The organism is Acetobacter sp. JWB (genome assembly GCF_003323795.1).
Lineage (GTDB): Bacteria > Pseudomonadota > Alphaproteobacteria > Acetobacterales > Acetobacteraceae > Acetobacter > Acetobacter oryzifermentans.
This window is the reverse complement of record NZ_CP030871.1, coordinates 1,727,501-1,958,186: the sequence shown is the minus strand read 5'-3', so window position 1 is coordinate 1,958,186 and position 230,686 is coordinate 1,727,501. Positions and strand designations below refer to the sequence as shown.

Below are 230,686 nucleotides of genomic sequence, written 5' to 3'. Positions count from 1 at the left end.
TGGTCTTATTGCTGGTATTGGCATGTTGGTTGCGTTTATCTGCACCACCACGCTTTTGCCTTCACTGCTAAAAATCTGCCATCCGCCGCTCAACTGCCCAAGTATGGGCTATGCGTTCATGAAGCCGGTGGACATTAAAATCCGCCATATGCGCAAGCTGCTTCTGGGCTTTTTTGCACTGGTGGCTTTGGTGGGCTTGGCGCTAGTACCCAGCCTACAGTTTGATGGTGACCCGCTGCATACCAAAAATCCGAACTCGGAAGGGATGCGCGCCCTTAAACTGCTGATCAACAACCCGCAGACATCTCCTTATAGTGCAGAATTGCTGGTGCATTCCCTTGCTGATGCAGAAAAAGAAACAACACGCTTGTCTAATCTGCCAGATGTGAATGATGTGATGTGGCTGGGCTCCTTTGTGCCAACCCAACAGCAGCAGAAACTGGCTCTTATTCAGGATGCGGCTTCTATTCTGTTACCAACGCTTATTGTGCCACAGCCTAAAGCTGCTCCCACAGCGGATGATCTGCGTAAATCAGCACATGATACGTCTGTTGCTTTGGCTGCTGTGCTGGATAAACTGCCTGCTCAAGACCCGCTACGCCGTATTCAGGCTGCTCTGGCCAAGTTGGCAGAAGCTCCAGATGCCACAGTGCAGGCTGCTAACACCGCATTGGTGCGCTTTTTGCCGACAGAGCTGGATCAGTTGCGCACCATGCTTCAGGCAACGCCTGTAAGCATCAAGGATGTGCCTGCTGAAATTGCAGATGATTACTTGCTGCCAGATGGCCGTGCCTTGGTGGAAGTGCATCCTAAGGGAGTGATGTCCAATTCTGGCGCGCTGCGTAAATTTGTGGGTTCTCTCCAGAAAGTAGAGCCACAAATGGCTGGTACAGCGGTTGATATTGTGGAAAGCGCACGTTCTATTGTGAAGGCGTTTGAACAGGCCGCAGGCGCAGCTATTGTTATGATTGCCGTTATTCTGATGCTGGCCCTGCGCCGCGTTAAGGATATGGCGCTGGTGCTGGCACCGTTGTTGCTTTCTGCTTTGATGACAGTTATTTTGATTGTGCTGCTGCCTGAAACCCTAAACTTTGCAAACATTATTGCATTGCCCCTGCTGCTAGGGGTTGGGGTTTCCTTCAATATCTATTTTGTCATGAACTGGCGGGATGGTGTGAAATATCCGCTGGCTTCGCCCACTGCACGTGCCGTGCTGTTTTCTGCCCTGACAACGGGCACAGCCTTTGGTTCTCTGGCGCTTTCCCACCATCCGGGCACAGCAAGTATGGGGCGGTTGCTGTTGCTTTCTTTGGGGTGCACATTGTTGGCAACACTTGTGTTTGTGCCAGCCCTACTACCCAAGCGGCCGATAGATGAGGCCTGATAAAAAGCAGGCATAAGAGTGAGGTAATAAAAAAGCCTCCCGATATTTTCGGGAGGCTTTTTTATGTCTGCTTTCTGAAAGGGGAGATCAGAAAGGCCGGAACTTATTTCTTTACCCATTCCGGATGGTGCGGCATTTCAATATCCCGCCCTTTCAACATCATATCCCAGTAAACACGTGGGAATACGGTTGTCTTAAGGAACCATGCAAAGCGGCTAGGCTTGCGCTGATCGTAAGGGAAGCTGGGGGCGGGTTTGCCGCCATACAGGAATTCCGCCAGAATAATCTTGCCGTAAGCGACGGTTAGCGGGCAGGCACCGTATCCATCGTAGCTGCCTGTTAGCGGTTTGCCATCCAGAGATGCCAGAACGTTTGCTGTTACCACTGGGGTTTGCGCACGCGCAGCAGCCATGGTTTTGGCGTTGGATGTGCCGATAACATCGCCCATACCAAAGATGGAAGGATACTTGGCATGCTGGAGCGTGCTGGGGTCTACATCCAACCAGCCGCCTTCATTCGCCAACGGACTTTTTTTGATGAAGTCTGGAGCGCTCTGTGGTGGGGTGACATGCAGCATGTCAAACTCTTTCACCACATTTGTAACTTTTCCATCTGGCCCGGTAACGGCAAAGGTTGCCTTGTGTTCCGGCCCGTTTACGGCAACCAGTGTATGCTTGTACAGCACGTTAATGCCATAATAATCTACGGCTTCCTGCAAACCGGGGCGATAGTAAGCCACGCCAAACAGCGCATCACCAGTCATGCAGAAATCTACATTGGTGCGGTTAAGCGTGCCTTGCTTGCGCCAGTAATCAGATGCCAGATAGGCAATTTTCTGCGGCGCGCCAGCGCATTTGATAGGCATCGGCGGCTGGGTGAACAGTGCCGTGCCACCGGAAAGGGATTGGATGCATGTCCATGTATATTCCACAGTATCTTTGGAATAGTTACTGCACACGCCATTGCGGCCCAGCGTATCTGTTAGCCCTTCAATCTTATCCCAATCCAACTGGAGGCCGGGGCAAACAATCAGGCGGTTGTAAGCAACGGTGCGGCCATCTTCCAGCGTAAGCATGTTATTATCTGGCTGGAAGGATGCCGCCGCAGCACGCAACCAGGTGCAGCCTTTGGGGATAACGCCACCTTCCTGATCCAGCGTGCTCCGCAGCTTCATGACGCCTGCGCCAACCAGTGTCCAGCCGGGCTGATAGGCGTGGGTGGTTGCGGGGTCTATAATGGCAATATCCAGTGTGGCCCGTTCACGCAGTAGGCGGGCTGCTACGGCAATGCCAGCAGATCCACCACCCACGACAACAACAGTGTAGCGTAGATCTGGTGTTGTGGAGTTTTCTGTTTGAGTCATGGAAGTCTCCCTGAATCTCACGTTGACGTGGGTGTACTATCCCAAACATCTACAATTTAATAAAGTATTTAATTGTATTTGGGATATGTGTGGAGGGCAGGTCAGTCCTTGACCCACACTTCAACCGGGCCGCTTAGCTTCATGGTAAGGGGGTTGCCACGCCGATCTACCGTTTTGCCCACGGCCACACGTACCCAACCTTCGCTGATGCAATATTCTTCAACGTTTGTTTTTTCTACGCCTTTAAAGCGCACGCCAATGCCCCGGGCCAGCAGGTCTTCATTATAAAAAGGGCTTTCCGGGTTTACGGAAAGGCGGTCGGGCAGGGTATCAGACATTTAGAGAGTCCTTGATATATCAGTTAAAAGTGCACCGACGTTTTAAGGGCTTTCATATTGAAAGACCATGCTCGATCCGCATTTACAGCGCAGAATGCGGGCTAGTGGTTGCCTTGGGTTGAGGTTACAACAATTTTCCCTTTGCCATCACGCTCTGTGGCTAAGGTGCCGGTGGCTTTATCCACTAAAATATTGCCTGCATTTTCAACATGCAGGGCCGCCACGGATGTTTCACCGTGAAATACAGCATCTGCCGTGCTGTTAGAGGTGATTTCCAACGCCTCCAGCTTACCTTGTTGGGTTGTAAAGGAGGCAGAGCCGCCAAGATAAATAGCCAGAGCCGGGGCTTGCACCTTTCCGATCATGAACGGGGCAGAAAGTGTGGAACGCAAACGTGCAGAGTCAGCCAATACAGGAATGGTGATAGCGCCAGTGGAATCAGAAGTAACATTCAGTTCCGCAGTGCGCCCTAGTGTTACGGCTCCGCTGCCAGCCTGAAGAAAAACAGGGCCTTTACGGTCATCCACCTGAATGGCTGTTCTGCCTGTGCTGGTAATAACCAACGGCATATTGGGGGGCGTGGTGAGCGTAAGATTGGTATCTGCCTGGCAGTTTTGCCCTGCAAGAGACAGGCTGCCATCAGAGTTGGTGGCAAGCTGTAGGCCTGTTGGCCATTGCCCATTTGCTGGTTCAGGCTGCGTTACGCCTTTTTGGGCGCGGATATGCAGGCTGTTCAGACAGGGCGCTGCAATATTGAGTGCCGGGGTTCTGGTTTTTTCTGCCCCACAGGCAGTAGAGGGCAGAAAAACCGCCAAGCAAAGAGCCATTGCAGCGCAAAGTTCTGAACGAAAAAAAGAATACAGCATGTCTTCTTTTTGCCAGTGCCAGAGGGGTGCGTCTATCTGTTTTAATGGCGCAGCCCACTGCCGCCAGTGCCACCCATTAAGGCATCGTGCATACGATCCAGTGCTTCGGTGAGTGTATCATGCGCGCGTTTGCCTTTGCTGCCCACAACAGTCACCGTGCTGGTCATGCCAGCAGCCAACTGGGTGCCGGGGGGAATACTGTCTATCTGCACACGCACAGGAATACGCTGCGCCAGACGCACCCATGTATAAACCGGATCAACCGATGGCAGGCCCTGCGTTGCTGTGGCTGCGTTGGCGGTTGCAATGCCGCGCGTAAGGCTGACAACATGGCCCCACATAGGCTCCCGATACCCCATCAGATCCAAGCGTACCCGATCCCCAACGTGAATGGAGCGAATTTTTGTTTCCTCAAAATATCCATCCACCCAGTAGGATGAGGCATCAATAACCTCAATATTGGATTTGCCTGCTGTTGCGTAATCACCCACACGCATGATGAGGTTATTGACGTAACCTGTTACCGTGCTGCGCACATACGTACGATCAAGGTTGATTTTGGCTTGGGAAAGATTGGCCAATGCCTGTGCATAAGCAGCTTTGGCAATGTCTGCCGTGGCTTGATAAACCTGCTTTTCTTCGCGGGAGGCCGCAGCATCTGTCAGCCTATCACGCCGAAACTCCTGCGTATCTTTCAGCGCCATATCCGCCTTGCGCTGGTTGACAACAGCCGTTGCTGTGGCCAGCGCTACCTTGAAGTCAAACGGATCAATTTCGTACAGAATATCTCCGGCATGAACGAACTGGTTATCTCTTACGCGCACAGCAATAATCTGGCCTGAAACACGAGGGGCAATATCTGCAACCTGTACACGCACTTGTCCGTTTCGGGTCCAGGGGGCGGCTGTGTAATAATCCCACAGTACAAAGCAAACAACGGCCGCAATGGCAAGAATGGTCACCGTTGTGATAAACTGCAGGACGCGGCGGGCGCGCTCAAACACGGTCGGAAAGCCCTTTCACAACAAAATAGTGTAAAGGCCGATAAGGCATATAAGAATGCCAAATTCAGCCAGAGGCAGGTTCCATACCACGCGGCGGGCACGTACTTTGGATAGAACCGGGTTAAGAGCCAGCAGGGTGGCAATAGCCAATCCGGCATGGACAACAAAGGACGAAACAAGCAGCCCGCCTATATCCAGAACAGGGCGTAATTCCATGTTAGCGGGCCTTCCATTGCTGATCTGGCACAGGAACAAGATCATACAGATGCAAAGCGGAACGGTTGTGTTCCAGCAAATGTATGGCGCCAACCATGGCGGATACGGCAGCAAGGGCCGTAGCCATCTGGCCATGTGGCAGGTTGATGGAGTGATCAAGCAGAACGCGGGCTTTGCGCTTCATGCGGTAAAGTGCTGAATCCACGTTGTAGATAATGGTGGCGCGGTAGGCGGATTCCGCATCCAGCCGAATGGCGGGAATAGTGGCGGCGCGTTGCAAATGGCGGCGTGCGCGGGCCAGTTCCACGTTCAGTTCATCTAAACTGGCAAGACGGGAGAAAACGCGCTGTTTTGCCTTGTTGTTAGGCAGATAGCGGTTCCATTCCAGAATGCGGCAGAGCCGATCATAATGGCGGCTGATAAGGGCGGAACCGGCTTGTTCGCCATGCCCTTCAAACTGAAGCAGCAAATCGTGCCCGATGGTAATGCCAACTCGGAAGCGCCTACCTGTGGCAGAAGGGGGCAACAACAGCACCAGTGAGATAAAGATAATAATGGCTGCAAACAGGTACAACACGTTGCGATCTATAAACGCAGAGGGTTCATAGTTCTGTTGGTTCGCCACTCCCAAAATCACAAAGAAAAAGACACCCGCGTTAAACCCGATAGTGGCTGTTTTGGGGTTCATCAGCAGTAAGCAACCGCCAAAGATAATGGGGAGAATAGCCATTGCCAGAAAAGGCATGTCTGCACCGTGGGGCAGCACTCCAAAGTTCAGCACTGCGGCCACGGCAATAGCCAAAGGCGTACCTATAAGGGCACCCATACCAAAACCGCGTGCATTGTACGTGGTGGCAGCCAAGGTGAGGATAATGGCAACCTGAGACAACGCACTGTAAGTGGCGGGAATATCAGAGATAATGCACAGCCCGGCCGCAACGGAAAATCCAATCAGGGTGCGCAAGCCATTGAGTAGGGCCGCAATAACATCATGATGCTGATCAATCTTGAGTTCTGGCGCCTGTGTGCGAGCACGTTGCCCATGTTGGAGCGCATCTATGCCATCTGCTGCCCAACGCGCATCGGACAGAAGCGCCATGGAACGTTCAATCAGCCACGCTTCATCTAGCGTTGGGCCAAGAGATGCTTCCTCTGCGTGGGCTTCCTTGGCCAGATCTTCCAGATCATGCACAGCTTGAAGGGGAGATTCTACCGGAGTACCGTCTCCAAATGATGTGCGAATATGTTTGAGTATGGGGCCAGAGATGTTGCCCCGGCGCAGCACATTGGCAATGGCACGGCTACAGGTTAGCATTTCCAGCAAGGCCACCATGGCGGAGCGCGCACCTGCAAGGCGCAGCTTGGCATCAGCAAGCTCGGTTTTGGCAAAGGAAACCTGAGATGTCAGGGCAATAATTTCGCCAGCCAGCCCCGCGCATGTCATGTCATCTGGTACGCCGTGGCCTGCTACGGCATCACGCGCAATACGTTGCACCATTTCACCCGTGCGGCGCAGGTTGGCTGCCAGTTTTTCAAACGCGGTGGGAGAGCCAAACACATCGTTAATGGCAGCGGTGGCTGCAATGCCAACGACAATGGCAGACACACGGTTAACGGTAACATCAAAAATAGAAGCCGGGTTATCAATACAGCTAATGCCCACAATGGCTACGGTGTAGCCAGAAAGCATGGCTGCATAGGCACGGAAGTCTCGCTCCAATGTGCCCATAATGGTGCATAACGTTAGCCATAGCGCCACGCCGCCCAGAAAAACCCCACGTTCTTGATTAAAGCAGGCGGTTAAAAACAGAGCGACAAATGCCCCAATAATTGTGCCAGCCAGCCGGTAAAGGGCTTTGGAGAGCACCTGCCCACGTGTGGGCTGCGCCAAGATCATAACAGTAACAGCAGCAGAACCGGGGGAGGAAAGCTGGAGCCAGAAAGCCGTGGCAAGCGCCAGAACAGCAGACAGCCACGTGCGCAGACAAAACAGAAACCAGCCATGTGCGAAGATGCTGCGTGGCAGGGGAAGAAACAGTGTCTTCCAAGATCCCATACGGAATGCTGCCGGTGTTTCTGTTGTCATGTCTGCTCTGTTTTTAACCTCTTTGCTTCATATTAGGGGGCATGCCATTTCCGGCCAGACAAGGCGGGTGAGAGCGAATCTCGCAGTATCAGCATGCTTCTTAAAATAAAATATAATCTTTGGCGTGATGCCATGAGTGATGAGGGGGGTTGCGCTTAACGCGGGTCAGGCCAGATGGCGAGGGTGTGAATTATATCTAACCTAATGATAAGATAAGATGAAGTGAGGTTAAGGGATGGCTGCTCACGATCTGGGTATGTCATGGAAAAGTGAAATTTTTCTGCCAGTTGCGTGATGGAGTGCGCCAGAATTCATGAAATTTATCCACACATCAGATTGGCAGATCGGCAAGACATTTAGTTTTGCAGATGATGATACACTGGGTGCGTTACAGGCCGCGCGTGTAGATGTTGTGCGCACGATTGGCGCTTTGGCGCGGCAGGAAGGGGTGACCTGCGTATTGGTGGCGGGCGATATTTATGAGCACGAAACACCAGAAAGACGCACATTGCATCAACCCATGGAGCGGATGCGGCAGTTTCCCGATGTGCAGTGGCATCTTATTCCCGGCAACCATGATGCGGATACGGCAGAGGGTGTGTGGGCACGTTTAAGGCGTGAAGATGCGGTGCCAGACAATGTGCATCTGCATACATGCCCACAAGCGGTGGAAATAGATAAAACATATAATGCGTGGTTGCTGCCTGCTGTGCTCAAGCGGCGGCATACGCTTTCTGATCTCACCGATTATATGAATAATGCGGCCACCCCGCCAGAAGCCTTGCGCATTGGATTGGCGCATGGATCTGTTGTCGGGTTTAGTAATGGACAGGAAGCCGAGCATAACCCTATTGCGCTGGATCGGGCAAAGCAGGCTGGGCTTGCCTATCTGGGGTTAGGAGATTGGCACGGCTTTTGCCAGATTGATGCGCACACCTGTTATTCTGGCACCCCGGAAACAGACCGTTTTGTAACAGGTGGCGCAGGCGGCGGAGAAACGCTGGTTGTGTCAGTAGATGGTCCATGTGCTCAACCTGTTATTTCTCGGCATCGAACAGGTAAGTATCTCTGGCGCAAACTGGAAGATATTGTGCTGACCAATGGTGAAGATATTGAAGCATTGGAAGCCCGTGTAAGAAGTATAAATCCGGATAATCCTAGTGTTGTTATGGCATGGCTGGAAGTTTCTGGCCTGCTGGGTGTGGATGATTTGCGTAAATACGAGAGTGTTATTCTCTCACGCTTACAAAGTGCGGTGGCGTGTTTACGTATAACCGGCGCTCCCCAACTGGTTGCAGGCGCACAGGATCTGGAGCGGCTTGAAGCCTCAGCAACGGTAAAGGTGGCTGCCCAAGAACTGCTACAAATGGTTGAGCGGGGGGGTGAGGAAGGTGCCGTGGCAAGGGAGGCCCTGCAAAGGCTGTTCCTGTTCTGGCACGAAGTAGAAGGTGCCGCAGCATGATTCTAACAGATATCCAGCTTGAATGTGTGCGTCGGTTTACATCACCAGTGCGTCTGGAAGGGTTGGGCGATGGGCTGAATGTGCTGGCCGCCCCGAATGAGGCCGGTAAATCCACATTGTTGATGGCTCTACGGGCAGCACTAACCTTACGTCATGGTTCCAAAGCCCAATCTGTAAAAGACATGCAGCCCTATGGCGGCGGTGCGCCCCATATTGGTGTCGGGTTTGAATGGAGTGGTCAGTCCTGCTGGTTGGAAAAACGCTTCATGAAGGGCGCGTTTGCGCGTCTTGATCTGGGGCAGGAGCGTTTTGATGGGGATACAGCAGAAGAACGCCTGAATGCTCTGCTGGAGTTGGAGAAGAACGGCAAAAGCGAAGCAACAGGTTTGTGGAATGCTCTTTTAGTACGCCAAGGGGAAAGTTTTGCTGCACCCGTTCTGAACAATGCAGGCCGCTCCAGTATTCAGAACTGTTTGGAACAAGGTATTCAGGAAGTTACCGGTATTGCTACAGCGGGGGCTATGCTGGAGCGTGTAAAGGCCCGGTTGGGGCAGTTACAGACCGCTACTACAGGCAAACCCACAGGGCGTTATAAGCAGCTTCTGGAAGATCAGGCCAAAGCAGCAGAAACATTGAAAAGCCTGCATGCCAAGCGTGCTGCGCTGGAAGAAGATCTGGTTTTACTAGAACAAACACGCCGTATGTTGCGTGAGCAGGAAAACCCAGAACGGCAAAAACAGGAAGAACAAGAACTACATAAACTGCGGGCCGTACGAGACCGCCTGCGAAACTTGGATGCAGAGGAAAAAGCCGCGCAGGCCAGAAAAGCCGCAGCAGTGCAGCAGTTGCAGAATATTCGAGATGAAGAGGAACGGCGGCAAGAGCACCGAGCCGAATGCGCGCGGTTAGAGCAACTCATTTCGGATAGTAAACAAGATCTTGCAGAACTGGCAGAACACGAAAAAGTTGCCAATTTGCGGTATCAGGCTGCTCAGGCTGAATGCCTTAAGGCAGTACAGCGCCATCAGGTGCGGCGTGCTGTTTTGCATCATGGCATGCAGCAGCGCGAAGTGCAGCACATGGAAGCAGCACTTTTGCGCCAGCGTGAAAACCTAAAGCATGTGCAGGAAACCTTTGCCCAAATAGAACAGGCGCAGGCCGTTTTTGATGCGTTACCTATGGACGAAGCTAAAATCCAGCGCGTGCGTAAAGCAGCCCAGAAAGTGGCAACGCTGGAACAACAGTTGCAAGCGCAAGCCACTGTGCTGGAAATGGATTTGCTGCCGCAAGCTTCGCAACATGTTCTATTAAATGGTCAAGTCTGTGCAGCTGGTAAAAGCCTGCTGCATGCTCCTGCTGAACTTCAGATTGAAGGTATTGGCCGGTTTGTTATTACCCCTTCGGTTGGGGGAAATACGGTTGAATTGCAGAAGGCTCTTCAAACAGCCCAAGCAGCATTAGCAGATATTTTGCAACAGGCTGGCTGCCAAAATGCAGAAGAAGCCGAGCAACATTACGAAAAGCGCTGCTTGGCGGAACGTCAGCTTAAGGAAGCTAAGGCCGTTTTTGCTGCTACAGTGCCCAATAAAAAGAGCGCACCCCCTGATCAGGTTCTGTTGGAATTGCGGCAGGTTCTGGCCAGAGAAGAAGCAGCATGCACACAGAAAAAACAGGCCTTGGCGCAAAATCTGGCCAGCCAGATCGGAAGCGCTGAGGAATGTGATCTTAATTGCCAGCCAGATGAAGCCGTACAGCAGGAGCAGGATGCAGCCGTAGCGGTAGATCAAGCGCGAGAAAAAGAGCGTGATGCGCAACAGGTGTTGATAACAGCCAAAACGGCGTTGGATAAAGCCAGTGCTGCGCAACAGCAGCAGGTATCCGGGCTAGCCCGTGTGCAGCGCGAACTGGCGCTCTGGCAGGAGCGTGAGCCCGATGCAGCATTAGTCCAACGCAAGCAGGCCTGCCAGCAGGAGCACGAAGCAGCACAAGCCGCCTTGGAGCATTGTGAGCAGGCACGCCAGAAAGAACAGCCTCTTAGCCTAGTGGAAAGTGGTATTCAACGGCGTGAACAGGCCCAGAAAACGGATGGCGAAACCATAGCCCGGCTGCGTGAAGATATACGTGAACGCGAAACCCGTGTGCGTGGAGCAGAAGGTGAAGGGCTGGATGAGCGCATAGCAGAGGCAGACCGGCACCAGCAGCGCTTGAATATGGAAGAGGCCGCCTGCACGCGAGATAGGTCTGCCCTTGTTTTGCTGGATCAGGTTTTAAGCAAGGCGGAGCAGGAGCAAACAGCACGCTATATGGGGCCGCTGGTGAAAACCATGCAGCCTGCATTTTCAGCTCTGTTTCCTGGCGCTGCACTGGAAATGAATGCAGATTTTGGAGTAGCTGCCCTTTCGCGCACTCAGCGGGAAGATGTGGCAGACCTTTCTGATGGCACGCGCGAGCAGATAGCTGTTCTGGTGCGTTTGGGGTTTGCTGAAATGCTGCATGCACGCGGTGTTCCAGCTATTTTGGTGCTGGATGATGCGCTGAGTTTTGCAGATTCAATGCGGCTGGAACGTTTGTTTGATGTGCTGGCAGAAGCCGCAAAGCGCTTTCAGATCCTTATTCTCACATGCCATGCGGAACTGTTCGCGCCATTGCGGGGCAGGATGTTAAGCCTGCGCCCGCAAGAAAGTTTTACATCACCACGTTGAACTGAAGGGCCATAACGGCAGCATCATGGAACACGGTGGAACCACCGGGGCGGTTGATATACTGGAAGTCCGGCTGCAAAGACATGCCATTGGCAACGTGTGCGTTATAAAACACTTCGTAGATGTTTTCGTGGGTTTGAATACCCCACACCTTGCCCCACTGGTTATCGGGGAAGGGCACGCCAGCAGCTAATGCAGCTTCCTGTTGCAGAACAGAGGCGCGGCTCATGGTCATCCACTGGAACATGGCGCCAACGCTATCATTGGGGCGGCCCCATGCTGCGCCAGTTTCTGTCATACCGGCCCATACGTGGTGAGACATGGCAGTGGTTTTACCATCAGACCACATCCAACCGGCCAGTGCGATCAGGCCATTGGTTGGGCCATCACCATTCCGCATCAGCATCTGGTCAGCCATAAACCATGCACTTGCGCGGCCTGCCTCGTATTGCGGTTGTGCGCCGGTTTGCACCCATGCATTGCCGTTTACGTCATTCAGCAGATTTTTGTATTTGGAGTTATCGTAGCCAAACCCAGCCTTATAGTGGCCCACCAGATGGTTGCGCCCGAAAGAAGGCAGCCAGCCAATTTCAACTGGGGAGGAAAACTTGCCCAAGCCATCCTGCGCCCAAGCCCAGCCAGAAATGCCGCCGTTATAAGCATGGGGGGAAACAGCAAACAGGCCCGCCATAATATAGGTTTGTTTTGTGGGCATAACGCGCGCAACAAAGCCGAGGTTACCAGATGGCCAGTCTCGCGCGCCTTCTGTGTATTTGGTGGGGGCTGGGTTCCCGCACATGGCAACGTTCATGTACATACAAAACAGCGGGGAGGCGGCAAAAAAGCTGCCAACCGGAATCCAACCAGCGCTGATATCGATATGGTTGTGCAGAAAAGCATGTTCACCATACAGGTAAACAAGATGGGCCACCACGTTACCACGTGCACCATAAATCTGCTGCACGCCGCCGAGTGAATCCCCAATGTAATCTGTGCTCAGGTTACGGCCATGCCCGTTTACCACCATCATGTGGGTCCAGAACCCTTTCATGATGTCGGCATTGGTAAGTTTGCCCCAGTCTACATCAAGCTCCACACCCACCTGTCCGGCATTATCCACACCTTTCCTGCGGCCGCCCCTAAAGTTGCCTGCAAGTTCTTCATGCACATCTGCCAGAATATGAATGCCGTGGTTGAGCAGCCAAGGCTGCGCGCCCCACCAGTTTCCAAAAAAATGATCCTTGCCATAAGGTGCAGAAAAAAGCGGGCCGGGATCTTCTACCTGATCGGCTTCGTTATCTATTAGCTCCTGCAAGCTGGGCCAAAGGCCCACGGCGCTGTTTCCACCTGTCAGCAACTGTGCATGCGCAGGTAAAACAACAAAAAAAGACAGAATAAGCAGGCAGGTCAGCCATAAAGCGCGAAAAGGAAAATGGAGGTGAAGGCGTTTAATCATGTTCCCTTGATTTTTATTTCTTTCGGCCACCTCATATTTCAGCAGAAAAAAGTGTGGCCTTGGGTTTCGGGATACTGCGGTTCCCGTTTTCTAAAGCAATTTTTATGCGATTGTAGACGCTGTTGTGCAGTTTAATGGATTTTTTATATAAAAATAGGCCATTATTACGGCCATATGGTGCAGTTCTGCATCAGAATTATGGAGATAAGATTCTCTCAATGTCTAAAATCGATACCAACCTGCCGTTTCTTCCTGTTCGTATTGCAGTGCTTACCGTTTCGGATTCGCGCACGCTAGAAACAGATACCTCTGGGGCAGCGCTTGTTGCGCGGCTTGAAGGTGCGGGCCATGTGCTGGCTGATCGGGCCATTATCTCGGACGATGCAGACAAGATAGCCACACAACTGCGCAAGTGGATTGCTGATCCGCAGGTGGATGTTGTTATTACAAACGGCGGCACAGGCGTAACTGGCCGTGATGTGACACCAGAGGCTTTTGAAAGCGTGTTGGAAAAACGCATTGAAGGCTTTGGCGAGCTGTTCCGTATGCTGTCTTATAGCAAGATCGGTACATCCACCATTCAGTCTCGTGCGTTGGCTGGTGTGGCTGGTGGCACGTATCTGTTTGCGCTGCCAGGTTCTACGGGGGCTGTGAAGGATGGTTGGGATGACATTCTGGTTTTCCAGCTTGATAGCCGCCACCGCCCTTGTAACTTTGTGGAGTTGATGCCGCGTTTGCGCGAAGGGTTGAAAGGGAACGGTCATCATGACTGATGATGTCAAACTGCTGATGCTGGCAGGTGATTACGTAGAAGACTATGAAATTATGGTGCCTTATCAGGCCCTGCTGATGGTGGGGTATAAGGTGGACGTGGTCTGCCCCGGCAAAAAAGCGGGCGATAAGGTGCTGACGGCCATTCATGATTTTGAAGGTGCGCAGACATATAGCGAAAAGCCCGGCCATGCTTTTGTGCTCAATGCAGACTTTGATGCCATTGATACGGATGAATATCTGGGGCTGATTATTCCTGGTGGGCGTGCGCCTGAATATCTGCGTCTGAATGCGCGGGTATTGGAAATTGTAAAAGCGTTTTCCGATAGGCCTATTGCCGCAATTTGCCATGGGGCACAGCTTTTAGCCGCTGCGGGTATTATCAAGGGGCGTGAAGTTTCAGCTTACCCAGCCTGCCGCCCAGATGTGGAACTGGCTGGCGGCACTTACGCTGATATTCCGGTAACGGAAGCCGTAACGGATGGGGAGCTTGTAACAGCGCCCGCATGGCCCGCGCACCCAGCGTGGCTGGCTCAGTTTCTTAAGGTGCTGGGTGCAAACGTAAGTATTTAAGGCCCAAAGTCTTTTCTCTCCCATCTATTTTATAGTGGGAGAGAAGTCTTTTTTAGTATTCGCAGACGGCTGGGCGGTTCAGCATTGCCATGAGTTCACGCCGTGTGTCTGAATTTTCCCGAAAAACGCCCAGCATAGTACTGGTTACCATAGAAACACCGGGTTTATGCACACCGCGTGTTGTCATGCATTCGTGGGCAGATTCAATAATAACGGCAACCCCGTGCGGTTCCAATTCATCATTGATGGTATTGGCGATCTGTGCCGTGAGCCGTTCCTGAATTTGCAAACGCTTGGCATAGGCATCCACCACGCGTGCCAGTTTGGAAATACCTACAACGCGCTGGCGCGGCAGATAGGCAACATGTGCCCGCCCAATAATGGGGGCTAAATGGTGCTCGCAGTGGCTTTCAAAGCGAATATCACGCAGCAGCACAATTTCATCATACCCTTCCACTTCGGAAAAGGTGCGGCGTAACAGGGCTGCGGGGTCAATTTCATACCCGCAGAAAAATTCGGTGTAAGCGCGGGCAACACGGGCGGGGGTATCGTGCAGGCCTTCACGATCCGGATTATCGCCAGCCCAGCGCAACAGGGTGCGTACAGCCTGTTCTGCTTCTGCTTGTGTTGGGCGCTTAGATGTATCAGACGGAGGCACGCTCATGCCACACTCCAGAAAAAATAGGGATATGAATGGGGCGGATTAGTGAATCTGGCGGAGCAGAAAAGGGCTGTCCAAGCTAAAAGCAGGAATGCTGACATCAAACCGTCTGCCGCTGCTTTTATCCTGCATCAGGTAGTGTCCGCTCATAAATCCGCCCGGCGTGGTAAGGGATGCCCCGGAGGTATATTCATAAAGCGCACCGGGCTGAATAACCGGCAGTTCTCCCACTACGCCAGAACCGTGCACATATTCTGTGTGCCCGGCTGTATCCGTAATGTGCCATGTGCGTTCCAGAAGTTGCACAGGCTGGGTGCCATCATTGCCAATACGGATACGATAGGCCCAGCAGTAGGAATGCTCATCTGGTTCGGATTGATCTGGCAGCCAGAACACCTGTACCTGTACGCGCACATGCTCCGTAACGGCCTCATAGACGGGCAGTGAGGAGAATAGCTCGTTCATGGCTTCTTCTGGATCTTGCAAAAGGGGAGAAGTGGCCCAGTCGGGCATGGAATATCCTGTTTATGGTACGGGATGGTGGTTGCACCTATCACGAACCCATCTGTTATGCCAAGCATTCTCCCTCCCGATCCTGTTACGGCGGAGGGGAGGGAAAATGCTGGTATTGTTTAAAGAGCCTGAAGGGCGGCAACACCGCGGGCGAGATCATCTATCAGATCTGCGCTGTCTTCCAGCCCAACGGAAAAGCGAATGGCGCCATCCGTAATGCCCAACACTGCGCGGTCTTCTGCGCTCACTTTGGAATGTGTGGTTGTGGCAGGGTGCGTGACCAGAGAGCGTGCATCTCCAAGATTGTTGGAAATGGCAATCAGCTTCAAGGCATCCATGAACGCAAACGCGCCTTTCTGGCCGCCCTTTACTTCAAAGGCAATCAGGCTTCCGCTGCCGCTCATCTGGCGTTTAGCCAGTTCATACTGCGGATGATCGGCCCGGCCCGGATAGCGCACGCTTACAATACCGGGGGCAGATGCCAGATAATCAGCAACGGCTGCAGCATTGGCTGCCATGGCGTTGACGCGCAGGGAAAGTGTTTCCAGCCCCTTGAGCATGACCCATGCGTTGAAAGGAGAAAGCGCGTTGCCCGTATTACGGGTAAAAGGCTGAAGTGTTTCTGTAATCCAGTCTTTCCGGCCAAGCACGGCACCGCCGAGCACGCGGCCTTGGCCATCAATATGCTTGGTGCAGGAATAGACAACAACATCCGCGCCCAACTGGAGAGGCTTTTGGAAAACAGGGGAAGCAAACACGTTATCTACCACCACAATCGCGCCTGCCTTGTGGGCGAGATCTGAAATGGCTTGGATATCCAGAATATCAAGCATGGGGTTGGATGGGCTTTCCAGCAGTACGGCGCCGGTGGGCTTGGAAAGTGCCTTTGCCCATTCGTCCAGATTACAGCCATCTACAAAAACGGTTTCTACGCCATAACGGGGCAGAAGGTTGGCAACAATCCAGTGGCAGGAGCCAAACAGTGCGCGAGAAGCTACCACTCGGTCTCCGGCTTTAACGTGGCTTAGCAGGGCGGAGGATACAGCACCCATGCCAGTAGCCGTTGCCACGCAGGCTTCTGCGCCTTCCAGATCTGCCAGCCGGCGTTCCAAAGCTGCAACTGTAGGGTTGCCAAAGCGGCTATACTGATAGTGGTCTTCCTCACCACGGAAGGTGCGGGCAGCTTGTTCGGCATTATCGTAAACAAAGCCGGAGGTCAGAAACACGGCTTCACTGGTTTCACCATATTCCGTGCGTTCCACACCGGCATGGAGCTGACGGGTTGCGGGGCGCCACGCTTCAGAAAATGCAATTTTGTTGTCACTCATGGGTCTTTGTATCCGGTTCTGGCGTGTCAGACCAAGCAGCAGACAGGCCCATATGTGCCTGCCAAAGCAGCTCAATCTCTTAAATTGACCGTGGAAACCATGACAGCCGGCTAAATGCCGTGTCAGAGCCTCTTTAGCGCGTTTCTTTTACCTCGCCGCAAGCCGGCCTTACAAATCACGAGGGCAGGGCTCAACACCTTGCTGGCAAGCAGGGTAAGCCCGGATATCCGCTATCGTCAAGTTCTGTGCATGCAGCCTTCACAAAACAGGCTTGCGGTGATTTAACTTGGACGAATATTTCAAAAATCTGATGGATTTATGCATGTCCGCTAAGAAAGAAACAGCCACTTCTGTGCATGTAGCCAATGGGCAGGAGGTTGTGCCTGTTATTCTTTCTGGTGGTTCAGGCAGCCGTCTGTGGCCAGTTTCTCGCGGAAGTTATCCCAAACAGTTTTGGCCATTGCTGACAGAAAAAACCTTGTTACAGGAAACAGCTCTGCGTGGCGTAGCCGCCAAATTGTGCGGGCCGGTTGTGATCTGCAATGCCGAGCACCGTTTTATTATAGCAGAACAACTGCGGGATGTGGGCGTGCAGGATGCCCGTATTGTGCTAGAACCTGTTGGCCGTAATTCTGCCCCAGCCATTGCCGCGGCTGCTTTTTTGGCAGCGGAAAAAGACCCGAATGCCGTGTTGTGGGTTATGGCGGCAGATGCCGCTATAACGGATACGCAGTGTTTGTATAAGGCGCTGGAAAGTGCTGTTCAGGCCGCCCAAGCCGGATATGTCGTCACGTTTGGCATGAAGCCCTCCCGCCCGGAAACAGGGTATGGATATATAGAGGAAGGAGCGCCTCTTTCCGGTCTTTCTGGCGTGTGCCGTGTAGCTCGGTTTGTTGAAAAGCCGGATGCGCAAACAGCGCACCATTTTTTAGAGAGTGGCAAGTATTTGTGGAATTCGGGCATGTTTGTTGCCCGTGCGTGCACGTTTTTGCATGAGCTTCAAAAATACGAACCCGAATTATACGAATGCGTGCGCCAAGCTGTAGAAAAACGCCAGACAGATATGGATTTTGAACGTCTGGACGTGGAAAGTTTTAAAAAATCTCCTGATATTTCAGTGGATTATGCAGTTGCGGAACGCACGGATAAAGCGGCTGTGGTGCCCGCCGATTTTGGGTGGTCCGATATCGGAAGCTGGGATTCCCTGTGGGAACTCAGCACGAAGGACAAAAACGCCAACGCGGTTTATGGCAATGTGATGCTGGAGGATGTGCATGATTCCTACATCCGTACAGATGGCACCCTAACCGTTGCGCTTGGAGTTGAAAATCTGACCATTGTGGTAACGCAGGATGCCGTTATGGTTGCCCGGAAGGATCGGGCGCAGGATGTTAAAAACATTGTTGAGCGTCTGAAATCAGAAGGCCGCACAGAGGCAACCCACCATGCGCGCACATATAGGCCGTGGGGATTTTATGAGGGTCTCACCCAAGGGGATCGTTTTCAGGTTAAGCGTATTGTGGTGAACCCGGCGCAGAAACTTTCCTTGCAAAAGCATTTCCATCGCTCGGAGCACTGGGTGGTGGTGGAAGGCACAGCTCTTGTAACTCGAGGAGATGAGGAACTTCTCGTACGGGAAAATGAAAGTGTTTACTTGCCGCTGGGTATGCTGCACCGCCTTGAAAACCCCGGCCGTATCCCCCTTACGCTGATAGAAGTGCAGTCTGGCCCCTATCTGGGGGAGGACGATATTGTGCGTGTGCAGGATTTGTATAGCCGGGAGTAGGCATTACAGAGGGCCTGTAGAGAAGGCCCAATCTATTCCTGAATGTTTAAAGCAAAGCCTGGAGCAGCGGAATAAACGGTAGATCTGCTTCGGGCATAGGGTATTTGCGCAGGTCTTGCGGCGCAACCCATGCCAGTTTCTGCCCTTCCTTAGGGATAGGTGTACCTTGCCAGCGCCGACACACATAAAGCGGCATGAGCAAATTAAATGTCGGGTAAGAATGGGATGCAAAGGTAAACGGCGCCAAACAGGCGCGGGACATATCAAGCCCCAGCTCTTCATGCAGTTCGCGCACCAAAGCGGCTTCTGGTGTTTCGCCGGCTTCTATTTTGCCACCCGGAAATTCCCACAGGCCCGCCATGCTTTTTCCTTCCGGGCGGCGGGCAAGCAAAATATGGCCTTGTGTATCAATAAGTGCTGCGGCGGAAACCAGAACCAGCTTTTTGGGGGCTGATGATGTGGTGGCGGATGCAGAGCCGCGGCGTGCATCCTGCATATGGCGCGTGGTTTCAAAAATCAGCATAGGTTGTTCGCTGCCGCGGGAGGCAAAAACTTGTTTGTCTGTTCCGATTTGCTGAAAACCGATGTGCTCCAGCACGCGGGCAGAGGCAATATTATCAACCGCTACATTTGCGCGGATGCAGGAAATTGCCAGATGCGCCAGCGCCCAACTGGTGATGCGTGCCGCTGCACATGTTGCAATGCCTTGCCCCCAATAGGGGCGGCCAATCCAATAGCCCAGCACCCCAATGCGTGCAGAATTGGCTGGGGTTTGAATACCCAAGCCAATACAACCAATAAAAGTGCCATCCTTATCCAGAATGGCAAAATGATACCCTTCTCCCTTTTGCTGCATCTGCTGTGTGGAAGCTATCCAGCTATCGGCCAGTTCACGCGGGTAGGGAAAAGGCAGGCGGCTGAGCATCCGCACCACTTCCCAATCATTCACCAGATGATGGAGGGCAGGAGCATCCTGCGCGCAAAGTGGGCGCAGGTGATAGGGTGGGGCTTCCAGTTCGGTCGGGGCAGTATCAGGCATTGGGTTGAGGTGTTTGCGCTGGTTCTGGGGGAACACCGCATTCGGTCAGAAGTTCACGCAGGGCGTTAATAACGGGAAAAACCTCTACGTTGTGGTCACCGCCCAGTTCGCGCCATGCATTTTGCTCCAGTTCCACAATCTCACGGTCTTCGGCAAAAATGCGGTTGGTAAAGGCAACAAGGAAAGGCCATGCAATATCCAGCAATCCACCTATTTTGGGCCGTTTAACGGACAGCAGGCCAAAGGTGCGGTTGGTCAGCTCATCTGCGCTTTGCGGTACATAAACAATCCACAAATCCATTACCGGGTCTTCATCTCCGGTTTGGATACGCAAGGTTTGATACGGATATTCCGTACGAATGGTCATGACATCGCGATGCTGGAATTTTTCCGAAGAATCGCGGCGTTCACCAAAAATCAGCGCTTCACCAAAAGGCTGTTTACCGCCGGTGCGGGCAAAGCTGTAACGGGCTTCCACTAGCTTTGGCTCACGCTTTTGGCCCAGAAAACGGGGTTTCATCTGCCCCATTTGTTTGGAGTGCATGAACTGATGATTCATATCCATCAGATTTTCATGCATGAAGCTGTAGTGGCAACCAATGGTGGTGCCAAAGTAGCGGGTTTTGTAAGCTGGGTTGCTGGCGCGTGCCAAATGTGTAGGCAGGGGCACGGTGTCTGCTTTTTCCGGATCACCGGGGAAAACAAAGATCATGCCGTCCTGTTCCCGGCAGGGGAATGTACGCACCCCGTTAGGAAGCTTGCCTTTGCCCAGATAAGGCACATCAATGCACCGGCCAGAGCGGCCATAGGCCCAGCCATGATAGCAGCATTTAACCGAGGCACCTTCCACCGTGCCTTTGCTAAGCGGCACCTGCCGGTGGGCGCAGCGGTCTTCCAGCGCAAATACAGGGCCTTCATCCGGGCGCACCAAGGCAATAGGCATGCCAGCATAACGCGTGCCAATGGTTTTGCCGGGTTTTAGCTCCCGCGACCATGCAACAGGGTACCAGTAGTCCGGATTGGATCTGACGCGCCGCAGATCTATTTTACCCTTTCTGGCTTCAACAGCCAGTGCAGGGGTGGAGGAATCGGTCTGAGCGGTCTGATCCATTTCGCCTCAAATCACAAAGAATACCTGTGCGGCGCCGTTTTGATGCCGCTGTTGCGAATGCTATCTCAACTCATCGTGACGCAAGAAGCAAGACAGGAGCGCATAGCTGACAGAAATTAATGTTCTGCAAGCTCTGCCGTCAGGTCCTCAATAAACTGGAAAGCTACCCGTCCAGAGCGGCTTCCGCGTGTAATCGCCCACTCATTGGCACGGGCCATCAGGTTCTCATCATCAATGGTCAGATTACGTTCGCGCGCATAGCTCCGCACCATGTCTGCAAACGTATCCTGTTCACAAGCATAAAAACCAAGCCACAGGCCAAACCGGTCTGAAAGCGAGACTTTTTCTTCTGTTGCTTCGGAGGGATTAATGGCGGTTGCGCGTTCATTTTCAATCATATCGCGCGGCATCAGGTGGCGGCGGTTGGAGGTTGCATAGAACAGAACATTTTCTGGCCGCCCGGCAATACCACCATCCAGAACAGATTTAAGGGCCTTGTAATCCCGGTCTTCCTTTTCAAAGGAAAGATCATCGCAGAACAGAATAAAGCGGCGCGGGTTTTCCCGCAGCAGGCTGAGCAGCAGTGGCAGGGTTGCCAGATCTTCACGCTGGATTTCAATCAGAGCAATAGCGCCTTTGCCGGGGGCGCACGGTTTGCCATCAACCTGATTGGCCAAGGCATGCGCGCCTTTCACCAGTGAGGATTTGCCCATGCCGCGCGCACCCCAGAGCATGGCGTTGTTGGCAGGTAGGCCACGGGCAAAGTGCTCTGTATTTTCAATCAGGATCTTGCGTTGCAGATCCACCCCGCGCAGCAGATCAACCGGTACGTGTGCAACATGCGGAACAGGCAGAAGGCGCCCACGTTCTGGCAGCCAGACAAAGGCATCGGCTTTATCCACGCCTTCCAGCGTGGCGGGGGGAGGAGAAAGCCGCTCCAGAGCAGAGGCAATGCGTTCCAGAACAGGGAGTGTTGGTGTGTCCATCTGGGTATCTATCCTGTTTGTCGCCGATATTGGTTATAAAATACGGGCGGAAGGCGTTTTCATCCGCGCAGGTGCTTGACGCACGAGGATTGAAAATTATGGTCACTTTCTCTGTTTTCGCAACACGCCTTTCAGGAAAGTCTGCTTGATGTCCAATTTCCTTATTCCCGCCGCCTATGCCCAGAGTGCCGGAGGTGTCGGTGGGGGCTCTAGCCTGATGTCCTTCCTGCCGTTTGTGGCCGTTTTTGTGATTATGTATTTTTTGCTCATCCGCCCTCAGCAAAAGCAGCAAAAGCAGCTTAAAGCAGAACTGAAGGCCCTCCGCCGTGGAGACCGGATTGTAACGGCAGGTGGCGTTGTGGGTATTGTGCAGCGTTCCAAGGATGATTCGGAAGAAGTGGAAGTGGAAATCGCGCCAAACGTGCGTGTTATGGTGGTGCGCAGCACAATTTCCAGAGTGCTGACCAGCACCGCCAAGCCTGCAAACGATACCGCAACAGCAAAAAAGTAAGATTTTTTAGGCGAAGCGCTCAGAAACATTAGAGAAAAGAAACGGGGTCTATATCCACGTCCACTTTGGCGTTTCTGGCCAGATTTACCATGCCTAGCCAGCGGCGCAGGATAGGCTGTACCGCAATATTGCGGTGCGTGCGCAATAGCAGCCGCCTACGGTGCCGCCCGCGTAATACAGCCAGCGGGGCTGGGGCAGGGCCAAGCACCTGTATGCCTTCTCCATAAGGGGCGGTGCGGCCCAGTTGGGCTGCGGCTTCATCTGCGGCAACAGGTGTATCTGCACTTACAATTAAGGCAGCCAACCGCCCGTAAGGGGGCCAAAAACCCGGCTTACGCTGTGCGGCTTCTTGCTGCATAAAGGCATCAAAATCTGCCGAAAGCAGCGCCTGCATAACCGGGTGTTCCGGGGTATAGCTTTGCAGAATAACCCGACCGGGTGAGGATGCACGGCCTGCACGCCCCGCCACCTGATGCAAAAGCTGAATGGTGCGTTCCCCAGCCCGTAGGTCTGCCCCACCAAGCCCAAGGTCTGCATCCACCACTCCAACAAGAGTGAGGTGCGGAAAGTGCCATCCTTTGGCAACAATCTGTGTTCCGATAATCAGATCCACTTCCCGGCGTGAGATTTTGGCCACGGCTTCCGCTGTGGCGGCTGGGCCTCCAAGCGTATCGCTAGACATCACCAGCAAGCGCGCATCGGGGAACAACTGTCGGGCTTCTTCCGTAATCCGCTCAATACCGGGGCCTATGGCGGTCAGGCTGTGGTCTGATCCACATTGCGGGCATGCGGGGGGCATAGGTTCTGTATGATCGCAATAATGGCAGGAGAGCACCTTGCGGTTGCGGTGTTCCACCAGCCATGCCGTGCAATGCGGGCACTCCATACGGTGCCCGCAGGATCGGCAAAGGGTAAGGGGGGCGTAGCCGCGCCGGTTGAGAAACAGCATAACCTGCTCCTGCCGTTCCAGCGTGGCGCCAATATCTTCCACCAGCTCGGGTGAGAGAAAAAGCCCTCTGGGTGGGGGATGGTCGCGCAAATCCAGCACGCGGGTTTCTGGCAGTTCTGCTCCTCCGTGCCGGGTGGGTAGAACCAGATGCCGATACCGGCCAGCTTCTACATTTGCCAGTGTTTCCAAGCTGGGCGTGGCGGAAACCACAACAACCGGAAAACGTGCCAGCCGCCCTCGCACTACGGCCATATCGCGGGCATTGTAGATAACGCCTTCTTCCTGCTTGAACAGGGCTTCGTGCTCTTCATCTACAATAATCAGGCCGAGGTTATGGAAGGGCAGAAATAAAGCAGAACGAGCGCCGACTATCACAGAGGCAGAGCCATCTGCTGCGCCAAGCCAGGTGAGCCTACGTGCGCGTTGCCCAATTTCGGAGTGCCACACAGCAGGTTGCACACCAAAGCGTCGGGAAAAACGTTCCATCCATTGGGCGGAAAGTGCAATTTCGGGCAGAAGAATAAGGGCTTGTTTGCCCTGTTCTAGACAGGCTGCAATGGCTTCCAGATAGATTTCTGTTTTACCAGAGCCAGTCACCCCTTCCAGCAGGGTTACGGAAAAACGGTTTTCCGTAACAGTTTGGCGCAGAGCCATAGCTGCGCTCTGTTGCTCCCCTTCTAGGATAGGCGGGTTATAATGTGCATCAGGGTGGCCAAACGGGCGTTCTGGCCCCAAGGAAACAGGGCGCAGCACGCCTGTATTGGCAAGTCCCTTCACTACACCAGCACTTACACCTGTGGCATTGGTAATATCTGTGGTGGTGCGATGGTTCCCATCAGCAAGAAGGTCCAACACTTTTTGGCGTGCAGGCGTAAGGCGTAAAGCCTCCAAATCAGGATTTTCTGCCAAAGCCCACCCCATAGTAGGGGTAGGGGCTGCCCGCATATGCAGCCGTAAGGTCATGGCCAGCACCATACCCGGAGGGGTGAGGGTGTAAGCAGCAACCCAATCTATGAATTGGCGCAATTCAGCGGATAGTGGAGGCAGATCCAGCCGACAGACAACCGGACGCAGGCGGGCCGCATCTACCTTTTTTTCTGTGGCCGGTGGGGCCAGATCGGCAGGGAGCGAAGATGTTGTATCCCACACCACGCCGGTTTCCTGCCGCTTACCTAAGGGGGCGACAACGATATCACCGGGTTGCAGATCCATATCTACTGGTGCGCGGTAATCAAAAGGCCCAGCAAAAGGCATGGGGAGCAGCACGGAAATGCGTGTGGTGCCAGAAGTGCTGGCCGTTAAGTTGCCAGAATCCTGCAAAGGTATATGGGAAAAAGGTTTCTGCGCCATCAGGATTTGGTTGTAATGCTGCCTACAGGGAAAGAACAGGGGAGAAAAAGCGTACAAAGCTTTCTGCCCGATAGAGGAAGATCATGACTGCTGAAGAAGCTGTTCAGAAATTTCTGGAGTGGATGGCTGTAGAAAAGCAGGCATCTCCCCTGACAATTGAAGCTTACCAAGGCGATCTGGCCCGTTTTTTAGGGTTTATGACCACCCATCTGGATGGTTTGCCAGATATGGTCGGCTTGGGTTTAATCAGCTTGCGGGATTTTCGTGCATGGCTGGCTTATGAGCAAGCCGAGGCCAGTAAACCAACAGCTCGCAAAACATCATCAGATCAGGCTACCCGCACACGTGCACGCCGTGTTTCTGCTGTGCGGTCTTTCTTTAAGTATCTGGCCCGCAGGCAAGGGGTGGAAAACCCGGCTATCCAGTTGCTCAGCACACCGCGCACCAAAAAGCCTCTGCCGCGGCCTTTGGCTAAAGATCAGGCCTTGGCGGCTCCAGAAGATATTTCTGATCTGGCACATACGCCCATGGAACAGCAGCGAGATGCGGCGTTGTTTCTACTTTTATATGGATGCGGTTTGCGTATTTCCGAGGCCTTGAACCTGAATATTGCAGATCTGGACGTAATGCGCAGCAGTAACGTACTGCGTATTTTGGGTAAAGGCGGCAAGGAACGGCTTGTGCCGGTGCTGCCTGTTGTGCAGCAAGCGCTGGAAGCATGGCGCGGGCGGCACCCAGCCCCAACCCCAGATGCACCGCTTTTTGTGGGGATAAGAGGCAAGCGGCTCCAGCCCGCCATAGCCCAAAAAGCCATGCGAGAATGGCGGCATCTTTCTGGCTTGCCAGATTACGTAACGCCGCATGCTTTGCGCCATTCTTTTGCAACCCATCTGATGGAAGGCGGGGCAGATTTGCGTGTTATTCAGGAATTGCTCGGGCATGCCAGCCTTTCCACCACACAGCGTTACACACTGGCAGATGAGGCCCGCTTGCTGGATGTCTGGACGCGGGCGCATCCGCGTGCACAATGAGCCCAGAATGCAAAATAAGGAACACACCGGCATGATACAGGCGTTGCGTGCACCGTGGCCCGAAATCGAACCCTATGCTCATGGTTATCTGGATACGGGGGAAGGGCATCAGATTTATTGGGAGCAGTGTGGCAACCCCGATGGTGTGCCGGTTGTATTTTTGCATGGTGGCCCAGGTGGGGGGTGCTCACCTTCTCAACGGCGGCTGTTTGACCCGGCGCGTTACCGTATTGTGCTGTTTGATCAGCGTGGATGTGGCCGTTCGCTTCCTCATGCTTCGTTGGAAGCAAACACAACGTGGCATCTGGTTGCAGATATTGAGCGTCTGAGAGAAATGTGCGGGATAGAAAAATGGGCTGTATTTGGTGGCTCATGGGGTTCTACGCTTGCACTGGCTTATGCCGAAACACATCCGAACCGCGTAACTGCGCTGATGCTGCGCGGTATCTTTACCCTGCGGCGTGCCGAATTGCTGTGGTATTATCAGGAAGGCGCCTCTTGGCTTTTTCCTGATAAGTGGGAAGATTTTCTAGCACCTATTCCGCCCGCAGAGCGGGGGGATATGATGGCTGCGTACCGCAAGCGTCTGACATCAGATAATCCCGCCATTCGTTTGGAAGCTGCGCGGGCTTGGAGTTTGTGGGAAGGGCGCACCTTAACTTTGTTGCCATGCCCAGAAATGGAAACGCAGCATGATGAGGCTGATTACGCGCTTGCTTTCTCTCGTATTGAAAACCATTACTTCGTGCATGGGGGCTGGTTGGAAGAGGGCCAGCTTATTCAGGATGTAGGGCGTATTCGCCATATTCCTACAGTGATTGTGCAAGGGCGCTACGATATGGCAACGCCAGTACGCACAGCGTGGGATTTGCATAAAGCATGGCCGGAAGCCGATTTTCAATTGATTGACGCCGCAGGCCATGCGTTGTTCGAGCCCGGTATTTTAACGGCGTTGCTGAATGCGACAGACCGTTTTGCGCGGGAGCTGGCATGAAACGCCAAATAGTTGCTTGCGCCTTAATAATAGGTGGCGGGGCCAGTGTGCCGTTTGGTGGTATTTCTCCAGCTTATGCGGCAGATGGGTGCCATAAACTGGTAGCGCGTGTGGCGTTACGGAATGATCAGGGTTTTCTAAACATTCCTGTAAGCGTTAATGGGCATGCTGTCAGCATGATTGTAGATACAGGTTCGGAGGGAAGCCTTATTTCACCAGAGGCTGCCTCACTTTTCGCCGCCCAGCGGGATAAAAGCGTGCACACGGTTGTGCGGGGCACTGGGGGAATAGGGCGGATTGTACCCAATGCGATTGTAAAATCCTTTCGTGCGCAGAATGTCGAGTTTGGGCCTGTTTCCATTCCGGTAGATACATTACCCGCAGTTCCACAAACTGAGCCTGAAGTAGAGGGCCTTATGGGGGGGGATCTGCTCTCTCGCTATGATGTGGAATTTAATGTGGCGGGCGGGACGCTGTCTTTCTGGTCTGCCACTTCAGCAGATTGCAATGGCCCAGAAGGCTGGCGTTACATTTATCGGGCAGTGCCGTTACAGGCAGCAGGCCAGCGGGTGGTGGCGGAAGTTACACTAGACGGTACAAAGCTTAAGGCACTGGTGGATAGTGGGGCGCGATCTCGCATTGTCTCAATTGGTGCGGCTGAGCGTATTGGTGTTTCCCGCCAAGCTTTGGCGGCTGATCCGGGTGGGATGACAACCGGAGTAGATGGGCATCAGCAGATTTATCACTGGCATAAATTTCATTTGTTTCAGATTGGGCAGGAACAGGAAAAATCTCCGGTTCTTACAGTTGCCCCCGTGCATGATACTGTAGATATGCTTTTAGGATCAGATTGGTTTGCCGCGCATCGTGTCTGGATATCTTACCGCACACATACGCTGTATGTGATGCCAGCACAGCAGGTACGCCGTTAATATAAAAAAGAGAGGCAGAAGATGATTTCTCCTGCCTCAAACTTTTAGATTATTCGCCTTTCAGGCGCTTGTTGCATTCGCTGTAATAGCCGCCACCTTTTTGAATCCATTTCATGTTGCCATTGGCATTGCTGGATTTGTTGGTGTGGTACTGATCCAGGCAGGTTTTCATGCGGGCCTTACCTGCGCTGAGCTTGGAATACTGAGGATCGACCGCAGAAGGGAAGGTTGCACCAGAAGCACTTACAGCAGTAGGCGCAGCCGGTTTGGTAGCTTCTGGTGTGGTTTCTGCCGGTTTGTTGGCTGCGGCTGGAGCAGCCTCTGCCGTGGTGGCATCACAGTTGGCAGCCTTAAATGCTTTAAATGTCTGGCCGTTAAGCGTGTTTTCCGCTTTGGCTTCTTTGAATTTTGCGTGGCATTCCTTAGCCGTCAGTGCATGGGCGCTAGGAGCGGAAAGAGCAGTTGCGCAACCAAGTAGTAACGCAGCCAAGCCAGTGCGTGCAGAAAAGTTCATAAAATAAAACCTCATGCAAAGGGACGAATCAAAAAACGACCCGATGCCGTTTTTTATTCCCAAAAAATATTATCGCAAACTGTGGCGTTGAAATGAATGGGTGATGATATTTTTATGAGAAAAACAAAAACCCCCTCCCGAATAGCTGGGAGAGGGCTTTGTATAAAAGCTGGAATTAAAGTGTGCTTGCAGAAGGATCAGTCGTTAATGCGTTCCCCATGCAGGGACATATCCAGACCTTCCAGTTCTTCATCCGGTGTAACGCGTAGGCCGATAACCAGATCAACCACTTTTAGGATGATGAAGGACACAATCGCACACCATACAATGGTGACGAGCACAGCTTCTGACTGAACAATAAGCTGATGCACAGAGCCCGTAATGCCGGAGGGATTTGAATCCGTTGCAGAAAGCGGGCCATAAGCGAACAGGCCAGTTAGCAGGGCGCCAACAATACCGCCTACACCATGCACGCCAAAGGCATCCAAGCTATCGTCATATCCCATCATGTGCTTCAGGGATGTGGCGCCCCAGTAGCAGACAACGCCAGTAATCAGACCGATAATCAGGGCGCTACCCGGCAGAACAAAGCCAGCAGCCGGCGTAATAGCCACCAGACCACCTACAGCACCAGAAATGACACCCAGTACAGTGGGTTTACCGGAGCGCAGCCATTCAACCAACATCCAGGAGACACCAGCACCAGCAGCAGCAATCTGGGTGGCAGCCATGGCCATACCTGCGCGCCCATTAGCGCCCACAGCAGAACCAGCGTTGAAGCCAAACCAACCAACCCACAGTAGAGAAGCGCCAATAACGGCATATGTCAGGTTGAAGGGGGAGAGATCATCCTGCCCGTAACCTTTACGACGGCCAAGCACCAGAGCACACACCAAACCGGCAACACCCGCATTGATATGCACGACTGTACCACCAGCGAAATCTGCCGTGCCAAGGCCACCCAGCCAACCAATAGGGCTCCAGACCCAGTGCGCGATAGGAGCATATACAATCAGAGACCAGATGATGGAGAACACGCACATGGCGCTGAACTTCATGCGTTCAGCATATGCACCAGAGATTAGAGCCGGGGTGATGATGGCGAATGTCATCTGGAACATCATGAAGATGCTCTCAGGAATGGTCATGGTTGTGGCGTTGGGAGAATCTGCGCCAAGCGTGAAACCAATATCCGCGCCGTTGTGAATGTTGGCGCCAATGCCATTCAGAAACATGCGGCCAAAGCCACCAATCCAAGGGGTGCCTGTAGTGAAGGCAAGGGAGTATCCAGCTACCATCCACACAATGGAGATAATGCAGCACAGAGCAAAGGATTGCATAAGCGTTGCCAGCACGTTTTTCTTACGCACCATGCCCGCATAAAACAGGGCCAGACCAGGGATTGTCATCATCAGCACAAGGGCGGTGCTGACCAACATCCATGCTGTATCACCAGTGTCGATAGAGGGAAGGGTATCTGCCGCGTAACTGGATGTAGCACCAACGTGGAAGAGGATACCGCCCCCAATAAGAGTGACCATTTTGGCCAATGGGTTTATGTGTTTTTTTGCTGTCATAGTGACATATTGCCCCGGCATGTTGATGACAGTCTCCAGATATATTGTTTTGGCGCTATGTTTGGTTAACGTAAGAATTTAATCATATCTTATCCGGAACAATATTCAAGGTAGATTCATTTTTACCGGATAGATTTTTACCGGATTAAAATTAGGGTAAGGCAGATTATAATAATTCTGTCTTTAACTATGTCCCATGGGCCTAGTTATGTAAGCTGAGTGATAGAATACGCCTTGGCCGCTTGATGAGTTGGTTCCAGCATGACAGCAGATATCAACAATATCATCGTAAGTTTTGAATATCCTGTTGAACAGCCATGTATTACGTCGGCTCAGGACCCATTGATATTTTGAGTAGGCAAAGATGTTTCAGGCTTTATAGGGAGGCTGAAGATGAGCGACCTTTACGGGCGGACGGACAAATAGGCGGATCTCTGCGCTCCTTTGTGTCAAAGAGCTACGGCAGGTCGTGCGTGCTGAGTGATATCATTTTGCCAATCAGAATGGTCTGCGCTGGCGGGATGCATTACGAGAATATGGGCCACACAAAACACTCTGCAACTGCTGGCAGCATTGCGGAGCCATGAGGATTTTTGTGCGGATGATGGACGGTGCTTTCAGCATGGATAGCTGAACCGCAGATACGACAAGCAAAAATACAAACGTCGAAATTGTATTGAGACTATGTTCGGCAGATTCTAGGGCCTGTTAGGGCTTGATCCAGTCTGCTGCGGCAGGCGATGTGGATGACCGCGAGGAACGACGTTGCTGTTTTTTCATATCTGGTTGCGACAGCGCGCCACTCCTTGAGGCGAGCCCAGAGGTTCTCAACGAGATGCCGACACCGATAGGCCCATTTGGGGCAGGCGACCGGGCCATCGCGTCGTTTCGCAGGAATGGCTGGCCGTGCTCCCATGTCCCATATCCGTTCACGCATGGCGTTCGACGCGTAGCCCTTGTCCGCTACTACCCACAGGGGAGTGGCGGGAAGGCTGTCGAGCATGGCTGGTGCCAGAGGCAGTTCATGAGCCTGTCCAGGGGCCAGCGCAAAACCGAAGGCTTTTCCATGTCCATCAGCGATCACGCAGACTTTTGTGCCATAGCCACCGCGAGAGCGGCCAAGTGCTTCACGATGGTCTCGCTCTTCGAAAGAGGCCCCTTTTTTTGGGCTCCCGCCGCTTTGTGGTGAGCCCTGATGTTTGTGCCATCCAGAAAAGTCATTCCGAATGCCACTCCCTGTTGTTCCTGAACCAGTGCGAGCAGCCGCTCCCATACGCCGAGCTTCGCCCAGCGGATGAAAAGCTGCGCAGCCCGCCACCACGGACCCAGTTCAGCGGGGATACTCCGCCATTTCGCGCCATTCTCATGACGCCAGAAAATCGCTGCTATCGTCCGCCGCAGATCATGTGGCGGCGTCTTGCCCCTCGGGCGAACCTCCTCAATCAGAGGTTCCCAGATCGCCCATGTCTCGTCCGTAAAGGTGCCTGTTCTGTCTCCTTCTTCCATCCCTACAATATGGGAAGAAATTCAAGATCTAACAGGCCCTAGGGCTGGAGACGCATCGTAAGACGCTACGGCAAATGCTTCAGCGTCATGTTCAGGCTATCAGTCCTAAGCCGAAGGAATATATTTTAAATAGTATTTATAAATATAAAGTATTCCTTGCCTGAAGTCATAATCATCAGGCAAGGAATGTTACGTTTACTTAGTAAGAGGAAATGGTTTCCATTTTTTTAATTTTGTCGTGCACAATATTCAAAATGGCATCAGATATCTGTTTATATACCCGGCGCTCATAATGAGAACCGCCAAAACTTCCATCTTTTGCGAGATCATTTTCAGATTTCACAAATTGATGCGCATCCAGGAAATCAACCCCAAATTCGCGGGCCACAGGTAGTGTCAGTTCGTTAATCTGACCAAAAGCAGAAAGAATACCCAAGTCTCGTCCCACTCGGCTGTTTAGGCCAACAATGATAATGGTCTTTCCAGCACGTTTTAGGCGGCTGAATAGAGTTCTCAAGTCTTTAACAAAGATATCTTTGTTAAAGCCACCAACAAATGAAAATTCTGATCTAAAAAAGTTCCACTGGTCCCTGGTCGTGTTGGGAAGTTTGTCCTGAATTTCCTCATAAGGAACGGTGGTGTAATCGAACTTCTCAAACGGGCCGCCGGGCAAGTAATATGGGAGCGCGTAAGTTCCCATAGGGATAGTCATGCCTGTGGTTTTAGAACGGTAGAGCCCATGAAAAGTTTCTTGGCCAAATGTAAATACATAAACATCCGCCGTTTCATCCCAAGCGGCAGTGGCAAACCTATTTTCAGGAATACCAGGAAGTGCCGCAATAATTTGGCGGTTGATCGGACGTTCCAGTGCTTCATTGACAAGCGCAGAACGTAGGGTCGTCGCAATTTCCCAGCCTTCATACGGGTAATTGAATTCTTCTTTGGTTTCTACATCTGTCCGCAGGAAGTGCGCTGTCATCATCATATCACAAGCGCCACGTAAACACACTGTAGGCCGCGATGCTGCGCCAGCTATACTGTTATCTGCATTGTCAATATCAGGTACAAAGCTTACCCAATCAACCAGAGGCATATCTAGGCGGCTAGCTACTTTACCTTGGATATCAATATGTTTGCGTCCAAGTTTTTGCCATACAGCTTGCTCCACGCCCATATTCATGGTGCGGCATGAGAACAGGAAGTGCTTACAAGTATCACGCTGAATGAAATAGAAACCGCAAATTCCATAGTTACCATAAGCATCAGATACTTTTACGTAACCTACGTTGCTATTGAACTCTTCCTGTAATTCAGCTTCAAAAACTTTTCGCGCTTCTTCAATATCTTCCGGCCAGCGCTTTTTTGTAAAATTCAGCTGATTTGTACGGTTTACAAGGTCATGAATACGCGGGAATTGCTGTTCAATATCCGTATGGAAACTAATGCGGATATTACTATCGCGCAAAAAGCTGATGTTATCGCCACCCATAGCAGACTTATCTTTCTGCTTTGCTTCCAGCACACGATACTGTTGAAGGCGTTTGCAAGTTGGGTCGGGCTTACCTTTAAACTTGGGGTCTGCCAATAAGGTAGGGATGATGGTTGGTTCAGCTACGTTAATGCTCGGAACAAAGTGCAGGGCTTCATTAAGGTTTGTGACATTATCATCAATAAATAAAACGCTGGCGGGACGTAGCTGAATTTGCTCAACAATGTCCTTAATCAGCGGGCCTTTAGGCCCCCATTCAATGCGCGGGAAGACAAATTCGTCCCAAACACCAAGTTCTTTTAACTTGTTTTCTACATCCGAAAAATCATTCCGAGAGCAGATGGCGTTTACAATTCCCCTGCGGTTTAATTCTTTTACAATATTAATGTTTTCTGGAATTTGGGTAATTTCACCTTCAGACAAAGTACCAGTCCAGAAGGTGTCATCTAGGGCCTGTTAGAGCTTGATCCAGTCTGCTGCGGCAGCGATGTGGATGACCGCGAGGAACGACGTTGCTGTTTTTTCATATCTGGTTGCGACAGCGCGCCACTCCTTGAGGCGAGCCCAGAGGTTCTCAACGAGATGCCGACACCGATAGGCCCATTTGGGGCAGGCGACCGGGCCATCGCGTCGTTTCGCAGGAATGGCTGGCCGTGCTCCCATGTCCCATATCCGTTCACGCATGGCGTTCGACGCGTAGCCCTTGTCCGCTACTACCCACAGGGGAGTGGCGGGAAGGCTGTCGAGCATGGCTGGTGCCAGAGGCAGTTCATGAGCCTGTCCAGGGGCCAGCGCAAAACCGAAGGCTTTTCCATGTCCATCAGCGATCACGCAGACTTTTGTGCCATAGCCACCGCGAGAGCGGCCAAGTGCTTCACGATGGTCTCGCTCTTCGAAAGAGGCCCCTTTTTTTGGGCTCCCGCCGCTTTGTGGTGAGCCCTGATGTTTGTGCCATCCAGAAAAGTCATTCCGAATGCCACTCCCTGTTGTTCCTGAACCAGTGCGAGCAGCCGCTCCCATACGCCGAGCTTCGCCCAGCGGATGAAAAGCTGCGCAGCCCGCCACCACGGACCCAGTTCAGCGGGGATACTCCGCCATTTCGCGCCATTCTCATGACGCCAGAAAATCGCTGCTATCGTCCGCCGCAGATCATGTGGCGGCGTCTTGCCCCTCGGGCGAACCTCCTCAATCAGAGGTTCCCAGATCGCCCATGTCTCGTCCGTAAAGGTGCCTGTTCTGTCTCCTTCTTCCATCCCTACAATATGGGAAGAAATTCAAGATCTAACAGGCCCTAGATCCCAGATAACCAAGCGGATGCCTTCTTCCTTAGCTTTGGGAAGGGCCAACGGCGCAATGAGCTGATAAACCAGATATTGGAAGCCTGATTGCTGGCAGCTGCCAAATAGGCGAATTTCGTCTCCTAATTTATCGGCTATATTAAATATCCAAGAACACTTGCCTTCCGCAGAAAATATTTTTAAGCCATCATTATCAAGTTTCCAGCTTATTTCTTGGGGATGATTTTCCCACCCTGTAATAAGGCCATCTGGGGCAAATCCAAATGTGGTAGATTGCACAGGATGGTTGGCTGGCCCCCAAGCCCAAGAATGACCGGTTAATTGTTCAATGGTTAGAATTTCATTTATTGGAGTAAGCATATAAGATTCTCTATAAGGAAAGATTTCTACCTTTTTCGATTATAAAATGTTTTCAGCAATTGTAAACAACACTATTTATACACTAAAAAGCAGAATGGGTATTGATCATAAAGGAGGTACTATACCAAGTATGCAAGATAGAGCATAAGTAACCTCCCATGATATTGTCACGCAGATTATTTAATATTTTAATAACATGGATCGTATTATTTCAGACTTATTAATGGAATAATCTTCCAGCCGTGTTTTGTGTAAATTACCGGGGCATCATCTGTTGTATCGTAAATAATTTCTCCAGGTTTTGCTGATGTAATTTGTTTTATTTCTTCTTTGCTCTTGGATGGTAGTTTAAGGGTGTCCCCAATGGTGACTTTGCCATTGATATTTGCATCATGTTTGGTAGTTAAAGACTGAGTAGTTAATTCACCAGTGTCTTTTACAGAAAATATTGGATTATTATTTTGAATTTTATTATTTTCTTCTGTTTTTACACGATATTGCAAGGCATGCTCTTTGCTGTCATAGCCCAAAATGTGTTTATTAAGACCAGAAGAAGTACTATCTGCGGTCAAATCTAGATAAGTGTCTGCTTGAGTTCGAGCCCATGAGTGAATGCCGGGTTGAACGAATACAGAAGCGGAAGCATCAAAAACCGTATTATAAATATGTGCAGGAGCAGCAAAAGCAGCGCCAATTTCTGAGCAGGCAGGTACTTTATTTCCGTTGTAGTTCTCAGGATATGTAGGGATATGACAATTAGATGAAGCTGAAAAGGCAAGGCCGATTTGTGCTTTTAATGGACCAAGGTATAACCATTTAACCGATGCGTCGTTAATATTGCGTGTTCCAGTAAATTCAAAACGAGGCAAAATCTCGCCACTTGTGCCGCCTTGGTCACTTACAAATAGATGTTGCATACCGGAACGCGGATCTACAACACGAATCATCTGGTGAGAGGCGAAGGGGGTATCTGGTTTCCAGAACGGCACATATTGTTCCCAAAGGCCATTGGATGCGAGTTGATTGATGCGGTGCGCTGTTTGTGCATCATAGCTCGTAGCAGCCAAATCATAACCAACAGCATTTAAGTTGTGTTCTGCTACAAATTCTACAGTTGAAAGCTGCCCGAATGATGGAGCATTGCGATCTCCGTAAGTATAATCGAGCCCTTGGGTTTCATCTAGTTCCTCAGCTGTCGCCCAAGACCAGCTCAAGCCTTTTTTGTGTAAAACATTTTGGAAAGCATAGTTTTGCTGTCCGTATCCTTGCATTCCATCATCTTCAAGAAAGTTGCTTAAGCTGCGCGTTGAAGAAATCGCCTGTGGGGTAATAATCGTATTAATATCAATATTACGTTTATTAATATGGTCTATGGAATTTCTACCATGAACTGGATCATTATTTACGTAATTAATCGAGAAAGAAGGTGCTGTATTGTCAACACGACCTTGATCGATACGGCCTAGTGTCAGAGTTGGTAAATCCCGCGGAGGAACACTTAGAGTGGGAAAACTGTCTCCAGCGTATGGAAAGGAAAGACCTGAGAATGTGGCTTGAGGAAACATGGAAGTATCTGCCTCTATCATGTTGATGACGGCAGATGCTGATGTATAGGGCGTTGTTGATTTATCTAGATAATTGGGAAGTGTAAGGGGAGGGCCGTTTTCAAAAGAATAGCTTAATGTTTTATCTAAATAAAAATATGGAGAAGGTGAGGAAAAGACGAGATCAAATAGTGTTTGGATATTTTTTTGTTTTGCAGAAGTTTTTACGTCAGTCATTATACTTCGAGACGTTTCTGCAGGAAGGACATTGAGAGAAGTTGTGTTTACACGAAAACACGCAGCCTTATGGAGCGGATCTGCATCATTTTGAGCATGAGGATTAGGGCTCCAATACTGCTTCCCCTGGTAGTTTTTGAGATTTTTTGCATATTTCTTTACGATAAAATCTGCAATAGATCCGTTTTTGTTAACTTTTGTAATTTCTATAACAGAGCCATCATTATAAACGGTTGCTATATCACCAATTTGCCATCCACTGCCTGTGGCATCTTTTACCCATATACAGGGCACAATAGACGTTGTTGAATATTCCGAAACAGAATGCGAAGCTGTTTGCGCAAATCCAATAGAAGGAAATAAAAGAGCGCTCATAGAGATAAGAGAATTTTTGATATTCATGATGGTATCCTTTTATAAAAAATAAGAATTTTTTACTATTCGACGTGAATATTTAAATTGCTATGTTGGAAAGCCATTTTCGCCCCAATTTTGCGCTCTAAATACTGGGGTAAGAATATCTCGCACGCCATAAGCATTCATATGATAATGCCCAGAGCCACCGGCTGCGTAGGTGTGTTCATACAAATCATTATCTGTGCGATCTGGCATATTTCTGACTGCATTTTCACTCACCACAGAAGCATTGGCAACGCAGAGATTAAAAATGCGCAATCTATTGTAGCCAGCCCATTCTAGGCGAGGGGTGAAGGGGCTTCCAAATCTAATTATAGTTTCATCGCAAACATATTGATAACCTGTGCCTAGGGTATTGAGATGTTCTGGTTGCCAGTTTGTATGCGAAAGAGGCACCCATATTGAAAAGACAAGGCGGCTTCCCTTAACCATAATATTAAAAAGAGCAGGGAAAGATGGAATAGGAATATTTGTTATTCGCTTTTTATCTTCATCCGGGTGTGTGCCATCACTCCAAGAATAAGCAATACAACCGCTGTCATCGTCAAAAAAGACATGCAGTTTATTAGAGTAAGGTGGATGAAATGCGCTGGAATATCCAGAACTGAGATTGAGAGAAAGGAAAGCAGGCTTTTTTTCTAATTCGAATGCAAGCGCAAAATCTGTGCAATTATTGGCAGCAATATGATTTTCGTTTTCGCAGGTAGGGAAATCCCAATTATTATGCGGAGTTTCCGAAATGTAAGAGCCAAAGGATGAGAGGCCGGACCCTTCTTCGGGGTGCACACGCGTAAGAGTGAGTTCACAGGGGTCAAATCCATCACGCCGCATGCTATGCCAACGGTGAAAATCCAGATAACCCAATCCCTCTCGTTGCGCATATGTACGCAACCACTTGATAATTCCGTCCAGACCTTCCTGATATTCTTGTGTCGCATAACCATTAATGGTGGATGCTTGGGAAGGATGATGCGTTAAGCCTAAAATAATTGATGGTGGTTTAGGGGCGCTTAAAAAGAAAGCGATTAATTCTTTCACATCAAGGGGGTTAAAGCTTCCAACGTCATTGCCGCCACTATGCAGAAGAAGCAGATCGGGCTGATAATATCGGACAGCTTCTTTCCAATTCATGTTTGGTGGTGGATTTATCCATTCTGGTGCTGGAGTAGCCTGTGAGTTCATATCCTTCCAAGATCGTCCCCCCGCAGCTGCATTGATAAATGTAAATCTTACATGTGGAAGGTGTTGTTGGAGTGTTTCCAGCCATGCGTAAGTAGCATTCTCTGTATGGCAAACCATATCACTTGCGGTTGCAAATATACTATCTCCCATAACCATAACGGTTGCTTGTTTTTCCCGACAAGCTTTATGGAAAGCTGTAAGATGTTCTGGTCTCACCGTAGCTGAAAACATGGATGGTGGCGCTAAATGGGTTGGATGAATACCTTTACGCCGACAGTTCTGAACCTTGGCATTTCCTTGCAAAATAAGGCGGTTTACAGAGCCCAAACCACTTCCATGCGTACTTTCAAGAATAGAAGATTCCGATGGAATTTGGAGAGTTTTTTTAGATTGTGATGATGTTTGTGAATTTTTTTCAAGTAATGAATTTAAGGATAAAGATATATTTTGGGTCATATGAATATCCATCTAGAAAAAATTCAATAAATAGTTGTTCTAGGTAGGATATTTTGATCTGCCTAGAACAACTATATAAAGTAACTTATATGTGGTCTTGGATGAGTTGTTTTATGCTTTCATTTGTCGTCTGCTCGTAATCGGCTTTTAAAGCGGCTTTCAGAACATTAAGATCAATATTCTGTCTTAGAAAGCGCATATGAATGGCGGTGGAGCTTTGTAAGAACACATCGCTTTCGTAAAAAACGGTCTGTGCAAAACGGTGCCAGAAAGGCCGATCATGATAGAGTTCCGACAATGCGGGATCCCGAATAATTTGTAGGATCAGGTCTTTGGCATCAAAAGCTCTTGCTACGGCCTGAGCGCTCCCCGCGAAGTAACGGTCTCCTACCCCCTCAATCCAGCATGCTTGTGGATCAAAGTCACATACCGCTGTAGGCGCTGATGTTTCAGCAGCAGTGGTTGTTGCCAGATTGGAAATGGAAGAATTCTCGAATAGCACATCAGGACGTATAAGTGCCATTGTGCCTATAGCCGCACCTTTTCGTTCTGTAGCTTGGTGTGTCAGATCATATAAACCCGCAATACGGTGCCACATACGCGCCTGATTTTCCACGCCCGAGCCAGCATTTTTGTAAAATGCACGGAACTCACGTCCGATATCATCCATATATTGGTTTTCTGTAGAGATATTAATGAAAATATCAGAACTATCAAAACCGCAACTTTGGGCAATTTCGTGAAGAAGTTCCAGACTTACAGTTTCATTAGAATAAGACGCTTTCTGAATGGCTTCTGCCGTGGATGGTAGAAGATTACGGAGCTCTGCCAGAGTATGGATATGATGTTCGGTTAGAATTTTCTTGATAGGTTCAGGAACCCGATGAGCAAATTCGCTTGTAGGGCTTCCATCTTCAATCTTTTTCTGCCCCGTCTGATCCCACGTAGAAATGCCGATGCTAACCGTTTTGCCTTTAGCCCGCCAATCTTGTGTATCTTTGTAGAGATATTCCATAACTTTGGAAAAGCTGCCACGTGGATCACGCATTTGGCCAAAGATACCAATAAAGAGGTGGCTTTCTCCCCCTACTTTAGGAAAAATGGCATGGCGTGGTTGCGCAAGGAATGGCACCCCCCGAATACTTTGTAGGGGCAGGCGTTTCCTGTAGCGAGAAAGAACTTCTGTTGCCCATACATTCGTGCTGAACAAGGAGCTAAAGTTAAAAGCTTTCATATCTCCTTCTACAAAATTTTTGCAGAAAGAAGATTTGAGGAATATATCAAGAATATCATTAAATTTATCTCGGTAAGAAAGGTTTTTCTGAGAAAAAATATCAAAATATTTTATAAAAAGCGGATGATAAGCAAGTTTTGTAACAATAAATTCTTCTTTTTGTAGGATAAGATCAATTTCATGCCGCTTCTCAAAGGAGACGGCCAAATGAAAGACTATGGCAGCTCTGTCAGGGTCCAAGTCCGTGATATGCGTAGCAAGAAATGCAACAGTTAAACCACCAACATCCGTGTTCGGGACGGGGGTATGCCACATAATTCTTTCGATGTGGTGTCGGAAATCGTTAGCATTTCCAGAATTGGGTCGAATAAGGCCTGCGATGAGAGCGTTAAGGGCATGAGGTTCCATATGCCATCCTGTAGAATTTGTTGCCTGCCTGTGAAGAAACTTTGTATTGATTTCCAGTAAATATTTTGTAAGCCCTTGTGTCAGACTTTCCCACAAAGGGTCAAAGGGCCACCAACTTTCACGCGGGGGGAGAGAATTATAAATTGTGCAGGCTGCGGCAGGATTATTCGTCAAGCGCAATGTTTCTGCTTGGATTATCTGAATAATGGGATCATTAAGTATTTCTGGTGGTAAACTTTTTAAAAACTGTATCTGGAAATCCAGGTCAATCTTGCGTGATAGATTAAGAAGCCCGATTTCGAGGCAAAGACGATGACTAAGGCCAAAAAAACTTATGAGGCGATTGAGAATAATGAAAATTTCACGATAGTTTTGGTCTGACGTTAGGCGGATAAGGCCTTCAATGATTTGCTCCTGAATAGCTTTAATGGCTGCAGAGTGCTGGCTATTATCTTCAGGGCAAGTATAAGAGCATTCAATTAACCGAGAAAAAGCTTCTTGTATGTTTCCTGCGTTAACAAGATCTAGAACCTCTTGTCGATTTTTTAGAACTTCTTCGTAATCCATCATACTTGCCTTTATCATTTTCTCTGTGGGATATTACGAAAATCAATGCCGTTCCGCTAGGGCCTGTTTATGCCATAACTATAATCGGCAAAATAGCAAATTATTTTCGATGATTAATAAAATCCATCAATAAGTGGTAATATTATAAATAAATATTACCACTTATTGGAGTAGAATAGAGTATTTTTAAGAATAGATATTTTTTAGAACATCATCATATTCTTTGGGAACCCCACAAAATATGATATCATTTTTATCGACTATTTCATAATGAATAGAAGATCCGCGTTTAATAAGATGATTATAAAGTGGAGCAATATAAAGTTCAGGCATAGAAGGAGCTTTTTTTTCTTCCTCTAGCGCCCATAGGAAATCAGAGGCACGTGCAAAGTAGTATAAACCATCGCAACATAGGTCAGATATTGGATTTTTTTCTGTTGTGCGAATAACTCGCGGTTCACTACTATTTTTTTCTGGGCCAACATAAGACCAATTTTGTCCGGTTCCTTTAAATACTTCCAGGTAGCCGTCTGAATGAGCAAACCAAGGTTCAGAAGGAAAAGAGAAATTTTTGCGGAATGTGTCAATATTGAAAATAGTGAGCGGGGTTTCTAAAGGATACTGGCTCCCCACAATGCCCAGCTCAACTGTTTCTGCTTGTCCTTTTGTGGGGGCATCAAGAATGATTGTTTCAAAGTTCTTAATGCCCATTTTTTGGCATTCTTTGGCAATAAAGTTTTTTGTATCTTCTACATCGCGTGCAATAAAAACAAATTTTTCTTGTGCAAAGTAATTTTTAAAGCTTCCAACAGCAAGAGAAAAAACAGTATTATCGCCGACAGGCAGCATATATTTAGGTAATTTATACCCAGCTTCTGTAAATCGACGGGATAGACCTGCCATAGGTATAACAATCATGGACAAAACTCCTTATATAAGCTGATAAAGACGGGCTGCATTGGCAATAAAAGCTTTTTGCCTATCTGGTCTGTCTGCATGTAGTGGCAGCATGCTGATAAACAACAAAACAGTTAAAGAATTGACTTCAGTTTTACTTATGTTGTTAGGGAGCCTGCGCAAGAAATCAGCTTGCACCCATTCATGATGCGGCCCTGATGGGAAGGAGATGCTGAAATTATAAGGAGTTTCAGCCTCAAAAAGATAATGGCCTGCAATAATCAGGTCATATAGCCCTCCGAATGAGTGCCATAGTTTGGCAAAGTCATATCGAATGTCGCCGAAAATGCTTGAGCCAGTAACAGGAATATAACCGCGCGGATCAATTGTACAAATACGGCGTGCACGGGAGTTATAAAGAATATTACTAAGGCAGAAATCTCCATGCATAATAGATGCATTACGATCAGACGAAAGATCAATATTGCTAATCATTTCATCAGCAATTTGTTTAAGAGAGGGTAATTTTTTACCATCTAGTGTCAGTGGATGATTAATATCAAACCCTGTTACTTTAGAATATTGGGCAATGCGATCATAGGTTTTGTCTGTTGCAAGGCGCTTGAGAATATCATTGCCTTTGATTTCAGGCGTAGAATGCTTTTGACAAATGGAAAGAAATTCAAAGCATGATTCTAGAATACTTTCCCATGTAGCTTTGCCTATGCTGGAAAAAACAAACAATTCCGACAAGGTTGGCGCGTATTCGTATTCTATTGTGTAAGAGTTTTCAGACGTATCTAAAAGACGTGCTGTAAACGGTTTAATATCCGCCGGTACATTCTGGAGCCATGTGGCTTCATCATGCATTTTTTTATGGTCATCACTGGATTTGCGCACAATGCGATCATCAATGTAGAGAGAATTGAATGCGCGTTGTGTTGTGACACTGCGGCGTGAGCGGAAGTAGGTTTGCAGGTGCCCAAAATCGTACCATTTCTCAGGGTAAATGGCTTTTAAGGTATGTTCCTTTGCGTATAAGGCGATACCTTTAATAAAGCTTCCTCCGGCGCGCGTAAGCGCCCGTACAAGATGGCGAGATTTGGAAAAACAGAAGTAACCACAAATAATATGCTGGGGTTGTGGTGGGGTTGCTTCTAACTGGATTGCCTGCAAGTCTGAGACAGTATTGTCTTTTTGGATGCTAACAGAAGCCCAAGCATAATCATCACTTTCATGGTGCACTGCCAAGGCATCAACCTGTTCAAGGTCTAATCCTTCTACAAGCGTATCACCGTGGAGTAGATGCAAGGTTTCAGCTGAAGTTTCAATGTAGTTCAGTGCATAGATGATGGAATTGCCTAACGACAGATGGCTGGGAACACGCACAATAATTGCGCCCAACTCTTCTAATCGTTGCATGTCATAATGCGGAACATTAAAATCTTCAGGCAGTGTCAAATAGACAGAACCCAGTTTAGACAATGCTTTAATCTGGGTTTCGTAAAGACGTGTAACACCTATAGGTAGAAAGGAAGGGGGAATACGGCCAAATTCAATGGCCAATTCCTGGTCAACATATGCACCAGACAGGATGAGGGAAAAAGACGTCATGGATATTCCATCGGTTAATTGTCGATGTTCAGGAGTTTCCTGATTTCTTCGGAGGAATATTTCAAAAATTCATCAGGACGGATAGCTTTATCATCTACATAGAAGCCTTCAGTGCCGCACCATGGCTTGCCGACATAGATTTCATCAAAAGGGATATCATGCTTGCGCAGCCAGTCTATGATAACGGGCAACGTGTTTGCATTTATTTTACCTACATTACCGTTATAGGTACGTACATTACGAGCAGTTTGAATGACAATTTCAAAACCTGCCTGCTTGTATTCGCGTAGTTTTTCAACAACTTCAATATTAGGTTTTTTTTCAGAGTAGGACTTGGATGCATCTGTAAGCGTTAGAGTGTCATCCAAATCCATAATTAGTCTTTTCATTTTACTAATACCTCCTCAAACTCCTGTTTCACATGGTTCTTTTGTTGTTTACCGAACCCGAAAAAGATGCAACGCTTTTTAGCCTTGATCCGTGAATTTTCTCTATAAGATAAACAGACGTTATCTAATATTGAGTTTTTATTTTAAGAAACATGCGGGCTTGTAGGGGGTAATAGGCCTGCAGGTAAATAAAATACCTCAGTACCATCTTTATGGTCTTTGGGCAGGAAACCTGCTTGCGCGTACATATTTCGGAATAAGGAAATATTGGATGTGATGGGGAGGGAGATTGTGATATCGCCTTCACCAAACTGATTGCGAATAAGTTGTGCAGCCTCAGAAAGCATAAAGTTTTCAGTGCCCATTCCATGTACGCGTGCAGATAAAATGAAACGATTTATGGCATGATCATCAATAAACATGGCCGCAGAAGGGCCGTAATCAGCAAATCTGTCTTTTACTGAGAAGATTAAGAGCATTTTTTTTGAGTCTATGGATGTAAAAGAATTTACAGTTTCCTGAGTAATATTTACATCTTCTGCCTTCGATGTCAGGGAGTTTTTAATTAAAGAAGGCAGGCTTTCTAAAAGCTTATCATCAGATGAAATAATCTTATGCGGGGAAACCTTGCATTCCATAAACTGCAACATTTTTAGTGATTGTGGTGTAAAATTGCTAACTGGAGCCTGCATTACAGCAGAAGGCGCTGGTGGTGTTTCTAGTTTTTCTGTTTTATGGGGCAAAGTTTGTTTGAAATTTGCCTGTGTTTCTGCTGCCCAAAGCAGGATGCGCCTTGTAAGATAAGGGTTTTTTCCTATGGTGCGTATGTCAGGAAAAGTTTCTGTAATAGCTGCTCTACGTATGGCTGAAGCATCAACCAAAACAATTTCTGCCGACTGTACAGAAAATTTTGAGCAGATATCAGGTATAATATTGCTTATAGGGGCAGAATTAATGGCAACGTAATCAAAATCTTCTAAAGCCAAAAATTTGGGTTCAATGATTTTATCCCATTGAGCTTGTATGTCTGCCTCATTCCCGTCTGCGTAAAGACAAACCTTTATGCCACGCCCCCGCAAATACTGGATTGCTTCCCATATGCCCATTGGCCAGCCATCTTGCCTTGGCATGGGCAAAGTTTGGTCGCCAGAAGCATCCTCTGAGAGTTTTCCGCGCCATATCGTATTATCTAGACTGAAGATAACTGTTTTAACGCAGTCAGTCTGGCATAGGGTGCGCAGCCCCCATATCATCTGCCGGAAAAGGAGTGTTCCTATAGTGTTATGTTTATTGGGATAAATTGTTTGCAGATCTGGGAGAGGGCCGCCTTGTTCAAAGGGGCCAAAATCATCCCAATCCTGAAAGATGATCCCATTATGGGTGTTAAAATATATTGTATCATCTTGAATATAACGTTTACCAACAATGGAAGTGACTGCTTCTATATCCAAAATTTTTATTAAGGGATGATTATCTAATTCTGTAGAAAGTAGAATATTTAGTGTTTGAATAATGGTGGATACAGACATATCAACGCCGCGATCCCGCGAAAAAGGCCGGGGAGGGATCTGCGGAGTTAGGAAGTTTGAAACCAACAAAGGTGTGTCGGATAAAGCGGCATAATCTAAAACGTGCTGAATAAAGTTTTTAAGTGTCTCTTGAGCATTCGTTAGAATATTCTGTGCAAAATTTGGCGTATTAAAACGCGCACCCCAAATAATATCATCACCTAAAATAGAGCGCAAAGAAGGCTGGAGATATACAAAATCATAATCTTCTAACGGAATAGGTAAGGCTGTAGGCAGCGGAGCTACAAATTCATAGGGTATAAAATCAAACCGAATATCTAGATATTGTTGTGTGAGTTGTTCATGGCATAAAGCACCGATACTGGAACCTATAATCAGCACCTTTTGTACTTTTGTAGGAACAATTTCTAGATTGCTGGGGAATATAAATTCAGAATCCTCTAATTCTGTAGATTCCATGCTTTGTGTGGGAAGAGCAGAATCCGTAGTTTTTTCGGTGAGGAGAGGCTTAGATGAAGGTGCTTGCTCTTCTAAAATGGCGCAGAGGTCGTGCTTTGGGGTTTCGAGAAAAATAACTAATCTTCCATCATCCCGATATTCCATGCCAGTTGACTGCCACGCAAGATCTCCATCGTTTGCAAGGATAAGGAGCTGATGGTTTTCAATCCTCCATAACCATGCATTGGAGCTGTCGGGTTCTTTTATACGTCCTGAAGGGCTTAGAAAAAGTTGCTGGATCTGTGTGGATTCAGATTGGAAATTCCAAACTTTTTCTGTGAGTGCTGGAGATAATGAAAAAGGTAACCCACGAAAAGTTTTTGTTTCCAGCATTTTTGCCTGCACCTGACGAATGGGGTACTAAAAGTAGTTGCCCGTGAAAATCTTTACGCAGTTTTATAGCATCCAATACTTTTTATCAAAACACTGGGTTTAATTATAGCTGTATGCAAATAAAAACGGGTGAAGGGATATAATCCCTCCACCCGTCAGGCAGTTTAAAAGACTTCTTAGTTATAATGTAAGACTTAGAAGTCCATACCGCCCATGCCACCCATGTCAGGGCCGCCAGCCGGAGCGGCTTTCTTTTCCGGGCGTTCTGCAACCATGGCTTCCGTGGTGATCAGCAGGCCAGCAACAGATGCTGCATCCTGCAGAGCCGTGCGGACAACCTTGGCCGGGTCAATAATACCGGCTTCAACCAAGTTCTTGTATTCGCCAGCCTGAGCGTCGAACCCGAAGTTGTAGTCGTTATTTTCCAGCACCTTGTTTGCGATCACAGCGCCGTCTTCACCAGCGTTGTGAGCGATCTGGCGCAGAGGAGCCTGCAGTGCGCGGCGGATGATGTCACCACCAACGCGCTGGTCATCATTGTGGTAGTGCAGGCCTTCCAGCTTCAGCGTAGCGCGGGCCAGAGCCGTGCCACCACCAGGAACAATGCCTTCTTCCACAGCAGCGCGGGTTGCGTGCAGGGCATCGTCAACGCGGTCTTTGCGTTCTTTTACTTCCACTTCGGTGGAACCACCAACGCGGATCACGGCAACACCGCCAGCCAGTTTGGCCAGACGTTCCTGCAGCTTTTCACGGTCGTAGTCGGAAGACGTTTCTTCGATCTGCGCACGAATCTGCTTAACACGGCCCTTAATGTCATCGGCTTTGCCAGCGCCATCAACAATGGTGGTGTTTTCTTTGTCGATGTGCACTTTCTTGGCGGTGCCAAGCATGTTCAGGGTAACGGTTTCCAGCTTGATGCCCAGATCTTCGCTGATGACCTGACCACCCGTAAGGATAGCAATGTCTTCCAGCATAGCCTTGCGGCGATCACCAAAGCCCGGAGCCTTAACAGCAGCAATTTTCAGGCCACCGCGCAGCTTGTTAACAACCAGAGTTGCCAGAGCTTCACCGTCAACGTCTTCTGCAATAATCAGCAGCGGACGGCCGGACTGAACAACGGATTCCAGCAGCGGCAGCATAGGCTGCAGGGAAGACAGCTTCTTTTCATGGATCAGGATGTAGGGGTTTTCCAGATCCGCTGTCATCTTTTCCGGGTTCGTCACGAAGTACGGAGAGATGTAGCCGCGGTCAAACTGCATGCCTTCAACAACATCCAGTTCTGTCTGGAAGTGCTTGGCTTCTTCAACCGTGATCACGCCTTCGGAGCCAACTTTCTGCATGGCTTCGGAGATCATCTGACCGATTTCAGATTCACCGTTTGCAGAAATCGTACCAACCTGAGCGGTTTCCGCCGGGGTGGTAACTTTCTTGGCGTTCTTCTTCAGCTCTTCGATAACAACGGCAACAGCCTTGTCGATCCCGCGCTTCAGATCCATCGGGTTCATGCCAGCGGCAACAGCCTTGTGGCCTTCACGCACGATAGCCTGAGCCAGAACCGTAGCCGTTGTGGTGCCGTCACCCGCAATGTCATTGGTTTTAGATGCAACTTCACGCAGCATCTGAGCGCCCATGTTTTCGAACTTGTCAGCCAGTTCGATTTCCTTGGCAACGGAAACACCGTCCTTGGTGATGCGGGGAGCGCCGAAGCTCTTGTCCAGCACCACGTTACGGCCTTTGGGGCCCAGCGTTACTTTTACAGCGTCAGCCAGAATATCCACACCGCGCAGCATACGCTGGCGTGCGTCTGCACCAAACTTTACGTCTTTGGCAGCCATTGAATTTCTCCTGTGAAGATCGTTCTGAAATTAAATAATGCGGATCAGCGCAAAATCAGGCGGTTACCACGCCCATGATGTCGCTTTCCTTCATGATCAGCAGCTCTTCGCCATCGATCTTCACTTCTGTGCCGGACCATTTGCCAAACAGGACACGGTCACCAGCCTTAACATCAAGCGCCACAATCTGGCCCTGTTCATTCCGGGCACCCGGACCAACTGCAACCACTTCGCCTTCCATAGGCTTTTCCTGAGCTGTGTCAGGAATAATGATTCCGCCAGCGGTCTTCTGTTCGCCTTCAAGGCGACGGACAACTACCCGGTCGTGTAAGGGACGAAACTTCGTCATTATGGATCGCTCCACATTCATTTTTGGGATGGTGCCCTTAACAGAAAGCAGCCCCATCCACTTTGTCGCGCGTAACATAACGCCGCGTTACGTTAGCACTCCCACCCCGGGAGTGCCAGAAAAGGAGATAGGTCTGGCCAAAGGCAGAGTCAAGGAATGTGGATAAAGTTTCTTTTTGCTGTAACGTAAGAGCAGATAGGAGGTGCTCGCATGGGTCATATCACTACACTTCAGGCTGCGGATGGACATGAATTTTCCGCGTGGGAAACCGAAGGTAGCCATCATCCTTACACACTTGTGGTGCTTCAGGAAATTTTTGGGGTGAACCACCATATCCGGCAGGTTTGCGAAAACTTTGCCAAGGCCGGATGCCACGTTATTGCGCCAGCTTTGTTTGACCGCGTGCAACGTGGGGTGGAGCTGGATTATTCCACAGCAAGCGTGGAAAAAGGCAAGGCGCTGCGGGCGCAAATTCCGCTTGCTAAAACACTGTTGGATATTCAGGCAGCCGCCTCAGTGTTCAAGCCGCGTAAGGTGGGCATTATCGGCTATTGCTGGGGTGGTACATTGGCGTGGGAAGCTGCATGTAGAACGGATGACTTTGCAGCCGCTGTTGGCTGGTATGGGGCAGGTATTGCCGCCAGCCGGAATGAGACTCCGCGTTGCCCCGTAGAGCTGCATTTCGGTGAACAGGATACAAGTATTCCGCATACTGATATTGCAGCCATTCGACAGGCGCGCCCGGAAGTTGAACTTTACGTGTACGACGATGCAGGGCACGGCTTTGGTTGCCCAGAAAGAAGCTCTTTTAATGCCAAAGCTTATCAGGAAGCGCAGGAACGCAGCATTAATTTCCTGAAAAGCAATATGAATCCGTAGTGTTATTTTCCTGTTCTCGTCATGGCCTATTATCGAATTATGATTGACAATTGTGGCTGGTCATGGGGGGATGGGGTATATCCTGAACCGCACACGGTGTGCAGCAGGACAAAACGTTGAGAAGAACAAGGACTATCCCGCTCATGCCGACCGGTACAGTAAAATGGTTTAACGCCACCAAGGGTTATGGCTTTATTGCCCCAGATGATGGCGGTAAAGATGTGTTCGTACATATTACCGCAGTGCAGGCAGCGGGTTTGCGTGGCCTGAATGACGGACAGAAAGTTTCTTTCGATCTGGTTGAAGAACGCGGCAAGCAGGCTGCAACCAATCTGAAAGTAGATTGATTTTTCAGGTAGGGCCGATCAGTTTTGATCGGCCCTTTCTGTATCTGCTAAAAAGGCAGCAAGTTCCCGTGCTGTGTCTGCCAACCCAAGGCGACGAACTTCTACGCCTTCGGGAAACGCGCTGAGCAAGCGGGTAGGGGTGCGCCTGTCTAACAGGACAAATACCCCCCGATCAGACTGGCGGCGAATAAGCCGACCAAAGGCCTGACGTAACCTCAGGCGTGCAATTCGTTCATCAAAAGATTTCGGGTCACCTCCAGAAAGGTGAATACGGCGTTCACGGTGCAGAATATCTGGCCGCGGCCACGGCACACGTTCAAAAGCTACCAGTCGTAGTGCATTGCCGGGCACATCTACGCCATCTCGCATGGCATCAGTGCCTAACAGGCAAGCGTGTTCTTCTGTGCGGAAAATATCTACCAACGTATTGTTGTCCATCGCATCTACATGCTGGGCGTAGAGCGGGAGACCGTTTTCTTCCAATGTTGGGGCAATGCGATCATACACACCGCGCAAACGGGAAATGGCCGTGAAAAGCCCCAATCCCCCACCGCCGGATGCCAAGAAAAGCGTGCGAAATGCGGCTGCCAGATCCACAATGCTGCTGTTGTCTATGTCCGTTACAATATAGGCGCGTGTCTGGCGGGCATAATCAAACGGGCTGGCCAAGCTGGCACGCAGAGGTGGGGAGGGGAAGTGATTGGCCCCAGTGCGTGCTTCAGCGGCTTCCCACGCCTGTTCTGCATTATCGCTATCCGGTTCATTGGTTTGCTGATCACGCAAGGTGGCAGATGTAATCAGCATACCCTGCGCAGGTATGGCCATGATGCCAGCAAATGGAATGGTGGGGTCTAGCCAGTGGCGATAGAGGCCCACATCCTGCTCCCCCATTCTCTGTTTTTCGCGCCGCTCAACCCGGATGAAGTGCACGTGCGAAGGGGTGGTATCGGGCTCAGGTGGTGTGTCTAGTGCGCTCAGCATAGCAATCCACGCATCTAGCCGAGAGATAGCCCTGCGGCGCAAGGCGCGTGTCATGGCCTCTATGCGTCCGCGTGTTGTGGAATCCAGCGTTTCGGCATCTTCTTCCAGGCGGGCGTGCAGGCGTTCCACCAAGGTGCGTAAAGGTTCAACAAGGCGCGTTAAGGCGCGGGCCAGAAGATGTCCGGCTTCTGCCAAGTCTGGCACCAAAGGGTGCAGATCACATTCAAGGGCTGCATAAACGTGCTGTTTTCCACCTTCCTGTGTTCTGGCAAGTGCTTGTTGGCGCAGGAGCCGCAGAAAAACTTCTGTGGGGTTTTCCAAAACCGGTTGAGGCGCTTCTGGTTCAAGCGGAAAGAGCCCGATATCTTCTGGAGGTTCAGGCGGCGGGGGTTCATCCGCCTGTTCTTGCCCTAAGCGTGAAGACCAGCCGGGAGCAGGCAGTGCCGTTGCTGCCATAAGGGCGGCTTCCAAAGGTGTTTCTAGTTTTGGGTGGCCCACAACCAGATCATCCAAGCGCCGTTTTAAGCCGCGCGCGCGGGAGCGCCTACCTTCTGCACCTAGGAGCCAACGCCGTAACTCGGCTGCTTCCAGCCCGGAAAGCTCGGCCGAAAAGGCACTATCTGCGGCATCGGCCAGATGGTGGCCTTCATCAAATACATAGCGGGATGGAGCCGAGGGATCATCCGTTTCATCGGCATCATCGCTCATGCCAGCCTGTGCGTAGGCGGCCTGCGCCATAACGAGAGCGTGGTTGGCAATCACCAGATCTGCTTCGCGCGCGCGGCGGATGGAATGTTCAACAAAACAATGCTGGTAATGGGCACATGCGCCGTGAATACATTCACCGCGTCTGTCTGCTACGCCTATCAGATTCCCTTGGCCAAACAGATCCCCAAACCAGCCGGGCAAGTCTCCGCCAAATAGGTCTCCATCTGCGGTGGCTAAGCCCCAGCGGGCCAGCATGATAAGGGCAATGGTAATACCCGCAGGGCGAGAGGATGCAGTATTAACAGCTTCTTCCATATTCAGCAGGCACAGATAGTTTTCCCGCCCTTTGCGCAATACAACGCGCTGCCGGTGCGTGGTTTGATCCGGGTAGAGCCTGCGAATTTCTTGTTCAATCTGGCGTTGCAGGTGGCGCGTATAGGTGCTGACCCAAACGGCCCCTTTATTCCGCTCGGCCCAAAGGCTGGCAGGGGCAATGTAACCTAAGGTTTTGCCTGTTCCTGTACCAGCTTCTGCCAGCACAATGGCGGGGTCTCCACGCACGTTGCGTGGCTCAAAAGCCCCTGTGGCAACGGATGCAAAGTCGGCTTGCCCAGTGCGGATTTCGGCATCTTCGCCCAGCATCTTGGTAAGCTGCTCGCGCGCCTCTACAGGGGAAATAGGGTGAGACGCAGGAGGCGGAGGAAGAGGCGTTTCCTCCCATTTTGGCAAAAAACGCCAGATACGCAGCGCATCCCCTGGTTGCAGCATGGTTTCGGGCAATTTGCCTTGCGGCGTTAGTTTTTCATGCAGCCCTAAGGTTTCGGCAACTGTACCGCTCCAGATCCATCCTGCTTGGCCAAGCCGTAAAGTCAGGGCAGCAAGATGTTCTGCTGTTGTACCATTGTTCTGGCGCGCCAGATTGGTGAGCAGTAGAGAAAGAAGGCGAGGGAGTAGATCGGCTTCTGCGGCGCCTATATCCTCATTTTGCATTCCCAAGGCCAGTGCTAACCCGCGTGGGGTAGGGGCAACAGATGTGGCTGGGTGCACAAAGGCAAACAGTTCTAACAGATCCAGCCACGGGGCAGGCTGCCCCGGATGGGGTAAATCTAGCCGCCGCGCCAGTGCGGGCGCATGGATAACAAGCGGGCAAGGCATGTTTTGCAGGTTTTGCTTAACATCCTGCGCAGACAAATGGAGAACCTCTCCATCTTCCGTAAGAAGGGAATAGGCTCCCTTATATGCAACCAGTGCTGGGGCATCGTAAGCGGAGGGGAAGGATGTCTGCATGATAAATACTAGATGATCCATTCCGGCGCGGAATGCCAGAGCTAGAAATCAAAAAGCAACATATGAAGAACAAAAAAGCCCACCTCATCAGAACGAGGCAGGCTTTTTAGGTGGTAATCTGGGGCAGAAAAATTAGTTGCCGTCTTTAAGGCTATCTGCCACCACTTCCAGAAGTTTGCTGTGCAGATTGCCGTTACCAGCAACAATCATGACATCATCAGGTAGATCATCCAGATCAACGCCTGCGGGGTCTGTTGCCTGGCCGCCAGCTTCACGCACGATAAGGGCGCCAGCAGCACAATCCCACGGTTTAATGCCGAATTCCCAGTAACCTTCGTAACGCCCGGCAGCTACCCATGCCAGATCCAGCGCTGCGGCACCGAAGCGACGCACACCGGCTACGCGCGGCATAAGAGAACCCAGCACGCGCGCAAATGGCAGACGCATACGCGCAGGCACTTTGGCGAATGGAATGCCAGTGGCAAACAGAGATTCCTGCATGTCACGCCGTGCGGATACACGGATACGCCGTTCGTTCAGATAGGCGCCGGTGCCTTTTTCTGCCCAGAACATTTCACCCGCAGCCGGGTTATAAACCAGCCCTGCTGCCAGTTCGATACGCCCATCTGGCAGGCGGCGCTGCAAGCCAATGGAAATAGCCCAGTGCGGAATACCATGCAGGAAGTTGGTGGTGCCATCCAGCGGATCTACCACCCAACGCCATGTCCAGTTATCGCTGCCAGATTTACCGGATTCTTCCATAAAGAAGGCATAGCCGGGGCGGGCGCGTTCAAGCTCTTCCCGCAGGGTCTGTTCTGCGCGGAGATCAGCTTGGGAAACAAAGTCTCCCGGCCCTTTGATGCTGACTTGAAGCTGCTCGACTTCATTAAAATCGCGCAGGAGACGCTTGGCTGCCTTCTGGGCTGCTGTTTGCATCACCATCATGACGGGGGAGAGACGCATGGCCACTGTAGTTTTGTCCTGCTCTGGAGAGAAAAACGGAAGGGATTAGTCTTTGGCGCGTTCGACGTAGGAACCGTCTTCCGTCCGAACCACAATACGTTCACCCGATTCAATAAAGGGCGGCACCATGGTTTTTACACCATTGGAAAGTTTTGCAGGTTTGTAGGAGGAAGAGGCTGTCTGGCCTTTTACAACCGGATCTGCTTCCACAACTTCCAGCGTAACCTGCGGTGGCAGATCAATACCCACCGGGTCACCTTCAACCAGATGCAGGTTGATGGTCATGTTATCCTGAATGAACGGGGCCTGATCACCCAGAAGATCCACAGGAACTGTCAGTTGGTCGTAGGTTTCTGGGTCCATCAGAACCAGCAGTTCGCCATCGGTGTAGGAATACAGGTATTCCTTGTCTTCCGTCATCAGGCGTTCAACGCTATCAGCGGTCCGCCAGCGTTCGTTGGTTTTATTGCCGGTTTTCAGGTCGCGCATTTCAACCTGAATAAAGGCTCCGCCCTTGCCGGGGGTGATGATCTGCTGCTTCAGCACCGTCCAGCGGCGGCCATCATGCTCAATCACCTGACCGGCGCGGATCAGGTTTGCCTGCTGTTTCATAATTCGTCCCTGAAAGGAATGTCTATTAAGGATGGAGCTTGTACAAGCCTGACGCACGAAGAGCAAGTTTGCTGCACTTGATATATCGTGTTTTCTCCCGCTGGACAGGGTGGCCATATCCTGTTTATAAGGCGGCAGGTCCTCAGATGGATGACATGAGGATGGGTGTCCGAGTGGTTTAAGGAACTGGTCTTGAAAACCAGCGTGCGGGGAACCGTACCGTGGGTTCGAATCCCACCCCATCCGCCATCAAAAGAAAGACTTTTCCCTAAAATCAATCTGTTAAGATATTAAACGTCTGACAGACCGCATCTTGCGCATGTGATCGCAGAGTCTAAAAGCCTTAAAAAATGCTCTGTGAGTTTTTATTGAAAAATGGATTTTTCTAGAAAATTACGCGGCAATTTTTGCATTATGAAAATATCGACGGTACTAAGTGAGCATATAAGTTATCTTGACCGTTTGCTTAAGCCGTTCTGAAGCGGAAATGAAGCGGACTCTTTCCTGGACTTATCAGCAAGATAACCGGGTATGACTTTTTACATTGCACGGAGCGAAAAGAGAGTATGGCTCGTTTTCTGGTAACCGGTGGCGCTGGGTATGTTGGCAGCCACGTTGTTCTTGCCCTGCTGGATGATGGGCACGACGTTGTTGTGCTGGACAACCTGCGCACTGGCCACCGCGCCGCGGTGCCAGAACAGGCGACCTTCGTGCAAGGTGATATTTCAGACATTGATTGTCTGGATAAGGTTCTTTCCTCCGGTACGTGGGATGGTATTCTGCATTTTGCAGCCCTCTCCTTGGTGGGAGAAAGCATGCAAAACCCCATGATGTACATGACAGCCAATGCTGGCTACGGTTTTGGGCTGATTGATGCCTGTGTGCGCCACGGTGTAAAACGCTTTGTGTTTTCCTCCACAGCCAACCTGTTTGGTTCTGCCGGGGAAGGCCCGATTAACGAGGATGCCCCCATCAACCCCGGCTCTCCGTATGGCGAGAGCAAATATATGGTGGAACGCGCCCTGTACTGGGCCGACAAAATTCATGGACTGAAAAGTGCCTGCCTGCGCTATTTCAACGCCGCTGGAGCTGATCCGGCTGGCCGTGCGGGGGAAGACCATCGCCCTGAAACGCATCTGATCCCGCTGGTTATTGATGCCGCCCTGAAGCGTCGCCCAGCCCTTACGCTGTTTGGTGAGGACTACCCCACGCCAGATGGCACCTGTATTCGTGATTATGTGCATGTTACAGATCTGGCGCGTGCCCATCTGGCTGTGCTGCCGCTTCTGAATGATAAAAGCGTGGTGTTTAACGTTGGCACAGGGCGCGGCAATTCCAACCGCGAAATTATTGATGCCGTTGGCCGCGTGAGCAATCTGGAAGTGCCTTGGCAGGCAGGCCCACGCCGCGCGGGTGATCCGGCCAGCCTGGTGGCCAGCCCAGCGCGCCTGATGGAAGCAACAGGTTGGGCGCCAGAATTTACGGATATCGATCGGATTGTGGAAACAGCCTTTAACTGGCGCAAAAACCACCCGCAGGGTTATGGCGCGTAACCTTCTTTTTTCCTGCCTGGTGGCCTTTACCGCTGCCATGCACGCCGCCTTGGTAAGCCATGCCGCCAACGCAGAAGGCCCAGCCTCCTACTGTGCCTGATTCTTTTTCTCGGTAGCCAAACATCCATGTCGCAGGCAGTGGCGGTGCAAAAACTCTGTATTGTTGCCCCATGAATTTTCACGCTGCCAAGGTGACCATTTGTGGCCAAGAAGGCGACATATCAGGCGGGATCTAAACCATCTCATATTGTGTGCTTTCTTTACCTTACGTGTTTGCCAATGGAATTTGGAAAGCGTGCAGAGGCAAAGGCGTTTAGGGTAAAAATTTATAATTTTCTAGGGTAGTATCAGCATACACCTTTCAGGCTGGGGGGAACTGGCCTGTCTTGGCTTCAGCAAGGGCGCGCTGCATAAGCTTTTTCTCGTTCTTTTTAAGGAAGATGGCGCTCCCGATAATGCAGATAATCCCAATAACACCCACGCATGTTCCGACTGTTCCGGACAATTTGGTAATCTGATTGCCCAGAATGTACGTGCCAATAGCATAGCCACCAGCCCAGCAAGTGCCGCCAAGGGCATTAAACAGCATAAAGCGCGGCCAGCGCAATTGGCAGGCTCCTGCAAGCAATGCCACAAACACGCGTGCAACAGAGATAAAGCGCCCAAAGAAAACAATGGCATCGCCATGATGGTGAAACAGATATTCCCCTAACAGGAGGCGATCCGCTGTCAGGCCAATTTTTGCGCCATGTTTCTGTAAAAGCGGTAGCCCAACATGGCGCCCGATCAGATAACCGAAATTATCTCCGATAATGGCCCCCAAAATCGCAGCCGCAGTAATGCCCTCAATACCCAGATGGTGGGTTTTAAGGCTGTAAAGCGCAGCCGTGATAATGCAGGTTTCTGCTGGTAAGGGCAGGCCCATGCTCTCCATCATGACAATGATGGTGATAATTCCATATCCATAATGCTGCAGCAGATAGTCGAGATGCTCAAGCAGGGGAAATAATCCTTAGAGTGTTCAATGAAGCGTGAAAAAGCTGGCAAACCATGATGGAATCCAAAAAAACGGGCTAGTGACTTTCGCGCATGGCAAGATTGCACCTTCAGCCATTATGGATTTGCTGGGTGTTATGTGGATTTTCAGGAGAACCTAACTACCTGTAATGTCATGACTTTTTTGGTTATTTGATACAAATTCATTACAAGAGCAGGGGGCTGGTGTATAGACTGTTCCTGAATTGGAGAAGATGCGCCCCAACGTGTGGCGCTTATGAGCTAAGGAACGAACCTATGCATCAGACAGCCCATGCTGAGCCCGCAGCGGCAGCACACGCGCAGATGCCCATTTCAGATGTAGATGTCTGCATTATTGGTGCTGGGCCTGTTGGGGGAACCTTGGCGTGCCACTTGGCGCAGGCGGGTATCAAAGTGGCTGTGGTGGACAAGGCGGATCTGCCGCCCATGGAAGACCCAGATTTTGATGGCCGGGCCTATGCTATTGCTGCTGGCCCCAAAGCATATCTGGAAGAAGCCGGTGTGTGGGAGGCTTTGCCTCTGCCATCCTGCCCGATTGAGGATATTCTTGTAACGGATGGGCGGCCGGGTGAGCCCGCATCACCGTTATTTCTGGAGTTCACGCGGGAAGATGCCAATCAGCCATTTGGATGGATGATTGAGGCACGTTCTTTGCGTGTAGCGTTAAACGCCAGCCTGCACACTACGCCAGAAATTACACTGCTGGCTCCGGCTGAAGCCAGTATTGTGCGGCATAAGGAAGGGGCAACCGTAACCTTGCATGATGGGCGCAGTTTTAAGGCAAAGCTGATTGTGGCGGCTGATGGGCGTAAAAGCCGTTTGCGTTCTCAGGCTGGCATTCCGCTTACGCGCTTGTCTTATGGGCAAACGGCTATTGTTTGCGCCATTGCGCATGAATTCCCGCATGATAACAGCGCGCTTGAGCATTTCCTACCCGCAGGGCCATTTGCGCAACTTCCTTTGCCAGGGAATGAAGAACACCCTTACATGTCCGCTATTGTCTGGAGCGATCATGATGGCTTGGCAGAGCGTTTTGCCGCATTGCCGGACGATGTGTTTGCCATGCAGCTTCAGCGCCGGATGGGCAATAATCGTTTAGGGCAGGTCAAGCCTGTGGGGCGGCGGTGGACGTATCCTCTGTCTGCCCAGTATGCCCAACGTTATACGGATACCCGCATGGTTCTGGTGGGAGATGCCGCGCATGGTATCCATCCCATAGCCGGGCAGGGGCTTAATTTGGGTTTTCGCGATATTATTGCGCTAAGCAAGATTTTGATTGCAGCACATCATCACGGCAAAGATCTGGGAGCGCCTGAGTTGCTGGCGCGTTATCAGGCAGAATGCCGCCCAGCCAACATGCTTATGCTTGCAGCAACCGATGTGCTGGACAGGCTGTTCAGTAACAATAATCCAGTTTTAAGGTTTGCGCGTGATGTGGGTATTGCGGGGGTGAACCGTTTGCCCGCCCTGCGTAAAGCCTTTGTAAAGCACGCTATGGGATTGTAAAAATGGATGCAGCAACGCATGACGGCGCTCAGGCTGCCGTCAAAGCCAGCCATTTTGATGAAGACAGCTCAATCTGCGCGCCTCAGCTAAATGTTCTGTGGCAACAGATGACACAGCAGGCCTGTGTTTGCCATGATCCGTTGGTGAAAGGGTTGCTGGCGACAGGCGTGCGCAGTCATTCAGATTTTTCTTCTGCACTGGCGGCGTTGATCGGGCGCAAGTTGGGGGATCGGTCTGTGGCATCCGATGCTTTGGCGGAGCTTGTTAAAGAAGGCTTTGATGCAGAGCCGGATATTGTATGTGCCGCCGCGGCTGATCTACTGGCGATTCGAGAAAGAGATCCCGCCTGCCCGGATTTTGTAACGCCGTTTCTGTTCTTTAAGGGCTATCAGGCAGTTCAAACATATCGGGTGGCGCATTGGTTGTGGGCAGAGGGGCGGCGGCATCTGGCGTTACATCTGCAAAGCCGCGCATCGGAGTTGTTTGCTGTCGATATTCACCCATCAGCGCGCCTTGGGCGGCGTATTTTATTCGATCACGGTACGGGCATTGTTGTAGGGGAAACCTGCATTATCGAAGATGATGTTTCCATTCTGCAAAACGTCACACTGGGTGGCACAGGCAAGCATTCTGGAGACAGGCACCCTAAGGTGCGGCGTGGCGTGTTGATTGGTGCCGGTGCCAAGGTTTTGGGGAATATTGAAATTGGTGAGGGTGCCAAAATTGGAGCTGGTTCCATTGTGCTGGAACCCGTGCCGCCCTTTACAACGGTTGTAGGTAACCCAGCCCGTAAGGTTGGTGTGCGCCATACCGGGCGCATGCCCGCCCTGAATATGGATCAGACACTGCCGCCAATTGATTATATTATTTGATTGGAAGCAAAAGGACATTACTGAAGGGAATATATTTTCCTTCAGTAATGTATTTTTAAAGTAACGTAGCGCGTGAAAACTTGCTTACAGAGCACTTTCGCCAGATTCTTTGGTGCGAATACGCACAGCGCGTGAAATATCACTTACAAAGATTTTGCCATCACCAATTTTGCCAGTATGCGCTGCTGTGGCAATGGCCTCCACAACCATGTCTTCCATGTCATCTTTGATAACAATTTCAACCTTGATCTTGGGCAGAAAACTGATGCGATATTCTGCACCACGATAAATCTCGGTCTGGCCGCGTTGCCGACCAAAGCCCTTCACTTCAGAAACTGTTAACCCCTGAATGCCTAAAGGGGCCAGAGCTTCGCGCACGTCATCAAGTTTGAAAGGCTTGATAATCGCAGTAACCAGTTTCATGCGCTCTTTACTCCATTAAATGTCCGTCTATTCCGTTTCGATAGTGACATATTAAATTGACTTGCGCTAGGCGAATATTTGGTGAGCGTAAATGTGAAGGCTCAGCTTGGCGTATAGGCGCATGCCTTTCATTTTTCGGGGTGTAAACGGGGGAAAGTAACAGGCAAAAACCAATATTTACCTTTTCACATTGCGTATGTTGGCTGCACAGGGCATTGATGCCGCTGTTGAGTTCCCCTGATATTTGTACATAAAGCAGGGTGTGACCTTATGGCAGGATGGGAGAGTTGCTCGTGCGTATAGCCATGATTGGTGGCGGATATGTTGGACTGGTTTCCGGCGCATGTTTTGCTGAATTTGGGCTGCATGTTGCTGTGGTGGAAACAAATCCAGACCGCCTTTCTGCTTTGCGCGAAGGTCGTATCCCTATTTATGAACCGGGCTTGGATGTGTTGGTTGAAACCAATGCACGTGCCGGACGCCTGACTTTTGGGGATGATATTGCACAGGCTGTTGCTGGCGCAGAAGCTGTTTTTATTGCCGTGGGCACGCCGCCACGGAATGGGGATGGTGCAGCAGATCTGCAATATGTACACGCAGCGGCCCGGCAGATTGCACAAGCTCTTACCGGCTATGCCGTTATTGTCACCAAATCCACAGTGCCAGTGGGCAGTAGCCGTAGAATAGCTGAAATTATTCGCGCCACCCGCCCGGATCTGGATTTTGATGTAGCCTCCAATCCTGAGTTCCTGCGTGAGGGCAGCGCTATTGATGATTGTATGCGCCCAGATCGGGTTATCATCGGGTTGGATCAAAAACAGCCAGAACGCGCACGCCGTGCCGAAGCTGTTATGCAGCGGGTTTATGAACCGCTGAAGAAAATTGATGCACCATTGGTCTTTACCGGTCTGGAAACGGCAGAGCTGACCAAATATGCGTCCAACTCCTTTTTGGCCATGAAGATTTCTTTCATTAATGAAATGGCCGATCTGTGTGAAAAATTAGGGGCCAACGTGCAAGAGTTGGCTTACGGAATGGGGCTGGATGATCGTATTGGCAGCCGCTTTTTAAATGCTGGCCCCGGTTATGGTGGTTCCTGCTTCCCCAAAGATACGCTGGCTCTTTCCCGCATCGCGCAGGAAGCCCAAAGCGGGTGTCGTTTAGTAGAAACCACAGTGCAGGTGAATGAGGCTCGTAAAGCTGCCATGGCGGGCCGCATTATTGCGGCGTGTGGTGGTTCGGTAAACAATAAGACCGTGGCTGTACTGGGCCTGACCTTCAAGCCTGAAACAGATGATATGCGGGAATCAGCTTCCATTCCCATTTTGCACCGTTTGGCTGAGGGCGGGGCACGCTTGCAGGCTTATGATCCGGTTGGCATGGATGCCGCCAAATCTCTTTTGCCACCAGAAACAACATACTGTGAAAATGCGTTGGCAACCGCACAGGATGCTGACGTTTTGGTGGTTTTAACAGAGTGGGAGCAGTTCCGATCCATTTCACCAGATGCTTTGGCGCAACGTATGCGAAATAAAATTATTGTAGATTTGCGCAATATTTTTGATCCTGCTGTTATGCGTGAATCTGGTTTTTCGTATCTGTCTGTTGGGCGTCCGTAACGCCATACAGCAGCGCAATGCTTAGAAAGCCGTGGCCTAGAGTAAGGGCCACGGCTTTTTTTATGGAACCTATTTTAATTGCACTTGCAATTTTTATGTGAACAAATATAGAACAGAAAAAGCTGAGGAGGATCTCATGTCTTTGTCTGAACATATCGTTTTTCAGCCATTTGTTTGGCGGGGCACGAAGTTAGAAGGTGGATCTGCCATTCTGTGCCGTAATCTGGAAGATGCGCATCGCCGGATAGAAAAGGTGCGAGCAGGCGTTCTTTCCGTGGCCGGAGCACTGGTGGTGCGTATGCAGGTGGATGAAGAAGCTGGTGATTATGGAGAACCAGAATTTTTGGAACGTATTGGCAGTGTTCCAGAAATTGATGAGTAAGTTTGGTACTAAATGAAAGCCCTATTCCAATAAGGCACTGAAGTTGCAGGAATAGGGCTTTATGATAAAGTGTAATGTAACCGTTGAGATATTACGGTGAGCCGCCAGCCCCCGTTCCCATGTAAGGCCCGCTTGCTTTAGATGAGTCTGGGCGGTAGCCATCATTTTCATCTAAGGCAGGGCCACCATGGGGGTTTTCATCTTCATCTTCAATAATGGGCGGAGGGGCCTTCTGGTGCGCCTTGTCATGGAACAAGGGGCTGCTGTCTGATGCTGGCTGTTCATGGCAGGCAGTAAGAGCAAGCAGAAGGCCAGCAAGAACGGTAGCGGATTTCAATTTCATATCACGTATCCACAAAAATGCATGCCAAGGGGCAAGCGCTTAACGTGTGCCAAAAAGGCGATCACCAGCATCACCCAAGCCGGGAACGATGTAACTGTGTTCATCCAAACCGCGATCAATAGAACATGTCATAATCTGCACGTCTGGATGCGCTTTTTGCAAGCAGGCAATGCCTTCTGGGGTAGAAAGCAGGCAGGTAAACAGCAGCTTGCGTGCTCCTTTTTCCTTCAACCGCGTAATGGCGGCTGCCGCGCTGTGCCCGGTAGCCAACATGGGATCAACAACAATACAGCGGCGGGAAGAAACCTGAGAGGGAAGCTTAAGATAATATTCTACAGCTTCCAGTGTTTCGGGGTCACGGTACAAACCAATATGGCCAACCGGTGCAAATGGCACCAAATCCAGCATGCCATCTAAAAGCCCATTGCCAGCACGCAGGATGGAAATAAAGCACACATCTGGCCCAGCCAGTTGTTCACCCATCATGGGTTCCAGAGGCGTTTGGATTTCTACTGGTTCTAATGGCAACTCGCGGGTGGCTTCGTAGCACATCAGCAAGCTTAGTTCGCGCACAAGCCGACGAAAACCGGCAGTAGAGGTTTCTGCGCGTCGCAAATGGGTCAATTTGTGCTTGATAAGCGGATGATCCAGCACAAGAGGAGGGAGGGGAGTAACAGCATGACTTGTCATGCAACCCTCTATAATCATGGAAAAGCGCGTCTGCCACGTTTTCTTGCAGATGCAGAATATGTTTTATCCAGATCGTGCGGATAGAAAAAAGGAAGGCCATCATGAAGCGTATCTGGATGGATGTGGAAGATCTGTTTGCCTTTGCACAAGCAGGTGCACGGCTTACGGGTATTCAACGCGTTGTGCTGGAAATTTGTGCAGCTTTTATGGTTGATCCGCGTATGGCTGGCCACATTGGTTTTGTGCGGCACACTATTCAGGGTACAGGCTTTGTGGTGGTGTCTTGGGCGCAGGTGCAGGCGGTTTGGCAAGCCCTGAGTGGGCAGGGGGCTGGGCAACCAGAAAGCATGCAGATACGCAGCCTTTCTACTTCATACCTTACAAACCAAAGTTTGCTTCAAAAATGTGGGCAGCATGTGCCAGTTTCTGTACGCGTTCCTGCTGGTAAGCTGATCAGAAATACCCAGAGTGCGATGCAGGCAGGAGGAATGCTTGTGCGCGGCTTATGGGAACTGGCTTCTCATAATTTGCACAAAAAAGATGATTTTAGTGCACAGGAACAGGCTTTTTCTCCTCAAAAGGGGGATATCCTGCTTTCGCTGGGGGCATCATGGTCTCATGCCATGTATCAAAAACTGTTGCGACAGTGTCGGCAGCAATACGGCATGCGTATTGGGGTTTTGGTGCATGATCTGGTGCCGCTTTTGTGGCCAGAATGGTGCCAGCCCGGTTTGCCCGCTGTATTTCGGCGTTGGTATGAACAGGTTGTGCCGGAATGCGATGTTATTTTTGCGAATTCCGAATCTACCCAGAAAGATGTGTTGTCTTATGCACAACGCAGCGGCGCGCCGCTTTCTGTTCCCGTTATTGTAGTGCCTATGGGGTGCGGGTTTTCTAAGGCAGATCCGGCAAGCGCCCCTCCTTCTGTTCAAGAGCACATAAAGCAGTTGGGGCCTTATGTTTTATGTGCTGGCACGTTGGAAGTGCGTAAAAATCACGCGCTTTTAGTAAGAGTATGGCGGCGGTTGTTGCGGGAACGGCCAGCCAATACCGTACCGAAGCTGGTGATTGCTGGCGGGCGGGGATGGCTGGTGGACGATCTGTTGCAGCAGCTTGAAAATAGCGCGTGGCTGAATGGGCACGTTGTGTGGGTAGATCGACCATCTGATAGCTGTATGGCGCAGCTTTATAAGCAGGCGCGGTTTACAATTTTTCCTTCATTTTATGAAGGCTGGGGCCTACCGGTGACAGAAAGCCTACATTGGGGAAAGCCCTGCCTGACGTCTGCTGCGTCTTCCCTGCCAGAAGCAGGGATGGGGCTGACAGAAATGTTTGACCCTGATAACGCATCGCAGGCATTGGAGCTTGTACGTAACGTTCTGGATCAGCCGCAGCGCCTGGCAGCTATGGAGCAACAGATAAAGACACGTTTTCGGCCCATAGGTTGGAGCCGAGCCGCCGAGACTTTGTGGCAAACAGTCATGTAATGACCCGACGGCACGACAGAAGCATTGTTTGCAGAATGGATGGAAAAGGGAACGCTTGAATGGCTGTGAATTATGCCACGGTAACATGGGATCAGTTGCATCGTGATGCACGTGCGTTAGCAGAGGCGCTGATGCCTAAAATGCCCATTAAAGGCATTGTGGCGGTAACACGCGGAGGGTTGATTCCCGCAGCTATTGCCGCGCGTGAACTAGGGTGCCGTCTGATAGAAACCATTTCTGTCGTGACGTATGATGAAGAAAATATGGGCAAGCCCCAGATTATTAAGGAGCCCGTTGCCGCCGGTGATGGAGAAGGTTTCCTGATTATTGATGATCTGGTTGATTCTGGTGTGACGGCCCGTGTGGTGCGTGAAAAACTGCCCAAAGCTTATTTTGCATGCCTGTATGCCAAGCCTGCGGGCAAGGAACTGACAGATCTGTTTATTACAGAAGTGCCGCAGGATACCTGGGTTTTGTTCCCGTGGGATACGGCGCCTTTGTTTGTGCCACCGCTGGCAAAAAGCAAAAAAAGCATGGTTGACTGATTTTTTATCATCAGAGGGTTGCCATACTCCGAATAGGCGCTTAAACAAGCGCTCAGTTCGGGGCGTGGCGCAGCCTGGTAGCGCGCGTGTTTTGGGTACACGAGGCCCCCGGTTCGAGTCCGGGCGCCCCGACCATAAATAAAGCGGGAGGCAACATCATGCCAGCGCGTATTTATAGGCAGTCAAAGCCTGCTGGTCAGTCAGGTTTGGCTGGCACTAGAGAGTGGGTTTTTGAATACGGTCAATCTGCTCCACGTAAGCAGAGCGCCCTTATGGGGTGGACTGGTAGTGCAGATCCACAATCTCAAATACATTTGTATTTTGATAGCCGTGAGGCTGCGGAAGCTTATGCGCAACGCGAACACATTGCGTATGTGGTGGAAGAAACAGCACCGCGTATGCGTCGCCCCAAAGTATATGCAGATAACTTCCGTTATGATCGCATCCAAAACTGGACGCATTGATTTTCTTGCTTTTCCCTATTATGCGTAGGGCGTAAAGCGCCCTTAGCTCAGTTGGATAGAGCAACAGCCTTCTAAGCTGTGGGTCGCTGGTTCGAATCCAGCAGGGCGCGCCATTTTTTCCTAAAATACAGGGTGCAGTAGGCGTTTGTGTGCGCTAAAGCCGGATGTGTCTTTTCACGCTCCGTTTGAAAGTGCTCCCATGCTTACGGTTTTGCATCGTCTTATCTTGCCAACTGAAGGGCTGGAGCAATGCGATGCAATGTATGCACGTCCTGCGCTGCCAGAGCGTGTGGCTGATGCATCTTCCTCAGCCTTTCGGCTAAAGATGGGGCAGGCATTTACTTTTGATACATTTTACAATGCGTTTTCCGTAAAAAAGTGGAAACAGGCTGGTGGTGTAAGTCGCCTGCTGTTGAGCTTGCATATACGCGGGCAAGGTGAGGTAACGCTTTTTTATCGTTCCAAGGCAGATGTTGTCACACCTCTTTGGAGCAAAGAAATTGAGGGCGAAATACGCTGCGCAGAGGAAATATCAGCGTGGCCTACATTATCTGAAGGCCTGCTGTATTGTAGTGTAACGGCTCAGTCAGAGTGCACGGTAGAGGCCGTATATTTTGCAACATCCTCGCCCATGGTGCAGGTGCCTCAGTTGGGTGTTGTCATCACGCATTTTAATCGGCAACAATATGTACGTAATTCCATTCAGCGGGTGCAAAAGGCGCTTTTGCAAGATCCTGCCTATCAGGATGTGATCCATTTTATTGTTATAGATAATTCAGCCAACCTTGATCCGGCGGAGGTGCCGGGGGCCAAGGTTATCAAAAACCATAATTACGGCGGCAGCGGTGGTTTTGCGCGCGGCCTTTTATATCTGCATGAGCAAGGCACCTTTACCCACTGTCTGTTCATGGATGATGATATTTCCTGCGAGGTTGAAGCTATACGGCGTTGCTACGCTATGTTGGCTTACAGTGTAGATAGGCGCATCGGCTTGGCAGGTACCTTGCTGGACGATCAAAAGCCATGGAGTGTGCAGGAAAAAGGTGCTGAATTCTCAGAGGGGGTGTTTCGTCCTTTACATAAAGGTGAAGACGTTAGGCCTATAGAAAATCTGCTGAATCTGGAGCAGGATACAGGCAAGCCCGTTTATGGTGGATGGTGGTTTTTTGCGTTCAGGCTAGATGCCGTATCAGCCTATCCATTTCCCTTTTTTGTGAGAGGAGATGATGCGCTTTTTGGCCTGATGAACCGTTTTAATATTGTTACGGTAAATGGTATTGCCTGTTTTTCTGAACACTTTTTGAGCAAGGAAAGTGCTTTTACCCGTTACTTGGGTATGCGGGCATCCTTGGCTATCTACCTTATGGTGGGGCAAGGGCGCGCATTACCGGCTGTAAAAATGATGGGGCTCGCTTTTTTATGGTGTGCATTATCATGCAGGTATCAAAGTGCGCAGGCTATTTTGCTGGCATTTCAAGATGTAAGCCAAGGGGCTGATTTCTGGCGGCAAAATCTGGATTTTATGCCCCTTGCCAAGCGTATCCAAAAAGAAGCTGTGCAATGTAAAGAACCTGCATATTTTCAATCACATCGGTTTCATTATGAAGGACAATTAGAAACAAAATTGAGGAGATGTGTGAGGCTCATGAGTTTAAACGGGCATCTTCTGCCAGGATGGGCTTTATATAAAAAACCGGTATATGTAGGAGAATATACGAGCGGGTTACTGGGGCTGACATTCAGACATCAGCGCATTGTTTATCGTAAATATGAAAGTTCAGATATTTTTGAGGTGGAACTTAATAGGTTCCGATTGCTGGCTCTTACATGGGCTTTTTTCAAAACAAGTATTATATTTATTTTGAAGACACCGTTTTTGAGAAAGTCGTATAGAAGTAAACTATCTACATTATGCAGTCGAAATTTTTGGATATCTGTTTATAAATAAAATAATTAATATTTGTATTTAATGTTGTTTACACATGAATGTATTATTTTTTATTTTGCGGGGCTTTTCGAAAAGGTTTTTGAGGGGGATCTTTTTGGAAATCAATGTATTTTACTGTTGATGGATTGAGTCTTTTAATATTTGCATTTTTCTATTATAAGATAAGATTTTGCTCCTCGAGGTAATTATGAAAGTAACAATATACACCGCTTGCCACGATAACTTTCAAAATCCTATTGATAATATTTATACTCCAATGTTGTGTGGGAAAAAGAATAAGAATATAGTAACAAATTTCATGGGTGATGATACAGGGCAAAATATATCTGATCTCAATTACTGCTTCTGTGAATTAACAGCCTTATATTGGATGTGGAAAAATGACAAAACGTCCGACATTGTTGGATTGAGTCATTATCGACGTTTTTTTGCAAAAAAAACGTATGGAAATAATCTGTTTTATAAGACCCCGTCTAATCCAGATGAAAAGATTGAAAGAGAAGAAATAGCCGCAGGGAATGATTTTGATTACCTTATGGGTGATGTCGATCTTGTGGTTTCTTTGAAGCAGGACGTAGGGAACGTTTTACATAACTATAGATTGTACCATAATATAGATGACATGTTTCTTGTTGAAAGAATGATACAAAGATTGCACCCAGAATATATGGATGCGTATAGATTTTTCATGAGAGAGGAGTGTGCTATTTACCGATACAACATGTTTGTTGGTAAGAAAGCTGTTGTTGATAGATACTGTGAATGGCTTTTCTCAATACTGCTTCCTTTGGCTGATTTGAAATTTTTCAATAATTATACTGATTATCAGAAAAGAATTTTTGGCTTTATTTCGGAAAGAATTATGGGCGTCTGGTTGCTGCATAATAGGGACAAGCTCTTAATTGAGGAACGTCCTGTTGTTGAATTTCTTTAAGTTTATGTAGTTCTGCGGGAAAGGAGGCTCCATATTTATGGGGCCTCCTTTCCTATGACGTGCCACTTGCTTTGGTTATATTATAGGCTTCATGTACGAAAAACTTTAACGCCTGATGAACTTAGGCAAGTTGTTGGCCAAAGTGTGGTAACGGGATATACATTCTTCAAAGATTAAACTGGTATTGTTTGTTGTTAAAGTTAGGGCTGAAGGGTTGAGAAACGTATGACATTTTGTGTTGTGGGCGCTGGATTTAGTGGTGCCGTTATTGCCCGTCATCTGGCAGAGCGCGGTCATAAAGTGGTGGTCGTGGATGAACGCTCCCATATTGGTGGGAATTGTTACACGGAGCGTGATGCTGAAACCGGTGTTATGGTGCATAAATATGGGCCTCATATTTTCCACACCGCAGATGAGCGTACATGGGCTTACGTGCAGAAATTTGGCACGTTCAAGCCTTATGTAAACCGTGTGAAAGCCATTTCTAACGAGCACGTCTATACGCTGCCTGTTAACCTGCTGACCATTAACCAGTTCTTCGGTACTACAATGGGGCCGAAGGAAGCGCGTGCTTTTATTGAAAGCAAAGCGGATAAAAGCATTACTAACCCTCAGTCCTTTGAAGAACAGGCACTGAGCATGATTGGCCCGGATCTGTATCGGGCATTCTTTTATGGATATACGCGCAAGCAGTGGGGGCTGGAGCCTACACAGCTTCCGGCTTCCATTCTCAAGCGCCTGCCTTTGCGCTTCAATTATGATGATAACTACTTCAACCATCCGTATCAGGGCATGCCAGAAGAAGGTTATACTGCCATTGTGCAGAATATCCTGAACGTTGAAGGCATTGATGTCCGGTTAGGCAGTTCTTTTGAAAGCCTGAAAGAAGATTTTCAGCACGTATTCTATACGGGGCCGATTGATCGGTATTTTGGTTTCCGTCTGGGCCGCCTAGGGTACAGAACGCTGGATTTTGAACGCTTTGTAGATGATGGCGATCATCAGGGTACCGCGGTTATCAACTACTGTAATGAAGAAGTGCCTTATACGCGTATTTCTGAACACAAACACTTTGCCCCGTGGGAACAGGACAAGTTCTCCAAAACGGTTTGTTTCCGTGAATACAGTCGTCTGGCGGGTGAAAACGATATTCCTTACTACCCGATCCGGTTGGTAAACGAAAAGAAGATGCTCGAAAGCTATATCGAGCTGGCACGTGCAGAAAAAGGCGTGTCCTTTATGGGGCGTTTGGGCACGTACCGTTATCTGGATATGGATGTTACCATCAAGGAAGCGCTGGCTGCGTGCGATGTGATCGACACGGCATTGCAGGCTTCGGAACTTTCACTCCCTGCGTTTTTTGTTGATCCTACCTGACAGTAATTTTCTGTAATATTTTATGAAACACCCATGCAATATATTTGTATGGGTGTTTTTTTTATGCGGTTTCGTAAAATTTATTTAGTTTTTATTGATAATTTTGGCGCTTTCTGTTGAAAAAGAGAAAGGTATTCCATTTTTTTTGGTCTGATATGTCAAGAAACAATAGTTTCGTAAAAAACGGTTTTTTAGCTGTTTTTTACGCTTTGCTGGTGTCGTGCTTTGTGGTGGGGATATGCGAGGTTCGCTTTCCGTCCTTTTTTACCATAGATGATGCCCAGAACGAGTATCTGGGGTTTCTGCGCCAGTATGGGCAGACATGGTTATCTGGAGAAATTCCGTTCATCACCAAGAATATTTTTATTGGTGATAACGCAATGGTAGAATTGCAGCGTGGTATTTTTGCGCCGCAGAATATTCTGGCATCTTTGGTAACCTGCCTTACAACCAATCCGCTTATTACGGGGTGGTTTTATGCTTTGTGTAACGTTTTTATCTGCTGCATTTCCGGTTATATTATAGGTCGCAGCTTGGAAATATCGCGCGATATTTCTTTGTTGCTTGGGTTTTCGATCGCAATCAACCCAGTATTTTTATATCAATATGCCGGGCCATGGTGGAACGCTGCTAATGGGCATGCGTGGTCTTTGCTGGCCATTGCAACGTACTGCCAATTGCGCCAACGTATGACCACAGGGGCAGTTATAGCTAATTTTGCTGCAACACTTGTGCTTCTGGCCTCTGGCTGGCCGCATGGGTTTATTGGTTATCTGGCTGTTGTGGCAGGCTTTAGTTGTGTGGATCTGGCATATGGAGATCCCATAAAGGTTCTGTTCCGGCGTTGTGTGCCTTTGTTATTGGCAGGCATAGCCGCCATTCCTGTGTATTCAGAATACGTGTATCTGCATCCGCTGCTTAACCGTGCAACAGGGTGGGAGAATGCAGATAATTTTATGGTGCCCAGCCTTTCTCAGTTACTGGTAACGTTCTCTCCAACTTATTATGAATTCATGAATTATTTTGGTGGGTATAAGTCTGTTTTTATACCTGTTGGGTTTTCCACACTGTTTGCGTTGCCGGTTGCAATTTTCTTCCGTACTTCTGTGCGTGATCGTGTTCTGGCAGCCTGTTTGGTTATTTTGGGTATAACAACGGCTTTGGCTCTTATGCCTTCGCAAATGGGTATTTTACGTTGGCCTTTGCGTTTTGTGCCGTATGTTTCTGTATTTGCAGCAATTACGACATTCTATGTTTTTTCAAAAAAGGACATTGTTGAAAGTTCTGCGAGACGGAATGTATTTTTTGGAATTACCGCTTTGCTGTTTGTTGTTTCGGCTTCCAAAAATGTATTTGAGCGTCCCAAAGTTGTTGCTTTGGAGCTTTTAACAAGCATTGCGTTGGTAGCGGTGTGGTTTTTGTATGCCAGAAGCAAGAAAATAACCGACAAAGATATTGGGCTTATTATTCCAGCGGCTATACCAGTATTTTCCCTGTTGCTGATGCTCGCCAGCATGCCTTCTCTGGGGAGGATTTATTTGCCGGTGAATGTACTGCCTTCTCATGTTTCTGTTCCTGCCTCAGTGAATATGCAGGGTAATCTGCTTTCATTTGTGCCTTGGAGTAGGGAGCATCCAAAGGAAGCGGCAGATCTGCAATCAAGCTTGTTTGGGTATTACAATATCCGTGCGCTCAATGGTTATTCTCCCAATGGGCAGGATTATACCGATGCCGTTTTAACGCACGATACGTCTCATACCATTTTCAAACCGGATGATATTATTCCCAAACTGGCATCTGCTGTTATGCTGCCCGGTAATCCCTGTTTGTTTGATCTGTTTGCCGTTAGCAGCATGGTGGTGTCTTCCGATACCTATCAGAAATATCATCATGATTTTCTGGCCTGCGGATACCATAAGGTTGCTACAGCACAGTCTGGAATGCTGTATCTTTCTACGCCCAAAACGTATCCAGCCAATCTGGCGTATTCTACGCAAACAGGCGTGACAGTGGAGCGTGAGACAGCAAATAGCATGACGTTTTCTGTGCCAGCGCATACAGCGCCCGTGCGGATGGTTTTGTCTCGCCAGTGGTGGCCGGGTTACACCGCGCAAGGTTTGAATTGTAAAGTAAACGTAAGTGGTTTTCAGGATGTTTTGGTGCAGGTTGATGTACCAGCAGGATGTTCTGGTAAGCTGACAGTTTCCTATTTCCCGCACACATGGCCGCTGGCTTTGGTTTGTCTACTGATGGGGGTGTTAGGGTTGGTGGTCTTTTTGTGGCAACTCAGCAGAGAGCGAAAATTGCAGCTTATTCTGCAAATGCGCTGATACTAAAAAGCCCGGCAATATTTTTGCCGGGCTTTTTTCTGATACGTCAGATTAAGAAAAAGACTTTGATAAACTCAGCTCTTTTTTTCTTCTGTTGTCAGTTCATTTTTGTAAACATGGCGCCAGAAATCTTCAGTTGTCATATTTGGCAGCGCTTTGACATAAGCTTGTTGCAGGGCAGGCATGGCGCGCGCAAATTTTGCACACACTGCCAACCCTTCTTTCCAGAGCTCAAAAAACAGTTTTCTGTTCTGAGTGGCGACATAACCCGTGCGCGTGGCTTCGTGATAGTAAAGCACGTGTTTAAAACGGAAGATATCACGGAAAGCCGCGTTAAAGTCTTTGAACTGGAAGCGCACATCATCCCGCATCAATACGGCTGGCAGAAGTGTACCATTGAGAGTGACAAGCCGTGCCAGGCGGCGGATACGTCCATCGTGATGATGATGGTGCAGAACCTCAATATCTTTCAGATCATAAGGCACCATTTTTTCACTGGGTGTCAGGGCGCCAATCTGGGCACGTACGTTAGCCATATCCATGTTGCGCACAAAGAATTCAGGCCCCTCCATCACGTGCTTCATGGCCATGATTAACGCTTTGGCGCTGGCGTAATTGTAGGAGAACAGAACGCCACGGAACCAGACCAGAAAAACATCCAGATACGGTTTGGATTTTTCTTCTCCATTCAGCATCATCAGTACCATGGTCGCGCGCAGGCCCAGATACCGCGTCATCGGGCTTTCCTTGACGCTGAAGTCTTCTGCCATGGAGCAGATGCCGTTCATCGTTACCAGCGGGAATTTGTTCTGGAGCGAGAATTCCGCGTCATCCCCGCGCACAAAGAAGGGGTAGGGGAAGTGGCGCACGGCAGAAATGGGAAAGGCAAAGAACCACCAGCCGCCGTAGTTGGCGGCGGAATCATCCATTTCTGAAAGCAAAAGGTGGTGGATATTGCGCATGTCCAGCATGTGTTTACGGGCAATCCACCGGCCTTTTACAAAACGCGCTCCGGCTTCGTGCAGCTGCCAAGGCACAGTTTCACGAAGCTGGCTGCCTACAATGGCAGCGCGATCTTCCGTGCTGTAGCTCAGCAGCATGTAGGCACGGCAAACGGCCTCAAAGTCACAGCTAGCATCATCATCCATGAACAGGCAGTGCGTAAAGCCGTGGTCTTTTGCGTAAAGCAACCCGCGGGTAAAGCCGCCAGCGCCACCCAGATTCCGGTTAGGTATAACCAGCGCGCTTCCGGCTTCATCAGGTGTGACGTTTTGAGAGTTATCGACCACAATAACCTGCACCCGGTCTTTCCACTGTGGTGCATTCTTCAGGCCAGCTTCAAGCTTTTGCAGGGCAGGGAGCAGGTGCGGTTTACGGTTAAAGTGTGTGATAACAATAGCCATGCGGGCATCTCGCACTGGCTGCTGTGTGGTGGAAACATTGCCGCCGCGCAGGTAACCATCTTCCAGCGCTTCCACCCACATATAAAGCAGGCCGCGTTCCAGACCAGCCCAGAATGGCAGATCCAGAGAGACCGGTGCGCCTTCTTCCAGTTCCACTGTGTGTTCAAACAACCACCGGTGGGGCAGGCCAAGCTGATGCAGCCCAAAGCGGACAATAAACTTGCCTTTGCCTTCCAGCGTCAGGCTCAGGTTCTCAATGGCACAGAGTTCACGCCACCGTTCAACGGTAATGCCGTTAAAGTATGTATCAAAGGCAGCCCGCCCGCCCGCATGAAATGAAAGTGTTTCTGGCGCAGCACGAAAAAGCTCAACCTTTTCATTCAGAGCCCGAAAATACAGATCTTCAGGGATAACGGACTGAAGAGCCGGAAAAATAATGTTCTGGAGCACCATAGGCGCATCCTTTACATTTTCTTTTAATATTTCTTGCGTGGCCATGAGGTAATATTATCCCTGAAAGAAGATATAAAGCGCCATATGGGGCTCTTTTAGTTTGCCACAGGCGGGATGCAAGCCTGAGAATGCCGTATTGGAGAGAATTTGCCGCACCCTGTTGCGGATTTGACAACAGCCTTTAGGCAAAATCTGTAGCACTTATTATTTAAGCTTTTTGTGCTTTGGTATCTGTATAAACTGGCAGCATGGAGCAAGCTCCAACATCTGATGGCTTGCTTGATTGAGATAGTCTTGTTCGATGCTGAATGAGAGGAAAAAATTTTGCCATCTGGTTTTTCGCCAGCGTTTAGCGTGGTTGTGCCCTGTTATAATGAACAGGAAGTTCTGCCAATTTTTCACCAGCGGCTATCTGCCGTTATGGAAGGGATTGGTGCGCCGTGGGAGGTTGTTTACGTAAACGATGGCTCGCGGGATCAAACGTTGGCTGGCATGTATGCTCTGGCAGAGCAGGATGGGCGCGTAAGTGTTGTGAACCTTTCCCGCAATTTTGGTAAGGAAATTGCTCTAACAGCAGGGTTGGATCATGCACGGGGTACGCGCGGCATTATTGTAATTGATGCCGATTTACAGGATCCACCAGAAGTTATTGCCGATCTGGTAGCCGCATGGACAGATGATGTAGATACTGTTTACGCCCGTCGCAACACGCGGGAAGGGGAGACTATTCCCAAACGGCTGACAGCATGGATGTTCTACCGTGTCATGAAGCGGCTAGGCAACAAAGTGGTTATTCCGCCAGATACAGGGGATTTCCGGCTGATGAGCCGCAGGCTGGTGGATAGTCTGTTGCTACTGCGTGAACGGCATAGGTTTATGAAAGGGCTATTTGCTTGGGTTGGCTTTCCATCCCGCGCCGTTCTGTATGATCGTGCCCCACGTTCTGCGGGTAAGAGCAGTTTTAATTACTGGTCTTTGTGGAACTTCGCGCTGGAGGGAATCACCTCGTTTTCTGTGCTGCCGCTTCAGTTAAGCACATATATGGGGCTTGGTATTTCCATACTGGCTGTGTGCTACGGTATCTGGATTGTTGGGTGCACCCTGTTATTTGGTAACCGGGTGGCGGGTTACCCCAGCCTTATGGCGGTTATCCTGTTTTTAGGCGGTATCCAGCTTATGACAGTTGGCTTGATAGGCGAATATGTGGGCCGTATTTTTAATGAAACCAAAAAACGCCCGCTTTATCTGGTAGAAGCCTATCGCCCGTCGCAGGAAAAAGAGCATACGGCCCAACCCTAAAGCCGTGTTCTGCCTATTTTGAGGCTTGACGGACAAGGCAGGCCGCCCCATTGCTTCGTACATGCGAGTAGCCGCCATTCTTTTGGCTGCCGGTACGGGCAGTCGTTATGCCGCCACTACGGGTTCTTCCATTCCCAAGCAGTACGTGCTGCTGGCTGGACAACCCGTAATCCGTCATGCAGCGCAAGCTTTATTGCCTCATGTCACCTCTATTCAGCCAGTTGGAGATCCTGCCTCCTTGAACGAGGCGCTGGAAGGATTGAAGATTCTGCCGCCAGTAGCTGGAGGTGAAACCCGGCAAGCCAGTGTGCGCGCAGGGCTGGAGGCACTGGATAAACTGCCAGAAGCCGAAAAGCCGGATATCGTGCTGGTGCATGATGGGGCCCGCCCGTATGTGACCGCGCAGGTGATTGGCAATGTTGTTTCTGCATTGGAGCAGCATCCTGGGGCCATTCCGGCTGTGCCAGTGGCGGATACACTCAAGCGGGAAAAAGATGGTGTGATTGATGGCACCGTCCCGCGGGATCATCTTTATCGTGCCCAAACGCCACAGGGCTTCCGCTTTGGCCTATTTTTAGATCTCCATCGTGGCGCTGCATCCGTGAGTGCAACGGATGATGCCAAACTGCTGGAAGATGCCGGGTTCAGCGTCGCGTTGGTGGCGGGTGATGAAGATAATATCAAGCTGACATATGAGGGTGATCTGGTGCGTCTGGAACGACTGATCGGCCCCACGCTTCTGCCGCGCGTAGGGCTGGGTTACGATGTGCATGCGTTTGAGGAAGGGCGTCCGCTCATCCTGTGCGGTATTACGGTGCCCCATACCAAAGGCTTGGCCGGGCATTCAGATGCCGATGTGGGTATCCATGCGTTGTGTGATGCCATTTATGGTGCATTGGCTGAAGGTGATATTGGCCGCCATTTTCCACCCAGCCAGAATGAGTGGAAAAACGCAGATAGCGCCCGCTTTCTGGTGCATGCAGGCCAGCGTATCCGTGAACGCGGCGGCATGCTGGTAAATGCGGATCTGACACTGATTTGCGAGCGCCCTAAAATTGGCCCGCATTCTGAAGCCATGCGCAAACGTCTGGCAGATTTGCTGGAAGTGGATGTGGATCGGATTTCCGTTAAGGCCACCACATCCGAACGTCTGGGCTTTACCGGGCGTGAAGAAGGTATTGCCTGCACGGCTACAGTTTCTGTTCTGGTGCCCTAAGCTGGCGCCATTACGGTTTCTTATGTTGCGTAAGGCGCGGGGTGGCTGTATTTCTGCCTAAATCATAGGCAAACGGAAATAACAGTGCATACGCAACCCACCCTGCGTCCCATTACTCTGGGCAGTATCGTTTTGGATACGCCTGTCATTCTGGCCCCCATGTCTGGTGTGACAGATCTGCCGTTTCGGCGTCTGGCACGCAAGTTGGGGGCCGGTCTTGTTGTTTCTGAAATGATCGCCTCTTGGGCGATGGTGCGTGAAAACGATACCACCCTGCGTATGGCGGAGGTGGCGGATGCGGGTGGCCCAAATGCCGTGCAGCTTGCAGGGTGCGACCCGGATGCCATGGCAGAGGCCGCGCGCATTGCCGTAGGTCGCGGGGCAGATCTTATTGATATCAATTTTGGTTGCCCAGTTAAAAAAGTGGCCGTTGGCCAGATGGCCGGTTCTGCCCTTATGCGGGATGAAGGGGCTGCCGAGCGTTTGCTGGCTGCCGTGGTTAAAGCCGTGCCGGTACCCGTTACCCTTAAAATGCGCATGGGCTGGGATCATGAACACCTAAATGCCCCTGTGCTGGCGCGTATTGCGCAGGATGTGGGTATCCGCATGATTACGGTGCATGGCCGCACGCGCCAGCAGTTTTATAATGGCACGGCCAACTGGGCCTTTGTGAAAAATGTAAAGGACGCGGTAGATCTACCCGTTATCGTGAATGGTGACATTCTTACGGTTGGAGATGCGCGGGAGGCATTGGCGCAATCTGGCGCAGATGGGGTCATGATCGGACGTGGCTGTTACGGGCGTCCGTGGTTTTTGGCGCAGGTGGCACACGCTTTGCGTACGGGGCAGGAAATTCCCGATCCTGCTTTGCCGGAAGAAAAAGCCATTGTGCTAGAACATTATAATATGATGCTGGAGCACTTTGGCCAGCGCCCCGGCCTGCGTCTGGCACGCAAGCATGTCTCTTGGTATTCGGCAGGGCTGCATGGCTCGGCATCATTCCGCGCGGCGTTTAATCGGGTGGAAACGCCAGAAGAAGCCATTGCCATGATTGCTGATTTTTACGATCAGCAAATTGCGGCTGGTGCGGTGCGAGAGCCGCGCGTTTCCCGTCATGCCATGGCGCAGCAGCAAGATCAGGTTCAGGCGGCGTGAAGGTAAAAGCAGCGCATGGGGTTGCTCAGCCCGATGCGGCGCTTGTTCTGGATAGTCTACCCGTTCCGGTTTTGGAAATAGGGCCACAAAATACAATTCTTGCTGCCAATATGGCGGCAGAAGAGTTTTTTGGCATGTCTCGCCATCAGTTACGGCACGGTGGTTTGGCAGAAGTTGTTCCGCAGGATCATCCGGTTTACCTGCTGCTTCAGCATGTGCGCACCCGTGGTGGAAGTGTAACAGAGCATGAACTGCTGTTTAGTTCCCCACGCTTTCATCATGAAAGTGTCAGTGTGCAGGCTGCTGATGTGCCAGATTACCCGGACATCATTTTACTGACATTTCATGAGCCCTCCGCAGCCCGCATGCTGGATCAGCAACTTGCCTACCGTTCTGCGGCCCGCAGCGTTTCCGGGCTGGCCGCCATGCTGGCGCATGAGGTGCGCAACCCGCTATCTGGCATTAAAGGGGCTGCGCAGTTGCTGGAACAGGCCGTAACAGATGCAGACCGTGATCTTGCCACCCTGATTTGTGATGAGGTTGACCGTATTGATGCGCTGGTTGACCGCATGGGCATGTTTGGTGAAGCCAATCTGGATTTCCGGGCACTCAATATTCACAGAATATTGGAACATGTGCGCCTGCTGGCCAGCAACGGTTTTGCCAAGGGTATCAAAATTATAGAGCGTTATGATCCCTCCCTCCCGCATGTATGGGGGGATCGGGACAGGTTGGTGCAGGTCTTGCTTAACTTAGTGAAAAACGCAGCCGAAGCCATACGCAATACCGATAAAGGCGGGGAGATCACGCTGCTTACCAGCTATCGCCCCGGTATTCGGGTGGCTGTGCCGGGCACAGCCCAATGGCGGCACCTTCCGCTGGTTGTTACTGTGCGAGATACAGGGCCGGGTATTTCCGAAACAGTGCGCCCTCATTTGTTCGAGCCCTTTGTATCCACCAAGGTAAACGGAAGCGGGCTGGGGCTTGCTTTGGTCGGTAAGGTGATGGACGACCACGGTGGCGTTATTGAGGTAGAAAGCCGCCGCGGCTGTACGGAAATCAGCTTGTTTCTGCCGATTGTCGACCATATGGGGCATTCCGGGTGAGATACCCTTTTGTGCAACAGTTCTGTTTTTCAGCTTTTTATCTGGTTTGAGACGTTATGACACCGCTGCCCACTATTCTTGTTGCTGATGATGATCGTTCTATTCGCACTGTGCTGGGGCAGGCATTGGGTCGGGCAGGCTATCAGGTGCAAACCACACCATCCGTAAACACACTCTGGCAATGGGTGCAGGAAGGTGAGGGGGATTTGGTGATTACGGATGTGATCATGCCAGATGGCAGTGGGCTGGATCTGGTTACGCGCATTCGCCAATTTCGGCCTGATCTGCGCGTTATTGTCATGAGCGCGCAATCAACTCTCACAACAGCGGTAAAAGCCACGCAACGTGGCGCGTTTGAATATCTGGCCAAGCCGTTTGATTTAAAGGAACTGCTGGCGGTTGTGGCAAGGGCGCTTACAACCCCAGTGCAGGAAGCCGAAAAACCAGCGGCCGATCAACCGCCAGAAGAACGCTTGCCTTTAATTGGGCAGTCCGTTGTTATGCAGGGGATCTATCGCAGCATTGCCCGCCTGACCACTTCTGATCTCACAGTCATGATTTCTGGGGAAAGCGGTACGGGTAAGGAACTGGTAGCTCACGCATTGCACGAATATGGCCGGCGCAGAAGTGGGCCTTTTGTGGCCGTCAATATGGCGGCTATTCCGCGCAAGCAGATTGAAAGCGAATTGTTTGGGTATGAACGTGGCGGCACGTTAGGCCGCATGCCCGGACGGTTTGAGCAGGCCACAGGCGGCACGCTATTTCTGGATGAAATTGGAGACATGCCGCAGGAGGCACAAACCCGTTTACTACGTGTTTTGCAGGAAGGTGAATTTACCACAGTTGGGGGCACAACGCCCTTGCGTGCAGATGTGCGCATTATAGCTGCTACGCATAGAGATCTGAGGCAGGCTATTCAGGCAGGTACGTTCCGTGAGGATCTGTATTACCGCCTGAATGTGGTGCCGTTGCGCCTGCCACCACTGCGGGAAAGGTTGGAAGATATTCCGCTGCTGGCGCGGCATTTTCTCTCTCAGTGTCGGGATGATGGCGGAACGTACAGAATCCTGGATGAAAGTGCCATTACAAGGCTTCAGGCCTGGCGCTGGCCGGGTAATGTGCGAGAATTGGAAAACCTCATCCGCCGTATTGTGGCCCTGTATTCTCAGGAAACCATCACCGGCGATGTGATTGATGCAGAACTGGCCGAACCTCTGGCGTATGATCCGATTCCCAACAGCGTTATGGCGGCGGAACCTTTGTCGGAATCTGTTTCTCGCCATATCGCCCGTTATCTGGAAGCCGGGCGGGATGGTGTGCCGCTGCATGATCTGCATGCCCGGATTATTGCAGAAGTTGAACGTCCGCTTATCCAGATGACACTGGCCGAAACACGCGGCAACCAGATCAAAGCTGCTGCCATGTTAGGCCTGAACCGAAATACATTGCGGAAAAAAATTCGAGACCTTGAGATTCCTGTCGTTCGTGGCGTAGTCTGATCCTTAGGTATGAAGCAGCTTCTGTTCTCCCTAAGGCACCTTCTTTCCCGCACACGCCTGCATTGGCTTTTGCGTTCTCTGGAGCGTAAAACGGTTGCCATTACGCTTGCTGCGTTGGCGTTGTGTTTGGGGTTTGCCACGTTTGTAGTGCTTTCAGGGGGGATGTCCTTTGGGCATTATTCCCTGATTGAACCCTTGCTGCTGTTCCTGAATGGTATGGTGCTGGCGCTGCTTGTGGTGGCCTTGGCTATCCGTATCGGCCCAATGGTGCGCGAGCATCGGAAGGGGTTGGCTGGGGCGCGGCTGCATGTGCGGCTGGTTACGCTGTTTGGCATTGTGGCTGTGGCCCCCACGCTGGTTGTGGGCGCGTTTGCAACGTTGTTTTTCCATTATGGCATTCAGATCTGGTTTTCAGACCGGGTTAACACAGCGTTGAATGAAGCTTTGCAGGCTTCTCGCGGGTATCTGGTGGAACATAACGCCAATATCCGTACAGATGCGTTCTCGATGGCCAATTACATCATGAGCGCCCAGAACGAACTGGCGGCCAGTGGCATGGATCTGTTTCAGGATCACGATGCCTTGGCGCAAATGCTGGATAGCCAGGCCACCATGCGCGGGCTGACAGAAGCCTTGGTGTATGACCCTATTACCAACAAGGTTGTGGCCGCGGGCGGGTTGATGAGCCGCACGGGGTATTTGCAGGAACTGCCCCCTCCTGCTGCTACGGTTATGGCGCGCTCAAACGATGTGGCTATTCTGGATTCTCCAGATGAACGTACAGTGCGGGCTGTGGTGGAACTTTCTCAAACGCCAGCGCTTATGCTGGTCATTACCCGGCTGGTTGATCCAACTATTCTGGAGCACATGCATCGCACGGAAAAGGTGGTGGCGGATTACAAGCGGCTGAGCAACAACCGTGCCAAGATCCAGCTAACATTTGTCATGATCTTTGCGTTGGTGGCGTTGTTGGTGCTTGCTGCAGCAGCCTTGATCGGGCTGGCGCTTGCAAACCAGATTGCGCGCCCGCTGGGTTTGTTAAGCGTAGCTGCGCGCCGGGTAAGTGAAGGGGATTTGGGTGTTCATGTGCCTGAAAATGACAGGGATGATGAAGTTGCCAGTCTTTCCCGCGCTTTTAATCGCATGACAGAAGAACTGGCCAGCCAGCGTTCGGAGTTGATGGCTGCATATGGGCAGATCAATGAACGTCGGCGGTTTACCGAGGCCGTGCTTTCTGGCGTTTCAGCCGGTGTGATTGGGCTGGACGTTAAGCAGAATATCGAACTGCCAAATCGTGCTGCCTGTGTTTTGCTGCAAACAGATTTAATGGATGCCATTGGTGAGCCCTTAGCCCAACGTGTGCCGGAATTTTCCGAGTTTTTGCAAGAAGCACGCACAACGCCAGATGCTGTGCTCACGCGGGAAATTCAGATAGGTCAGCAAGCTAGCCAGCGTACCTTGTTGGTGCGTTTGGGGGCCGAGCTACGGGGCACGATTACCGAAGGGTATGTGATGACATTTGATGACATTACGGCCCTGCAACAGGCGCAACGTAAAGCTGCATGGGCCGATGTGGCACGGCGTATTGCGCATGAAATCAAGAATCCGCTTACGCCTATCCAACTGGCGGCTGAACGGTTAAAGCGGCGTTTTTTAAAAGAAATTACTTCCGATCCCGATACATTTTCGCAGTGTGCAGATACAATTGTGCGGCAGGTGGGGGATATCGGGCGCATGGTGGATGAGTTTTCGGCCTTTGCGCGTATGCCGCAGCCTGTCATGAAAGACGAGGATATTTCGCGTATTGTGCGTGAGGTGCTGATTCTGCAAAGAAACGCACACCCAGAAATTGCCTACCATCTGGATATTCCAGACAGAGGCCCCAAAGCACGATGTGATAGAAGATTGATAAGTCAGGCACTTATTAATCTTTTGCAGAATGCGGCGGATGCCATTGCCATGACAGCCAGACAGGGCGAAGCTACAGATCAAGCATCCGCTACCAAGGGTGAAGTGTCGGTTCGGATTATAGAAGGTGCAGAAGATATCGCCATAGAAGTGGCAGATAACGGAGTTGGGCTTCCATCGGACGATAGAAATCGTCTGACGGAACCTTATGTGACGCACAAAGCCAAGGGTACTGGTTTAGGTTTGGCTATTGTGAAAAAGATCATGGAAGATCATGGTGGAACAGTGCGTCTGGAAGACAAAGCGGGAGAAAGAGGAACTGTGGCTACTCTGATTTTGTCGGTGAAAGACAACCATGGCGCATGAAATCCTGATTGTTGATGATGAACCCGATATCAGAATGCTGATTGAGGGCATTCTGAGTGATGAAGGTTATGAAACACGCGTAGCCGCCAGTGCAGATACCGCATTGGCCGCTTTTCGGGCTCGTAGGCCATCACTTGTTATTCTGGATGTTTGGCTACAAGGGTCAGACATGGATGGTCTGGCCATTCTTCAGGCCATGAAAGCCGAGGAATCTTCGGTTCCTGTTGTCATGATTTCTGGCCATGGCACAATTGAAACAGCCGTGGCGGCGCTTCAGCATGGTGCTTACGATTTTATAGAAAAGCCATTTCAGGCAGATAGACTGCTGGTTATTGTACGGCGTGCGCTGGAGGCTTCGCGGCTGGCGCGTGAGAACGAAGAACTGCGCATAAAAGCCGGGCAGGATACGGAACTGTTTGGTAACAGCGCCCAGATTGCAGCCGTTAGAAACCAGATAGAAAAAGTAGCTCCCACAGGCTCGCGCGTACTTATCAGCGGCGGGCCGGGGGCAGGCAAGGAAGTGGCTGCCCGTATGATCCATGCTCGCTCCAAGCGGGAGGACGGCCCTTTTGTTGCGCTCAACTGCGCCACGCTGGCACCGGGACGGTTTGAGGAAGAACTGTTCGGGCTTGAAGGCGGCACAGAAGGCGTAGGTCGCCGTACCGGGGTGCTGGAACGCGCACATGGTGGCACGCTTTTGCTGGATGAAGTGGCAGATATGCCGCTGGAAACACAGGGCAAGATTGTAAGGGCCTTGCAGGATCAGACATTCGAACGTCTGGGTGGTGATGCCCGCGTTAAAGTGGATGTGCGCGTGCTGGCTACCACAAACCGTGATTTGCAGGCTGAAATTATGGCCGGGCGTTTTCGGGAAGACCTGTATTATCGGTTAGCAGTTGTGCCGCTGCGTATGCCCGCGCTACGAGAAAGAAGGGATGATATTCCCGGGCTTGCGGCCATGTTTTTGCGCCGCGCAGCAGAAATGGCTGGTTTGCCTACGCGTGAACTCTCGCCCGATGCCGTTGCTGCCCTTCAGGCCTATGATTGGCCGGGTAATGTGCGAGAGCTGCGCAACCTCATGGAACGTGTGCTGATTATGCAGCCCGGGAGCAGCCAAGAGCCCATTCGCGCAGATATGCTGCCCTCTACTGTGGGGGAAAGTGCGCCCGCATTGCTGAAGTTTGATGCCTCAACAGATGTTATGGCATTGCCCTTAAGAGAAGCGCGTGATCTGTTTGAAACCCAGTATCTGCAAGCTCAGCTTTTGCGTTTTGGCGGAAATATCAGCCGTACAGCGCTGTTTGTGGGCATGGAGCGCAGCGCTTTGCATCGCAAACTTAAGCAGCTTGGTGTAACATCTGAGGAACGAGGCGTGGGCTGACATGTTTCAAGGTTGCAGGCTTTAGGCAGGCAGTCCGGCTAAAATATAATAATGAGAACGGAATAGGGCCTCACACTGTGGAAAAAGAGAGTGCATATAACGTGCAGGATGCGTTCCTGAACCAGATCCGGCGCTCACGCGCGGCTGTTACGGTGTTTCTGGTTAACGGCGTTAAGTTACAGGGATTTATTACATGGTTTGATGATGAGGTTGTTCTTTTACGGCGTGATGAACAAACCCAGCTTATCTACAAGCATGCCATCAGCACGGTAATGCCCAGCATTCCTGTCAATATTTCCGATTCCAACACTGCCGATGCGCAGGCAGACAGGGACCTTTCTCTTGGCGACGAGTTTCTCTGAAAAGAAAAAGAAAGTAGCAACCCGTGCGGCAGTTATCCTGCCGTGGGAGCGTTCTGCCCACGGGCAGGATGTGCGGGCCGCAGAGGCACGGTTAGAAGAAGCCGTGGGACTAACAGCCTCTATTGGGCTGGTTATTGTGCGCAAGGATGTATTGCTTCTGCGCAGCAGGCGTTCCGCCACCCTTTTAGGTAAGGGGCAGGTAGATTCCCTGCGTATTGCTGTTAAGGCAGATCAGGTTGATGTGGTGGTGGTGGATGCAAAGCTTAGCCCCGCCCAACAGCGTAATCTGGAAACAGAATGCGGTTGTAAGGTTATAGATCGTACCGGCCTTATTCTGGATATTTTTGGTGCCCGTGCCGCCACAAAGGAAGGCACCTTGCAGGTTGAACTTGCGCATCTGGAATATCAGCGTTCCCGCCTTGTACGCTTGTGGACCCATCTTGAACGCCAGCGCGGTGGCTTTGGCTTTCTTGGTGGCCCCGGTGAAACCCAGATTGAAGCCGACCGGCGTATGATCGGTGATCGTATTGTGCGGCTTAAAAAAGATCTGGAACAGGTGCGGCGCACACGCGGGTTGCATAGGCAGGCACGTAAGCGCGTACCTTTCCCGGTGGTGGCTTTGGTGGGGTATACCAACGCAGGTAAATCCACGCTGTTCAATGCCCTTACGGGTGCCACTGTGTATGCGCAGGATCAGCTTTTTGCGACGCTAGACCCTACTATGCGCGCGATTGACCTGCCTTCTGGCCGGAGGGTTATTCTGTCTGACACGGTAGGATTTATCAGTGATCTGCCAACGGAGCTGATTGCGGCCTTCCGGGCTACGTTGGAAGAAGTGGCAGAGGCAGACATTATCCTGCATGTGCGCGATGTGGCGCATCCAGATAGCGCAGCCCAGAAAAAAGATGTGCTGGGTGTTCTGGAAGGTATGGCGAAGGATGACATGCTGGAGCAGGATTGGCCGGAACGCATCATTGAAGTGCTGAACAAGGTTGATCTGCTGGGTGGCCCAGAAGCTATTCCGCAAACAGAAGATACCATTGCGATTTCCGCCATTACAGGGGATGGCTTGGAAACACTTCTGGCACGTATTGATGCGCGTATTACACAAGGTATGGAAACGGTGCGTTACCGTTTGCCGTTGGCAGATGGAGCAGCCTCGGCTTGGCTTTATCAGCACGGTGAAGTTGTTGCGCGGGAAGACAAGGATGAACAGACAGATATTACTGTTCGCCTTTCAACAGAGGATCGCGCCCGGTTTGAACGCCAGTTTTCCCACATCCAACCGATGCTCGCTTAAAAAGAAAAGCTCTGACATCAGGATAAATACATTTGAAATCCTGATGTCAGATTTTTTATTCAGTCAAAATCTGTAGGCAATTCGGGGTCTGCTTGATGTGCAAAAAGCCGGGTAATTTCGTGCGGTGTAATGCGCCCGGTTGAAATATCCTGCGGGATATTGTTCTGTGCAAAAAAGCCAACTTCGCTTGTTTCAATACTGGTGGTAGCTTCCCCCCCAGTTATTTCGCCCAGAAAGAATAGCTTGGTGACAGAAAAAGGTTCTGGCGGCATATGCCCTTGGCGCGCGCGATCCAGCGCCATGGCTAACTTGGTAATCCGCACTGTATAGCCAGTTTCTTCCCACACCTCTTTGGCCGCACATTCAGATGCGGTCAGGTTTACATCTGTCCAGCCACCGGGCACGGTCCAGCGGTTGCTGTCTAGCACTTCGCGCACCATTAACAGGCGGTTCTGGGCATCAAACACACCAACGCGCACTTCCAGCTTGGGCGTGGCGTAACCTGATTGCTGGCTGAACAGGTTTTCTATTTTTTGCACATCTACATGGCTGCCTTCGGCCATCATTTGCGCGGCCAGATTGCGCAGCATTTCATAGCGTTCTTTATCAAACGGGTCTTGCACATAGGTAAGCCCTGTCTGGGCAATGGCCTGAATTTCTCTGGCCCATACCAGCCAGACAGGTTCCGACATTCTACATTCCTTTGATCAGCAAGTTTCATAAAAAACGGGAAGGCCTAAGCCTTCCCGTTCTGTGTAACACACTCTGCCAAGGCAGAAATTACATGGCTGCTTCTGTTTGTGCTGCGGTTTTACCGTTAATCAGCAGGCCATCACCATTGGCGGAGATATTAACCGTTTCTCCATCAAGGATATTACCTTCCAGAAGCTGTTCTGCCAGCGGGTTTTGCAGCGTGCGCTGAATAACCCTTTTAAGCGGGCGGGCACCGTAAATGGGGTCATACCCTTCATTCGCCAGCCATGCTTCGGCCAGTTTATCCAAGTGCAGACTGATTTTGCGATCATCCAGCAACTGCTGCAAGCGAGCAATCTGGATATCCACAATCTTGGTCATATCCGCTTTCTGTAACCGCGAGAACAGGATGATTTCATCCAGACGGTTCAGGAACTCAGGGCGGAAGTGCTCACGCACAACCTTCATCACCTGTGCCTGCACCATGTCGGGAGATTCCCCATCCGGCAAGTTGGCCAGATATTCAGAACCCAGATTGCTGGTGAGAATGATAAGGGTGTTGCGGAAGTCTACCGTGCGGCCCTGCCCATCCGTTAGGCGGCCATCATCCAGCACCTGAAGCAGAATGTTGAACACATCTTCATGTGCTTTTTCTACTTCATCAAACAGGATGACCTGATAAGGGCGACGGCGCACAGCTTCTGTCAGCACGCCACCTTCTTCATACCCCACATAACCCGGAGGGGCACCAATCAGGCGGGCCACTGCGTGCTTTTCCATGAACTCACTCATGTCGATACGCAGCAGGGCTTTATCATCATCAAACAGGAAGCGGGCCAGTGCTTTGGTCAGCTCTGTTTTACCAACACCTGTTGGGCCGAGAAACAGGAAGGAACCAATCGGGCGGTTGGGGTCCTGCAAGCCAGCACGGGCACGACGCACCGCGTTGGAAACAGCTTTAAGAGCTTGTTCCTGACCAACCACGGATTTACGCAGTTCGTCTTCCATACGCAGCAGCTTGGCGCGTTCACCTTCCAGCATCCGGTCAACCGGCACGCCAGTCCAGCGAGATACAACAGAAGCCACGCCCTGATCCGTAACAGCTTCGGAAACCAGATCATCTTTCTTAGCGGTTTCTTCTTCTGTTTTCTGAGCTTCTGCGATTTGGCCCTGCAAGTTGGGGATAACGCCATACATCAGTTCAGATGCGCGCCCCAAGTCACCTTTACGCTGTGCCACTTCTACATCAGAACGTGCTTGATCAAGCTGTTCCTGCAGTTTCTGAATGGTGTTTACGCGGTTCTTTTCCGCATGCCATGCGGCACTAAGCGTGTTGGACTTTTCTTCCAGATCAGCCAGTTCAGATTCTACGGCTTCCAGACGGTCCTTGCTGGCCGTATCATCTTCCTTCTTCAAGGCTTCACGTTCGATTTTTAGCTGAATGATGCGGCGGTCCAGCTCGTCCAGTTCTTCGGGCTTGCTGTCAATCTGCATACGCAGGCGGCTTGCGGCTTCATCAATCAGATCAATCGCTTTATCGGGCAGGAAGCGGTCTGTGATGTAGCGGTTGGAAAGTGTGGCTGCTGCCACCAACGCACCATCGGTAATACGCACACCATGATGGAGTTCGTATTTTTCCTTAATACCACGCAGAATAGAGATTGTATCCGCAACAGAAGGCTCACCCACAAATACCGGCTGGAAGCGGCGGGCAAGGGCTGCATCTTTTTCAATATACTTGCGGTATTCATCCAGCGTGGTGGCGCCAATGCAGTGCAGTGTGCCGCGGGCTAGTTCCGGCTTGATGAGGTTAGAGGCATCCATCGCCCCATCGGTGCGGCCAGCGCCAACCAGCGTGTGCATTTCATCAATAAACAGGATGATCTGGCCTTCGGCGGATTCAATTTCTTTCAGAACAGCTTTTAGGCGTTCTTCAAATTCACCGCGATATTTGGCGCCAGCAACCAGCGCGCCCATATCAAGGGAAAGCAGTTTTTTGTTTTTCAGCGCTTCGGGCACATCTCCATTAACAATACGTTGGGCCAAGCCTTCCACAATAGCGGTTTTACCCACACCGGGTTCCCCAATCAGAACTGGGTTGTTTTTGCTGCGGCGGGCCAGAACCTGAATGGCACGGCGGATTTCTTCATCACGCCCAATAACGGGGTCTAGCTTGCCTTTAAGGGCAACTTCCGTGACATCACGGGCATATTTTTTAAGTGCATCAAAATTGGCTTCAGCGTTTTCGCTGGTCACTGTGCGTCCTTTGCGAATAGTCGTAATGGCTTTTTCAAGTGTATCAGCAGAGGCACCGTTTTCTTTTAATGCACGGCCTGCTGGCGTATCAGATGCGGCAATAGCTACAAGCAGTCTATCCTGTGCAACAAAGCTATCACCAGCTTTCTGGGCGGTTTGTTCTGCATTGTCCAGAATACGCACCAGTTCCGGTGTTGCTGCTGGCTGCCCTGCACCGCTGCCCTGAACTTTTGGCAGTTTTGCCAAAGCCTGTTCGGTTGCGGCTTTTACAGCTTCCGGATTGCCACCCGCACTGCGAATAAGTGAGGAAGCAGCTCCTTCATTATCATCCAGCATAGCCTTGAGCAGATGCTCTGGTGTAAGCTGCTGGTTAAAATCACGTAAAGCTATTGTTTGCGCAGCCTGCAAAAAGCCGCGTGAACGATCTGTAAATTTTGCAATATCCATTATAATCCCTCTTGTCCCTTTTACATCAGGCGACTGAAGGCCCTGCTGGCACCCCATGTAGGCAATGTCAGCGTGGTCTCATTCTTCATAAATTGAGATTGGAACGTTGAGAGAGACAATCAAGGGGGCGTGATGCGTTTTCGTGCATGGGTGATAGATGGTGCGAGCAGAACACCTTGAGGAAGCAGAGTTTCCAATAAAAAAAGGCAGCACCCAGTAAGGTGCTGCCTTTAGTGTTTTCCCGGTAAGGAAAACTTACGCCGCGTTCAGCTGGGCTTCAGCGAATTCATAATTCGCCAGCTTGTCCAGGAAGTTGGTGACGTAGTCTGGACGACGGTTGCGGAAGTCCAGGTAGTAGGAATGTTCCCACACGTCCACTGTCAGCAGGGCCTTGCCCTGACCTTCGGCCAACGGGTTGGTGCCGTTAGGCGTTTTGGTGATGGCCAGCTTGCCATCCTTACCCAGAACCAGCCATGCCCAGCCAGAACCGAACTGAGAAACAGCAGCCTTGCGGAATTCTTCCTTGAAGGTGTCAATGCTGCCAAAATCGGCGGCAATTTTTGCAGCCAGCTTTTCTGGCATCACACCGCCATTGGGGGAGAGGCAGTTCCAGAAGAAGGAATGGTTCCAATGCTGGCCAGCATTGTTAAACAGGCCGGTAAGATCTGCTTTGCCGTGGGCAGCCAGAATGATTTCTTCCAAAGACTTACCCTGAAATTCGGGCTTGTCTTCCAGCAGCTTGTTCAGGGTGTTGACGTAGGCCAGATGATGCTTGCCATGATGGTATTCAAGCGTTTCTGGGCACATGCCACGTGGGCCAAGTGCGGTGGGTGCAAAGGGGAGGGCAGGCAGTTCAAAAGCCATTTTAATACTCCGTATTCTAAAGGCGGGGCGTGTGAGGGAACACACCTGAGTTCCAGAGCTATGGGCGCAGGGCAGATGCGTCAAGGGAAAGGCGCATGACATGTGCCTTGCGCAGCCATACTCACGGAAACTTGCCTTGCCAGCAGGGCTTACAATAAGGGCCTTCCGTTAGGAAAGCGGGATTATTCAAACGCATGGGCCATGCACAGGTTTCCCGCACATCAAGCTACGTTTGGGTAAGGGGGATATCGGAGCCAATGGCGCAGCAAGAACATCAGCCTCTTGCAATGGAAGTGCAAAAAGCTGTGCAGGCAGACCCAGACCGGGCGTTGTGTTTATGGTTTCTGCCGGCTTCTGTGCGTGATGCCGCTTATGTTCTTCTGGCTTTCCATAATGAGTTGATTCGCGCTTTGACTCCCGCACGTTCTGCATCTGTGGCAGGGCCAATGGCTGGGTATATTCGCCTGCAATGGTGGCGAGAGGTGCTGGAGCAGCAACGCAAGCCAGAACATATTTTGGCCCCCGCCCTTATGAGGCTTGTGGAATCCGGACAAGTGCAGCGTGAAACGTGCCTGAGAATGATTGCTGCGCGAGAAATGGAACTAGAGACCACGCAAGATGTAGAGCGCTGGGTGCTTATGATGCGCGATGGCGCTGGTGCTTTCCAACAGGCGATAGGCGAACTTCTGGGTGTGCAGGATTCTGATGAGCTACAACGCTTGACAGCCGGAGGGGCGGCTTACGGGGCAGGCTCCATGTTAAGACATTGGCCGTTGCTTGCAGGGAGTGGCCGTTTTTTGTTTCCCGGCACGCAGGAACAACTCAGGCAGGCTGGAAAGACATTTTTGCAAGAATGTGATTTTGCAGCTTTGGAGCCACAATGTCGTAAAACCGCTTTACCTGCGGTGTTGGCAAAGCGTGATCTGGCGCGTGGAAGCGAGCAGGCAGGCCTGCCCCGCGGAATAGGGGACAGGCTTGCTGTATGTCGCGCTGGTATTCAGGCGTCGTTGGCGACAATTTTTTCCATCACGCCAATCAGAACCGAATAATCAGCATTTTCTGCCGCGCGGCGGGCAAGGGAAAGTTGCTGCGTAACGGCTGCCAACGTAGGTGCGGGCACTGCCAGACGAGCTGCGGCATCCATGAGCAGGCGCATGTCTTTTTGCATGAGACGAGCAGGGAACTGCGGGGAGAAATCTCCTGCTTTGGCCATTTTGATCTTGCGCTTGTGGTGCGGAGAAATAACAGCCATTTCATCCAGCGCATCAAACAGCATGGAACGATCCAACCCAGCTGCCAGCCCGTAGGCAATACCTTCTGCCACAGCGGCCAACCCGGCACCCATAATGCCATTGATCACCAGTTTAAGGCGCGCACCGCTGCCAGATGGCCCAGCATGAATGGTAATGCGGCCAATTTTATCAAAAATGGGCTGAGCACGCGCAATAGCGGCATCATCTCCACCGGCCAGAATAACCAGATTGGCAGATTCTGCTTCTGGTGTGCTGCCAGATACCGGACAATCTATAACGCAGATCTTTTTTTCCTGTCCGGCTTTTTGCAGGGCATCTGCGGCTTCTGGGGAAACGGAACTGGCATTCAGCAGCAAACCATTTGCCTTTATGCCTGCCAGAACGCCTTGTGGCCCGTACATACTGGCGGCAAGGGCTTCATCATCCGGTACGCAGGCCAGAACAATATCTGCCTTGCTGGCTACTTCTGCCGGAGTGGGCAGAAAACGGGTTACGCCATCTCCCCCCTTGCCAGAGGGAGTATAGGCAAGGGTTGCATATCCGGCTTTTTCCAGATGAGCAGCCATACGGCTGGCCATGGCACCAAACCCAATAAAACCGATTGTCTGCTGAGTTGTCATGCTGAATGAACCTTCTTGTTTGTATGAGCAGAATTATAAACCTGAATAGCAAGATATGTCTTGGATAGGTTTGGGAAACACTGTTCGCGTTTACGTGTCTGGGTGTGATGTAATTTGTTACGATTGCACAGTATTCTTGCGCAATAAGGCTGATTTTGTAAGGGTAATCATGCACTCAGCGTAAGTGGCTGCGGTGCCTCAAACAGTGGAGAACAGAAAACCCCATGCCATTGTCCACCCCAGACCGAAGCCGGCGGTTTCGCCTTTCTCCCCTTACGCGGCAGGTATTGCTGTATGTGCTGTTCATGCTGCCAGCAGTATCTTATCTGGCTGGTGCTTTTTCGGGGGATCTGGGGCCAAATCCATTTAAGACCTGTTTGCATGAATTTGGGCGTTATGCATTTCGGTTCTTGCTTGTTTCTCTTATGATTTCGCCGCTCAAGCGGTTTTTGAAAATTGATTTAATGGTTTACCGCCGCCCGCTTGGGCTGTTGGCTTTCAGTTACGCAGCTTTGCACGTTACGCTTTATTTCTGGTGGGCACGCGGGTTTGATGTCCAGCGGATATGGAAAGATTTTTTAACACGTCCATTCCTGACATTCGGGCTTCTTGCATTTTCTATTTTGATTGTGTTGGCAGCAACATCCACACGCAAATCCATCATACGGTTGGGTAAAAAATGGGCACGTTTGCATCGTCTGGTATATGTCGCCATGGTTTTGGCGTGCATCCATTACGCCATTGCATTTAAGCAGTGGTATATTGAACCTTTTATATATGCAGCCGTAGCGGCATGTGTGTTGGGTTTGCGGCTTGTGCCAAAACCCGGGCTTAAAAAATCCTGAAATAAAAAGGAGGCATGAATTTTTCATGCCTCCTTTTTAAAAGTTGTTCTGTTGTATAAATAGCCTAGGCCAGCAAGGTATCATGGCCCAAAGAAGCTAGAAGTTTTTCTGCCCGTTGATCAGCATGGATAATGGAAACTGTTTTCCCGCGTGTGTTTAGGCGAGATGCAATTTTTTCCAAGGCATCTGCTGCGCTGATATCCCAGATATGAGCATCTTCAAGATCAATTACGATGGTTGAAGCTGTGTCCTGAAAATCCACGGCATCGGCAATAACACTGGCTGAGGCAAAGAACATTTGCCCATGCACGTAGTAGGTGCGCGTGTTGTGGCTTTCTGAAAACGTACTGCTTACCTGAACAAGTTTCATAACCTGAAAAGAGAAAAACAGCCCGTTCAATAGCACACCGCAGGCTACGCCTGCTGCCAGATCATGCGTTAACACCACCACCAAAACAGTAGCCAGCATGACGGTAGAAGAAAGGCGCGGATGCTTTACCAGATCTTGTAGGGAAGACCATGAAAATGTGCTGACAGACACCATAATCATAATGGCCACCAGCGCAGCAACAGGCACTTGGGCTACAAAGCGGTGCAACACAACCAGCAACAGCAGTAAAAATGCCCCAGCCGTAAAGGTGGAAAGTCGGCCACGTCCGCCATACCGCAAGTTGCCAACTGTCTGCCCAATCATACCGCAACCAGCCATGCCGCCGAATAGGCCCACCATGATGTTGGAAAAACCAAGCCCGGTGCATTCCATGCGTTTGTTGCTGTGCGTGTCTGTTAATTCGTCCACCACAGTGGCTGTCATGAGGGATTCCAAAAGGCCTACCATGGCCATGGCAAACGCATAAGGCAGCACAATTTTAAAAGTTTCTGCCGAAAAAGGCACATTTGGCAAAGTAAGATGCGGCAGGCCGGAGGGGAGTTCTCCCAAATCAGACACCACATGTACAGGCATAGGTACCGCAAAAGTAATGCCTGTTAGCACAAGAATACAGATTAAAGGGGAAGGTACAGCCGTGGTAATGCGCGGTAAAAGGTAAACAATAGCCAGCCCAAGTGCGATAAGTGCATAAGTATGCCACGTAACATGCAGCATCTGCGGCACCTGCGCGGAAAAGATAAGAATACCCAGCGCGTTTACAAATCCGGTTTCCACTTCGCGCGAGACAAAGCGCATCATGCTTTGCAAACGCAGCAAACCAAAAATAATCTGGAATGCACCAGCCAGCAGTGTGGCCAAAAGCAGATATTGCAGGCCGTGGCTATGCACGAGCTCGGCTGCCACAAGGGCAACAGACCCCGCAGCCCCGGAAATCATGCCCGGCCTGCCACCCGTAATGGCAATGGCAATACTGATAACGAACGAGGCGAATAGTCCCACAGAGGGCGCAACCCCAGCCACATAAGAAAAAGCAATAACTTCTGGAATAAGTGCAAAAGTGCCCACCATGCCGGCCAGAACATTGCGGACGGGTTGGTCTGTCCATTCATGAATATAGGTTTTAACTGTCACGAGAAACAAGTTGTCCCTTGGTTGAGTGTGGAGTGGCGTATTAATCGGGCATCAAAAGTGTTTCGGGGCAAGAAAGACTTTTGAGGCATTATTTGTAAGATATACATGCCTTGTTAGCGATATCCTACCGTAATGCACAGACAAGATGATTGTGCTCTGTGTTGCGGCGTTTTATGCGTGATGCATGGTTTCTCCTTCTTCCTCCCCTCTTGTCTGGATTCTGGCTGGTGAGGCCAGTGGTGATGTATTGGGCGCACGCCTTATGCATGCTTTGCGCACCCGTATGCCCAAGATGCGCTTTGCAGGCGTAGGGGGCGTGCGTATGCAAGAGGAAGGGCTGGCAAGCTTGTTTCCCATGCGGGATCTGGCTGTTATGGGGCTGGTGGAAGTTTTGCCCCGCGTGCGTCAGCTTTCTGCTCGGCTGGATGAAGCTGCGCAGGATATTGCAGCCCAAAAGCCGGATTTAGTGATTACCATAGATAGCCCCGGCTTTGCCCTTAGGCTTCTTAAAAAAATAAGCGGTTTAGGCATTGCGCGCGTGCATTATGTTGCACCGCAGGTTTGGGCATGGCGGCAAAAAAGGGTGAAGGAATTTCCCGGTTTATGGGAAGAGTTGTTGTGCCTTTTACCGTTTGAGGAAAAGTTTTTTAGCAAGCATGGTCTGAAAACCCGCTTTGTAGGCCACCCGGTTTTACAATCCGGCGCAAAGGATGGAGATGCGGCGCGTTTTCGTATCCAGCATGGATTGCCACAGAGCGCCAAAATACTGGTGCTTATGCCCGGTAGCCGCCGTTCAGAAGCGCCGCGTTTGCTGCCAGTTTTTGGGCAAATGTTGCGTCTGCTTAAAACATCCATGCCAGACGTGGTGCCTGTAGTGCCAGTTTCTCCAGTTGTGGCAAATGTAGTGGAACGTGCCACGCAGGATTGGCCCGTAAAGCCGATTATCGTTACGGATATTCATGACAAGCACGATGCCTTTGCCGCAGCCGGGGCCGCGTTAACCAAATCAGGCACATCTACCTTGGAACTGGCTCTGGCTGGTGTGCCAATGGCTGTGACGTATCGGGTTAACCCCATAACAGCCTTTTTTGCCCGTCGGCTTATTAAAGTGCCATTTGTCGCTATGGTGAATTTGTTAGCAGGCCGTGCTGTGGTGCCCGAACTTTTACAGGAGCAATGCCGCGCAGATGTGTTGGCGCGTGAAGTGCAAATTCTGTTTGAAAATACAGATGTGGCACACGCTCAGAAACAGGCTTTTGCTACGGTTCTGCATGGGCTGGAAGGGCCACAGGGCCAACTGCCAGCCGATGCCGCAGCAGAAGCTGTTTTGGAGGTTCTTAACCGTAAAAATACGGCTAAGACGCTCGGTTAAACGTGTTTAATTGTGTTTGTGATAAAGCTGGTTGGGGTCAATTTCCGGCTTTGTCAGCTCTTTTAGGCCGTCTGGTGTAAACGCCCGGTAAAAGCAGCTACGGCGGCCGGTGTGGCATGCTACGCCAATCTGGTTCACAAGCAGCAGCACGGCATCTGCATCACAATCCAGCCGGGCTTCAATAAGGTGCTGGATTTGGCCAGATGTTTCACCCTTACGCCAGAGTTTCTGGCGACTACGGGAATAATAGCAGACGCGCCCATTTTCCAATGTTTCACGCAGGGCTTCACGCGTCATCCATGCAATCATCAGCACTTCGCCGCTGTCGTGCTGCTGAGCAATGGCGGCAACCAGACCAGAGGCATCAAACTTTACAACATCCAGCATGGCATCCAGTTCTGCTGCTGGTGGGGCAATATAAGTCATGGTTTTTCCGTAGGATTAGAATCAGAAGATGTTTGAGGTTTAAGTGCTGTTTCCAACCACGTAGGTAAGCGAACGACAAGCGGATGCTCGGCACAGGTGAGTTGGTTATTGGCGGCTTCTGTTTTTAGTAATGCCAGCCCAACATGATCTTGGGATGAGCGCAATGTGCCCACCTCTACACCATTGCACAGCACGGATGTTCCGGGTGCGGGCAGGGGGGATGTGGCTGCAATAGGCATCAGGCGGCGCTTTACCAGTGTGCGGTAATGCATGCGGGCCGTAACTTCCTGCCCCATATAACAGCCTTTTTTCCACGATACGCCGCCCAGAAGGTCCAGATTGGCTTCGGCTGCCAAAGTGCGGCCTACTTCGCAATCCTGCACACCATCCGGCAGCCCCAATATGATGCGGTGCAGATTATAGTCCTGTTCTGTAGCAGTTATTGGAGTATCCGGCGCGGCATCAATAAGCCGCCATCCTGCGTCTTCTAACCGAGGGTCCCGAAAGCTAATGGCGTTTTCCAACACACTGTCTGGCGGTGGGTTTCCCCACGCCACATGTACGGGCAGGGCGGTGAGTTCTAGCTGAACATCTGAACGCAGGCGAAAGCGCCGAAGAGTGGTCTTCAGGTTTTCGGCCTGTTCTGTGGCGCAATCTAACAGCAGGCAGGTATCATCAGGATCTGAAACCACAAAAAAGTCTGCTTGCCAGCGGCCCTGGGGGGTCAGGCAAGCACTCCATGTGGCATCACCCGGTTCCAGCGCAGCAATATCCGCCGTAACCAGACCTTGCAGAAAACGCACGCGGTCAGCACCAGAAAGCTTGAGAACAGTGCGCTTTTCAAGCCGGGTTATATGTGTTGGGGAAGGCATTTACATTCTCCCATAAAAGAACAAAGGCTTCCCGAAGGAAGAGAGGGGACTTTTGAGATAAGGAACAGAAACTGTTCAAACCTTACTGACTTAGGGCGGAAAACACATCGCCTTCTGGCGGAAGATTGCGAATATGTGTCCGATGCCACAAAGCGTAGAACAAAAGTGTCCATGCGGCTGCACCCGTTCTGCGGTTATCTGCTGCGCGAAATAGGGCTTTTACACGGTCTGGTCGGGCAATTTCTGCAATACATTCCTGCCGCGCCATCAGGTCTCCGAGGTGCGTACCTTTTTGCCGGATCCATGTGCCAATCGGCACAGTAAAGCCTTGCTTGGGGGCAAAGGGGCGTGCAGCAGAATTGTGTCGTTGTAACCATTTGCGCAAAAGCCATTTCCCTTTGCCATCACATAGGCGCATGGAATCGGGCAGGCGCCATGCTGTTTGGGCCACAATGGGGTCCAGCAACGGTGTGCGTCCCTCTACCCCATGCGCCATAAGGCACCGATCCAGCTTGATAAGCAGATCATTTGGCAGCCATTCTGCAATATCCACAGCTTGCAGACGGGAAAGCGGTGTTGAGGCATCTGCGGCGGCCATTTCTGCAGCCGCTATACCATCACGCCAATGGGCTGGGTGGTGGCGCAGAATATTCATGTTATCAAAAATACCACGCCGCCACATGCGCCGTTTGCCTTTCCACCAAGGGCGGCTGGCAGAGCGATAACGTCCATAACCACAGAACAGTTCATCCCCCCCTTCACCCGAAAGGATAACGGTAACGTCCTGTGCAGCTTTTTGGGCTAAAAACCATGTTGGAATAATGGCGTAATCCGCAACCGGATCATCCATGCTGGCCACAATGGCAGGCAGGTGCTGCCACACCATATCTGCTGTAATGCGCAAAGTTTCGTGCTCTGTGCGGGCGTGTTTGGCCAATGCGCTGGCGGCATCCGCTTCATCCGCTGCACCCGGCGCATCAAAAATAGCTGTCCATGTGCGTAAAGGCGTGGTGCGGGGGAGACGGCTCATGGCCGTTAACAGACAAGCGCTATCTATTCCGCCAGAAAGAAACAGCCCAAATGGCACATCTGCACGCTCATGCGCATACACGCTGTCCATCAAGGCTGTATCAAGATGGTTCAGAGCCTCGGCCTCAGAGGTAAATAAAGGCGCGTGGGCCGGAATGGGTGATTGCCGTTGCCTGTCCAGAATGCGCCCTTGGTTAATGCGCAAGGTTTCTCCCGGCATAACGCGCTGAATACCGGGAAAGATTGTTTCCCACCCAGTGGTGAACTGAAGTTGCAGCAGTTCATCGCGCACAGCAGGAGCAATGGCGCGCGGGGCAAGGCCAGAGGCGATTAAAGGGGCAGGCTCGGATGCAAAGGCAATGCCGCCAGAAAATTCGGTAAAATAAAGTGGTTTGATTCCAAATGGATCGCGCGAGAGCAGGAGTTCTTGCTGGGCTTTATCGTACAGCCCAATGGCATACATGCCACGCAGCCCGCGTGTATAGGTGCATCCGTTACGCTCCCATAAAAGCAAGGGAGATTCGCAATCACTCCCGGTTTGAAAATACTCTGGCCCGATCTGCTGGCGAATTTGTGGGTCGTTATAGATTTCACCATTGGCAACAAGTGTACCATCACCGCTGGTTAAGGGTTGGTCTCCACCTTCCAGATCAATAATGGCTAAACGTGTATGCACCATATCTGCACGGCCCAACCGGGCAATATGTATCCCATTGGGGCCACGATGGCCTAAGGCCTGCGCCATACGTTCCAGAACCGATTCGGAACATGGCTGCGTGCCGGGCGTATAAATCAGCCCCCCAATGCCGCACATTTACCCAGCCTCCACCGTGGACAAAAACTTATGCCACGCATCCAAAACGGGTGTGACAGCATAGGTTGTTTCATAATCCCTGCGGCCGGCCTGCGCCATACGGGTTGCTAGGTCTGGTGTTTCCAGTGCAGTGCAGATCTGTGCTGCCAGAGCATTTGCATCTTCTACCGGAGCTAGGAGGCCGTTTTCACCATTACGGATGAGTTCGCTTGGCCCTTGAGAGGCAGCCGCAATAACCGGTTTGCAGGCCGAAAATCCTTCAATCACAACATTGCCCAATGGCTCGTGCCGGGAAGGACAGATCATGGCAGAACAGGCGCGCAACAGGCCTCCGGGTTGGTTGGCCCAACCGGGCATAAATACGCGTTCAGCTACACCTTCCTGCTGGGCAAGCGCTTCCAGCGCTGCGCGCTCTGGCCCTTCTCCGGCAATAACAAGTGGAATATGAGGCACATGCTTCATGGCACGGATCAGAACGTCAAAAGCCTTGTTCTTATGTAGCCGCCCTAATGCCAATAGGAAGGGCGTACCCTGCGGCAAAAATGTGGGCCATACAGGCGGTGTGGCAGCAAGGTCTGTGGCAAAATTAGGCAGGTAATGCGCGGCGTTGGTGGGCCAGCCTTGCTCACGCATCCAGCGTACCAGCCCATGCGTATTGCCGATAAGATGAGAACAACGGCGATAATTGGAAAGATCATAAAATCCCCCCAACCGCCCGGCCAGCACCCAATTGCCTTGGGGGGCAAAGCGTGCGGCACGGTTCATCCATGCAACGGCAACGCGAGGAGAAAACTCTTTAAGGGCAGAGCGCAGGCCCATGCGGGTGCGTATATCCAGCATGTTGCCAAAAGGCAGTTCCACCGGCGTAAGGTTGCCTGCACGTAAACGTTGGCTACGTTCCGGATTGGTGCGGATAACAGGCAGAACAGAAAGCCCGGCGGCAGCCTGTGCAATACATAGGCGCTCAAAAAACAGTTCTGCCCCGCCTGTGGGGGCACCGGCCATAATATGCGCAACTTTCAAGGGCTGCGAGCTCAGCCTGTTGGCAGTACCATTCATCATATGCCGGTTTCCTTAAGAAGGGAGAGCGCTGCTGTGGCCACATCTGCAACATCCAACCCGGCTATGGGGGCTTCACCCTCTGGGCCGGGGGCGGCAATCCAGCGCGCATTTTTGCCAGAAGGTGCGTATTCCGATGCACGAGATGGTCCAAAAAGTCCCAAAGTGGGTGTGCCCGCTGCGGCAGCCAAGTGCATCAAACCCGAATCATTGCCAATATACAGGCGGCAACGAGCCAGCATGGCAGCAACTTCCGTAAGGGAAAAATGGCCTCCAGCATCAATGGCATGGGGCAAAGCTTCCAGAACAGGGCGCGCCAGCGCAGCTTCCTGCTCACCCGGGCCATAGAAAATGGCAGGCCGAATCTGTGGGTATGCAGCGCAAAGGCGTTGCCACAAGGGCAGGTAACGCTCTGTTGGCCAGATTTTTCCTGTCCAGTTTGCCGTAGGGCCTAAGGCAATAATGGGCGCGGTATCAGGAATAATGTGCTGTGCTTTTGCGCGATCAGCCGGGCTGACCCAAACAGTAGGGAGCGGAGGGGGGGAAAGGTTTAGGGTGCTTCCCAAATGTGTAATGCGTGCGCCTGCACGGCGGCCTCCGCGCATAATAAACCGTCGGCCAGAGCGTAAAAGAAAAGTAACGGCAGAACCGCGCAGATCCACCGTGATGTCCCATTTCAAAGGTGCGCAGGCTTTCCACAGATCAAACCAGTGCAGATCATAGGGACGTTTTTCCATTACAATGGTGCGTTCGAGTCCGGGAAACGCACTAAACAGCCCGGCAGCAACAGGCCCACATGCTATGGTGAACCGCGCATCTGGCCAGCGTTGGTGCAGATATGCCAGCAGGCCTGTAGAAAGCACGGCATCGCCCAGACGTGTAGCCGTGATGAAAAGAATGCGCATTATCGCGCCTATACTGTCTTCCGGTTTTTTTTCCAACCCAGTGCACGCAGGTGTGGACATTTGCGCTGCCTGTGCAAGAAGCGTTTGCTGATAATAGAGTTATAAACTGGGCAGAAAAATATCTCTGCTCTGAATCGGGGATACAGGAATGATTAGGAAAGGTTTTTATCTTATCGCCGGGCTTGCAGCGGCGCAGTTGTGCGGCATACTTGTCCTGCCTGCTCAGGCAGGAGACAAGATGTGGACAGCCAGCGCCTGTGGCGCAGAACCTGTTGCACCTTCTGTAGAAGTGTCTTCCGTTGATAAATATAACGCTAGCGTTGATAAGGTAAGTGCGTACGAAAAAGCAGCACGCACCTATAATAGCTGTGTAGCCAAGGCTGCCGTTAAGGAAGAGACAGCTATTAGCAACGAAGCGCGTGAAAAAATTGCCCATATCCATGAGGGCAGCAGCACCGTGCAAAAACGTATTGCTGGTAATTTCACCAAGTTAACCACGGCTCTCAAGGCTGGTGGCAGCAAATTACAGAAGGCAGAGCACTAAAGTTTTCGGCAGGGCGGCTGTTTTTCTGGTACAGCAGTAAAAGAGCCGCCATCAGGCTGATTGCCTGTATGACTTGTATGATACCCCCGGCTGAGGCAGATAGACGGTAACACAAAGCCGTCAGGCAGAACGCCAGCAGACAGGAACAGGCCAGACCGTGGCAGAGGATCTTTTCAAGGAAGTTGATGAGGAAATGCAGGCCGAGCGCCTGCGTATGGCAGCAAAGCGCTATGCCGGTACTGGCCTTGGGCTGGTTGTGGCCGTGCTTGCAGGCATTGGTGCGTGGTCTTGGCATGTTTCCAACCAGAAATCTCAGGCGTTGGAAGCCACAGGAACGTATCTTACGGCCTTGCGGCAGACAGACCATCTGCCCTCAATTCCTTCTTCAGGCACGGTAGATCTTACCACTACCGCGCAGGCGGGCTTGGCCTCGTTGCAGAAATTAGCATCTTCCGATGCAAAAGGTGTGGCTGTTCTGGCCCGTTTGCAGGAAGGGGGCGTGCAGGCAGCGCGGGGTGATGTAAAAGGGGCGCTGGCCGCATGGGATGCCGTGCAGAAGGACCCCAATGCGGATTCTGCACTGCGTGATCTGGCAACCTTGCTGTGGTGCCAAAAACAGTTGGATACGGGAGAGCCCGCTACGCTGCGTTCTCGCCTTGCGCTGCTTACTGGCAAAGGTAAGCCTTGGAATGGTTTGGCCATGGAAGCCTTGGCAGTTCTGGATGTGCGCGAAGGACATGTGGCAGAGGCGCGGCAGAAATTTGCAGCGCTACAGGCTGCGCAGGATGTTCCTCAGGGCGTACGCAACCGGGCGCAGGATATGATGCAGGCCCTTGATCCGACAGCAGGCTAGTAGAATGAGCAGCAACAAGAAATCCAGCGCAACCAGACGTTCCGGACTTTCACGCCGTGCCCTATTGGGAGGGGCCGCTTTGGCCCCCGCGTTAGCTGGGTGCACTATGTTTGAGAGTGATAGAAAGCCCATTCTGGCTGGGCACCGCACGGATATTCTATCTTCCGGCTCTGGGCTGATGGTTGATCCGGACGATCATACGCCCATTACAATACCTGCCCCTATGAGTGTTTCAGAATGGCCTATTTGTGGGCGTGTTTCGGCCCATACCGGCAGCAATTATGCGTGGGGCGGCCTGCATAAAAGGTGGAGCAAGGATATCGGGGCCGGTATCTCTCAGCCAGATTTCATGGCATGGGCTGCACTTGGCACTTTGGGCCGCGGGCTTATTCCTGCGCCACCCGTTGTGCAGGATGGTCGCCTGTTTGTTATGGATGCCCAAGGTGTTGTGCGGGCTTTTTCTTGGCCCGGTATGCGCCATATTTGGACGTATAACCCACGGCCCAAAAAGTCTTACTCTGCCAATATGGGCGGCGGTTTGGCTGTAGATGGCGGTGTTGTTTACATTGTAGATGGCATTTCCCAAACCATGGCGGTGGATGCGGCAACCGGCAAAGTGAAGTGGAAAACCACCAACGGCGCACCGGGCCGTTCTGCCCCAACAGTTGCTGGCGGGCGGGTTTTCTTTGGCACGATTGATGAGCGGTTTTTTGCGCTGGATTCCGCCACAGGCCGCCAGTTGTGGGCATATACTGCTACATCTGTGGAAACCACCGTGTTTGGCCAGCCTGCTCCTGCTGTAGATAACGGCATTGTGGTAGCCGGGTTTGGTGGGGGTGATCTTGTTGCTTTCCGAGTGGAAAGTGGTGAGGTTGTCTGGAGTGACATGATGGGCAACGTCAACAGTCAGGCCAGTACGTTGGATCTTTCCTGCGTGCGTGGCTTGCCTGTTATTGTTGATAGCATTGTGTATGCCGTTAGTATGGCGCAGGTGTTGGCTGCTATTGATATCCGCACAGGCCGCCGTGTGTGGGAACGCTCGGTTGCCAGCCAGAACAGCCTGCTTTGCGTGGGGGATTGGCTTTTTGTGGTCTCGCTAGATCAGCAGATTGCATGTATTGACCGCCTTTCCGGCCATGTGCGTTGGATTACGCAACTGCGGCGCTTCCGGCGCGTGGATGTGCACAAAGATATCGTAACCTGGTTTGGCCCCATGCTGGTGGGCGGCGAACTGGTTTGTCTAAGCTCTTTGCCAGAAAATGGTATGGTGCGGATTAACCCGACAACAGGTGCAATTATATCAGTAGACAGCATGGATGCCGTTTCTTTCGTGCCGCCAATTATCGTAGATAACCAAATGCTGATCGTGACAAACGACGGGAACCTTTGCTCTTATGGCTGATCGCCGCAAATCTATGCGCCCACCTCCGCCGCTTCCTACGGGGGATATGCCTGTTGTTGTTATTGCAGGTCGGCCAAATGTTGGTAAATCCACGCTGTTCAACCGCCTTGTCGGGCGTAGGCAGGCGCTTGTGGCGGATACGCCCGGCGTAACCCGAGACCGCAAGGAAGGTGTAGCCCTTATTCGTGGGCGCTATGTGCGGTTGATTGATACAGCCGGCTTGGAAGAAGCTGCCCCCGACAGCCTGTTTGGACGGATGCGCTTTTCTTCTGAAAGCGCTGTGCGTGAAGCAGATTTGGTGCTGTTTTGTGTAGATGCGCGCGCCGGTATTACGCCAGCGGATGAGCATTTTGCGCAGTGGATCCGGCGTCAGAACCGGCCTGTGCTGTTGGTTGCCAATAAAACCGAAGGGCGGCTTGGCACGGCTTCTGCAATGGAAGCCTATGCGCTGGGTTTGGGTGAGCCTTTGGCGCTTTCTGCCGAACACGGTGAAGGTGTGACCGATTTGATGTGGGAAATTGCTGATAGGCTGCCCGCAGAGCCGGAGCATAAGGCAGAACCTGAAATCGAAGCAGAAGATGATTTTGCTGTAGAAGAAGGGGAAGAACCTCCGCGTCCTACAGGCCCGCTGCGTGTGGCTATTGTGGGGCGGCCCAATGCGGGTAAATCTACCCTCATGAACGCCCTTTTGGGTGAAGAACGTATGATTACCGGCCCGGAAGCAGGGCTAACCCGAGATTCCATTGCCGTAACGCTGCGAGATGGCGATGATACGTTTGAAATTGTAGATACGGCGGGTTTGCGCAAAAAAGCGCGCATTGATGAATCTCTGGAAAAAATGTCCGTTTCGGCTGCTATCGAAGCGCTGAAAATGGCAGAAGTCGCCGTACTGGTTCTGGATGCTACATTGGGTGTGCATGAGCAGGATTTGCAGATTGCCCGCTTAATTGAACGTGAAGGCCGTGCCTGCGTATTGGCCCTGAATAAATGGGATGCCGTGCAGGATCGGGTAGCCACGCGCAATGCTATTCTGGACCGCCTGAGCATTTCTCTGGCGCAGATGCGGGGCGTGCCAGTTGTTACTTTTTCTGCACTCACCGGGGCTTCCATTCACAAGCTGCTGCCCGCAGTGCGTGATGCATGGACAGTATGGAACGCACGTGTGCCAACAGGTGCCCTCAATCGCTGGTTTGAGGAAATGCTGGAACGCCATCAGCCGCCATTGGTGCAGGGGCGTCGGTTGAAGCTGCGGTATATTACGCAGGTTAAATCTCGTCCGCCAACGTTTGTCATATTCGGTACGCGGGCAGAGCAACTGCCGGATGATTATAAGCGCTATCTCGTAAATGGCCTGCGTGAAACGTTTGACCTGCCGGGAGTGCCTATCCGCCTGCAAACGCGCGGCACCAAAAACCCTTACGCAGATTCTTGATCTGATAGGTGTCGTCTCGCCTTCTCGTCAGAGCAGTATTGGCAGCCACTATAATACTGTTCTGACAAGATGAGGATGAAAGCATAGGCTCCATGATTGCTGCATGGTTTCTTGTTGCATGGGGCACTGCATCAGGTAGTGCCCATATTGTTTTGCCTATGGCGTCTGAACTGGCGTGCGAGGCTGCGGCTCATACATTGGCTGTGCAAGGTGGGTGGGAGAATCATGCCTGCGTGCGTTCTGGTTTCCCAGAAAAAGCAGGTAAGTAACGCCTTGCAGGCAGAAGGACGTTTTGTTCCATGACACAGCTCCCCACTTCTCAGTCAGCACCCGTGGTGGATGGGCTGCATGGAGCTGCCCGCAATATGGCCATGCTGGCTGTGGCGCTTTCTGTTTTTCTGGCATTGCTGGATTACGCCATTGCCAATGTTGCGCTGCCCGATATTGCGCGAGATTTAAACGCATCCTCATCTTCATCCATCTGGGTTGTAAATGCCTATCAGATGGCCAGTCTGGTTTCTCTTCTGCCGTTGGCAGCATTGGGGAGCAGGGTAGGGTTTGCCCGGCTTTGTCAGGTTGGGATTATCATTTTCATGGTGTCATCCCTGTTCTGTGCTACGGCCACCAGCTTGCCTATTTTGGCGGGTGCGCGCGTGTTGCAGGGCATTGGCGGCGCCTGTATTATGAGTGTGAATATCGCGCTGGTGCGTTTTATTTACCCGCATGCAGAAATAGGGCGCGGCATTGCCCTTAATGGCGTTGTGGTAGCGCTTGGTGTGGCATTAGGCCCTACGGCTGCTGCGGCTATTCTCACTATTGGGTCTTGGCCATGGCTGTTCTGGATTAATTTGCCGTTTGGGGCTTTGGCCTTGGGCATGGCTTTTTATGCATTGCCTACAGTACCGCGCACTTCTGGCAAGTTGGATATTACAGGCAGCATATTGTGTATGCTGGCTTTTGGTGCCTCCGTAATGGGAGGAGATGGGCTGGCGCATTCCCAAAACACAACCATTTCCTGTGCATTGCTTCTGGCTGGGCTTGCTGCCGGAGTGCTGCTGGTGCGGCGTGAGGCAGAAGCTCCGCAACCAATTTTGCCGGTTGATCTGCTTGAAAATCCAGAATTTGCAGTGGCTTTTATCACCGGGTTCTGTGGTTTTGTGGCCTCTAATTTCTATATCGTTTCCATGCCGTTTACGTTGCACAACACTCTTGGCCTTAGTTCGGCTGCAACGGGTTTGCTGATTACCCCTTGGCCGTTAGGCATTATGTGCGCTGCTCCGCTTATCCGGCGGGTGGCGGATAAGGTTTCTGCTGGTGTGTTGTCTTCCATCGGGCTGAGTACAACGGCATTGGGGTTCTTTTTGTTGTGGCTGCTGCCTGCTCATCCTTCTGTGTGGGATATTGCATGGCGTACCGGTGTAGCAGGCTGGGGGTTTGGTTTTTTTCAGCCCCCCAATAATCGGGCCATGATGGTGGCTGCACCTCATAACCGCGCGGGCGGGGCCAGTGGTATGGTGCAGGTTGCGCGCCAAGCTGGGCAGACCTTGGGGGCTATGGGGGTTGCGGCCTTTTTTACGTGGTTTGTGCATGGGGCCACGCAAAAATGCCTGCTTATGGCCGGATGTGTTGCGTTATTTGCCGCCACGTTAAGTGCAAGCCGTTTGTTTCTGAATACAAAAAAAGCAGCCTGAGGCTGCTTTTTATTGGTCGTATTATGTGCGGTCGTTCAGACTTCAGCTTCTAGGAAGATGCGGTTTACATCACCCATCCATGCGCCGTAATAACGTTCCAACCAACGTTCGGCCTGTGTGGGGGCACCAGCCACCAAAGAGGTGAGGGGGGCGAGGTAAACCCATTCCGTTTGCCCACTTTCATCCGTCATGTCTCGTCCCTGTAGGCCGTCCATGGCAATGGCAATCATTTGTGCGGCCAGATCGCGCACTGTGCCTTCGCCCCAAGGCGTATCCAGCCCCATAAGTGGCACAATATCCCGCAGTTTCACGTAGTCTTCCCACGGGTGAGACTTAACGAGTTCCCAAGCGGATTCTAAGGCTGCATCATCATACAGCAGGCCTGTCCACAAAGTGGAAAGAGCCAGCATCATTTCAGGTGAGCCAGCATCTGCCCCACGCATTTCCAAAAACTGCTTAAGCCGCACATCGGGGAAGGCTGTTGTAATGTGGTCTTCAAAATCCCCAATGGTGGGGGTTACATCTTCCAGACCATCCTGCCGTTCACCATTCATCCATGCGCGGAAGGAGCGGCCCGCCACGTTGCGCATCTTGCCATCACGCATAATGAAATACATGGGCACATCCAGCACCCATTCCACATAGCGTTCAAAACTGAAGTCATCTTCAAACACACATGCCAGCATGCCGGAGCGGGCGTTGTCTGTATCTGTCCAGACCTGCGCGCGGTTGGAAAGAATGTTGTTGGGCTTGCCTTCTACAAAAGGAGAATTGGCAAACAGGGCTGTAGCTACAGGTTGTAGCGCCATGGAAACACGCATTTTGCGCACCATGTCCTGCTCAGACCCAAAATCCAGATTAACCTGCACGGTGCAGGTACGCTGCATCATGTCCAAACCCATTGAGCCAACTTTGGGCATGTATTCACGCATAATGGCGTAGCGGGATTTTGGCATCCACGGCAGTTCTGCCCGTGTGGCAGTGGGGTGGAAGCCCAAAGGGGCAAACCCCAGCCCAAGTTCACGTGCAATAGGGCGTACAGCATCAAAATGGGCTGTCAGTTCTTCTGCTGTTTCGTGCAACGTGCGCAAAGGCGCGCCAGAAAGTTCAAACTGCCCAGCAGGTTCAAGGGAAATAGCAGCCCCTGCGGCTTCACCACGCCCTTTCAGGCCGATGATGTTGTTGTTATCGAGAACAGATGTCCAATCATCCGGCTCAAACTTTTGCAGACCTTTGAGCAGCGCTTCAATACCATTGGGGGCATAAGGCGGAGCAGAATAAGCTTTCTGCCCTTCTTTTACGGATTCTGGACGCAGAAAGCCGAATTTTTCGTGTTCCGTGCCAATCCGCCATGCGTCACGCGGCTTGCATCCCTGCGCAAGCACTTCGGCCAGCTGTGCAACGGTGCGGGCAGGGGTTTCATCTGATGCGCCGGGGTTGGACATGGGGTATCACAGATCCTTGAAAAACAGAGAAATTGCACTCTGCGCCAGCAAAGCGAAGATATGGAAGCGTTATTGTGACAAAACCGCAGCCGAACGCAAGCCACAGCCTATAAGAGCAAGCCCAGCAGCAACGGCTGTATCAGCCCGCAACACCAACGGGCCTAGGGATATTGGGGTGATGCAGGAATATTTCAGCATCATCTGACATTCTCTATCACTTAGGCCACCTTCAGGGCCAACTAAAAAACCATCACCTGCATGTGCATCGGGTAGCAGCGCGGGGGTATGTATTGCCCGGTTCTCTCCACGTTCTATGGCTGCAAACAGGCGGTGTTCCTGTGGCCAGCTTGCCAGAAAATCTGTGAATGACTGTGGGGACTCTATGTGTGGCACATCAAAGCGCTCACATTGCTCCGTGGCTTCGGTGGCGATGGCGTGCAGGCGGTCTGGGTTGATGCGGTGAGTATTGGTGCGTTCGGTTATAAGGGGCACAAAGTGCGTGACACCCAGTTCCGTGCCCATGCGCAAGGCCAAGTCTGTGGCATCACGCTTTAATAGGGCAAAAGCCAGAACCAAAGCAGGTTGTGGCGTGGGGGAGCGCAATTGGTGTTCTAGCGCAAAAAAACCTTTGTCCTTCCGGATTTCCGTAATGCGGGCCAGCCATTCTCCACTTTTTGCGTTGAAGATGCGCACATGGTCTCCAGTTTTTTTGCGCAGCACGGTGCCCAGATAGCGGGCCTGATCTGGCGCGATGGGCAGAGTTAGGCCTGTTTGGGCGTCTCCCAACGTTTCTGGAGCATTGTAAAGGCGCGGAAGGTGCGCTGTGGCATCTGTTACAACCATGGTTACCGGGTCTGTCTAAGCTGAAAGGTGTAAGTGATTCCCGCTTTGTGGCATAGAACACCAGCCCTTAACACCATATGCCTTTCTGAACAGGATACGTGAGCAGCCGTGTCAGTTTCTTCTAGCCATACAGATATCCGCATTACAGGGTGGATTGCCCATCTACCACCAGCATTGCAGGCCTATGCTTTGCTTGCACGGCTGGATAGGCCCATAGGTACGTGGCTTTTATGGCTGCCGGGCATGTGGGGCATTCTGCTGCCTCAGGGCGTTGCTACTTTCGAGCGTATCCGGCTGATTGTGCTGTTTGGCATTGGCAGCCTTGTTATGCGGGCCGCAGGCTGCGTTGTAAACGATATGTGGGATAGGGACATAGATCGGCAAGTGGCGCGCACAGCGGGGCGGCCACTGGCATCTGGCGCGTTGAGCATGAAGCAGGCGACACTGTTCTTGGTGCTGCTTTTACTGGCAGGCTTGGCTGTTCTGGTGCAGTTGAACACCCTTTCGTGGGTGTTGGGTGTGTCATCCCTGCTGTTGGTAGCGCTTTACCCATTGGCCAAGCGGTTTACGTGGTGGCCACAGCTTGTCATGGGCTTTACCTTTGGATTTGGCGCCCCCATGGGGTATGCGGCAGCCGCAGGGCATTTATCTTGGGCGCAGGCAGCTTTGTATGCGGCAACCATCGTTTGGCAACTGGGGTTTGATACCATCTACGGCTTTCAGGATATGGAAGATGATGCCCGTATTGGTGTAAAATCCACCTCTCGCCTTATGGTGGGTCGGGCGCGTGGGTTTATTGGCACCTGTTACGGGCTGATGCTTGTTTTGTTGGCTGTGGCGGCTGTTTTGGCGGGGGTTGGCCTGTTGTTTTGGGTGGCTTTGGTGGTGCCTGCCATATTGTTGTGGCAACAGGCCCTTAAGGTAGACCCCACAAGCCCCGCTTTGTGCTTGGCTCAGTTTCGGGCTAATCGAGAAATTGGCTTGGCCGTAGCGCTGGCGCTCGTTGCTGGGTTGATAGCTGTATAAGCCTGCATGTTTCATATGAAAGAAACCACGTTCATGAAATCCATTTTCCGGGCTGTTCTGCCAGCGGCTATGGGGTTGGTTCTGGCTGGCAGCCAAGCTTACGCACAGGACGATACCGGTGAAACGGCTATTCCCGTGGCACCTTCTTCCGCACCGGCTGCAGTGGCGCTTTCTGCATCAGATAAAGCATGGCTGAAGAGGATTGAGCAGGCGCTCAACCAATCCAAAACCTTTCAGGCCCGTATTCAGCAACTGGATGCAGAGGGAAAGCGCACCACCGGCACCGTATGGATGAAGCGTCCCGGCCAGATGCGCTTGGCGTATGATCCACCATCCCCACTGCTTCTGGTGGCAAATGGCGGGAAGGTTGTGTTCCGGGATAACCAACTGGATCAAACCACGGTTATTCCCATTGAGCGCACACCATTGGGCCTTTTGCTGCGCCCCCATGTGAGCCTGACAGATGACGTAACAGTTACGGGCTTTCAGCATGATAACGGGTTGGTGCAGGTAACGCTTGTGCGCACGTCTTCTCCCGGTGATGGCAGTCTGACACTGGTTTTTTATGAAACACCAGTTGCTCTGCGATCATGGAGTGTGCTGGATGCGCAGGGGCGGGAAACCCGCGTAACCTTGTTTGATGTGCATGCAGGCGCAGATATTCCAGCCAGCACCTTCGTACTGCCAGCAGAGAACGATTAAACTGTGTTGAGGGCAGCTTTTTCCTCCTCTCTTCTGGAAAAAGCTGCCGTGCGGGCCGATATATTCATACAGATTGAGACAGATTAAAGTGAGGCACGCAGGCCATGGCCGCAGAGCGTGAGCCCCCGATAATGGGTGATGATCTTTTTGGGCTTTCTCCTGAGCCATCGCAGGGGGGAAGCGCGGACGCACGTAAAAAGCCAGCGCCCACACAGCCATTGGCCGACCGTTTGCGCCCGCAGCGGCTGGAAGATGTGGTAGGGCAAGCGCACCTGTTGGGGCCAGAGGGTGCGCTAACGCGTATGCTCGAACGTGGTTCTCTTGCCAGTCTGATTTTGTGGGGTGGGCCGGGTGTAGGTAAAACCACTATCGCGCGCCTGTTGGCCCAAGCTGCGGGGCTGAAATTTGTGCAGCTTTCTGCCGTGTTTTCTGGTGTGGCGGATCTGAAAAAAGCGTTCGAGAACGCACGCAGGCAAGCAGAAGCTGGTGGTGGCACACTGCTGTTTGTAGATGAAATTCATCGCTTCAATCGTGCGCAGCAGGATGGCTTTTTGCCTGTTGTGGAAGACGGCACCGTTGTGCTGGTAGGCGCTACAACCGAGAATCCTTCCTTCGCGCTTAACTCGGCTTTGCTTTCTCGCTGTCAGGTCATGGTGCTGAACCGGCTGGATGATCCTGCCTGTGAAGCCCTTCTGGTAAGGGCGGAAGAAGAAACAGGCCGACCCTTGCCGCTTACGGAAGATGGACGCGTAACCCTCCGCGCCATGGCGGACGGTGATGGTCGTTATCTGCTGAACATGGTGGAGCAGCTTTTAAGCCTGAAAACAGAAAAGCCGCTGGATGCGCAGGCACTTTCCCGCCTGTTGGCAAAACGCGCCATTTTGTATGATCGGGATAGGGAAGAGCATTACAATCTTATTTCCGCGTTGCATAAATCCATGCGCGGATCAGATCCGGATGCGGCCCTCTACTGGTTTGCCCGTATGCTGGAAGGGGGGGAAGACCCACGTTATCTGGCCCGCCGTATGACACGCTTTGCCGCAGAAGATATAGGCATGGCAGACCCACACGCCCTGCCATTGGCTGTGGCTGCGTGGGAAACATATGAGCGCCTAGGCTCACCAGAGGGGGAGCTGGCTTTGGCTCAGCTTGTGGTACATCTGGCCACAGCCCCCAAATCCAATGCAGTTTATAAAGCCTATGGTGCTGCGCGCCGTGCCGCCAAGGCCACAGGCAGCCTCATGCCGCCTGCACATATTCTAAATGCCCCCACAAAGCTGATGCAGGATATCGGCTACGGTAAGGGCTATCAGTATGATCATGATGCGGAAGAAGGCTTTTCTGGTCAGAATTATTTTCCCGACGGTATGAGGCGGCAGAACTTCTATAATCCAACGGGCAGAGGCTATGAACGGGAGGTTCGTCACAGGCTAGAAACGTGGTCCCGCTTGCGGGATCGGCGTTAGTCGTGAATATCGGCGCATGAGTGTTGTCAATCGTACCGTAAGCGAAGACGAAGATGGTATTCGTCTGGATCGCTATTTTCGCCGCCATTACCCGCATCTTACGCAGGGGGCGCTTCAAAAACTGTGCCGCACAGGCCAGATTCGTGTTGAGGGCAAAAGGGTAGAAGCTTCTACTCGGCTGGAGCCGGGGCAAACGGTGCGTGTGCCCCCTATACCCATGGCCGCTAAACCCGCGCGAGATGTGCCGCGCCCGCTGGATGAAAAACTGGCGCGCGAAATCCGCAAGATGGTGGTGTATCAGGACAAGCACGTTATTGTTCTTAACAAACCCGCAGGGCTTGCCGTGCAGGGTGGCCCCGGCATTACCAAACATATTGATATGATGCTGGATGGCCTGCGGGAAGAAGATGACCCGCGCCCACGGCTGGTGCACCGGATTGATAAAGATACTTCCGGCTTGCTGCTGTTAGCTCGCACACCCGGTGTGGCTGCCAAGCTGGCCGCATCCTTCCGTGGCCGGGATGTAAAAAAAATCTACTGGGCGGTTGTGGTTGGGCGGCCTGACCCACTTTCGGGTGAAATAGACCAGCCATTGGCGCGTTTGGGTGCAGGCCCCGGTTCCATAACCGTGGCGGCAGACCGCAAAGATGCCGATGCGCAATTTGCACGTTCTGTTTACGAAGTGCTGGATTCGGCTGCGCGCAAGTTTTCTTGGCTGGAGCTTTCACCGCTTACCGGGCGTACGCATCAGTTACGTGTGCATTGCGAGTCTTTAGGTACGCCTATTTTGGGTGATCCCAAATATGGTGGGGCGGCTGCACATCCTTCCGGTTTTACAGATAGGCTGCATCTGCATGCTCGTATGCTGGATATGCCTCATCCGGCTGGTGGGCGCTTAACCGTAAGTGCCGAATTGCCGCCGCATATGCGTGAAACCTTCCGAACCCTTGGGTTTGTGCCGGGCACTACACCACCACCGTCACGCCGTGGTGGCCAAGGATAAGGACGGTTTAAGTTGAAACAGGAGAAACGCACATGCGTCTGAAATGGAAAATCGGCCTGTTGGCGGGGGCCGCTGTTCTGGCGCTGGGCGGTGCCACGATTGTATCTGCTACACAGGATGCTGATTGGCTTAAAACACGGTTGGCCGATGCCGTGGAAAGTAGCACAGGCCGTCACCTCACAATCGGCCAGTTGCATGTGTGGATTCTGCCTTTTCCATGGGTGGAAGCAAAGGGTGTCAAACTTTCCAGCGTGGCGGAAGATGGCGTAAATATGCTGGATATCGGACAAGTCCGTGCCCGGCTGGCATTGTTGCCGCTGTTTTCGCACCGCATTGCGTTTGAAGATGTCAGCCTGATCAGCCCACAAGTGCAGTTGCGGCGTTTGGCGGATGGGCGGGCAGACTGGCACTTCACACCGCAGGAGCGTCAGAGCAGCGGCGGAGGGGCTTCTTCCAGTTCCGGTAAGATGCACTGGAATCTAACGGTCTCAGATCTTTCACTCACGCAGGCGCAGGTTGCTTGGCTTGATGCAGTGCATCATCGTTCCGGTGCGTTTCAGGTTGCCGAAGGCAAGGTTAAAGGGCTTTCAGGTAACGCGCCTGATTTTGACGTAAAGCTGCGTAAAGGGGCTGGTCAGTTAGCGCTTACCGGGCAAACTGGGCCTTTGTTGCCAATGTCTGCCCAGTTGCCAATGCAGCTCAGAATTTCCCTTACCGTTAATGGTCATCCTGCTGGGTTGGCCCATATAGATGGGTCCATCACAGATCCACGGGGCCAAAAGGTTTATGCGTTGCAGATTGGTGGCTCTGTTGCGCAACTACGTGACCTGAATGTCTTTTTTCCGCATGCAAATCTGCCAGATGGCCGTAACGTATCTATAGATATGGCTGTTGGTGGGCAGGGGGCGCAGCCTGCACCACAAAGCCTGCATGTGCGGGCAGAAAATGTGGATGTGGGTGCATGGTTGCCACAGGCCGCGTTAACACGTGTGGTGATAGACACAGCCCGGCCAACAGACCCGGTGACGACCCAGATTGATGGTCAGGTTGGGGCGCAGGTATTAAGCCTGCGCGGCACGGTTGGCACAATACAGCAGTTGGCTCAGCCTGAGCACGTTGCGCAGCAGGTTGTGCCAGTGGATTTAACGCTCACACAGGGTGAATCCAGCATACACGGCACAGGTAACCTAAGTGCTGGGGCTTCTGCGTTGGATGTGCATGGCCAGCTTGCGCATGTGGCGCCCGGTGGTGATCTGCCAGCCGCCAATGATCTTAAGGTAGATGGCCGCATAGATGTTGCCGATACGGCTGCGTTGATACGGCACCATGCTGTGCCGGATGCGCTGCGTGGCGCGCATGGTGCGGTGGATGTGCAGGCGCAAAGTGTAAATTGGCAAGGTGTTACATGGGCGCATGTTAGCACGCATGCTACGTTGCAAAATAGCAGGCTAACGCTTGAGCCCGTGCAGGCAGAGGGCAATGGTTTCCAGCAGGTCGGCCGCTTGGTGTATGATGTCGCAGGTGCTGTGCCTCAGATTGAATTGGCGGCGCATCCTGTATTTTTACCATTGCCTGTTGTTGAGCGCTGGCTTGGCCTTTCTGCATCTCTTTCTGGCACGGTGCAGCTTGTAGGAGCAGTTTCCACACAAGGGGAAACGCCGGAAGATCGGCGCAACAATCTGGATGGTCATCTTGGGGTTTCGGTTGTGGATGGCAGCGTAAGTGGGGCCGCTATTCGCACCCTTTTAGGGCCACAGGTGCCTGTTAAAGGCAAAATGCCAGTCAGGTGCTTTGGCAGCCATATGCAGTTTGCGCAGGGTAACGCCAACATTGATATGTTAGGGCTGGAAACGCCGTTTCTGGTTCTGCATGGGCACGGCACAGTGGGGCTGGGCTCTCAGGCGCTAGATATGCATCTGTCTCCTCGCGTGTTGCTGGGTGGGGCTTCGGCTTCTTCCGATGTTGCAGTTACAGGTACATTGTCAGACCCCAAACCGCGTATGGACCCGGCTTACGAGGGCCGATACGGCATAAGTATTGGTGGAAATGATGGAGAGGGAGATAGTTGCCCCTCTATGCTTTCCGCTGCGCGTGAGGGTGTGGCTGGGCCAGATGCTCCGCAGAAAAAAGCGGGCAAGGAAGGAAAGGTCATGAACATGTTGCGTGGCTTGGGGCTGTTCCAATGAAAATGGCATCTACCGAACATAATGTTTCTGGCAATGCGCCTGCTGGCCGTAAGCGGTTCTGGAAGCTGGCCAATGTCACGCCGGAAGAGCAGGGCTTTGTGGTGCAACTTGATGGGCGCAGCATTCGTCTGCCACGCAAGACTCCGCTATGTGTAAAGTCTCGCGCGTTGGCAGATGCACTGGCGGCGGAATGGCAAGCTGCCGGGCAAAATGCAGATGGTCGTTTTTCACCTGCAGATTTGCCTCTTACCGGCATTGCAGGCTCCATGATCGAGCGTATTCCTGCTGAGCGGGAAGGGGTTTTGCGCAGCCTTCTGGCTTATGCGGGAAGTGATCTGCTGAGCTACCGGGAACCGGGAGAAGGTAAGCTGGCACAAGCCCAGCGTAAGGAATGGAACCCGTGGCTGGAGTGGCTGCGTAAGCAATATGGTGTCACCCTGCACACATCCTCTGGCGTGATGCCAATTGTGCAGCCTGAAGAGTCGTTGCAAAAGCTCTATGATGCCATGGAAAAGCTGAACCCAGCGGAATTGGCTGTGCTTGCTGTTTCCGTGCCTGCATTGGGGAGCCTTGTGCTGGGTTTGGCGCTGGTGAATGGTGCAGGTTCTGTAGATGAGCTGGTGGCCAGTGCAACGCTGGATGAACGTATGCAGATGGCTGTATGGGGTGAGGATACGGAAATAACAGACCGTATTGCCGGTATACAGCGGGAAGTGGCCGATGCCGCCCGTTTTCTAGAGTTAGCGCGCAAGTCTGCGGATTGATGTCAACCCGAATGCCTAAGGATTTATATTCGGCGTAACCCTTGGCAAGTTTGCAATCTTCCCCAAGTATGGAGCAGTTCAAGCTTTTAAGGAGCATAGACATTATGAAAATCAAAAAGACCCTTCTGGCAGCAATTGTGGCTGCAGGTGTTTCTGTTGCAGGCGTAAGCGCACATGCAGAACCGGGTAACGGATTTAATGGAAACGGCTTTGGCCCCGGTATTCCGGGTGCAGGGCTGAATGCTCTGGATGGCATTGATCTTACAAAAAAGCAGCGCAAGCAGATCCAGACCATCCTGCAGGAAGCACACCGTCAGGATCAGGCGCAGGATCTCCGTGGTGATTTCGACAAAATTCATCGCCAGATTGAAGATGCCCTGACATCTCCCGGCTCGGTGGATAAAGACAAGGTTGCAACTTTGCAGCAGGAAATGGCTACCCTGCGCGCCCAGCGTGAATCTCAGCATCTGGAAACGGCTTCCCGCATCCATGATGTGCTGACAACCGATCAGCTGGCACAAATCCATGCACGTCAGGTAAAAATTCATGATCTGCTGGATCAACTGCATGCGGTAGAACATCCGGCCCCAGCGTCTGATGCAGGCAAATCTGGCAAGTAAACCGCCAGAAGGTTCTTGACTCTCGCAGGGGTATCCCGTAACCCCTGCAACAAATCAGGCCCGCCACTCCGCGAGTGTTCGCGCAGTGGCGCGTCTTGTTATGGGGTGTGATACTTTTGTTCGAAGCTCTTTCAGGCAAGCTTTCCGGCGTTTTTGATGGCCTCGCTAAACAGGGAGCGCTGTCTGAAGCCGATGTTCTGGAGGCAATGCGGGAAGTCCGTCTGGCTATGCTGGATGCCGACGTTGCGCTGCCTGTTGTTAAAGACTTCGTTAATAAAGTTAAAGAACGTGCCGTTGGGCATGAGGTGCTGGAAAGCATTTCTCCCGGTCAGGCTGTCGCCAAAATCGTCAATGATGCACTTATTGATGCTCTTGGCGGTGCGGGTGCTGTTCCTCTTAATCTCAATTCCACTCCGCCTGTTCCTGTTCTTATGGTTGGTTTGCAGGGGTCTGGTAAAACCACCACTTCTGGTAAGCTGGCCCTGCGCCTTAAAACGCGTGAACGTAAAAAGGTTCTGCTCGCTTCTCTGGATACACAGCGCCCTGCAGCACAGTTGCAGCTTGCGCAGTTGGCAGAGCAGGTTGGTGTCACGTCCCTGCCGATTATCGCTGGGCAAACACCAGTAGAAATTGCCAAGCGTGCCCTCGATACGGGGCGGCTTGAAGGTTACGATGTCGTTATCCTCGATACCGCCGGTCGTCTTTCCATAGACGAAGCGTTGATGGATGAGGTGCGGCAGATTCGTGATGTCACGCATCCGGCAGAAACCCTGCTGGTTGTGGATGCCATGACCGGGCAGGATGCCGTGAATACCGCTAAGGCCTTTAATGAGGCTGTGGGCGTAACCGGCGTTGTCATGACCCGGATGGATGGTGATTCCCGCGGTGGTGCAGCGCTTTCTATGCGTGCCATTACCGGTGCCCCCATCAAGCTGATTGGTACGGGTGAAAAGCTGGACGGGCTGGATGAGTTTTATCCAGAACGTGTGGCAGGCCGTATTCTTGGCTTGGGTGATATTGCCGGGCTTGTTGAAAAAGCCGCCGATACGCTTGATCAGGAAGAAGGTGAACGCCTCGCCCAGAAGATGATGGCGGGCAAGTTCGATCTGGATGACTACGCATCCCAGATCCGCCAGATCAACAAGTTGGGGTCCATTTCCGGTATTCTGGGCATGTTGCCGGGTATGGGTAAAGTTAAGGAAGCTTTGGGGGACAAGGATCTTGATACCTCGATCCTGAAAAAGCACCTTGCCATTATTTCTTCCATGACCAAGGCAGAGCGCAAAAAGCCTGCCATTATCAAGGCATCGCGCAAAAAGCGTATTGCTGCCGGGTCTGGATCTACAGTTCAGGATGTTAACAAGCTGCTTAAGCAGTTTGATATGATGTCCTCCATGATGAAGCGCTTCAACAAACTGGGCTTGAAAGGTCTCATGCGCCAGGGAATGTCCGCGCTCATGCCGAAAGGAATGGGAGGAGGAGGGCCGCCGGGTGGGCCTGGTGGCAATCCTTTCCGCTAAGGCGGTCTGTTTCTAGAAGCAGTTTTTCGGGTTTTTTATTTTTGGGTCTGGAGTAACTCCGAATGAGTCTTAAAATTCGTCTTGCCCGCGCAGGTGCCAAGAAGCGTCCTTACTACCACATCGTTGTGGCAGATAGCCGTTCCCCGCGTGATGGTCGTTTCATTGAAAAGGTTGGCGCTTACAACCCAATGCTTCCGTCTGACCACGCTGAACGCGTGCGCCTGACGGAAGAACGTATCAAGCATTGGCTGTCTGAAGGTGCTCAGCCGACAGATCGCGTTGCACGCTTCCTTGGTAACGCTGGTCTGGCGCCTAAGCCCGCTTATCGTGAACAGCCGAAAAAGTCTGCTCCGAAGAAGAAGGCACAGGCACGCGCTGCTGAAGCTGCTAAAGCTGCCGAAGCCGCTGCTGCCTAAAGCCTGAAACCATCATGTGCTCAAACCTCATTCTGATGGGCGTTGTTGGTAAACCGCATGGTGTGCGCGGCCTTGTGCGTGTGCGCGCTTATGCGGAAAACCCACAAACGCTGGAGCAGTCTGGGGCATTGCAGGATGATCAAGGCCGTAAATGGTTCCTTAGTTGGCGTGGGGCGGATAGCGTGGCCGAATTGCGGGATGCCAATGGCACGCCGTTGGCCGATCGTGATGCTGCGCAGGCATTGGTAAACACCCGCCTGTATGTGCCGCGCACAGCTTTGCCTGAACCTGAGGAAGAAGAATTCTATCATGCTGATCTTATTGGCATGGAAGCATTCGAAAACGGTCTTTCTCTTGGTCGTGTTGTGATGGTGCATGATTATGGAGCTGGCGCCAGTCTGGAACTAAGTGATGGTTCCCTTGTTCCGTTTACTCAGGCCTGTGTGCCGCAAGTGCATCTGGAACAACGGACAATTACGGTGGTGCGCCCTGAAGAAGTTTCGGGCGAAGAAGGACGTGGCGTTGGTAAACGGCAGAAAACAGAGGTGCAGCCATGAACTGGCAGGCCACTGTGCTCACGCTGTTTCCTGAAATGTTTCCGGGCCCACTGGGGCTTTCTCTTGCAGGGCGAGCACTGGAAAAAGGCTTGTGGACATGTCGGACGGAAGATCTGCGGCAGCATGGTCTGGGCCGGCATCGTGCAGTGGATGATACACCGTTTGGTGGTGGTGCAGGCATGGTTATCCGCCCAGATGTGGTGGATGCTGCTTTTGCAGCTTCTCAAGCGCCAGCGGATGTGCCGCGTGTGTATCTTACGCCACGTGGGCGGCCTTTAACGCAGCAGGATGTGCGGCGTTATGCGGCTGGTTCTGGGGTGTTGTTGCTGTGTGGTCGGTTTGAAGGTGTGGACGAGCGTGTGCTGCAAGCGCATGACGTCGAGCAGGTATCTATCGGAGATTACATTCTCTCTGGTGGGGAAACTGCTGCACTGGTGTTGCTGGATGCGTGTGTGCGCCTGCTGCCCGGCGTGATGGGGTGTGAAGAAAGTGGCGTAGAGGAAAGTTTTTCCGAAGGGCTGCTTGAATATCCGCACTATACCCGTCCTGCTGAATGGGAAGGGCGCGCTGTGCCGGAAATCCTGCTTTCGGGCAATCATGCCGCCATCGCGGCCTGGAGGCAGAAGCAGGCAGAAGAAATAACGCGGGAAAGAAGGCCGGATCTGTGGTCTGCCTGGCTGGCTCGCAAGGAAAGAAACATGGCTGAAGCTGTGGGCGGGGCCGCACAGACAGACCATTTTGGGGTTTGAGGAAGGATACCGACATGAACATCATTCAGCAGTATGAAGCTGCAGAAATTAAGCGTCTGACAGCAGAGCGCGCTGTTCCGGAATTCGAAGCCGGTGATACGGTGCGTGTTTCCGTTAAGGTGCAGGAAGGTGAACGTACCCGTCTGCAGGCTTTTGAAGGCGTTGTGATTGCCCGTTCCAACAAGGGCCTGAACAGCAACTTCACCGTGCGCAAAATTTCCAATGGTGAAGGTGTGGAACGTGTGTTCCCGCTGTACGCACCTACGGTAGCAGAAATCAAGGTTGTGCGTCGTGGTAAAGTGCGTCGTGCAAAACTGTACTACCTGCGTGGCCGTAGCGGTAAGTCTGCACGTATTGCAGAACGCCCGCGTGAAGTGGTTGCCCCGGCAGCCAACTAAAACCATATAACCGTTTACTGCGGTCTGATATGGTTTTTAAAACCCGGCTGGCCTATGTCAGTCGGGTCTTTTTGATATATAGGCATACCGCAACAGCACTGGCCCAAGTAGGTGTGCTGATGCATGTAGTGTAAGAAATATAAAGGAGGAGGGCATGGGCCCGCGTACGTTGTTCGACAAGATCTGGGATGATCACGTCGTTGAAACTCTGCCGGACGGCACCTCCATTCTTTATATTGACCGGCACCTTGTGCACGAAGTCACCAGCCCGCAGGCTTTTGAAGGCTTGCGTCTGGCAGGGCGTAAACTGCGCCATCCAGAAAAAACGGTGGCGGTGGTTGACCACAATGTGCCCACGTCTGACCGTACCCAGCCGATTGAAGAAGCTGATAGCCGTAACCAGATTGAAACGCTGGAACGTAACGTTAAGGAATTCGGGGTTCCGTATTTCCCGTTGCTATCTGCCAATCAGGGTATTGTGCACGTTGTCGGGCCAGAGCAGGGGATCTCTCTGCCAGGCATGACCATTGTGTGCGGTGATTCCCATACGTCTACGCATGGTGCTCTGGGTTCGCTGGCTTTCGGTATCGGTACATCGGAAGTTGAGCATGTTATGGCTACGCAGACCATTCTGCAGCGGCCAGCCAAAAACATGCGCGTTACGGTAGATGGCGCGCTGGGTGCTGGCGTTTCTGCCAAAGATATCATGCTGGCTATTATCGGGCACATTGGCACGGCTGGTGGCACAGGGCATGTTATTGAATTTGCTGGCTCCGCCATTCGTGGTCTGGACATGGCTGGCCGCATGACGCTGTGCAACATGGCGATTGAGGCCGGTGCACGTGCAGGCATGGTTGCGCCAGATGAAACCACATTTGAATATGTGCGTGGCCGCCCCTTTGCCCCCAAAGGCGAAGAGTTTGATAAGGCCGTTGTCTATTGGAAAACACTGGCTTCTGATGAAGGCGCGCATTTCGATAAGGAAGTGACGCTTCGGGCAGAAGATATCAGCCCTAGCCTGACATGGGGTACCAGCCCAGAAACAGTGCTGCCCATTACGGCTGCTGTGCCTAATCCTGCTGATGAAGCAGATGAAGCCAAGCGCACCCAAATGCAGCGCATGCTGGACTACATGGGGCTGGAAGCCGGGCAGAAAATTGCAGGCACACCTATTGATGTGGTTTTTATTGGGTCTTGCACCAACAGCCGCATTGAAGACCTGCGTGCCGCTGCGCAGATAGCGGCTGGCCGCAAGGTGGCTGAAGGCGTGCGCGCCATGATTGTTCCGGGTTCGGGCAACGTAAAGCGGCAGGCGGAAGAAGAAGGTCTGGATCAGATTTTTCTGGATGCCGGTTTTGAATGGCGTGAGGCCGGATGCTCTATGTGCCTCGGCATGAACCCGGATCGGCTGACACCGGGTCAGCGTTGCGCTTCTACATCCAACCGTAATTTTGAAGGGCGTCAGGGGCCGGGTGGTCGCACACATCTGCTGTCTCCAGCTATGGCTGCTGCTGCTGCCGTTACCGGATGCCTGACTGATGTAAGGGAGCTGGCATAATGGAAAAGTTTACAACTCTGTCGGCCATTGCAGCAGCTCTGCCAGAAGCTAACATTGATACCGATAAAATTATTCCGGCACGCTTTCTTAAAACCACGCAGCGCACTGGTTTGGGCAAAAATGCCTTTGATGCTATGCGCTATCTGCCAGATGGCAAAGAAAACCCGGATTTTGTGCTGAATAAAGAGCCATGGCGCAAAGCCGAAATCCTGATTACCTATGATAATCTGGGTTGCGGTTCATCGCGCGAGCATGCGCCTTGGGCATTGTTGGATTTTGGCATTCGGTGTGTGATTGCCCCTTCTTTTGCAGATATCTTTTTCAATAACTGCTTCAAAAACGGTATTTTACCGATCCGTCTGCCGCGCGAAATTTGCGATGAGCTGATGGAGGATGCCAGCATGGGCAGCAATGCCCGCCTTACGGTTGATCTGCCCCGGCAGGTGATTGTGCGGCCAGATGGGCAGGAAGTGCCTTTTGAAATCGATCCGTTCCGTAAGCATATGCTGTTGGAAGGGCTGGATGATATTGGCCAGACACTTCAGCACGAAACAAATATCGAAGGGTATGAAAACCGGGAAAACCGGGAAAAACCTTGGATGCCTTCCATTCATATTGATTGATTATTCTGGAGCTGCATGATGACTGCACAGAACACAGCCATAAAACTTCTTGTTCTGCCGGGTGACGGTATTGGCCCCGAAATCATGCGGGAAGTCCGGCACGTTATTGATTGGCTGGAAAGCCGTCGTGGCCTGTCCTTCGATATTACGGAAGATCTGGTTGGTGGTGCTTCTCTGGCAGAATACGGTGTGCCTATCCGTGATGAAGTAATCGAGAAGGCATGGGCTGCAGATGCTGTGCTGTTTGGCTCGGTGGGGGATCCGAAATGGGCACATGTGGGGTTTGAAAAGCGCCCGGAAGTAGCCATTCTCAAGCTGCGGCAGGAACTGGGGCTGTTTGCCAACTTGCGCCCTGCCAAAGTGTTTGATGCACTGGTTGATGCCAGCACGCTTAAGCCGGATGTGGTGCGCGGTCTGGATATTATGATCGTGCGTGAAACGGTGGGCGGTATCTATTTTGGCAACCCACGTGGTATTGAAACCCTGCCAGATGGCAGCAAGCGCGGTGTGAACACGGAAGTTTACACCACATCCGAAATTGAACGTGTGGCACGTGTGGCGTTTGATCTGGCACGTAAGCGGTCCAACCGTGTGTGCTCTGTTGAAAAATGCAATGTCATGGAAAGCGGCCTTCTATGGAAGGAAGTGGTGACAGATGTGCACGCCAAAGAATTCTCGGATGTAGAACTTTCTCACATGCTGGCCGATAACTGCGCCATGCAGATGGTGCGTAACCCGCGCCAGTTTGATGTGATTGTAACAGGCAACCTGTTTGGTGATCTGCTGTCTGACCTTGCATCTATGCTCACAGGCAGCTTGGGTATGCTGCCTTCTGCAACGCTTGGTGCTGTGCGTGAAAATGGCAAATTCCCCGCGCTGTATGAGCCCATTCATGGTAGTGCGCCGGATATTGCCGGGCAGGGCATTGCAAACCCAATTGCGCAGATTCTATCTTTTGCCATGCTGCTGCGTTACTCCCTGAATAAGCAGGAAGAAGCAAACATGATTGAGCAGGCAGTTTCCAACGTGTTGGAAAGCGGTCTGCGCACGGCAGATATCATGAGCGAAGGCATGGCGCGCGTTGGCACATCCGTTATGGGTGAAGCCATTGTGCGGGAGCTGGATAAGCTCCAGAAGTAACGCTTTTAGCAAGCTACCAGTTTAAAAAGCCGCTCCACTTTAGGTGGGGCGGCTTTTTTTATGTGCGCGAAGCTATCAAACATAGCAGGCACAAAAAAGGCCGGAACATCCATAGGATGCCGGCCTTTTTTGGATAGAAGGATGGAAAGGCTTAGAAGCCTTCGCGTTCCAGACGCTTGCGTTCCATCTTACGAGCACGGCGCACGGCTTCTGCCGCTTCACGGGCCTTACGCTCAGACGGCTTTTCGAAGTGCCGACGCAGCTTCATTTCACGGAAGATTCCTTCACGCTGCATTTTCTTCTTGAGCGCTTTAAGAGCCTGATCGACATTGTTGTCACGGACGAGAACGTGCACTTGGTCTCTAACCCCTGTTTCAGAAAAATCCGGGTAACCCGGCTTTTTGTAGATTATACGGAACCGGAACCGTCGCGGCCTTGCGGGGCGCCGATTCCTTTGTTGGCGGTCTCTATAACACGGCCTTTAGACAAGATACAATTTGTTCTTTCGTGTTTAAAATGCACTTCTGAGTGCTTTTATTGTGCAACCTCCATAGAAATGGGGTGAAAAATGGCAGTTCTTGCAATAGCCCGCATGGGGCACCCGGTTTTAAGGCAGTCCGCGCAGGAGGTGCCAGACCCCACAGCCCCAGATATTCAACGCCTGATAGCCGATATGCGTGAAACTCTGGAAGAAAGCGGTGGCGTAGGCTTGGCGGCCCCACAGGTTTTTGTGTCTCAAAGGCTTTTTATTTACAGCGTGCCGTTGGCCCGCAGTGAAGGGGAAGATGATCCCCCTTTGCCTGTGCAGGCTTTGATCAACCCGATTTTAACGCCTGTTGATGATGAAACGCAGCTACGGGCGGAAGGCTGCCTTTCTCTGCCTGACCTGCGTGGGGAAGTGCCGCGTTATAAGCGCATATGGTATGCTGGGTTTGATCAGCATGGTCAGAAAGTGGAAGGCATGGCCACAGGCTTTCGGGCGCATGTCATGCAGCACGAAATGGATCATCTGGATGGAATCCTCTATCCCATGCGGATGACGGATATGAGCAAATTTGGATTTGCAAAAGAAATCACACGGTATGGGGCATAAAGCATGAGTACGGGTGCAGGTAAGATAAGTCAGGCTATCTCATTGGCAGTGGCAACTTTGGCTGCTGGCATTATGCCTGCGCCTTTGGAGCGTGACCCAGCGCGGGATGAGATCTTGCGTAAAATGGCTGCGGTGGCCGGAGAGCGCGGATGGGGCATGGATGTTCTGCTGCAAGTGGCAGGCCCAGATGCGGATCTGCTGTTTCCGGGTGGGAGTGCGGAGCTTGTGGAAGCGTGGTTTGATCTGTGTGACAGAGATATGCTGGAAGCTATGTGGGATACGGAAGAAGCTCGACTAAGCCAGCGTGTAAGGCAGGCGCTGCTGTATCGGCTCCCAGCAGATGCGTCTGTCCGTGCAGCCTCGCGTAAAGGTCTTTCTGTTTTGCTGGCACCGTGTGAGGGAAAAGCGCTGCGCCGAAGCATGATGCGCACCGTTAATGCCATCTGGCAGGCCGCGCAGGATGACTCTTCTGGGCTAACTTACATGACCAAGCGCCTGAGCTTGGGTGGCGTATATGCCTCTGTGCTGCTGTACTGGCTGGCCCGTGGCGAGAATGAAGCTGCTTTGGCTGCGTTTGTGGACAGGCGTCTGGCAGATGTTCTGCGTTTTGGGCGTATCAAGGCCCGTATGGGTGGTTTTCCCTTTATGGCGCGCGCTTAAAAGCAGGGAGCCTGAATGCATATGTCCCTACCTCATGAAACAGCAGGGGCAGACCTGCTCTTTCTGCGGGAAGAACAGTTGAGGCTGGCGCAAACCCTCATGTTTCTGGCATCGCGCGATATGGCGCAGGCTGTTGAGCCCGTTTTAGAAGAAGATGGTTTGGGGCACGCGCATTACCGGGTCTTGCAGGTTCTGGCATTTAGCCCCGGTATTCCAGTTAGCCGCCTTCAAGCTGTGTTGGGGGTGACAAAACAAAGCCTTGGCCGCACCATGCATGAACTGGACGCAAGGCGGTATCTGGAAAGCCAACCGGGCCGCCAGGATAGGCGGCAGCGTCTGCTTTTTTTAAGCCCAGAAGGTAAGGCGGCAGAAGCCAGATTGTTTGCTGTTGTGCGCCAGCGCCTTGTGGCAGCGTACCGGGAGGCAGGAGGTGCCGCCGTAGAAGGGTTTCGGCGCGTGATGCGTGGAATGTTATCCGAGCAGAGTCGGTCTGTGCTGAATGAAGATGCAGCAGGCAAAAAAGGAGGGCGGCATGGAGCATGAGCGCGAGAGTGTGGAAGAAGATGTCGCCCCGCATGTTATCGTGGTGGATGATGATCCACGGTTGCGGCGGCTGTTGCAGCGTTACCTGTTTGAGCACGGTTTTCGGGTAAGCGTGGCGGCGAGTGCGGCAGAAGCACGGCAAACGCTGGAAGGTATTCAGCCCGATGCCATGGTGCTGGATGTGACCATGCCGGGTGAAAACGGTTTGGAGCTAACACGCGCACTGCGTGATGAAGGGCAGGAACTTCCCATTCTGCTTCTTACAGCACGAGGAGAGCCAGCAGACCGCATTACGGGGCTGGAAGCTGGGGCAGATGATTATCTGGGTAAACCTTTTGAGCCGCGTGAGCTGCTTTTGCGCTTGAAAGCACATTTGCGCCGGCATCAGCCTGCTCCGGCCACGGATAATCTGCGCATCGTGCGGTTAGGGGATAAGGAGTTTGATCCGGTTCGGCTTATTCTTAGTGGTCCCAATGGTACCATCCATCTTACGGGAGGGGAGGCCGCTCTGCTTTCCGTATTGGCGCGCAGGCCCAATGATGTGTTCTCGCGGGAGGAAATTGCCAGGGCGCTGGATATGGCGGAAATTGGAGAACGCGCCGTAGATGTGCAGGTTACGCGTCTTAGGCGACGTATTGAGCCCGACCCCAAGGAACCACGATACCTGCATACCATTCGTGGGCGTGGGTATGTGCTCAAACCCGGGCTGTAAGACTAGATCATGCAGCGCAGCGGGCTAAAGCTTTTTCCATCCTCATTCTGGAAATCACGCAGGGTGGAAAAATCCATGCGGCGCGTGCTTCCACGTTCGCTTCTGGCGAGATCTTTGCTGATTGTGTTCATTCCCTTGCTGATCACGCAGGGCATCGCGTTGGAAGTGTTTTACGGTAATTTTCTACAGGTTGCCTCGCGGCGTCTTTCAGATTCCGTTACATCGGAAATAGTGCTCTCATTGAACGCCTTGGAGCATTTGAAAAAACCGGCAGACCGGCAGTGGTTTGTAGAGCAAGCCCAGCAACATTTGCAGTTGGTGGAATCGTGGCATTCCAATGCGCGGCTTAGGCGTTTTGGCTCTACCCATGTGTTGGGGCCTATGGATGAAGATCTGGCTCGCGCCTTACGTGCCTCCATTAGCTATCCGTTTTTTGTAAACTGGCGGGCAGACCCCCATACAGTCAAAATTTCCATTCAGTTGCCAGATGGTGTGCTGGATGTAGAAGCACCACGTAAACGGTTGGATATGGGACAGATCTGGCTGTTTGTGGCGTGGGCTGTTGGTAGTTCCTTGCTGCTGTTTGTGATTGCCAGCCTGTTCATGCGTAACCAAGTGCGGGCTATCCGGCGGTTGGCCCATGCGGCCGAACAGTTTGGGCTTGGGCGTGATATTGGCCCTATTCGTCCGGCAGGGGCGCAGGAAGTGCGTAAAGCTGCTGTGGCCTTTAACCGCATGCAAGATCGGATTTACCGTTTTGTATCGCAACGCACGGGGGTTCTGGCGGGTGTATCGCATGATTTGCGCACACCACTCACCCGTTTGCGGCTTTCTTTGGACATGATGCCCCGTACCGGCATGGTACGGGCAGAGGATATTCAACCCGACGTGGAAGACATGATTGGTGATGTGGCTGAAATGGAGCACATGATTGCCAGTTATTTGGCCTTTGCACGGGGGGAAGGGGCCGAAAACGTTGCAGAAACCGAAATAGAACCCTTTTTGGAAGACGTGGCTGCTGCGGCCCGGCGGGCTGGCGCGCATGTTTTTTCTGTGCGTGTGGCGCAGGGGTTGCGCGTGCATATGCGCCCAGATGCCATGCGCCGCGCATTAACAAATTTGGTGGATAATGCGCGGCGCTATGCAAAGCATATCAATTTAAGCGCTCAGAGCCGATCAGATGGCGTTGTGGTGATGGTAGATGATGATGGGCCGGGTATCCCTCCAGAACGTCGAGACGGCGTTCTACGGGCTTTTGAGAGTGGGCGTGGGGGTGGAACCGGGCTGGGGCTAACAATCTCACGCGATATCGTGCGCGCACATGGCGGCGAGATGGAATTGCTGGATTCCCCAATGGGTGGCTTGCGCGTCAGGCTGTTCCTGCCGCGCTAGACCCACTGGCAGTTACAGAGAGTTGCCAGAACCAAAGTGGCCTGGCCCCTGATTGTTCATGCCCATACCACCTGCGCCACCGCCTGCGGAGCCCGCGCCCATCATATTCTGCATGGGGTTGTAGCGGCCCACGTTCCCCAGAATCTGCTGTAGGATGTTGATTTTTGTGCCCGGCGTGGGGGTGATGCTGTTGATCATGGCGACAGAGCGGGAATCTTTTTTGTTCAGTGTGCGTAAGCTCTGAAGGTTGCCTGCATCATCAAACTTCAGCACCACAACCTGCTGCTTGCCGATTCCCGGAAAATCCATGGGAATCAGATATGTGCTCATGGAAATATAGATCCATGTGTTGTCATCAAACGCTCCCTTGGTGGTGGGGGAGCCTAGCAGATCTAACGCATCGGCCCGTGTGCTGGCGCCGGGGATAAGCTGGTTGTAATCATCTGCCTCAATCAAAGAGCCACGAGGCGTGGGGGTTGGCCCAAACACGGCGCAGCCAGAAAGCGCTATTACTGCCGCCAACGCGCCGCAGGTATTCCGCAGGCGTGATATTTTGTTCTGGCGTGGCTGCTTCATTCGGTTGAGGCTTCCCTAAGTATAACATTTAAGGCATCCGCACATCGCGGCCATGTAACAGTCGGATGCCTCAAACTGATACGAAGCGTCAATTACAGAATGGTTTTTTCCATTCGTTTTTACACTTTACCCCCTTTAGCTTTCCTTCAAAAAGCCCCAATTAGAAAAAGCGTTGCAGGTGGGGGTGTGCCCGTAAGTGTATGCGCCCCTGTAAACGATCTTCCTCTGCCAGCTCAGGAGGCTGCCATGTCTGAAAAACCAGAATTTTCCCGCCCAATGGCATTGCGCCGAATCGGAGGGCAGGAAACTGCAGTGACGGTGGAAGCAACAGAACAGGAATGTGCAGCGATTGCCCGCCGCCTTGGTTTGCCAAAAATTACACTTTTCCGCTGTCGGTATCTGCTTAAGGCCGATAGGCACAGTGTGGTGGAGGCAGAAGGTGCGCTGGCTGTTCATTATACGCAGACCTGCGTTGTCAGCCTTGAAAACTTTGAGGATGTTCTGGCAGGAGCATTCAACATTCGGTTTGTGCCTTCTGAACGGTTTGTAGAACCCGAAGAGCCTGATTTGGATGCAATTGATGAAATTCCGTATGAAGGGCAGGATATTGACTTGGGTGAAGCTGCGGTAGAGCAGTTTGCGCTTGATCTGGATCCATACCCACATGCGCCGGAAATTGATCTGCCAGAAGGCCTTGTTCTGAGCGAGGAAGAGGCAGAAAAACTTCTGGAAGAAGGGGAGCAGGATGAAAAGCAGAACCCCTTTGCGGCCCTGTCTCGGCTAAAACCGGGGAAGGCCTGATCTAGGCGCGGTACGGGTTTTCTTTCCGGATTGCTTGCGAAAATGCTTGCTGTCTGCTAGAGGCCCCGGCTCAGTCTGGTGATAAACCTGTGTTGTTGTTCGGTGGGGTGAAAAAACACGCTGCCGGGCGTTTTTAAACCGTTTTTCAAGAGGGGGCTCGGGCTCATGGCTGTACCCAAGAAGAAAACCTCGCCTTCACGTCGTGGCATGCGTCGCAGCCATGAAGCTCTGAACGTGGAAGCTTTTGCTGAATGCTCTAACTGTGGCGAACTGAAGCGCCCGCACCATGTGTGCAGCCATTGTGGCCATTACGATGGTCGTGAAGTGGTTGCTTCTGGTAAGGCACTTAAGGTTGCTGTCCGCGCTTAATAGCGTGGGTTTGCGGTAAAACGCGCATTGCAGCGTGATGCGCGTTCTGTGGGAGCAAGGCATCTGCGGTATGGCAGAGAAGCAGGCATGAACAAGACCGAGATTCCAGATAATTCCCTTTCTGAACAGGACGAGGTGTTCAGCCTTGCCGTGGATGGAATGGGAGGTGATGGGGCTCCGGAAGTTGTTGTCGCCGGGCTCGCCGCCGCCGCTGAACGGCACCGAGGCATCAAGGTGCTGCTGCTGGGGGATGAATCCCAGTTGCGGCCTTTGCTGGCAAAGTACCCCAAGGCTGCATCCATATGCACTATCTCGCATACGGATCAGTCTATCCCAATGGATATGAAGCCAACATCTGCTTTGCGGATGCGGCGATCGTCCATGCGCATTGCCATGGATGCCGTGGCAAGTGGCCGCGCCCGTGGTGTGGTTTCTGCTGGTAACAGCGGTGCCATGCTGGCTTTGGCCAAGATTGTTGTTAAAACCCTTCCGGGTATTTCCCGTCCGGCCATGGCGGCCATCAGCCCTACCATCAAGGGTGATGTGGTCATGCTGGATTTGGGTGCGAATGTGGCGTGTGACTGGCGCAACCTTGTAGAGTTTGCCGTAATGGGTGAAGCTTTTGCCAAGGCTGTGTTGGGGCTGCCTGCGCCCTCTATCGGGTTGCTCAATATCGGTTCGGAAGAGCTGAAGGGTGATGAAAAGCTGCGTGTAGCAGCAGAAGCCCTGCGAGAAAGCCCACTGGCTTCGCAGTTCCATGGTTTTGTGGAAGGGCATGATATTACCGCAGGCACAACCGATGTGGTTGTAACTGATGGGTTTACCGGAAATGTCGCGCTTAAAACCGGGGAAGGGGTGCTTAAAATGGCAACCACTCTCCTGCGGCGCGTATTTAAGCGTGGTATTGTTTCCAAAATTGGATATCTGCTTGTGCGTCCGGGTTTGGAACGCATGAAGGAATGGCTTGATCCGCGCCGTTACAATGGGGCCGTTTTTGTAGGCCTGAACGGTGTGGTTGTTAAGTCTCACGGCGGCACGGATGCAGAAGGTTTTGCCGCAGCGGTTGATGTGGCGATGGATATGGTGACGCACGGATTTAATGACAGTATCCGTGATCGTCTCTCCCATATGAGTGCACTTCTCTCTCCCCAGCAAAATGCGGAGGAGCGCGAGCCAGCGGTTCCCGTTTCCTGATTGGTACAAGACTGTCTGATCAGTAGCGGCATGTTGGGTCGCTACCGCATGCTGTTGGCTGATAATGAAAGAACGGTTTATGGCGAAACGTTCGCTTCTGGTAGGGTTTGGCGGTTTCCTGCCAGATCAGGTTGTCAGCAATGCAGAGCTGGCAGAACGTCTTGAAACATCAGATGAATGGATCAAAACCCGCACAGGTATCACCCGCCGCCATCTTGTTGGGCCGAATGATACGGCAGCCAGCATGGGGGCAGAGGCCGCACGGCGCGCCTTAGACTATGCGGGGCTAACGGCTGAAGATATTGATGCAGTTTTTGTGGCGACAGCCACGCCAGATCAGGCTTTTCCTGCAACGGCTGTACGTGTTCAGGCCGCATTGGGCATGAAGCAGGGCTTTGGCTTTGATATTACTGCCGCATGCTCTGGCTTTATTTTTGCACTTTCCACCGCAGATGCGTTTATCCGTTCCGGCCAGATTCGGAACGCGCTGGTTATCGGTTCTGAAGTGTATTCCCGCATCATGGATTGGGAAGACCGTACAACCTGTGTGCTGTTTGGGGATGGTGCTGGTGCAGTTGTGCTTTCTGCCTCGGATGAGCCGGGTGAGCGCGGTATTCTTTCCACGCATTTACATTCCGATGGTACAGCGGGCGATCTGTTGTATGTGGATGGTGCCGTGGGACAGCCAGATAAAAGCGGACATCTGAAAATGAGCGGGCGTGACGTGTTCCGCCATGCCGTTGGCAAACTTTCTTCTTCTGTAGATGAAGCGCTGGAAGCTGAAGGCCTTTCTTACGCAGATGTAGATTGGCTGGTGCCGCACCAGGCGAATATCCGCATTATTGAAGGCGTTGCGAAAAAGCTGAACCTGCCTGCTGAGCGGGTGGTGATAACGGTTGATCGGCATGCCAATACCTCAGCGGCATCTGTGCCTTTGGCATTGGATGAGGCTGTGCGTGATGGACGTATCCAGAAAGGTGACCTGGTTTTGATGGAAGCCTTGGGTGGTGGTCTGACATGGGGTTCTGCTTTGGTAAGGCTATAATTTTAGAACATATTGTAAGCACAACTGCGTGAATGAATTGACGCGGCGTGTAAGCGTGTTACTTTAATTTTTATGGAAACTGTCACACGTGCATCCTTGATAGAGCAGATCTATCAGCAGGTTGGCCTGTCTCGTAAAGAATCCTCCGTTCTTCTGGAAGATGTTCTGGAGACGGTGATGGACGCTCTTGAACGCGGCGAAAGTGTTAAAATCAGCGGGTTTGGCACTTTTTCGGTTAGGAAAAAAGGCCAACGGAGCGGTCGTAATCCGAAAACGGGTGAGGAAGTTCCGATTTTGCCGCGCTCGGTCTTGGTCTTTCGTCCGAGTCAGCTTCTGCGCGCTGAAGTAAACCACGAAACGCTAGATGCAGAAGCGGAGCATGATCATGACTGATGAGGCGCAGACTTTTTCCGAAACAGGGGGAGAGCAGTCTCCTCCGGCAACGGAAAATGTAAGCACGAATTCAGCGCCTTCCGATAAAGGGCCCTTTGCTTTTCGGACAATCAGCGAAGTGGCAGATGAACTTCATGTGCCGCAGCATACCCTTCGGTTGTGGGAAACGCAGTTCCATCAGGTGCGTCCGTTAAAGCGCGGTGGTGGCCGCCGGTATTATCGGCCAGCCGATATAGAGCTTTTACGCCATATTGCAGATTTGCTTTACACTCAGGGTTATACCATCAAAGGTGTGCAGCGGATTCTGCAAAGCGGTGGTGTGCCTGCACCTGAAACAGCCCCACAAGATGAGGCTGAAAAGCTACCAGAAACTGCAACAGAGGTAACTGAACCATCTGAAGCTGTGGTAGAAAAATCTGAAATTGTAGAAGATTCTGCCGAAAAAGCAGTTGCTGTGGATAATAATGTATCCACAATCCAGCCAGAGCCAGAGCCAGAGCCAGAGCCAGAGCCAGAGCCAGAGCCAGAGCCAGAGCCAGAGCCAGAGCCAGAGCCAGAGCCAGAGCCAGAGCCAGAGCCAGAGCCAGAGCCAGAGCCAGAGCCAGAGCCAGAGCCAGAGCCAGAGCCAGAGCCAGAGCCAGAGCCAGAGCCAGAGCCAGAGCCAGAAGTGGTTGCTGAGAATGTTGAGGGTGCTGCAGATCTATCACCAGAAATGGAAGATGCAGTGGTGACATTTGCATCTATTGAGCCGCATCCGCATATGACAGAACTAGTGGAACAGAACCGTCAGCTACGTCAGGATCTGGCAGATGTGCTGGTGGAGCTAGAAGAGTTCCGTAAAAAGCTGGTTTCTTAAAAAATTGTGTCAGGGGTGGGTTGTGTTGCAGAAAACCTCCTGCTAAACACCACTCCACACTTAACGGGCAGTAGCGCAGTCTGGTAGCGCATCAGTCTGGGGGACTGGGGGTCGTGGGTTCGAATCCCGCCTGCCCGATATTTTCTCTGAAAAATCAGTGTTGCAGAACAACCCAAAAGCCTAACTGGCTTTTGGGTTGTTTCCGTATGCCCACCGGCACCACAGCAGATTAAGTGCAGCCATAGCCGCAGGCCCAACAAACAGGCCAATCAGCCCCCATGTTTCTGCGCCGCCCAGAATACCCAATAGTACCCAAAGGAAGGGCAGCTTGGTGCTGCCGCCAATAAGGGCAGGGCGGATAAAGTGGTCAGCGGTAAAAATAATCACTGCGCCAATGCAAAAAGTTGTAATGGCGGCAACAGAGCTACCCTGCACCAGAATGAGCAGAGAGACCAAGCCGACAGCTATCATGGCGCAAAAAGGAATCATGGCTGCCACGGCCGTAATCACGCCAAATAAAGCAGGGTGGGGGGCATGGGCAAATACATAGATAATGCCAAGCAGCAAGCCTTCCCCAATACCTACCAGCACCAGCCCTTGAACAGAGCCGTGAATGGAAGCGACAATCTGGCGCCCGATGCTTTCTCCGCGTTTACCAAAAGCGCGGCATGAAACCACGCGGCACTGGCGGATAACGGAAAGCCCATCTTTATACAGAAAAAACAAGGTTAGGATGGAAAAGCAGAACAATGTGGCGCGATGCGCAACCTGCGAACCCACGGCGCGTGTAACAGCCACACCCTTGCTATCCAGATTACCCAGCATGCCAGAAAGATCACGCGGGTCTGAAAGATGCGCCTCCCACCATTTGCTTATCGCGGCACTTCCAAAAGGTAGGCGATGAATGGTATCGGGTACAGGCACACCATATTCGCGCGCATGAGATAGCCATTCCAGTGCGCTCTGGGCTTCTCCCACAGCTTCCAGCGTTACAAGAGTAAGCGGAATAACAAATAGCAATGCCATGGCTGCCGTAAATAACAAGGGCAGAAGCGTGCCAGAGGCTGCATGAGGCCATTTATTACAAGCGCGCGTATAAAGAGGCCATGTGGCAATGGCAAAAACACTTCCCCATGCCAATGCGGGCAAAAAGCCTTGGATAGTGTAAACGGCTACTCCCACAATAAACAGCGCCAGAACTGTACGCGCCATTTCCTGCCCCCGACGAGAGCGCTGGCTTGGTTTGATAAAAGAGCAGCGCGGTGAATCCGGAAGAAATTGTGATGGCAATGAATCGGGCATATTCTGGTGTGTTCTCCCAGGGGTTCCGCAATAACATTTTATCTTCAGCATATTTTGTATGCTGGGGGCGAGCATAAGCTTTGTTATCAGACCATATCGCGGTATGGCGGCGCTGCCTATGCCATAACCAGATATGCCGCATAAGGATCATATTTCCGTATCTTTTTCTGACACTTTCGTTAGTGTCGCGCAGTTTCCTGCGGCGTAGTAAGAACTGATCCTGTCATGCTCAAAAATTTCCTTACCGTTGGCGGCTGGACAATGCTCAGCCGTGTTCTTGGCCTTGTTCGGGATCAACTTCTGGCAGCTTTTATGGGTGCAGGGGCATTGCAGGATGCCTATCAGGTGGCATTTCGTCTGCCTAACATGTTCCGGCGCTTGTTTGGGGAGGGTGCATTTAACGCAGCCTTTGTGCCTTTGTTTTCTTCTGTACTGACGCGAGAAGGCAAAGAGGAAGCACAGCTTTTTGCACGCAGGGCCTTGGGCGTTATGCTGGTCTGGCTGGTATTTTTATGCGTGCTGGGCGAAATTTTTATGCCGCAGGTGCTTAAGGTTATCGCTCCCGGCTTTTTACAAAGTGGGGATAGATACGCTCTAGCCGTCAGTCTGAGCCGTATTACCTTTCCTTATCTGGTGTTGATTTGCGCGGCAGCGCTGCTGGCTGGTGTTCTTAATGGTTTGCACCGGTTCGGTGTGGCCTCGGCGGCTTATCTGGCTTTCAATGTAGTGGGTATTGCAGCCATTCTGCTAGCTTCACCCTTTTTGCCGAATGTTGCTTACGCTGCGGCATGGGGGGTAACGGCATCTGGCGTTGCACAACTGGGGCTGCTGTTCTGGGCGTGTGAGCGTGCGCATTTTGGCCTAATGCCTTTGTGGCCAGCCCTTACGCCCCGTATCCGCCTGTTGCTGCGCCGTATGGTGCCGGGGCTGATCGGCAGTGGTGTTGGGCAGATTAACCTTACTATTGATACCATTATTGGCACACTGCTTCCGGCAGGCAGTGTTTCCCTTATGTATTTTGCGGACCGGATTAACCAGTTGCCTTTGGGGGTTTTGGGGGCGGCGGCTGGCACCACGCTTTTGCCTGTGCTCACGCGCCATTTAGCAGCAGGAGAAACAGATGCAGCGCATGCAGCGCAAAACCGGTCTATTGAATATGTTCTGCTGCTCACACTTCCGGCTGTAGCTGGCTTGCTGGTATTGGCAGGGCCGATCATGATTGTTCTGTTCGGCCACGGATCTTTCACCGAGCATGATGCACTGCTTTCAGCGCAATCCTTGCGGGCTTATGCTATTGGCTTGCCCGCTTTTGTGCTTGTGAAAGTTCTCTCTCCAGCATTTTTTGCACGCGGGGATACGCGCACACCAGTTTACATCGGTATTGGCGTGCTGCTGCTTAATTTTGTGCTTAATCTACTGTTCATGAAGCCTCTGGTTCATATGGGGCCACCTTTGGCCAGTAGTTTGGCCGCTGTTATAAATGTGGCTGTGCTGGCTTTTTTACTTCGGCAAAAAAATGCGCTGTTGCTTGCTCCAGAACTATTGGGTGGCATTGCTCGGGTTGGCCTAGGGGCGGTTGTTATGGCGCTGCTGCTTGTTGGCATAGAAACCTTGCTGCCGCTGCCCGCGCATTTTCTTATGCGGTTAATATGGCTGACCGTTATGGTAGGGGCCGGGGGCATATTTTATGCCGGTATGTTGCACATGCTGGGCGTTATAGACTTGGCAGATGTGCTGGCGGGGCTGCGCAGGCGCTTAAACCGTAAGCGCGGCTAACGGGCATAAAAAACAAAGGGAGCCGGGGATGGTTGAGATTGTACTGGCGCACCAGGTGGATCTGGCAACATGGCGGGCCGCTACACGCCATTATGTGCAAAAACAGGTGCTCCCCGAAAGCATAACTTGGCGTGTAGCGGGCGAAGGGCAAACACCTTGGGTGCTGGAAGCGCCAGATTCCGCCGATAATGATGCACCTCTTAACCTTCCGCGTAAGTTGGTAACTGCCGTGTTGGAAGCATTGCAGGCGCATCATTCAGGGCGTTTTGAGCTTTTATATCGTGTTGTTTACCGCTTCACGCATGGCTTGCTGGATATGGAAAATTTACGGGAAGATCCGGATATCCAGCAGCTTCGAGAGCTTGTGCAGAGTGTTAAACAAGAAACGGAGCAGTTTCGCCTAGCTTTTTCGACATTCAGTAATCAACACCAAAGTAAAAGCCTGCAATACACACCGCAGAACTACATTGTGGAAGCAAATGGACGCTTCTGCATAGAGCGCAATGCCCAACCATGGGAGGTTATGACACCTTATCGGCGGATGTGGTGGGATGGAAACCAACTGCATTTTGCCGCAGGTGAGGCAGCGGCCGCGCATGTTTCTGCGGATATGTGGCAGGCGGACGGGCAGGGCATGTGGCAGGGGTATCCCAACACAGTGCTGGTGCCTACGCTAGAGGATGTTGCACAGGCGGCTTCTCTCGCGTCTTTGTCTGCAGAGGCCATGGACTGTAGAGCTTGTTCTTTATGGCAACCTGCCAAGCGCACGGTTTTTGGAGAAGGCGTAGAAAATACGCCTCTGATGTTTGTTGGGGAACAGCCAGGAGATCAGGAAGATCTGGCAGGCCGTCCATTTGTTGGGCCAGCAGGGCAGGTGTTTGATAAGGCGCTGGAAGAAGCAGGTATTTTACGGAATCACATTTACGTGACAAATGCTGTAAAGCACTTCCGCTTTACATGGAGAAACACCAGGCGCCTGCATCAGAAGCCAGATCAGGAGTCTGTCGAAGCCTGCCGAATCTGGTTGGATGCAGAGCGTAGGCTAGTACAACCCAAGCTGATTGTTATGTTAGGTGTTACGGCAGCGCAGAGTCTTCTCAAGCGGCCTGTTACCATCTCGCGCGAGCGCTCTCGCATCTTCCAGTTGAATGAGCAGTGCTCGGGGTTGGTCACGGTGCACCCGTCTTACTTGCTGCGCCTGCCGAATGAAGAGGCCAAAGCGCGGGAATATGCACGCTTTGTAGAAGACTTACGCCTGGCACATAGTTTTATAACGCAGCAGTCAGACTGAGGAGCGTGAGCGCTTGCTACCACTAACAGGCTTGTTCAGGCGCTGGTGTAGCTCTTTGCCCGTTTTAAAGAAGGGAACGAGCTTTTTGCCAACCTGAACCTGCACCCCTGTTTTTGGGTTGCGGCCAACGCGTGGGTCACGCTCTTTTACAGAAAATGCACCAAACCCACGTAATTCTACGCGGCTGCCTTCCGCAAGGCTGCTGGTAATGGTGCCAAATACAATATTTACAAGTCGTGTTGCTTCTTTCAGCTGAAGATGCGGATTTTTTTGCATCAGGGCTGTAATCAGCTCGGATCTGGTCATCTTAAGTTCTCCCACCCGGCTGTTGTGTGTACAATAATTATACTCAGAACATTCCGTAATGATGAAGAAGACGTCAAGATAGAAAAGTCTGACGGTATGAACCAGAGAAATACCGCCAGACCTTTTTAGTCGTCAGTTCCTACAAATTTATGCTGTAGGAGACTTCTTGCGGCGGCCACGGCCACCCTGTTCTTCTTCATCCCCAGCGGCATGAATTTTACGGCCAAGGCCAATTTCACGAGCCAGAGTAGAGCGGCGCTCTGCGTAGTTAGGGGCTACCATCGGGTAGTCTGCGGGCAGGCCCCAACGTTCACGGTATTGTTCAGGTGTCATGCCATAAGCGCTCTGTAGGTGGCGCTTCAGCATCTTCAGCTTTTTCCCGTCTTCCAGACAGATAATGTAATCCGGGAATACCGAGCGCTTTACCGGCACTGCTGGCTGAAGTTTTTCCGGCTCATTCTGCGGATGTTCAGCGGTTTTTAGTGCCTGATAAATATCACGGATCATGCCCGGGATAAGTGCAGGGTCTGTCTGGTTATTGGAGACGTGTGCGGAAACGATCTCTGATACCAGATCAAGAAGGGGAGAGTAGTCCTGGTTCTCACTCATGATAAATCCAATAGGAATTTGGTGTGAATATCTGCACTCCATACTCCTTTAACTGTAGTTTGTGAATGGTGAACTCACAATTTCAGCGCATAATTGTCCATAAAAGAACATTATTGGAAGCAATGCAGAAAGTTTTGCTCATTTCAAATAATAAACAAACGGTAATATTTCGGCTTTCTGTAATCGTGTGTTCGGGTTTATTGTTCTGCTTAGGGCTGTGTGCTCGTTTTATGTAAACGCAGAAACATCACTTAAGGTTGCAAGAAATATCCAGTGCCATGATTTTCTAAAATGTTTGGTTTTTACATAAGTTCAAAGTAAAATATTATGATGGAAGACAGATACAGCAAAAATTACACATATTTATCAGAAAAAATTAAGAATAAGAGCTACTGGAATATTTCTGTTGAGAGGGGCGGTGGTATATAAAAATAAAAAAGCCCGCCCCTAAAAATGGGGGCAGGCTTTTTATTGTGAGATATTTGGTAATGCGAGAATATTTACCGAATACCTAATTCACTCATAAGAAAATCACGGAAAACAGCTACGCGTTTAGAGCTGCGCAGTTCTTCCGGATAAACAAAATAAGCATCTACAGTTGGAGTGGTAATTTCCGGCAGGATCTGAACCAGATCTGGAAATTCTTTTGCTGCATAAGTTGGAATGGACCCAATGCCCAAGCCCGCAGCAATAGCAGAGGCCATAGCAGCCATGCTGTTAACTTCTAGCCGAGCAATTTGCGTGCTGCCATCGTTGCGGCAGGCTTGGGCCAGCCAGTTAACATGCGCAACCGGAGGATGGTGTTCACCAAACAGCACCAATTGATGTTCTTTGATTTCCTCCAGAGATTTTGGCATGCCGTATTTCTCAATATAGAGAGGGGCAGCAAAAATTGGCAGGCTAAAATCCGCCAGGTGGCGTTGGATCAGGTCTGGCTGTCTGGGTGCATGCATACGCACCGCCACGTCAGCCTCCCGCATGCCTAAATCAAGATCATTATCTTCCAAAATCAGGCAGATATCTATTTCCGGGTTATCTGCCATAAAGCGATGAAGCCGCGGCATAAGCCAACAGTTACCAAAGCCGGTGGTTGTGGTTACGCGCAGCCGCCCGGCTGCCTTTTCCTTACTTTCTGTCAGCAGTGTTTGCGTCATTTCCAGTTTGGAAAAGACTTCGCGCACGGTTTTATGAAGTGTTTCACCCTGTTCCGTTAGGATCAGGCCGCGGGCGTGCCGATGAAAGAGAGGAACCTGAAGGACGTCTTCCAGCGCAGAAATCTGCCGTGATACGGCAGATTGGCTGAGGTTGAGCACATCCCCCGCGTGGGTAAAGGAACCGGCTTCTGCCACTGCATGGAAAACCCGGAGTTTGTCCCAGTCCACGCATGCCTCCTGCAAATTGAATGAAGTTACAAAAACACAGCCGTGTTTTATGCGGTGTATTACGTGCAGGAATTGGCTCCCTTGGTCAAGGGATGAAGCCGTTTTCTGTTAAGTTATCAGGCTAAACCAGCAAGATAGCGTTCCGCATCCAGCGCTGCCATGCAGCCAGTTCCTGCGGCTGTTACGGCTTGGCGATATGTTTTGTCCTGCACATCCCCCGCGGCAAAGACTCCGGGTACAGAAGTGCGTGTGGTGCCGGGTGTGGTTTCAATATACCCTTCAGCATCCAGCGTAAGCTGATCACGAAAGATAGCTGTGTTGGGGGCATGGCCGATTGCAATAAATACGCCATCGGTGGGGATGGTCTGTTCGCTTTCATCTTGCGTATTTTTCAGTCGGACACCACACACTGTTTCAGGCGAGCCATCAGACAGAATGTCTTCCACAACACTGTTCCAGATAACGGAAACCTTGGGGTTTGCGAAAAGCCGGTCTTGCAGAATTTTTTCAGACCGCAAGCTATCGCGCCGGTGAACCAAGGTAACATGCGCAGCATGGTGGGTGAGATACAGGGCTTCCTCAACAGCAGTATTGCCGCCGCCCACAACCACCACATTTTTCCCGCGGTAGAAAAAGCCATCACACGTGGCGCAGGCAGAAACACCAGCACCTTGTAAGCGTTTCTCGCTTGGTAGGCCTAGCCAGCGAGCCTGTGCACCTGTGGCAACAATAACTGAACGCGCTTTGTAAATGGTGCCCGAATCACCTGTGAGCAGGAATGGTGAGCCCGCTTTGAAATCAACAGATGTAATAATGTCGTATTCAATACGTGTGCCCACATTCTGCGCTTGTTCAGCCATTTGTTCCATCAGCCACGGGCCTTGGATGGCTGTGGCAAAACCGGGGTAGTTTTCAACTTCCGTTGTAATGGTGAGCTGGCCACCTGGTTGCAGCCCGGCAACCAGAACAGGAGAAAGGTTGGCGCGTGCCGCATAGATAGCAGCAGTATACCCGGCCGGTCCTGCGCCAATAACGAGCAGATCAGTTGTAATGGTTTCAGCCATATTGGCAGCGCTCCCGCATATGGAAATCAGGCATACAGGCCGCTATTGTGGAAGCAGCCTGCATATAACTGTTGGGAGCATATGGCTGCCACATGGGTTTTGGGCAAGGGTGTGCCTCTTTAGGTGTTTGCCGCCAGATGTGGTGCGTGGCATATACTCGCCCGAGTTGAATTGGGGTGCATGCCTCTTGTGCAGGATGGATCAGGAAACGTGACAGATCTGGACGCAGTTGATCTTCGCATTGTGGCAGAGCTTCAGAATGATGGCCGCATGACCAATGTGGAGCTGGCCCGCCGTGTCGGTATTTCAGCGCCTCCGTGCCTGCGTCGTGTCCGGCGTTTGGAAGAAGAACGCATTATCCGTGGCTATCATGCAGAACCTAATGCTGCCGCTTTGGGCTGGCCCATTACCTTTTTTGCGTTGATCGGGCTGGAAAGCCAGAAAGAGGCCATTCTGTGCAGTTTTGAGCAGCAACTGGCCCAATGGCCAGAAGTGCGCGAATGCCACATGATCCGTGGGGGAGGCGATTTTCTGGTTCGTTTGATTGCGCGTGATGCCGCGCATGAAAACCTGCTGACCCGCCAACTCACAGAGGCCCAGCACGTGATACGCGTGCAAACTTTGCAAACCATCCGGACAAGTCTGGAGCGCTGGGGGGTGCCGGTGCAGGTTGAGGAGGAAGGGCAGACCCCGTGACAGACCATCAAACGGTTTCAACAGAAACCGTTGCAAGAGGGCCGGATATTAGCGTGGTTGTGCCATGCTATAACGAATCGGAAAATGTGGCGCCTCTTGTCAAAGCTCTGGAACAGGCGCTGGCGGGCAGGCGGTGGGAAGTTATCTTTGTAGATGATAATTCGCCCGATCACACAAGCCAGCGTGTGAGAGATCTGGCGCGAAATAATGCGTGTGTGCGTGGTATCTGCCGCATAGGGCGGCGGGGCCTTTCATCAGCAGTTATTGAAGGTGCGCTATCTTCTTCCGCGCAGGTGGTGGCGGTGATGGATGGAGATCTTCAGCATGACGAATCACGCCTTGGCGCGCTGATAGATGCCGTTCTGAACAATACATGTGATGTTGCAGTTGGGAGTCGGCATGTAGAGGGTGGCAATAATGCGGGTTTGGCTAATGCGTGGCGGCATGCGCTCTCTGATGGGGGCATTTGGCTTGCGCAATGCTTTTTGCCAGTAAAGCTGACAGACCCGATGAGTGGTTTTTTTGCGTTAAGGCAAGAAACATTCGCCGCAATTGCCCCGCGTTTATCTGGTACTGGTTTTAAAATTTTACTGGATTTGTTGCTTTCTGCCGCCAAGCCCTTGCGTGTGCAGGAGGTGCCTTGTGGGTTCCGTCCACGTGTGGCGGGGGAAAGCAAGCTGGATGCATTGGTTATGCTCCAGTTTGGCGCACTTCTTTTAGATAAATTTGCCAAAGGCTGGGTGCCTTTGCGGTTTGTCGCCTTTTGTATGGTCGGGCTGGCGGGCGTTGGCACAAATCTTGCCGTTATGCAGTGCGCTCGGCTTGTGGGGGCGCATTTTTCTATGGCGCAGGCCATTGGCACTGTTGCCGCCATGATTCTGAATTTCTTTTTGGATAACAACTTCACGTATCGTGACAGGCGTTTGCGTGGGTGGGCGTGTATGCGCGGGCTTGTTCTTTTCATGCTGGTGTGTTCGGTGGGGGCATTGGCAGATGTGGGTATTGCCCGGATGATTTACGGCCAGAATCATATGCCGAATGAGGCAAGCTTGGCTGGTGCTATTCTTGCCGTGGTGTGGAATTACGCCATGTCTTCAACTGTTGTCTGGCGCTCGTGACTGCAAAAATTTCAAACCACAATCGTGGTGTATGGATGTGCTTGGTAGCACTAGGGCTGCTCACATTGTTCCGGCTGATTCTGGCCGCATGGATTCCGCTTTCCCCAGATGAAGCCTATTATCGCCTCTGGGCATTGGCTCCGGCTGCGGGGTATCTTGATCACCCCCCCATGGTGGCGCTGTGGATGCGCATTGGCATGTTTTTTGCGGGAGATACCGCTGAAGGCCTGCGTTTTATGGGGCCAGTTTCTGCGGCTATCGGCACGGTTTTGTTGGTGCAGGCCGCGCAGCAATGGCTGCAATCTCAGAAGCTGTTTGCTGTCAGTGTCGGCAACGGGTTTGTAACGGCTCTTAAACCCGGCATTATATTAAACTGCACATTAGCTGTGGGGTTGGGCACTCTGATCATGACACCAGATACCCCTCTGGTGTTTTTTATGGCCCTGCTGCTGTGGAGCGTAAGCAATCTGCTTTCTGGCAGGCATCCAGCATTCTGGTTGCTGGTAGGTCTTTCTGCCGGGTTGGGGTTTGATAGCAAATATACGGCTCTTTTGCCTGTAGCTGGTTTAGGCATGTGGTTGCTGGCAACACGTGCAGGCAGGCAATGGTTACGCACTCCATGGCCTTGGCTTGGCGCTGTAGTGGCAATGGGATGCATGGCGCCAGTGGTCGAGTGGAATGCGACACATCACTGGGTTAGCTTTCTTAAACAAGGAGGCCGAGCAGGGGATTGGCAGCCCACCCGTATGTTCACCTTTATGGGGGAATTGCTGGGCGGTCAGGTTGGTTTGGCATCTCCGTTTATTTTTGTGCTGTTCGCGGTGGCCATAAAATATTTGCTCAGGCTGCGTGATCAATTTGCCCAATTACTGCTCTGCATGGTTTTGTTGCCTGCGGCTGTTTTTTTGCAGCACGCTATAGGTGCGCGCGTGCAGGCAAACTGGCCTGTTGTGCTGTATCCAGCGCTTGCCTTGTCTGTTGTGTGTGTACCGTATCGCTGGTGGAAAGCAGCCTGCGCGCTTGGCGCAGCCATGTTTGTTGTTGTGGTTGTGCAAGCTTTGTGGGCTCCTGCACATCTTTCGCCCCATTTTGATATGACGTTACGGCAAATGGGCGGCTGGCCTGAATTTGTGCAGACCGTAGAAAAGCAGATTCCACCTGATGCCCTGCTGATTGCAGATGAATATGGGCTTGCGGGTGAACTTTCTTTTTATGCCCAGAATCGCAAAGTGCTGGCGGTTGAACCGAGATGGCAGTTTTTTGCGTTCCCACATTCTACATGTGGAGCGGAGGGGTATTTGCTGCGCAGCCACAGGCGGCATGATCAACCTGACCCAGCACTTTTTGATGTTCTCTCTCAATATCCAGATATTTCACGCAGCCGCCGGGGATCTGTGGCCGATAGTTACGCAGTTTATCGTGTAAGATTGCGTTGCTTAGGCGGCGCTACGGTGCGGGAAGACACTGCGGTATTGCCCGCCAATAAGTGTTAGACCCGCGGCCTCTGGTTGAGTGTTGTTTGCACCGGGCAGGCAAGGCAGGATACGCTGCATTCTAGTTTTTATAGCCAAGAATAACAGGAAACATACCTCAATGGCATCATCCTTACAGGTTGCGGTTCAGATGGACCCTCTGGAGCACATTAACATCCATGGGGATTCAACCTTTGCGCTTATGCTGGAAGCTCAGAAACGCGGGCATGCCCTGTATGTGTATGAGGTGAATACGCTGGCATTGGGTGAAGGGGCAGCGGAACCAGAGCAATCTTCCAAAACTCGGGTAACGGCTTTGATGCGGCCTGTGACCGTCCGGCGGGAAGAAGGAAACCACGCCACATTTGGTGCACCAATGCGCCAGTCATTAGGTGATATGGATGTGGTGCTGATGCGGCAGGATCCGCCTTTTGATATGGCATATATTACAGCTACGCATATGCTGGACCACGTGCATGGTATTGGGCCGGGCAAAGCTTTGGTGGTGAATGACCCGCGCTGGGTGCGTGACAGCCCTGAAAAACTTTTGGTAACCCACTTTCCAGATCTGATGCCGCCAACATTGGTAACATGGGATATCGAACAGATTCGAGCTTTCCGGGCCAAATGGCACGATATTATTGTAAAGCCACTTTTTGGGAATGGCGGGAGCGGCGTTTTCCGTATCCGTGAAGATGACCAAAATTTAAATGCTTTGCTTGAAATGCATTTTGCACGCTCGCGCGAGCCGCTGATGATCCAGCGTTATGAACCCGCTGTAACAGCCGGAGACAAACGTATTATTCTGGTGGACGGAGAGCCCGTAGGCGCAATCAACCGTGTGCCATCGGGGGAAGATCACCGGTCAAACATGCATGTAGGCGGTGTAGCTAAACAGATCGGGCTGAGTGCGCGTGACCGTGAAATCTGCACGGCTATTGGCCCATTTCTGAAAGATCATGGCCTGATTTTTGTGGGAATAGACGTGATTGGCCAGTATTTAACAGAAATTAACGTCACTTCTCCTACTGGCCTTCAGGAGTTGGAACGTTTTGATGGAATCAATGGCGCAGGCGCAATCTGGAATTGCATCGAGCGTAAACTGCACGCCGCGTGATCTTCAGTCTTTGCTTTTTTCCTGTGCAGGTGGTTCGTCCTGTTTGCTTGCCGCTTCCAGATCAGCCAAGGGCGTGTCCTTTCCAAAGCGGTTGTCTAGCCATTGAAATATCGATTCACGGAAATAGTAGGCACCAATACTGATCCAGACAGCGATGGCGAAGATGGCGAGAAGAAATTCTAACATGGCTCTATATTAACACTATCTATTGCACTGTTGCAGCGTAAAAGGAGTATATGCCCTTACACAAGGGCGCTTTTGTGACGCGTGCCTTGTGCAGAAGAGGAAGACCTTTTGTGGCTCTTGAAGAAATGTCCACCAGCAGGCAGAGAGAGGACATGAGTGACGTTCTCCAAAATTATCCTTCCGGCGGGGGGGATAGTCCCGCGCCTCCTCCTTCCCGTTCGGCATTGGATGCGGAGGCTGTCAAAGCCGCCTATCGTCGGTGGGCAAATGTGTATGATGTTGTTTTTGGCGGCATCTCCCGGTTTGGGCGTTTGCGTGCTGTAGAAGCCGTAAACGGTCTGCCCGGCACGGATGTGCTGGAAGTGGGGGTGGGCACCGGCTTGGCGTTGCCTCATTACCGGGCAGAAAAGCAGATTACCGGCATTGATCTTTCTGCCGATATGCTGGCCAAGGCGCGTGAGCGTGTGCAGCGTGATAAGCTGACGAACGTTAACGGCCTGCTGGAAATGGATGCCGAAGATACGAAGTTTGAAGATTCTTCCTTCGATATCGCCGTGGCCATGTTTGTGGCTTCTGTGGTGCCGCATCCACGCCAGTTGCTGCATGAACTCAAGCGCGTTGTGCGTCCCGGTGGTTATATTCTGTTTGTAAATCATTTTCTGGCCCCCGGTGGTGTCCGTGGTGCTGTCGAACATGCGTTGGGCCGGGCCTCCCACTCCTTGGGGTGGCATCCTGATTTCGCAATGGAATCGTTGTTACCAGCTGAAGATATCCGGCGTGCCTTTATTCAGCCTGTTCCGCCATTAGGGCTGTTTACTTTGGTCACCCTAGAAAATCTGCCTGCATAACCTGTGCGCTCCTGCCAAGGCAGGGGCGTTTCTTCTGCGTGGCAGAAAATGGTATTTGCGCGTATGTAACGTAAATACGATAGAACAGTTTTATGCCGTGCCACGCGCCAAGGGCGTAGGGCTGCATGATGCCAGTAAGAAATTGGAAATTGGAGCATGATGGTCGCCCATAACCAGAGCCAACAGAATGAGACATCTGGAGATGGCATGCGTGTTGCCAGAAAAGGGAACGGCACGGGGGCTGCTTACGTGGTGCTGGCTGCTCTGGCGGCATTAGCTGGCGGAGGTGCTTCTACACTTTCTGAAATGGGCATGATGCCAGCAACAGCCGGATGGCATGCTGTTGTGCAGGCCCATCCTGTTCTTATGCTTTTATATGTTGTTGTTCCGGCTTTGCTGGGGGGATTTGGTTCCTTATGGCTGCCGCGTGCCGTGCAGCGTTCGGGTGTATTGCTGCCGCGGTTGAATGATGCGGGTTTTCTATGTGTGTTTGCTGGAGCCGCGCTGACGGTTACAGGGGCTGAGCTTAAAACCGCTACGTTGCTGTGGTGTGTAGGCACGTTGATGACAAGTATGGCCCTGTTGGCAACTGTGTTTGATAGCCGCGCCGATATGGATGAACGCAAGCCATTCTCTCCTTTTGTGTGGGGAGAAATGCTGGCAGCCGCTGTTATGCTGCTTACGGTGCCTGTTATGGCCGGGCAGATTGTTAAACATTGGCATGATGCAACTGCGGTAAATGTAGAAAGCTTTGCTGGCCCAGTAGGGCTAGTTGTGCTGCTTGCCGGCTTTGGTGTGGTGTTTGAAATTAGTGCCCGCGTTGGCAAGTTTTCTGAAAAACCTGTTGCGTTTATTATGGCTGCCGCCGCTGCTTCTGGCGTTGTGGCATGGACCAAAAGCGTTTTTATGCAGGGCACGGAAAGTGCTGGTGCCATGCAGGTGGGCAGCACCATGCTGGCTCTGTGTTCCTTTGCGGCCACCTGTCTGGCTGTATTGTGGCTGGCAGGTGCATGGAATGCCCGTGCCACACTTCGTGTACCTTTGCTGTGGGGCTTGGGTTTTATGAGCGTGGTTTCCGGTGGTTGGCTTGTACAACTTGTGCAGGGGAATGGCCTGCATTCTGCGCTTCAGCTTGGCGCCTTGTATGTTGTGTGCGGCGGTTTTTATCTGTGGCGTGGTGAGGAGTGCGGATATTGGTATCCGCAGCTTATGGCGTATCTGCATTTTGCCTGTACTGCTGTAGCTACGGCCTTGGTATTTGTGCCGGGTGCACAAATGGCAAGTGGTGCATTTTTTGGTTTGGCAGCCTTGTGCTTTATTGGAGCTGTGGTGGTGAGCTTTCGGCGTAACCAGCAGGCAACAGCACATTGTGCGGCAATGCCTGTTCAGGTTTCCAAGGGATACCGGGCATGAGTGATAGCGTGGCAACAGCTTCCTTGGAAGCAACAGCGGAACGTCGTCCGCGGTTTAAGGCCGATCAGGTTGGCACCCGTGCGCGAGATTGGATTCAGCTATTAAAGCCACGCGTAATCTCACTGGTTGTTTTTACAGGTGCGGCAGGCATGATTGTCGCGCCCGGCCACATGAATCTCTTTGTGGCGTTGGTGACCATCTTTTGCATCTGCATGGCCTCGGGTGCGGCCGGTGCCATCAATATGTGGTATGACCGCGATATTGATGCCGTAATGCAGCGTACTATCACCCGCCCCATTCCGGGCGGGCGTATTCCAGAAAACGAGGCACTGGCTTACGGAGTAGGGCTTTCCTGCCTTTCCGTGTGTTTGATGTGGATGGCAACCAATACGTTGGCTGCTGGTATTCTGGCGTTTTCTATTTTCTTTTACGCCGTTATTTACACAATGTGGCTCAAGCGCTCCACGCCCCAGAATATTGTTATTGGCGGTGCGGCTGGCGCATTTCCGCCCATGATCGGGTGGGCAGCGGTAACAGGCCATATGGCCGTTCTGCCTGTTGTAATGTTCGGGATTGTCTTTTTCTGGACGCCTCCGCATTTTTGGTCGCTCTCTCTGTATGCCTGTAAAGACTACGGGCGCGCAGGTATTCCCATGCTGCCAGTTGTGCGTGGTGCGCGGCATACACGTTGGCAGATCTTTATTTACACACTGGTACTGCTGGCTGTTTCTCTGGTGCCATCCTTTATGCATCTGTGCGGTTGGCTTTATACGGTTACAGCTTTGGTGCTTGGCCTTGGGTTTGTGGCATGTGCGGTGCGCGTGTTGTTGGAACCGCAGGATGCACAGGGTGTAAGCCTAAAAGGGGATAAAGCGGCCCGGATTTCCTTCCGCTTTTCTCTGGCTTACCTGTTCTTTCTTTTTTGTGGTCTGCTGGCAGATCACTTCCTTCAGGCATGGGTGTAAGTGGTATGAATGCACAGCAGGATGGTCTGCTTGAGCAGACGGAAAAGCACAAACGGCAAAAAGAACGCGTGCGTACCATGCTGGGGTTTATGATGGTGCTGGCGGGTATCATGTTCGGGCTAACTTTGGTTCACCCGTAAGGTTTAGCTGTTAAAGCCAAACCATACTTTCTCATCCCAGCGCATAGATAAGCTCTTAGCCTTGCTTTTGTGCAGGGCTTTGTGCGTTTAGAAGCGTATCTTTGCTGATATCTATGCCCTGTGTACGCAAGCGGATGAGATCTGCTTCCAGCTCTGCCAGTTTACGTTTCTGCCAGAACAGAAAAAACACACCAAAGCAGATTGCTAACGTAACACTGCATGCAGTCAGAACTTCAAGCAGCAGCATAATAGCATATCCCCCGGCATGTATCAGGTAGGCAATAAAAAGCCCCGCCCTTAAGGTTAAAGGGCGGGGCTACAAAATGCCAGTGCTTACTGACGGGTTTGCTGTATGGCGGAAAGAAGCCAACGCCCCCCGCGAGAAGGCCGGGTAAAGGTCCATAGCTCGGTAATGTTCACCGGCTCGGTCGAACTGCCCTGAATAACCTGCCCAGTGGCATTGGTTGTAAGGTCAATCAGGCTGTAGCGCATGGCAACAGTCGCAAAATCCATGCCGTTTTCACGCCATGCCTCTGCCAGATCGCCTTGGATGAAATGCACATCCGAAACAACATTACGGGCCCCTTGGCTGGCAAGGGCAGAAAGCTGCTCGTTAAAGTAAGAGACCATTTCAGGTGTGGCCATTTGCTGCATGGCCGGAATATTCTGCTGGTTCCACGCTGTTTGGATGTCCATTAGCGTTTGCTGGAAAGCCTGATAATCCGCAGTATTAATCTGCAAGGAGGCATTTCCACCGGCAGAAGGCATTGCCCCAGGTGTTATACCCGGTGCATTGGCTACCCCGCCTGAACCCATGGCAAAATGGCTGCTACCAGAGCTTTTGTTGCCAGTGAAACGCCGCACCAGCCACATAACAATCATAACCACAAAGGCGATCTGGATCATCAACCCGATCAGGCTGAAGAAGCTGTGCATACCGCCAAAAAAGCCGTGCCCACTCAATAGGCCGAACAAGCCAGCCCCCAAAAACCCACCAGCAAATCCGGTTAGGAATGGGTGCCGAACACCAGGCTGAGCAAAGGGTGCCGCCGGACGTGCAAACGGTGCTGTTTGCGGCCCATAGTTAGGGGAAGGCGCGGTGCGCGGCGTAATGGAACGTTCCATTGGGGCCGCACTATAAGGTGCCGTGGGTGTGGGTGGGGGCGCGCTCCATGTTCTGCTGCCACGGCTACCCATAGAGCCACCTTGGCCGGGGCGGGCATCAGCATGCAGGGCCAAAGGCCCGGCAAGAAGGCTGATGCTTAGGAAGGCAGTGAGAACAGGTGCAAAAATGCGGGGTTTCACAGAAAGAATAATCTCCGGCTGAGAGAGGTTATGCCCCGGCAATGCTTAGGGCATCTGTACGTAATGTGGGGGCGTCCGTGCCAAAACGGAAGTCCAGATCATGAGCTAATGTAATGGACGCAAAAATATCCAGAAGGTTGCCTGCCAAGGTGAACTCGGCAGCGGCTTCTGCAATCTTGCCATCGCGAATCATAAACCCAGAAGCACCACGGCTGTAATCACCGGTAAGGCCATTGATGGAAGATCCCATCATCTCGGTAATATAGAGGCCTTCCTTGATATCCGCCATCAGTTCGGTGGGAGAGAGTGTGCCGGGTTCAAAAAACAGATTGGTGGCAGACGGGCCGGGTGGGCCAGATGTTCCGCGAGAGGCATGGGCATTGCTTTGCAGCCCAAGTTGGCGCGCACTTCGGCTATCCAAAATCCAGCTTTGCAAAGTGCCATTTTCTACCAGATGCAACGGTGCAACCTGCATGCCTTCACCATCAAACGGGCGAGAACGCAGGCCTTTTTTGCGGGTTGGATCATCCGTAATGGTTACGTTTTGGGCAAAAATAGTCTGCCCCAGTTTGTTCTTTAAAAAGGATGTACCACGCGCAATGGCCGTGCCTGTAATGGCTCCTGCAAAGTGCCCCAAAAAGCTATTTGCTACCCGCGGGTGAAACACAACAGGGTAACGGCCAGTACGGGGTTTAATGGGGTTAAGACGTGCAATGGCTTTTTCACCAGCACTTTTGCCAAGTTCTGCCGCATCTTTCAGATCACGCAGCCATACTGTGCCGTGGTAATCGTAATCACGCTGCATGCTGTCACCAGCACCAGCCAGTACGCATACAGAGTTGGAGTGCTGCGTACGGGTGTAGCTTCCGGCAAACCCGGCGGATGTAACCAGATATACTTCTGTGCGCCCACAAGAGGCACTGCTACCGGCGCTGTTGGTCACGCCTTTTATGCCCAGAGCTGCTTCTTCTCCAGAGCGTGCACGGGCCAACAGTTCTTCGGTTGTAGGTTCAGCCGAATCTGCCAATTCCAGATCATTTTGGGTAAAGCGGCCTTGCTGGGCTAGTGGGTTAAGCCCGGCGTATTGATCTTCCGGCAGAACGCGGGCCATGGCCATGGCTTGTTCTATCAGCGTATCAAAGCGCGAAGGTTCCGGCGTGGTGGTAGAAAGAATGGCACTTTTTTTGCCAGCAAAAACACGAAGCCCCAGATCCGTGGTTTCAGATCGTTCTAGCTCTTCTGTCACGCCATTGCGGACACCGGCACCTGCCGCCACGCTGCGGACAAATACGGCATCTGCCGCATCTGCCCCAGCTTTGCGTGCGCGGGCAACCAGATCAGAAATACGGTCTAGGGTTTGTTCCGTCATGCTGCCAGTTTCTCCGTAATGATCTGCAAGGAAGGAATGTGCTCAATCGGGCCAAGAGCCGCAAGCGTGGGTGTGCCCGTAAAGATGCGCGATGCCGCACGGCAAATATCCCCAGCGTTTACAGCCTCAATTTTGCGGACAGTTTCGGCTGTGGGAATAATCCGACCGAAAATCTGCAACTGTCGTGCAATCTGTTCGCATCGGCTGCCGGTACTTTCTAGGGACATCAAAAGCGAGGCCTTAAGCTGTGCCCGTGCGCGCACCAGTTCTTCTTCCGTAACATACCGCTGAATTTTATTCAGTTCTTCCAGCGTTACGGGCACCAGTTCCGCACATTCCTTGGCGCCTGTGCCTGCGTAAATGCCGAAAATACCACCATCAGTGAACGGTGCATTGAAGGAATAGACCGAGTAAACAAGTCCACGTTTTTCCCGAATTTCCTGAAACAGGCGCGAAGACATGCCACCACCCAACACAGTGGAAAGCAGAAGAGCCGGAAAGTAATCCGGGTCTTCATACCCAAAGGAGGGAAAGCCCAGCACAACATGCGCCTGATCCAGTTCCTTCACCTGGCGGAATTCCCCGCCGCCATAACGAGCAGAGAGTGTTACCGGCGCAGAGGATGAGGACAGGTTGGCAAAATGCTGCTGCACACGCTGCACCACATCTTCATGGTGCAAGTTACCAGCGGCTGCCACAATCATGTTGTCTGTGGTGTAATGCGCTTTCATATAGCGCATCAGGGTTTCGCGGCTCATATCCCGGATCAGGCTTTCCGTGCCCAATGTTGGACGGCCCATTGGTTGGTCAGGGAAAGCTGTTTCCTGAAAATGATCAAAAATCACATCGTCAGGCGTATCATTTGCCTGTCCGATTTCTTGCAGAATAACCCCGCGTTCGCGCTCCATTTCCGCAGGATCAAACGTGGAGTTGGTGAGGATATCACCAATGATATCAACTCCCAGCCCCAGATTTTCCTTAAGAAGCTTGACGTAATAAACAGTCTGCTCCCGCGCGGTGTAGGCATTGATATGCCCGCCAACATTCTCGATTTCCTCGGCAATGCGCAGGGCGGAGCGGCTGGTTGTGCCTTTAAAGGCCATGTGTTCCAAAAAGTGAGAAACACCGTTTTCTTCTGCCGTTTCGTGGCGTGTGCCTGTGGCCACATAGGCCCCGAAAGAAACTGTTTCCACCCGTTCCATGCGTTCTGTCACAACAGTTAAGCCGGAGGGCAGGCGGGTAATGTTGATGGGGTCTGTCATTCTTGTCCTGAAAAAGAAAGGCCGCCGGGCAAGGCGGCCTGACACGGGAAAGTAAGATGTGGGGTGTTAGGGAGCGTTTGCCAGTACCGCAGCGCGCACAGCGTCCTTAATTGCGCCTTCGGTTGCCGGAACAGTGCGGTAACGTTCTTCGCGTTCAAACAGATCTTCCAGATGCACAGGCAATGCCGGATGAATACCCGTGGCCGCCACCATGGCATCTGGGAACTTGGCCGGATGTGCTGTGGCTTCTGCAATCATCGGCACGCCAGCCTGCCGGAATTTGCGGCCAGCCGCAATACCAATGGCGCTGTGTGGGTCTGCCAGATAATTGGACTGCTGGTGCAGGTTGCGAATTTCCGCTTCCGTTTGTTCATCATCCAGCGCAAGGCCAGAGAAAACGGTGCGGGCATTTTCCCACACTTCTTCAGGCACATCCATATGCCCTGTGGCGCGGAAGCCCGTCATGATGCGTGCACAGGCAGCAGCATCACGGCCCAGAAGTTCAAACAGCAGACGTTCAAAGTTGGAAGACACCTGAATGTCCATGGATGGGGAAAGGCTGGGTACCACGCCTTTGATTGTCATGTCATTGGCATTCAGGAACCGGGTGAGAATGTCATTCCGGTTGGAGCCAACGCACAGGTGCTTGATAGGCAGCCCCATTTTGCGTGCGGCCCAAGCGGCAAGAATATTGCCAAAGTTGCCTGTAGGCACAGCAAAGGAAACTTCACGCTCTGGGGCGCCAAAGTTTAGAGCCGCATAAACATAGTAGGGAATCTGAGCTGCAATACGTGCCCAGTTGATGGAATTGACGGCTGAAAGATGCATTTCCCGGCGGAAAGGCAGATCAGCAAACAGGGCTTTGACCAGATCCTGACAATCATCAAACGTGCCTTCAACGGCGAGGTTGGTGACGTTGGAATCCAGAACGGTTGTCATCTGGCGGCGCTGCACTTCAGAGGTGCGGCCTTTGGGATGCAGAATGATAACAGACAGACGGTCCCGCCCACGGCAGGCTTCAATAGCGGCAGAGCCTGTATCACCAGAGGTGGCGCCAACAATGGTGACGTGGTCATTCCGCTGGGTCAGCACATGTTCAAAAAGCTGGCCAAGCACCTGCATGGCCATGTCCTTGAACGCCAGCGTGGGGCCGTGGAACAGTTCTTGTACAAACAGCCCATCTTCCACCTGCGTAAGTGGCACAATGGCTGGATGATCAAAATTGGCATAGGCCTTGGCGCACAGGCCGCGCAGTGTTTCCAGATCTATATCCGGTGCTGCAAACGGGGCCAGAACACGGGCTGCCAGTTCCGGATAGGGCAGGCCACGCAGGCTTTCCCAATCAGATAGCGAGAATTCGGGCCATGTTTCGGGCAGATACAGGCCGCCATCCTCGGCAAGACCGGTAAGCAGAACATCGGCAAAGGAAAGGACGGGAGCATTCCCGCGTGTGGAAATATAGCGCATGGAGAAACTTATATCCTGAATGGCGAACGCCGCGAAGTGTCCTTTTTAGGGGAAAAGCCTGGAGTCTTTATTGGGGTGGAGGCGTTGTGGGCAGCGTAAGCTGATACACCGTAATCGGCCATGAAATAGAAGGCGTTGCAGCACCAAACCCTACGCTGTGATCAAGCTGGCTGGCTGCTACGTACAAATGGCCGTGGCCATCCAAACCGGGCGTGGTGGGCCATTTCAGACGCTCATCCATCACCAACCGGCGCGGAATGCGCCCAACTGTGTAACTCAGGATGCTACCTGTGGTGATATCAGACCAGTAAAGCGTGCCATCATTATCAATGGTCAGACCGCCCAAAGCGGGAGTTTTATACCATTGTGTCACGCCTTCTTCAAACGCTGCCGGAGTAACGTCCGGGTCTGTGAACAAAGAGGTGGAAACACGATACAGAAAACCTGCGGGCGGCTGCATAACAATCCATGTGCCATCCGGGCTTACGGCAATCATGCTGGTATCTACGGCAATGGCCTGACCATTCGCGTTTAGCAGCGGGCCTGTGGGGGTCTGGATCGGCTTAGTGGCGGTAAGGGCAGGGTGATGGTCCAGAAAACGCCGACCGGATGCAGATGGAATATCAATAAGCAACAGCCCAGCCACGCCAGAATCCGGCACGTAAGCCGTAGTGCCATGTACAGCAATGCCAGAAAGAATACTGCCCTGATGCAGCAGATTGGCTTCTATCGGCACTGTGTGGGTGACAGTGTTGGTGGTTGGGTCAATCTGGATCAGGCGCGGAGCCGCAACAGGTGGTTTTTCACGGTTCGGTACGCCGCTATCCAACACCCAGATGCTGCCATCTGCGGTGCGTGTCATGCCTGCAAGGGCTACAAAATGGGTATCGTTTGTGGCCTCACGGGTATTCCAGCCTGCATCTGGGTATGGAGCAAGGCTGCCATCAGTCTGCCTTACCCATAATTGCGGGCCTGTGTTGCCAACCCACGCAGGGGCTTCCAGCAACATCCGTCCATCCGGCAAGGGCAGAATGGCATCCCATATCTGTTGGTTGGACTGCATAAAAGGCACCAACGCAGACGCAGGAAGTTCCGGCACTTTGGGCATATGCACTGCCCATGCAGAGTTCCCGACAAAAGGAGAGAGCAGGGCAGCCGCCAGCATGGCACGGCAAACCGTGCGGCGCGGCAGAACAGAACGCAGGAAAGAATGCTTCATCAGGGGCGTCCGGTCAGAAATCTTGCAAACGGGTGAAAAATGAATGTGGCAGTCTCGGGGCTGTAAGGCGTTTATGCAAACGCGTTCTGTGCGGGGCGGATGCCCCGCTGCCACATTCAGACATGAAGGAAAGAAACGTTGGCTTATGCGTCTTCCGCGCGTTCCACATAACGGCGCTGGATATGGGCCAGATAGGCCGAGGCATCCAGTTTGCGCCCTGTGGCGTCCTGCACAATCTGGGGCATGGAGGCGCTGCGTGCACGGCTATGCACGTTTTCACGCAGCCAACCCAATAGCGGCGTAAAATCACCTTTGGCAATGGCAGGCATAATTTGCGGCACCTGTTTGCAAGCGGCTTCTCGCAGTTGTGCGGCTGTTAGGGCGCCAAGAGTGTAGCACGGGAAGTAACCGAACAGCCCCTCCGGCCAATGAATATCCTGCAAGCAGCCGCGCCCATCATCTGGCACATGCAGCCCCAGAAGTGCATGGATGCGCTCATTAAACGCAGTGGGCAGGTCGGCCAGCGGTAAATCACCAGAAATTAGTGCTTTTTCCAGTTCATAACGTACCAGAATATGAGCCGGGTACGTGACTTCATCAGCGTCAACCCGAATAAAGCCTGGCTGCACGTGGGTGAGAAGCCGGTGAATATTTTGTGCATCCCAGCCAGCGGTGGTTGTGGGAACATCAAAAGCGGCCTGAAGTTTGGGTGCAAGCCACCCCGCAAAAGCGTTGGAACGGCACACCTGCATTTCCATCAGCAGAGATTGGCTTTCATGCAGCGTCATGCCCCCGGCCTGCCCAACGGGCTGAGAGAGCCATGCTGGCGGCAGGCCCATATCATATAGGGCGTGGCCGGTTTCATGCAGCACACCCATCATGGCGGGGATGAAATCATTTTCATCATAACGGGTGGTCAGCCGCACATCATGCGTTGCCCCACCGCAGAAGGGATGCGTGCTGACATCCAGCCGCCCGCGCGTTACATCAAACCCAAGCTGCTGCATAAGCTGGCGGCCCAGAGCTTCCTGCCGCGGCACGGAAAATGGCCCAGGCAATGGTGTGGCGGCGGGTAGGCTGTTCTGTTTTTCCAGCACTGTGCCAATCAGTTCAGGCAAACCAGCAGCAAGTTGTGTAAAAACCGGGTCTATATCTGTTTGGCGGGTGCCGGGGTCAAACGTATCCAGCAGTGCATCGTAAGGGGAGAGGCCCAGCTTTTCTCCTGTAGCAAAAGCAACTTCACGCGTGAGGCGTAGCACTTCAGAAAGCGTGGGAAGAATGGCTGCAAAATCACCATTCTCGCGTGCAGTGCGCCATACCATTTCGCAGCGCGCCGTGGCCTGCGTGCTGGCTTCCACCAGTTCTCCGGGTAAGGCTGTGGCGTGGGCGTGCAGGCGGCGCATTTCTTCCAGATTGGCGCGGCGCCAAACATCATCACCCGGTTCTGCCTGTTCTAGTAGTTCGGCAACAACTGGAGCAGTCAGAATTTCGTGGCGCAGACCTTCCAGCATTGCCAGATTTTCTGCCCGGCGTTCTGCTGCGCCGGAGGGCATGATCACCTCTTTATCCCAGCAGAGTATGCCGATGGCATCATTCAGGGAGGAAAGGCGGGCAAAGTGGCGTTCAAGGGAAAGATAGGCTTTATTCATGGCCTATATGGTAAAGCATACACGCCGCGCACGGAATGCACTTTCTGAGGCATCTCAGATGACAAAAAGGAGTTAGCTATAACCATGCAGATAGATACACAGGTCGAATCTGCACTGGTATTGCTGGCGCAGGGTAATGCGGAACAGGCTTTGCGTGTTTTGCAAAACTGCTTGCAGCAGAATCCGGGCCATGCGGGCGCACTGCATGGCATGGCCTGTGTGGCGCGTGCGGGTGGAGATAACCGCGCAGCAGTGGCCTTGGCGGCCAAGGCTGTGCAGTTACAGGCCGAACCGCATTTTCATATTACGTTGGGTTTGGCTTTGTTGGCAGAAGGGCAAATAGAGGCTGCACGGGCAGCCATTCATGTTGCTGTTCTTGCATCACCAAGAGACCCACGCGCGCATGATGCTATGGCCTCGGTTCTGGAAGCACAGCATCGTATTGCAGAGGCCGAACGCGCTTTGCGCACGACCATAAGATTGCGGCCATTGGAGCAGGAACGCCATCTGGCGCTGGCAGCTTTTTTGTCCCGCCATGGGCAGTTGGAAAAAGCGATAGAGGTTTCCGGCAAAGCTTTACGGCTGGATACACAAAATCTGTTTGCGCAAAATCTACATGGCATGATCCTGCATGGAGCAGGCAAGGCGGCAGAAGCCGAACCCTATTTTCGGGTTGTGGCCGCAGAGTTGTCAACATCTGCGCCTGCTCTGGCTAACCATGGAGCAGCGTTGTTTGCCACGCGCAGTTATGAGCAGGCCCGAGATGTTCTGGCAAAATCTGTGCAATTAGAACCCAAAGCGGCAGAAACACGCAGCAATCTGGGGCTGGTGCATATGGCGCTTGGGCAGTTGGAAAATGCTGCCCAAGAACTCCAACTTGCGTGTGCATTACAGCAGAATGATGCCCGCTTGATGCTCAATTACGCTACGGCTCTTGCTGATTTAGGAGAGAATGAGCGGGCAGAGGCATTGTTCCGCAAGGCAGAAACCCTAGCAGGCAAAAGTATGGATGCCGCTCGTGCACGGATGAACCTCGGCGTGTTGTATTTAGCGGAAGGTCGTTTTGCTCAGGGCTGGAAATTGTTTGCGGCACGCCGCCAGATTGTTGCCCCTCCGGCGTGTGCGGCTGGCTTGCCGCAATGGGACGGTACGCCACAGGAAAGCCCGGTGTTGCTCTATGCAGAGCAAGGGTTGGGCGATGTATTGCAATTTCTGCGTTATGTTGCTCCGGCGGCGCGGCGCGTTCCGGTGCTGTTGTATGTGCCGCAAAGCATACGCAGTTTTGTGCAACAGATGGATGTGGCGCGCCTGCCAAATGTAACGGTATGTACAAGCCAGCGCACTTTAAAAGCTAAAGCAGCTTGCGGGCTTATGAGCCTACCTGATGTGCTGGGGATGGAAGCGCCGTTTGCGTGGCAGCCCGATATTGCGGGTGTTCAAAAGTCTGCACCCGGCAAAAAATCTGCTTTGCATGTCGGGCTATGTTGGGCGGGTAACCCAACTTATCAGTTTGATCGCAGGCGTTCGATCAATCCGCAAGTGCTCGAACCATTGGGGCGGCTGAATAATATTGTGTTTCAGTCTCTCCAAAAAAATGCGGAAGCGCAGCAAACTCCGTTTCCAATGGCACAATTGCCGCAAGGGGATGTGCTGGACACATTCCGTATTATGGCGGGGCTGGATGTGGTGATAACCGTGGATACGATGATAGCGCATTTGGGTGGTTTACTCGGGCTGCCCGTGTTGCTGCTGGATCGCTTTGGTGGAGACTGGCGCTGGGCGGCTGGTTCCACCATTATGCAGCTAGATGGAGAGGTGCGAAGCCTGTGGTATCCTTCCGTTAGGGTTATTCGCCAGCCTCAGGCCGGCGAGGGTGATGCCCCGTGGCAGCCCTGTATCGCAACTGTTGTGCAGGTTTTGCAGAAGATGGCTGAAAAACGCACGGATATGGTGCCCTAAAGGCTGTTGCCGCTGTGCGAGAGCACTTTATGATAGCGGTATGACACGCATTTCCTCCAAAGGCGCTACGCCGGCAATGGCGCAGTGGTTTACCCTCAAGGCCGAAAATCCTGAAGCCCTGCTGTTCTTCCGTATGGGCGATTTTTACGAACTGTTTTTTGATGATGCCACGGCTGCTGCCGCCGCGCTGGATATTGCCCTAACAGCACGCGGAACCCATGCGGGGGAACCGATTCCCATGTGTGGGGTGCCTGTGGCGGCGGCCCCAGCTTATCTTGCGCGTCTGATCCGGCGTGGTTTCCGGGTGGCGGTGGCAGAGCAGACAGAAACACCCCGTAAAGGCAGGCCAGCAAACAAGGGGCCTTTGGCGCGTGGTGTTGTAAGGGTGATTACCCCCGGCACGCTAACAGAAGATGAATTGCTGGAACCGGGGCGTTCCAACCTTTTGCTTGCGCTGGCGCTCACAGCGCCGCAGGGAAAAGGCAAAAAAGCTGAGGCATCCTTTGCGGATACAGTTATTGGCGCGGCGTGGATTGATGTTTCAACCGGCTTATTTGAAACTGAAAGCCTGACAGGCAAGGGGCTTCCCGCGCTTTTAGGCCGTTTGGACCCTGCGGAAGTTCTTGCACCTGCCGTTCTCAATCTGGCGGATTATGAGGCCCGCCGTGCGCCGGAAACTGTGGCATCTGGCGCAGATACGGCCCGCCAGCGTTTGGCCAGTGCCTTTGATGTGGCCAGCATAGAAGCCTTTGGCACTTTTACGGATGAAGAAAGCGTGGCCGCTGCCATGGCGGTGGAATACGTTCAGCGTAGTCAGGCTGGCAAGTTGCCACGTTTGGCACATCCTGTTCCACAAAACGAAAGCGGGATTCTGGGCATAGATCCGGCCACACGGGCCAGTTTGGATATTTTGCGTGCGCGGGATGGAGGGGATGAGCACACGCTATTTTCCGCCGTAAACCGTACGGTCAGTGCCGCAGGTGCGCGTATGTTGGCAGAGTGGCTGGCGGCCCCACTTACACATGCAGGCCAGATTGCTGCCCGGCAGGAAGGTTGGTGGTGGCTGAAAGAAGATTCTGTGCGGCGTGAGGCGTTGCGTGGAATACTCAAAAAAGCACCGGATATTGCTCGGGCATTAGGTCGCTTATCCCTTGGGCGTGGGCAACCGCGAGATCTGGCCGCCATGCGCGATGGCCTTATGGTAGCGCGGGAGGCCGCACGTATTCTTACGGCCTCTGCTGGCTCATTACCTCCGGTGTTACATCAAGCGGTTACAAGGTTAGGCGGAGGGCAAGCGCTAGAGGCTGAACTCATGCGTGCGCTGGCTGAAAACCTTCCAGCACGGTTGGATGATGGCGGCGTTATCGCGCAGGGCTATGATGCCAAACTGGATGAATACCGAGGGTTACGAGATGATTCACGCCGTCTGATAGCGGGCTTGCAGGCAAAGTATGCCGCGCATTATGGGCTAAACAGCCTTAAAATCCGTCATCATGCGCAGCTTGGCTACGTGATGGAAGTGCCCGTGGCGGCCAGCGCCAAGCTGAAGGACAAGCCAGAACTTATCTTGCGCCAAGGCACAGCCAGCAATGCGCGTTTTGCTACAGAAGAACTCTCAACGCTGGATGCCCGTATAACCGAGGCCGCAGAAAAAGCATCTCAGCGTGAAAAAGAGTTATTCAGCGCGTTGGTAGAACAGGTTCTGGCAGAACGCAGTATGCCGGTTTTGGCTCAGGCCTTGGCTGTGCTGGATGTTTTGCAATCCTGTGCAGATCTTGCGGGAAGTGGCACGTGGTGCAGGCCAGAGGTGACGGAGGATTTCGCATTCGCGTTGGAAGGATGCCGCCACCCGGTAGTAGAAGCAGCCTTGCCAGCCGGCACGCGTTTTACACCCAATACGTGTGATCTGGCACCGCAGCAGCGCGTTATGCTGCTAACAGGGCCCAATATGGCCGGTAAATCCACCTACCTGCGCCAGACAGCGCTAGCAGTTATTCTGGCGCAAGGAGGGTTCCCCGTTCCGGCAGACCGGGTCCGAATCGGAGTGGTGGATCAGCTTTTCTCTCGCGTAGGGGCTTCGGATGATCTGGCGCGCGGGCGCTCCACTTTTATGGTGGAAATGACGGAAACTGCCGCCATTCTTAACCAAGCTGGCCCGCGTTCTCTTGTTGTGGTGGACGAGATTGGGCGCGGCACGGCCACATTGGATGGTTTGGCAATAGCATGGTCTGTGCTGGAGGCTTTGCATTCAAGCGTGCGCTGCCGTGCAATCTTTGCAACGCATTTTCATGAACTTTCGCGCCTGGTGGATACACTTCCGCGGCTTTCTTTGCATACTATGGCGGTGCGGGAATGGCGGGGGCAAATTGTGTTTTTGCATGAAGTGCTTGCAGGATCAGCCAAAAAAAGCTGGGGTGTACACGTTGCACGGCTGGCTGGTGTGCCGCACGCTGTGGTGGATCGGGCAGGGCGCCTGCTGCGGGAGTTGGAACGTGCTGAAAATACAATACCCGAACCTCTTCCGTTGTTTGACACGCAGAAGGCATTACCCCCAGAGCCCCAAAATACGTTAAGTAAACGTTTGATAGAAATCGACCCGGATAGTCTGACACCCCGCGCAGCGCTGGATCTTCTGTACGAATTGCGCAAGGAAGCGGCGCAGGAAGAACATGCGCAAGTGGCAGACTAAACACTATGACGCCAGACCCCATTCAGGAGCAGAACTCGCCTCTCATGCCCACCCCTTCCGTAGAGCCTGCCGCAGCGCAGCAGTCCGACATGACCATGCTGGCAACCCTAACGCCAGAAATGCTTTCTGCGTGTCTGACGCGGGAATTAAGAGATGCAACACCGGAAGATGCGGTTATTCCTGAACGGGATGATGCTGTTGCCATTTTCCGCCGTCATCTTGGGCGGTATCAGGCGGATATACGCAACCGTTTTGAACGGCATGAACTTAAAGGCGCTGGGGCAGCCAAAAAGATAGCTGTTTTTACCGATGTTATGGTGCGTGCCATTGTTGATCTGGCCGTACGCGCCACCATTGGGGCGGGCACTGTAGAAAGTGGCATGCTGCCCAGCTTTGCCATTGCCGCCACGGGTGGTTATGGGCGCGGGCTTTTGGCCCCGTTCAGCGATATTGATCTGCTGTTTCTGGTGGCGGAAGAAAGTGCAGAACGGGCACATCCGCTTATTGAATACGTTCTATATTTCTTGTGGGATCTGGGTGTGAAGGTGGGGCATGCCACCCGCACAATCAATGAATGTATTGAAGAAGCTAAAAAAGATACCACAGTGCGCACCGCGCTGCTTGATGCGCGTTTGTTGGCTGGGGATTCAGCGCTTTTTGCCACGTTTGAGGCCCGTTATATTCTAGCCTGTGTGGATGCAGGTGCCGCTGGCTTTATTCATGACAAACGGCGTGAACGTTTGGAACGCCACCGGCGGTTTGGTGATAGCCCGTATCTGGTAGAGCCCAACATAAAGGAAGGGCGCGGGGGGCTGCGTGATCTGCAAACCCTGTACTGGATGTGCCGCAACACTTTTGGCACGCGCCATGTCAAAGATCTTCTGGCTCCGGAATTTATCTGGATGGGGCTGCTCACAGAGCAGGAAGCCGCACGTGCCCGCCGGTCTTGGGACTTTTTGTGGACAGTGCGTTTGCATCTGCACTACGTGGCAGGGCGTGCAGAAGAACGGCTGACCTTTGACATGCAGCCCGTTATTGGCGCACGCATGGGGTATACCCGGCACGGGCGCCAAAATGGGGTAGAACGCTTTATGCGCCACTACTTCCTGACAGCCCGGGAAGTTATGCGGTTAACCCATGTTTTAGAACCCGCTGTGCTTCGGCAGGCCCAAGGGCCGGTGGCCAATGCCGCCAAGCCAGATGAAGCTATGCGGCAAGCCGGGTTTACCTTACTGGATGGCCAGATTCTGCCTGATCGTGGCGTAAGTTTCGATCAAGAACCCATTAAAATGATGCAGATTCTGGATTGGGCGCGTGTGCGCCGCCGTCCGCTGCACCCGTTGGCGCGGCATCAGCTCATCCGGTGGGAGCGGCGGGCTACCAGCCTGCGGGATAACCCGGAAGCCGCGCGTATTTTCCTTGATCTGCTGTGTGGTGATGAATCCACGGTGGAGCAAAAACCACGCCGTCGTCCGGCAACGGCTTCTGTGCCTTCCGTAGTGGAAGAAAGTGGTTTGTCCTATTCTGCCGCTTATGGGGAATATCCGCCCGCAGGGCATGCGCACTGGCTGCATATTCTGAACGAAACCGGCATTTTTGGCCGTCTGATTCCAGATTGGGCGCGCATTGTCGGGCAGATGCAGTTTGATACGTACCATGTGTTTACGGTGGATGAGCACACCATAGAAGCCGTGCGTATTCTGGATGAAGTGGCCTCTGGCCGCATGGCGGATGAAATCCCCATTGCCTATGAACTGGTAAAAGGGCTGCATTCCAAACGGGCGTTGTATATGTCCGTTCTATTGCACGATGTTGCCAAGGGCCGGGGTGGAGACCACTCTGAAATCGGGGCGGAAATTGCGGCTGAACTTTGCCCGCGCTTAGGTATGTCCGGCGAAGAAACAGAAACTGTTTCGTGGTTGGTGCTGCATCATCTGCTGCTGAGCCATACAGCGTTCCAGCGCGATATTGATGACCCCAAAACCATTTTGGATGTGGCAGACATTGTGCAGTCTCCAGAACGTCTGCGGCTGCTGTTGCTGCTGACTATTGTGGATATGCGCGCCGTGAGTTCCCGCGTGTGGAACGCATGGAAGGCCACGTTGCTGCGTGAGCTATATGTGCGTGTAGCAGAAGTTCTGGCCGGTGGTCTGGCTACCACGGAACGAGATGTGCGCGTGCGCCATGCCAAGGAAATTACAGCCGATATTCTCACTGAAGAAGGTGTGCCCCAAAAGGATATCGAGCGCTTTTTAGGGCTGGGTTACGCTGGTTACTGGCTTTCCTTTGACTATGAGACACATCGCCGCCATGCACGGCTTATCCGGGCGGCAGATGCCAAGGATGCACCACTTACGGTAGAAGTGTTGCCTCTGCCTGCGCGTGGGGTAACGGAAGTAACCATTTACACAGTGGACGTGCCGGGCCTGTTTTCCAAAATAGCAGGGGCTTTGGCTTTGGCGGGGGCTTCCATTGTGGATGCGCGTATTCATACCATGACACACGGCATGGCGCTGGATACGTTCTGGATTCAGGATACCTCTGGACAGGCCTATGAAGAAACACACAAGCTTGCCCGTTTGGCATCTTTGATCGAACAGGGCTTAAGCGGCCATATTGATATTAGTGAAGAAATTGCGCGGGCCGGATTTGGCCATATGCCCATGCGTATGCGGGCCATTCATGTTCCGCCACGTGTGGTGATAGATAACGGCATTTCCAATACTTACACCGTTATTGAAATCAACGGGCGCGATCGTCCCGGCCTACTGCATGATGTCACGGCCGCCATGAGCCGTGAGAACCTGCAAATTGCCTCTGCCCATATCACCACGTATGGCGTGCGGGCAGTGGACGTTTTTTACGTAAAAGACCTGTTTGGCCTGAAAATTACGGATAAAAAACGGCTGGAGGAAATCCGTGAGCGCTTGCTGGCCGGGCTGAAGGAAGCTGAAGCCGAGGCCAGCGCTTGCGCAGATGCCCGCTATTCAGCCTGAAAAATCAGGCTGAAACAGGGTGGTGTCCGGGGCTGGCAGCGGAAAGACCGTGGTTAAGCCCCGTGCGTAGCTGTTGGCCTGCTAATGTGTTGGCATCTATCAGGCCATGGCGCAGGAACAGATCAATCAGTACCAGATTGACGTTGAACTTAAATTCATCCGTATCTCGCACAATCTGAAACACTTTAGCTAGCGGCAACAGCGCGAAAGATTCCACTTCGCCATCAGCGGCTTCTGGCTCAAAGCTTTCAGGCAGGTAGAGATCATAACAAACAAGAATATCTCGCCTTAGTCCTTCTGGCCGCTCCATGGCGTAAACCAGATGCCCCGTTTCCTGTGCCTGAGCTACAAGATTGTGGGGAATGCTGGCTTCTTCTGCTGCTTCCTTAATCAGGGCTTCACGCGGGGTGTGGCCTGTAGGTACGCCGCCTGCTACCAAGTGGTCTAGCTTGGAAGGGTCTAGCCGCTTGTTTGCAGCCCGGCGTCCTGTCCACAGATAAAGACCGTCTGCTTTGCGCACCAGCCCGTTCATGTGCACGCCCGTGGCCACCAGCCCAAAAAGAGGCAAGGCTCCACGATCAATGCGGGCAATGGCAGGTTCACCTACATCTGTTCGCACATCAAATAGTTCGTGGTGGGAGCGGTAAAAACCTTCTTGCGCCAAAGCTTCACCAAAAGCTTCCAGCTTGCTCGGGTCTGGCAGGTTAAAACCTGTTGTGCGGTTGCCCAAGCCTGCTTTTTCCAGCCTGTCGAACAGTTCTGGCGTAATCCACCCGGCAGATGTGCCAGCCAGAGAAAAAGGGGCACGTTTGCCAGGAATGATAGCAGTGTTGCACTGCCTGAGATGCCGAAGAAAGGGCGTGATGTCGGGGGACATGGAAACAAAATCCTGTTGAACTGTGCCGAGCGTGTTTAAGGTTGTTATCGGGTGTGGCAAAGGCGGTGGCAAGGTGTGGCGGGGTTGCAAAATGCGCCCAGCATGGCACATGCGAGTTATGCCACCACGTCGCGCGGCTGCCGGGCCGCTTAAAAAGCCGGTTTCCATCACACTTTCGCGTTTACTGCCATATTTGTGGCCACAGGAAAATCGTGCCCTGCGTTGGCGGGTTGTACTGGTTCTTGTGGTTATGCTTGGGGGCGAACTGGCCACGTTGGGTGTTCCGTTAGTTTACAGCCAGGTGGTGGATAGGTTTACGCATCCTCACTCGTTGGCCATGGCGCCTGCGGCTTTAATTCTCTGTTACGGATTGGTGCGGCTGGTTTCCGCGGCCCTTACCAATTTGCGAGATGCTTTATTTGCGCCAGTCCGGTTTAGAGTGGCAAGGCAGGCGGCTTACCGTAGTTTTGAGCATATGCATGCGCTCTCCTTGCGCTTTCATCTGGATCGGCGCACCGGAGGGGTCACGCGTGCTATTGAGCGCGGCACAGAGGCCGTGGAAACGCTGCTGCGGATGATCATGTCTATTTCCCCCACCATCCTGCAGGCGGCGTTGGTGATGGTGGTTATCTGGCGTGTTTTTAATTGGCAGTATGTGGCGCTGATGGCGCTGATGATTGCGGCCTACATTCTGTTTACCGTACGGTTTACATCTTGGCGGTTGGGAATCCGGCGTGAGATGAATGAAACCAACAGCGAGGCCACAGGCAAGGCGCTAGATAGCCTGCTGAATTACGAAACCGTAAAATATTTTGGCAACGAAACGCACGAAGCCCAAAGGTATGATAGTGCACAGGCGCGCTACGAACAGGCCGCGCGCAAAACGCAGTATTCATTAGGTTTTCTCAATTTCGGGCAGGCAGCCATTATCGCTTTGTCTCTTACGGCCATTATGCTGTTGGGTGGGCACGATATTGAGGCTGGGCGCATTACGGTTGGCGAGTTTGTTATGGTCAACACGTATTTGCTGCAACTTTATGGGCCACTGAATTTTCTGGGTTCTGTCTATTCCGCCATTCGCACTGCACTGGTTGATCTGGAGCACATGCTAGGGCTGACGGAAGAGGAAGTGGAAGTTGCAGATCCTGCGCATCCTCTCCCTATAGCCACACGCTTGCAGGTTTCTGCGCCTGCACGGGTGGCCTTTAGGGATGTGCATTTTGGATACCGGCCAGAGCGTGAAATTCTGCACGGTATCAGCTTTGAGGTGGCGCCGGGCCGTAAGGTTGCCATTGTAGGCACGACAGGGGCGGGAAAATCTACCATCAGCCGGTTGTTGTTTCGGTTTTACGATGTGTGGTCGGGTTCTGTGTTGGTAGATGGGCACGATGTGCGCGATTACCGGCAGGCAGACTTGCGCGCCGCCATTGGTGTGGTGCCGCAGGATACCGTGCTGTTTAACGAGAGCATTGGTTACAACATTGCCTATGGTCGCTTAGGGGCTACACCGGCAGAGGTGCAGCATGCGGCCCAGTTGGCGCAGATACATGATTTTATCATGTCCTTGCCCGAAGGGTATGAAACACAGGTGGGTGAACGCGGGCTTAAACTGTCCGGCGGAGAAAAGCAGCGAGTGGCCATTGCCCGCACGATTTTGAAAGACCCACGCGTTCTTGTGCTTGACGAGGCCACGAGTGCGTTAGACACACATACTGAAAAAGAAATACAGGCAGCGCTTAAAACGGTTTCCGCACGCCGCACAACTCTTGTTATTGCCCACCGTTTGTCCACCATTGTGGATGCAGACGAAATTTTGGTGATGGCCAAGGGGCATATTGTTGAGCGTGGCACGCATGCAGCCCTGCTGGCCCAGAATGAGGTGTATGCATCCATGTGGGCTGCTCAGGGGGGAGAAAGCGGGCAGGAGACGTGATAAAAGGCGGAGGCCTGCTGGTAAGGCTTGGCTGTGTCTGACGAATCGCGCGCCCGCAGAGAATGTGGGCCGCAGAAAAATGAAGGATCAAAAGAGATGACCGAAACAGCAGGGCAGACTCCCGCAGCAGGCCCGAACATGGATGTGCCCGAAGATCTGGCGCGGTGCGATATGGTTATTCAGCACGCTATTGAACATCTGCGGAGTGAAAAATATCCGCCGCTGGCAGTGGCATCCGCTCTTTTGGGTAATTCTGTAGGTATTCTTGCCCAGATTATGGATAAGGACACCGTTTTGCGCATTCTCGATTCAGCTGCTCAGAGTGTCAGATCGGGTGAAGTGCATGCGTCTGTTCGGGCACAGACCGGGCAGGAAAACGAGAAAGCCTGAGCACAACCCTTGACTGAAAGCCGTGGCTAAGCCATAAGCCGCGCCAATCCTGAATGTGGTCGCCGGGCGCTTGTCTCGGCCCTCTGTTCCTATTTTGTATAAGACAAGGATGAGACAATGTCCCGTCGTTGCCAGATTACCGGCAAAGGTGTGCTGACCGGAAACAACGTCAGCCACGCTAACAACAAATCCCGCCGTCGCTTCCTGCCGAACCTGCAGGATGCGTCCTTGGTTTCCGAAACTCTGGGTTCTGCCGTGCGTATGCGCGTAAGTGCTCGTGGCCTGCGCACCATTGAACACAATGGCGGCTTGGATGCATTCCTGCTGAGCACGCCTAACCGCAAGCTTCCTGAAGAAGCACAGGTCATCAAGCGCCGCGTTCTGCGCGCTCAGGCCAAAAAACAGGCAGCCGCAGGCGCCTGATTCAGGGGTTTACCTAATTCAGTGGAGCCGGATCTGCTCTTTTGGTGGAGTGGACCGGTTTCTGCGGTGTAGATGTCCGGCAAGGTGCCAGACATCGTCGTCTATCGGCCGGTTTCCGGCAGCCGGGTTTCCTGAAGATTTTAACATCACAGGTGCCAATACGGCGCGCGGCGGCCACAGGCGCGAAGGGATTCCCATTCGCGCCTGACCTGTTTTCTGGAGGTTTTCGTGTCCGCCACATCCGATCTGTCCAAGATTCGTAATATCGGTATTACCGCGCATATTGACGCAGGTAAGACGACCACGACCGAACGTATGCTGTACTACACCGGTGTTTCCCATAAAATTGGTGAAGTGCACGAAGGTAACACCACAACAGACTACATGGCTCAGGAACGTGAGCGTGGTATTACCATTACGTCCGCCGCAGTGACCTGTGAGTGGGACGGCCACCGTATCAACATTATTGATACGCCCGGACATATCGACTTCAACATTGAAGTGAACCGCTCCTTGCGTGTGCTCGATGGGGCCGTGTTCATTATTGAAGGTGTGGCTGGTGTGCAGCCGCAGTCCGAAACCAACTGGCGTCTGGCAGACCGTTACAAGGTGCCTCGGATCATCTTCATCAACAAGCTGGATCGTACCGGTGCAGACTTCTACCGCGCATTTGATACGCTGAAAGAAAAGCTGGATATCGTTGCTATCCCGCTGCAGTTGCCAATTGGCGCAGAAGACAAGTTTGTTGGCGTTGTTGATCTGGTGGAAATGAAGGCCATCGTCTGGGAAGGCGGTGAACTTGGCGCGAAGTTTCACGATGAAGAAATTCCGGCTGACCTGAAGGAAAAGGCTGCAGAAGCACGCCAGAACCTGCTGGATACGGCTCTGGCTGTGGATGATGCAGCCATGGAAGAATACTTCGAAAAGGGTGACGTTTCTGTTGAAACCCTGAAGCGCTGCATCAAAAAGGGCGCTATTTCTGGCGAATTCCGTCCGGTTCTGTGCGGCACGGCGTTTAAGAACAAAGGCGTGCAGCCTCTGCTTGACGCCATTATCGACTACCTGCCAGCTCCAGACGATGTTGAAGGTATTCGTTGTGCTCCGCCGGAAGGTGAAGAAGACGACGAAAAAAACCAGCCCATCATTCCGGTTGACCCCAATGGTAAGTTTGCTGGTCTGGCCTTTAAGATCATTAACGATAAGTACGGTACGCTGACCTTTGTGCGCGTTTATCGCGGCGTGCTCAAAACCGGTGATACGGTTCTGAACACCACCAAGGGCCACAAGGAACGTATCGGCCGTATCTATCAGATGCATGCTGATAAGCGTGAAGAACTGACAGAAGTGCACGCTGGTGACATTGCTGCATTTGTGGGTCTGAAAGATTCTCAGACAGGTGATACGCTGGCAGATCCGGCAGATCCGGTTGTTTTGGAACGTATGTCCTTCCCGGTTCCGGTTATCGACATCTCCGTCGAACCGAAAACCAAGGACGCAGTGGAAAAGATGACACTGGCACTGCAGAAGCTGGCTGGTGAAGATCCCTCCCTGCAGCTCAAGACCGATCAGGAAACAGGCCAGACCATTCTGTCCGGCATGGGCGAACTGCATCTGGACATCATTATCGACCGTCTGCGTCGTGAATATGGTGTGGATGCAAATGTGGGTGCACCGCAGGTGGCATACCGTGAAACCATCACGCAGCCGCATACGGAAACCTATACCCATAAAAAGCAGTCTGGTGGTTCCGGTCAGTTCGCTGAAGTGAAGATTGAGTTCCAGCCGGTTGAACGTAACGAAGGTATCCTGTTCGAAAACAAGGTTGTTGGTGGTTCTGTTCCCAGAGAATACATCCCGGCCGTTGAAAAGGGTATTCGCGTTCAGTCTTCTACTGGTGTGCTGGCAGGCTTCCCGACAGTGGACTTCAAGTTCACGCTGCTTGACGGTAAGTACCATGACGTTGACTCGTCCGCTCTGGCGTTCGAAATCGCGGCTAAGGCTTGCTTCCGTGATGGCATGAAAAAAGCTGGTCCGGTTATTCTGGAACCAATCATGGACGTGGAAATCACCACCCCGAACGATCACGTTGGTGACGTGGTGGGTGACCTGAACCGTCGTCGTGGCATGATCCAGAGCCAGGAAACCTCCGGCTCCACCGTTATGGTGCGTGCTTATGTGCCGCTGAAAGAAATGTTCGGCTACATTTCTCACCTGCGCTCCATGACGAAGGGCCGCGCTTCCTTCACCATGCAGTTCCATCATTACGATCCGGTGCCGCGTAACGTTGCTGAAGAAATTATGGCTCAGTCCAAGTAATTTCAGCCGTTTTTCGGTTTCGGAATATAAAGGCCGCTTCCTGTAAAGGGGGCGGCTTTTTTATTGTGCAAAACCAGATTACGTTGCGTGCGCTAAATACAAAGCGGCATGGTATGGCATGAATATGTCATGCGCTGGGTATGTGTGATGGCGCAGAAAAGAAACGGAAAGACGAGCAAGATGCCGAAGCTGTTTGAATGTGCAATGGATGAGACCGCGCAGAAAACACGGGTAAACCGGCGTGCGCTTATGCAGTTTACGCTGGGGGGCATGGCATCGGTTTTTTTTACCCATAAAGCCTTTGCTCAGGCTCCTTCGTTGGCTTTTGCATCGTCTTCCGTAGATAAAATGCCGCCTATCAATGGGGTGTATGATTGGGGTGCTTTACCGCCCACACCTTTGGCGCTGGAAGCTGAAAGTGGTGGCTTACCTGTTGATACGGGCATGGTGCCAGCACAAGGTAAGGCCCAATTATATTATGCATCGGCGGGAGAGGGTGTGCCCGTCATGCTATTGCACGATGGTTTGGCCAATTCCAATTATATGGGAGCCCTTGCCCGTGCGCTTTTGCGTGCCAGATGCCGTGTGATTGTGATGGATATGCGTGGGCATGGGCGCAGCACAATGGGGGCTTTGCCCTTGGGGTATGATTTGCTGGCCGATGATGTGCTAACAGTTATGGCGTTTTTACACCTGCGGCGCGTGGCCTTGGTGGGATGGGGGGATGGCGCAGTGCAGGCGCTAGACGTTGGTATGCGCCACCCCAGCAGTGTCAGCCGGATATTTGCTTTTGCACCGTGGAGCACTCCAGATGGTCTGCTCGCACGCGCAGGAGATATTCCTGCTTACAAATCTTTTATGGAAAGAACCCGGCAGGAATACAGGCAGCTTTCTTCCACACCACATAGGTTTGGAGATCTGGAATCTACAGTGCAGACTATGCGCAGCAGGCAACCCAATTGGACGGATGCAGATCTTATGCGGATAACAGCACCGTTATGGGTGGCTGCCGCAGATCATGATGGTATTGTAGGGCGTGTTCAGGCCGAGCATATGGCGGCTACGGTAGAAGGGGCAGGGCTCTTGGTGCTGCCTAATACCAGCCATTTTGCATTTTTGCAGAATCCGCAGCTCTTTACGTTGGCTGTGGAGAGCTTTCTAGGGGGCAGATAAAGTGCGGGGCCACCATTAAGGCAGCCCCTTATTTTATAAAAAGACCTCAGCCAAAAGCGCCGATATTGTGCATGATGGCGACGCTGATTTCACGAATAAGCTCAAACATCTGTTGCATTGGCACAAAGATGTCTCTGTGCTCGCGCTCGTAAATACCTTCTTCGCGCGGGCCGCGTGGTTCATGAAAATCAAGGTTGGTTGGGCCAGTGCTGGTGGGGAAGATATGCTCAAGCTCTTCCAGCACAACCGAAATATCCAGACACAGTATATGCTGCATCATGACATCATGGTTAAAGCCCCCACGGGGCATAAAGAAGGGCACACGGCATGCCAAAAGCCATATTTGCTCAATAAGCATAATGCGGATGGCATGCAGAAGCCGGATTTGAGGCTCTGTGCGTGGTGCGTGCTCCCAAGCTTCTCTTAACGCAAGATGGTCGGCCTGAATGCGGCGGAACATAGTGAGAAGTTCGGCTGATAGGTCTAGCTTTTCCAGATCCTGCATCAGGGAAAGGAAAGCCTTCCGACGGGCCGATGTTTTTTCCTCGGTAGCGCGATCGAGCCAGAAGCCAGGGTCCAGCAAACAGACAACGCTTTTCAGAACCTTGTCATCCGAGCACGCAAGACCATGTTGGGCAAAATCCAGAGCACGATGAAAACGCGGGCTGGATGTACGGAATGTTTCAAAGGTTTCCGGGTGGCGGCGTACAGCTGCTCCCAAGCCTTGCAAGGTGTTGGCGCACCATCCGAGTTGCTGAAGGATCGCGTTGTTGGGAATGGCGCGTAGCTGGCTGGGGTGAGTAATACGCTTATGGGTTGCGCTTTCTGCACTTTGGCGAGCAGGTGGCCGAGAGCCGGTTCTATCAATAAGGGAAGGCCCAAAAGCCCCCAGCAACGCGGCATAACCGGGGTCTTCCACCAGTTTTTTCATGCCCTCGCTAATGCTGGAGAAGAAATCAGCCGAAAAATCGGGCTGATCATAAATAGGGTCTTCTTCCTGCCGTAAGGGTAGAAACAGGTTTTCCGCAATGGTGGCCATTGTGGCGCCTGCCAGTTCCGGCGTACCAAAAAGGAGATAGCCATCTCCCCCCTGAAAAGCTGTTTCCTCACGGCAGGCAATGCCTGTGGCTTTAAACCGCGCCCGCACATGGGGTGGGGAAAGGTAATCCAGTCGATCTGCCATACGGAAAGGGTGCGCGCCGCGGCCTATGCTTTCACCGTGGGTATCAAAAAACACCACGGTAATATCCTGCATATTCCATCGAACCAGTAGATCATGGATGCGCAGGCGCAGGCGCTCTATCTGATACGTTGCGGCCAACTGGCCGACATACCGCCCAGAATCGGAATATCCAAACTGGAAGCACATGCGGCCGATACGACGGATATATGCACGCCATGTGGGAGAACGCAGGGCTTCTTCCACAATGTGCTCACCGTTCATAAGGGCATCTTCAGTTTCAAACAGTGGCGAGATTTCAATTTTATCTGCCACGCCAAAGCAGGAAGCCACCCATAGGGCGGAGAGCAACGTGTAACCGGTTTCTGTTTCTGCAATCAGAAAGCGAACAGGTGTATCGGAATCGATAAATTTGACCATTTGCGCAATGGTCATCATCAACCGGCCAGCACTGGAAGGATCGCTCAGCAGTGCGCCAAAATCTACCGGGACAGGCGTAACAGCTTCTAGCGCCTCGTTAATCTGGTTCAGCAATGCTCGGCGATGGGCCGGGTTGTTGGGGTCATCCAGCAGGTTTAGCTTCTGGCGCACAAAGTTATGAATCTGGGAGGCATTGAGCCGCACATGTGTATGGGCCAATCCCAGCCCATGCGCCACAAACCCAGCGCGGGCAACAGCAAGTGGAATGCGTGCAGAAGGCGGCGCTGTATTAATGGCAGCCTCAAGCAAGCTATCTAGTTCTGCAGCGTGTGTTAGTGCTGTATTGCGCTGAGAAACCAGAAGTTTTGCAAAATTTGCCACAGCTTGCGCATCGGCAGGGCCAGCAGGAACAGCGCTAATTTGTTCTTTTACACAGGCAATGGCCCGTTGCAGTTTTTCTGTGAGTTCCGGGGCCAGTAAGCCTTCGTGCATGATCTGGCTTTCCAACCGCATCAACTGGAACAGTTTCATACGTAGGCGTAGGCGTAGAGTATCCCACCATCCAATATCTGTGCGGCCATCGGTATCGTAGCCAACCCAACTGGTTGCAATAACCGGGCAGGGCTTCAGTCTTGTCCATTCCTGTGGCCAACGGGTGGCAGCTTCTTCCAGCAGAGCAGTCGCTAACAAATCCATGGCGTCACGCGCACGGGTGATGGCTTGTGCAGCTAGTGTAAACTCTTCTTCCAGCGTAGGAGGCGTAGAACGTCTGTGCGTTTCAAAAAACGGTGCTTCCTGCGGGGGGATGGCTTGGGATGCACTTTCTGCCAAAGCCGCGTACACTGGGTTGCTGAGGGCAAAAGTAGGGTGTGCTGTAAAAACCGCTGCAAATTGAATGGCGGAAATGCGATCCTGATACTCTGTAAAAGAACCGGTAGGGCATGTGTCTGCTACCGAACGTGCAACATTACGAAGCTTTTCTTGTGTGGCTTCAAGTGTTGCGCCGCCTACATAGCGGTGCAGTTTACGGGCACGCGCCAGAAAGGCTTCATCACGGAGCTTTTGCACCAGGCTTACAATATCTGCCTGTGAGATTTCCTTGTTGGCAAAAGCTTCCCCCAGTCGGAGCGCGATACCCATAACAGGATTTGTGCCTTCAGCTGCTATGCCGACATCTGGCCGAGCAGTGGCGGACGCAAGGATACTGTCCAAACGGGAAAGAGAAGATGTGTTATCCATAGTCATAAGGGCGTCCTGAAGGTTCCTGCAGTAAAACAGTTATAAAGCCGGAATGAATCGAAATAACAACGAAATAGCTTGAAAAGAATGATGAACAACTTTTCACGTCTATGTTTTGTATGCAACCAGCTCACGCACTCTTGGGGGTGTTTGCGCACAGTGCTATTGAGTGGGATATGACATCTCAACCTCATCAGGACGCGGATTTCGCTGCCCGCCAGACACTGCGGCGATACAAAAATGCAGCTACAGGGCTGGTTGGCCTTATGGCTGGGGTAACGGTGTTGGGGTATGCAGCACCAGCCGCCGGATGGGTAAGAGATGGATTCTGGCTGGAAATGTTGCGGGCTGGGGCGCGGGCAGGCGTTGTAGGCGGTTTGGCAGACTGGTTTGCCGTGGTGGCGCTATTTCGTCGGCCTATGGGTTTGCCCATTCCGCACACCGCTATTTTACCTGCACAAAAGGATAGGCTTGGCCGCGCACTGGGGCGGTTTGTTGCGGGGCAGGTGTTTACCCAAAAGGAAGTTGAGCGCGTATTGGGGCAGGTCGATCTTCCTGCTTTTTTGGCGGATATGCTGGATGATCCCGGCACGCGGGATGCTTTGGTAAAATCCATAACACGCTCTTTGCCCCAGATGCTGGACAGGCTGGAAGATGGGCGCGCCAGCAATGCAGTTGCCCGTGTTATGCCCAAGCTATTGGGTGGCAGTAATCTAGCACCTATTATTGCGCGTGCCCTGCGCAGCCTTGTGGATGATGACAAGCATCAGGAAGTACTCTCCTTTCTGCTTGAGCAGATCAAGGATGCGTTACAATCCAAAGAAGGCGCGCTGCGCCAGATGATTGAAGAGCGCGTGCGTGAACAGGGCGGCCGTTTGCTTGGTTGGGCCATTGGTGGATCTATTGCCACCAAGGTTTTGTTGGCAGCGGCCAAGGAACTTGAGCGAATCGACCCACAGAATTCTAGCCTGCGTGAAGGCTTTACCAACTGGGTGCGTGGCCAGATTGACCGCATAGAAACAGACCCTGAAAAGGGAAAAGAGTTTTCCCAAACCATTATGAGCGTGCTTTCCCATGAAAGTGTTGTGGGGTGGTGGGGAGACATCTGGCTGCGCTTTCGGCGTATGGTGGAAGCAGATGTGGAAGATCCAGAAGGCCGCATAGCATCCGTGGTGCAGGATGCGCTTGAACGCATGGCTGCCCAGATGCGCTATGATCAGAACATGCGGCAACGGATTATGGATAGCGTAAACCGCACTGTTTTAAAGATGCTCCCTTTCATGCGTGAACGTATGGCAGAGTTTATTGCCCGTGTGGTTTCTGGCTGGAATGCTGTGGAAATAGCTGAAAAACTGGAACTTCGGGTTGGCAAGGATCTGCAATTTATCCGGTTTAACGGCACTCTGGTTGGCTTTGGTGTGGGGGCGCTGCTTTTTGCCGTATTGCGGCTTCTATTTGGGTTGAACGCGCAGTAAGGCAGCCGATCACGTTTGCGCTGGATGCTTTTGTCCGCTTGTTTTGGGTTGACGCAAGGGCAGTGTGTCGCCATGTATCCGAAACAGGACCGCTCAGGTCTTTAATTGGGTCAAGGGCAGATAATGCTGAAACTTTCCCGCCTGGCGGATTATGCAATCGTCATCTTGGTAAAACTGGGTGAGCAGGAAGGCGTTGTAACGTCTCCAACACTTGCAGCCATTACAGGGGTGCCAGAGCCAACAGTGGCCAAGGTGCTTAAGGTGCTGTCTGCGCATGGGTTTGTGCTTTCCCAGCGTGGGGCAAAGGGCGGATACCGCCTTGCCAGACATTTGGCAGATATTTCTGTTGCCAGTGTTATTACAGCCGTAGATGGCAAGATTGCGCTTACAGCCTGTGTAGATGGCGGAGAGTGTGATACCGGCGTGTCGTGCGGTCTGTGTGGCAGCTGGGATACCATTAATCAGGCCATACGAACCACGTTGGAGGGCATTTCCTTGGAAAGCATGCGCAGCAAGGCATCGTGTTTTTCAAACATGCCACGATCCAATACGCAGCCCGGCGCTGCTATGCCACGTGAGGGGATCTGAACCATGCCGGCAGTTACTGAAACCCGCGAAGCGGTCGAAAAGCTCGGCCAGTCCACTTACAAGTGGGGCTTTGAAACAGATATTCAGATGGATCTCGCCCCAAAAGGGTTGAATGAGGACATCGTCCGCCTGATTTCTGCGCGTAAGAACGAACCAGAATGGCTTCTGGAATGGCGCCTGACGGCATTCCGCAAATGGCAGTCCATGAAGGAGCCTACGTGGGCCAAGGTTTCTTACCCGCCGATTGATTATCAGGATGCGCATTACTATGCCGCTCCGCGCAAGAAAGAAGGCCCGAAATCTCTGGATGAGGTTGATCCGGAACTTCTGAGAACCTACGAAAAACTGGGTATTCCCCTACATGAGCAGGCTATGCTGGCAGGTGTGGAATTGCCCGAAGGTGAAACGGCGCGTCCACCTGTTGCTGTAGATGCGGTGTTTGACAGTGTTTCCGTTGTCACCACTTTCCGTAAAACCTTGGAAGAAGCAGGGGTGATCTTCTGCCCTATTTCTGAGGCCGTGCAGGAACATCCAGAACTGGTGCGTAAATATCTGGGCAGCGTAGTGCCGGTGGCAGATAATTTCTATGCCGCCCTTAACTCCGCAGTATTTACCGATGGCTCTTTTGTGTACGTGCCCAAAGGGGTGCGTTGCCCGATGGAGCTTTCCACCTACTTCCGTATCAATGCGCGCAATACAGGGCAGTTTGAGCGCACCCTGATTGTGGTGGAGGATGGTGCTTCCGTTTCCTATCTGGAAGGTTGCACAGCCCCTATGCGGGATGAAAATCAGCTACATGCGGCAGTGGTGGAGCTGGTGGCGATGGAAGATTCTTCCATCAAATATTCCACGGTGCAGAACTGGTACCCCGGTGATTCCGAAGGGCGCGGCGGTATCTACAACTTTGTGACCAAGCGTGGCGCGTGCCGTGGGGCTCGCTCCAAAATTTCATGGACACAGGTGGAAACAGGTTCTGCCATTACATGGAAGTATCCATCCTGCATTTTGCAAGGTGATGGATCTGTGGGTGAATTCTATTCCGTGGCTGTTACCAACAACTGCCAGCAGGCAGATACAGGCACGAAGATGATTCATATCGGGCGCAATACCCGCTCCACCATCATTGCGAAAACTATCAGCGCAGGGCGCTCAGATAGCACATATCGCGGTCTGGTGCGTGTGCAGCCCAAGGCTTCTGGCGCGCGTAACTTCACCCAGTGTGATAGCCTGCTGATTGGTGATGAATGCGGCGCGCATACTGTGCCGTATATCGAAAGCCGGAACATGGCAGCGCGTATTGAGCACGAAGCCACAACATCCAAGATTTCAGAAGATCAGCTTTTTTATTGTCGCCAGCGCGGCCTGTCTGAAGAAGATGCGGTTGGGTTGATTGTAAATGGTTTCTGCCGGGATGTTCTTAAGGAACTGCCCATGGAATTTGCTGTGGAAGCACAGAAACTGTTGCAGATCAGCCTTGAAGGCAGCGTAGGCTAAGGGAGTACAGAACATGAGCCAGTTTTTGGAAATTTCCGGTCTGTGCGCCCGGATTGATGCCGATGGGCAGGAAAAGCAGATTCTCCGTGGTGTGGATCTCACCATTCCGCCGGGTGAAGTGCATGCCATTATGGGGCCGAACGGGTGTGGTAAATCTACCCTTTCCTATGTTCTGGCTGGGCGTGAGGATTACGAGGTTACGGCTGGATCTGTTACCTTCAAGGGGCAGGATCTGCTGGCTATGGAGCCGGAAGAACGTGCTGCTGCGGGCCTGTTTCTGGCGTTCCAGTCTCCTATTGAATTGCCGGGTGTGAATAACGCCAATTTCCTGCGCACGGCGGTAAATGCTGTGCGCCGTGCCCGTGGGTTGGAAGAACTGGATGCCGTTGCGTTCCTGAAAATGGCGCGTGAGGCTGCCAAGTCTCTCTCCATGGCGCCGGATATGCTCAAGCGTAATGTCAACGTTGGTTTCTCTGGTGGTGAAAAGAAGCGTAATGAAGTGTTGCAGATGACACTTCTTCAGCCTTCTTTCGCTATTCTGGATGAAACCGATAGTGGGCTGGATGTGGATGCCCTGCGTATTGTGGCGGAAGGGGTGAACCGTTTGCGCTCACCAGATTTCTCTGCACTGGTTATTACGCATCACCAAAAGCTGCTGGACTATCTGGTGCCAGACCGCATTCACGTTATGGCCAAAGGCCGGATTATTCTTTCTGGGGGGCCAGAACTGGCCAAGAGAATTGATCAGGAAGGCTACACCAAGTTTCTGACGGAGGCGGCGTGAACGCGATCAGCAAAGATATGAGCGGCCCTCTATCTTCGTTCGCGCAACGCCTGAACGATGTTGAAGGGGTGGAGCGGCAAGCAGCCATTGGCGCACTGCTCAGAACCGGCTTGCCAGACAGGCATATAGAGGCATGGAAATATACCAGCCTGCGCCCATTAGCTGCGCAGGAATTTCAGGCCCCACCAGCGCAATATGATGCAGCGCAGGCAAAAAGCCTGTTGGATAACCTGCTTAGCAAGCATGATACGGTGCAGTCTGTGCCACGCATTGTGTTTGTGAATGGCCGATTTGTGAAAGATCTCAGCCTTCTGCCAGAAGGTGTGGATGTTTCCTTTTTTAGCCAGAACAATCTGGCATCAGATGTGCAGGCCAGCCCGGATAGAGATCCTCTTGTGGCGCTGAACACGGCTTTGGTGGAAGACGGTGCCACATTGCACGTTGCCAAGGGTGCAGATGCAGGGCGCGTGCTCCTGATTTCTCTGGGTGTAGCGGGCGATACCGCAATCTCTTTCCACCCACGCCATAGCGTAGTGTTGGAAGAAGGTGCGCATCTTTCCTTGCTGTCACTCAGCGCAGGTGTTGGGCAGTATTTCCATAATCCGGTTATGGAAGTAACGGTGGGAGAAAGAGCCAAACTCTATCATACCACGTTGCAGACAGAAGGGCCGCAAGCCATAGCGTTGGCCACAACCTATGTACAGGTTGCTGGGCATGGCGTTTACAATAGCTTTGCCCTTGGTTTGGGTGGCTTGTTGTCTCGGCATGAAGTGCATGCGCGGTTGAAGGCACCACATGCTCAGTTGCATGTAAATGGTGCGCAAAATCTTGCAGAACATCAGGTGGGGGATATCACGAGCGTTATCACCCATGCAGCTTCGGACTGCACTTCCCGCCAGACTGTTCGGAATGTGCTGGATGGCCACGCGCGGGGTGTTTTCCAAGGCAAGGTGCTGGTTGAACAGGTTGCTCAGAAAACCGATGGCTACCAGATGAATCAGGCATTGCTGCTTTCTGAAAACGCAGAAATTGATGCAAAGCCTGAGCTTGAAATCTATGCGGATGATGTGCGTTGCAGCCACGGGGCAACCGTGGGGGCGCTGGATGATGACCAACTGTTTTATATGCGTAGCCGTGGTGTGCCAGAGGCACAGGCCCGCCAGATCCTGATTGCAGCGTTTCTGGATGAAGCGCTTTCCCTCATTGAAGATGAAACGGCGCAGGAATACTGCCGCGCCATGCTGGCAATCCGTTTTTCTGCTGAAAGGAAGGCCGCGTAATGTCTCATCCTTCTATTACAGATACATCCGGGCTGGATCTGGCTGCTATTCGTAAGCAGTTTCCTATTCTGTCGGAAAAAGTGCACGATCGCCCGTTAGTGTTTCTGGATAGCGCCGCTTCGGCCCAAAAGCCGGATGCCGTTATCAACGCTATGGTGCACACCATGCACCATCAGTATGCCAACATTCACCGTGGCCTGTATTGGCTGAGTGAACGTGCAACCGAGGCTTATGAAGCTGTTAGAGATCAGGTTGCGGGCTTTCTCAACGCACCTTCGCGGGAAGAAATTGTTTTCACCCGTAACAGCACAGAAGCTATTAATCTGGTTGCGTATTCCTTTGGTTCTCTGCTTACGCCGGGGCAGGCTGTGGTTATTTCCGAAATGGAACACCATGCCAACCTAGTGCCGTGGCAGATGCTGCGTGACCGTATGGGCATTGAATTGCGCATAGCTCCGATTACCGATGCTGGTGATCTGGATATGGATGCGTTCGGCCAGCTCTTGTCTGATGGCAAAGTAGCACTTGTTGCTATTACCCATATGTCCAACGTGCTGGGCACCATTACACCAGCGCGCCAGATTGCTGATATGGCGCATGCAGCCGGTGCGCTGGTGCTGTTTGATGGCAGCCAGGCCGTGGTGCACCACCGCACAGATGTACAGGCTTTGGGAGCAGATTTTTATACCTTTACCGGGCATAAGCTATATGGCCCAACCGGCATTGGTGTTTTGTGGGCGCGGCGTGCGCTACTGGAAGATATGCCGCCATTTATGGGCGGGGGGGACATGATCTCCACCGTAACATTTGAAAAATCCACATGGGCGAATGTTCCACATAAGTTTGAAGCGGGCACGCCTGCGATTGTTGAAGCCATAGGCCTTGGTGCTGCAATTGCTTGGGTGGAAAAGTTTGGTTTTGATGCCATTGCAGCGCATGAACAGGCTTTAACCAGCTACGCGTTGGGGCGTCTGAGCACTGTTCCGGGGCTGAACATTGTTGGGCAGCCCAAAGAGCGTGGAGGCGTTATTTCCTTTACCATGGCGGATGTGCACCCGCATGACATTGCTACGTTGCTGGATCGCAACGGTATTGCCGTACGTGCGGGCCACCATTGTGCAGAGCCGCTTATGCGTCGCTTGGGGCTAACGGCCACAGCACGTGCCAGCTTTGGTATTTATACCATGCAGGAAGAAATAGACGCGCTTGCCGATACGTTGGTGCGTATCCGGGAATTTTTTGTGTGACACAAACCGTGCCAGATTCTGATGCCCTGTATGACCGCGTGATTGTAGAGCGCGCGCGTGCTCCGCAATATGCGGGCAAGTTGGAAGCACCTTCAGTGCAGGGCGAAGGCAAAAACCCCATGTGTGGGGATAAAACACGGGTGGATATCGCACTGGATGCAACCCATATCCAAAGTGTGCGCCACACCACACGTGGATGCGCCATTTGTGCAGCAGCGGCTGATTTAATGGCGCAGCAGGTTTCTGGTTTGGATGTTGCGCAAGCTGTCAGCCTATCTGGTCGGTTTTCTGCCATGCTGGTGGGGCAAAGTTCCCCTGCCGCACCGGCGGATACTTCATTAGGGCCGTTAGAGGTTTTCCAGCCTCTGCGGTCTCACAAGGCACGGATACGATGTGCCGAACTGCCTTGGATTGCGTTAAAGGAGGCGCTTTCTCATGCCGACGTCTGAAGACGTGCATGCTCCCGTTCTGCCAGGGGTAGAAAAGGAAGCTAAAACAGCAGAGGCTTCTGCCGATGTGCTGCATGCTGATCATGCACCTGCCGGAAATGAAGCCGGAAAAGTAGAAAGCTGGACACCGGATGAAGGGGCAGAACAGCCCGCTAAACCGCAGTCTGCCGGTGCAGTTTCGGAAGATGCGGTTATTGAGGCGATTGCCACAGTGCATGACCCGGAAATTCCGGTGAACATCTATGAACTTGGCCTGATTTACGCAATCGACCTGTATGATGATGGCCGCGTGCGTATTGAAATGACACTAACAGCCCCCAACTGCCCCAGCGCGCAGGAACTGCCTGTGCAGGTGAAAGAAGCAGTGGAAAAAGTGCCAGGTGTAAAATCTGCAGAAGTGGAAGTGGTGTGGGATCCACCGTGGGATATGTCGCGTATGAGTGATGAAGCCCGTCTCGCGCTGAACATGTTCTGAACCGAAAATAAGGTGAGGGTATAAAATGTCTCAGAAAATGGCTGTTGCTTCTACAAAGCGGGAACTTCCTCCTCTTATGCGGGTGTCTCAAGCTGCGGCAGATCGATTGCAGCATTTATATGCCACGGCACATGCGGGCCAGTTGCTACGTATTTCTGTAAGCACCAAAGGCTGCTCCGGCAAAGCATATGACATGCAGTTTGTGGATACAGCAGGTGAGGGCGATGAAGTGGTAAAAGATCACGGCATAACCTTGCTGGTAGATCGCAAAGCTACGCTTTACCTGATTGGTTCTGAAATGGATTATCAGGAAGGTGATCTGGAGGCCGGGTTTGTGTTTTCCAACCCTAACGAGAAAGGCCGTTGCGGCTGCGGCGAGAGCTTTCACGTTTGAAGCTACAAATGGCTTCAATTTCTGCAGACCATAAAAACTGGTCAACTACAGTTACATTTTCCACCGTATATCCAGCTTTGGCCAGCAGGCTTGCATCCTGCGCCAAGGCGGCGGGGTTACAGCTTACATAAATAATGTGGGTGGGTAACCCTTGCGCAATCTGGCGCATTTGCAACTTTGCACCTGCGTGCGGGGGGTCCAGTACAACCACAGCGGAAGCTGCTATTTCCTTAGCCAAAACTGGCTGATGGTTTAGATCCCGACAGAATGTGCTGATTCGTGTGCCGCTTGTCGCTTTCTTCAGGGCTTCTAAAGCGGGTGCGTAGCCTTCGTAAGCGTTTACGCGGGCATGTTCTGCCAATGGAAACGTAAGTGTGCCACAACCGGCATAAAGCTCGGTAATAATATCACGGCGGTTCAGCTTGGCGGGCAGGCTTTTTACAACGGCATCCTGAATATATTTCTCACTTTCATCCGTTGCCTGCAAAAAAGTGCCAGGTGGCGGTGTAATTTGGTGAGAAGCAATTGTCTGAACAACAGAGCCTGATTGTGCCGCGACTTCTGGCTGACCTGTATCTTTAATCAACTGCCAACTGATACGCGGAATGCGCTGCTCTGTAGCCAGTTGCGCCAAACGCACGCGGTCTGGTGCAGTTAGCGGCCCATCTGTTTGCAACAGAACATCCAGCCCAGAATCCAGCAGATTGATATGTAAATTGGCTTCACGCCGAATGGCGTTCAAGCTGCGGAGTGTGGCCCGAAAAGCGGGTAGGGCCGCTAGAATGTCGGGGTGCAACACAACGCAGGTGGTAAGGTCTGTAACGGCGTGGCTATTGCGCGCATGAAGCCCAATGATGATGCTATCAGGCTGACGCCTTACTGCCAGATCTGCTCTACGGCGAGAGTATGGCTGCACCTGCTCGGCAGAAAATGCCGGAAGGTTGTTAAACCCAGCCTTTTGTAAAGCGTGTTGAACAGTAGCCATTTTCCACTGCAAAATAGCAGCAGGTTTTACATGTTGGAGCGTGCAACCACCGCAGCGTTCAAACAAGGAGCAGGGCGCTATCTGCCGATCTGGTGAAGGTTGAAGAACTTCAACAAGCTGCCACTTGCCATCTGAATTTTTATTCAGACGCACATGCTCACCAGCAAGAGTTTCCGGAACGTAAACTACAGAACCATCTGGCGTACGCACGGCACCATCGCCCTGCGTTGCCAGATAGAGAACATCCGTATCGTAAGTTTCAGTCACAGATTATGTTCAGGCGTGCGTATCTGCGGCGCGTTCAGCCGTTGCATCTGTGCCCGGTGAGGCAGGCCGAACAGAGTTTCGGCGCGGCAACAGCATGAACGCTGGTACCATATCGCCAAAGCCCTGAACATCACCACCGGGAGCGGGTGGAATTTCATCCCGCTGATGGCGTGTATTGCGCGTAGGCTGACGTTCTGGGCGTGCTGTCTGCTGGAGTTTGGCTTCAGGCTGCTGCTGTTCGCGTGCTGCAGGAGCTGGATTTTCACGTTCCCGATTACGCTGCGGTGTGTGGGGTTTGCGTGTGCGCCCCGCTGGTGGCCGCTTTTCATCAGACCATTCAAGCTGCTTCACACCATCCAGCGCCATGCGCGGAATTTCTTTGCCTGTCAGCTTTTCAATAGCTTCGGCCAGCGCTTTATCATACGGCGTTGCAATGCTGTAGGCGTGGCCTTCACGCCCTGCACGGCCAGTACGTCCGATTCGGTGCACATAGTCTTCTGCATGGAAGGGCAGATCGAAATTGAAGACGTGCGAAAGACCGCCAATATCAATGCCACGTGCGGCTACGTCTGAGCACACAAGCACTTTCAGTTCATCGTTCTTGAATTTTTCCAGCGTGGAAAAGCGCACGGACTGGGGCAAATCGCCATGTAAAGCGGCGGCTGAAAAGCCATGCTTCACGAGCGATTTGGTTAAAATATCCACATCACGCTTACGATTGCAGAACACAATAGCATTCTGTAGCGCAGGGTCTTTCAACAGTTGGCGGAGCGTTTCCCGCTTGCTGTATTCATCCACCACCACAATGCCGGTTGTAATGGTTGTGGCCACAGAAGATTGCCGTGCAACCGTAATTTCTTTGGGAGAATGCAGGAAGGTATCTGCCAGCTTACGGATGGTCGGCGCCATAGTGGCGGAGAATAGCAGTGTTTGCCGGTTAGGAGGCAGCAGCCCGACAATTTTTTCAATATCGGGAATGAAGCCCATATCCAGCATACGGTCAGCTTCATCAATCACTAGAATGCCGGTGTGGTTCAGCATCAAACCGCCGCGTTCAAACAGATCAAGCAGGCGGCCGGGGGTGGCAATCAGCACATCCACACCACGGTTCAGCACTTCTTTCTGATCTGCCATGCTTTCTCCGCCAATCAGCAGAGCATGGTTGAGCTTGAGGTATTTGCCGTAGTTCACAAAATTTTCTGCAACCTGCAGCGCCAGTTCACGCGTGGGTTCCAGAATAAGGGAGCGCGGCATACGGGCCCGTGCCCGCGAATCCGCCAAAATCTCCAGCATGGGTAGCGTGAAGGACGCAGTCTTACCCGTTCCTGTCTGTGCCACGCCCATAACATCCCGCGCCATCAGAATGGCCGGAATAGCCTGAGCCTGAATGGGGGTGGGGTGTGTGTAGCCCATGTCCGAAATAGCACGTAGGAGAGGCTCGGAGAGTTCCAGATCAGCAAATGTGATGGAGTCCGTATCTTCTGCGGCTTCAACGGTAATTTCTGCGGTTTTTTCAGCAGGAACCAGTTCTGGAGTGGCGTTTTCTTCTGCTTTGGCTTTTGGAGCAGGCTGCTTTTCCGCAGGGGGTTCCGGCGCAACTTCAGGCGCTTGCTCAACAACTTTAACTGCAGAAGCCACGGCTTCTACAGGAGCGGGAACTTCTGTTGCTGGGGTTGCTTCTGCCTGTTCTGGGGCGGTTGCAGCTGGTTCTTCAGCTTTTTCTACTTTTGGCTTCCGGCGCCTTACAACACGTTTTTTGGGGGCAGGTTTTGCCTCGGCTGCAACCGCTTTTTCAGCGGGAGCTTCGGTTGCCGTGCCCGTATCTTCTGTGGCATCTGCTGCGCTCACAGGGGCAGGGGTAGCCGTTTTTTTGCGGCTACGTGTTGTTGTCTTGCGGGGGGAGGCGGGCGTTTTAGCTGTCAATCTGCTCTCGGAACCGTAGGTCTGTCTGTTGTCAGCACTGGCTGAAGAGCCTGCCCGTATCGGGGTGCCTCAACTAAAGTGACTGAGGCACCGATTCACGTATCTACCCGGTCAGGCGTTTGTTCCGATAAAGCTGTTTTGGCCTGAAATCAAGTTTTTGGCAGAATGTTACTGTGTTTCTTAGGCAAAAGGATGGCCAAGGCAGGCAGAAAGCACTGCCAGCACGCCCAACGCAACAATAAGCAGCACGCGGGAGCGGATGGAGTCGAACACAGAAGGCTGCGGGCGGATGGAGCGCCGTGCTTTCTGGTAAGGCCCTGTGTACATCATAACAAACAGCACAGCCATGATAATGCCCAAAAGCTGCATGAGGTTGGTTGTCCATGGTGCGTTTGCAAACCCACCTTCATGAATAATCAGCAGCCAGCCGGTAATCAGTGCTGTGGGGATAACGTGCGTTAAAACCTTAAAAAAGCGGGCCAATGTCTGCAAATGCACAGAATTGCGCTGTGTTGCATCCAGTAAGCGCAGGCTCGGGCGCAAAATAATAACGGCATAGGCACCACCACCAATCCACAAGATGATGCTGACAAGGTGGAGGGTGAGAACAAGGCTCCAGAGAATGGAATGGGGCATGCTGAACTCCGCTTGGCGTTAATGCAGGAAAAAGGCGCGGGGCGGGGAAGGGGGTATCGTCCAACGCTTGTCTGCTGCCTGATTGCCAAGGGGACGGACACTGCGCAAGAGGCTATATTTGCACAAATTATCGTCTGCTCTATGTGTGGAGGCTCGGTATGGCAGCAATATATCCTTCTCTTCTGAGCGTTTATTCCCCTGATGAAATGGGGAGAATTGACCATATTTCGGCGCAGACTGTGCCCGTTTCCGTATTGATGGAAAATGCTGGTCGCGCGGTGGCGCGCGCTATTTTCCGATACGAAAAGCCAGCCCGCGTGCTTGTGCTGTGTGGCCCCGGCAATAACGGGGGGGATGGATACGTGGTTGCGCGGCATCTTCATGATGCAGGTTGGCCTGTGGCTGTGGCGGAAATGGTGGCGCCCAAGCTGGGCGGCGCGGCGGCAGAAGCCTCGGCCCGATTCCGAGGTGTTCGCGTGCCATTTTCAGCACAGGAATCTGCGCGGGCAGATTTGGTAGTTGATGCTATCTTCGGTGCAGGATTGAGCAGAGACGTTACGGGTTTGCCTGTTGAAGTTCTGCAAGCGGCGCGGCGTATTGTTGCTGTTGATATGCCTTCAGGTGTGGATGGTGCGACAGGCTTGGTGCGTGGATATGCACCGCAGGCCGCCATGACAGTAACGTTCTGCCGGTTCAAGCCGGGGCATTTACTATATCCGGGCAGAGAATATCTGGGGCGGTTGATTCTGGCAGATATCGGAATACCAGAAGCTGCGTTGGATCAGGTGCCTCCAACAACGTGGCGGAATGAGCCCGGCTTGTGGCATTTGCCGATTCCCGGCCCTGAAAGTCATAAATATACGCGCGGTGTGGTGAGTATTTGCGCGGGCGAATCCATGCCGGGTGCAACCCGCTTATGTGCAGGCGGTGCACGCGCTGCCGGTGCTGGTTTGGTGCGTGTGGCTGCAGGTGCGGGTGCTGCGGCTTATAAACTGGGTGCGCCCGGCCTTATTGTAGATGCAGCACCGTTGCCGACATTGTTGCAAGACAAGCGCCGCCGCGTGTGGGTTTGCGGCCCCGGTTTAACAGAGGCGGAAGTGCAGGCCACGCTGCCGGTGTTGTTAGCGGCAGAAAAGAGCGTTCTGGCTGATGCCGGTGCTTTAAGCGCTTCTGCGGGCGACTCTGAAAAACTTAAAGGCGTTGCAGTTATAACGCCGCATGTTGGGGAGTTTACCCGCGTATTCGGCCCAGTGGGCAGTAATCCGCCAGAGCATATTCGGCAGGCGGCCCAGCAGATTGGGGCTGTGGTGGTTCTAAAAGGGGCTTCCACCATGATTGCAGCGCCAGACGGACGGCTTGCAATTAATGACCATGCAACTCCAGCTTTAGGCACAGCGGGTTCAGGGGATACACTTTCTGGTGTTATTTCAGCCCTGCTGGCTGCTGGTATGCCAGCGTGGGAGGCTGCATGTGCTGGCGTGTGGCTGCATGGGGAAGCTGGGCGGCAAGCTGGGCCGTGGCCTGTGGCGGAAGATTTGGACCTTCATTTGGGCGCTGCGCGAGAAAAAGCAGCTCATATGCAGAAACAGAGGGTGAACTCGCACATCGGCATCTTGCCGTGAGCGAATGTTTGGGTTAAGTCCACCCAACTCGTGACGGTGAGCATTGTGAGCGGGTGTGGTGGAATTGGTAGACACGCCAGATTTAGGTTCTGGTGACGCAAGTCGTGGGGGTTCAAGTCCCTCCACCCGTACCAATTTATTTTAGTCATGCTCCCGTCCTGGTCCGCGACGGCCTTTGCGTAGCGGGTGTTTGAGTTTTGTACCGAAAGGAAGGCCTGACCGATGCAGGTTACCGAGACCCTTTCCGAAGGGCTGAAGCGTGGTTTTACCGTAACAGTTCCAGCGGCGGAAATTGCCAGCAAGCGTGATGCGCGGCTGAAGGAAGTTGCAGCAAACCTAAATCTGCCGGGCTTCCGTCCGGGTAAGGTGCCTGTTTCTCTGGCCAAGCAGCGTTACGGCGAAAGCGTGTGGGCAGAAGTGCTGGAACAGACGGTATCTGATGCTCTGCGTAACGTTTTTGACGAACGCGGTATCCGTCCTGCTGGTCAGCCTAAGGTGGATCTGGTTTCGGGGCAGGCCGATGATGGAAAAGATCTGGAATTCACAGTTGAAGCAGAGCTTCTGCCAGAAATCGCTGTGCCAGACCTGTCTGATCTCACGCTGACACGCCTGAAGGCGAACGTAAGCGATGAAGCCATCAACAAGGTGCTGGAAGATATCGCTAAGCGCGGTCGCACTTTTGAAGTGGTGGAAGAAGTTCGCCCCGTTGCCAAGGGTGATGTGGTAGCTATCGATTTTGTTGGTAAGCGCGACGGTGTTCCCTTCGAAGGCGGTTCCGCTGAAGATGTGAACGTTGAAATCGGCGGCGAAGGCTTTATTCCTGGATTTGCTGAGCAGATCGAAGGCATGAAGCCGGGCGAAGAAAAAGTTATTACGGTAACTTTCCCCGCAGATTACGGCGCAACTGAGCTGGCAGGTAAAGAAGCAACCTTCGATATCAAAGCCAAGCAGATCAAGAAGCCTGTTGATGCGCCGATTGATGATGAACTGGCCAAGAAGATGGGCTTTGAAAGCCTTGATCAGCTGAAAGATCTGATTCGCAAGCAGATTGAAGGCGAATATGATCAGCTTTCTCGTCTGCGTATCAAACGTGAGCTGCTGGATGAACTGGCAAAGAAAACTGATTTCACTGCGCCAGAAGGCATGGTGGATGCAGAATTCAACCAGATCTGGGCGCGCGTTGAAGAAGACCGTAAGTCTGGCCAGCTTGATGACGAAGACAAGAACAAAGATGAAGAAACCCTTCGCGCTGATTACCGTAAAATTGCGGAACGCCGCGTAAAGTTGGGTCTGCTTCTGGCTGAAATTGGCCGTAAGAACAATATTACGGTTACGCCGGACGAATTGGGCCGGGCAGTGCGGGCAGAAGCCATGCGCTACCAAGGTCAGGAAAAGCAGGTGTTCGAATTCTTCCAGAAGAATCCGCAGGCCGCAGAATCCCTCAGGGGGCCAATCTTTGAAAACAAGGTTGTCGATTACCTGATTGAACTGGCTAAAGTGACGGATAAAGAGGTCACACCAGAGGAACTTTCAGATATTCCACCAGCGAATATCTAATAAGAAAAAGGCCGTGTCCCGCCAGTGTGAACTGGCGGGACATTCTTTTTGGGCATGTTTTTCTTTTCCGGGGTGGCATCTTTCCACTTTATCTCTATCTTGAACCAGAGTGCCTGAGCTTTCTTGTGTTTGCGCAGGAAGGCGGGAAGGGCTAATTCAGTTTTTTATACGGGAATGAGTGGTATGAGGGATCGTGATCCCGTTGAGATTTTCAGCAATGCGCTGGTACCGATGGTGGTCGAACAGACCTCTCGCGGTGAACGGGCGTTTGATATCTATTCCCGCCTGCTTCAAGAGCGGATCATCTTCCTGACTGGTCCCGTGTACGATCAGGTTGCATCCTTGATTTCCGCGCAGCTTCTGTATCTAGAAAGCGTGAATCCGAACAAGGAAATCTCTTTTTACATCAACAGCCCGGGTGGTGTGGTTTCTGCCGGTTTGGCAATTTATGATACCATGCAGTACATCCGCAGCCCCGTAAGCACAGTGTGCATCGGGCAGGCAGCTTCTATGGGCTCCTTGTTGCTGGCTGGGGGTGAAAAAGGGCGCCGTTTCGCGCTGCCAAATGCGCGTGTTATGGTGCATCAGCCTTCTGGTGGCGCGCAGGGTCAGGCAAGTGATATCGAAATTCAGGCGCGTGAAATTCTGATCATTCGTCAGAAGCTGAATGAAATCTACCGTGAACATACAGGTCGCACGTTGGAGGAAATTGAGCAGAAGTTGGAGCGTGATACCTACATGTCCGCCCACGAAGCTCAGTCCTTCGGGATTGTGGATGAGGTGATCAGCCACCATAAGGCGACAGAAACAGGCAAGAAGGATAAAAGTCATCCTTAATCTGGCGTACAGTAATCTTCCTGTTACAATAGGGAAGACGCCTGCCGTAAGGCAGGCACACACGTTCTGGGACTCGGCTCTCGGTGCGATGGGGCCTGGGATGATCGAGGGAGTGGGCTGATGAATACGAAGTCCGGTGATTCCAAGAATACGCTTTACTGCTCGTTCTGTGGAAAGTCACAACATGAGGTTCGCAAGCTGATTGCCGGCCCCACGGTGTTCATTTGTGATGAATGTGTTGAACTCTGCATGGATATCATCCGTGAAGAGAACAAGACATCCCTTGTTAAATCGCGCGAGGGTGTCCCGACACCGCGGGAAATCTGCAAGGTTCTGGATGATTATGTTATCGGGCAGGCTCAAGCCAAAAAGGTTTTGTCTGTGGCTGTGCATAACCATTACAAGCGCCTGACGCAGGTTGCCAAAGCCGGGGATGTTGAGATTGCAAAATCCAACATCCTGCTTATTGGCCCAACAGGCTCTGGTAAAACCCTGCTTGCTCAGACACTGGCGCGTATTCTGGATGTGCCTTTTACAATGGCAGACGCCACAACCCTGACAGAAGCAGGGTATGTGGGGGAAGATGTTGAAAACATTATTCTCAAGCTGTTGCAGGCATCTGACTACAATGTTGAACGTGCACAGCGTGGCATTGTGTATATTGATGAAATCGACAAGATTTCCAAAAAGTCAGATAATCCTTCCATTACCCGTGATGTAAGTGGTGAAGGTGTGCAGCAGGCGCTGCTGAAGCTTATGGAAGGCACAGTCGCTTCTGTTCCGCCGCAGGGAGGGCGCAAGCATCCGCAGCAGGAGTTCCTGCAAGTAGATACCACCAACATGCTGTTTATCTGTGGTGGTGCTTTTGCTGGGCTGGACAAGATTATTTCTGCCCGCGGTAAAGGAACCAACATTGGGTTTGGCGCCGATGTGCGTGCTCCGGATGAGCGTAAGACAGGGGAAATCCTGCACGACGTGGAACCGGAAGACTTGATGAAGTTTGGTTTGATTCCGGAATTCATCGGGCGTCTGCCAGTTATCGCAACGCTGGGTGATCTGGATGAAGCTGCGCTTATCAAGATTCTGACAGAACCCAAGAATGCGTTGGTCAAGCAGTATCAGCGTTTGTTCCAGATGGAAGATGTGCAACTGGACTTTACGGATGATGCACTTAAAGCCATCGCAGATCGCGCTATTGTGCGAAAGACTGGGGCTCGTGGGCTACGCTCCATTCTGGAAAGTATCCTAATGTCGACCATGTTCGATCTGCCGGGCCTCGAAAATGTAGAGGAAGTGGTAGTTAACCGGGATGTCGCGGAAGGCAAGGCCAGTCCGGTCTATGTTTACGGGAAAAAGAAAGAAATCCCGGCAGAACAATCTGCTTAAGTTGGGGAATATTCACAAAACAGCGCTGGCGGCACATGCTCCAGCGCTGTTTTTGTCACTGTCCCATTGTGTAAAACGCTGTGAATAACGACATAAGGATAGACAAAAGAGCTTTCACCGCGTTGGCTCTTGTACGGAATAGGGTATGCCGCAAGGCGGGTGCCGTGTCCGGATCGTCCTTGTCAGGAGGTCATCATCATGGCTGATAACGAAAAACCAGTGAAACGCAGGCGCCGGACTGCAACAAAAACCAAGCCGGAAGTGGCAGCAGAAGCCACACATCAAACCACAACAGCAGTAGAAGCTACGGCAGAGCCAGAAGTGCAGGAAGTTAAGGCTCCTGTGCACGTGGCTGTGTTGCCACTGCGCGATATTGTGGTGTTCCCGCACATGATCGTGCCCTTGTTTGTTGGGCGTGAGAAATCTGTAAAAGCGTTGGAAACGGTCACTAAAGATGACCGCCATATTCTGCTGGTCGCTCAGAAGGATGCTGCGCAGGATGATCCTTCCGCCGATGATATTTATCGGGTGGGTACACTTTCAACTATTCTGCAGCTACTAAAACTGCCGGATGGCACCGTGAAGGTGCTTGTGGAAGGTGTGAAGCGCGTACGCGTAAAGACCTTGCACGAGGTGGAAGGGCACTTTGAGGCCGATATTGAGGACATGCCAGAGCAGGCGGCTGAAGGACCAGAAGCCGAAGCACTTGGCCGTTCTATCGTGTCTCAGTTTGAGCAGTATATGAAGCTCAACAAAAAGATTGCGTCCGAGGTGCTGGTCTCTCTGAACCAGATCAGTGATCTGGCCAAGCTGGCAGATACCGTAACCAGCCACCTAAACCTCAAGATTGCGGAAAAACAGGAAATTCTGGAAGCGCCAACAGTGATGGCGCAACTGGAAAAGGTTTTCGCGCATATTGAGGCGGAAATTGATGTTCTTCAGGTTGAAAAGAAGATTCGCAACCGCGTTAAGCGTCAGATGGAAAAAACGCAGCGCGAGTATTATCTGAACGAACAGCTTAAGGCGATTCAGAAGGAGCTGGGTGAAGGCGAAGACGGTAAGGATGAAACATCCGAACTGGAAGAACGCATTGCCAAAACCAAGCTCTCTAAGGAAGCACACGAAAAAGCTGTAGCGGAGCTTAAAAAGCTGCGCGGCATGAGCATGATGTCTGCCGAATCTACAGTTGTGCGGAATTATCTGGATTGGCTGCTGAGCATTCCGTGGAAAAAGCGGACCAAGGTAAAGCATGATCTGACAGAAGCAGAAAAAATTCTGGATGCAGATCATTACGGACTAGAAAAAGTTAAAGAACGGATTCTGGAATATCTGGCTGTTCAAAGCCGGTCTCAGAAGCTTAAAGGCCCGATTCTGTGCCTGGTAGGGCCTCCCGGTGTTGGTAAAACGTCTTTGGCACGTTCTATCGCCAAGGCAACGGGGCGGCATTACGTACGTATGTCATTGGGTGGCGTGCGGGATGAAGCTGAAATTCGTGGCCATCGGCGTACGTATATTGGCTCCATGCCTGGCAAGATCATTCAGGGGATGAAGAAGGCGAAAGTCTCGAATCCACTGTTCCTGCTGGATGAAATTGACAAACTGGGTTCTGATTGGCGTGGAGATCCAGCATCTGCACTGCTGGAAGTGTTGGATCCAGAGCAGAACAGCACATTTGCAGATCATTATCTGGAAGTGGATTATGATCTGTCTGATGTCATGTTCGTTACAACGGCGAATAGCCTGAATATGCCGCAGCCTCTGCTGGATCGTATGGAAATCATTCGTCTGTCCGGTTACACAGAAGACGAGAAGGTGGAAATTGCCAAGCGCCACCTTATTTCCAAGCAGACACAGGCGCATAATCTCAAACCGGATGAATGGTCGATTACAGATGACGCCGTGCGGGATCTGATTCGCTATTACACGCGTGAGGCTGGCGTGCGTAATCTGGAACGTGAACTTGCGGGGCTTGCCCGTAAGGCCGTGAAGGAAATTGTCACCGGTAAGGCCAAGAAAGTTTCTGTTACTCCTAAGAATCTGGACAAATACGCAGGTGTGCGTCGTTTCAGCTATGGGGAAACCGAAGCAGAAGACATGGTTGGCGTTGTAACCGGCCTGGCTTGGACCGAAGTGGGCGGGGAAATCCTGACCATTGAAAGCGTTATGGTGCCAGGTAAGGGCGGTATTGTTGAAACCGGTAAGCTGGGCGACGTTATGAAGGAGAGCATTTCTGCAGCGTTCTCTTTTGTGCGGAGTCGGGCAACCAGCTTTGGCATTGTGCCCACCTTGTTTGATAAGCGCAGCTTCCATGTGCATGTGCCAGAAGGTGCGACTCCCAAAGATGGTCCTTCAGCCGGTGTGGCTATGGTCACATCCTTAGTGAGTGTGCTGACAGGTATTCCCATTCGTCGGGATGTGGCCATGACGGGTGAAATCACATTGCGTGGGCGTGTGCTGGCTATTGGCGGCTTGAAAGAAAAGCTGCTTGCGGCTTTGCGTGCGGGTATTCGTACAGTGTTCATTCCCAAGGAAAATGAGAAGGACCTTACGGAAATCCCTGAAAACGTGAAGAAGAAACTGGAAATCGTTCCTGTCTCTCATGTGGATGAAGTTCTGGCGCGTGCGCTGGTGCGTCAGCCTCAGCCAATTGAGTGGGAAGATGTGCCAGATCCACTGCCAGCAGCAGGTGGAGAATCCGCTCTTCCGGTGTTGCCACACTGAATAGAAGGGCTAAGAGCGTACGAAGTTGCGTTTGCTTGGTTGACGTGGCGAAAAACGGCTTCATAGTGCGTTCAGGTAGCGGACAGGCGGACGAAAAGGCCGCCCGCCGTTCCGAACAGATATAAGAAATAGAAAGGCGTAAGGATGGAGAAGCCGCTCAACAAGCAGGAACTCGTTTCAGCCGTGGCTGAAGCTGTTGACCTGCCCAAGGCAAAAGCCGGTGAAGTGGTCGATGCCGTATTCGGTGCGATCGAAAAGGCCCTGTCCACAAAGCAGGAAGTGCGTTTGGTTGGTTTTGGCACATTTGTGACCGCAACCCGCAAGGCTGCTAAAGGCCGTAACCCACGTACGGGTGAAGAAATCGATATCCCTGCTTCCACCTCTGTCCGCTTCAAGCCGGGCAAGGCGCTAAAGGATGCCGTCAGCGGTTAATTCCGTCAGAAAATTTTTTTCTGAAAAAGGCCGACAATCTCAAAAAAAGGGGTTGTCGGCCTTTTCTGTTTATGGCACATAGGGCGCGGGCAATTAGCTCAGCGGTAGAGCGTCTCGTTTACACCGAGATGGTCGGCGGTTCGATCCCGTCATTGCCCACCATTTTCCCCAAATGGTAACCCACATGCACAATGGACTTAGTTCCATTGCTGCCTGTGTGTGGTGTTTGTCAGAGCATTCTCTGGCTCCTCAATTTCTCCTTAAAATTCGGCCTTCACAAGAAAGTGCCCCATACCCAACGCGTTCGTGCATATCCGTATGTAGGATGTTGGGGCTAGGGTTGCTGCATGAAACACAAGCCACTGCGGCTTAAACATGTGCAGGAACCACACCATGCAGTCTGTTCTTGGTGATTACGCGCCAGTTCTCGTGTTTGGAGGCATGTCGGTTATTATTGCCGCCGCCATGCTGGGTATGGCGCTGCTGAGCGGCCACCAGAAACCGTATTCCGAAAAACTGACAGCTTATGAATGCGGTTTTGAAGCATTTGATGATGCGCGCCGCCGTTTTGATGTGCGTTTTTATCTGGTTGCCATCCTGTTCATCATTTTCGATCTGGAAGTTGCATTCCTGTTCCCCTGGGCCATCACGCTGGGGCGCATTGGGCTGTTTGGCTTTCTTTCCATGCTTGGATTTCTGGCCGTGTTGGGCATTGGCTTTTTGTACGAATGGCGCAAAGGCGCGCTGGATTGGGATTGAGGTGAGGGAGATACAGCCATGACAGCCAACCAGCAGGATGCGGTGCTATGGAACCGCGAAGCGCTTCCACCCGGCCCAGAGCAAGATGCTGTTGTGCGGGGCATTACAGGGGTTCTGGCCGAAAAAGGTTTTGTTGTTGCCAATTTGGATAAGTTGGTAAACTGGGGGCGAACAGGCAGTTTGTGGCCTATGTCCTTTGGGCTTGCTTGCTGCGCGGTGGAAATGATCCACGCTTACATGCCGCGGTATGATCTGGACCGCATGGGCATCATCCCGCGTGGGTCTCCGCGTCAGTCTGATGTTATGATTGTGGCTGGCACGCTTACCAACAAAATGGCCCCTGTGCTGCGCCGATTGTACGAGCAGATGGCCGAGCCACGCTGGGTTATCTCCATGGGCTCCTGCGCTAATGGAGGCGGCTATTATCACTATTCGTATTCTGTTGTGCGGGGGTGTGACCGCATCGTGCCTGTAGATGTGTATGTGCCGGGCTGCCCACCAACGGCAGAGGCCTTGATTTACGGCATTATGCTGCTTCAGAAAAAAATACGTCGGACGGGGACCATTCTTCGTGGCTGAACTTCCTGTAAATCCTCGGCAAGGTCGCCTTGAGGGGCGGCTGTCTGCCATGGCCTTTACCTTCATGGCAACCTTGCCTTCCGTATCCTATGCGGCAGTAGAAAAAGGTGAGTTGGTTGTTCGTATAGAACGCGATCACTTATTGCATTTTCTCGAATTGCTAAGGGATCATCCATCCTATCGCTTTGAACAGTTGATGGATTTGTGCGGGGTAGATTTTCCTGAACGGCCGCAGCGGTTTGATGTTGTTTATAATTTGCTATCTGTCACACATAACCACCGTATCCGGGTGATTGTGCAAACAGATGAAATTATGCCCGTACCTTCTGTGCACCATTTGTGGCCCTGTGCCACATGGTGGGAGCGTGAATGCTACGATCTGTTTGGAGTGGTCTTTTCCAATCAGCCCGATATGCGGCGTATCCTTACAGATAATGGGTTTGAAGGACATCCACTGCGTAAGGACTTCCCATTAACGGGTTATGAACAGGTCCGTTACGATGTGGAACGCAGGCAAGTTGTGAAAGAACCTGTTTCTTTAACACAGGATTTTCGTGATTTTGATTTCGTTTCCCCATGGGAAGGCATGCTGACTTTGCCGGGAGACGAAAAAGCGCATGAAGTCAGACAGGGCATGAAGAGGTCCGGCTGATGACTGAATTGAAAAATAGCTTTGTTGAAGCAGCAGATACTGTGCTGCATCAAGATGTTCCAGAAAGCCTTGTGCCCGAAAAAGTGGCGGAAGAAGAACCACGCAAAATTGTGGAAATTGATTCTCACGCACTCAACTTCGGGCCTCAGCATCCCTCTGCGCATGGTGTGTTGCGCTTGGTGCTGGAAATGGAAGGCGAGGTAGTGGCACGTGCTGTGCCCCATATCGGCCTTTTGCATCGTGGCACAGAAAAACTCATAGAATACAAAACCTATCAGAAAGCTTTGCCGTATTTTGATCGGCTGGATTACGTTTCTCCGATGTGTGAGGAGCAGGCTTTTGCTCTGGCTACGGAAAAACTTCTGGGTATTGATATTCCAGAACGCGCCAAGTGGCTGCGCGTTATGTTTGCGGAAATAACGCGCGTTCTAAATCATATTCTCAATCTTACAGCTATGGGTTTGGATTGCGGGGCTGTTACCCCGGCTTTGTGGGGATATGAAGAGCGCGAAAAACTTCTGGAGTTTTACGAGGCTGCATCTGGGGCACGGTTTCATGCCAATTATTTCCGTCCGGGGGGTGTCGCGCGTGATGTGCCTGCAGGGTTGGAAGATAAAATAGGCGCATGGGCCAAAGAGTTCCCAAAATGGATTGATGAACTCGAGGGGCTGCTCACTGAAAACCGTATTTGGAAACAACGCACAGTGGGTATTGGTGTTTTTACAACAGAGCAGGCGTTGGCTTGGGGTTTTAGTGGCCCATGTTTACGTGCTTCTGGTGTGCCGTGGGATCTGCGCCGTAATCAGCCCTATGATAATTACCACAAGGTTGAATTCAATGTGCCGGTTGCGCGGCAGGGTGATTGTTATGATCGCTATCTGGTGCGTGTTGCGGAAATGCGAGAAAGCGTCAAGATTATTGAGCAATGTCTGAGCCAGATGCGTCCTGGGGACGTAAAGGTGCAGGACCCCAAGTTCAGCCCGCCGCCTCGTGCAGAAATGAAGCGTTCTATGGAAGCGCTTATTCATCACTTCAAGTTGTTTAGCGAAGGGTATCACGTTCCCCCCGGCGCAACCTATACAGCGGTAGAAAGTCCTAAAGGAGAATTTGGGGTGTATTTGGTTGCCGATGGAAGTAACCGGCCGTATCGCTGCAAAATTCGTCCAACAGGATTTGCTCACCTTCAGGCCATCGATGAATTGTCCCGTCGCGGTATGTTGGCGGACATGGTGGCCATTATCGGATCGCTTGATCTTGTGTTCGGGGAGGTTGACCGATGAACACCACCTGGGCCCCGGCAAAACAGCCGGACAGCTTTGTTTTTGATGATGAATCTGAAGCAGAAATTGTAAATGTTCTTAAAAAATATCCAGAAGAACGCAAAGCCAGTGCGGTTATGCCTCTTTTGTATATTGCGCAGCGCCAGATGGGCCGCGTAACCGGTAGTGCATGGATACCGCTTGTGGCAATGGATGATATTGCCCACAGGTTAGAAATGGCACCAATACGCGTGTATGAGGTGGCGTCTTTTTACACCATGTTCAACACAAAGCCGATTGGCCGTTACCATCTTCAGGTTTGTACAACCACACCGTGCTGGCTGCGTGGCTCGGATGCAGTAACAGAGGCTTGCCGTAAGGCAACAGGGATCCATCATTTTGGTGAAACCAGCGATGATGGTTTGTTTACCTTAACCGAAGTGGAATGCCTGGGTGCCTGTGCCAATGCACCTATTCTGCAAGTTGATGATGATTACTACGAGGATATGGATGGCCCACGTACAGAAGCATTAATTGCAGATTTGCGTGCAGGCCGTCACCCAGAAGCCGGTCCAGCTATCAACCGTATGTGCTCAGCACCGGAAGGCGGCAGAAAAACCCTTCTGGAAACGTCTGCATCATCCTCGGATCAGAAATAGGAGAAACGGCCATGCTTCAGGATAAAGACCGTATCTTCACTAATCTTTATGGTCAGGATGATTGGCGTTTGCCAGCAGCCCGGAAACGAGGTGATTGGGATAATACCGCAGCCATTATCGCAAAAGGACGGGATGCAGTCATTGCGGAAATGAAGGCATCTGGCTTGCGTGGCCGTGGAGGGGCTGGATTTCCCACCGGGTTGAAGTGGTCATTCATGCCCAAAAAATCTGATGGTCGGCCGCATTATCTCGTCATCAATGGGGATGAATCAGAACCCGGCACGTGTAAAGATCGGGAAGTTATGCGGCATGAGCCACACAAGTTGATAGAGAGCGCAATGATAGCCTCTTTCGCTATGGGTGCTCATGCTTCCTACATTTATATCCGTGGTGAGTTTTGCAGAGAAGCTGAGCGCCTTCAGGCAGCGATAGATGAAGCTTATGAGGCAGGTCTTCTCGGAAAAAATGCTGCGGGTACCGGGTGGGATTTTGATTTCCGTATTCACCGTGGTGCTGGCGCATATATCTGCGGAGAAGAAACAGCTCTGCTGGAAAGCCTTGAAGGTAAAAAGGGTCAGCCCCGCATGAAGCCTCCATTTCCAGCAGGGGCGGGGTTATATGGTTGCCCGACAACAGTCAATAATGTGGAAAGCATAGCCGTTACATCTACCATTATGCGCCGTGGGGCAGCTTGGTTTTCTGGTTTGGGGCGACCCAATAATGCAGGCACAAAACTTATGGCTATTTCTGGCCATGTGAATACGCCCTGTGTGTTTGAAGAAGAGCTGGGTGTTTCACTTAAAGAGATTATTGAAAAGCATGGTGGTGGCGTGCGCGGTGGGTGGGATAACCTGCTGGCTGTTATTCCCGGTGGTTGTTCTGTTCCTGTGTTGCCTAAATCCATTTGTGAAACTGTGTTGATGGATTACGATAGTTTGCGTGCAGAACGTTCTGGTTTGGGCACGGCATGTATGATCGTGATGGATAAATCCACAGATATTATTGAAGCCATCGCGCGTTTTTCAAAGTTCTTTAAGCATGAAAGCTGCGGCCAATGCACACCTTGCCGAGAAGGCACTGGATGGATGATGCGTATGATGAACCGCATGGTGCAGGGCAAAGCCGAAATAGAAGAAATTGATTTGCTAGAGCAAGTGACCAAGCAGGTGGAAGGCCACACTATTTGTGCGCTGGGTGATGCAGCCGCATGGCCTATTCAAGGGTTAATCCGGCATTTCCGGCCAGAAATGGAAGCACGTATCCGGCAGTACAAGGTTGCGCATGGCGGCACGGGCTTGGTGCAGGTGCCTGCGGGCGGTGTGCCAGTGGCGGCGGAGTAAGGATAATGGTGAAGGTCATTGTTGACGGTACACCGGTAGATGTGCCCGCAGGTTTTAGTGCTTTGCAGGCCTGCGAGGCAGCCGGAAAAGAAATACCGCGTTTTTGTTATCATGAACGGCTCTCTGTTGCCGGTAACTGCCGGATGTGTCTGGTAGAAGTGGCGCGTGCGCCTAAACCTGTTGCATCTTGTGGTTTTCCTATTTCTGAAGGAATGCAGATTTTTACAGATACAGAGGTTGTGCGCCGCGCACGCCGCGCTGTTATGGAATTTCTGCTAATTAACCATCCGCTGGATTGCCCTATTTGCGATCAGGGCGGAGAATGTGATCTACAAGATCAGGCTTATGGGTACGGATCTGGTATTTCGCGCTATCAGGAAGATAAGCGGGCCGTAACAGATAAAGACCTTGGGCCATTGGTTAAAACGGTTATGACGCGCTGCATCCAGTGCACGCGTTGTGTCCGCTTTAGTACAGAAGTAGCAGGCACGCCTGAACTGGGTATGGTCTCACGCGGTGAAAACGCTGAAATCACCACATATGTGCAAAAAGCGCTGACATCTGAACTTTCTGGGAATTTAATAGATGTTTGCCCGGTAGGGGCTCTTACAGCCAAGCCATCGGCTTTTCATGCGCGTTCGTGGGAATACAAAAAAACAGACAGCATTGATGTTATGGATGCACTGGGCACGAATATCCAAATTCAGGCCCGAGGCGGTGAAGTCATGCGCATTGTGCCGCGCGTAAATGATGAAGTAAACGAAGAATGGCTTTCTGATAAAGGGCGTTTTTCAATTGATGGTCTCAAGCGTCGTCGGCTGGATCAGCCTTGGGTGCGTGTGCATGGCAAGTTACATCCCGCCACATGGCAGGAGGCATTTGTTTCTCTAGCTCGCAGGCTGGAGGGCGTGCCGGGTGAAAAAATCGGTGCCATTGCGGGTGACCTGTGTGATGTGGAAAGCCTGTGTGCTATTAAGGATTTTTTGAATAATATTGGTTCATCAAACTTGGACTGTCGGCAGGATGGTGCATGGTATGATTTGAGCGCGCGCGCAAATTACCTGTTTAACAGCGATATTGCCGGAATAGATGAGGCAGATGCCCTGCTGCTGGTGGGAGTGGAGCCACGACGAGAAGCTCCTGTTTTAAATGCTCGTATTCGTAAGCGGTATTTGGATGCAGGGCGAGGTGGCTTTCCTATCGCCAGTATAGGTCAGTTTGTTTCTGATCCTACATATCAGGTTGATATTCTGGCTGATGGCCCAGATGTTCTGGATAAGCTGGTGGCAGGAGAGCAGGCTTTTGCAGAAGTTTTGCAAAAAGCATCCCGCCCCATGATCATTCTTGGGCACGGTGCTTTAACCCGTCAGGATGCACCGGCTATTTATGCTGCTTGTAAACAATTGGCAGAAAAAACTGGTGTTATTGCAGATGGATGGAATGGTTTTAACGTTCTGCACACCGTAGCATCCCGCGTGGGAGCATTGGATATCGGGTTTGTGCCCGGCCCTCATGGATGTGCCACCGCCAGCATGTTGCGGGGTGGAGTAGAAGTTCTGTGGCTGATGGGGGCGGACGAGCTTCCTATAGATCGTATCTCACCGGAAACGTTTGTTGTGTATCAAGGGCATCATGGTGATGCAGCTGCTAAACGGGCGGATATTATTCTACCTGGGGCAGCTTATACGGAAAAATCTGGCACATACGTTAATACTGCCGGGCGTGTGCAACGTGCTTTTCGGGCTGTGTTCGCTCCGGGAGATGCGCGAGAAGATTGGCGTATTATCAGAGCTTTTTCAGAAGTGTGCGGGCATACTTTGCCATATAATACGGTGGAAGAACTGCGTGCACGCATGGCAGACGTAAACCCTGTGTTTGCACATGTTGGGCATATCACAAAACTGCCTGCACCTCAGCCAACAGCCGCACAACAGGATAAGGATGAGGACAGAAGCTTTATGTCCGCGCCTTTCAGGTCTGTGATCCCAGATTATTATCAGACCAACGCCATCAGCCGTGCCAGCCCGACTATGGCAGAATGTTCAAAAGTTTATAGCGTGCCTCGCGCGATAGCAGCGGAGTAAGGCCAATGGGACAGTTTTTTTATCACACCCTTGCTGGCCAGATTATTCTGATGTTGCTGGAAACACTGGCTGTTCTGGTGCCGCTATTGATTGCTGTTGCGTATCTTACGCTCATGGAACGCAAGGTAATGGCCGCCATGCAGCGCCGCCGCGGGCCGAATGTAAATGGTCCGTTTGGCCTGCTTCAGGCTTTTGCTGATGCCATCAAGATGATTGTAAAGGAAACGATTATTCCTGCAGGTGCAAACCGCGCTTTGTTCCTGTTCGCACCGTTTCTTACCTTTTCTTTGGCCATGGTGGCATGGGCTGTTATTCCCACAGGTAATGGTTTAGCGGTTGCCAATATCAATGTGGGTATTCTCTACCTTCTGGCTATTTCCTCATTGGGTGTTTACGGCATTCTTATTGCTGGCTGGGCGTCTAATTCCAAATACGCTTTTCTTGGTGGATTACGTTCTGCCGCGCAAATGGTTTCATACGAAGTTTCAATTGGCTTGGTAATTGTTTCCGTATTGCTGGCAGTGGGTAGCCTAAACCTGAACGATATTGTTCTGGCGCAACGGCATGTCTGGTTCTGCTTGCCAATGTTTCCAATGTTTATTGTGTTTTTTATATCGGCATTGGCAGAAACAAACCGTGCACCGTTTGATCTTCCCGAAGGGGAAAGCGAGTTGGTGGCAGGGTTTTTTGTTGAATATTCATCCCTCGCGTTTGGTCTGTTCTTTCTGGGTGAATACGCAAATATGATCCTTATGTCCTCTATGGTCAGTATTCTGTTTTTAGGGGGGTGGCTGCCACCATTGGGTATTGCGCCACTTACATGGGTGCCGGGGCCTTTATGGCTGATTTTTAAAATTCTTTTCTGTCTGTTCGTCTTTATCTGGGTGCGTGCCACGTTCCCACGGTATCGGTACGATCAACTTATGCGGCTAGGCTGGAAAGTATTCCTGCCACTTTCTCTTCTGTGGATGATTGGAACGGCAGGTTTTCTTATGGCAACAGGTCTGCTGCCCCATATGGGAGGTGTGAACTGATGGGTGCTTTGGGTAACACGCTGCGCTCTTTTCTACTGAAGGAGCTGGTGGGGGGCATGTCATCCACTTTCCGTATGATGTTCCGCCCAAAGGTGACATTAAACTATCCTTATGAAAAAGGGCCACTGTCACCCAGATTTAGGGGAGAGCATGCATTACGCCGTTATCCTAATGGGGAAGAACGCTGCATTGCCTGTAAACTTTGTGAAGCGACATGCCCGGCAGAGGCCATTACCATTGAGGCGGAAGAGCGTGATGATGGATCTCGTCGCACTACACGCTACGACATTGACATGACAAAGTGCATCTATTGCGGCCTGTGCGAAGAAGCCTGCCCGGTAGATGCCATTGTTGAAGGCCCGAACTACGAATTTGCCACCGAAACGCGCGAAGAGCTGATGTACGACAAAAACAAGCTTTTAGCGAATGGAGACAGGTGGGAAGCGCTGCTTGCGCGGCGTCTGGAATTAGATGCCCCGTATCGCTAAGCAGATGCAGGCCATGACATGGCAGGAGGTTGGCCAATGATGGCACAGCTTGTTTTCTACGTTTTTGCAACGGTGCTGCTGTTTTCGGCTGTAATGGTCATTAGCGCACGTAACCCGGTGCATTCCGTGCTTTTTCTTATCCTTGCATTTTTTAATGCAGCGGGTTTGTTCCTGGTGGCAGGGGCCGAGTTTTTGGCTATGCTGCTGGTTATTGTTTATGTGGGAGCAGTGGCTGTTCTGTTCCTGTTTGTTGTGATGATGCTGGATATAGATTTCAGCAGTCTGCGCGAAGGTTTTCAAAAACATGCCCCTTTAGGCGTGTGCGTAGGGGGCGTTTTGTTTGCTGAACTGCTTATGGCTTTCAGTAACTGGAAGATGGCGCCAGCTAATATTGTGGCTCCCCTTAATCCAGCCCCTCAGCTTACCAATACGGAAGCTTTGGGAACTGTGATTTACACACACTATGTTTTTCTATTTCAAGCATGTGGGCTTGTGCTGCTTGTTGCCATGATAGGCGCTATTGTTCTTACGCTGCGTGAACGCGCCACAGGCCGTCGCCAGAATATAGATAAGCAACACGCACGCACAGTTGAAGAAACGCTGGAGCTTGTACAACTGCCACTTGGCGAAAACGTGTTTGAAAGCGGTGGTTTCCTGCGGCCCAAAGGCTCCTATTACGAAACAGCGGTTCCCGGTTCTTATGGTTCCGGAAATCAGGCTGTGGCGGAAACAGAGGAGAACAGGCCATGACATCCGCAATCGCTCCCATAGGTATTGGGCCTTATCTTTTTGTTAGCGCGGCACTGTTGGTGTTGGGTGTGTTTGGTATTTTTCTAAACCGTAAGAATGTCATCATCCTGCTGATGTCCATGGAACTCATCTTGCTTTCGGCCAATCTCAATCTTGTTGCGTTTTCCTCCGCACATGGAGATTTGTCCGGGCAGGTTATGGTTCTGTTCGTGCTTACAATTGCCGCAGCAGAAGCTGCCATCGGTCTGGCCATTGTCACGGTGTATTTCCGTAACCGTGGGTCTATCCAGGTCGAAGACGTGACGATGATGAAGGGATGATTGGCTATGCAGCCCGATCTTAACCTCTTTTCCGCCGCTGTTCTTACACCCCTTGTGGGGGCTACTGTAGCCGGGCTTGGTGGCCGCTTTATAGGCGATACGCTGGCCAAAGCCGTAACCCTTGTATGTATGGGCATTGCAACACTTTGCGCCATCGGGGCTTTATGGGGTGGTTGGCTGGCTGGTTTTGGCCATTCCACACTGCATCTGGCGCAATGGGTTCATGCCGGTGGGTTTGATGCAACATGGACGCTCAGGTTTGATGCGCTATCTGTCACCATGGTGGCGATGGTGCTTGCGGTTTCCTTGCTGGTGCATTGTTACAGCCTTGGCTACATGAGCCATGAAAGCATGCCCACATACAGGTTTTTTTCTTATCTTTCCCTCTTTACCTTTGCCATGCTCATGCTGGTTTCTTCCAATGATCTGATCCAGCTTTTTTTCGGATGGGAAGGGGTCGGGCTCGCCAGTTATCTGTTGATTGGGTACTGGTATGATCGCCCATCTGCAACAGCCGCAGCTATCAAGGCGTTTGTTGTTAACCGCGTGGCGGATCTGTTTTTCCTTGTCGGTATTGGGCTGATTTATGTGCTGTTCCACACCGTGCAGTATGATGCCATTTTTGCGCAGGTTCCGCAGCTTTTAAACACACCATACATGCTGTTTGGTATTTCCTTCCGTATGTTGGAGGTTATCTGCCTGTTGCTGTTTGTGGGGGCTATGGGTAAATCGGCTCAGCTGTTCCTGCACACATGGTTGCCAGATGCGATGGAAGGGCCAACGCCTGTATCTGCTCTTATCCATGCGGCTACAATGGTTACGGCCGGTGTGTTTCTTATGGCGCGTATGTCTCCGTTGTTGGAGTTTGCACCTGCAACACGCACATTCATTATTCTTATTGGTGCAACCACCTGCTTTTTTGCCGCAACGGTGGGTATGGTGCAGCCAGATATCAAACGCACCATTGCGTATTCCACCTGTTCGCAGCTTGGATATATGTTTGCCGCTGTAGGTGTGGGTGCGTATCAGGCTTCGGTTTTTCATCTGACAACACATGCCTTTTTTAAAGCGCTTCTATTTCTGGGGGCCGGTTCCGTTATCCATGCCATGCATGATGAACAGAACATGTTTAAAATGGGCGGCTTATGGAAAAAGCTGCCACTCACCTACACTGTGATGTGGATAGGCAGCCTAGCACTTGCTGGTGTGTTTCCGTTTGCTGGCTATTGGTCCAAGGATGCCATTCTAAATGCGCTGTGGGCCTCTGGTTCCTCTGCCAGCATGTATGCGTGGAGCTTGGGAACAATCACCGCGTTTCTTACAGCGTTTTATAGCTGGCGGCTTATTTTTCTGGTGTTTCATGGTCAGGCGGCAGATGCCCATGCGCGGGATGCGGCGCATGAAAGCCCAGCGGTTATGAGCGTACCTTTGGTGCTGTTAGCTTTTGGTGCTGTTGTGGCGGGTATTCTGTTGGCCCCCTTTTACATTGGAGCGCATCAGTTCAGCTTCTGGGAAGGGGCTATTTTCAACGCGCCAGACAACACAATTATGGAAAATCTGGAGCGCGTACCGGGCCTTATTGCTATTCTGCCCTCTTTGGCAGGTTTGGCTGGTATTGCGTTAGCTGTGCTGTGTTATGTGCTCAATCCTGCTTTACCAACTCATATGGCGCGGGCTTGTGGGCCACTTTACCGCTTTTTGCTGAACAAATGGTATTTTGATGAATTGTACGATGCCATTTTTGTGCGCCCTTATGCAGCAATCGCACGTGTCCTCTGGAAAGATGGGGAAGAAGGCGTGGTGGAAGCTGTGCCGCATGATGTGGTGCAGGCTGCTCGTACAAGCGCAGCCCAAGCTGTAAAGCTGCAAACCGGATCTATTGCCATTTACGCGTTTACGGTGCTGGCCGGCTTGGTTGTGCTGCTCACCGTGGCGCTATGTGGCTGAGGGAGACGCGAACATGATGCGTGAAACGGTTTTTCCCTTTTCTTTCTCCTCCCAGCTATGGGGTGTCGTGCAATGAGTATGACCAGCTTTAACTGGACAATAGCCGTGCCAGAAATTGTGCTTGCGCTGTCTGGTATTGTTATTCTGGTAGCCGGTGTGTTGCAGCGGAAAGGGGAGGGGTTTTTCTCTTCCGCCATGTTGAGCATTGCAGCGTTTGCTGTATGCGGATTTCTGGTGCTGCTTTCACCCACCGGGGAAGGGTATGCAGGTACCTTTGTGAATGATGGCTTTGCCCGTTTCATGAAGATGCTGATACTTGCTGGCGCGCTGACTGCTGTGGTGCTGACATTCAGTTACCGCACGCGAGATAAAATCACCCTACCGTTTGAAACCCCTGTGCTGATGCTGTTTTCAACATTGGGCGCGATGATCATGGCATCTTCCGCCAATTTGATGACACTGTTTGTAGGGTTGGAGCTCTCATCTCTGTCCATTTACATTTTGTGCGCGATGGAACGGGATAGCGTGCTTTCATCAGAGGCGGGGCTGAAATACTTTGTACTTGGGTCTTTGGCTTCTGGTTTGCTGCTCTATGGCATTTCGCTTGTGTATGGTTACGCAGGCACTATGGAATATACAGGGTTGGTGGCGGCCATTCGGGCTTCCGGCGCTCTGCCAATGGGGCTGATTGTTGGTATTGTCTTTATTGTTACGGGGCTGTGCTTCAAGCTGTCTGCCGTGCCGTTTCATATGTGGACGCCAGATGTCTATCAGGGTGCACCCACTCCGGTAACAGCCTATATGGCAGGCGCTCCAAAGTTTGCGGCTTTTGCATTGTTCTTGCGCGTTATGGCCGGGCCTTTTGGTACGGTCGCTCCGCGTTGGCAGATGTTGATAGAAACCGTTTCTGTGCTGTCCATGGTGTACGGGGCTTTTGCCGCTATTCCCCAAGGTAATATCAAGCGCCTGATGGCATATTCCTCTATTGGTCATATGGGATACGCCATGATGGGGCTAGCGGCTGCATCTCTTGCAGGCATACAGGCCACGCTTATTTATCTGGCTGCTTATTTTGTTATGAATGCAGGTGTGTTTGCCTGCATTACGGCAATGCGCCGGAAAGGGCGTGAGGTTGTCAGCATTTCCGATCTGGCAGGCCTTGGGCGCACAGATCCGGCAATGGCTGCTGTTCTGGCACTGTTTATGTTCAGCATGGTTGGCGCGCCCCCTTTGGCTGGTTTTTTTGGTAAATTTCTGGTTTTTGCTGCGGCTTGGCAGTCTGGCCTTTACGTACTGGTTGTAATTGGCGCACTCTCCAGCATAGTTGGTGCGTATTATTATCTACGGATTGTGAAGGTGATGTATTTTGATAGCCCAGCAGAAGAGCTGGATCGTCCTGCCCCCAGCCTGCTGTTTGTTTCTGGCAGCATGGGTTTGGCAACAGCCTTGTTTGTTGCGGGTATGGGCCCTCTGATGGCATGGGCGCATCAGGCCGCACTTGCTTTGGGCGGATGAAAGATCAGCCTAGCCCGTGGCGGCTTGAATGCTTTGCAGAACTGGGCTCCACCTCTGATTTCTGTCTGGAACAGGCGCGGCAAGGGGCAGATTCTGGCCTTGCGGTTTTAGCCTATAGGCAAACCCAAGGCCGAGGCAGCCGCGGTCGCCAATGGGTAGATGCTGGGCAAAGTCTTGCTTTATCCGTTTTGCTGGATGCGCAACAGGCAGGGCAGGATATGCTAGGGGGGTGGCCGTTTGCCGCCTCTTTGGCGTTTTATGATGGTTTGCTGCACGCCGTGCCTGCTGTGGCAGGGCATCTCATGATAAAATGGCCGAATGATCTGTTGTTGGATGGCCAGAAAGCAGGCGGTATCCTGATAGAGCGGGAAAGCGCGCGCCTTGTTATAGGTTTTGGGGCAAATCTCACACAGGCGCCATCTCAACAGCAAACGGGCCGTTTTACAGCTTGCCTTGGCCAGTATGGCGCAGTGCCGCCGGTAAAAGATGTTGCCCAGTGTATCCTTTCTAGCTTGGCGGATTGGTGCGCTGTTTGGCGGCAAAATGGCTTTGGCGCATTGCGGCAGGCATGGCTTGATCGCGCACATCCTGTAGGGACGCCTCTTGTCGTTAGCAGCCGAACTACTTATGAACAGGGAAAATTTGCAGGTTTGGCTGAGGACGGCCGCCTATTACTGGATACGGAAGCCGGTATGAAAACGATCACGACAGGAGATATCCTGCTGGAAGAAGGGGTATAAAAGGTGCTGCTTGTTATTGATGCAGGTAACACCAATGTCGTGTTTGCGGTGCATGATGGTGAAAGATGGCGTGGTGTGTGGCGCATTACCATGCAGGCCCAACGTACATCGGATGAGTATGCAGTTTGGCTGAATGCGCTGTTGCGTACCCAAGGCATTGTAGCGGATGATATTGATGGTGCCGTTATTGGCACCGTTGTGCCCGCTGCGTTGTATCATTTGCGTACATTATGTCGGCAGTGGTTTGCTGTTGAGCCGCTTCTTGCATCTGCCCGGCTGGATTGGGGGTTTGCCATAAAGGTGGATAACCCGGATGAGGTTGGGGTGGATCGGCTGTTGAATGGTCTGGCTGCACACCATATGTATGGTGGACCACTTACGGTTATAGATTTTGGAACGGCCACAACGTTTGATGTTGTGGATAAGGATGGAAGCTACTGCGGCGGTGTTATTGCTCCTGGCATCAATTTGTCGGTTGAAGCGTTACATCAGGCAGCAGCGCGGTTGCCCCGCATAGGAATAGGGCGGCCAGTAGGGGATTCTGCCATTGGGCGCAACACGGTTACCGCCATGCGGTCTGGCGTGTTTTGGGGTTATGTTGGTTTGATTGAGGGGATTGTTGAGAGGATCAGAAAGGAGGTTGGCCCCATGAAGGTGCTGGCAACCGGTGGTCTGGCTCCACTCTTCTCAGAAGGTACGTCTGTTTTTGAACATGTAGATTCAATGCTCACCCTAAATGGGTTGCGTTTGCTGGCGGGGCGAAACCCCTTGCCAAAACTGACAGTGGACCGAGATTATGTTGCAGAAGGGTAAAACACGGAAATGACAGAACAGAACGGCGATCTGGCCTTTCTGCCTTTGGGCGGAACGGGTGAGATTGGCATGAACCTCAACCTTTATCGGTTGGGAGACACGTGGCTGGCGATAGATTGCGGTATTGGTTTTAGTGGCAACGATACGCCAGAAGCCGAAATTCTGGTGCCAGATCCAAGCTTTATTGTAGAGCGTAAGGATAAGCTGGCTGGCTTGGTGATTACCCATGCGCATGAAGACCATATTGGCGCTGTGGCGCATGTGTGGCCCATGTTGCAGTGCCCAGTGTATCTTACACCGTTTGCTGCTGCTGTTTTGCGCCGCAAGCTGGCGGAAGCCCGCATTATGGATGTGCCCATTCATGTTATCCAGCCCGGTGCGCGGTTTGATGTGGGGCCGTTTGATATTGAATTTGTCCCGGTAACGCATTCTGTGCCAGAGGCGCAGTCCATGGTGCTGCGTACGCCCTCCGGTATTGTGGTGCATACGGGGGACTGGAAGTTTGATCCGGACCCGCTGGTAGGCCCCGCAACAGATCTGGACAGGCTGGCAGAAATTGGCCGTGAAGGTGTTCTGGCGCTGGTGTGTGATAGCACCAATGTAATGAAGCCGGGGCCTTCCCGCTCAGAATCCGAAGTACGCCGGAGCATGACGGAACTGGTGGCAAGCCTTAAAGGGCGTATTGCCGTTACGTGCTTTGCTTCTAATGTGGCGCGTGTTGAAACCATTGCCATGGCGGCGCAGGCTGCTGGGCGTACAGTTGTTTTGGTTGGGCGTTCCTTGCGCAATCTGGATACAGCTGCGCGGGATTGCGGCTATCTGTCTGGCGTTCTGCCGTTTCTGACAGAACAGGATGTGAATGATGTGCCAGATGATCAGATTCTGCTGATCATTACAGGTAGCCAAGGTGAGCCACGTTCTGCTCTTTCTCGTATTGCCATGGATACCCACCCCAATATTGCTTTGGGCGAAGGGGATACGGTTATTTATTCCAGCCGTATGATTCCGGGTAACGAGCGTGCGATTATGGCGGTACAGGATAACCTTTCACGCCGTGGCGTGCGGGTGATTACAGACCGTGAGCATTTTGTGCACGTATCTGGCCATGCAACGGGCGGCGATGTGCAAAAAATGTACGAACTGCTCAAGCCGCAACATGTTGTGCCAGTTCATGGTGAATGGCGTCATCTTACGGCGCAGGCTGCATTGGCGCAGGAAATGGGTATTGCTCCTGTTCTGCTGGAAGATGGTGATATTCTGCGGCTTTCTCCGGGTAAGCTGGAAGTGGTGGATACAGCTCCTACAGGCCGTTTGGCGCTGGATGGTAACCGTCTGCTACCCATGAACGGAGGGGTGCTGGCTGCCCGCCGCAAGATGCTGTTCAACGGCATGGTCATCGGCAGCTTTGCGGTGGATGAAGAAGGCTTTGTGATTGGTGAGCCCAAGGTGAGCGCACCGGGCCTGCTTGATCCAGATGATCTGGAAAGCGTGCGTGTGCGTGAAGAGTTCGCCAACGCGCTGGATATTATTCCGGATGAACTGCGCGGGGATGATGTTTCCTTCCGTGAGGCCGCTAAAACGGCCCTGCGGCGCGCGTTGGGGCGCAAGTTGCAAAAACGTCCGCTGGTGGATGTACACGTGCTGCGTGTCTGATACCCGGCAGAAGGTGGGGTAGAGAAAATGCCGGAGTATCAGGCTTTTCTTTATCCCCTCACTGTTTTACAGCAGATATGAATTGGTTACACCAAAGCGGCTTTCGTTCAGGAAAAGTCGCTTTTTTTACAAGGCTGAATGCACCATGCGTCTTTCGCGCAGCTTTCTTCCCACTCTTAAAGAAAATCCGGCAGAAGCCCAGATTGTCTCGCATCGGCTTATGCTGCGGGCTGGGCTTATCCGCCAGACGGCATCTGGCATTTATGCGTGGCTGCCAGCAGGGCTGAAAGTGTTGCGCAATATCAGCCAGATCGTGCGGGAAGAGCAGGATCGGGTAGGGGCGCAGGAAGTGCTGATGCCAACCTTACAATCAGCCGATTTGTGGAAACGTTCTGGCCGGTATGATGCCTATGGCCCGGAAATGCTGCGTATTCAGGATCGCCACAAGCGTGAACTGCTTTACGGGCCGACCAATGAGGAAATGATTACGGATCTGTTTGGCCAGACTGTAAAGTCCTATAAGGATCTGCCGCAGGTTCTGTATCATATCCAGTGGAAATTTCGTGATGAAATGCGCCCCCGTTTTGGGGTGATGCGTGGCCGTGAGTTTCTGATGAAAGATGCTTACAGCTTTGATCTGGACTACGAATCAGCCGTTGCAACCTACCGCCGTATGTTGCTGGCTTACTTGCGCACGTTCCAGCGTTTGGGGGTGCGGGCTGTGCCAATGCGGGCCGATACCGGGCCGATTGGTGGGGAACTGAGCCATGAGTTCCTTATTCTGGCCCCCACGGGGGAAAGTGGTGTGTTTTACGATGCCGCGCTGGAAGAGCAGGATTGGCTGGATGAGCCAGTGGATACCAACAGCCCCATTGCGCTGGAAGCCTTCTTCAACCGTGTGACAACGCCTTACGCGGCAACGGATGAAATGCACGATGAGGCCGGATGGCAGGCTGTGCCAGCAGAACGCCAGCGCGAAGGCCGCGGCGTAGAAGTTGGGCATATCTTCTATTTTGGCGATAAATACACGCGCTCTATGGACGTAAGCGTGAGTGGCCCAGATGGAAACCAGCTTTACCCAGAAATGGGGTCTTACGGCATTGGGGTTTCCCGCCTTGCTGGTGCCATTATTGAAGCCTGCCATGATGATAACGGCATTATCTGGCCGGATGCAGTTGCTCCTTTCCGTGCCGTTATTCTGAACCTGAAAAACGGTGACGAACTGTGTGATGCCATTTGTGAGCGCATCTACAGCACGAATGAAGAAGCCTTTCTGTATGATGATCGTGCAGAACGTGCTGGTGTAAAGTTTGCAGATGCAGACCTTATGGGCCATCCGTGGCAGATTGTTGTTGGCCCGCGTGGCGCTAAGGAAGGCAAAGTAGAACTCAAGCGCCGTGCTACTGGTGAACGCCATGAAGTGAGCGTGGATGACGCGCTGGCTCTGGTTCTGGCAGGCTGATCAGCATGTTCGGACCCTTTGAGCGGGCGGTGGCAGGCCGTTACCTCCGTGCGCGGCGAGGGGAACGGTTTGTATCAGTTATTGCCATTTTCTCGTTGGTTGGCATTGCCCTTGGTGTGGCAACGCTGATTATTGTTATGGCCGTAATGAACGGTTTTCAGGCCGACCTTATGGGGCGTATTCTGGGCTTGAATGGGGATTTGACCATTTACGGGCAGGGCCGCACAATCTCCCAGTATGAAGATATCACGCATAAGGTTCGGTCTGTCCCGGGTGTGGTAAGCGCCATACCTTTGGTGGAAGGGCAGGTACTGCTGAGTGCCGGTGCCTATAATTCTGGCGGCATGGTGCATGGTCTGACACCACAGGGATTGCGAGATCTCAAAGCCGTGAGTTCTTCCATTATTGCGGGTTCTCTGGACGATTTTGGCCCGGATGATTCCATCGTGGTGGGCGTTACAATGGCGGAACGGGCAGGGCTGGGCATTGGCTCAGGCCTTACTCTTGTTTCACCAGATGGCGCTGCCACTGCATTTGGCACGGTGCCGAGAGTGCGCAGGTACCGCGTGGTAGCAATTTTTGATGCCGGGGTGAACGACTATAACTCCAGCGTTGTGTTTCTGCCCATGCACGCGGCGCAAATTTACTTTCAGATGCCTAACAAGGCTACGCAAATTCAGGTCATGACCAAGGATGCAGAGCATGTTCGCCCTGTTACCCTTGCTATTGAAAATGCGGTGGGAGATCCAGGCTTGCGCGTGCTGGATTGGACAAACGCCAACAATGCTCTGTTTGGAGCCGTGCAGGTGGAACAGAATGTGATGTTCCTCATCCTCACACTTATTATCCTTGTGGCGGCCTTTAATGTTATTTCCTCCCTCATCATGATGGTGAAGGATAAAACAGCCGATATTGCCGTGCTGCGTACCATAGGGGCCAGCCGTGGTGCCATTATGCGCATTTTTTTAATGTGCGGCGCTTTTGTGGGGGTAACGGGTACTGTGGCAGGCACCGCACTTGGCGTTGTGTTCTGCATGAATATTGAACGTATCCGCCAGCTTCTGCAAAAACTCACCGGCACGAACTTGTTCAACCCGGAAGTTTATTATCTCGAGCACCTGCCAGCAAAGCTGGTGTGGGGGCAGGTGGTAGAAGTTATTGTTATGGCGCTGGGGCTTTCCCTGCTGGCAACGCTTTATCCTTCTTGGCGCGCAGCCAAAACAGACCCGGTGGAGGCTTTGCGGCATGAATAATCAGCCAGTTTTAAGCCTGCAACACGTTCGCAAAGCTTACCAAAGTGGGGATGAGGGTATTCTGCCAGTTTTGCAGGATATCAATTTTTCTTTGCATGCCGGTGAAATTGTTGGACTGGTTGCGCCATCAGGCACGGGTAAATCCACCCTGTTGCATCTAGCTGGTTTGTTAGATACGCCAGATGCTGGCGAAATTGTTATTGCGGGCCAGATTACCACCGGCATGGCAGATGCCGGACGCACGGCTATGCGCCGAGACCGGATTGGTTTTGTCTATCAGTTCCATCATCTTCTGGGTGAGTTTACTGCTAAGGAAAATGTGGTTCTGCCGCAGATGATTGCTGGTGTAAGCAAGGTACAGGCACGCCGTAAAGCGGAAGAGCTTTTAAGCATGTTTGGTTTGGCGCATCGTGTAAATCATCTACCGGGCAAACTTTCTGGGGGGGAACAGCAGCGCGTTGCTATTGCACGCGCTTTGGCAAATGACCCCGCACTTTTGTTGGCGGATGAACCCACCGGCAATCTGGATGTGCATACGGCAGACAGCGTATTTTCTCAGTTGCTTGATGTTGTGCGCCAGAAGGGCCTAGCGGTTTTGGTAGCAACCCATAATCGTGAATTGCTCCCACGTATGGATAGGGTTGTAACCATGCAGGAAGGCAGGCTGATCCCTGCCGATTTTAACGGCGATCCATTGCCTGCCTCTGCGGGCTGATTTTAAGACTTTAGAGCAGTTTCTACAGCATGCCTGACACGCCTGGATGTGGGTGGGGTCAGGCAACTAAACCACGCAACCGGCATGCCTTGGCGGTTTGTGAGATACTTAAAAAAGTTCCACCGTGGTCGTGCCAGAAAACCAAGCTCACTATCAAGCCATTTAAAGAGCGGAATAGCATCTGGCCCTTTTACAGGGCTACGTGCCGCCATAGGGAAGGTGACCCCATAGTTGATTTGGCAGAAGGAAGAAATCTCTTCCGAAGTGCCGGGCTCCTGCTGGCCAAAATCATTGCTCGGCACGCCAACAACAACCAAACCAGCTTTTTGGAACTGTGTCCATAAAGCCTGCAAACCCTCGTATTGTGGGGTAAATCCGCATTTAGATGCGGTATTTACCACCAAAACAGGCTGCCCCCGATAAGCGCTTAGATCAAGGGTGCTTCCATTTAGGGCGGGAAGTTTAAAATCATATATACAGGTCAATTTCGTGCCCTTTTGCTGCTATGGTGCAGGAAAGGCTTTATCTGTAGCGCAGGAAGGAAAAGGGAGCGAGATTTTGGTGCATTTATTTGCGGTATAATACGCATATGAAGAAGTGGAAGCCTGGCGCCCGTTTTCGGGTTCTTGTTTTTCAGGCTTCCACTATGTCTTCTGCGCGGCAAGATCAGTTCTGATTTTTGTTGTTCATTATATTGAACTTGATCCCGTATTTGGAATAATGAAGAGATCGGACCTCTCTGTCAACAAGGAAAATAAGAAAAAATATGTCCAAATCACAGGACACGGTTCCCGCATTGCGGCGGGCCGTTCGTATTCTTGATATGGTGAAGGCTTCTATCAGGCCGCCCTTGGCCGCAGATGTGGCGCGCCAGCTAGATTTGCCACGTAGCACAGTGCATGGCCTGCTGGCTGTTATGGTGGAGCTAGGGCTACTGGAGAAAAACGCATCTCAGGGCTACAGGCTGGGAACACGCCTGCTGGACTGGGCTGGAGATGTAACGGAAAAGCGGGATCTGGTAACGGAATTCTACCACGTATTGGAGAATCGTGCCGATCTGGATGCGTTTACAGTCACGCTGACTATGCTGGAAGGGGCGGAGGTTGTGTATGTGGCCTGCCGCAATAGCGCTACAGTGCTGGGGGCATCTTTTAGGGTAGGTATGCGCTTGCCTGCCATATTTACGGCCACAGGTAATGCCATGCTGGCCGGTATGGATGATACCTCTTTCAGAGAATGGCTGGCCCTTAATCCTGTTTCCACGTGGTCAGAACCACTTACACCTAATGGCATTTGCTCTGTAACGACATTGGTGCGTGAAATCGCAGAAATTCGTGACAGAGGATACGCCGTGGATGATGAGCAGGTGCATGAAGGGCTGTGGTGCTTTGCCGCATCTGTCAGAGATCATTCCGGGCAAGCTGTAGCCGGTATTGGCATCAGTCTGCCTCAAACAGAATTGAGCCGTTTCACGGTTGCACAATTGGGCAATATGGCTGCGGGGTTGGCGCAGGCTGTTTCTATCCGTCTGGGTTATCGTGGGGAACGGCAGGATTTTTCCTGATGATTCCATAAGGTACTTTCTAATGTCTTTTTTGCACCTGTTATTTAAGCGACGTGTTGCCAAAGCCAGCGCTTTAGGTTTGTTGCTTGTGGGTGGAGGGATAGCAGCAACACCATTTGCTGGTGCGGTTTCTACACCGCAAACAGTGGTGCGCTATTTTGTGTATGCGCACGGCCTGCATGTTATGACCATTAACAGTGCTTATCGTCTGAGCGGTAACCAGTACAGTGTAGCTGTCCAAAGCAAGACGGGTGGGTTGCTCCAGCTTTTCATGAAAACCAATATCAACATCCGCGCGCAGGGGCATTTTTACAATAGTGGCATGCCTGAACCAGAAAGCTATGAGAGTGCTGGCTGGTCTCGCGGTAAAAATCGGCATCTTTCCATTGCCTATAAGCAGGATATGCCAGATGTGCAGGCAATGGAGCCTGTAGAAACCGATCGCGAACAGATTTTGCCAGATGAGCGCAAAGGTGCAGTGGATAATGTTGCCATTCTTATGGCGCTTTTGCACAAGGTGCAGGAAGGGCAAGGCTGCGGTAACGGCGCGGTTAAGGTGTTTGATGGTGTGCGCTTAAGCACGTTGCAGGTGCAAACAGAGGGCGTTCAGCCTTTGCCAGATGGCGCATCAAAAGATTGGGGAGAAGATGGTTTACGCTGTAGTTTTGTAGCACAGCAGATCAAGGGCTTTAAACTCTCTAGTGCAGACCGCAAAGCCAGAAAGCCTCAGCAGGGGCGCGTCTGGTTTGAGAACATTCCCCAGATTGGTATGGTGGCTACAAGAGTAGAGGTGGATAGCCCAAAAATGGGGCACATTATGGTGGAACTGGAAGGGAAACCTCAGCAACAGCCATAAAAGGCAAGAAGCCCGAATAAAAAGCCCCTATCCGTGCAGATAGGGGCTTTTTATGTATTTATTCCACGGTGACAGATTTTGCCAGATTACGTGGTTGATCTACATCTGTGCCTTTCAGCACAGCAACTTCATAAGCCAACATTTGCACCGGAATGGTTTGCAGAATGGGGGCTACAAAATCATGCACGTGGGGCAGAACCACCATCTGTTCTGCAATGGCAGATACACGTTCAGCACCTTTGGTATCCGTAAACACCAGTAGGCGGCCACCACGTGCTTTGGCTTCTTGCAGGTTGGAAAGTGTTTTTTCAAACAACGCGTTTGATGGCACTGTGGCGACAATTGGCACTGTGCGATCAATAAGGGAAATTGGCCCGTGCTTCATTTCACCAGCTGCATAAGCTTCTGCGTGAATGTAGGAAATTTCCTTCAGCTTGAGTGCACCTTCCATGGCAACGGGGAACATGCTGCCACGGCCCAGATACAGAACATCACGCGCTTCCACCACAAGCTGGGCCATGGCACGAATAGCGTCTGTTTGGTTGAACACTTCTGCTGCGCGGCTGGGGAGATCTAACAGGGCGCTTACCAGATGTTCTTCTGCCAGCGTATCCAGCTTGCCGCGTGCACGGGCAGTGGCAATGGTCAGGCACGCTAATACGGTTAACTGAGCGGTAAAAGCCTTAGTGGATGCCACAGAAATTTCCGGGCCAGCCACGGTGCCCAGCACAACATCGCTTTCCCGCGCCATGGTGCTGTGTTCAACATTCAGCACGGAAACAATGTGAATCGCTTTTTCACGTAGGCTACGCAAGGCCGCCAGTGTATCTGCTGTTTCCCCAGATTGAGAAATCAACAGCCCCAAGGACCCTTCCTTTAGTGGCGGGTTGCGGTAACGCATCTCGCTGGCAACATCTATATCCACTGGCAAGCGGGCAATTTCTTCCAGCCAGTAGCGGCCAATCATCCCCGCAAAAAAGGCAGACCCACAAGCGGTAATAACTGCGCGTGGCACTTTTGCCAGATCAAAAGGCAGTTCAGGTAAAAGAACGCGACGAGAAGCCGGATCCACCATGCGCTGCAAGGTCTGGCCGATTACCAACGGATGTTCGTGCAGCTCTTTTTCCATGTAGTGGCGGTAACCATCTTTGCCGATGGAACCAGCCGCTAGAGCAGTAAGCTGGATAGTGCGTTCAACAGGCACACCATCAAAGTTCATGAACTCTGCACCCTTCGGGGTGATAACCACGCAATCCCCATCTTCCATGTAGGCGATGCGACGGGTCAGCGGGGCCAGAGCCAGTGAATCAGAGCCCAGAAACATTTCATCTTCGCCAAAACCCACAGCCAGAGGGGCGCTGTGGCACGCGCCAATCATCAGCCCTTCGTGGCCAGCAAAAATTATGGCAACGGCGTATGCGCCTTCTAGGCGGCGCAGTGCATGCAGGGCGGCTTCTTTGGGTTCTAACCCCTGTTGCAGATGGTAATCTACCAGCAGGGCGATGGTTTCGCTGTCGGTTTCTGTTTCAAAAACCTGACCAGCGGCTTCCAGCTCACGGCGCAGGGTTTCAAAGTTTTCGATAATGCCATTATGCACAATGGCCACGCGCTCGGTACCATGGGGGTGGGCATTGCAAGCTGTAGGGGCACCATGTGTGGCCCAGCGGGTATGCCCAATGCCGGTGGTGCCGGGCAAAGGTTCCTTTTTTAGCAATGCGGCAAGGTTATCCAGTTTACCTGCCGCACGGCGGCGTTCAACACGCCCATCTACTAAAGTGGCAATACCTGCGGAATCATAGCCCCGATATTCCAACCGGCGCAGGCCTTCAAAAACAATAGGGGTGGCATGCCTTCGGCCAACAACGCCGCAGATCCCACACATCAGCCGTTTTCCTTTTTTGCTTGCAGGCGCTCTTTAAAAAGTCTGCCCATTTCTGCTTTATTCACTTGCTGTGCCCGGCCAAAAGCCAGAGCTTCATCTGGCACATTTTTTGTAATGACACTGCCAGCGGCCACCAGCGCGTTGTCTCCAATAGTAACGGGTGCCACAAGAATGGAATCCGAGCCGATAAAGGCTTTCTCTCCAATCGTGGTGGTGTGTTTGAACACGCCATCATAGTTGCAGGTAATAGTACCTGCGCCAATATTGGTGTGGCTGCCGATTTCGGTATTACCCAGATAGGTAAGATGATTGGCTTTGGAACCTTCGCCCAGTGTTGTGGCCTTGAGTTCAACAAAGTTGCCAACCCGTGCAGAAGCGCCAATGGTGGAGCCTTCCCGAATACGCGCATAAGGGCCAATAATCGCATTGGCCTGCACTTCGCATCCTTCAAGATGGCTAAAGGCGCGAATAACAGCACCACTTTGCACAGTTACGCCAGGGCCAAAGAACACGTTAGGTTCTATCAGCACATCAGCTTCAATCTGCGTATCAGCACTTAGAAACACAGTTTCTGGCGCAACTAACGTTACACCATTTTCCATGGCTTTATTGCGTAGGCGTGTTTGCAGGGCAGCTTCTGCCTGAGCCAGTTCTGCACGAGAGTTTACGCCACGCAGTTCATCTTCTGCAGCTTCTACCGCGCGTACCTGCACGCTATCGGCTACAGCCAGATCTACTACGTCTGTCAGATAATATTCGCCCTTGGCGTTATCATTGCGCACGTTATGAAGCCAGCGGCGGAAATCTACGGCATCTGCGCACAATACACCGGCATTGCATAGGTCAATCGCGCGTTCTTCTGGCGTGGCGTCTGCCCATTCTACAATACGTTCCACATTGCCATTTTGGGCAACAACGCGGCCATATCGTGCAGGATCAGCCGGGCGCATGGCTAACAATGCCAAGCCCACATCTGGCTTGCGGCGCTCTTCCAACAAACGATTGAGCGTTTCAGCCGAAATCAGCGGGTTATCTGCATACAGCACAGCCACATCGCCATCACCAAACCAGGCTTCGGCCTGCAAGGCCGCGTGGGCAGTGCCCAAGCGTTCTTGTTGCACAACCACTGGATAGGGAGCCGCCAACTCGGCAACCTCTTCCATGTCTGGGCCGATTACAACAACCAGCCTGTCAAAAACCTCCGCTGCATTGGCAAGTAGATGTGCCAGCATTGGTCGGCCACCAAGAGATTGCATGGCTTTAGGGCGGGAGGACTTCATGCGGGTGCCCAGTCCGGCGGCCAGAAGAACCGCCGTGGCAGGACGTGGTGCGGAAATAGACGTCATAACAGCATGCGGTAAGCCAAGCTCCGGCATGTGTCAAACGTCTCCCCATCGGAAAACAAACATGCCAATATCATAAAAGTTTTCAGATATTTACTCGGCAAGGAAAAACCGCATGTTCACACCTCGTCTTGCTGTTTTTGATATGGACGGCACGTTGCTTGATTCCGTACCGGATCTGGCGGCGTGCAGCCGGGAATTACTGGAAATATGCCATCTTCCACCCCTGACAGATGCAGAGGTGCGTACCATGATAGGCAATGGCGTGCCCACCTTGGTGCAACGCGTTCTGGATGCAGGACATAAAAAGCTGAAGGCCATAACGTCGCAGTCATATGTTTTACCGTTTACGAAGGCCGAAGCTGTGCAGAAGTTTATGGAGCTTTACACGCCACGGGCTACACGGCTTTCACGTCTGTTTCCCGGCACACAGCAGGCATTGGAGCAGTTGAAAAGTGCCGGGTGGTTGCTGGCTGTATGTACCAACAAGCCGGAGGTGGCTGCCCAGCGTATTTTAGACAATTTTGGCCTAACATCACTTTTTGCAGCAATAGGCGGAGGTGACAGTTTTGCCGCCCATAAACCAGATCCGGCCCATTTACTGGGCACAATCAAACAGGCTGGCGGAGAGGTTTCGCGTAGTGTGATGATTGGGGATATGCCGCCAGATTGTGGTGCCGCGACTGGTGCTGGCGTAAGGTTTGTGTTTGCCGCGTGGGGCTATGGTTCCAGCGCATTGGCAGCGCAGGCAGATGCTCAAGCGGGCAGCATGATGGATATTCCATCGGTACTGCCTGCGTTACTGCCCGCTTAAGTGTGAAAAGAAATTATTTTCCGGGTGTTTTTGTAACGGAACACGTTGGAAGAGTAGAGGCAAGCTCTTCCGCCAGCACAACATCGGCAGGTTTATCTACATCTACAGCAGCGCGGCCATCAGAAAGTGGAACAAGTTCTGCTTTTGCACTGGTGAGATGATAGATGCGCCGGTAAAGCGCGCGCCGTGTCAGCTTGCCACAGAGGGCGCGCAGCAGAATGCTCAGCCCTAAAAGCCAAGCAATCCGTAAAGGATGCTTGCGGTTTTTTTCTACATGCTGCCACAGGTCTGCCACGCGGGCAGAAACAGATGTGCGGAATAAAAACAGGTTACAGCCAGAAAAAGACAGATCAGCAAGCCGAATATAAGTACGCTGCGTGTTGGGTACATCCCGCTTTACGGTTGTTTCTGTTGCAACAGCAACGGCAAGGTCAGCTTGCGTATGGCTCTCGCTCAGCAGTTCTTGCACCCAGCTTGGCTGGAGTAGGGCATTATCTGCCGTGGTTACAAGCAAAGGCGTGCCATAGCGCGCAAGGCCAGCCAATACGCTGGCACTTGGGCCTTCAGGCCGCGCCGGAATAACATCTATTCCTGCGGGTAAGATAGACGCAATAATCTGTGGGTTTTCAATACAAACAGCAATGCGGGTGATTTGAGGCACCTGCTGCAGCGCATCAATTACCCTCAAGAGCATAGGCACCCCACCAATAGGCAGGAGTGCTTTGTGAGAAACGCCCCCGGCCAAGGCAACCGGGTCTGGCTTACCGGGGCGAGAACCTGCCAGAATAAAAGCTGTCATGCTTTGAGAGGAAGCGGTCATGCCGCTTTCCTGTTCTCCGCTGGGCGTGCACCATCGGGGCGATCACGCGGGGGAGCGCCCGTCAATTCCATGACCCACGGATACTGTTGGGCTTCCTTAACATCGTAACCCAGATTGAACACCGTGGGGCTGCGGGGGCGGGCTTTGGCATCTAGATAATATGAGCCAAACATCCGATCCACCACAAAGCTGGTAATGCCGAAGTTGCCATCCTCATCATGGAAATGGTGCAGCACATGGCGTGCTTTCATGCGCTGGATCCAACTTGCGCGTGGCTTGTAGTTAAGGTGCTGGATGCAGTGGAAGAATTCGTAAATGCAGGTAATGGCAACGCCTGTGCCAAATGCCGTGGCTGCAGCGCCGATCCCGCCAATAAGGTACCCAATAGGAATGGTGACAGCCCCAATGGTCGGCAGTGTTGTAGCAGGTGCGCCAAACAGAACATCCAGCAGATGCGGGTCCTGATGATGGTCAAAATGGATGCGCTTCCACAGAGCGGCCGTCCACTTCATTTTATACAGGATACGCCCATGTAGCACGTAGCGGTGCAGTAGGTACCATACCACTGGATACACAATAACAACGGCGACCATAGAAACCAGCGTTGGCCACCAACCTGCAAAAAAGTACGCAGCCAGCGCAGCAGAAGCAATAACCAGCGCAAAATAGAGCAGGATGGTTGGGTAGGTAAGATATGCCACCCAAAGCTGCCTGAGGTTCATTTTCCCCAGATCAAAGCTGCGTCCGGTTTTAAGCGACGAGTTATTTAGCGTTCCGCTCATCGTGTTTCATTCCTCAGGAGCACAGTAATGGCTCCCAGTGTGAAAATAATCAGTGCGGGTATGGTAGCAATTGCTGGCGGTAGCAAGCCCGCATTCCCCATTGCGCGTAGCATACCCTGCACAATAATAAACAACAGCCCGCAGCCCAAGCACCATACTGGTACCCAACTGCGCGTTCCTGTCCGTGGAGGGATATAGATTGTGGGCAGCGCAATCAACAAAAGAACAAGTAAGGAGGCCGGACGCAAGAAGCGTTCAAGCAGCCCAGCTTCCAGAAAACCGGGGCTGGTATGGGATGGTAGGCGCCCTTGTAGCATGCCCAGAATGGTGGTGGAAGAAAGCGGCGGATTTTCGGCAGACAGGCGGATAAACTCCCACGGGTGCAGGCTTGTGTCCCAACTCATGTTCTGAACAGAAGGCAGGCGCGTGGTTTTTTCGCCTTCCACGGTAATGCTATCAACATTGTGCAGCAGCCAGCCGCGCGTATGTGTGTAATCAGCAGATTTGGCGTGGAGAATCTGTTGTAACCGTCCGTTGGTATCACGGATATAGATATCCACCTTGGCCAGCATATTGCCGCCATCCGATGTATAGCCAATATGGGCAATACGGTTGCCATCATGAAACCAGAAGGCGTGCCCATTTTCTGGATGTGGGTCTGTACGGTTCCACCATGCGGCCAATGCCTGCTCAGACCGGGGCGTAACCTGATCATCCAGCACAACGCCTGCAAAGCCGATTACCAGAGTGGCGGGGATAAGGTATTTATACAGGCCAAAAGTAGAAAGGCCACAAGCTCGCAGGATGGCAATTTCGCTGGCCAATGTCATTTGGGTGAGCATCAGCAGCGCGCCAATCAACACACTTAATGGAAGTGCGCCTGCCAGCAGAAATGGTGCACGCATGGCCGCAAAGCTGAGAATGCCCTGTACGCCTAAGTGCCGTTGTAAAATGGGAGTGGTTTGTTCAAGCAGGGCCAGAATTTCAAGAAGCCCGACGAGAACGGCGCCACAAAAAATCACGCGCGTAAGCAACGCCATGGAAAGATAGCGGAGAAGAACGTGGCGGGGCATGCTTGAAGATTGGCTCATGGCAAGGCTTTTTGGGCAGATGAGCGGGAACGCCAGACTTTTAACACCTGAAAGGTGCCTGATTTATAAAGTAGCAGCAACGTACAGCCTACAATAAAGACCAACGAAGGCCCCCAGATCAGCAGGAGCGATGCCTTTTTTGTAGCCACCATGCTGTGGCCAAACTGGATGATGTGGTCAAACCCAACCATAATAATAAAGGCCAGAGGCAGACCGGCATTGTTGCGTTGGCGCTTGCGCATAAGAGCCAGAGAGGCCGCCAATAGGGGAATAAAAGGCACAGTAAGGCTGCGCGCCATACGAAAATGCACTTCAGAACGCATATGAGGGCGGGAAATAGAAGGGTCATGCCGAATGAGGCGGCCAACCAGTTCTGGGGATGTCAGCTCTCGTTCATCCTCGCCGCGCGTGCGGAAAGGAGAGACGTGCGAGGCATGTGTAAGGTAGCGCGTAGAATGATCAAATGTGACCAGACTGGGCACGCCATCCCCTTTATCCGTGACAATCACGCCATGGGTAAGATCAATCTCAACAGTTTCACCATCCAAACCGATGCGGATATGCCCGTTGCGCGCCGTAATATCGCGTTCCTGCTGCTCAGAAAGATCACGGATAAAAACATTTTCCAGATCAGAGCCGCTTTGGGAGACCTTATCCGCAACAATGGTCAGTTGAGATGAAGGGCTGGCAAACATGCGGGGCTGCAAACGTGGCGCCCAGCCTGTGTGGCTGGCAATGTAAAAGGTTGAACGGAAATCATACCGTGCATGAGGCTGGATAAAGCCATAAAGCAGAAAGGAAAGGATACCCAAGATAACGCCCAGTTGGATATAGGGGCGCGTAATCCGCAGTAGTGAAAGGCCACTGCTGTTGATGGCATCAATTTCTTCATTCTGGCTCATGCGGCGGATCACGGTAAACACCGCTACGCAAAGTGCGGCCGGAATAGCCAAACCAAGGTAATGGGGCAGCAAGGCCGCCAGCAGACCAATAAATATGCCAATATGGTTGTTGCCCGCTGCCAGCAGATTGAATAGCACCAAAAGGCGTTCAAGTATCAGGGCAATCATCACAACAGACAGCGCCACCAAAAAAGGCGGCATAACCTGAGCAATCAGGTAGCGGTCTAATGTGCCGGGGCGAAGCAAAGCTACAATCCGGCGCAGGAAAGGCACATTGAGCATGCGGGTTGTCATAGCGAGGTTGCGGGCAAAAGGCGATGCGCACTGCACACACGCCTCATTTGGCTATCTTGCAAGCTTCCATCTGGCATTAAGCTGCGGTGCTGAATGGTGATTTGCCAGATATCGGGCTGTTTGTGCACGGAAATAGCATTCCACCCCGCACTTTTTTCCGGTTCATCCGCAATGTGGGACGCAGAGGTGCTGCTGACAGCCAGAATATCTGTGCCCGGAAGAGTGGTGATTTGCGCACGATGAGAATGCCCGTAAAGCACAAGTTCAGCACCTTCTGCACGCAATACGTTTTGAAACGCTAGGAAATCATCCAGCCCTTTGCGGCGGCTGACAATGCCTTGCGCCGGAGGGTGATGGAGTAACACAATCCGGCATAATCCCATAACGCGCGTGCGGCGCAACAGATCCGCCAAAAGCACAAGCTGGGTTTGCCCGGCCTTGCCAGATGCCAAAAAGGGTAAGGTGGGAACGGCCGTGTTGACCCCAATAAGGGCAATATGATCTTTTACCAGCAATGAAGGGGCTGCCGGTTCAGGCTGCGTGCTACTATGCAGCCATTCGGCCCAGAGAGCCTGTTTGGTAGCGCTATTCTCTTTTATCAGCGCATCATGATTGCCGGGAATAAGCAGTGTAGGGGGCAAATCTTGCTGTAAAAGCCACTGCCGTGCGTGCTGAAATTCTTTGAGCAAACCCAGATTGGTCAGATCCCCCGTTAGGGCAACCATATCTGGGTGAAAGTGGCGGATATCCCGCATGATTGACTGCAAAGCCGGTAATTTATGCAGGTGCCTGCGCCGTAGTTGCCAAGACAACAAACTGAGGATGCGCTTGAAGCGGATTTCCTTAAAAGAAGGCAAGCCGACAAGTGGCAGATGTGGGTCAGACAGATGGGCGATATGAACGCAGGACAAGAAAAACACATCTCCGGTGACGGTGTATGGCCCCACGGCATGTGACAAGAGCCATAACAGCCTTTATACCATCGCCCGTAGCCGGGGCAAAAGGCGCTGGCGTTTTTGTTTGTTTATAGCAAGAGTGCTGAATGTCCGATCGTTTTGCCCTGATTTACAATCCTCGTAGCCGTCGGAATTTGAAGGCCGATCCCAAGTATCTGGCGCTGGCGGGCAAAATGTTGGGGCCTTTGTTCTGCTCCCCTAGAACGCATGCTGCATTAAGGCAGCAAGTTTATGCCCTCTTACAGCAAAAAATAAGCTGTTTGGTTGTGGATGGGGGAGACGGCACAGTTGGGAATGTTCTGAGCGCACTTTATACCTCATCCTGCCCGCCAGAGCAGTGGCCAAGTATTGTTGTGTTGCCCTCTGGCAATACTAACCTGATTGCCACAGATGTTGGTTTTGGTAAGCGTGGGGTTGAGGCATTACAGATTTTGCAGGCCCGTCTGGTATCCGGACGCCTTCTTTCCGATGTGCGGCGCAGGCAGCCTTTGGTGGTAATGCGTAACGGGCAGAAAGAAGGGGCTTCTCTAGGCTTTTTTGGTGGTTTGGGTGCTTTTGGGCGTGGGATTGAAATCGCGCATGACCCCAAAATCCTGAAAAATTATTCGCATGATGCTGCGGTTATGGCGACATTGTTTGTAACGGCTTGGCAGTTGCTAAGCCCGAAGCATAGGCGAGGATGGCTGGAAGGTACAAAAGTTACAGTAGAGCGGGATGGTGAGGTATTGCCTGAGCAGAATCATTTTCTGTTTTTATGCACCGCTTTGCATCGGCTGCCCCACGGTATCTGGCCATTCTGGCAGAATCTGACAGAAGCAGACCGAGGTATTAGTTATCTGGATGTTGCAGCTTTTCCCCCTCATTTAGGGCGTGCAGTCTGGAATTTGTTGCGGGGGAAAGCGCCGCAATGGTTACGGCAAGATGCAGCTTATCATAGTGGTTCGGCAACCGAATTGGTGTTGCGTACGGATCAATCCTTTATTCTGGATGGTGAGGTTTTGCCGCCTGGGGAAGATGGCAAACTGACTGTTTCTGCGGGTCCCGTGGTTTCTTTTGTGCATGTTTAAAGCATTCTGGTGGAAAAGCAGTTCATGAAGGGTATTCGGCCGGGGCAGAAAGAAATTTTCACCCTTACAGAGCAAGAACTGCATACGCCTGTATCCCCTTTGGTGACGGAATTTGTGCGTAATCTTTTGGGCACAGCGCAACCATTAGGGGTCTTATTTTATGGGTCTGGCCTACGGGGTGGAATTCAAGATGATACCCTGCTGGATTTTTATATTATCGTAGAAAAGCAGATGGACTGGCCCAGACCGTGGCTTTCCTGTCTGGCAAATGCCACTTTGCCCCCTAACGTGGAATATCATGAATACAGGGTAGGGGAGCATCTGCTAAGGGCCAAAGTTGCTATTTTGTCTCTCGCGCAGTTTCGTTCCCTAACGCGCACCCAAACATTGGATACCACTGTTTGGGCGCGCTTTTCTCAGCCTGTTCGGTTGGTATGGTGGCGGGATAACGAAGCCCAAGAAGCATTGCACGCTTGTGTTATGCGGGCGGTATTGACTGCCGCATGGTGGGCCGCACAACTTGGCCCGGCTTCAGGCGGCGTTCTGGATTATTGGAATACCTTGTACCGCAATACTTATCGTGTTGAATTGCGGGTTGAAAAAGCGGGCCGTGGGCAAAGCATTGTAGATGCTTATATGCAGCGTTATGCGCAGCTTTTACTGCCGTGTTGGCAAATGCTGGGTATTCCGTATAAGTCTCAAGATCAGATTGTAACGCCGCAAATCCCACAGGAACAAAAGCAACATGCCATTCAAAAATGGACATTACGTGCGTCTTGCGGTCGGCCTTTAAATATTCTGCGCTTACTTAAGGCAGCTTATACATTTACAGGTGGGGCACGTTACGCGGTATGGAAAGTTCAACGCCATAGCGGGATAGAAGTGCCGCTTTCTTCGTTTGCAGAAAAACACCCCTTACTGGCAGCGCCGCCAATTGTTTGGCGGTTGTGGCGGCAAGGGGCGTTTAAACGCAAATAGGGGTTTTAGGCTGCTGTGGGTGCTGGTGTTACACCAACTTCTGCGGCAGCCTGCCGGAATATGGCAATGGCCTGAGCAATCTGCTCTGGCGTATGAGTGGCCATTACGGAACAACGCAGCAAGGGGCGTGAATCTGGCGTTGCCGGGGGAAGGCTAAGGTTGACGTAAACACCAAGTTCCAGAAGCCTGTTCCACATGGGAATAGCTTCTTCAGCAGTTTCCAGCGTAACTGCAATAACAGGGGTAGCCTGTTTACTCGCATTTAGCCCGATATCTACAAAACCAGCATGGAGTTGCTGAGCATTGGCCATAAGCTGTTTACGCAGTTCTGGATGAGCCTGCATATCGCTCAAGGCTGCCGTTGTTGCAGCAATAACCTCTGGTGGAAGAGATGCCGTAAACATATATGGGCGGCAGTTCAGGCGTACAAATTCCAGTTCAGGATGATCGGATACGCAGTAACCCCCAACAGTGCCGAGGCTTTTTGAAAATGTGCCGACAATAAAGTCTACATCAGCTTCCACACCGTCGGCTTCAGCCGCACCGCGTCCGTTTTCACCCAACACCCCAAAGGAATGGGCTTCATCTACCAGAAGATATGCACCAGTTGCTTTTTTAACGGCTACAAATTCTGCAATCGGGGCCACATTGCCTGTCATGGAATAAATGCCTTCAACCACAATCAGCTTGGCACCGGGGGTGCCATCCATGCGTTTCAGGCGTTTATAAAGATTATCCGGGTCATTATGGCGGAAACGAATAACTTCTGCAGCACTCAGGCGGCTACCATCATAAATGCTGGCATGGCTATCAGCGTCCAGAAACAGATGGTCGTCTTTGCCTGCAAGCGTGGAAATAATGCCTAAGTTAGCCTGATAACCCGTAGAAAAAACCATGGCATCACGGCGGCCAAAAAACGCGGCAATATCTTTTTCAAGCTGCCGGTGGAGAGACTGCGTGCCATTTGCAATGCGCGAGCCCGTGGTGCCAACGCCGCAAGCCGCAGCAGCTTGTTGGGCGGCCCGAATGGCATTTTTGGATTGGCTCAGGCCTAAATAATTATTGGTACCGAAAAGAAGCGTTTCCCGACCTTCAATAATTCCAACAGTTGAAGATACAGGTTTTTCAATAACAACAGCAAAAGGGTTGCGGCCACCTACGGCGACTACAGAACCCAGCGCGCCTGCCGTACCTTCAAATTTGGAAAATAGTGATGTCATCCACGCTCACCCTTTGTTTTTCAGAGCGACAATGCATGCGGCAAGGTCATTAATCGTCCGGATATCGGCAAGTTTGTCGAGCGGGATGGAAACATCCAAGCTATCTTCAACTTCCATAACGAAGTTCATGACGGCCAAAGAATCAAACGCAAGATCTTCCATGATCTTGCAGTTACCATCAATGTCACGCGGAACCTTCGGGTTAGCGAGGAGCTTTTGAATGATCAGCGCGGAAACGCTTTCAACGGTTTCGCTCATGTCGGATCCTTCATCCCTTAAGGGCGTTTGTTTTATGCCGAGCTTGTGCTCGCAGTGCCGCCTTATGGGTGAAAAAGGCCAGTTTGACCAGCCTTTCTCATCATAAACGGGCTATAAAATCCTGTAGGTCGGTCAGGCGACTTCAGACTGCTGCTCAAACGCGCCGCTTAGATACATGGTACGGGCTTTGGCGCGTGTAAGTTTGCCCGAAGATGTCTGCGGCAGCGCATGTGGTGGCACCAATACAACAGAAACTTCTACCCCATGGAGGCGGCGGAACAAGCTGGCGGCTTCGGCTCTCAGTTTCTCACGCGTGTCTGAGGCAGAAGCGCGGCACTGAATAAGAGCCACGATTTCCTCATGGTCACCCTTTTCCAGAGAGAAAACAGCCACATCTCGGCTGCGAAGGACAGGAATATGCGTTTCGGCAGACCATTCCAGATCCTGCGGCCAGATGTTGCGGCCATTAATAATAATCAAGTCTTTGGCGCGGCCAGTGACAACTATCTGCCCATTGAGCATGTAGCCCAGATCACCAGTGTTCAGCCAGTTGTCTGCGTCCAGCGTTTTGCTGCTTTCTTCCGGCATACGGAAGTAACCGCTCATCAGGCTGGGGCCACGTACATAAATAGTGCCAACTTCTCTGTCGCTCAGCACCCGGCCATAGCTATTCCGAACTTCCAGTTCATGTCCTGGCAGAACTTTCCCGCAAATCACAAAGGTGCGGCTTGGTGTGTCTGCACTGGCGGGTGGGCGCGCAATTCCTGTGCTTTCCAGCGCGGGAAGGTCAACCGTATCGGTTTCTATGCCTGTATCAAGCGGCGCAAAGCTGATGGCGAGCGTAGCTTCTGCCATACCATAGCTAGCTACAAATGCTTTTGGGCTAAAGCCAGCAGGGGCAAAGCGCGCAGCAAATTCATCCAGAATATGCGCGCGGATCATATCGCCACCAATGCCTGCAACCCGCCAGCAAGAGAGATCCAGCCCTTCGGATGCCGGGCGCCGGGCGCAAAGTTCATACCCAAAAGAGGGGCTGTAGGCGATGGTGCCACGGTTACGGCTGATCAGATCCAGCCATACATGCGGTCTGCGTGCGAATTCGCGCGTCGGCAGCAGATCCACGCTCAACTGGCACGTCATGGGCGTCAGGAAGAAACCAACCAGACCCATATCATGATAGAGAGGAAGCCACGAAACGCAGCGATCCCCTGTTTCCTTAACCTGCAATCCATTGCGTGCAATGGAGGAAACATTCGCCATGCCGGAACGGTGGCTTACGCAAACCCCCATGGGGAAGCGTGTGCTGCCGGAAGAAAACTGAAGATATGAAAGGTTTTCTGGTTGAATATCCGGCAGCGGCATATCTGGCACAGGGCGTGCCATAAGCTCAGCAGGTGGCCCAGCAAAAACAAGGCCCAAGCCCGTTACAATTTCGTCCGTCCAGCCTTCGATAATCTGCGGAATAATCACGGCGCTGGCTTGTGCGCTAGTAATCATACCCCGAAGAGTTTTCAGATAGGCTTCTTTGCCGCCAAAAGCGACTGGGAGGGGAAGAGGGGCCGCAACCAAACCAGCATACTGACAGCCAAAGAAGATGCGGGCAAAATCACCATCGCTTTCCGCCACAATGGCAACACGGTCTCCCGGTTGTAGGCCCATGCCCAAAAGGCGCAAAGCTGTATCAACAGCCTGCTGACGCAATACTTTATAGGGTAGGGCTTCTAGAAGTACACCTTTGCCGGAATAAATGTTAAACCCGGCTTCGCCTTGAGCGGCATAGTCCAACGCTTCAGGAAATGTTGCA

204 protein-coding genes, 6 tRNA genes, 2 pseudogenes and 1 riboswitch (2 of these 213 cut by a window edge) are annotated in these 230,686 nt (G+C 52.1%); of the genes and pseudogenes, 131 read left to right on the top strand and 81 right to left on the bottom strand.

Annotation, left to right across the window (positions count from 1 at the left end; translation table 11 throughout):
* Positions 1-1,384, top strand: partial view of an MMPL family transporter gene (locus DS739_RS09245; protein WP_006116406.1) — the 3' portion only. 1,211 nt of this gene lie to the left of the window's left edge; only the last 1,384 of its 2,595 coding nucleotides appear in the window; its start codon lies off the left edge, out of view; its stop codon occupies positions 1,382-1,384.
* 103 nt (positions 1,385-1,487) lie between these two features.
* Here the strand turns inward: DS739_RS09245 and DS739_RS09240 are convergent, their stop codons facing one another.
* The 6 genes from DS739_RS09240 to DS739_RS09215 form a co-directional block, all read right to left on the bottom strand.
* Positions 1,488-2,747, bottom strand: coding sequence for an FAD/NAD(P)-binding oxidoreductase (locus tag DS739_RS09240; protein ID WP_035353629.1), 1,260 nt, complete (start codon positions 2,745-2,747; stop codon positions 1,488-1,490).
* Between the two features lie 101 nt (positions 2,748-2,848).
* Positions 2,849-3,085, bottom strand: a complete 237-nt coding sequence (locus DS739_RS09235; protein WP_003624557.1) for a DUF3297 family protein — start codon at positions 3,083-3,085, stop codon at positions 2,849-2,851.
* Positions 3,086-3,186: 101 nt separating this feature from the next.
* A complete protein-coding gene (locus tag DS739_RS09230; protein ID WP_035353626.1) occupies positions 3,187-3,951 on the bottom strand; it encodes a hypothetical protein in 765 nt (254 codons plus the stop codon).
* A 41-nt stretch (positions 3,952-3,992) separates the two neighbouring features.
* The gene (locus DS739_RS09225; protein WP_006116409.1) at positions 3,993-4,955 is read right to left on the bottom strand and encodes an HlyD family secretion protein; all 963 of its coding nucleotides are present in this window, start codon (positions 4,953-4,955) and stop codon (positions 3,993-3,995) included.
* A gap of 15 nt (positions 4,956-4,970) precedes the next feature.
* Positions 4,971-5,171, bottom strand: a complete 201-nt coding sequence (locus DS739_RS09220) for a DUF1656 domain-containing protein (protein ID WP_003624554.1) — start codon at positions 5,169-5,171, stop codon at positions 4,971-4,973.
* A 1-nt stretch (position 5,172) separates the two neighbouring features.
* Positions 5,173-7,257, bottom strand: a complete 2,085-nt coding sequence (locus DS739_RS09215; protein ID WP_006116410.1) for an FUSC family protein — start codon at positions 7,255-7,257, stop codon at positions 5,173-5,175.
* A gap of 313 nt (positions 7,258-7,570) precedes the next feature.
* Between DS739_RS09215 and DS739_RS09210 the strand changes: the two genes are divergently transcribed.
* Both DS739_RS09210 and DS739_RS09205 read left to right on the top strand, forming a co-directional pair.
* On the top strand, positions 7,571-8,719 hold the full coding sequence (locus DS739_RS09210; protein WP_006116411.1) for a DNA repair exonuclease: 1,149 nt from the start codon (positions 7,571-7,573) through the stop codon (positions 8,717-8,719).
* Positions 8,716-11,421 carry a hypothetical protein gene (locus DS739_RS09205; protein WP_006116412.1) on the top strand — a complete coding sequence of 902 codons (2,706 nt, stop codon included), beginning with the start codon at positions 8,716-8,718 and terminating at the stop codon, positions 11,419-11,421. The genes DS739_RS09210 and DS739_RS09205 overlap by 4 nt, the downstream gene beginning before the upstream one ends.
* Here the strand turns inward: DS739_RS09205 and DS739_RS09200 are convergent.
* Positions 11,405-12,877 carry a carbohydrate porin gene (locus tag DS739_RS09200; protein WP_039891787.1) on the bottom strand — a complete coding sequence of 491 codons (1,473 nt, stop codon included), beginning with the start codon at positions 12,875-12,877 and terminating at the stop codon, positions 11,405-11,407. The two genes, DS739_RS09205 and DS739_RS09200, sit on opposite strands and share 17 nt — an antisense overlap.
* Positions 12,878-13,011: 134 nt before the next feature.
* Here DS739_RS09200 and moaB point away from each other — a divergent pair, with 134 nt between their 5' ends.
* On the top strand, positions 13,012-13,650 hold the full coding sequence (moaB, locus tag DS739_RS09195; protein WP_170315314.1) for a molybdenum cofactor biosynthesis protein B: 639 nt from the start codon (positions 13,012-13,014) through the stop codon (positions 13,648-13,650).
* Positions 13,643-14,221: a DJ-1/PfpI family protein gene (locus tag DS739_RS09190; protein WP_006116415.1), complete on the top strand. Its 579-nt coding sequence runs from the start codon at positions 13,643-13,645 to the stop codon at positions 14,219-14,221. The genes moaB and DS739_RS09190 overlap by 8 nt, the downstream gene beginning before the upstream one ends.
* A 52-nt stretch (positions 14,222-14,273) precedes the next feature.
* Here the strand turns inward: DS739_RS09190 and folE are convergent, their stop codons facing one another.
* The 3 genes from folE to metZ all read right to left on the bottom strand — a co-directional run bounded on the left by folE (position 14,274) and on the right by metZ (position 16,723).
* Positions 14,274-14,885 (bottom strand): GTP cyclohydrolase I FolE, encoded by a 612-nt coding sequence (gene folE / locus DS739_RS09185; protein WP_006116416.1) that lies wholly within the window; start codon positions 14,883-14,885, stop codon positions 14,274-14,276.
* A gap of 39 nt (positions 14,886-14,924) precedes the next feature.
* Entirely contained in the window at positions 14,925-15,395 is a 471-nt protein-coding gene (gene apaG, locus DS739_RS09180; RefSeq protein WP_006116417.1) for a Co2+/Mg2+ efflux protein ApaG, read from the bottom strand.
* A 119-nt stretch (positions 15,396-15,514) separates the two neighbouring features.
* Entirely contained in the window at positions 15,515-16,723 is a 1,209-nt protein-coding gene (gene metZ / locus DS739_RS09175) for an O-succinylhomoserine sulfhydrylase (protein ID WP_035353618.1), read from the bottom strand.
* Between the two features lie 112 nt (positions 16,724-16,835).
* Positions 16,836-16,915: riboswitch (SAM riboswitch) on the bottom strand.
* 94 nt (positions 16,916-17,009) lie between these two features.
* Between metZ and DS739_RS09170 the strand changes: the two genes are divergently transcribed.
* Positions 17,010-18,509, top strand: a complete 1,500-nt coding sequence (locus tag DS739_RS09170; protein ID WP_006116419.1) for a mannose-1-phosphate guanylyltransferase/mannose-6-phosphate isomerase — start codon at positions 17,010-17,012, stop codon at positions 18,507-18,509.
* A 46-nt stretch (positions 18,510-18,555) separates the two neighbouring features.
* On the opposite strand, the gene mutT is transcribed toward DS739_RS09170, so the two are convergent.
* The 3 genes from mutT to DS739_RS09155 form a co-directional block, all read right to left on the bottom strand.
* On the bottom strand, positions 18,556-19,548 hold the full coding sequence (gene mutT / locus DS739_RS14595; RefSeq protein WP_006116420.1) for an 8-oxo-dGTP diphosphatase MutT: 993 nt from the start codon (positions 19,546-19,548) through the stop codon (positions 18,556-18,558).
* A complete protein-coding gene (locus DS739_RS09160; RefSeq protein ID WP_006116421.1) occupies positions 19,541-20,659 on the bottom strand; it encodes an aromatic ring-hydroxylating dioxygenase subunit alpha in 1,119 nt (372 codons plus the stop codon). Before DS739_RS09160 ends, mutT begins: the two co-directional genes overlap by 8 nt.
* Positions 20,660-20,775: 116 nt before the next feature.
* On the bottom strand, positions 20,776-21,645 hold the full coding sequence (locus DS739_RS09155) for an ATP-binding protein (protein WP_006116422.1): 870 nt from the start codon (positions 21,643-21,645) through the stop codon (positions 20,776-20,778).
* A gap of 145 nt (positions 21,646-21,790) precedes the next feature.
* Between DS739_RS09155 and yajC the strand changes: the two genes are divergently transcribed.
* Positions 21,791-22,156, top strand: coding sequence for a preprotein translocase subunit YajC (gene yajC / locus DS739_RS09150; protein ID WP_006116423.1), 366 nt, complete (start codon positions 21,791-21,793; stop codon positions 22,154-22,156).
* Between the two features lie 28 nt (positions 22,157-22,184).
* Here yajC and DS739_RS09145 read toward each other — a convergent pair whose 3' ends face one another.
* Positions 22,185-24,455: a primosomal protein N' gene (locus DS739_RS09145; RefSeq protein WP_035353612.1), complete on the bottom strand. Its 2,271-nt coding sequence runs from the start codon at positions 24,453-24,455 to the stop codon at positions 22,185-22,187.
* Between the two features lie 83 nt (positions 24,456-24,538).
* Between DS739_RS09145 and DS739_RS09140 the strand changes: the two genes are divergently transcribed.
* Genes DS739_RS09140 through DS739_RS09130 form a run of 3 tightly spaced genes read left to right on the top strand, consistent with a single transcriptional unit; the run spans position 24,539 to position 27,412 of the window.
* On the top strand, positions 24,539-25,486 hold the full coding sequence (locus DS739_RS09140; RefSeq protein WP_006116425.1) for a tyrosine recombinase XerC: 948 nt from the start codon (positions 24,539-24,541) through the stop codon (positions 25,484-25,486).
* A 7-nt stretch (positions 25,487-25,493) separates the two neighbouring features.
* On the top strand, positions 25,494-26,480 hold the full coding sequence (pip, locus tag DS739_RS09135) for a prolyl aminopeptidase (RefSeq protein WP_050793142.1): 987 nt from the start codon (positions 25,494-25,496) through the stop codon (positions 26,478-26,480).
* Positions 26,477-27,412, top strand: coding sequence for a pepsin/retropepsin-like aspartic protease family protein (locus DS739_RS09130; RefSeq protein WP_035353607.1), 936 nt, complete (start codon positions 26,477-26,479; stop codon positions 27,410-27,412). The genes pip and DS739_RS09130 overlap by 4 nt, the downstream gene beginning before the upstream one ends.
* Positions 27,413-27,461: 49 nt before the next feature.
* Here DS739_RS09130 and DS739_RS09125 read toward each other — a convergent pair whose 3' ends face one another.
* The 16 genes and pseudogenes from DS739_RS09125 to groES all read right to left on the bottom strand — a co-directional run bounded on the left by DS739_RS09125 (position 27,462) and on the right by groES (position 47,645).
* Entirely contained in the window at positions 27,462-27,989 is a 528-nt protein-coding gene (locus DS739_RS09125; RefSeq protein WP_006116427.1) for a hypothetical protein, read from the bottom strand.
* Between the two features lie 134 nt (positions 27,990-28,123).
* On the bottom strand, positions 28,124-29,467 hold the full coding sequence (locus DS739_RS09120; protein WP_050793143.1) for an ammonium transporter: 1,344 nt from the start codon (positions 29,465-29,467) through the stop codon (positions 28,124-28,126).
* A gap of 238 nt (positions 29,468-29,705) precedes the next feature.
* Positions 29,706-29,830: pseudogene (locus DS739_RS09115) on the bottom strand (IS630 family transposase); the annotation flags it as partial.
* A 381-nt stretch (positions 29,831-30,211) separates the two neighbouring features.
* Positions 30,212-31,009, bottom strand: a pseudogene (locus DS739_RS09110) (IS5 family transposase).
* 199 nt (positions 31,010-31,208) lie between these two features.
* A complete protein-coding gene (locus DS739_RS09105; RefSeq protein WP_006116429.1) occupies positions 31,209-32,921 on the bottom strand; it encodes a hypothetical protein in 1,713 nt (570 codons plus the stop codon).
* A 33-nt stretch (positions 32,922-32,954) separates the two neighbouring features.
* Positions 32,955-33,751 (bottom strand): IS5 family transposase gene (locus tag DS739_RS09100; protein WP_197051022.1). Its coding sequence is split into 2 segments (ribosomal slippage): positions 32,955-33,412 and positions 33,412-33,751, totalling 798 coding nucleotides; the frame shifts between segments, so codons are not numbered across the junction.
* Between the two features lie 21 nt (positions 33,752-33,772).
* Entirely contained in the window at positions 33,773-34,156 is a 384-nt protein-coding gene (locus DS739_RS09095; protein ID WP_006116430.1) for a hypothetical protein, read from the bottom strand.
* A 206-nt stretch (positions 34,157-34,362) separates the two neighbouring features.
* The gene (locus tag DS739_RS09090) at positions 34,363-36,339 is read right to left on the bottom strand and encodes a hypothetical protein (protein WP_035352446.1); all 1,977 of its coding nucleotides are present in this window, start codon (positions 36,337-36,339) and stop codon (positions 34,363-34,365) included.
* Between the two features lie 60 nt (positions 36,340-36,399).
* On the bottom strand, positions 36,400-37,992 hold the full coding sequence (locus tag DS739_RS09085; RefSeq protein ID WP_100070286.1) for an SGNH/GDSL hydrolase family protein: 1,593 nt from the start codon (positions 37,990-37,992) through the stop codon (positions 36,400-36,402).
* Between the two features lie 85 nt (positions 37,993-38,077).
* The gene (locus DS739_RS09080) at positions 38,078-40,204 is read right to left on the bottom strand and encodes a hypothetical protein (protein ID WP_231621216.1); all 2,127 of its coding nucleotides are present in this window, start codon (positions 40,202-40,204) and stop codon (positions 38,078-38,080) included.
* A 183-nt stretch (positions 40,205-40,387) separates the two neighbouring features.
* Positions 40,388-41,119 carry a glycosyltransferase family 2 protein gene (locus DS739_RS09075; protein WP_035352444.1) on the bottom strand — a complete coding sequence of 244 codons (732 nt, stop codon included), beginning with the start codon at positions 41,117-41,119 and terminating at the stop codon, positions 40,388-40,390.
* A gap of 12 nt (positions 41,120-41,131) precedes the next feature.
* Positions 41,132-42,712, bottom strand: coding sequence for a hypothetical protein (locus tag DS739_RS09070; protein ID WP_006116434.1), 1,581 nt, complete (start codon positions 42,710-42,712; stop codon positions 41,132-41,134).
* Between the two features lie 14 nt (positions 42,713-42,726).
* The gene (locus DS739_RS09065; protein ID WP_006116435.1) at positions 42,727-43,101 is read right to left on the bottom strand and encodes a hypothetical protein; all 375 of its coding nucleotides are present in this window, start codon (positions 43,099-43,101) and stop codon (positions 42,727-42,729) included.
* A gap of 143 nt (positions 43,102-43,244) precedes the next feature.
* A complete protein-coding gene (locus DS739_RS09060; RefSeq protein ID WP_035352442.1) occupies positions 43,245-45,461 on the bottom strand; it encodes a hypothetical protein in 2,217 nt (738 codons plus the stop codon).
* 194 nt (positions 45,462-45,655) lie between these two features.
* Positions 45,656-47,296 carry a chaperonin GroEL gene (gene groL / locus DS739_RS09055; RefSeq protein WP_006116437.1) on the bottom strand — a complete coding sequence of 547 codons (1,641 nt, stop codon included), beginning with the start codon at positions 47,294-47,296 and terminating at the stop codon, positions 45,656-45,658.
* Positions 47,297-47,351: 55 nt separating this feature from the next.
* Positions 47,352-47,645, bottom strand: coding sequence for a co-chaperone GroES (gene groES, locus DS739_RS09050; RefSeq protein ID WP_026019247.1), 294 nt, complete (start codon positions 47,643-47,645; stop codon positions 47,352-47,354).
* Between the two features lie 210 nt (positions 47,646-47,855).
* On the opposite strand from groES, the gene DS739_RS09045 reads away from it, so the two are divergent.
* Both DS739_RS09045 and DS739_RS09040 read left to right on the top strand, forming a co-directional pair.
* On the top strand, positions 47,856-48,524 hold the full coding sequence (locus DS739_RS09045) for a dienelactone hydrolase family protein (RefSeq protein ID WP_006116439.1): 669 nt from the start codon (positions 47,856-47,858) through the stop codon (positions 48,522-48,524).
* Between the two features lie 143 nt (positions 48,525-48,667).
* Positions 48,668-48,871, top strand: coding sequence for a cold-shock protein (locus DS739_RS09040; protein ID WP_003625755.1), 204 nt, complete (start codon positions 48,668-48,670; stop codon positions 48,869-48,871).
* Between the two features lie 18 nt (positions 48,872-48,889).
* Here the strand turns inward: DS739_RS09040 and DS739_RS09035 are convergent, their stop codons facing one another.
* From DS739_RS09035 to efp, 3 genes are all read right to left on the bottom strand, one after another.
* On the bottom strand, positions 48,890-51,868 hold the full coding sequence (locus DS739_RS09035; protein WP_006116441.1) for an ATP-dependent DNA helicase: 2,979 nt from the start codon (positions 51,866-51,868) through the stop codon (positions 48,890-48,892).
* Between the two features lie 111 nt (positions 51,869-51,979).
* Positions 51,980-52,810: an inositol monophosphatase family protein gene (locus DS739_RS09030; protein ID WP_081461451.1), complete on the bottom strand. Its 831-nt coding sequence runs from the start codon at positions 52,808-52,810 to the stop codon at positions 51,980-51,982.
* Positions 52,811-52,855: 45 nt separating this feature from the next.
* On the bottom strand, positions 52,856-53,422 hold the full coding sequence (gene efp, locus DS739_RS09025) for an elongation factor P (protein WP_003625750.1): 567 nt from the start codon (positions 53,420-53,422) through the stop codon (positions 52,856-52,858).
* 159 nt (positions 53,423-53,581) lie between these two features.
* On the opposite strand from efp, the gene DS739_RS09020 reads away from it, so the two are divergent.
* Positions 53,582-53,671 (top strand) — tRNA-Ser (locus DS739_RS09020).
* A gap of 317 nt (positions 53,672-53,988) precedes the next feature.
* A complete protein-coding gene (gene galE / locus DS739_RS09015; RefSeq protein WP_006116444.1) occupies positions 53,989-54,975 on the top strand; it encodes a UDP-glucose 4-epimerase GalE in 987 nt (328 codons plus the stop codon).
* Positions 54,976-55,336: 361 nt separating this feature from the next.
* Here the strand turns inward: galE and DS739_RS09005 are convergent, their stop codons facing one another.
* Positions 55,337-55,900, bottom strand: a complete 564-nt coding sequence (locus DS739_RS09005) for a DedA family protein (protein WP_231621146.1) — start codon at positions 55,898-55,900, stop codon at positions 55,337-55,339.
* A 368-nt stretch (positions 55,901-56,268) separates the two neighbouring features.
* Here DS739_RS09005 and DS739_RS09000 point away from each other — a divergent pair, with 368 nt between their 5' ends.
* Together DS739_RS09000 and cysE are read left to right on the top strand one after the other, a co-directional pair.
* Positions 56,269-57,519, top strand: a complete 1,251-nt coding sequence (locus DS739_RS09000; protein WP_081461448.1) for a UbiH/UbiF/VisC/COQ6 family ubiquinone biosynthesis hydroxylase — start codon at positions 56,269-56,271, stop codon at positions 57,517-57,519.
* A gap of 2 nt (positions 57,520-57,521) precedes the next feature.
* Positions 57,522-58,391, top strand: coding sequence for a serine O-acetyltransferase (gene cysE / locus DS739_RS08995; RefSeq protein ID WP_003625733.1), 870 nt, complete (start codon positions 57,522-57,524; stop codon positions 58,389-58,391).
* 84 nt (positions 58,392-58,475) lie between these two features.
* Here cysE and DS739_RS08990 read toward each other — a convergent pair whose 3' ends face one another.
* Positions 58,476-58,814 carry a P-II family nitrogen regulator gene (locus tag DS739_RS08990; protein ID WP_003625731.1) on the bottom strand — a complete coding sequence of 113 codons (339 nt, stop codon included), beginning with the start codon at positions 58,812-58,814 and terminating at the stop codon, positions 58,476-58,478.
* A 278-nt stretch (positions 58,815-59,092) separates the two neighbouring features.
* Here DS739_RS08990 and DS739_RS08985 point away from each other — a divergent pair, with 278 nt between their 5' ends.
* Both DS739_RS08985 and DS739_RS08980 read left to right on the top strand, forming a co-directional pair.
* Positions 59,093-60,433, top strand: a complete 1,341-nt coding sequence (locus DS739_RS08985) for a UDP-glucose/GDP-mannose dehydrogenase family protein (RefSeq protein ID WP_006116447.1) — start codon at positions 59,093-59,095, stop codon at positions 60,431-60,433.
* Positions 60,434-60,569: 136 nt separating this feature from the next.
* The gene (locus DS739_RS08980; protein WP_035350564.1) at positions 60,570-60,815 is read left to right on the top strand and encodes a hypothetical protein; all 246 of its coding nucleotides are present in this window, start codon (positions 60,570-60,572) and stop codon (positions 60,813-60,815) included.
* Between the two features lie 91 nt (positions 60,816-60,906).
* On the opposite strand, the gene DS739_RS08975 is transcribed toward DS739_RS08980, so the two are convergent.
* Positions 60,907-61,158 (bottom strand): hypothetical protein, encoded by a 252-nt coding sequence (locus DS739_RS08975; RefSeq protein WP_035350566.1) that lies wholly within the window; start codon positions 61,156-61,158, stop codon positions 60,907-60,909.
* Between the two features lie 39 nt (positions 61,159-61,197).
* The gene (upp, locus tag DS739_RS08970; protein WP_006116450.1) at positions 61,198-61,866 is read right to left on the bottom strand and encodes a uracil phosphoribosyltransferase; all 669 of its coding nucleotides are present in this window, start codon (positions 61,864-61,866) and stop codon (positions 61,198-61,200) included.
* An 83-nt stretch (positions 61,867-61,949) separates the two neighbouring features.
* Here upp and DS739_RS08960 point away from each other — a divergent pair, with 83 nt between their 5' ends.
* The 9 genes from DS739_RS08960 to DS739_RS08920 all read left to right on the top strand — a co-directional run bounded on the left by DS739_RS08960 (position 61,950) and on the right by DS739_RS08920 (position 70,933).
* On the top strand, positions 61,950-63,335 hold the full coding sequence (locus tag DS739_RS08960; protein WP_035350569.1) for a glycosyltransferase family 1 protein: 1,386 nt from the start codon (positions 61,950-61,952) through the stop codon (positions 63,333-63,335).
* 59 nt (positions 63,336-63,394) lie between these two features.
* Complete coding sequence (gene gpt / locus DS739_RS08955; protein ID WP_006116452.1) at positions 63,395-63,880, top strand: xanthine phosphoribosyltransferase; 486 nt, start codon at positions 63,395-63,397, stop codon at positions 63,878-63,880.
* 58 nt (positions 63,881-63,938) lie between these two features.
* A tRNA-Pro gene (locus DS739_RS08950) sits at positions 63,939-64,015 on the top strand.
* A gap of 23 nt (positions 64,016-64,038) precedes the next feature.
* Positions 64,039-64,344 (top strand): ETC complex I subunit, encoded by a 306-nt coding sequence (locus tag DS739_RS08945; protein WP_035350573.1) that lies wholly within the window; start codon positions 64,039-64,041, stop codon positions 64,342-64,344.
* 36 nt (positions 64,345-64,380) lie between these two features.
* A tRNA-Arg gene (locus DS739_RS08940) sits at positions 64,381-64,457 on the top strand.
* Positions 64,458-64,543: 86 nt separating this feature from the next.
* Positions 64,544-66,292 (top strand): glycosyltransferase, encoded by a 1,749-nt coding sequence (locus DS739_RS08935; RefSeq protein ID WP_170315315.1) that lies wholly within the window; start codon positions 64,544-64,546, stop codon positions 66,290-66,292.
* Positions 66,293-66,479: 187 nt separating this feature from the next.
* The gene (locus DS739_RS08930; RefSeq protein ID WP_081461449.1) at positions 66,480-67,226 is read left to right on the top strand and encodes a DUF4422 domain-containing protein; all 747 of its coding nucleotides are present in this window, start codon (positions 66,480-66,482) and stop codon (positions 67,224-67,226) included.
* Positions 67,227-67,451: 225 nt separating this feature from the next.
* Complete coding sequence (glf, locus tag DS739_RS08925) at positions 67,452-68,603, top strand: UDP-galactopyranose mutase (RefSeq protein ID WP_006116456.1); 1,152 nt, start codon at positions 67,452-67,454, stop codon at positions 68,601-68,603.
* Positions 68,604-68,758: 155 nt separating this feature from the next.
* Positions 68,759-70,933 (top strand): hypothetical protein, encoded by a 2,175-nt coding sequence (locus tag DS739_RS08920; RefSeq protein WP_039891801.1) that lies wholly within the window; start codon positions 68,759-68,761, stop codon positions 70,931-70,933.
* Positions 70,934-71,007: 74 nt separating this feature from the next.
* Here DS739_RS08920 and DS739_RS08915 read toward each other — a convergent pair whose 3' ends face one another.
* On the bottom strand, positions 71,008-72,834 hold the full coding sequence (locus tag DS739_RS08915) for a glycosyltransferase family 2 protein (RefSeq protein WP_006116458.1): 1,827 nt from the start codon (positions 72,832-72,834) through the stop codon (positions 71,008-71,010).
* Positions 72,835-73,113: 279 nt separating this feature from the next.
* Between DS739_RS08915 and DS739_RS08910 the strand changes: the two genes are divergently transcribed.
* From DS739_RS08910 to hflX, 9 genes are all read left to right on the top strand, one after another.
* Positions 73,114-74,088 (top strand): glycosyltransferase family 2 protein, encoded by a 975-nt coding sequence (locus DS739_RS08910; protein WP_006116459.1) that lies wholly within the window; start codon positions 73,114-73,116, stop codon positions 74,086-74,088.
* A 61-nt stretch (positions 74,089-74,149) separates the two neighbouring features.
* Positions 74,150-75,304 (top strand): bifunctional 2-C-methyl-D-erythritol 4-phosphate cytidylyltransferase/2-C-methyl-D-erythritol 2,4-cyclodiphosphate synthase, encoded by a 1,155-nt coding sequence (locus DS739_RS08905; protein WP_035350588.1) that lies wholly within the window; start codon positions 74,150-74,152, stop codon positions 75,302-75,304.
* An 84-nt stretch (positions 75,305-75,388) separates the two neighbouring features.
* Positions 75,389-76,459: a tRNA dihydrouridine synthase DusB gene (dusB, locus tag DS739_RS08900; protein WP_006116461.1), complete on the top strand. Its 1,071-nt coding sequence runs from the start codon at positions 75,389-75,391 to the stop codon at positions 76,457-76,459.
* Positions 76,456-77,565 (top strand): nitrogen regulation protein NR(II), encoded by a 1,110-nt coding sequence (locus tag DS739_RS08895; protein ID WP_006116462.1) that lies wholly within the window; start codon positions 76,456-76,458, stop codon positions 77,563-77,565. Before dusB ends, DS739_RS08895 begins: the two co-directional genes overlap by 4 nt.
* A 56-nt stretch (positions 77,566-77,621) precedes the next feature.
* A complete protein-coding gene (ntrC, locus tag DS739_RS08890) occupies positions 77,622-79,064 on the top strand; it encodes a nitrogen regulation protein NR(I) (protein ID WP_006116463.1) in 1,443 nt (480 codons plus the stop codon).
* 9 nt (positions 79,065-79,073) lie between these two features.
* Positions 79,074-81,338 (top strand): PAS domain-containing sensor histidine kinase, encoded by a 2,265-nt coding sequence (locus tag DS739_RS08885; RefSeq protein ID WP_006116464.1) that lies wholly within the window; start codon positions 79,074-79,076, stop codon positions 81,336-81,338.
* The gene (locus DS739_RS08880; protein ID WP_006116465.1) at positions 81,328-82,719 is read left to right on the top strand and encodes a sigma-54 dependent transcriptional regulator; all 1,392 of its coding nucleotides are present in this window, start codon (positions 81,328-81,330) and stop codon (positions 82,717-82,719) included. The genes DS739_RS08885 and DS739_RS08880 overlap by 11 nt, the downstream gene beginning before the upstream one ends.
* A 77-nt stretch (positions 82,720-82,796) precedes the next feature.
* On the top strand, positions 82,797-83,081 hold the full coding sequence (gene hfq / locus DS739_RS08875; RefSeq protein WP_003624011.1) for an RNA chaperone Hfq: 285 nt from the start codon (positions 82,797-82,799) through the stop codon (positions 83,079-83,081).
* Positions 83,035-84,381 (top strand): GTPase HflX, encoded by a 1,347-nt coding sequence (hflX, locus tag DS739_RS08870; protein ID WP_035350592.1) that lies wholly within the window; start codon positions 83,035-83,037, stop codon positions 84,379-84,381. The genes hfq and hflX overlap by 47 nt, the downstream gene beginning before the upstream one ends.
* A 59-nt stretch (positions 84,382-84,440) precedes the next feature.
* On the opposite strand, the gene DS739_RS08865 is transcribed toward hflX, so the two are convergent.
* The 3 genes from DS739_RS08865 to DS739_RS08855 all read right to left on the bottom strand — a co-directional run bounded on the left by DS739_RS08865 (position 84,441) and on the right by DS739_RS08855 (position 88,641).
* Positions 84,441-85,073: an NUDIX hydrolase gene (locus DS739_RS08865; protein ID WP_006116467.1), complete on the bottom strand. Its 633-nt coding sequence runs from the start codon at positions 85,071-85,073 to the stop codon at positions 84,441-84,443.
* A gap of 88 nt (positions 85,074-85,161) precedes the next feature.
* Positions 85,162-87,777 carry an ATP-dependent chaperone ClpB gene (clpB, locus tag DS739_RS08860; RefSeq protein WP_035350595.1) on the bottom strand — a complete coding sequence of 872 codons (2,616 nt, stop codon included), beginning with the start codon at positions 87,775-87,777 and terminating at the stop codon, positions 85,162-85,164.
* 255 nt (positions 87,778-88,032) lie between these two features.
* Entirely contained in the window at positions 88,033-88,641 is a 609-nt protein-coding gene (locus tag DS739_RS08855; RefSeq protein ID WP_035350597.1) for a superoxide dismutase, read from the bottom strand.
* Between the two features lie 194 nt (positions 88,642-88,835).
* On the opposite strand from DS739_RS08855, the gene DS739_RS08850 reads away from it, so the two are divergent.
* On the top strand, positions 88,836-89,690 hold the full coding sequence (locus tag DS739_RS08850; RefSeq protein WP_006116470.1) for a squalene/phytoene synthase family protein: 855 nt from the start codon (positions 88,836-88,838) through the stop codon (positions 89,688-89,690).
* On the opposite strand, the gene DS739_RS08845 is transcribed toward DS739_RS08850, so the two are convergent.
* Complete coding sequence (locus tag DS739_RS08845) at positions 89,639-90,514, bottom strand: NAD(P)-dependent oxidoreductase (RefSeq protein ID WP_006116471.1); 876 nt, start codon at positions 90,512-90,514, stop codon at positions 89,639-89,641. The two genes, DS739_RS08850 and DS739_RS08845, sit on opposite strands and share 52 nt — an antisense overlap.
* 224 nt (positions 90,515-90,738) lie before the next feature.
* Here DS739_RS08845 and DS739_RS08835 point away from each other — a divergent pair, with 224 nt between their 5' ends.
* The gene (locus DS739_RS08835; protein WP_006116472.1) at positions 90,739-91,359 is read left to right on the top strand and encodes a sulfite oxidase heme-binding subunit YedZ; all 621 of its coding nucleotides are present in this window, start codon (positions 90,739-90,741) and stop codon (positions 91,357-91,359) included.
* A 64-nt stretch (positions 91,360-91,423) separates the two neighbouring features.
* Here DS739_RS08835 and DS739_RS08830 read toward each other — a convergent pair whose 3' ends face one another.
* Complete coding sequence (locus tag DS739_RS08830; protein WP_035350605.1) at positions 91,424-92,881, bottom strand: SulP family inorganic anion transporter; 1,458 nt, start codon at positions 92,879-92,881, stop codon at positions 91,424-91,426.
* Positions 92,882-93,065: 184 nt separating this feature from the next.
* Between DS739_RS08830 and lpxB the strand changes: the two genes are divergently transcribed.
* A complete protein-coding gene (gene lpxB / locus DS739_RS08825) occupies positions 93,066-94,253 on the top strand; it encodes a lipid-A-disaccharide synthase (RefSeq protein WP_006116474.1) in 1,188 nt (395 codons plus the stop codon).
* Positions 94,254-94,259: 6 nt separating this feature from the next.
* On the opposite strand, the gene hisI is transcribed toward lpxB, so the two are convergent.
* The 5 genes from hisI to DS739_RS08800 form a co-directional block, all read right to left on the bottom strand.
* Positions 94,260-94,679, bottom strand: a complete 420-nt coding sequence (hisI, locus tag DS739_RS08820) for a phosphoribosyl-AMP cyclohydrolase (RefSeq protein WP_006116475.1) — start codon at positions 94,677-94,679, stop codon at positions 94,260-94,262.
* Entirely contained in the window at positions 94,676-95,551 is an 876-nt protein-coding gene (locus tag DS739_RS08815; RefSeq protein WP_006116476.1) for a folate-binding protein YgfZ, read from the bottom strand. Before DS739_RS08815 ends, hisI begins: the two co-directional genes overlap by 4 nt.
* Positions 95,552-95,633: 82 nt before the next feature.
* The gene (asnB, locus tag DS739_RS08810; RefSeq protein ID WP_006116477.1) at positions 95,634-97,394 is read right to left on the bottom strand and encodes an asparagine synthase (glutamine-hydrolyzing); all 1,761 of its coding nucleotides are present in this window, start codon (positions 97,392-97,394) and stop codon (positions 95,634-95,636) included.
* Positions 97,395-98,456 (bottom strand): glycosyltransferase, encoded by a 1,062-nt coding sequence (locus DS739_RS08805; RefSeq protein WP_006116478.1) that lies wholly within the window; start codon positions 98,454-98,456, stop codon positions 97,395-97,397.
* Positions 98,453-99,358, bottom strand: a complete 906-nt coding sequence (locus tag DS739_RS08800) for a glycosyltransferase family 9 protein (protein WP_035350635.1) — start codon at positions 99,356-99,358, stop codon at positions 98,453-98,455. The genes DS739_RS08805 and DS739_RS08800 overlap by 4 nt, the downstream gene beginning before the upstream one ends.
* Positions 99,359-99,506: 148 nt before the next feature.
* Here DS739_RS08800 and DS739_RS08795 point away from each other — a divergent pair, with 148 nt between their 5' ends.
* The 6 genes from DS739_RS08795 to DS739_RS08775 all read left to right on the top strand — a co-directional run bounded on the left by DS739_RS08795 (position 99,507) and on the right by DS739_RS08775 (position 105,280).
* Positions 99,507-99,902 carry a hypothetical protein gene (locus DS739_RS08795; RefSeq protein WP_006116480.1) on the top strand — a complete coding sequence of 132 codons (396 nt, stop codon included), beginning with the start codon at positions 99,507-99,509 and terminating at the stop codon, positions 99,900-99,902.
* A gap of 157 nt (positions 99,903-100,059) precedes the next feature.
* Positions 100,060-100,755, top strand: a complete 696-nt coding sequence (locus DS739_RS08790; protein WP_035350607.1) for a tetratricopeptide repeat protein — start codon at positions 100,060-100,062, stop codon at positions 100,753-100,755.
* A gap of 4 nt (positions 100,756-100,759) precedes the next feature.
* On the top strand, positions 100,760-102,157 hold the full coding sequence (locus DS739_RS08785; RefSeq protein WP_035350609.1) for a PQQ-binding-like beta-propeller repeat protein: 1,398 nt from the start codon (positions 100,760-100,762) through the stop codon (positions 102,155-102,157).
* A 13-nt stretch (positions 102,158-102,170) separates the two neighbouring features.
* Positions 102,171-103,589, top strand: a complete 1,419-nt coding sequence (gene der, locus DS739_RS08780) for a ribosome biogenesis GTPase Der (protein ID WP_035350637.1) — start codon at positions 102,171-102,173, stop codon at positions 103,587-103,589.
* Between the two features lie 92 nt (positions 103,590-103,681).
* Positions 103,682-103,858, top strand: a complete 177-nt coding sequence (locus DS739_RS14180) for a hypothetical protein (protein WP_006116483.1) — start codon at positions 103,682-103,684, stop codon at positions 103,856-103,858.
* A gap of 30 nt (positions 103,859-103,888) precedes the next feature.
* A complete protein-coding gene (locus DS739_RS08775; protein WP_006116484.1) occupies positions 103,889-105,280 on the top strand; it encodes an MFS transporter in 1,392 nt (463 codons plus the stop codon).
* 35 nt (positions 105,281-105,315) lie between these two features.
* On the opposite strand, the gene DS739_RS08770 is transcribed toward DS739_RS08775, so the two are convergent.
* Together DS739_RS08770 and DS739_RS08765 are read right to left on the bottom strand one after the other, a co-directional pair.
* On the bottom strand, positions 105,316-106,725 hold the full coding sequence (locus DS739_RS08770) for a glutamate--cysteine ligase (protein WP_006116485.1): 1,410 nt from the start codon (positions 106,723-106,725) through the stop codon (positions 105,316-105,318).
* Between the two features lie 69 nt (positions 106,726-106,794).
* Complete coding sequence (locus tag DS739_RS08765; protein ID WP_006116486.1) at positions 106,795-107,568, bottom strand: 16S rRNA (uracil(1498)-N(3))-methyltransferase; 774 nt, start codon at positions 107,566-107,568, stop codon at positions 106,795-106,797.
* A 108-nt stretch (positions 107,569-107,676) separates the two neighbouring features.
* Here DS739_RS08765 and ubiA point away from each other — a divergent pair, with 108 nt between their 5' ends.
* From ubiA to leuB, 15 genes are all read left to right on the top strand, one after another.
* A complete protein-coding gene (gene ubiA / locus DS739_RS08760) occupies positions 107,677-108,594 on the top strand; it encodes a 4-hydroxybenzoate octaprenyltransferase (RefSeq protein WP_006116487.1) in 918 nt (305 codons plus the stop codon).
* Between the two features lie 6 nt (positions 108,595-108,600).
* Positions 108,601-109,296 (top strand): outer membrane lipoprotein carrier protein LolA, encoded by a 696-nt coding sequence (locus DS739_RS08755; protein ID WP_006116488.1) that lies wholly within the window; start codon positions 108,601-108,603, stop codon positions 109,294-109,296.
* A gap of 104 nt (positions 109,297-109,400) precedes the next feature.
* Positions 109,401-110,762, top strand: a complete 1,362-nt coding sequence (locus DS739_RS08750; protein WP_006116489.1) for a replication-associated recombination protein A — start codon at positions 109,401-109,403, stop codon at positions 110,760-110,762.
* 16 nt (positions 110,763-110,778) lie between these two features.
* Positions 110,779-111,765, top strand: coding sequence for an RluA family pseudouridine synthase (locus tag DS739_RS08745; protein ID WP_006116490.1), 987 nt, complete (start codon positions 110,779-110,781; stop codon positions 111,763-111,765).
* A 32-nt stretch (positions 111,766-111,797) separates the two neighbouring features.
* Positions 111,798-113,951 carry an AsmA family protein gene (locus DS739_RS08740; protein WP_006116491.1) on the top strand — a complete coding sequence of 718 codons (2,154 nt, stop codon included), beginning with the start codon at positions 111,798-111,800 and terminating at the stop codon, positions 113,949-113,951.
* Positions 113,948-114,715 (top strand): ATP12 family chaperone protein, encoded by a 768-nt coding sequence (locus DS739_RS08735; protein ID WP_006116492.1) that lies wholly within the window; start codon positions 113,948-113,950, stop codon positions 114,713-114,715. Before DS739_RS08740 ends, DS739_RS08735 begins: the two co-directional genes overlap by 4 nt.
* Before the next feature lie 104 nt (positions 114,716-114,819).
* The gene (locus DS739_RS08730) at positions 114,820-115,335 is read left to right on the top strand and encodes a Spy/CpxP family protein refolding chaperone (RefSeq protein ID WP_035350612.1); all 516 of its coding nucleotides are present in this window, start codon (positions 114,820-114,822) and stop codon (positions 115,333-115,335) included.
* A 116-nt stretch (positions 115,336-115,451) separates the two neighbouring features.
* Positions 115,452-116,855, top strand: coding sequence for a signal recognition particle protein (gene ffh / locus DS739_RS08725; RefSeq protein WP_035350639.1), 1,404 nt, complete (start codon positions 115,452-115,454; stop codon positions 116,853-116,855).
* Positions 116,856-116,917: 62 nt separating this feature from the next.
* Complete coding sequence (rpsP, locus tag DS739_RS08720; protein ID WP_003623956.1) at positions 116,918-117,271, top strand: 30S ribosomal protein S16; 354 nt, start codon at positions 116,918-116,920, stop codon at positions 117,269-117,271.
* Positions 117,272-117,285: 14 nt separating this feature from the next.
* Positions 117,286-117,828: a ribosome maturation factor RimM gene (gene rimM, locus DS739_RS08715; protein WP_006116495.1), complete on the top strand. Its 543-nt coding sequence runs from the start codon at positions 117,286-117,288 to the stop codon at positions 117,826-117,828.
* Positions 117,825-118,577: a tRNA (guanosine(37)-N1)-methyltransferase TrmD gene (trmD, locus tag DS739_RS08710; protein ID WP_003623954.1), complete on the top strand. Its 753-nt coding sequence runs from the start codon at positions 117,825-117,827 to the stop codon at positions 118,575-118,577. The genes rimM and trmD overlap by 4 nt, the downstream gene beginning before the upstream one ends.
* A 14-nt stretch (positions 118,578-118,591) precedes the next feature.
* Positions 118,592-118,975, top strand: coding sequence for a 50S ribosomal protein L19 (gene rplS / locus DS739_RS08705; protein ID WP_035350614.1), 384 nt, complete (start codon positions 118,592-118,594; stop codon positions 118,973-118,975).
* A 154-nt stretch (positions 118,976-119,129) separates the two neighbouring features.
* Positions 119,130-120,533 (top strand): 3-isopropylmalate dehydratase large subunit, encoded by a 1,404-nt coding sequence (gene leuC / locus DS739_RS08700; RefSeq protein WP_006116497.1) that lies wholly within the window; start codon positions 119,130-119,132, stop codon positions 120,531-120,533.
* A complete protein-coding gene (gene leuD, locus DS739_RS08695) occupies positions 120,533-121,156 on the top strand; it encodes a 3-isopropylmalate dehydratase small subunit (RefSeq protein ID WP_006116498.1) in 624 nt (207 codons plus the stop codon). The genes leuC and leuD overlap by 1 nt, the downstream gene beginning before the upstream one ends.
* A 15-nt stretch (positions 121,157-121,171) precedes the next feature.
* Positions 121,172-122,296 (top strand): 3-isopropylmalate dehydrogenase, encoded by a 1,125-nt coding sequence (gene leuB, locus DS739_RS08690; RefSeq protein ID WP_006116499.1) that lies wholly within the window; start codon positions 121,172-121,174, stop codon positions 122,294-122,296.
* A 151-nt stretch (positions 122,297-122,447) separates the two neighbouring features.
* Here the strand turns inward: leuB and rpsU are convergent, their stop codons facing one another.
* Positions 122,448-122,651, bottom strand: coding sequence for a 30S ribosomal protein S21 (rpsU, locus tag DS739_RS08685; RefSeq protein ID WP_003623949.1), 204 nt, complete (start codon positions 122,649-122,651; stop codon positions 122,448-122,450).
* 213 nt (positions 122,652-122,864) lie between these two features.
* Here rpsU and def point away from each other — a divergent pair, with 213 nt between their 5' ends.
* The 5 genes from def to DS739_RS08660 are packed head-to-tail and all read left to right on the top strand — an operon-like array spanning position 122,865 to position 126,696.
* Complete coding sequence (def, locus tag DS739_RS08680; protein WP_006116500.1) at positions 122,865-123,389, top strand: peptide deformylase; 525 nt, start codon at positions 122,865-122,867, stop codon at positions 123,387-123,389.
* Between the two features lie 3 nt (positions 123,390-123,392).
* Entirely contained in the window at positions 123,393-124,049 is a 657-nt protein-coding gene (locus DS739_RS08675) for an RpsU-Divergently transcribed protein (protein ID WP_006116501.1), read from the top strand.
* A gap of 21 nt (positions 124,050-124,070) precedes the next feature.
* Positions 124,071-124,592, top strand: coding sequence for a MarR family winged helix-turn-helix transcriptional regulator (locus DS739_RS08670; RefSeq protein ID WP_035350643.1), 522 nt, complete (start codon positions 124,071-124,073; stop codon positions 124,590-124,592).
* Positions 124,582-125,304: a response regulator gene (locus DS739_RS08665; protein WP_081461450.1), complete on the top strand. Its 723-nt coding sequence runs from the start codon at positions 124,582-124,584 to the stop codon at positions 125,302-125,304. Before DS739_RS08670 ends, DS739_RS08665 begins: the two co-directional genes overlap by 11 nt.
* Positions 125,305-125,313: 9 nt before the next feature.
* A complete protein-coding gene (locus DS739_RS08660; protein ID WP_006116504.1) occupies positions 125,314-126,696 on the top strand; it encodes an ATP-binding protein in 1,383 nt (460 codons plus the stop codon).
* Between the two features lie 12 nt (positions 126,697-126,708).
* Here the strand turns inward: DS739_RS08660 and DS739_RS08655 are convergent, their stop codons facing one another.
* Positions 126,709-127,272 carry an outer membrane protein assembly factor BamE gene (locus tag DS739_RS08655; protein WP_019088338.1) on the bottom strand — a complete coding sequence of 188 codons (564 nt, stop codon included), beginning with the start codon at positions 127,270-127,272 and terminating at the stop codon, positions 126,709-126,711.
* Positions 127,273-127,518: 246 nt separating this feature from the next.
* Between DS739_RS08655 and DS739_RS08650 the strand changes: the two genes are divergently transcribed.
* The 7 genes from DS739_RS08650 (at position 127,519) to DS739_RS08620 (ending at position 132,068) form a co-directional block, all read left to right on the top strand.
* Complete coding sequence (locus tag DS739_RS08650; protein WP_035350645.1) at positions 127,519-128,073, top strand: DUF177 domain-containing protein; 555 nt, start codon at positions 127,519-127,521, stop codon at positions 128,071-128,073.
* Positions 128,074-128,238: 165 nt separating this feature from the next.
* Entirely contained in the window at positions 128,239-128,442 is a 204-nt protein-coding gene (gene rpmF / locus DS739_RS08645) for a 50S ribosomal protein L32 (RefSeq protein WP_006116507.1), read from the top strand.
* 87 nt (positions 128,443-128,529) lie between these two features.
* Positions 128,530-129,636 carry a phosphate acyltransferase PlsX gene (gene plsX / locus DS739_RS08640; protein WP_035350623.1) on the top strand — a complete coding sequence of 369 codons (1,107 nt, stop codon included), beginning with the start codon at positions 128,530-128,532 and terminating at the stop codon, positions 129,634-129,636.
* 64 nt (positions 129,637-129,700) lie between these two features.
* On the top strand, positions 129,701-130,681 hold the full coding sequence (locus DS739_RS08635; RefSeq protein ID WP_006116509.1) for a beta-ketoacyl-ACP synthase III: 981 nt from the start codon (positions 129,701-129,703) through the stop codon (positions 130,679-130,681).
* 72 nt (positions 130,682-130,753) lie between these two features.
* On the top strand, positions 130,754-131,074 hold the full coding sequence (locus DS739_RS08630) for an integration host factor subunit alpha (RefSeq protein ID WP_003623929.1): 321 nt from the start codon (positions 130,754-130,756) through the stop codon (positions 131,072-131,074).
* Positions 131,067-131,930 carry a MerR family transcriptional regulator gene (locus DS739_RS08625; protein WP_114012472.1) on the top strand — a complete coding sequence of 288 codons (864 nt, stop codon included), beginning with the start codon at positions 131,067-131,069 and terminating at the stop codon, positions 131,928-131,930. The genes DS739_RS08630 and DS739_RS08625 overlap by 8 nt, the downstream gene beginning before the upstream one ends.
* A 64-nt stretch (positions 131,931-131,994) precedes the next feature.
* A tRNA-Pro gene (locus DS739_RS08620) sits at positions 131,995-132,068 on the top strand.
* A 42-nt stretch (positions 132,069-132,110) separates the two neighbouring features.
* On the opposite strand, the gene DS739_RS08615 is transcribed toward DS739_RS08620, so the two are convergent.
* Positions 132,111-133,283, bottom strand: coding sequence for an AI-2E family transporter (locus tag DS739_RS08615; RefSeq protein ID WP_050793138.1), 1,173 nt, complete (start codon positions 133,281-133,283; stop codon positions 132,111-132,113).
* A 174-nt stretch (positions 133,284-133,457) separates the two neighbouring features.
* On the opposite strand from DS739_RS08615, the gene murJ reads away from it, so the two are divergent.
* Entirely contained in the window at positions 133,458-135,008 is a 1,551-nt protein-coding gene (murJ, locus tag DS739_RS08610; protein ID WP_006116512.1) for a murein biosynthesis integral membrane protein MurJ, read from the top strand.
* Between the two features lie 28 nt (positions 135,009-135,036).
* Positions 135,037-136,299, top strand: coding sequence for a UdgX family uracil-DNA binding protein (locus DS739_RS08605; RefSeq protein WP_006116513.1), 1,263 nt, complete (start codon positions 135,037-135,039; stop codon positions 136,297-136,299).
* Here DS739_RS08605 and DS739_RS08600 read toward each other — a convergent pair.
* The 4 genes from DS739_RS08600 to trxB all read right to left on the bottom strand — a co-directional run bounded on the left by DS739_RS08600 (position 136,291) and on the right by trxB (position 139,660).
* Entirely contained in the window at positions 136,291-136,605 is a 315-nt protein-coding gene (locus DS739_RS08600) for an integration host factor subunit beta (protein ID WP_035352595.1), read from the bottom strand. The two genes, DS739_RS08605 and DS739_RS08600, sit on opposite strands and share 9 nt — an antisense overlap.
* 147 nt (positions 136,606-136,752) lie before the next feature.
* The gene (locus DS739_RS08595; RefSeq protein WP_006116515.1) at positions 136,753-137,256 is read right to left on the bottom strand and encodes a MucR family transcriptional regulator; all 504 of its coding nucleotides are present in this window, start codon (positions 137,254-137,256) and stop codon (positions 136,753-136,755) included.
* 458 nt (positions 137,257-137,714) lie between these two features.
* Positions 137,715-138,596 carry a LysR family transcriptional regulator gene (locus DS739_RS08590; protein ID WP_035352600.1) on the bottom strand — a complete coding sequence of 294 codons (882 nt, stop codon included), beginning with the start codon at positions 138,594-138,596 and terminating at the stop codon, positions 137,715-137,717.
* A 116-nt stretch (positions 138,597-138,712) separates the two neighbouring features.
* On the bottom strand, positions 138,713-139,660 hold the full coding sequence (gene trxB, locus DS739_RS08585) for a thioredoxin-disulfide reductase (RefSeq protein ID WP_006116517.1): 948 nt from the start codon (positions 139,658-139,660) through the stop codon (positions 138,713-138,715).
* 180 nt (positions 139,661-139,840) lie between these two features.
* Between trxB and DS739_RS08580 the strand changes: the two genes are divergently transcribed.
* The 4 genes from DS739_RS08580 to gshB all read left to right on the top strand — a co-directional run bounded on the left by DS739_RS08580 (position 139,841) and on the right by gshB (position 144,063).
* Positions 139,841-140,356, top strand: a complete 516-nt coding sequence (locus DS739_RS08580) for an Lrp/AsnC family transcriptional regulator (RefSeq protein ID WP_035352683.1) — start codon at positions 139,841-139,843, stop codon at positions 140,354-140,356.
* On the top strand, positions 140,353-141,474 hold the full coding sequence (locus DS739_RS08575) for a glycosyltransferase family 2 protein (RefSeq protein ID WP_006116519.1): 1,122 nt from the start codon (positions 140,353-140,355) through the stop codon (positions 141,472-141,474). The genes DS739_RS08580 and DS739_RS08575 overlap by 4 nt, the downstream gene beginning before the upstream one ends.
* 35 nt (positions 141,475-141,509) lie before the next feature.
* The gene (locus DS739_RS08570; protein ID WP_050793139.1) at positions 141,510-142,967 is read left to right on the top strand and encodes a glycosyltransferase family 39 protein; all 1,458 of its coding nucleotides are present in this window, start codon (positions 141,510-141,512) and stop codon (positions 142,965-142,967) included.
* A 100-nt stretch (positions 142,968-143,067) separates the two neighbouring features.
* Positions 143,068-144,063: a glutathione synthase gene (gene gshB / locus DS739_RS08565; protein ID WP_035352605.1), complete on the top strand. Its 996-nt coding sequence runs from the start codon at positions 143,068-143,070 to the stop codon at positions 144,061-144,063.
* A 3-nt stretch (positions 144,064-144,066) separates the two neighbouring features.
* Here the strand turns inward: gshB and DS739_RS08560 are convergent, their stop codons facing one another.
* Complete coding sequence (locus DS739_RS08560; RefSeq protein ID WP_006116521.1) at positions 144,067-144,249, bottom strand: hypothetical protein; 183 nt, start codon at positions 144,247-144,249, stop codon at positions 144,067-144,069.
* A 50-nt stretch (positions 144,250-144,299) separates the two neighbouring features.
* Between DS739_RS08560 and DS739_RS08555 the strand changes: the two genes are divergently transcribed.
* The 4 genes from DS739_RS08555 (at position 144,300) to DS739_RS14580 (ending at position 147,615) form a co-directional block, all read left to right on the top strand.
* Positions 144,300-145,097, top strand: coding sequence for a class I SAM-dependent methyltransferase (locus DS739_RS08555; protein ID WP_006116522.1), 798 nt, complete (start codon positions 144,300-144,302; stop codon positions 145,095-145,097).
* A 156-nt stretch (positions 145,098-145,253) separates the two neighbouring features.
* Entirely contained in the window at positions 145,254-146,510 is a 1,257-nt protein-coding gene (locus DS739_RS08550; protein ID WP_035352611.1) for a cbb3-type cytochrome c oxidase subunit I, read from the top strand.
* Positions 146,507-147,475 carry a heme o synthase gene (locus tag DS739_RS08545; protein ID WP_035352614.1) on the top strand — a complete coding sequence of 323 codons (969 nt, stop codon included), beginning with the start codon at positions 146,507-146,509 and terminating at the stop codon, positions 147,473-147,475. Before DS739_RS08550 ends, DS739_RS08545 begins: the two co-directional genes overlap by 4 nt.
* 5 nt (positions 147,476-147,480) lie before the next feature.
* Positions 147,481-147,615 carry a hypothetical protein gene (locus tag DS739_RS14580; RefSeq protein ID WP_255411703.1) on the top strand — a complete coding sequence of 45 codons (135 nt, stop codon included), beginning with the start codon at positions 147,481-147,483 and terminating at the stop codon, positions 147,613-147,615.
* Positions 147,616-147,670: 55 nt separating this feature from the next.
* On the opposite strand, the gene DS739_RS08540 is transcribed toward DS739_RS14580, so the two are convergent.
* From DS739_RS08540 to DS739_RS08510, 7 genes are all read right to left on the bottom strand, one after another.
* Positions 147,671-147,862 (bottom strand): hypothetical protein, encoded by a 192-nt coding sequence (locus DS739_RS08540; RefSeq protein WP_006116525.1) that lies wholly within the window; start codon positions 147,860-147,862, stop codon positions 147,671-147,673.
* An 86-nt stretch (positions 147,863-147,948) separates the two neighbouring features.
* On the bottom strand, positions 147,949-148,920 hold the full coding sequence (locus DS739_RS08535; RefSeq protein WP_035352686.1) for a TIM44-like domain-containing protein: 972 nt from the start codon (positions 148,918-148,920) through the stop codon (positions 147,949-147,951).
* 28 nt (positions 148,921-148,948) lie between these two features.
* Positions 148,949-150,289, bottom strand: coding sequence for a TldD/PmbA family protein (locus DS739_RS08530; RefSeq protein WP_006116527.1), 1,341 nt, complete (start codon positions 150,287-150,289; stop codon positions 148,949-148,951).
* A complete protein-coding gene (locus DS739_RS08525; protein ID WP_035352617.1) occupies positions 150,286-151,551 on the bottom strand; it encodes a pitrilysin family protein in 1,266 nt (421 codons plus the stop codon). Before DS739_RS08525 ends, DS739_RS08530 begins: the two co-directional genes overlap by 4 nt.
* Positions 151,552-151,617: 66 nt before the next feature.
* Positions 151,618-153,018 carry a threonine synthase gene (gene thrC, locus DS739_RS08520; protein WP_006116529.1) on the bottom strand — a complete coding sequence of 467 codons (1,401 nt, stop codon included), beginning with the start codon at positions 153,016-153,018 and terminating at the stop codon, positions 151,618-151,620.
* Positions 153,019-153,085: 67 nt separating this feature from the next.
* Positions 153,086-154,237 carry an L-dopachrome tautomerase-related protein gene (locus tag DS739_RS08515; RefSeq protein ID WP_035352620.1) on the bottom strand — a complete coding sequence of 384 codons (1,152 nt, stop codon included), beginning with the start codon at positions 154,235-154,237 and terminating at the stop codon, positions 153,086-153,088.
* Positions 154,238-154,380: 143 nt separating this feature from the next.
* Positions 154,381-155,886: a carboxypeptidase M32 gene (locus DS739_RS08510; RefSeq protein WP_006116531.1), complete on the bottom strand. Its 1,506-nt coding sequence runs from the start codon at positions 155,884-155,886 to the stop codon at positions 154,381-154,383.
* Positions 155,887-155,970: 84 nt separating this feature from the next.
* On the opposite strand from DS739_RS08510, the gene DS739_RS08505 reads away from it, so the two are divergent.
* The 3 genes from DS739_RS08505 to DS739_RS08495 are packed head-to-tail and all read left to right on the top strand — an operon-like array spanning position 155,971 to position 163,530.
* Entirely contained in the window at positions 155,971-157,845 is a 1,875-nt protein-coding gene (locus DS739_RS08505) for a tetratricopeptide repeat protein (RefSeq protein WP_006116532.1), read from the top strand.
* Positions 157,846-157,885: 40 nt separating this feature from the next.
* Positions 157,886-160,534 (top strand): DNA mismatch repair protein MutS, encoded by a 2,649-nt coding sequence (gene mutS / locus DS739_RS08500; protein WP_035352623.1) that lies wholly within the window; start codon positions 157,886-157,888, stop codon positions 160,532-160,534.
* A gap of 5 nt (positions 160,535-160,539) precedes the next feature.
* A complete protein-coding gene (locus DS739_RS08495) occupies positions 160,540-163,530 on the top strand; it encodes a [protein-PII] uridylyltransferase (protein WP_006116534.1) in 2,991 nt (996 codons plus the stop codon).
* Positions 163,531-163,534: 4 nt separating this feature from the next.
* On the opposite strand, the gene DS739_RS08490 is transcribed toward DS739_RS08495, so the two are convergent.
* Positions 163,535-164,407: an NUDIX hydrolase family protein gene (locus tag DS739_RS08490; RefSeq protein WP_035352626.1), complete on the bottom strand. Its 873-nt coding sequence runs from the start codon at positions 164,405-164,407 to the stop codon at positions 163,535-163,537.
* 91 nt (positions 164,408-164,498) lie between these two features.
* Here DS739_RS08490 and DS739_RS08485 point away from each other — a divergent pair, with 91 nt between their 5' ends.
* The 5 genes from DS739_RS08485 (at position 164,499) to DS739_RS08465 (ending at position 170,642) form a co-directional block, all read left to right on the top strand.
* Positions 164,499-166,340, top strand: a complete 1,842-nt coding sequence (locus DS739_RS08485) for an ABC transporter ATP-binding protein/permease (RefSeq protein WP_050793144.1) — start codon at positions 164,499-164,501, stop codon at positions 166,338-166,340.
* Positions 166,341-166,436: 96 nt separating this feature from the next.
* On the top strand, positions 166,437-166,730 hold the full coding sequence (locus tag DS739_RS08480) for a hypothetical protein (protein ID WP_035352632.1): 294 nt from the start codon (positions 166,437-166,439) through the stop codon (positions 166,728-166,730).
* A 117-nt stretch (positions 166,731-166,847) separates the two neighbouring features.
* Positions 166,848-167,153: a 50S ribosomal protein L28 gene (rpmB, locus tag DS739_RS08475; RefSeq protein WP_003624085.1), complete on the top strand. Its 306-nt coding sequence runs from the start codon at positions 166,848-166,850 to the stop codon at positions 167,151-167,153.
* 228 nt (positions 167,154-167,381) lie between these two features.
* Positions 167,382-169,469 carry an elongation factor G gene (gene fusA / locus DS739_RS08470; protein ID WP_006116539.1) on the top strand — a complete coding sequence of 696 codons (2,088 nt, stop codon included), beginning with the start codon at positions 167,382-167,384 and terminating at the stop codon, positions 169,467-169,469.
* Between the two features lie 147 nt (positions 169,470-169,616).
* Positions 169,617-170,642 carry an alpha/beta fold hydrolase gene (locus DS739_RS08465; protein WP_035352689.1) on the top strand — a complete coding sequence of 342 codons (1,026 nt, stop codon included), beginning with the start codon at positions 169,617-169,619 and terminating at the stop codon, positions 170,640-170,642.
* Between the two features lie 46 nt (positions 170,643-170,688).
* Here the strand turns inward: DS739_RS08465 and DS739_RS08460 are convergent, their stop codons facing one another.
* On the bottom strand, positions 170,689-173,487 hold the full coding sequence (locus DS739_RS08460; RefSeq protein ID WP_006116541.1) for a phosphoenolpyruvate carboxylase: 2,799 nt from the start codon (positions 173,485-173,487) through the stop codon (positions 170,689-170,691).
* A 104-nt stretch (positions 173,488-173,591) separates the two neighbouring features.
* On the opposite strand from DS739_RS08460, the gene DS739_RS08455 reads away from it, so the two are divergent.
* The 9 genes from DS739_RS08455 to DS739_RS08415 all read left to right on the top strand — a co-directional run bounded on the left by DS739_RS08455 (position 173,592) and on the right by DS739_RS08415 (position 181,667).
* On the top strand, positions 173,592-174,956 hold the full coding sequence (locus DS739_RS08455) for a DUF445 domain-containing protein (protein WP_006116542.1): 1,365 nt from the start codon (positions 173,592-173,594) through the stop codon (positions 174,954-174,956).
* A 123-nt stretch (positions 174,957-175,079) separates the two neighbouring features.
* Entirely contained in the window at positions 175,080-175,544 is a 465-nt protein-coding gene (locus DS739_RS08450) for an SUF system Fe-S cluster assembly regulator (RefSeq protein ID WP_035352634.1), read from the top strand.
* A 3-nt stretch (positions 175,545-175,547) separates the two neighbouring features.
* The gene (gene sufB / locus DS739_RS08445; RefSeq protein WP_006116544.1) at positions 175,548-177,038 is read left to right on the top strand and encodes a Fe-S cluster assembly protein SufB; all 1,491 of its coding nucleotides are present in this window, start codon (positions 175,548-175,550) and stop codon (positions 177,036-177,038) included.
* Positions 177,039-177,051: 13 nt separating this feature from the next.
* Positions 177,052-177,822 carry a Fe-S cluster assembly ATPase SufC gene (gene sufC, locus DS739_RS08440; RefSeq protein WP_006116545.1) on the top strand — a complete coding sequence of 257 codons (771 nt, stop codon included), beginning with the start codon at positions 177,052-177,054 and terminating at the stop codon, positions 177,820-177,822.
* Positions 177,823-177,839: 17 nt separating this feature from the next.
* The gene (gene sufD / locus DS739_RS08435) at positions 177,840-179,102 is read left to right on the top strand and encodes a Fe-S cluster assembly protein SufD (protein ID WP_170315317.1); all 1,263 of its coding nucleotides are present in this window, start codon (positions 177,840-177,842) and stop codon (positions 179,100-179,102) included.
* The gene (locus DS739_RS08430) at positions 179,102-180,349 is read left to right on the top strand and encodes an aminotransferase class V-fold PLP-dependent enzyme (RefSeq protein WP_006116547.1); all 1,248 of its coding nucleotides are present in this window, start codon (positions 179,102-179,104) and stop codon (positions 180,347-180,349) included. Before sufD ends, DS739_RS08430 begins: the two co-directional genes overlap by 1 nt.
* Complete coding sequence (gene sufU, locus DS739_RS08425; protein ID WP_006116548.1) at positions 180,346-180,798, top strand: Fe-S cluster assembly sulfur transfer protein SufU; 453 nt, start codon at positions 180,346-180,348, stop codon at positions 180,796-180,798. Before DS739_RS08430 ends, sufU begins: the two co-directional genes overlap by 4 nt.
* A complete protein-coding gene (locus DS739_RS08420; protein WP_006116549.1) occupies positions 180,785-181,273 on the top strand; it encodes an SUF system Fe-S cluster assembly protein in 489 nt (162 codons plus the stop codon). The genes sufU and DS739_RS08420 overlap by 14 nt, the downstream gene beginning before the upstream one ends.
* A gap of 25 nt (positions 181,274-181,298) precedes the next feature.
* Positions 181,299-181,667, top strand: coding sequence for an iron-sulfur cluster assembly accessory protein (locus tag DS739_RS08415; protein WP_035352636.1), 369 nt, complete (start codon positions 181,299-181,301; stop codon positions 181,665-181,667).
* On the opposite strand, the gene DS739_RS08410 is transcribed toward DS739_RS08415, so the two are convergent.
* The 3 genes from DS739_RS08410 to DS739_RS08400 form a co-directional block, all read right to left on the bottom strand.
* On the bottom strand, positions 181,621-182,919 hold the full coding sequence (locus DS739_RS08410) for a class I SAM-dependent RNA methyltransferase (protein WP_006116550.1): 1,299 nt from the start codon (positions 182,917-182,919) through the stop codon (positions 181,621-181,623). The genes DS739_RS08415 and DS739_RS08410 overlap by 47 nt on opposite strands.
* A gap of 9 nt (positions 182,920-182,928) precedes the next feature.
* Positions 182,929-184,842 carry a DEAD/DEAH box helicase gene (locus DS739_RS08405; protein WP_006116551.1) on the bottom strand — a complete coding sequence of 638 codons (1,914 nt, stop codon included), beginning with the start codon at positions 184,840-184,842 and terminating at the stop codon, positions 182,929-182,931.
* Between the two features lie 180 nt (positions 184,843-185,022).
* Entirely contained in the window at positions 185,023-185,478 is a 456-nt protein-coding gene (locus tag DS739_RS08400) for a membrane protein (RefSeq protein ID WP_006116552.1), read from the bottom strand.
* Between the two features lie 158 nt (positions 185,479-185,636).
* Between DS739_RS08400 and DS739_RS08395 the strand changes: the two genes are divergently transcribed.
* From DS739_RS08395 to DS739_RS08265, 27 genes are all read left to right on the top strand, one after another.
* Positions 185,637-187,100, top strand: coding sequence for a bifunctional ADP-dependent NAD(P)H-hydrate dehydratase/NAD(P)H-hydrate epimerase (locus DS739_RS08395; RefSeq protein WP_035352638.1), 1,464 nt, complete (start codon positions 185,637-185,639; stop codon positions 187,098-187,100).
* A 49-nt stretch (positions 187,101-187,149) separates the two neighbouring features.
* A tRNA-Leu gene (locus DS739_RS08390) sits at positions 187,150-187,234 on the top strand.
* A gap of 88 nt (positions 187,235-187,322) precedes the next feature.
* Positions 187,323-188,657 (top strand): trigger factor, encoded by a 1,335-nt coding sequence (tig, locus tag DS739_RS08385; protein ID WP_006116554.1) that lies wholly within the window; start codon positions 187,323-187,325, stop codon positions 188,655-188,657.
* A 174-nt stretch (positions 188,658-188,831) separates the two neighbouring features.
* On the top strand, positions 188,832-189,494 hold the full coding sequence (locus DS739_RS08380; RefSeq protein ID WP_019088390.1) for an ATP-dependent Clp protease proteolytic subunit: 663 nt from the start codon (positions 188,832-188,834) through the stop codon (positions 189,492-189,494).
* 120 nt (positions 189,495-189,614) lie between these two features.
* Positions 189,615-190,880 (top strand): ATP-dependent Clp protease ATP-binding subunit ClpX, encoded by a 1,266-nt coding sequence (clpX, locus tag DS739_RS08375; protein WP_006116556.1) that lies wholly within the window; start codon positions 189,615-189,617, stop codon positions 190,878-190,880.
* A 198-nt stretch (positions 190,881-191,078) separates the two neighbouring features.
* Positions 191,079-193,601, top strand: a complete 2,523-nt coding sequence (gene lon / locus DS739_RS08370) for an endopeptidase La (protein ID WP_035352642.1) — start codon at positions 191,079-191,081, stop codon at positions 193,599-193,601.
* A 144-nt stretch (positions 193,602-193,745) separates the two neighbouring features.
* Positions 193,746-194,033: an HU family DNA-binding protein gene (locus tag DS739_RS08365; RefSeq protein ID WP_003624117.1), complete on the top strand. Its 288-nt coding sequence runs from the start codon at positions 193,746-193,748 to the stop codon at positions 194,031-194,033.
* 87 nt (positions 194,034-194,120) lie between these two features.
* Positions 194,121-194,195: transfer RNA gene (locus DS739_RS08360), tRNA-Val, on the top strand.
* Between the two features lie 231 nt (positions 194,196-194,426).
* The gene (gene ndhC / locus DS739_RS08355) at positions 194,427-194,792 is read left to right on the top strand and encodes an NADH-quinone oxidoreductase subunit A (RefSeq protein WP_019088394.1); all 366 of its coding nucleotides are present in this window, start codon (positions 194,427-194,429) and stop codon (positions 194,790-194,792) included.
* Between the two features lie 18 nt (positions 194,793-194,810).
* Positions 194,811-195,371 (top strand): NADH-quinone oxidoreductase subunit B family protein, encoded by a 561-nt coding sequence (locus tag DS739_RS08350; protein WP_006116559.1) that lies wholly within the window; start codon positions 194,811-194,813, stop codon positions 195,369-195,371.
* The gene (locus tag DS739_RS08345; protein ID WP_006116560.1) at positions 195,364-196,023 is read left to right on the top strand and encodes an NADH-quinone oxidoreductase subunit C; all 660 of its coding nucleotides are present in this window, start codon (positions 195,364-195,366) and stop codon (positions 196,021-196,023) included. Before DS739_RS08350 ends, DS739_RS08345 begins: the two co-directional genes overlap by 8 nt.
* A complete protein-coding gene (locus tag DS739_RS08340) occupies positions 196,023-197,303 on the top strand; it encodes an NADH-quinone oxidoreductase subunit D (RefSeq protein WP_006116561.1) in 1,281 nt (426 codons plus the stop codon). The genes DS739_RS08345 and DS739_RS08340 overlap by 1 nt, the downstream gene beginning before the upstream one ends.
* A complete protein-coding gene (locus tag DS739_RS08335) occupies positions 197,300-197,941 on the top strand; it encodes an NAD(P)H-dependent oxidoreductase subunit E (protein ID WP_006116562.1) in 642 nt (213 codons plus the stop codon). Before DS739_RS08340 ends, DS739_RS08335 begins: the two co-directional genes overlap by 4 nt.
* 11 nt (positions 197,942-197,952) lie before the next feature.
* Positions 197,953-199,281, top strand: coding sequence for an NADH-quinone oxidoreductase subunit NuoF (gene nuoF / locus DS739_RS08330; protein WP_006116563.1), 1,329 nt, complete (start codon positions 197,953-197,955; stop codon positions 199,279-199,281).
* A gap of 5 nt (positions 199,282-199,286) precedes the next feature.
* Entirely contained in the window at positions 199,287-201,365 is a 2,079-nt protein-coding gene (nuoG, locus tag DS739_RS08325) for an NADH-quinone oxidoreductase subunit NuoG (RefSeq protein WP_035352645.1), read from the top strand.
* Positions 201,366-201,370: 5 nt separating this feature from the next.
* Positions 201,371-202,399: an NADH-quinone oxidoreductase subunit NuoH gene (nuoH, locus tag DS739_RS08320; protein ID WP_006116565.1), complete on the top strand. Its 1,029-nt coding sequence runs from the start codon at positions 201,371-201,373 to the stop codon at positions 202,397-202,399.
* A complete protein-coding gene (gene nuoI / locus DS739_RS08315) occupies positions 202,399-202,887 on the top strand; it encodes an NADH-quinone oxidoreductase subunit NuoI (RefSeq protein WP_006116566.1) in 489 nt (162 codons plus the stop codon). The genes nuoH and nuoI overlap by 1 nt, the downstream gene beginning before the upstream one ends.
* 18 nt (positions 202,888-202,905) lie before the next feature.
* Positions 202,906-203,637, top strand: coding sequence for an NADH-quinone oxidoreductase subunit J (locus DS739_RS08310; protein WP_006116567.1), 732 nt, complete (start codon positions 202,906-202,908; stop codon positions 203,635-203,637).
* Positions 203,634-203,957: an NADH-quinone oxidoreductase subunit NuoK gene (gene nuoK / locus DS739_RS08305; RefSeq protein WP_006116568.1), complete on the top strand. Its 324-nt coding sequence runs from the start codon at positions 203,634-203,636 to the stop codon at positions 203,955-203,957. Before DS739_RS08310 ends, nuoK begins: the two co-directional genes overlap by 4 nt.
* Before the next feature lie 6 nt (positions 203,958-203,963).
* The gene (gene nuoL, locus DS739_RS08300) at positions 203,964-205,904 is read left to right on the top strand and encodes an NADH-quinone oxidoreductase subunit L (RefSeq protein ID WP_035352651.1); all 1,941 of its coding nucleotides are present in this window, start codon (positions 203,964-203,966) and stop codon (positions 205,902-205,904) included.
* Positions 205,905-205,976: 72 nt separating this feature from the next.
* A complete protein-coding gene (gene nuoN / locus DS739_RS08295; RefSeq protein ID WP_050793140.1) occupies positions 205,977-207,419 on the top strand; it encodes an NADH-quinone oxidoreductase subunit NuoN in 1,443 nt (480 codons plus the stop codon).
* Positions 207,416-208,159, top strand: a complete 744-nt coding sequence (locus DS739_RS08290; protein WP_035352657.1) for a biotin--[acetyl-CoA-carboxylase] ligase — start codon at positions 207,416-207,418, stop codon at positions 208,157-208,159. Before nuoN ends, DS739_RS08290 begins: the two co-directional genes overlap by 4 nt.
* Before the next feature lie 3 nt (positions 208,160-208,162).
* A complete protein-coding gene (locus DS739_RS08285) occupies positions 208,163-208,972 on the top strand; it encodes a type III pantothenate kinase (protein ID WP_003625287.1) in 810 nt (269 codons plus the stop codon).
* A 9-nt stretch (positions 208,973-208,981) separates the two neighbouring features.
* The gene (locus DS739_RS08280; RefSeq protein WP_006116572.1) at positions 208,982-210,625 is read left to right on the top strand and encodes a ribonuclease J; all 1,644 of its coding nucleotides are present in this window, start codon (positions 208,982-208,984) and stop codon (positions 210,623-210,625) included.
* Positions 210,626-210,770: 145 nt separating this feature from the next.
* Complete coding sequence (proS, locus tag DS739_RS08275; protein WP_035352661.1) at positions 210,771-212,087, top strand: proline--tRNA ligase; 1,317 nt, start codon at positions 210,771-210,773, stop codon at positions 212,085-212,087.
* Positions 212,088-212,092: 5 nt separating this feature from the next.
* Positions 212,093-213,340: a lipoprotein-releasing ABC transporter permease subunit gene (locus tag DS739_RS08270; RefSeq protein WP_006116574.1), complete on the top strand. Its 1,248-nt coding sequence runs from the start codon at positions 212,093-212,095 to the stop codon at positions 213,338-213,340.
* Entirely contained in the window at positions 213,333-214,055 is a 723-nt protein-coding gene (locus tag DS739_RS08265) for an ABC transporter ATP-binding protein (RefSeq protein WP_006116575.1), read from the top strand. The genes DS739_RS08270 and DS739_RS08265 overlap by 8 nt, the downstream gene beginning before the upstream one ends.
* A gap of 2 nt (positions 214,056-214,057) precedes the next feature.
* Here the strand turns inward: DS739_RS08265 and DS739_RS08260 are convergent, their stop codons facing one another.
* Positions 214,058-214,540, bottom strand: coding sequence for a glutathione peroxidase (locus tag DS739_RS08260; protein ID WP_035352664.1), 483 nt, complete (start codon positions 214,538-214,540; stop codon positions 214,058-214,060).
* A 281-nt stretch (positions 214,541-214,821) separates the two neighbouring features.
* Between DS739_RS08260 and DS739_RS08255 the strand changes: the two genes are divergently transcribed.
* Both DS739_RS08255 and DS739_RS08250 read left to right on the top strand, forming a co-directional pair.
* Complete coding sequence (locus tag DS739_RS08255; RefSeq protein WP_006116576.1) at positions 214,822-215,619, top strand: IclR family transcriptional regulator; 798 nt, start codon at positions 214,822-214,824, stop codon at positions 215,617-215,619.
* Between the two features lie 22 nt (positions 215,620-215,641).
* Positions 215,642-216,475, top strand: a complete 834-nt coding sequence (locus DS739_RS08250) for a DUF3108 domain-containing protein (RefSeq protein WP_035352667.1) — start codon at positions 215,642-215,644, stop codon at positions 216,473-216,475.
* A 58-nt stretch (positions 216,476-216,533) separates the two neighbouring features.
* On the opposite strand, the gene glmS is transcribed toward DS739_RS08250, so the two are convergent.
* Positions 216,534-218,357: a glutamine--fructose-6-phosphate transaminase (isomerizing) gene (gene glmS, locus DS739_RS08245; RefSeq protein ID WP_006116577.1), complete on the bottom strand. Its 1,824-nt coding sequence runs from the start codon at positions 218,355-218,357 to the stop codon at positions 216,534-216,536.
* Positions 218,357-219,733: a bifunctional UDP-N-acetylglucosamine diphosphorylase/glucosamine-1-phosphate N-acetyltransferase GlmU gene (gene glmU, locus DS739_RS08240; RefSeq protein ID WP_006116578.1), complete on the bottom strand. Its 1,377-nt coding sequence runs from the start codon at positions 219,731-219,733 to the stop codon at positions 218,357-218,359. Before glmU ends, glmS begins: the two co-directional genes overlap by 1 nt.
* A gap of 82 nt (positions 219,734-219,815) precedes the next feature.
* On the opposite strand from glmU, the gene DS739_RS08235 reads away from it, so the two are divergent.
* Entirely contained in the window at positions 219,816-220,514 is a 699-nt protein-coding gene (locus DS739_RS08235; RefSeq protein ID WP_006116579.1) for an HAD hydrolase-like protein, read from the top strand.
* A gap of 13 nt (positions 220,515-220,527) precedes the next feature.
* Here the strand turns inward: DS739_RS08235 and DS739_RS08230 are convergent, their stop codons facing one another.
* The 5 genes from DS739_RS08230 to DS739_RS08210 are packed head-to-tail and all read right to left on the bottom strand — an operon-like array spanning position 220,528 to position 225,350.
* Positions 220,528-221,334, bottom strand: coding sequence for a nucleotidyltransferase family protein (locus DS739_RS08230; RefSeq protein WP_006116580.1), 807 nt, complete (start codon positions 221,332-221,334; stop codon positions 220,528-220,530).
* The gene (locus DS739_RS08225; RefSeq protein ID WP_006116581.1) at positions 221,331-222,116 is read right to left on the bottom strand and encodes a sterol desaturase family protein; all 786 of its coding nucleotides are present in this window, start codon (positions 222,114-222,116) and stop codon (positions 221,331-221,333) included. Before DS739_RS08225 ends, DS739_RS08230 begins: the two co-directional genes overlap by 4 nt.
* The gene (locus DS739_RS08220; RefSeq protein ID WP_035352670.1) at positions 222,113-223,207 is read right to left on the bottom strand and encodes an LptF/LptG family permease; all 1,095 of its coding nucleotides are present in this window, start codon (positions 223,205-223,207) and stop codon (positions 222,113-222,115) included. The genes DS739_RS08225 and DS739_RS08220 overlap by 4 nt, the downstream gene beginning before the upstream one ends.
* A complete protein-coding gene (locus tag DS739_RS08215; RefSeq protein ID WP_035352673.1) occupies positions 223,204-224,403 on the bottom strand; it encodes an LptF/LptG family permease in 1,200 nt (399 codons plus the stop codon). Before DS739_RS08215 ends, DS739_RS08220 begins: the two co-directional genes overlap by 4 nt.
* Positions 224,400-225,350 (bottom strand): metallophosphoesterase, encoded by a 951-nt coding sequence (locus tag DS739_RS08210; RefSeq protein ID WP_170315318.1) that lies wholly within the window; start codon positions 225,348-225,350, stop codon positions 224,400-224,402. The genes DS739_RS08215 and DS739_RS08210 overlap by 4 nt, the downstream gene beginning before the upstream one ends.
* A gap of 95 nt (positions 225,351-225,445) precedes the next feature.
* On the opposite strand from DS739_RS08210, the gene DS739_RS08205 reads away from it, so the two are divergent.
* Positions 225,446-226,426: a diacylglycerol kinase family protein gene (locus tag DS739_RS08205; protein WP_006116585.1), complete on the top strand. Its 981-nt coding sequence runs from the start codon at positions 225,446-225,448 to the stop codon at positions 226,424-226,426.
* 24 nt (positions 226,427-226,450) lie between these two features.
* Positions 226,451-227,404: a hypothetical protein gene (locus DS739_RS08200; RefSeq protein WP_035352676.1), complete on the top strand. Its 954-nt coding sequence runs from the start codon at positions 226,451-226,453 to the stop codon at positions 227,402-227,404.
* Positions 227,405-227,409: 5 nt separating this feature from the next.
* Here DS739_RS08200 and spt read toward each other — a convergent pair whose 3' ends face one another.
* The 3 genes from spt to DS739_RS08185 form a co-directional block, all read right to left on the bottom strand.
* On the bottom strand, positions 227,410-228,624 hold the full coding sequence (gene spt, locus DS739_RS08195) for a serine palmitoyltransferase (protein WP_006116587.1): 1,215 nt from the start codon (positions 228,622-228,624) through the stop codon (positions 227,410-227,412).
* 6 nt (positions 228,625-228,630) lie between these two features.
* Positions 228,631-228,882, bottom strand: a complete 252-nt coding sequence (locus tag DS739_RS08190; protein WP_003625320.1) for an acyl carrier protein — start codon at positions 228,880-228,882, stop codon at positions 228,631-228,633.
* Between the two features lie 132 nt (positions 228,883-229,014).
* Positions 229,015-230,686, bottom strand: partial view of a fatty acyl-AMP ligase gene (locus DS739_RS08185; protein WP_006116588.1) — the 3' portion only. 95 nt of this gene lie beyond the right edge of the window; 1,672 of the gene's 1,767 nt are visible here — the last part of the coding sequence; its start codon lies beyond the right edge, outside the window; it ends in the stop codon at positions 229,015-229,017.

What these genes read in the sequence shown, in the direction of transcription:
- DS739_RS08980 (WP_035350564.1), top strand. Translation starts at nt 60,570, where the DNA reads ATGTCTTTGTCTGAACATATCGTTTTTCAGCCATTTGTTTGGCGGGGC.
- DS739_RS09080 (WP_231621216.1), bottom strand. Translation starts at nt 40,204, where the DNA reads ATGATGGATTACGAAGAAGTTCTAAAAAATCGACAAGAGGTTCTAGAT.
- hflX (WP_035350592.1), top strand. Translation starts at nt 83,035, where the DNA reads ATGCGCAGGCAGACAGGGACCTTTCTCTTGGCGACGAGTTTCTCTGAA.
- folE (WP_006116416.1), bottom strand. Translation starts at nt 14,885, where the DNA reads ATGAGCGTGCCTCCGTCTGATACATCTAAGCGCCCAACACAAGCAGAA.
- DS739_RS09120 (WP_050793143.1), bottom strand. Translation starts at nt 29,467, where the DNA reads ATGGTCACTCTTATTGGGGGCGGTATCCTCTTCCACGTTGGTGCTACA.
- der (WP_035350637.1), top strand. Translation starts at nt 102,171, where the DNA reads ATGCGCCCACCTCCGCCGCTTCCTACGGGGGATATGCCTGTTGTTGTT.
- plsX (WP_035350623.1), top strand. Translation starts at nt 128,530, where the DNA reads ATGAACAAGACCGAGATTCCAGATAATTCCCTTTCTGAACAGGACGAG.
- DS739_RS08630 (WP_003623929.1), top strand. Translation starts at nt 130,754, where the DNA reads ATGGAAACTGTCACACGTGCATCCTTGATAGAGCAGATCTATCAGCAG.
- DS739_RS08990 (WP_003625731.1), bottom strand. Translation starts at nt 58,814, where the DNA reads ATGAAACTGGTTACTGCGATTATCAAGCCTTTCAAACTTGATGACGTG.
- spt (WP_006116587.1), bottom strand. Translation starts at nt 228,624, where the DNA reads ATGACATCACTATTTTCCAAATTTGAAGGTACGGCAGGCGCGCTGGGT.
- DS739_RS08340 (WP_006116561.1), top strand. Translation starts at nt 196,023, where the DNA reads ATGACTGAATTGAAAAATAGCTTTGTTGAAGCAGCAGATACTGTGCTG.
- DS739_RS08485 (WP_050793144.1), top strand. Translation starts at nt 164,499, where the DNA reads ATGCGCCCAGCATGGCACATGCGAGTTATGCCACCACGTCGCGCGGCT.
- DS739_RS09060 (WP_035352442.1), bottom strand. Translation starts at nt 45,461, where the DNA reads ATGCTGGAAACAAAAACTTTTCGTGGGTTACCTTTTTCATTATCTCCA.
- DS739_RS08750 (WP_006116489.1), top strand. Translation starts at nt 109,401, where the DNA reads ATGGCCGCAGAGCGTGAGCCCCCGATAATGGGTGATGATCTTTTTGGG.
- cysE (WP_003625733.1), top strand. Translation starts at nt 57,522, where the DNA reads ATGGATGCAGCAACGCATGACGGCGCTCAGGCTGCCGTCAAAGCCAGC.
- DS739_RS09095 (WP_006116430.1), bottom strand. Translation starts at nt 34,156, where the DNA reads ATGCTTACTCCAATAAATGAAATTCTAACCATTGAACAATTAACCGGT.
- thrC (WP_006116529.1), bottom strand. Translation starts at nt 153,018, where the DNA reads ATGCGCTATATTTCCACACGCGGGAATGCTCCCGTCCTTTCCTTTGCC.
- DS739_RS08775 (WP_006116484.1), top strand. Translation starts at nt 103,889, where the DNA reads ATGACACAGCTCCCCACTTCTCAGTCAGCACCCGTGGTGGATGGGCTG.
- efp (WP_003625750.1), bottom strand. Translation starts at nt 53,422, where the DNA reads ATGAAACAGCAGGCAAACCTGATCCGCGCCGGTCAGGTGATTGAGCAT.
- DS739_RS08735 (WP_006116492.1), top strand. Translation starts at nt 113,948, where the DNA reads ATGAAAATGGCATCTACCGAACATAATGTTTCTGGCAATGCGCCTGCT.
- DS739_RS08935 (WP_170315315.1), top strand. Translation starts at nt 64,544, where the DNA reads ATGCTTACGGTTTTGCATCGTCTTATCTTGCCAACTGAAGGGCTGGAG.
- DS739_RS08660 (WP_006116504.1), top strand. Translation starts at nt 125,314, where the DNA reads ATGCAGCGCAGCGGGCTAAAGCTTTTTCCATCCTCATTCTGGAAATCA.
- DS739_RS08635 (WP_006116509.1), top strand. Translation starts at nt 129,701, where the DNA reads ATGAAAGAACGGTTTATGGCGAAACGTTCGCTTCTGGTAGGGTTTGGC.
- rpsP (WP_003623956.1), top strand. Translation starts at nt 116,918, where the DNA reads ATGAGTCTTAAAATTCGTCTTGCCCGCGCAGGTGCCAAGAAGCGTCCT.
- DS739_RS09085 (WP_100070286.1), bottom strand. Translation starts at nt 37,992, where the DNA reads ATGACCCAAAATATATCTTTATCCTTAAATTCATTACTTGAAAAAAAT.
- hisI (WP_006116475.1), bottom strand. Translation starts at nt 94,679, where the DNA reads ATGACTTATATTGCCCCACCAGCAGCAGAACTGGATGCCATGCTGGAT.
- DS739_RS08255 (WP_006116576.1), top strand. Translation starts at nt 214,822, where the DNA reads ATGTCCAAATCACAGGACACGGTTCCCGCATTGCGGCGGGCCGTTCGT.
- DS739_RS08270 (WP_006116574.1), top strand. Translation starts at nt 212,093, where the DNA reads ATGTTCGGACCCTTTGAGCGGGCGGTGGCAGGCCGTTACCTCCGTGCG.
- DS739_RS08335 (WP_006116562.1), top strand. Translation starts at nt 197,300, where the DNA reads ATGAACACCACCTGGGCCCCGGCAAAACAGCCGGACAGCTTTGTTTTT.
- DS739_RS08945 (WP_035350573.1), top strand. Translation starts at nt 64,039, where the DNA reads ATGCCAGCGCGTATTTATAGGCAGTCAAAGCCTGCTGGTCAGTCAGGT.
- DS739_RS09045 (WP_006116439.1), top strand. Translation starts at nt 47,856, where the DNA reads ATGGGTCATATCACTACACTTCAGGCTGCGGATGGACATGAATTTTCC.
- leuC (WP_006116497.1), top strand. Translation starts at nt 119,130, where the DNA reads ATGGGCCCGCGTACGTTGTTCGACAAGATCTGGGATGATCACGTCGTT.
- trmD (WP_003623954.1), top strand. Translation starts at nt 117,825, where the DNA reads ATGAACTGGCAGGCCACTGTGCTCACGCTGTTTCCTGAAATGTTTCCG.
- DS739_RS08190 (WP_003625320.1), bottom strand. Translation starts at nt 228,882, where the DNA reads ATGAGCGAAACCGTTGAAAGCGTTTCCGCGCTGATCATTCAAAAGCTC.
- nuoF (WP_006116563.1), top strand. Translation starts at nt 197,953, where the DNA reads ATGCTTCAGGATAAAGACCGTATCTTCACTAATCTTTATGGTCAGGAT.
- DS739_RS09130 (WP_035353607.1), top strand. Translation starts at nt 26,477, where the DNA reads ATGAAACGCCAAATAGTTGCTTGCGCCTTAATAATAGGTGGCGGGGCC.
- DS739_RS08415 (WP_035352636.1), top strand. Translation starts at nt 181,299, where the DNA reads ATGTCTCAGAAAATGGCTGTTGCTTCTACAAAGCGGGAACTTCCTCCT.
- DS739_RS08600 (WP_035352595.1), bottom strand. Translation starts at nt 136,605, where the DNA reads ATGACCAGATCCGAGCTGATTACAGCCCTGATGCAAAAAAATCCGCAT.
- DS739_RS08540 (WP_006116525.1), bottom strand. Translation starts at nt 147,862, where the DNA reads ATGCTGCTGCTTGAAGTTCTGACTGCATGCAGTGTTACGTTAGCAATC.
- DS739_RS08510 (WP_006116531.1), bottom strand. Translation starts at nt 155,886, where the DNA reads ATGAATAAAGCCTATCTTTCCCTTGAACGCCACTTTGCCCGCCTTTCC.
- DS739_RS08880 (WP_006116465.1), top strand. Translation starts at nt 81,328, where the DNA reads ATGGCGCATGAAATCCTGATTGTTGATGATGAACCCGATATCAGAATG.
- DS739_RS08280 (WP_006116572.1), top strand. Translation starts at nt 208,982, where the DNA reads ATGACAGAACAGAACGGCGATCTGGCCTTTCTGCCTTTGGGCGGAACG.
- DS739_RS08365 (WP_003624117.1), top strand. Translation starts at nt 193,746, where the DNA reads ATGGAGAAGCCGCTCAACAAGCAGGAACTCGTTTCAGCCGTGGCTGAA.
- DS739_RS08495 (WP_006116534.1), top strand. Translation starts at nt 160,540, where the DNA reads ATGACGCCAGACCCCATTCAGGAGCAGAACTCGCCTCTCATGCCCACC.
- DS739_RS14180 (WP_006116483.1), top strand. Translation starts at nt 103,682, where the DNA reads ATGATTGCTGCATGGTTTCTTGTTGCATGGGGCACTGCATCAGGTAGT.
- DS739_RS09040 (WP_003625755.1), top strand. Translation starts at nt 48,668, where the DNA reads ATGCCGACCGGTACAGTAAAATGGTTTAACGCCACCAAGGGTTATGGC.
- gshB (WP_035352605.1), top strand. Translation starts at nt 143,068, where the DNA reads ATGGCATCATCCTTACAGGTTGCGGTTCAGATGGACCCTCTGGAGCAC.
- rimM (WP_006116495.1), top strand. Translation starts at nt 117,286, where the DNA reads ATGTGCTCAAACCTCATTCTGATGGGCGTTGTTGGTAAACCGCATGGT.
- DS739_RS08460 (WP_006116541.1), bottom strand. Translation starts at nt 173,487, where the DNA reads ATGACTATGGATAACACATCTTCTCTTTCCCGTTTGGACAGTATCCTT.
- DS739_RS09160 (WP_006116421.1), bottom strand. Translation starts at nt 20,659, where the DNA reads ATGGATCAGACCGCTCAGACCGATTCCTCCACCCCTGCACTGGCTGTT.
- DS739_RS08850 (WP_006116470.1), top strand. Translation starts at nt 88,836, where the DNA reads ATGGGCCATGCACAGGTTTCCCGCACATCAAGCTACGTTTGGGTAAGG.
- DS739_RS09005 (WP_231621146.1), bottom strand. Translation starts at nt 55,900, where the DNA reads ATGGGCCTGCCCTTACCAGCAGAAACCTGCATTATCACGGCTGCGCTT.
- DS739_RS09215 (WP_006116410.1), bottom strand. Translation starts at nt 7,257, where the DNA reads ATGACAACAGAAACACCGGCAGCATTCCGTATGGGATCTTGGAAGACA.
- DS739_RS08530 (WP_006116527.1), bottom strand. Translation starts at nt 150,289, where the DNA reads ATGACGGAACAAACCCTAGACCGTATTTCTGATCTGGTTGCCCGCGCA.
- DS739_RS08930 (WP_081461449.1), top strand. Translation starts at nt 66,480, where the DNA reads ATGAAAGTAACAATATACACCGCTTGCCACGATAACTTTCAAAATCCT.
- trxB (WP_006116517.1), bottom strand. Translation starts at nt 139,660, where the DNA reads ATGGCTGAAACCATTACAACTGATCTGCTCGTTATTGGCGCAGGACCG.
- def (WP_006116500.1), top strand. Translation starts at nt 122,865, where the DNA reads ATGGCAGTTCTTGCAATAGCCCGCATGGGGCACCCGGTTTTAAGGCAG.
- DS739_RS09200 (WP_039891787.1), bottom strand. Translation starts at nt 12,877, where the DNA reads ATGATTAAACGCCTTCACCTCCATTTTCCTTTTCGCGCTTTATGGCTG.
- DS739_RS08395 (WP_035352638.1), top strand. Translation starts at nt 185,637, where the DNA reads ATGGCAGCAATATATCCTTCTCTTCTGAGCGTTTATTCCCCTGATGAA.
- DS739_RS08595 (WP_006116515.1), bottom strand. Translation starts at nt 137,256, where the DNA reads ATGGAGTGCAGATATTCACACCAAATTCCTATTGGATTTATCATGAGT.
- DS739_RS08625 (WP_114012472.1), top strand. Translation starts at nt 131,067, where the DNA reads ATGACTGATGAGGCGCAGACTTTTTCCGAAACAGGGGGAGAGCAGTCT.
- DS739_RS08505 (WP_006116532.1), top strand. Translation starts at nt 155,971, where the DNA reads ATGCAGATAGATACACAGGTCGAATCTGCACTGGTATTGCTGGCGCAG.
- sufC (WP_006116545.1), top strand. Translation starts at nt 177,052, where the DNA reads ATGAGCCAGTTTTTGGAAATTTCCGGTCTGTGCGCCCGGATTGATGCC.
- mutT (WP_006116420.1), bottom strand. Translation starts at nt 19,548, where the DNA reads ATGCCTGATACTGCCCCGACCGAACTGGAAGCCCCACCCTATCACCTG.
- sufB (WP_006116544.1), top strand. Translation starts at nt 175,548, where the DNA reads ATGCCGGCAGTTACTGAAACCCGCGAAGCGGTCGAAAAGCTCGGCCAG.
- nuoI (WP_006116566.1), top strand. Translation starts at nt 202,399, where the DNA reads ATGGGTGCTTTGGGTAACACGCTGCGCTCTTTTCTACTGAAGGAGCTG.
- DS739_RS08905 (WP_035350588.1), top strand. Translation starts at nt 74,150, where the DNA reads ATGCGAGTAGCCGCCATTCTTTTGGCTGCCGGTACGGGCAGTCGTTAT.
- DS739_RS08400 (WP_006116552.1), bottom strand. Translation starts at nt 185,478, where the DNA reads ATGCCCCATTCCATTCTCTGGAGCCTTGTTCTCACCCTCCACCTTGTC.
- DS739_RS08755 (WP_006116488.1), top strand. Translation starts at nt 108,601, where the DNA reads ATGTTTCATATGAAAGAAACCACGTTCATGAAATCCATTTTCCGGGCT.
- rpmB (WP_003624085.1), top strand. Translation starts at nt 166,848, where the DNA reads ATGTCCCGTCGTTGCCAGATTACCGGCAAAGGTGTGCTGACCGGAAAC.
- DS739_RS08555 (WP_006116522.1), top strand. Translation starts at nt 144,300, where the DNA reads ATGCCCTTACACAAGGGCGCTTTTGTGACGCGTGCCTTGTGCAGAAGA.
- DS739_RS08490 (WP_035352626.1), bottom strand. Translation starts at nt 164,407, where the DNA reads ATGTCCCCCGACATCACGCCCTTTCTTCGGCATCTCAGGCAGTGCAAC.
- DS739_RS08920 (WP_039891801.1), top strand. Translation starts at nt 68,759, where the DNA reads ATGTCAAGAAACAATAGTTTCGTAAAAAACGGTTTTTTAGCTGTTTTT.
- nuoL (WP_035352651.1), top strand. Translation starts at nt 203,964, where the DNA reads ATGCAGCCCGATCTTAACCTCTTTTCCGCCGCTGTTCTTACACCCCTT.
- DS739_RS08290 (WP_035352657.1), top strand. Translation starts at nt 207,416, where the DNA reads ATGAAAGATCAGCCTAGCCCGTGGCGGCTTGAATGCTTTGCAGAACTG.
- DS739_RS08805 (WP_006116478.1), bottom strand. Translation starts at nt 98,456, where the DNA reads ATGATGAATGGTACTGCCAACAGGCTGAGCTCGCAGCCCTTGAAAGTT.
- DS739_RS08480 (WP_035352632.1), top strand. Translation starts at nt 166,437, where the DNA reads ATGACCGAAACAGCAGGGCAGACTCCCGCAGCAGGCCCGAACATGGAT.
- rplS (WP_035350614.1), top strand. Translation starts at nt 118,592, where the DNA reads ATGAACATCATTCAGCAGTATGAAGCTGCAGAAATTAAGCGTCTGACA.
- DS739_RS08525 (WP_035352617.1), bottom strand. Translation starts at nt 151,551, where the DNA reads ATGACAGACCCCATCAACATTACCCGCCTGCCCTCCGGCTTAACTGTT.
- mutS (WP_035352623.1), top strand. Translation starts at nt 157,886, where the DNA reads ATGACACGCATTTCCTCCAAAGGCGCTACGCCGGCAATGGCGCAGTGG.
- DS739_RS08835 (WP_006116472.1), top strand. Translation starts at nt 90,739, where the DNA reads ATGCCATTGTCCACCCCAGACCGAAGCCGGCGGTTTCGCCTTTCTCCC.
- DS739_RS14580 (WP_255411703.1), top strand. Translation starts at nt 147,481, where the DNA reads ATGAATGCACAGCAGGATGGTCTGCTTGAGCAGACGGAAAAGCACAAA.
- DS739_RS09070 (WP_006116434.1), bottom strand. Translation starts at nt 42,712, where the DNA reads ATGACGTCTTTTTCCCTCATCCTGTCTGGTGCATATGTTGACCAGGAA.
- DS739_RS09065 (WP_006116435.1), bottom strand. Translation starts at nt 43,101, where the DNA reads ATGAAAAGACTAATTATGGATTTGGATGACACTCTAACGCTTACAGAT.
- DS739_RS09190 (WP_006116415.1), top strand. Translation starts at nt 13,643, where the DNA reads ATGACTGATGATGTCAAACTGCTGATGCTGGCAGGTGATTACGTAGAA.
- DS739_RS09075 (WP_035352444.1), bottom strand. Translation starts at nt 41,119, where the DNA reads ATGATTGTTATACCTATGGCAGGTCTATCCCGTCGATTTACAGAAGCT.
- tig (WP_006116554.1), top strand. Translation starts at nt 187,323, where the DNA reads ATGCAGGTTACCGAGACCCTTTCCGAAGGGCTGAAGCGTGGTTTTACC.
- DS739_RS08845 (WP_006116471.1), bottom strand. Translation starts at nt 90,514, where the DNA reads ATGACAACTCAGCAGACAATCGGTTTTATTGGGTTTGGTGCCATGGCC.
- DS739_RS09145 (WP_035353612.1), bottom strand. Translation starts at nt 24,455, where the DNA reads ATGGCGCAGAAACCTTTTTCCCATATACCTTTGCAGGATTCTGGCAAC.
- apaG (WP_006116417.1), bottom strand. Translation starts at nt 15,395, where the DNA reads ATGCCCGACTGGGCCACTTCTCCCCTTTTGCAAGATCCAGAAGAAGCC.
- DS739_RS09240 (WP_035353629.1), bottom strand. Translation starts at nt 2,747, where the DNA reads ATGACTCAAACAGAAAACTCCACAACACCAGATCTACGCTACACTGTT.
- DS739_RS09155 (WP_006116422.1), bottom strand. Translation starts at nt 21,645, where the DNA reads ATGGACACACCAACACTCCCTGTTCTGGAACGCATTGCCTCTGCTCTG.
- proS (WP_035352661.1), top strand. Translation starts at nt 210,771, where the DNA reads ATGCGTCTTTCGCGCAGCTTTCTTCCCACTCTTAAAGAAAATCCGGCA.
- lpxB (WP_006116474.1), top strand. Translation starts at nt 93,066, where the DNA reads ATGGTTTCTCCTTCTTCCTCCCCTCTTGTCTGGATTCTGGCTGGTGAG.
- metZ (WP_035353618.1), bottom strand. Translation starts at nt 16,723, where the DNA reads ATGAGTGACAACAAAATTGCATTTTCTGAAGCGTGGCGCCCCGCAACC.
- DS739_RS09140 (WP_006116425.1), top strand. Translation starts at nt 24,539, where the DNA reads ATGACTGCTGAAGAAGCTGTTCAGAAATTTCTGGAGTGGATGGCTGTA.
- DS739_RS08765 (WP_006116486.1), bottom strand. Translation starts at nt 107,568, where the DNA reads ATGGTTGTAACAGATGCCACAGCGCACCTTCCGCGCCTTTACAATGCT.
- DS739_RS08580 (WP_035352683.1), top strand. Translation starts at nt 139,841, where the DNA reads ATGCCTCTTGTGCAGGATGGATCAGGAAACGTGACAGATCTGGACGCA.
- murJ (WP_006116512.1), top strand. Translation starts at nt 133,458, where the DNA reads ATGCTCAAAAATTTCCTTACCGTTGGCGGCTGGACAATGCTCAGCCGT.
- DS739_RS08745 (WP_006116490.1), top strand. Translation starts at nt 110,779, where the DNA reads ATGAGTGTTGTCAATCGTACCGTAAGCGAAGACGAAGATGGTATTCGT.
- DS739_RS08795 (WP_006116480.1), top strand. Translation starts at nt 99,507, where the DNA reads ATGATTAGGAAAGGTTTTTATCTTATCGCCGGGCTTGCAGCGGCGCAG.
- DS739_RS08235 (WP_006116579.1), top strand. Translation starts at nt 219,816, where the DNA reads ATGTTCACACCTCGTCTTGCTGTTTTTGATATGGACGGCACGTTGCTT.
- DS739_RS08885 (WP_006116464.1), top strand. Translation starts at nt 79,074, where the DNA reads ATGAAGCAGCTTCTGTTCTCCCTAAGGCACCTTCTTTCCCGCACACGC.
- DS739_RS08250 (WP_035352667.1), top strand. Translation starts at nt 215,642, where the DNA reads ATGTCTTTTTTGCACCTGTTATTTAAGCGACGTGTTGCCAAAGCCAGC.
- DS739_RS08985 (WP_006116447.1), top strand. Translation starts at nt 59,093, where the DNA reads ATGGGAGAGTTGCTCGTGCGTATAGCCATGATTGGTGGCGGATATGTT.
- DS739_RS08560 (WP_006116521.1), bottom strand. Translation starts at nt 144,249, where the DNA reads ATGTTAGAATTTCTTCTCGCCATCTTCGCCATCGCTGTCTGGATCAGT.
- DS739_RS08730 (WP_035350612.1), top strand. Translation starts at nt 114,820, where the DNA reads ATGAAAATCAAAAAGACCCTTCTGGCAGCAATTGTGGCTGCAGGTGTT.
- upp (WP_006116450.1), bottom strand. Translation starts at nt 61,866, where the DNA reads ATGATTATAGAGGGTTGCATGACAAGTCATGCTGTTACTCCCCTCCCT.
- DS739_RS08515 (WP_035352620.1), bottom strand. Translation starts at nt 154,237, where the DNA reads ATGAAGCATTCTTTCCTGCGTTCTGTTCTGCCGCGCCGCACGGTTTGC.
- DS739_RS08550 (WP_035352611.1), top strand. Translation starts at nt 145,254, where the DNA reads ATGATGGTCGCCCATAACCAGAGCCAACAGAATGAGACATCTGGAGAT.
- DS739_RS08785 (WP_035350609.1), top strand. Translation starts at nt 100,760, where the DNA reads ATGAGCAGCAACAAGAAATCCAGCGCAACCAGACGTTCCGGACTTTCA.
- leuB (WP_006116499.1), top strand. Translation starts at nt 121,172, where the DNA reads ATGATGACTGCACAGAACACAGCCATAAAACTTCTTGTTCTGCCGGGT.
- asnB (WP_006116477.1), bottom strand. Translation starts at nt 97,394, where the DNA reads ATGTGCGGCATTGGGGGGCTGATTTATACGCCCGGCACGCAGCCATGT.
- DS739_RS09210 (WP_006116411.1), top strand. Translation starts at nt 7,571, where the DNA reads ATGAAATTTATCCACACATCAGATTGGCAGATCGGCAAGACATTTAGT.
- DS739_RS08615 (WP_050793138.1), bottom strand. Translation starts at nt 133,283, where the DNA reads ATGCTGAAGATAAAATGTTATTGCGGAACCCCTGGGAGAACACACCAG.
- nuoK (WP_006116568.1), top strand. Translation starts at nt 203,634, where the DNA reads ATGACATCCGCAATCGCTCCCATAGGTATTGGGCCTTATCTTTTTGTT.
- DS739_RS08350 (WP_006116559.1), top strand. Translation starts at nt 194,811, where the DNA reads ATGACAGCCAACCAGCAGGATGCGGTGCTATGGAACCGCGAAGCGCTT.
- DS739_RS08770 (WP_006116485.1), bottom strand. Translation starts at nt 106,725, where the DNA reads ATGTCCAACCCCGGCGCATCAGATGAAACCCCTGCCCGCACCGTTGCA.
- DS739_RS08215 (WP_035352673.1), bottom strand. Translation starts at nt 224,403, where the DNA reads ATGACAACCCGCATGCTCAATGTGCCTTTCCTGCGCCGGATTGTAGCT.
- DS739_RS08675 (WP_006116501.1), top strand. Translation starts at nt 123,393, where the DNA reads ATGAGTACGGGTGCAGGTAAGATAAGTCAGGCTATCTCATTGGCAGTG.
- DS739_RS09205 (WP_006116412.1), top strand. Translation starts at nt 8,716, where the DNA reads ATGATTCTAACAGATATCCAGCTTGAATGTGTGCGTCGGTTTACATCA.
- DS739_RS09220 (WP_003624554.1), bottom strand. Translation starts at nt 5,171, where the DNA reads ATGGAATTACGCCCTGTTCTGGATATAGGCGGGCTGCTTGTTTCGTCC.
- DS739_RS08455 (WP_006116542.1), top strand. Translation starts at nt 173,592, where the DNA reads ATGTTTTGTATGCAACCAGCTCACGCACTCTTGGGGGTGTTTGCGCAC.
- DS739_RS08465 (WP_035352689.1), top strand. Translation starts at nt 169,617, where the DNA reads ATGGCGCAGAAAAGAAACGGAAAGACGAGCAAGATGCCGAAGCTGTTT.
- DS739_RS08570 (WP_050793139.1), top strand. Translation starts at nt 141,510, where the DNA reads ATGTGCTTGGTAGCACTAGGGCTGCTCACATTGTTCCGGCTGATTCTG.
- DS739_RS08200 (WP_035352676.1), top strand. Translation starts at nt 226,451, where the DNA reads ATGAAGGGTATTCGGCCGGGGCAGAAAGAAATTTTCACCCTTACAGAG.
- groES (WP_026019247.1), bottom strand. Translation starts at nt 47,645, where the DNA reads ATGACGAAGTTTCGTCCCTTACACGACCGGGTAGTTGTCCGTCGCCTT.
- DS739_RS09000 (WP_081461448.1), top strand. Translation starts at nt 56,269, where the DNA reads ATGCATCAGACAGCCCATGCTGAGCCCGCAGCGGCAGCACACGCGCAG.
- DS739_RS08430 (WP_006116547.1), top strand. Translation starts at nt 179,102, where the DNA reads ATGTCTCATCCTTCTATTACAGATACATCCGGGCTGGATCTGGCTGCT.
- DS739_RS08740 (WP_006116491.1), top strand. Translation starts at nt 111,798, where the DNA reads ATGCGTCTGAAATGGAAAATCGGCCTGTTGGCGGGGGCCGCTGTTCTG.
- galE (WP_006116444.1), top strand. Translation starts at nt 53,989, where the DNA reads ATGGCTCGTTTTCTGGTAACCGGTGGCGCTGGGTATGTTGGCAGCCAC.
- ntrC (WP_006116463.1), top strand. Translation starts at nt 77,622, where the DNA reads ATGACACCGCTGCCCACTATTCTTGTTGCTGATGATGATCGTTCTATT.
- DS739_RS08655 (WP_019088338.1), bottom strand. Translation starts at nt 127,272, where the DNA reads ATGAAGCAGCCACGCCAGAACAAAATATCACGCCTGCGGAATACCTGC.
- DS739_RS09230 (WP_035353626.1), bottom strand. Translation starts at nt 3,951, where the DNA reads ATGCTGTATTCTTTTTTTCGTTCAGAACTTTGCGCTGCAATGGCTCTT.
- pip (WP_050793142.1), top strand. Translation starts at nt 25,494, where the DNA reads ATGCAAAATAAGGAACACACCGGCATGATACAGGCGTTGCGTGCACCG.
- groL (WP_006116437.1), bottom strand. Translation starts at nt 47,296, where the DNA reads ATGGCTGCCAAAGACGTAAAGTTTGGTGCAGACGCACGCCAGCGTATG.
- DS739_RS08670 (WP_035350643.1), top strand. Translation starts at nt 124,071, where the DNA reads ATGTCCCTACCTCATGAAACAGCAGGGGCAGACCTGCTCTTTCTGCGG.
- nuoH (WP_006116565.1), top strand. Translation starts at nt 201,371, where the DNA reads ATGGGACAGTTTTTTTATCACACCCTTGCTGGCCAGATTATTCTGATG.
- DS739_RS08420 (WP_006116549.1), top strand. Translation starts at nt 180,785, where the DNA reads ATGCCGACGTCTGAAGACGTGCATGCTCCCGTTCTGCCAGGGGTAGAA.
- DS739_RS09030 (WP_081461451.1), bottom strand. Translation starts at nt 52,810, where the DNA reads ATGCGTCTCTCCCCCGTCATGATGGTGATGCAAACAGCAGCCCAGAAG.
- lon (WP_035352642.1), top strand. Translation starts at nt 191,079, where the DNA reads ATGGCTGATAACGAAAAACCAGTGAAACGCAGGCGCCGGACTGCAACA.
- DS739_RS08310 (WP_006116567.1), top strand. Translation starts at nt 202,906, where the DNA reads ATGGCAGGAGGTTGGCCAATGATGGCACAGCTTGTTTTCTACGTTTTT.
- rpmF (WP_006116507.1), top strand. Translation starts at nt 128,239, where the DNA reads ATGGCTGTACCCAAGAAGAAAACCTCGCCTTCACGTCGTGGCATGCGT.
- DS739_RS08265 (WP_006116575.1), top strand. Translation starts at nt 213,333, where the DNA reads ATGAATAATCAGCCAGTTTTAAGCCTGCAACACGTTCGCAAAGCTTAC.
- DS739_RS08650 (WP_035350645.1), top strand. Translation starts at nt 127,519, where the DNA reads ATGTCTGAAAAACCAGAATTTTCCCGCCCAATGGCATTGCGCCGAATC.
- nuoN (WP_050793140.1), top strand. Translation starts at nt 205,977, where the DNA reads ATGAGTATGACCAGCTTTAACTGGACAATAGCCGTGCCAGAAATTGTG.
- DS739_RS08605 (WP_006116513.1), top strand. Translation starts at nt 135,037, where the DNA reads ATGGTTGAGATTGTACTGGCGCACCAGGTGGATCTGGCAACATGGCGG.
- DS739_RS08545 (WP_035352614.1), top strand. Translation starts at nt 146,507, where the DNA reads ATGAGTGATAGCGTGGCAACAGCTTCCTTGGAAGCAACAGCGGAACGT.
- DS739_RS08800 (WP_035350635.1), bottom strand. Translation starts at nt 99,358, where the DNA reads ATGCGCATTCTTTTCATCACGGCTACACGTCTGGGCGATGCCGTGCTT.
- DS739_RS08915 (WP_006116458.1), bottom strand. Translation starts at nt 72,834, where the DNA reads ATGGCCACGCAAGAAATATTAAAAGAAAATGTAAAGGATGCGCCTATG.
- glmS (WP_006116577.1), bottom strand. Translation starts at nt 218,357, where the DNA reads ATGTGTGGGATCTGCGGCGTTGTTGGCCGAAGGCATGCCACCCCTATT.
- DS739_RS08380 (WP_019088390.1), top strand. Translation starts at nt 188,832, where the DNA reads ATGAGTGGTATGAGGGATCGTGATCCCGTTGAGATTTTCAGCAATGCG.
- DS739_RS09235 (WP_003624557.1), bottom strand. Translation starts at nt 3,085, where the DNA reads ATGTCTGATACCCTGCCCGACCGCCTTTCCGTAAACCCGGAAAGCCCT.
- clpX (WP_006116556.1), top strand. Translation starts at nt 189,615, where the DNA reads ATGAATACGAAGTCCGGTGATTCCAAGAATACGCTTTACTGCTCGTTC.
- DS739_RS08225 (WP_006116581.1), bottom strand. Translation starts at nt 222,116, where the DNA reads ATGAGCGGAACGCTAAATAACTCGTCGCTTAAAACCGGACGCAGCTTT.
- DS739_RS08665 (WP_081461450.1), top strand. Translation starts at nt 124,582, where the DNA reads ATGGAGCATGAGCGCGAGAGTGTGGAAGAAGATGTCGCCCCGCATGTT.
- clpB (WP_035350595.1), bottom strand. Translation starts at nt 87,777, where the DNA reads ATGGATATTGCAAAATTTACAGATCGTTCACGCGGCTTTTTGCAGGCT.
- DS739_RS08230 (WP_006116580.1), bottom strand. Translation starts at nt 221,334, where the DNA reads ATGACCGCTTCCTCTCAAAGCATGACAGCTTTTATTCTGGCAGGTTCT.
- DS739_RS09035 (WP_006116441.1), bottom strand. Translation starts at nt 51,868, where the DNA reads ATGGATCATCTAGTATTTATCATGCAGACATCCTTCCCCTCCGCTTAC.
- moaB (WP_170315314.1), top strand. Translation starts at nt 13,012, where the DNA reads ATGGATTTTTTATATAAAAATAGGCCATTATTACGGCCATATGGTGCA.
- nuoG (WP_035352645.1), top strand. Translation starts at nt 199,287, where the DNA reads ATGGTGAAGGTCATTGTTGACGGTACACCGGTAGATGTGCCCGCAGGT.
- DS739_RS08855 (WP_035350597.1), bottom strand. Translation starts at nt 88,641, where the DNA reads ATGGCTTTTGAACTGCCTGCCCTCCCCTTTGCACCCACCGCACTTGGC.
- glf (WP_006116456.1), top strand. Translation starts at nt 67,452, where the DNA reads ATGACATTTTGTGTTGTGGGCGCTGGATTTAGTGGTGCCGTTATTGCC.
- leuD (WP_006116498.1), top strand. Translation starts at nt 120,533, where the DNA reads ATGGAAAAGTTTACAACTCTGTCGGCCATTGCAGCAGCTCTGCCAGAA.
- glmU (WP_006116578.1), bottom strand. Translation starts at nt 219,733, where the DNA reads ATGCCGGAGCTTGGCTTACCGCATGCTGTTATGACGTCTATTTCCGCA.
- DS739_RS09090 (WP_035352446.1), bottom strand. Translation starts at nt 36,339, where the DNA reads ATGAATATCAAAAATTCTCTTATCTCTATGAGCGCTCTTTTATTTCCT.
- DS739_RS08865 (WP_006116467.1), bottom strand. Translation starts at nt 85,073, where the DNA reads ATGTCGGAACCTGTCTGGCTGGTATGGGCCAGAGAAATTCAGGCCATT.
- DS739_RS08220 (WP_035352670.1), bottom strand. Translation starts at nt 223,207, where the DNA reads ATGAGCCAATCTTCAAGCATGCCCCGCCACGTTCTTCTCCGCTATCTT.
- DS739_RS08815 (WP_006116476.1), bottom strand. Translation starts at nt 95,551, where the DNA reads ATGCCTTCCCCAACACATATAACCCGGCTTGAAAAGCGCACTGTTCTC.
- DS739_RS08975 (WP_035350566.1), bottom strand. Translation starts at nt 61,158, where the DNA reads ATGAAATTGAAATCCGCTACCGTTCTTGCTGGCCTTCTGCTTGCTCTT.
- ndhC (WP_019088394.1), top strand. Translation starts at nt 194,427, where the DNA reads ATGCAGTCTGTTCTTGGTGATTACGCGCCAGTTCTCGTGTTTGGAGGC.
- DS739_RS08205 (WP_006116585.1), top strand. Translation starts at nt 225,446, where the DNA reads ATGTCCGATCGTTTTGCCCTGATTTACAATCCTCGTAGCCGTCGGAAT.
- sufD (WP_170315317.1), top strand. Translation starts at nt 177,840, where the DNA reads ATGAGCGGCCCTCTATCTTCGTTCGCGCAACGCCTGAACGATGTTGAA.
- gpt (WP_006116452.1), top strand. Translation starts at nt 63,395, where the DNA reads ATGGCTGTGAATTATGCCACGGTAACATGGGATCAGTTGCATCGTGAT.
- DS739_RS08450 (WP_035352634.1), top strand. Translation starts at nt 175,080, where the DNA reads ATGCTGAAACTTTCCCGCCTGGCGGATTATGCAATCGTCATCTTGGTA.
- DS739_RS08960 (WP_035350569.1), top strand. Translation starts at nt 61,950, where the DNA reads ATGAAGCGTATCTGGATGGATGTGGAAGATCTGTTTGCCTTTGCACAA.